This window comes from Streptosporangium sp. CA-115845, from assembly GCF_050943795.1.
Lineage (GTDB): Bacteria > Actinomycetota > Actinomycetes > Streptosporangiales > Streptosporangiaceae > Streptosporangium.
In genome coordinates this window covers 1458970-1689655 of record NZ_CP191988.1, presented here as the reverse complement: position 1 = coordinate 1689655, position 230686 = coordinate 1458970, and the positions used below count along the sequence as shown (strand labels likewise).

Genomic DNA, 230686 nt, shown 5'->3' with positions numbered 1-230686 from the left:
GTGGTGGCGCCGATGACCGTGCCGACGAACACGCCGACCATGAAGAGGACCGCACCGACGAACGCGGCCAGCAGGACGTCGAAGGCCGCGAGGCCGATGCCCACGATCACCGCGCAGACCAGCCCGGCGACACCCCCGAGGAAGAGACCGCTGAAGGCCCCGAGCCAGTTCCGCACCACGACCTGCTCACGGCGCCGGTCCCCGTCCCGCCTGTCCCGGACGAGGACCGGCTGGGGGGGAAACGGCTGCGCGGGCGAAGAGGACGGCGGAGGTGGCACGGCGGGCGCGTCGGACTCGGGAGTGGAGGCTTCGGGGTCCGTGGGGGCGGACATGGGGACGGACACCACCTGGTGCCCGGGCTCCCCGGCGGTGACCTCCCGTCGAGGAGCACCGGTCACGGTCGGCCCCAAGATCCCGGATGCCTGGTCGGCTCCGGCCGGTTCACCGGAACCGGAGTCGAGGTCGGCGGCCTCGCGAGGATCCGGCTGCCGATCACCCTCTGAGATCTCAGGAAGTTCCTGAGCGCTCCCGGTGACCTCGTGACGCTCGCCGACCCCCGTTGCTGTGCCGCTCGCCGGCGAGGCGGAAGGCGTGGAGGCGGCGAGGTCCTCGGAGGCCTCGCTCACCTGGGCCTTTCCAGGGGCGGAAGGCGTCGAGACGACGGGATCCGCGATCTCACGCACAGGGGCCCTGTCCGATCTCGCAGGGGCCTTGTCCGGGGCGCCGTCGTGCACTGCCGCGGAGTTCGCCTCGGAGGAATTCGCTCCGGAGGAGGAATCGTCCCTGGCAGGCGGAGACGGGGGGTTCATCTCAATCCTTTCTGGAAGGTCGGTCACTATCTGGCAGCCGGGAGCGTCTTCGACGTGGATGGAGCCGCCGTGGAGTTCGACGATCTCCTTGGTGATGGCCAGGCCCAGCCCGGCGCCGCCGTCGTCGGCGGCCCGTCCGGCGTCCAGGCGGGAGAAGCGCTCGAACGCCCGCGCCCGGTCCTCGGCCGCGATCCCCGGTCCCTGGTCGCGCACCCGGAGCCGGACGCCCTCTCCCCTGGCCGCCGCCGCCAGCACCACGGTCCCGCCGTCGGGACTGTGCCGCACCGCGTTGTCCAACAGGTTGGCGAGGACCTGCGCGAGCAGGTCGGGGTCGGCGCGCACGCTCAGTCCTTCCGGGACCTCGCAGCGGGCCGCCACGCCCTCCCTGGCCAGCACGGCCTCCCGGAGGGCCTGCTCGCAGAGCGGGCGCAGTTCGACGTCCTCACGTTCGATCAGCCGGGCACCGGACTCCAGCCGGGACAGGTCGAGCAGCTGCGCGACCAGCCGGCCCAACCGCTCGGTCTGGGCGAGCGCGGTGCCGAGGGTGACGGGATCGGGCTCCGAGACCCCGTCGACCACGTTCTCCAGCACCGCCCGGAGCGCGGTGATCGGCGTGCGGAGCTCGTGGCTGACGTTGGCCACCAGATCCCGCCGCTGCCGGTCCACCTCGCCCAGATCGGCGGCCATCGCGTTGAAGGCTCGGGCGAGCTCGCCGACCTCGTCACGGGAGGTCGCGGTGACCCGCAGGCCGTACCGGCCCTTGGCGATGGTCTGCGCCGCGGCGGCCATCTCGCGGAGCGGCTTGGTCATCCCCCGCGCGAGCAGCTGCACCATGATCAGCGCGAACACGGCGGCCACCGCGACGCGCACGTTGCGCGAGTAACCGGCGTTGAGACCGACCTCGTTGACGACGAACGCCGCCACCACGGCCAGCAGGATCACCATGCCGAGCTTCACCTTGATCCGGCCAAGGAAGTCGAGAGGTCTCAAGGGTCGGCGCATCCCGGTGTCGGAGGAAAAGGGCATATGAGGGTTGAGTGCCGGAGAGGGCGATCGGTTCGGACCCGGGTGTGCTCCCCGCCCGGCGCGGATGGAATCCCCGCCGGACGCGAGCTCGTTTCCGGGCCGTATCGGAACCCGCGTTGACGGCGTGATATGTGTTCACCGCTTGTCTGTGCTCCGTTCCTCAGCGGAGGTCGCGAACCTGAGGTCGCCGGGGCGGCCTGAGCCGGCGAGGGGCGCCCCCGGGCGTGCGTTCACTGCCGGACGAGGGCGTAACCGACGCCGTGGACGGTACGGACGACGCCGGGGCCGAGCTTGCGGCGCAGAGCACGGACGTGGCTGTCGACGGTACGGGTCGCCGCGGCCTCGGAGAAGCCCCAGATGTCCGCCAGCAGCCGCTCCCGCTCGAAGACCTGGCCGGGGCGCTCGGCGAGGCGGCAGAGCAGGTCGAACTCGGTCCTGGTCAGCTGGGCCTCGTCGCCCCGCACGTAGACCCGGCGCTCGGCGGTGTCTATCTCGACGTCGGCGACGCGGATGACCGTGTCGGCCACGGCCAGCTGGGAGGCCCGCTCGACCCGGCGGAGCAGGGCGTGCACCCGGGCGACCAGCTCGCGCATGCTGAACGGCTTGGCCATGTAGTCGTCGGCCCCGACCCCGAGCCCCACGAGCAGGTCGGTCTCCTCACCCAGTGCGGTGAGCATGAGCACCGGGACCGGCCTGGCCGCCTGCATCCGCCGGCACACCTCAAGACCGTCGAGGCCGGGCAGCAGCCGGTCGAGCACCACCACGTCGGGCCCCGTCTTCGCATAGGCGGCCAGCGCCGCCTCCCCGTCCCCGACGACCAGCACGTCGAAGCCCTCGGCGGCCAGCCTGTGGCGTACGGCCCGTGCGATCGTCTCGTCGTCCTCGACCACGAGGACACGTCGTTGCTGAGGGGTTGCCATGCCCGGCAGCGTAGACCGGAGCCGTGCAGAAGACCTGCGGTGAATTGTGAAGGTTCTGCGCACTCGCCAGGCGCACCGTCTCCGGACGAACACGGATGAACTTCGAGGCCGTGGCCGAAGCCGCCGTCCGCGTTCCGGTCTGCGAGCACCGGGCGGGGCCTCCGCGAGAGCGGCGGCCCCGCCCGGTCCGGGGTCAGGCGAGGATCAGGCGGTGGCCGGTGATCCGGTAGCCGATCCGGGCGAACGAGGCGGCCATGGGCGTGTTGCCCACATCCGTGTTGTCGTTCACCTGGGGCTCATCCTCGGCGCTGAAGATGTGCAACGCCTCGATGGCCAGGTCGTCGGCGTAACCGTGGCCGCGGTGGGCCGGGTCCACCCCCAGGTAGCCGATCGTGGCGCTCCTGGAGTTGCGGGTGGGCATCACGACGCCGACGAGTTCCCCCGACGCGTCACGGGCGAGCCGCCACCGGCCGCGTCCGCCCGGCATGTCCGCGATCTCGGTCAGGGCCTGCTCGGCCGTCGCCCGCGCGCCCTGCTCCGCGAGGTGGCGCCGGTCCCAGTCGTCGAGGCTGCCCTCTTTGACGCGTGCCAGCAGGTCCAGCATCACCTCGTCGTCGTCGGCCGGGGCGAAGGTGAGCCGGGCGGGCCTGGGCGGCAGGCCGTACTCGGGAAGCCAGCGCAGGTTGAGCCGCTCGACGGACTGCCGCAACCCGGCCCGCTCGGCGGCGGCGATCCGGTCGGAGGCGTCGGCGAACGCCTCGGGCTGCTCGCGCCAGCCGGCGGGCAGGAACAGGTGGTAGTCGGGCCGGGTGCCGGACGGTGTGGCGTACCCGGGCGTGACCAGCGCCGTGTACGCGGCCCGCAGCAGGGCGGCGCCCACCTCGACCCGGTCGGGTCCGAACCCGGGGTCGAACCAGTCGAGACTGAAGGGATGCTCGGAGCCGGGAGGCCCCCAGAATCCGGCCCTGGCGACGACCTCGTCGCCGCGCAGCGCGACCCAGACCCATCCGGACCGGTAGCCGAGCTTGTCGAAGGGCAGGTTGCGGGCGCCCACGCCGGAGGCGGGCAGCGCGCCGTAACGGTGGAACAGGTCGAACTCGTCCGCGTCGAGCGGACGGAAACGCAGATCGGACAAAGAAGACTCCAGAAAACAGGTGCGCTTCCCGGATCTCAGGCGGTCTGTCGCCCGAGGCGGGAGCGCGTGACCAGGGTGGCGAACATGTACTCCTCACCTCCTCACACTCGAAGGGACGGTCAGGCTACCGGCGTGCCCGTCGCGCCCTCAACCGGATAAACGGGCGCCGTCCCGGCGGGACCGGCGCCATCCGGTCCACCGCCCGCGCACCTCGTATCGCGGCGCCGGGCGTCGTCCATCGGTACCCGGGCCGTGCGCCGTGCCCGCCCTCACCGGACGCGCCACGCCCCGGCATCGCTAGGTCCGCGACCGTCCCGGCGTTACCGTGACAGAGTGATCGATGTCACCGGGTACCTCCGCAGGATCGGTGTCAGGGTCGACGGACCCCCGAGCGTGGAGTCGCTGCACCTGCTACACCGGGCACACGTGCGGCGAGTGCCGTACGAATGCCTGGAGATCTGGCTGGGCCGGCCGACGACCGTCGACCCCGTGGAGTCGGCCGTGCGGATCATCGGGGGCCGGGGCGGCTACTGCTACCACCTCAACGGGGCGTTCTCCCTGCTGCTGGAGGCGCTCGGCTACCGGGTGAGGAGGCACGTGGGCGGGGTGCAGGGCAAGGCCGAGGGGCCGCCGAACATAGACGGCGGCCATCTCGTACTCACCGTCTCCGGCCTGCCCTGCCCGGACAACCCCACAGGTGAGTGGCTGGTCGACCAGGGCCTCGGCGACGCGATCCACGACCCGCTCCCGCTCGTCGAGGGCACCTACCGGCAGGGCCCCTTCACCTACGGCCTGCGCCCCTCCGAGGTGGAGCCCGGCGGATGGCGGTTCGACCACGACCCGCGCGGCGGTTTCCTCGGTATGGACTTCCGCGTCGGACCCGCCGAGATGTCGGAGTTCGCCGCGATGCACGAGTTCCTGTCCACCTCCCCCGAGTCGGGCTTCGTCCGGGTGGCCACGGTCCAGCGGCGCGACGCGAGCGGTGTCGACGCGATGCGGGGCCTGGTCCTCACCCGGGTCGGCGACCGCGAGCACACCCTGATCGCGCAGACCGAACGTGACTACTTCGAGATACTGGCCGACGTCTTCGCCCTCCAGCTGTCCGACGTCACCTCTGCCGAACGCGCCAAACTCTGGCAGCGCCTGTGCACCGCCCACGAGAGATGGTCAGATTTCCAATGATTCAAGCGGCGGCTCGGCCGAGCCGGGAGACGTGACCTCCCCCGCCCGTACGAGCGCCTGATCTCGGCTCCAGGCTGTCGGCGGCACGCTCGCTCGATTGAAATGTGCGGGCGCCCGGTCCCGGCTCCATCGCGTTGTGAGGATGCCCAAGACACCACGTAAGCGGAAACCAGGTCTCAATGCGGCAGGCGGAATCCCTTTTCATTGGTTCATGTGCCGCTAAGTGACTATGTTGCTGTCCGCGATGGGATAGCGAACGGGGTGAGCAGGATCGACACTCAAGTGCTGGCGGACCGCTATCGGCTGCTCAACCCTCTCTCCGAGGGCGGGGCGGGCACGGTCTGGCTCGCCGCCGACGAGGTGCTCGGCCGTGACGTGGCGGTGAAGGAGGTGCGGCTCCCACCCGACCTCGATCCCGCCAGGCGGCAGGAGGTCCTCGCCTCGGCGCTTCGCGAGGCCAACCTCGCCGCCCGGCTCAAGCATCCCTCGATCGTGACCGTCCACGACGTGGTCATCGACCAGGAGCGGCCCTGGCTCATCATGGAGCTGCTGTCGGGCGCGTCCCTGGAGCAGACGGTCCGCGGCCGGAGCCCGCTGCCGGTGCACCAGGTGGCCAGGATCGGCGTGGGCATCCTCAGCGCACTCGGCGCCGCCCACGCCGCCGGGGTGGTCCACCGCGACGTGAAACCGGGCAACGTCTTCCTCACCAGGACCGGCAAGGCGGTCCTCACCGACTTCGGCATCGCGGTCGTCGACGGCGAGCTCACCTCGGGCCGGACCGGCCACCTGATCGGCTCGCCCAACTACATCGCGCCGGAACAGTTGCGCGGCGAGCGCGGCGGCCCCGCCTCCGACCTGTGGTCCCTCGGCGCCACGCTCTACTTCGCCGTCGAGGGGACGCCGCCGCACCCGGCGGAGACCCCCATCGCGGCGATCGGCCGGGTGCTCACCGAGCCGCCCAGGCCGCCGGAGCGCGCGGGCGGGCTGGGCCCGCTGCTGATGCTCATGCTCGACCCGGCTCCCGAGGCCCGGCCGTCGTTCGACGCCGTCGCCCGCTCTCTGGCGGAGCTGGCCACCGGCCATCCGCCCGCCGGAGCCGGCGGAGCCGGCGGGGTCGCCGGGGTCAGCGGGGTCGGCGGGGTCAGCGGGGTCGGCGGCACCGCCGGGGTCGCCGGGATTCCAGCCGCCGCACCGCCCCTCTCTCCGCCGCCCGCCGCCCCCGCCATCCCTGCCGTCACCGACCCCGTTCCCGCCCCGGTACGGCCGCCCGAGCCGGGCCGGGGGCGTGCGCTGCGATGGGCCGCCGCCGAGATGGCCGGGATCGTGGCGGTCATCGGGGTCACCTTCGGGGTGACGTTCCTGCTGACCTCGGACCCGACGTCCGCCGAGAGGGCGGTCAGGCTCAGCGAGAGTCCCGGTGCCTTCAGCACCCCCGTGGACGTGTGCGAGCTCATCCCCGGTACCAGGGCCAGGCAACTGCTGCCCGCGCTGGCGGGCGAGGGCAAGCCCACCAACGACGGGGGCTGCCAGTGGGCGGTCAGGGGCATGGGACTGGAAGTGCGTCTCCCCGGTAACAAGCAGTGGGGCAAGAGCCCCCAGCAGGCCCACGAGCTGTTCGTGAACCAGCGCCAGAGCGCCATACCGAGCGGGGGGAGCGCCTGGAGCTGGCCGGAGATCCAGGCCGGTGTCCGCTCCGCCCGCTCCACGGCACCGAGGGCCGTGGCCCCCGTCGGGGAGGAGTCGTTCGGCTACGACGTCTACGAGAACCGCATGACAGGCAGGCTGGAGCAGAGCTACGTGATCATCCGCGTGGACAGCCTCGTGCTGGAGGTCGGTTACACCGTGGTGGACGGCAGCAAGGACGGCCCGGCGATCCAGGCGGGCGCCCACACAGCCGCGACGTGGGTCGCGAACGCGTTGAACAACCAGAAAGCGGGCGAATGAACCATCCAGACGTCCCCCTATCGCAGGGCAGGCACGCGGGCGGGCACACCGCTCCCGCGCCGGGGCCGGGGATCGCCGGAGCCGGGGTCCCGCCCATGCTTGAGCAGAGCTCGCTGGAGCAGGTGATCACCCGGTTCGGGCCGATGTCCCCGCAGCGGGCCGCGGTGGTCGGCCTGGCCGTGCTGGACCAGCTCGTGGTGATGCACCGGCAGGGCATGCTGCACGGGGCTGTGCGGCCGAGCTCGGTGCTGCTCGGCCCGTACGAGCAGATCATCCTCGCCCCGCCTTCCCTGCCGTCCTCGCTCTTCACCTCTCCCGAGGGCGTGACCAGCCCCGCCGCCGACCTGTGGTCGCTCGGCGCGACCCTCTACACCGCCGTCGAGGGCCGCCCGCCGTCGCCGGGCGGCTCCCTGGACAACGCGGGCCCGATCGCGCCCGTGCTGTTCCGGCTGCTCGCGGGCGACCCCACCCAGCGGCCCGACCCCGACACCCTGCGCAAGATCCTGCTCGACGTCTCCCAGTACCGTCCAGAACCTCCCGCCTCACCGCCCTCCGGGGGTGCGCCCTCCCAGGTCTCCGTCCCCGCCGCCCCGGGGGCACCGGCGGCCTTCGGGCAGGCGACCCTCCCGGCCGCCGGGGCACCGGCCCCCCAACCGCCGGGCGGCCTCGAAGCACCCGCGGCCGGACAGGAGGGCGGGACCGTTCCGGTCACCGAGGCGGAGGTGACCACGCCCTTCAGGAAGAACCTGACCGAGCAGATATCCGCCGTCACCGCCGGACTCACCCTCCAGGACATCCCGGCCCCCCAGCAGGCCGCGCCCCCTGCTCCGAACGCGCCGGCCACCTGGCAGGGCCCGCTCCCTCCCCTGGACACACCGGCCGCCTGGCAGGGCCTGCCCCAGGGCCCGCCCCACCAGGACCTGTCCCACCCCGGCGCGCCCTACCAGCACGGTGCCCCGCCATCCCCCTCGAACCCCCTGGACGCCCCCACCTCACGCGAGCCGGCCTCCATTCCCGACGCGGCGAGAGCGACGGCGGACGAGCCCACCGAGCGTTCCACCCGGACGACGGGGATACTCGTGCCCCGGCCGGTCGTGGCACTGACCGGGGTGCTGCTCTTCGGCATGGCGGTCAGCATCGGCATCCTGCTCACCTCGGTGCTCGCCAACGCCGACGACGTCTCCGCCGAACCCTCCGGGGCCAAGGGGCGCTTCGCCGCGGCGCCCCGGGCCTGTGGCCTGCTCGACGACAAGCAGGTGAACCAGCTGGTACCGGGCTTCAACAGTTCGGAGGTCGAACACTCGGCGTGCGACTGGCTCAACCGGTACGACTGGCGCAAGCCCAACGTGGAGAAGTACGACCTGCGGATCCGGCTGATCGCCCAGAAGCAGAACGGGTCGGAGGTCGCGAGAGCGAAGGAGTACCTGGCCGGCAAGAAGAAGGACACCCTCGAAAAGGGCCAGTTCGCCACCCCCAAGCCGCTCCCGCCCAAGGACCTGCGAGGGCTCGGCGAGGAGGCGTTCACCTCCGGCGGCCACAACTCCATCAACCTGTACGGCGGGTCCTACAAGACGACGGTGGTCTTCCGGATCAGCAATCTGATCGCCGAGGTCGACTACGAGCGGGGCGGTGTCAAGGAGGACCCGGACGGCAAGATCGCCGAAGGCGCGTTGCAGGCGGCGCGCTGGCTCGCCGAGTCCCTGAAGACCGATGGCTGACCCGGCGGCCGGCCCGCTGCCCGTGCTGGCGGGCCGCTACCGGGCGCTCGCACGGCTCGGCGCGGGCGGGATGGGCGTGGTGTGGCGGGCCCGTGACGAGCTCCTGCACCGCGAGGTGGCGATCAAGGAGGTCACGCTCGCCCCGCACCTGCCCCAGGAGCACCGCGACGAGATGCGGGAGCGCACCATGCGCGAGGCCCGCGCCGCCGCCAGGCTCGGGCACCCGTCCATCGTGGCCGTCCACGACGTCATCGCCCAGGACGGCCGCCCGTGGATCGTGATGGACCTGGTCAGGGGCCGTTCGCTGGACGACGCGATCCGCGCCGACGGGCCACTGCCGCCGCACCGGGTGGCCGTGATCGGCCTGGCCGTGCTGGACGCGCTGGCACTCGCGCACAGCCGGGGCATCGTGCACCGCGACGTCAAACCGGCCAACATCATGCTCGCCCAGGACGGCGGGGTGCTGCTGACCGACTTCGGCATCGCCGCGGTGGAGGGCGACGCCCAGCTCACCTCACCGGACGCGCTGGTCGGCTCCCCCGGCTACATCGCTCCCGAGCGGCTGCGCGGCATCGGCGACGGCCCGTCCGCCGACCTGTGGTCCCTGGGCGCGACCCTGTACGCGGCGGTCGAGGGCCAGGGGCCCTTCCGGCGCGACACGCCGGTCGCCACCATCGGTGCGGTACTCACCCAGGAGACCCCCTTCCCCTCCCGGGCCGGGCAGCTGGCTCCCGTACTCCTGGCCATGCTGGCCAAGGATCCCCGGCAGCGGCCGGGAGAGTCGGGGCTGCGCGCCGCGCTGCGGCAGATCGCCCAGGGACTGCCGGCGGGACCGCTCTCCCCGGCGACCGCACCGCGGGTTCCGCCGCCCCAGGCCGTGTCATCCCAGGTCACGGCACCCCAGGCCACGGCTCCGGCACCGGCCGGACCGCGTCGTACCGGCCTGATCGTCGGAGCCTCGCTGGCCGTGGTCGCGGCGGTGGTGGCCGGTACGGTGCTGCTGACCATGGGCGGGCCGGAGACCCCCGAGACACCGTCGCGGGCGGCGAACGCCGGGCGGTTCGCCACCGCCCCCGACCCGTGCACGCTGCTGACCGAGCCCCAGGTCGAGGTCGCGGTGCCGAGCGCGTCGCCGCTGTCCATGAAGGCCACCCAGAACAGTGAGCCCTACTGCAGCTGGGACGACTCCCTGAGCGACAGCCGTACCGACCGCAGGTTGCGAGTCGCGGTCGGTCACAAGGCACCCACCCCCGGCAAGAGCGGCCCTGACACCGCTCACGCGTTCTTCGTCTCCGAACGCACCTCGGTCGTCGCCGACCAGGGCAACGGCCTCCTGGGTTCCACCGGCCCGCTCAGGAACATCGGCCGGGTCGGGGCGGAGGCGTTCTCCTACGATGTGGTCGCCCTGGAGCGGATCTACTCCGTGATCCGGTTCCGGGTGAGCAACCTGCTGGTCGAGGTCAACCTGTCGGAGACGGGAAAGCGTGCCGGAACCGCGCTGCGGCAGGATGCCCTGAAGATCGCGCGCCAGGTCTCCGAGGAGCTGAACAGCCGTGACTGAGAAACGCGCCACGACGGGAGGGTTCGCATGACCGATCCCAGCCTCCTGGCCGGGCGCTACCGTCTGCTGGAGCGCAGCGACCGCGCGGGCACGAGCTGGCGCTCGCGCGACGAACTGCTCCGCCGCGACGTCACGATCTCCGAGGTGCCGCTGCCGCCACCCGGACCGTCCCGCGACCGCCTCCTCGGTCAGGTCCGCGCGGCCGCGGGCCTGCGGCACCCCGGTGTCACCGCCCTGCACGACGTGCTCTCGGGTCCCGACCGGCTGTGGCTGATCATGGAGTCGGTCGAGGGGCGCTCGCTGCTCCAGTCCGTCCGGGCGGACGGCCCGCTCCCCGCCGAGCGGGCGGCCGAGATCGGGCTCCGCGTGCTGGACGCGCTGGCCGCCGCCCGCGCGCTGGGCGTCCACCTGGCCGCCGCTCCCGACAGCGTGCTGCTCGTCCCCGACGGGCGGGTGGTGCTGACCGGTGTCGCCGCCCTCGGGTCCGCCGACGAGCTGCGCGACCTGGGCGCCACCCTGTTCACCGCCGTCGAGGGCCGGGCTCCGCACACCGGTTCCCGTCCGGCTCCGCTGACGGCGGACGGTACGCCGCTGGCCGAGCCCGGCAGCGGCTCGACGGCTTCCGGCCCGCTGGCCCCGCTGGTCGAGGAACTGCTCGCCGCCGGGCCCGGCCACCGGCCCGACGCCACCTCGGTACGGCTGACCCTGGAGCGGGTCGCCCCCCTGCCCGCCCGCGGCGGGCACGGGGAGCCCGCAGCCCGCGGCGGCCCCCGCAGGACGCCTGTCCTCGCCGCCGCTGCCGCCGCCCTCGCCGTACTCCTCCTGGGCGCCGCCTACTGGTTCTGGCCCCGCACCACCGAGTCCACGCCGGGGTCCACGGCGGGGTCCACGCCGGTCGCGCTGCCCGCCGCCTTCGCGCGCACGCCCGACCCCTGCACGCTCATCTCCGCCAAGCAGGCGGACGACCTGGCACTGGACACCACTCCCACGAAGGAGAAGAAGGAGTGCAAATGGGTGACCAATGACTCCGGGCAAACTTCGAACCTGCGGTACACCCTGTGGATCTCCGCCTTCGGCTTCACCTCCGACAAGGAGGCCCGGCGTACCTACGCCAGGTTCCTCAAGGAGGCCCGCGAACGGACCAGGACGAATGTGGGAGCTCCCCTCACCCACGTCAAACCGGTGGAGGCACTGGCCGGGATCGGCTCCGAGGCCTACCGCGGCGAGGTCACCAACCAGCTGACCTACAACAGCTCCGTGGGCTTCCGCGCGGCCAACCTCGTGATCATCGTCCAGTACCAGCGCGGCGTCCCCGAAGACGCCAACGGCACTACCCGCGAGGGGGCGCTCAGGATCACCCGGTGGATCCTCGAAAGGCTCAGCCGCGAGGGCTGAGCTCCGATCCGGACCTCAGCCGGGCAGCAGGAAGCGGACCTCGCGGCGTTCGAGTGGCCGGCCGCAGGCTCTGCACAGCAGTACCGGCCGGAAGGCCGCGCCGCAGCGCAGATGGGTGACGGACAGGGCCGAACCCGCGGCGGCGGGGAGCTCACGCTGGGCCCAGTCGACCAGGAGGGCGAAGACCTCGAAGAAGGCCAGCCCCCTGTCGGTGAGACGGTAGGAGCCGTCGGGCCGGGGGTCGAAGACGCCCAGCTCGACGAAGCGGCGCAGCCGATCGGTGAGCACCGAGGGCGCGATGCCGAGGCCGGACTGGAAGTCGACGAAGCGGCGGGTGCCGAGGAACGCCCCGGCCAGCACGCTGGTGCTCCACCGGTCGCCGAGGATCTCCATCGACGCCGGGCAGTAGCCGATCAGGTCGGCCGGGGTGCCGGAGCGGACCGTGCGGCGGTGCCGCCGAGGCGGGCCGATCCGGGAGAAGGCGGCCTGCGGCCCCGGCTCGATCCTGGTGTCGCGGGCACTCATCGGCTCCAGGCAGATCCCGCACCCGAGGCGGGGCTTGGCGTCCTGACCGCACAGCTCGTGCAGCAGCGGGGGAAAGCGCCCCGAGGAGACCCAGTCGCGCTCCCACGCCTGGATGGCCACCAGCAGTGCCCACAGCCGGAGCCCGCGCTCCGTCAGCCGGTACTCGTAGCGGGTGCGGCCGTCGCGGTACGCCGACAGCTCGAAGATGCCGTGGTCGACCAGTTCCCTGAGCCTGGCCGCGAGGACCGACTCGGAGATGCCCAGCGCGTCGCGCCAGCCCGCGAAGGTCCGGATCCGCAGCAGGAACGCCCGCTGCAGGATCAGCAGCACCCACCGGTCTCCCAGGATCGCCAGCGCCTGCCCGATCGCACTGAGTTCGGCTCGCACCGGCTCCCGCTCAGCGCCGTCCACAACGTGTCCTCCAGATGGTCGTGTGATCGTTCCCGATAAACATGATCGTTCCGGCCTCCGGCGAAACCGCCGAACCAACAATCCGCCACTACCCGGACAGGCCGCCGCGATCCCCGGCCGGGCCGCGGTCACGGAACTCGCCGAGGCGTCCGGAGCAGGCGAGGCGGCTCCGGCGTGGCGGCGCTCAGGGCACTGGCGGAGCAGCAGGAATCACGATATATCTCGGTTGGAACCACGCGGCGGGTCCACACGTTGGACTGGCGACGCACAATGAATAGAGACGGGGCATCCGCCCCGTGTTCGGAGGATGTTGAGGATGTCGCCCATCCAGAAGTACGCGATCGGCGCCGGAGCAGTGGTGTTCCTGTCGTGGCTGTTCCTGCCGGGTTTCCTGACGTTGCTGATCCTCCTGGGCGTCGTCGCCGCCCCGGTCGTCGGCTACCTGATGCTCGACCCGTCCCAGCGCGAGCGGCTCAAGCGCGCCCGACGCCGCGGTCTCGGCCGCTGACGCGAAGACCGTCCCACCCGTCAAGGCCCGGCCTCGCGAGCCCACATCCCGGGGTCGCGGCAGCCGGGCCTGCGGGGACCGTCAGGCGGTGGCGGCCACCAGCTCCGATTCCACCCGGCGGGTGACCTTGCGCTCGAACACGAACGAGAGCAGCGGCACGGTGCCGGCGAGCATCACCCCGAGAATGTACGGCCACGTCCAGCGCGCCTTCATGCCCAGGTTCATCGCGGCCACGAGATAGAGCATGTAGAGGAAGCCGTGGATCGGGGAGACGATCTTCGAGGGCTCCTCGATGCCGAAGCCGTACCTGAGCACGATGCAGGTGACCAGGACGAGCAGCATCACGCCGACGATGTACGCCAGGATGCGAAAGGGCTTGAGAGCGGATTCCACGGTCGGTTACCTCGGTCTTGGGGTTCGGTTCACGGGACGGTGCGAGCTGGCAGAGCGGGGGTTTCCGGAGCGGCGTCGGGAGCGGCGTCGGGGGTGTCCTCCCGCGCGCGGCCGCGCAGCGCGTCGCGTACGAAGTGCCACCACATGAAGACCGCGAACAGCCCGAAGATCCACCACTGGGCGGCATAGGCGAGGTTGCGCCAGGTGAGCACCCCGGACTGGGTCGGCGGGGGGACGTTCACCGGTTTGGCCGCGACCGCGGGAGCCGGTGACTGCCGCTCGGCCACCACGAACCCGTTACGCAGCTTCGTGTCCCGCCAGAGGTTGATCAGTTCGGCCGACGACACGGTCAGCACCTGCCCCTGCGGCAGCTGCCGGGTCCGGCGCTGGACGCTGTCGGTGGCCTCCGAGAGCTGCAGCCGCCCGCTGACGGTCACCCTGCCCTCCGGCACGGCCGCCACGGCGGGATCCTGCGCCGTGGCCACCCAGCCACGCACGACGGGAACGAAGGTTCCGTCGCCGAGATCGAGCGCCGTGAGCAGCCACAGGCCCCCGTCGCGTTCGGCCACCAGCAGCTGCTTCGAGGCGTCGTAGCTGCCTTCCGCGGTCACCCTGCGGCTGACCGCGTCGGCCGCCATGTGCTCTCCGGGTGTGGTGAGGGTGGCGACCGCCACGGGGGCGGGGTCGACCGATGCCCGGGGCCCACCGGACTCCTCGAAGACGCCGAGCTGCCACCTGCCCAGCAGCCCGCACACGACAAGAGCTCCGATCGCGAGCAGGTGGAGCACCACCACGCGGGCGGAGAACAGGGTGCGGAGCATGACACCACGCTATCCGCCCCGGTAGGCGGTCCGGTCCTCAGCACCCACCTCGGCCCGGTGCGGGAACGAGCCTTCCGTGAAAATGGACAAATCAGTGTTGGGGAGGCATCCAATATCGCTAAAGTCATCCCCATGTCTGATCCTCAGCAGATTGACCCCGCGGGCAACACCCAGGCGTTCCGCGCGTTCGCCCAGCGCAAGGACCCGGAGGCCGCCCCCGAGAAGCGGTCGCTCGCTCTGCCGATCACGGCGGCCGTGGTGGTCGCGGTGCTGGTCATCGTCGTTGTGGCCGCATACCTGCTGCTCTAACAGCCGAACAGTCCGGAGCGCCGACGGCATCGCCCTCGGCGCTTTTCGCGTTCCCTGACGACGGAAACGTGCCGACCGGCCGGTGTGAGGAGGCTCACCGCGCCACGCGTATGGACGGCGCGACCACCTCTCATTAAATTAGACATGAAATCTAATAGCAACGAGCACGGAACGCTCTCATCGCCGCGGCCGGAACCGGCGGAGAGCCCGTGCCGCCCGAGAGGTCGCCGACGGCAGAGGTCAGCAAGGAGATCGTATGAGCACGCATCCCGGGATCACGATCATTGGCACCGGCTTCGCCGGACTGGGCATGGCGATCAAGCTCAAGGAAGCCGGATACCACGATTTCGTCATCCTGGAGAAGGCCGGCGACCTGGGCGGGACCTGGCGGGACAACACCTACCCCGGCTGCGCCTGCGACGTCCCCTCGCACATGTACTCCTTCTCGTACGAGCTCAACCCCGGCTGGTCGCGGATGTTCGCACCCCAGGCCGAGATCTGGGACTACCTGCGCGCCTGCGTCGACAAGTACGGCCTGGCGGAGCACCTGCGGTTCGGCAAGGAGGTCGTCGGGCTGGAGTACGACGACACGACCCGCGACTGGCGGGTGAGCGTCGCCGGAGAGGCGCCGTTCACCACCAACGCCGTGATCTCGGGCATCGGCGCGCTGCACGTGCCCTCGCTGCCCGCGATCCCCGGCCGCGAGAACTTCGCGGGCGTCTCCTTCCACTCGGCGGAGTGGGACCACTCGGTGGACCTGACCGGCAAGCGGGTCGCGGTCATCGGCACCGGCGCCTCGGCCATCCAGTTCGTCCCGCAGATCGCCGGGAAGGTCTCCCGCCTCCACCTCTTCCAGCGCACGCCTCCCTGGATCCACCCCAGGCCCGACTTCCCCTTCTCCTCCCGGGCGAAGCGGATCCTCGGCCTGCCCGGCGCCGCCAGGGCGCTGCGCAACTCGATCTACTGGGTGCTGGAGACCCGCGCGCTGGGCTTCGCCGTCGACCCGCGGCTGATGAAGGTCCACGAGAGGATGGCCCTGAGCCACCTCGCCAAGCAGGTCCCCGACCCGGCGCTGCGCGCCAGGCTCACCCCCGACTACACGATCGGCTGCAAGCGCATCCTGATCTCCAACGACTACTACCCGGCACTGGGCAGGGAGAACGTCGAGCTGATCACCGAAGGGGTACGGGAGATCAGGGAGAACTCGATCATCGACTCCACCGGCAGGGAGATCGAGGTCGACGTGATCGTCTACGGCACCGGCTTCAAGGTCGTCGAGGCGCTGGACGAGCAGCGGATCATCGGCAGGAACGGCAGGAAGATCCAGGAGGCCTGGCAGGACGGCGTGGAGGCCTACTACGGCATCACCGCCGCCGGGTTCCCGAACCTGTTCTTCCTGCTCGGCCCCAACACCGGCCTGGGTCACAACTCGGTCGTCTTCATGATCGAATCCCAGGTCCGGTACGTTCTCGACTGCCTGCGCCTGCTGTCGAGGACGAAGGCCAGGGCCCTCGACGTACGCCCCGAGGCGCAGCGCGACTACAACGACCGCCTCCAGGGGCGCCTGAACCACCTGGTCTGGAACGAGGGCGGCTGCCGGAGCTGGTATCTCGACGAGCACGGCGTCAACAGGACGATCTGGCCGGGCTTCACCTTCGAGTACTGGGCACGCACCCGGAGGCTGAGGCCGGAGGCCTACGAACTCATTCCCTGACCGATCCGGCGGCGCGGCCGAGGCCGCGCCGCCGGGCGTCCGCGAGTACCGCCGCGAGAGGCTATCCTCGCTCGTTCACCACCAGCGCGCTGCCACCGCCGCGCCGGGTCGGTTCCGCCACCGCCTGGAGCCTCCCGTGCCGCAGGAACTCGACGGCCGTGGCCGCGCCGATCTCGGGGTTCAGCACGAGGCTGTGCCCCTGGCGCGTGAGCTCGGCGCCGTAGCGATCGATGAACGCCTGCTCGGCCTGGGTCTGGGCGGTGTTGCGCTGCGTGGCCCGGGGGGCGGCGAGCGCCTCGGGCAGCGACATGCCGAAGTCCCAGCGGTTGACCAGGATCTGCAGCACCGTGGTGATGATCGTCGAGCCGCCGGGGGACCCCAGCGCGAGCAGCGGCCGGTCATCGTGCAGGACGATCGTCGGCGCCATCGAGGAGCGGGGGCGCTTGCCCGGCGCGGGCAGGTTCGGGTCGCCGGGGGCGGGCCCGAAGGTGAAGTCGGTCAGCTCGTTGTTGAGCAGGAAGCCCCTGCCGGGGACGACGATGCCGTTGCCGCCGGTCGACTCGATGGTGATGTTGTAGGCGACCACGTTGCCCCACCGGTCCACGACCACCAGGTGCGTGGTCTCCGGCCCCTCCGGCGCCGTCTCGACACCCTTGACGGACGGCGCCGCCTGACATGGCCCGTACATCCCGTCGGGGTCGCCGGGCGCGGCCGGATGCGGCATCGCCCGCTCGCCGATCAGGCAGGCGCGCTCCTTGGCGAACCCGTCGGAGAGCAGTTCCTTCAGCGGGACGCCGGGGATGTCCCCGACGTACCTGCCCCGGTCGGCGAAGGCGAGCCTGGACGCCTCCAGGTACTCGTGCTCGCCGACCTCGGGCAGGGCCTCAAGGATGTTGAGCGCCTCGCCGACCGTCGAGCCTCCCGAGGACGGCGGCGCCATGCCGTACACGTCCATGCCCTTGTACGTCATCTTCGTGGGCGGCCGTTCGAGCGCCCGGTACGCCTTCAGGTCGGACAGTTCCATCAGCCCCGGCCGCACGTTACGGGTGGATCCGGGGGTGACCGGCGGTCTCTTGACCGTGGCCACGACCTCGGCGCCGAGAGCGCCGCCGTACAGCCACTCCCCGCCCAGCCTGCCGAGCCTGCGGTAGGTGTCGGCCAGCTCGGGGTTGCGGAAGGTGGAGCCGACCGGCGGCGGGGCGCCGCCCGGCAGGTAGAGCTTGGCCGTGGAGGTGAAGTCCTTGAAGCGGGCGGCGTTGGCGGCGGTCTGGTCGTAGAAGGTCTGGTCGACCTTGAACCCCTTGGTGGCGACGTCGGTCGCGGGTTTCAGCGCCTGGCGCAGCGAGAGCGTGCCGAACCTGCGCAGCGCCAGCTCCCACTGGGCCACGCTGCCGGGCACCCCCGCCGAAAGTCCGCTGGTCACGGCCTCGTCGAACGGGATGCCCGCCAGGGAGTCCGGGCCCATCGCCATCGGCGCGGCCTCCCGGCCGTCGATGGTGTGGACCTTCTTACGGCGCGCGTCGTAGTAGACGATGAACCCTCCGCCGGCCAGACCTGCCGAGTAGGGCTCGGTCACGCCCAGGGTGGCGGCCGCGGCGACCGCGGCGTCCATGGCGTTGCCGCCCTCGCGCAACACGCCCAGCGCGGCCTTGCTGGCGTCGAGGTCGACGGTCGAGACCGCACCACCGGACCCCTCCGCGACGGGTTTCTTCTCCATCTGCGACACCGGTGGAGACACCGCGGACGGGGACAGCACGGATGGGGACAGCACGGATGGGGACAGCACGGATGGGGACAGTGCGGGTGGAGACGCCAGCGCGGGCTGGACAAGCAGTAAGGAACTTCCCACCAGGATCCCCGCCAGGGGGGTGATGCGACGACTGATCATGATGACCTCCCGCAGACAGCTTGACTCAGCCGGTGCGCCTTGTCAGCCCCTTCCCTAACCCAAGGGATGTAGTGCCACATACCTCACTCAATGGACGTAACCGCTGCGGAAGCACACGTACAGTGCTGAGCGTGCGTGCCAAATCCCGCTGGATCGACCTCCTCCTCCCGCTGTTCGTGGGGGCTCTCCAGGTCGTGGGCACCCACAGCGTGCAGTGGTGGCAGGTCCACGACACCGGCATGCTCCGCGTCCCGCTCGATCCGCCGGGCTACGCGCTGCTGCTGGCCGGGCCGCTGGCCCTGGCCGTCCGGCGCCGCCACCCGACGCTCAGCGTGGCCGTCGCGGTGGGCTCGACCCTGCTCTTCATCGCCCTCGGCTACGCCTACGGCCCGGTCTTCCTCAGCCCGATCATCGCGTTCTATCTCGCCGTGGTCGGCGGCCACCGGCGGGCGGCGTGGCCGCTGTGGGGCCTGGCCTACCTGTTCTTCGTGGTCTACACGTCCTGGTTCGCCCCGGCGCTCTCTCCCGGCTGGTTCCACAATCTCGCGATGGCCGCGCTGATGGGCCTGGTACTGGCGGTGGCGGAGTTCTCCCGGGCCAGGAACGAGCGGCAGGCCGAGCACGAACGGGTGGAGCGGGAGGAGGTGCGGCGGCAGGCCAGCGAGGAGCGGCTGACCATGGCGCAGGAGTTGCACGACGTGCTCGCGCACAACATCTCCCTCATCCACGTCCAGGCCTCCACCGCGCTGCACCTCATCGAGGACCACCCCGAGCAGGCACGGACCGCGCTCACCACGATCAAGCAGGCGTCCAAGGACGTGCTGACCGAGATGCGCTCGGTGCTCAACGTGCTCCGCGACGGTGCGCCCCGTTCCCCGACCGCCGGTCTGGACCGGCTCGACGAACTCATCGAGCGCAGTGGGCTGCCGGCCGTCAAGAACGTCACCGGCGAGGTCAGGCCGCTGCCTCCCGGGGTCGACCGGGCCGGTTACCGCATCGTTCAGGAAGCCCTGACCAACGTCACCAGGCACGCCCCGGGCGCCTCGGTCACGGTCGCCCTCGACTACGGCCCCCGCGCGCTGACCCTCCGGGTCACCGACTCGGGCGGCAACGCCCCCGGAGAGAGTCTCGGCAGCGGCAACGGCGTCCCCGGCATGCGGGAACGGGCCTCGGCCCTCGGGGGAACGCTGACCGCCGCACATCATGGAAGGGGCTTCCGCGTCAAGGCCCGGCTGCCGATCCCGGAGGAGTCCGAATGATCAAGATTGTCCTCGCCGACGACCAGGCCCTCGTCAGGGCCGGGTTCCGGGCCCTGCTGGACGCGCAGCCGGGGATGACCGTGGTGGCCGAGGCCGGCGATGGGGCCCAGGCCCTGCGGCTGGCCGCCGAGCACCAGCCGGACGTGGTCCTGATGGACATCCGGATGCCCGGCATGGACGGGCTGACCGCCACCAGGGAGATGCCTCCCGGGCCGAAGATCATCATCTTGACCACCTTCGAACTCGACGAGTACGTCTTCGAGGCCCTCCGCAACGGCGCCAGCGGCTTCCTGGTCAAGGACACCGAACCGGCCGAGCTCATCCAGGCCGTCCGGGTGGTGGCCGGAGGCGACGCGCTGCTCTCCCCCAGCGTGACCCGCCGCCTGATCGCCGAGTACGCCAGCCGCGCCAAGGAGCCGCACCGCGGCCGCGATCTCGACCTGCTCACCGACCGGGAACGCGAGGTCCTCACCCTGGTCGGCACCGGGATGACCAACGACGAGATCGCCGGCAAGCTCTTCATGAGCCCCGCCACCGCCAAGACCCACGTCAGCCGGACCATGATGAAACTCCATGCCCGCGACCGCGCCCAGCTCGTCGTCATCGCCTACGAATCCGGCCTCGTCCGCCCCGGCTGGGTCTGACGGCTCAGATCCCGGTAAAGGCTCCCGCCCGCTCGACCCACTTGCGATACTCAACGTGTTCATCGGAACACGAAGGGACATATCTTCATGGTCATGACATCGCGACGGAGCCACGCCCACCTGCGCCCCTCCCCCGAGACCTCGTCCCAGCCCCTGCCAGGTACGGCGCGCGAGCTCTTCGACGCGCTCCCGCAGCTCCCCGGGCTGCGGACCGAGATCATCGACGGGAGACTGATAGCGAGCCCAGTGGGCACCCCCGAGCACGCCAGGATCGCGATGCGTCTGTATCGACGGCCCCCGTGACCCCGTCGAGCCCGATTTCGTGCCGGCCCAGGTCGACTGCCCGCACTGGGGAGCCCGTGAGCTGCTCTCCTCCGGCCTGCTCATGGTGGCCGAGATCGTGTCGCCGGGAAGCGTCACCGACGATCGCGACCGTAAGCCCGGCATCTACGCCTCCGGCGGCGTCCCGGTGATGCTTCTCATCGACCCCGTGGCCACCCCCGCCACCGTGACGGTCCTCAGCGACCCCAAGGAGGGGGGGTACCGGACCTCCACCCGGGTCGAGATGGGCTCGCGCCTGCACATTCCCGAGCCCGTCGACTTCACCCTCGACACATCGATCTTCGCGGACGCCCAGGGCACCGTGTGACGGACGGCAGGGATCGGCTCGGGGGTCGCGTCCCCGGCGGCAGGAAACGGGACGTCCGGTAAGAGCGATATAAGCGCTGGGTAAGGAATTATCACTGTCGGTTGACCTCCGGCGGGATTAGGTTTACTCCGTGGGGATCTGGAGTGGTACCGGAGACGTCCGCTGAGCGCGGGGGCGGCCACGCTGTTCGCCGGAGGGCTCGCCGCGGGCCTGGTGGCGGGCACCACCTCGTGCGCGGCCGTGCAGGGCGGCCTGCTCACCGGACTCTCCTCCGGTGGCCGATCGGCCTGCTCCGGCGGGCGTGGCGGGCTCGCCTCGGGGCCTTCGAACCCCGCGAAGCCGTCGAACCTGGCGGCCGTCGCGCTCTTCCTGGCCGGCCGCACCGGCTCCCACGTGGCGGCCGGGGCACTGCTCGGACTGGCGGGGTCCGCCGTACAGCTGGGTCCCCAGCTCAGGGCCGCACTGCTCGTCGCCGCCGGGATCGCGGTCATGATCTTCGGAATCCGCACGTTCGGCCGGGAGCGGGACCGCGACCCCGGACCGGGCGGGCACGGCTGCGAACACCCGCCGGAAAGCGGCGAGCCGGACGGGGCACACGAACCCGGCGGGGCCGCGGACGGGCGCGGCGCCGTCTCCCAGATCACCACTCCCGCACCCAAGGCGGTGACGCCGGGCGCGGCGACGATCCTGTCCCGGCGCGGCGCCGTCTCCCGGATCACCGCTCCCGCGCCCAGGGCGGTGGCGCTGGGCGCGGCGACGATCCTGCTGCCGTGCGGGGTGACGCTCAGCATCGAGATGGTGGCGGTGTCCACCGGGTCGGCGTCGGGTGGGGCCGCGGTGATGGCGGGGTTCGTGGCCGGGACGGCACCGGCGTTCGCACTGCTCGGACTCGTCCTACGGCGGGCCGCCGCCACCAGGCTGGCGGCGCTGGCGGGGGTCGTCGCGCTGGCGGCGGGCCTGTGGACCGTCTCCTCGGGACTGCGCCTGGGAGGCTGGCTCCCCGGATCCGGCGGCCCGGCGCTGGCGGCGGGCCATCCCGCGCCGGCGACGGACGACCCGGCGGGAGCGGCCACGCGCGCCGGCGGCGGGCAGCGGATCGAGATCTGGGCCACCCGCGGCGGCTACCGTCCCGGCGTGGTGACCGCCCGCGCTGGAGTGCCCACCGAACTCGTCTTCCACCTCGGGGGCGATCCCGGCTGCACCCGGACGCTCACCATCGACGGCCGCGACGTGGCGCTCCCCGCCACCGTGCGGCTCGGCGCACGGGACGCGGGTTCCCTGCGTTACAGCTGCTCGATGGGAATGTACGTGGGGTTCGTGAAATTCGTCTGAGCCGGACGCGAGACGGAACTCCAGGATTACCCTTCGCGATCGAGCGGTTACATGGCACCCTGTGACCTGTCGGCTGCGTGCCGTCGGCAAGGAGGGGACATGGGGTGGTGGCCTGACGACCCGGAGGCGAGCGCGGGGCTGATACCCACCCCCCGGAGCACTGAGCACGAGAACGACACGGACGGCGAGACGGAGCTGCTGCTCTCCGCGCACGGCGGTGACGTGCAGGCCGCTCACCTGCTCGGCCGCCACTTCGCGCAGCAGGGCGACCGCTCGGCGGCGCGGCACTGGTGGGAGCGCGCGGCGGCCGCGGGCAACCTCGACAGCGCCTACAACCTGGGCGTCTGGCACGAGAGGCACGGCACCCCCGCGGAGGCCGCGAGGTGGTACGAGCTGGCGGCCGACGCCGGCGACGTCGAGGCCGCGGTGAACCTGGCGACGCTCCTGCTCGACCAGCACGGCGACGCCCCGGCTGCCCGGCGGTGGTACGAGACGGCGGCCAGGGCGGGCTCCCGGGCCGCGGCCAGGAGGCTCGCGCTGCTCTGCGAGGACGCCGGCGAGACGAAGTCCGCCGGGGAGTGGCATCGCAGGGCCGCGATGGACGGTGATCTGGCCTCGGCCCACGACCTGGGGTTCCTCGCCTACACCTCCGGCGAGGACGACGAGACGCTGCGCTGGTGGGAGCTGGCCGCCCGGGGCGGTCACGCCGACGCGGCCTACCACCTCGGCCTTTTCCTGCAGGCCAACCGCGATCCGGAGGGGGCGAAGGCGTTCTACCGGCTGGCCGCCAGGAACGAGCACCCCGGAGCCGCGTCCCAGCTCGGCGGGATCGCGCTCTCCCTCGGCGACCTGCGCACCGCTCGCGCCTGGTTCGAACGGGCCGCCTGCACCGGCAGAATCGACGACCAGCGGACCGCGGGGTTCGTGTGCGTGGAGATGAGCGACGCGCGGGGGGCCGGCCACTGGTTCAGCCGGGCCGCGGCGGGTGGCGATCCGGAGGCCGCTTTCAATTTCGGCCTGCTGCTCATCGCCGAGCACAGTGACCTGCGGGGCGGGCAGCACTGGTTCCGTCAGGCGGCACAGGCCGGGCATCACAGGGCCGCGGTCGAGCTGGCCGCGCTGCTGTCGGCCGCGGGTTTCTCCCGTGAGGCGGAGCGATGGCTCGCCGATCCGCCGTCCCCGCTCTGGGATCGGAGCACCGAGCCCGAACTCGTCGCCCGCGCCGAGCTGGCCGCGGCCGCCGTGGCCCGGCGGGGCGGCACCCCGCTGCGGATCGGCGACCTGACCGAGCTCCTCGGCACCTGGGATCTCGTCACCCGGCCACTGCGCGACCACACGGACGTCACGGCCTGGCTGACCGAGCGGAGCGGGCTGCCGCCGGACGCGATCGAGCATCTGGCGTCCATCCGGGCCGCGCTGCTCCGCCCCGGCGGTGCTCCCTGGCCGGCCCCGGCGGAGGTCGAACAGGCCCTGGTCACCGCCCGTGCCCTGCGCTCCGGCTGGTCCCCATGACCGATAAGGCGACCGATGCGGCGCGGCCCGCGTCCCAACCGGGTGGGACACGGGCCGCGCGACACCCGGCTCAGGCGGCGATGACCTCGGAGACCGGTACGTAGGGCAGGTCGAGGGCGATGGCGACCTGCTCGTTGGTGAGCCGCCCCGCGTGGGTGTTGAGGCCCAGCGCGAGGGGGGCGTCCTGCTTGAGCGCGTCCTTCCAGCCGAGGTCGGCCAGCTTGACCGCGTAGGGCAACGTGGCGTTGGTCAGCGCGTAGGTGGAGGTGTTGGCGACCGAGCCCGGCATGTTGGCCACGCAGTAGAAGACCGAGTCGTGGACCCGGTAGGTCGGCTCGGCGTGCGTGGTCGGCCGGGAGTCCTCGAAACAGCCGCCCTGGTCGATGGCGATGTCGACGAGCACGGAACCCGGCCTCATGGAGGAGACCAGCTCGTTGGAGACGAGGGTCGGGGCCTTGGCACCGGGGATCAGCACGGCCCCGATGACCAGGTCGGCCGCCAGGACCTCCTTCTCGATCGCGTACGAGGTCGAGACGAGGGTCTTGAGACGGCCCTGGTAGATGGCGTCGACGAAGCGCAGGCGGTCGATGTTGAGGTCGAGGACCGTGACATCCGCCCCCATGCCGACCGCGATCTGCGCGGCGTTGAGCCCGGCCACCCCGGCGCCGATGACGACGACCTTGGCGGGTGCCACGCCCGGCACGCCACCGGGCAGCACGCCGCGCCCGCCGTTGAACCGCATCAGGTTGTAGGCGCCGACCTGCGGGGCCAGGCGGCCCGCGACCTCGGACATCGGGGCGAGCAGCGGCAGGGTGTTGCCGACCTGGACCGTCTCGTACGCGATGGCGGTGACCTGCCGCTCCAGCAGGGCGTCGGCGCACTCGCGGCCGGCCGCGAGGTGCAGGTAGGTGAAGAGCACCTGGCCGGGGCGCATGCGGTGGTACTCCTCCGCGATGGGCTCCTTCACCTTGAGGATCATCTCCGCCTGGCCCCACACCTCGTCGGCGGCGTCCAGGATCTTGGCTCCGGCGGAGCGATACTCCTCGTCACCGAGGTGCGAGCCGACGCCCGCACCACGCTGCACATAGACATCGTGGCCGTGCCGGACAAGCTCGTACACACCTGCCGGGGTCGCGGCGACCCGGTACTCGTGGTTCTTGACCTCGGCAGGTACGCCGATCCTCATGGGGGGTTCCTTTCGGGGTTTCAACGGGATGTCATGGTGAGCCTCGGTGAACCGTGCGCGGCCGCTCGCGCTCAGAGCCGGCTCCACGCCTCCGTCAGCACCGAGCGGAGGATGGACTCGATCTCGTCGAACTCCCTGGGACCGCAGATGAGCGGCGGGGCGAGCTGGATGACCGGGTCGCCCCGGTCGTCGGCGCGGCAGTAAAGGCCCGCCTCGTACAGGGCGCCGGAGAGGAAGCCCCTGATGAGACGTTCCGACTCCTCGGTGTTGAAGGTCTCCTTGGTGGCCTTGTCCTTGACGAGCTCGACGCCCCAGAAGTAGCCGGAACCACGCACGTCGCCGACGATCGGCAGGTCGCGGAGGCGCTCCAGGGTGGAGCGGAAGACCGGCTCGTTGCGGGTGACATGACCGAGCAGGTCCTCCCGCTCGAACAGGTCGAGGTTGGCCAGCGCGACGGCCGAGGAGACCGGGTGGCCACCGAAGGTGTAACCGTGGGCGAACATCTCGGTACCGTTCTTGAACGGCTCGAAGAGGCGATCGGAGGCGATCATGGCGCCGATCGGCGAGTAGCCGCTGGTCATGCCCTTGGCGCAGGTGATGATGTCCGGGACGTAGTCGAACTTCTGCCCGCCGAACATGGTGCCGAGGCGGCCGAAGGCACAGATGACCTCGTCCGAGACGAGCAGGACGTCGTATTCGTCGCAGATCTCACGGAGGCGCTGGAAGTATCCGGGCGGCGGCGGGAAGCAGCCACCGGCGTTCTGCACCGGCTCGACGAAGACGGCGGCCACGGTGTCGGGGCCCTCCATCTCGATGGCGCGGGCGACGCGCTCGGCGGCCCAGTAGCCGTACTGCTCCGGGGTCATGCCGGGCACGCCGGTGATCTCGTCGGCGCGGTAGTGGTTGGTGTTGGGCACCCGGACCGAGCCGGGGACCAGCGGCTCGAACATCTGCTTGAAGGCGGGGATGCCGGTGATCGACAGGGCGCCCTGCGGGGTGCCGTGGTAGGCGATCTGGCGGCTGATGACCTTGTGCTTGAGCGGCCTGCCGGTCAGCTTGAAGTACTGCTTGGCGAGCTTCCACGCGCTCTCGACGGCCTCGCCGCCGCCGGTGGTGAAGAAGACCCGGTTGAGGTCGCCGGGGGTCTCGGCGGCGAGGCGCTGGGCCAGCTCGACCGCCTTGGGGTGCGCGTACGACCAGAGCGGGAAGAACGCCAGCTCCTGGGCCTGCTTGGCGGCGGCCTCGGCCAGCTCGCTGCGGCCGTGTCCCGCCTGGACCACGAAGAGCCCGGCGAGGCCGTCAAGGTAGCGCTTGCCGTGCACGTCGTAGATGTAGGAGCCCTCACCCCTCACGATCATCGGCACCTCGGCGCCCTCATACGAGCTGTGCCGGGTGAAGTGCATCCACAGGTTGTCCTGTGCCGCCTTCATGAGTGAGGTCACGTCGGTGTTTTCAGGGTGCTTCATCGCGATCTTCCCTCGTTTAGCTGAGCTCTCCACAGTCTGCCTGCCAGAACCGCTCTTGCCAAGTGAAAACGTGGCATTGAAGTGTTTAGAGCGTCGAAATCCGCAAAACATATATGCAACAACGACGAAATCCGTCATCGGGCGACGGTGGCTGACAACGGCGCCCGAATCTTACCCAACCCCCTGTTCCACTTGGCGGAACCCTGGTAAGCCGACGCCACGTGCGAGTGCCTCCGCACCGGCGGCTGTGATCCAATAGGACGGACCAGATATTCAGATGCGAGGGAAAGTCGTGACTCCTGACGAGATCGAGAACGCCGTCACCGCCGGTCTGCCCCAGGCGATCGCGGACCTCAAGAGGCTCGTCGCCATCCCCTCCGTGGCCTTCCCCGGCCACCCGGAGGAGCCTGTGCACGCGGCCGCCGCGCTGACCGAGGAACTACTGCGGAGCACCGGCCTGCCCCGCGTCCGGCAGATCCCCGTCGAGGGGAGCTTCCCCGCCGTCTACGCCGAGGCCCCCGCTCCGCCCGGCGCGCCGACCGTCCTGTTGTACGCGCACTACGACGTGCAGCCCACGGGTGACCTCGCGCTCTGGCGCACCCCGCCCTTCGAGCCGACGGAGATCGACGGCGCGATCCACGGTCGCGGCGCGGCCGATGACAAGTCGGGGGTCATCTCCCATGTCGCGGCGCTCCGCACCTTCCAGGGCCGCTTCCCGGTCGGCGTCAAGGTCATCATCGAGGGCCAGGAGGAGTACGCCGGCGAGCGCCTGGAGTCCTTCGTCGAGCGCAACCCCGAACTGTTCCGCGCCGACGCGATCGTGGTCGCCGACACCGGTAACCCCCGGGTGGGCGATCCGTCGGTGACGACCTCGCTGCGCGGCATGGGCGCCTTCACCATCGAGGTGCGCACCCTCAAGGAGTCGTTGCACAGCGGCTCGTTCGGCGGCGCCGCCCCGGATGCCCTCGCGGCGCTGATCCGGATGCTCGCCACCCTGCACGACGACCACGGCGACATCCGCGTCCCCGGCCTGCCGCGCGGCAGCTTCCTCGGCTCCGGCCCGTCGGAGGAGGACTTCCGGTCCACCGCGGGCGTGCTCGACGGCGTCTCCACCATCGGCTCGGGCTCACTGGCCGACCGCCTGTGGGCCTCGTACGCGATCACGGTCACCGGCCTGGACGTGCCGCCGGTCTCCGGCGCCGTCAACGCGGTCCAGGCTGTCGCCAGGGCCCGGGTGACGGTACGGGTGCCCCCGGCCGGCGACCCGAAGACAACGATCGAGGCGGTCGTCGACTTCCTGCGGCAGGTCGCGCCCTGGGGCGTCCAGGTGGACGTCGGCGACTACACCATGGGCTCCGGCTACCTCGCCGACACCGGTGGCGCGGCCCGCTCCGCACTGAACCGGGCGATGGAACGCGCCTTCGGCCGTCCGCCGCGCGACGTCGGCGCCGGTGGCTCGATCCCGCTCGTCTCCACCTTCGCCAGGCAGTTCCCCGCCGCCGCGATCCTGCTCTTCGGCGCCGAGGACGACGACGCGGCGATCCACGCCCCCAACGAGCGGGTGAACATTGAGGAACTCCGCCGCACCGCCACCGCCGAGGCGCTCTTCCTCCAGGAGTACGGCTCCGCGACGACCTGATCGCCCGAAGACCCCGGCACGACACCAAGAGGTGCGTGCCGGGCCTTTTTCCCGCCGGGGCTTTCCCCGCCGGCGCGACAGCGGCCGGGCGACCACCTCGGGATCCGGGGCGATACCGTCCGGCGAAAAATCGCCATTGGTCGTACGATCAACTCGTGGTCTACTCCCCCGCAAGACCCCGCCGGCGTGTCCTGCCGTACCTGCTCGCCGTGGTGCTCGCCATCGCTCTGATCGCCGGGCTGCGCTGGTACTTCAGCGGTGGCCCGGAGGACGAGCCGAACGGGCCCAGCGCCTGTTCCGGGGAGTCGACGCAGATCAGGGTGGCGTCCTCGCAGGACAAGATCTGGATCCTGCGAGAGGTCGCGAAGGACTACAGCGGCCGTACCGTGGCCGGGCGCTGCGCCGACGTGGTCATCGACGAGGCCAACTCCGGTACCGCGATGCGGGCGCTGGCCAAGGGGTGGGACGAGAAGACCGACGGCAGCCGGCCGGACGTCTGGTCCCCCGCCGCGTCGGCGTGGGTGACGCTGCTGCGCCAGCAGGCCTCCAACACCGACGGCACCGTACCCGTCGCCGACGGCAGACCGAGCCCGATCGTCACCGCGCCCCTGGTCTTCGCGATGCCCAAGCCGATGGCCCAGGCGCTGGGCTGGCCCGGCAGGGCGATCGGCTGGTCAGAGCTGGCCGAGCTGGCGGCCGCCCCGCGGGGGTGGGCGAAGTACGGCCACCCCGAGTGGGGCCGGTTCAAGCTGGGCAAGACCAACCCCAACTTCTCCACCAGCGGCCTGAACGCCACCATCGGCGCCTACTTCGCCGCCACCGGCACCACCTCGGACCTGACGGCCCGTGACGTGGCCGACCCGAAGACCCGGCGCTTCGTCCAGGGGGTGGAGCAGTCGATCGTGCACTACGGCGACATCTCCATGACGTTCCTGGGCAACCTGCTGCGCGCGGACGACCGGGGCGAGTCGATGGCCTACATCTCCGCGATCACCATCGAGGAGAACTCGGTCACCGACTACAACCGGGGCAACCCCTCGGGCAACCCGGCCACCCTGGGCCGGCACGCCCCGCCGCGCACCCCGCTGGTAGCGGTCAACCCCAAGGAGGGCACGCTCTACTCCGACCACCCCTACGTGCCGCTGACCTGGATGGACGCGGCCAAGAAGGCGGTCGCCGACGACTTTTTGAGCTACCTGCACAGCCCCGAGGCACAGGCGAGGTTCCAGGCGTACGGCTACCGCTCCTTCGAGGGAAAGCCTGGCCCGCAGGCCACCGAGCAGAACGGCGTCATCCCCGACGCCAAGATCACCACGCTGAGCCCACCCACCCCTGTCGTCCTGGACAAGGTCCTGCAGAGCTGGTCGGAGCTGCGCAAGAGGGCCAACGTGCTGATCGTGGTGGACAAGTCCGGCTCGATGGAGGAGGAGGCGTCCGGCACCGGCGAGACCCGCCTGGAACTGGCCAAGAAGGCGGCGATCAACGCGCTGCCCCAGTTCCGGGGGGATGACAAGGTCGGCCTGTGGGCCTTCTCCACCGCGCAGGACGGCGAGAAGGACTATCTGGAACTGGTCCCGATCGACAGGGTGTCAAGGATCGGTGGCGCTCTCCGCGACCAGTTGAACAGGCTGAGCGCCGGGGGTGGAACCGGGCTGTACGACACCACGCTGGCGGCCGTCGAACGGATGCGCGGCGCCAAGGACGAGGGGGCGATCAACGCGGTGGTCTTCCTCACCGACGGCAAGAACGAGAAGAACGGCGGCAGTGATCTGGACAACCTGCTCGGCAGGCTCAACCCGGAGGTGCGGCTGTTCACCATCGGATACGGCGAGGGCGCGGACCAGGGGGTGCTCAAGCGGATCGCCGAGGCCACCGACGGGGCCGCCTACGACTCGTCCCGGGCGGACACCATCGACCAGGTCTTCACCAGCGTGATCTCCAACTTCTGACCGCTACGACTTCCGGTCTCGAAGACCTCTGAGCGTGGAGACCTCTGAGGATGGAGACCTCCGGGCGTGGAGACCTCTGAGGGTGGAGAACGAAGACTTTTGACCGTGGAGAACTCCGAAGGCGGTTCATTCGTCGGACAAGTACCGACATCCCCCAGGAGGCAGGGTTGTACCAGCAGCCGCAGCGACGGCGTAGGAACTTCGCCCCGTTCATCGTCGCGATCATTCTCGCCGGAGCTCTGATCGTCGCCCTGAGGATCTTCGTCGGTGCGAACGAACCCGGAGGATCGGGCACGTCGGAGGCCGGCGAGCGGCCCAAGGCGTGCGACGACGGCGTCACCCTGACCGTCGCCGCCTCGTCGGAGAAGGCCGAGCTGCTCAGGAAGATCGCCTCCGGCTACAGCGGCAGGACCGTGGAAGGGCGCTGCGCCGACGTCGTCATCGAGACCAAGGCGAGCGGTGGCGCGTTGCAGGCCCTGGCCAGGGGCTGGGACGAGCGGCAGGACGGCCCCCGCCCCGACGTGTGGTCCCCCGCCAGCAGCGGCTGGGTCACCCTGCTCCAGCAGCGCGTCGCGGGAAAGGACGCCGGCTCCCTGGTCGCCGCCGAGAACCCGTCGATCGCCAAGACGCCCCTGGTCGTGGCGATGCCCATGCCGATGGCCCAGGCGCTGGGCTGGCCGGACAAGAAGCTCGGCTGGTCGGACCTGCTCGCCGTGTCGGCCGGGTCGTGGGCGAAGTACGGTCACCCCGAGTGGGGCCGGTTCAAGCTGGGCAAGACCAACCCCAACTTCTCCACCAGCGGCCTGAACGCCACGGTCGGCGCCTACTTCGCGGCGACCGGCCTGTCCGGCGACCTGTCGGAGAAGAACGTGGCCGACGCCAGGACCAGGGACTTCGTACGGGACGTGGAGCGTTCGATCGTGCACTACGGCGACACGACGCTGACGTTCCTGTCCAACCTCCAGCGGGCCGACGACGCGGGCGCGGGCCTGAGCTACATCTCCGCGGTGGCGGTGGAGGAGAAGTCGGTCTGGGACTACAACCAGGGCAACCCGACCGGTGACCCCGCGACGCTGGGCAAGCACGCCAAGCCCAAGGTGCCGCTGGTGGCGATCTACCCCAAGGAGGGCACGCTCTACTCCGACAACCCGTACGCGGTGCTGACCGCCTCGTGGGTCGACGACGCCAAGCGGGCGGTGGCGGCCGACTTCCTGACGCACCTGCAGGCCCCCGAGCAGCAGGCGCGGTTCGCCGAGTTCGCCTTCCGCTCCTACGACGGCAAGGCGGGCAAACTGATCACCCAGGCGAACGGGCTGCTGCCCGCCGAGCCGAAGACGACCCTCAGCCCGCCCGCGCCGAACGTGCTCGACAAGGTGCTCACCAGCTGGGCCGACCTGCGCAAGCCCGCGAACGTCCTCATGGTCATCGACGTCTCCGGCTCGATGGGCGCCACCGTGCCCGGCACCGGAAAGAGCAAGCTCGACCTGGCCAAGCAGGCTGCGATCAACGCGCTGCCCCAGTTCGCCTCGCACGACAGGGTCGGGCTGTGGATGTTCTCCACCAGGCGTGACGGCGACAAGGACCACCTGGAGCTGGCCTCGCTCTCCGCCGTCGACGACGCCCAGCGCAAGAAGCTGCGCGCCAGGCTTGAGGGCCTGACCCCCGACGGCGGCACCGGCCTGTACGACACCGCCCTCGCCGCCCACCAGCAGGTACGGAAGCTGCGGAACGGTGACGCGATCAACGCGGTGGTCTTCCTGACCGACGGCAAGAACGAGGACCCCGACAGCCTCTCCCTGGAGAACCTGCTGCCTGAACTGCGCACCGAACCCGGCCAGGAGACGGTACGGATGTTCACCATCGCCTACGGCCAGGACGCCGACCTCGACGTGCTGCGCGAGATCTCCGAGGCGACCAGCGCCGCCGCGTATGACTCTCGCAAACCTGGAAGTATCGACCAGGTGTTCACCGCAGTGGTATCCAACTTCTGATGGCACGCTTCGTCGACGAACTCAAGGACCCATGGGGCCTGCTGCTGGCCGCGACCGCCGGCGGCGCCGCGTGGGCCGTCAGCGTGCATCCGGTCGCCGCCGGGTTCGTCGGCGTCGTCGTCTGGCTGGCCAAGGCCGGGATCTCGGCGTTACCGGAGCGCGGGAGCCGCGACCGGCCCGCCGTCACCTCCGGCAGTCAGGAGGAGTACTGGCTGAGACGGGCGGGATCCGCCGCCTACGGCTTCGCCGAGCTGAGCGCCTCGATGGGGCAGGGCCCGCTGGCCGAGCGGATCGCGCTGATGCGCCCCCAGGTGGACGACTCGACGGCCACCCTGGAGCGGCTGGCCGAGCAGGCCTCGCTCACCGGCACCGCGCTGGCCAGGTTCGACCTCGACAAGCTCGGCCACGAGCAGGCCCGGCTGACCCGAGCCCGCGCGGAGGCCAGGAAGGACCTGGTCGCGGACCTCGACCGGGCCCTCGCCTCGCTGGCCTCCCAGCGGGCCGTGGTCGACCGGCTCACCTCGGCCCGCGAGCAGGTGCTCGCCCGGATGGAGTCGAGCGCCATCAGCATCGAGGAGCTCCTCGCCCGCGTGGTGGAGCTGTCGGCGGTGTCGGCGAACGGCCGGCTGGAGCCGACCCGGGTGCTGGACGAGCTCGCCGACGCCCTCGAAGGAGTCCGCCAGGGCCTCCACGAAACCGAGCAGATCACCCGCGACGCGCTGGATCGATAAGGAGCCCCCCATGTTCAAGGTCATCCGTAGGGCTTGGCGCTACCTGGTCTTCGCCCTCTCCGGACGGCTGGACGAGCTGTCCGACCCCCGCGTCCAGATCGAGCAGGCCATCGCCGAGGCCAAGGAGCAGCACCAGCGGCTGAGCCAGCAGGCCGCCGCGGTCATCGGCAACGAGCGCGAGATGGAGATGAAGCTCGCCCGCTCGATGGAGGAGACCGGGAAGCTCCAGGCCAACGCCCGCCAGGCCCTCCTGCTGGCCGAACAGGCCCGGTCCGCGGGCGACGAGCGCAAGGCCCTGTCGTACGAGGACTCGGCCCGTGCCTTCGCCTCCCGCCTGGTGGCGGCCGAGGCCGCGCAGCAGGAGTCGCAGCTGACGTACGAGCGGGCCAGGCAGTTCTCCGCCCAGGCGCGCGCCGCGGTCGAGAGCAACGCGATGGCCCTGCAGAAGAAGATCGCCGAGCGGATGCGGCTGCTCTCCCAGCTTGACCAGGCCAAGGTCCAGGAGGAGCTCAACAAGGCCATGGGCGATCTGTCCGGGCTCACCCCCGCCGGTGAGACGCCCACCCTGGACCAGGTCCGCGACAAGATCGAAAAGCGCTACGCCCGCGCACTCGGCGAGGCCGAGCTGACCTCAGGCTCCGTCGAGGCCCGCATGATCGAGGTCGAGCGCGCCGCCATCGACGTCGAGGGTGCGGCCCGCCTGGAGGCCATCAGGGAAAGCCTGAACACCGACAGGAAGCCCGAGATCGGGAAGTAGGCCTTGCGCTCCGCCCGGCCCTTGAGGGACCGAGTTCCCCGCGCCACCGGCATGCCCCTCGAAGGGGCGCACTCGGTGGGACGGGGTGGGGAACGGACACGCGCGACGAACATACGACCCGCTCGGCAAGGGCACGATCGCGGACCTGCTCCCGGCGTGGTTCAGCGAACGGGCAGGTCGTAGACGCGCCGCACACTGGTGGGGGCGGCGCTGAGGTCGGCCCCGTAGATGTGCAGTGAGATGGCCGTCTCGTCCCCCGTGTTGTGGACGCGGTGGATGTCGCCGGGCGGGGCGAAACCGCTGACCTCTCCGGTCTGGTTGGCGGTCCTGCCGATCTCGGTCAGGTGGTCGCCGTGGTCGCGGTAGAGGGTCTCGTACTCGACACCCCGCAGCACGCCGAACACGCACCAGGCGATGTGGTCGTGGATCGCGGTCCGCTGACCGGGCCGCCAGACCACGGCCACGATCGAGAAACTCTCCTCGGCGTGGAGGGTGTGGCCGATGTAGCCGTCGGGGTCGCCGAGGCGCTCCTCCTCGGTGAGGATCTCGGGGGACGGCAGCCGTTCACGCAGCAGGTCGGCCACCGCGAAGGCGGTCGCCCGGGGGGCGGCGGACGGATCGACGAGTGCCCTGACCCCCTCGACGATCTCGGCCAGGCCCGGACGGGTGCGCGTCAACGTCTTCATGGCCCCAGGATGCGCCGGGGGGATACATAACGTCTAATGCCCATTTTCCTGTTCATTCATCGATAAAGTTAATACATGCTTGATATCGTGCGACTTCGTGTCCTCGCCACGGTGGCCCGGCACGGCTCGGTGACCGCGGCGGCCAGGGAACTGCACTACTCCCAGCCCTCGGTCAGCCACCACCTCGCGAAGCTCGAAGCCGAGACCGGGGCCAAGCTGATCCAGCGGGTCGGCCGGGGCATCCGGCTGACCGAGGCGGGCCGTCTGCTGGCCGAGCGGGCCACCGAGATCATCGGCCGCCTCGACTCCGCGGCCGCCGAGTTGTCGGCGCACGTGGGCCTGCGCGCCGGGCGGGTCAGGCTGGCCGCCTTCCCCTCCGCCCTGGGCACGTTCGTGCCACAGGCCGCCGCCGCCCTCGCCAGGGAGCACCCCGGCCTGGAGCTGCGACTGACCGAGACCGAGCCTCCTGACGCGCTGCGCATGCTCCGGGCGGGCTACGTGGACGTGGCGGTCATCTTCCGCTTCGAAGGCACCGACCCCGAGGATGACGGGATCCGCCTGCTGCACCTGCTGGATGACACCAGCTACCTGGTCACCTCCGGCCAGAGCGACGGCAGTGGCGATCTGGCCTCGCACCGCGACTCCCGGTGGATCGGTGGCTGCGACCGGTGCCGCAGCCACCTGCTGGAACTGTGCGCCAGGGCGGGCTTCGAGCCGGAGATCGCCTTCACCACCGACGACGCCGTCGCGGTCCAGGCCTTGGTCGCCGCCGGGATCGGGGTGACCGCCCTGCCGAGCCTCGCCCTGCAGGCCCACCGGAATCCGGGGGTCACCGTGATCGAACTGCCCGGCTCGACCCGCCGCGTCTACGCCGCCACCTACGGCGAGCCCCCCGACCCGCCGGCCACCGCCGCCCTGCTCGCCGCCCTGACCTCGGTGACCCGCCCGTAGGGACATCGGTCTGGCGGGGCCTGGCTCCGCGGCATCGGCACCCGGCGGAAACCCGTTGGCCACCGGGCATCGGGCGAGCCTAGGATCCCGACATGCCCGATCTGACAATGATCGCCCTCTTTGTGGCGGCTACCCTCGCCCTGCTGCTCGTACCGGGGCCCGCGGTGCTCTATATCGTGACCCGCAGTGTCGCCCAGGGCCGGAGCGCCGGGCTGGTGTCGGTGCTGGGGATCCACCTCGGTTCCCTGGTTCATGTGGCCGCCGCGGCCCTGGGCATCAGCGCCCTGCTGGCCGCCTCGGCGACCGCGTTCGCGGTGGTCAAGTACCTGGGCGCGGCCTACCTGGTCTGGCTGGGCGTCCGCAAGCTGATGACCCGTCCCGACCCGGACGGGGTGGCCGAGCCGCCGGTCGCGACGAGAAGCAGGATCTTCTGGGAGGGCTTCGTGGTCAACGTGCTCAACCCGAAGACCGCGATCTTCTTCCTCGCCTTCCTCCCTCATTTCACCGATCCGGCCGCCGGCCCGATCGCCCCGCAGATCGTGCTCCTCGGCCTGATCTGGATCGCCCTCGGCGTGGCCAGTGACGGTGTCTACGCCCTGCTCTCCTCGGCCATGGCCGGTCGCCTGCGCCGCTCGGCCCGCGCCCGCCGCCGCCTCGACGTCACCAGCGGCCTGGTCTACCTCGGCCTGGGCGCCGTGGCCGCGTTCACCGGTGAGAGCGCCGCGGCGAAGGCCTGAGTGGCGGGAGAGGAGACTCGGCGGAAGCGGTAGGTCGTGGTGGAGGTGAACTCCTCGCCGGGGCGCAGGACCGTGGAGGGGAAGTGGTCCTGGTTGGGCGAGTCGGGGAAGTGCTGGGTCTCCAGGCAGAGGCCGGCGTGCCTGCCGTACGCGGTGGCGATGCCGTCCAGCATGTTGCCGGAGTAGAACTGCACACCGGGCTCGGTGGTGGAGACCTCCATGACCCGCCCGCTGACCGGTTCGCCGACCTCGATGCCGCCGCGCAGCACGTAGCAGTGGTCGTAGCCGCCCCCCAGCAGCGGATCGTCGATCCTGTCGCCGATCTCCCACGGGGTCGTGAAGTCGAACGGGGTGCCCGCCACCGGGGCCGGCTCACCGGTCGGAATCTTGGTGGAGTCGACGGGGAGATAGTGGTCGGCGTCGATCCGGATCACGTGCTTGAGGATGTCGCCGCCCCCGGCGAGGTTGAAGTAGGAGTGGTTGGTCAGGTTCAGCACCGTCGGCGCGTCGGTGAACGCGTGGTAGTCCAGTCTTAGCGCGTCCTCGGTCAGCGTGTAGGTGAGCGAGGCGGTCAGCATGCCCGGATAACCCTCCTCGCCGTCGAGGCTGACATATTCCAGCGTGATGGCCGAGGTGGAGACCTCCCTCACCCGCCACACCCGGTTGGAGAAGCCGCCGGGGCCGCCGTGCAGGCTGTTGGGGGCGTTGTTGACCGGCAGCTCGTGGTCACGGCCGTCGAGGGTGAAACGCCCGTTCGCGATGCGGTTTCCGTACCGGCCGACCACGGCGCCGAAATAGCGGCTGCGCGTCAGGTAGTCGTCGAGACCGGTGTAGCCGAGGACCACGTCGACGCCGTGGACCTCCAGCGACTGCAGGATCGCCCCGTAGCTGAGGATCGAGGCGCGCATCGGCCCGTTCGACAGCACGTGCCGCTCGACATGCTCCCCCGTCGGGGTGATTCCGAAGTTCATCAAAAACCTCCAGCGTGGAGACCTGGGGCCTCAGCCCCGGGGGAAAAGCGCGGCACGGTCTGTGGATTCGCGGACGACCAGGTGGGTGTCGAGAGTCGCCAGGGTGGGGGTGGCGCCCTCGTCGAAGGACTGCAGCAGCAGGTCCACCGCCATCCGCCCGGCGGCGGCCGTGGGCATGGCCACGCTGGTCAGCTTGGGCCGATTCAGCCGCCCGGCCACTATGTCGTCGACGCCGACCACGCTGATGTCATCGGGGACGCGCACGCCCCGTTCGTACAGCCCCTCGATGAGCCCGATGGCCACCAGGTCGTTGTAGGCGAGCACGCCGGTCACGCCCGAGGCGACCACCTCCTCGGCGACGGCGAGGCCGCCCCGCTCGGTGGGCGCGTTCGGGCCGAGGATCACCAGCTCGACGCCGTCCATCGCGGTCGCCGCGGCACGCATCTCACCGCTGGTCCACGAGCCGCTCGGCCCGGACAGCAGGGCGATCCTGCGGTGGCCGAGCCCGGTCAGGTGCTCGATGGCGAGGCGGGCGCCCTGGCCCACGTCCATCAGTATCGTCGGCATGCCCTTCACCCTCCGGTTGACCACCACGAACGGCACCTCGGCGTGGAGGCGCTCTATGACCCGGTTGGAGAGCCGCGGGCTGCAGAGCAGGACCCCGTCCACCTGCTTGGCGAGGGTCTGGATCAGCTCCTCCTCGACCTGCGGGTCCTCATCGGTGTCGGCGACGAACACGTGGTAGTCGCGGGCCCTGGCATGCGCCTGGGCGGCCTTGATCAGCGGCGGGAAGAACGGGTTGGAGATATCTGCGACGATGAGGCCGATGTTGTGGGTCCTGCCGGTGGTGAGTGCCCGCGCGGCGCGGTTGGGCCGGTAGCCGAGGTCCTCGGCGACGGCGAGCACGCGGTTGCGGGTCTCGGCGTTCACCAGGTGCGGCGCCGAGAAAGTGCGGGACACCGTCGAGACGTGCACTCCCGACGCCCGCGCCACGTCTCTGATCGTCGCTGCCACCGTGCTCCTCCGTCATGGCCCTTCATCGACCCCTGAGCACATTAGTGCAAGCGGTTGCGTAACTGTCAACGCCGGAACCGGACCGGAATCGGGCCCCGCAGCAGAGTGTACGGGGCTATGAAAGTTGCAAATAACGAAAAATCCGCAGATAAGCGGTGGTTTACAAAATTGGGCCCTTGACGTTGCCGGGATATGTCCGCCATGTTTCATGCAACCGGTTGCAGCCCCTGACGCCGACTCGGAAGGAGTTGCCGGCGATGGCAATCACCACGGCGAATCCCCGGATACGCCGCCGCCTGGGCCGCGCGGCCAGGACCCCCTACCTGCTGATCGCCCCCGCGGTGATCGCGATGCTCGGCTTCCTCGTCTACCCGATGGCCAGCGTCATCTACTACAGCCTGCAGACCTACAACGTCACCAAACCCTGGGACAACGGCTTCGCCGGCCTCGACAACTTCCGCAGGCTGCTGTTCGAGGACCCGCTGTTCTGGCAGAGCCTCGGCTTCAGCCTCAAGTGGGTCGGCGTCGAGGTGTTCCTGCAACTGGTGTTCGGGCTGGTCCTGGCGCTGATCGTGAACGAGACCTTCGTCGGCCGCGGCCTGGCCCGGGCGACCGTGTTCTCCCCGTGGGCGGTCTCCGGGGTGCTGACCACCGGCATCTGGATCCTGCTCTACAACCCGACGACCGGCGTCTCCCGCTACCTCGCCGACCTCGGCCTCATGCAGTACGGCGCCGCGCCGCTGGCAGGCCCCGACACCGTCTTCTGGGCGGCCGTGCTCGCCGAACTCTGGCGCGGAGTGCCGTTCTTCGCGATCCTGCTCCTGGCCGACCTGCAGAGCATCTCCAAAGAGCTCTACGAGGCGGCCTCGGTGGACGGCGCCTCTCGGGTGCGGCGGTTCGCCCACATCACGCTGCCACACCTCAAGGACGCGATCATCCTGTCCACGCTGCTGCGCTGCGTGTGGGAGTTCAACAACGTCGACCTGCTCTACACGCTCACCGGCGGCGGCCCGGCGCACGCGACCACCACACTGCCGCTGTACGTGGCGGCCAAGGCCGTGCAGTCCCACGACTTCGGGTACGGCTCGGCGCTGACCACCGCCGCCTTCCTGATCCTGACCTTCTTCTCGATCGCCTACCTGCGGCTGAGCAAGTTCGGAGCGAAGTCATGACACTCCAGACGGCCGAACGGCCGCGCCTGGCCCCGTCCGCGCTCGCGCCGCGTACCGGCCGCAAGGAGAAGGGGAAGGTCGGCCGGTGGGAGATCTGGATCCCCCTCGGGCTCTACCTGCTGTTCACGCTGGTCCCCTTCTACTGGATGCTGGTCTTCGCGTTCCGGCCCAGGGGATCGACCTCGCTGCTGCCCTGGCCGATCACGTTCGACAACTTCGCGACGGTCTGGAACGACCTGAGCTTCGCGGTCTTCTTCAAGAACAGCCTGATGGTGGGCGTCGCCTCCCTGGTCATGACGACCGTGGTCGCACTGGCCGGCGGCTACGCCCTGGCCAGGTACGAGTTCCGCGGCCGGAAGCTGTTCATGGTCGGGATGCTCTGCACCCAGTTCATCCCCGGCGCGATGATGCTGATCCCGCTCTTCGAGATCTTCCGGGTCCTCGGCCTGGTCAACTCGCTGTGGAGCCTGGTGATCGCCGAGACGGTCTTCCAGCTGCCGCTCTCCCTCATCCTGATCAGCGGCTTCATCAGGAACGTCCCGGTGGAGCTGGAGCAGGCCGCCTGGGTGGACGGCTGCGGCCGGCTGCGCGGCTTCTTCGCCGTGGTGCTGCCGCTGCTGCGCCCCGCCCTGGTCGCGGTCGGCTCGTTCGCCTTCATCCACAGCTGGAACAACTTCCTGTTCGCGCTGATGTTCGTCAGCGAGCAGGAGAAGTTCACGGTGCCCGTCGGCCTCGCGTACACCCTGGGCGAGTTCAGCGTGGACTTCGGCGCCCTGGCCGCGGGCGGCGTCGTCGCCGCCGTACCGGTGGTGCTGGTCTTCGCGGTGATCCAGCGCTACCTGGTACAGGGCATGTCCGCCGGGGCGGTGAAGGGTTGAGTCCCCTGACGGCGAATCCCCTGTCGACTAAGGAACGGTGAGCGACCAATGACACGAACTCTCGTCACCGGGAGCGCCGGGCGGCTGGGCCGGAGCGTGGTCACCGCGCTGGCCGACGCCGGGCACGAGGTGATCGGCGTGGACACCGCGCCGGGCACCCCCTCGGCGGCCGCCACGGTACTCCCCGCCGACCTGACGGACCTGGGTGAGTCCTTCGAGGTGATGGCCAGGTTCCGGCCGGACGCCGTGGTGCACCTGGCCGCGATCGCCACCCCGTTCAGCAGGACCGACGCCTTCACCTACCGGGTCAACACCCAGCTGGCGTTCAACGTCTGCGAGACGGCCGCCGCGATCGGGGTCGAGCGGATCGTGGTCGCCAGCAGCCCAACGGTCATCGGGTACGGCACGGACCGCTGGGTCCCCTCCTACCTGCCGATCGACGAGGACCATCCGGTCGCGCCGTGGAACGCCTACAGCCTGTCCAAGCTGGTCGCCGAGCAGGTGATGGCCACATTCGCGCGCAGTTCGAAGGCGAGGTTCGCGGCCGTGCGGCCCTGCTTCGTCGTCGCCCCGGAGGAGTGGGCGGGCGCGCCCACCCAGTCGGGGCACACGATCGCCGAGCGGCTGGACCGGCCGGAGATCGCGGGGACGTCGCTGTTCAACTACATCGACGCCCGTGACGCCTCCGACATGGTGCTGACTCTGCTGGACAAACTGCCCGAACTGCCGAGCGGCGAGGTGTTCTTCGCGGGCGCGGCCGACGCGCTGGCCCGCGAACCGCTGGCCGAACTCCTCCCCCGCGTCAACCCCGCGACCGCGGGACCGGCGGAGAAACTGACCGGCTCGACGCCTGCCTTCTCCTCGGCGAAGGCCGGGCGACTGCTCGGCTGGCAGGCGAAGCGGAGCTGGCGCACCGAGATTGGAGCCCTGTGATGAACCTCAGCGGAGTGCTGTTCTTTCCCGTCACCCCGTTCCGCGCCGACGGCTCGATGGCCGGTGACGTGCTGGCCGAGCATGTGCGGCGCGGGCTGGAGCACGGTCCCGGCGGGGTCTTCGTGGCCTGCGGAACCGGCGAGTTCTCCGCACTGTCGGAGGCGGAGCACGCCGAGGCGGTGCGGGTCGCGGCCGAGACCGTGAACGGCCGGGTGCCGGTGCTGGCGGGAGCCGGGGGGCCGATCGGCACCGCGCTCGCCCAGGCCAGGGCGGCCAGGGACGCGGGCGCCGACGGGCTGCTGCTCATGCCGCCCTACCTGGTGAACGGTACCCGCGAGGGCTACTCGGCGTACGTCTCGGCGGTCGCCGGGGTGCTGCCCACGATCATCTACCAGCGCGGCTCGGTGGTACTGGCCCCCGAGCAGGCGGTCGAGCTGTCCCGGATCCCCGGTGTGATCGGGATCAAGGACGGCGTCGGCGACATCGACCGCATGCAGCGGACGGTGCTGGCGGTGCGGGAGGAACGGCCCGGCTTCCTGTTCTTCAACGGCCTGCCGACGGCCGAGCTGACCATGCCGGCCTACCGCGGCATCGGGGTGGAGCTGTACTCCAGCGCGGTCTTCTGCTTCGCCCCCGAGATCGCCACCGCCTATCTGGGCGGCGACGAGCGGCTGATCAGGGAGTTCTACGCCCCCCTGGTCCGGCTCCGCGACCGGGTTCCCGGTTACCCGGTCTCGCTGGTCAAGGCCGGGGTACGGCACCGCGGCCTGGATGTCGGCGGGGTACGGCCGCCGCTGGTCGACCCCTCCACCGAGCACGTGGAGGAGCTCGCCGGGCTGATCAGGTCCGGCCTGGCCCTGATCGGGCGGTGAGCGGCCGATGACCACGCGGCCGGTGATCACCTCCCTGGAGACGACGTCGCGGACCGTGGCGCTGCCGCGGCCGTGGGGTGCCGACGTGCCCGCCAACCACGTGGTCGTCGTACGGCTGACGCTGGCCGACGGACGGAGCGGGACCGGTTTCTCCTGGACCCCGCAGATCGGGGCCCGGGCGGTGCGCGCCCTGCTGGACGGCGAGATCAGCGAGGCCGTCGTCGGTGTGGAGCCGCATCCGGAGGTCGTCTGGGACCGGCTCTGGCGGCACCTGCGCGAGGCGGGCGGCGGCGGGCTCACCACGATCGCGATGGCCGGGGTCGACCTGGCGCTGTGGGACCTGCGCTGCGGCGAGGCGGGGCTGGTCGACACGCTCGGGCGGCGCCGTGACAGCGTGCCGGTGTACGGCAGCGGTGTGAACCTGCACTACTCGATGGAGGAGCTCATCGCGCAGGCCGGACGGTGGCGGGCCGCCGGCTATCCGGCGGTCAAGGTCAAGGTGGGCCGTGACTCGCTGGCCGAGGACGTGGCGCGGGTCGCCGCGGTCCGCGAGGTGATCGGGCCGGACACGCTGCTCATGGTGGACGCCAACCAGCGCTGGGACCTGCCTCGGGCCCGGCGGGCGATCGCCGCCCTGGCGGAGTACGGACTGCACTGGGTGGAGGAGCCGCTGCCCGCCGACGACGTGACCGGGCAGGCCCGGCTCCGCTCCTGCGTCGAGGTCCCGATCGCCGTGGGAGAGAGCGCCTACTCCGTCTACGACTTCCGGGATCTGCTCCTCGCCGGGGCCTGCGACGTCCTGCAGCCGAACGTGGTGCGGGTCGGCGGGATCACCCCGCTGCTCAGGATCGCCGAGCTGGCCAGGACGTTCGGGGTGCCCGTCTACCCGCACCTGCTGCCGGAGATCTCCGGGCAGCTCGCCCTGGTCCTGCCGCTGCCGTGCATGACCGAGGAGGTCGAGGACGCCTCCTTCGCGGCGCTCGGCCTGGTCGAAGAGCCCTACCCGGTCTCCGTGGAGAAGGGCGAGCTGCGCGCCGGAGACCACCGGGGCCTTGGACTGCGATGGAGGTGACCTGATGGAACCGGTTCGCGTGGTGCTGGCCGGGGCGCACGGGCACGGCTGGTGGCACCTGTCGAACGTGCGGCGGCTGACCGAGGCCGGGCTGGTCGAGCTGGTCGGGGTGTGCGACGTGCGGCCGATCGACGACCTGCCCGCCGGGGTGGAGTTCTCCGGCGACCTGGCCGGGCTGATCGGGCGTACCTCCGCCGAGGTGACGATCCTGTGCACGCCCATCCACACCCACGCGGAGCTGGCGGAGCGGGCACTGCGCGCCGGCTCGCACGTGCTGCTGGAGAAGCCGCCCGCCGCGACCCACGCCGACTACGAGCGGATCGCCGCGGTGGTCGCCGAGACCGGGCTCGCCTGCCAGGTGGGGTTCCAGAGCCTGGGCTCGGAGGCGATCCCCGCGATCCGGCGGATGGTCGCCGAGGGAGCGATCGGCCGGGTCACCGGGATCGGTGCCGCGGGCGCGTGGGAGCGCCCCTACACCTACTACAGCCGGGTGCCGTGGGCCGGCAGGCGCGAGGTCGACGGCGTGCCCGTGGTGGACGGCGCCCTCACCAACCCGCTCGCGCACGCGACCGCGACCGCGCTGGCCATCTCCGGGGCGGAGGTGGGACAGGTCGAGGTCGAGCTCTACCGGGCCAACGCGATCGAGGCGGACGACACCTCGTCCGTGCGGATACGACTGGACGACGGGACCGTGGTGACCGTCGCGGTCTCGCTCTGCGCGGATCGGCGGCACGAGCCGTACCTGATCGTGCACGGCGAGGAGGGACGGATCAGGCTGACCTACACCGAGGACCGGGTCGAGTTCGACGGGACCTCGGTCGTACACCCGAGGACCGACCTGCTGGAGAACCTCGTCGCGCACCTTCGCGACGGCGCGGAGTTGCTCGTACCGCTGGAGCGGACCCGGGGTTTCATGCGCGTCCTGGAGGCGGTCCGGCTGGCGCCCGAGCCCACCGCCATACCGGACGTGTTCCAGGAGGTCGGTGCGGAGCGCCGGGTGCTGCCCAGGATCGCCGAGGTGACGGCGTCGAGCGCGGAGCGGCTGGCGCTCTACTCGGAACTGCGGGTGCCCTGGAGCGGGCGCCTCCGTCGTACGGAGGGAGTCACCGCGGGGCGGACGGTTCCCGGCCCGGGTGACGGGGCGCGGCAGCCGCTCCGGGGCGACGCCCTGCGGCCGGTGCTCGTGGCGCACGGGCGGCAGGTCGCCGAGTACGTCATGGCGCCGGAGCTGCCGCCGACGTCGTCGCCCCGGCCGTATCTGCACCCGGTGCGCACCCTCGGCGGTACGACCGTGACCGAGGTCGCGCCAGAAGACCACGTGCACCATCTGGGCGTGAGCATCGCGATCTCCGACCTGGGCGGGGGCAACTTCTGGGGCGGGCGCACCTACGTCCGCGACGCCGGTCCCACCTGGCTCGGCGACCACGGCACGCAGCGGCATCTCGGATTCTCCTGGCACGACTCCTCCGGGTTCGGGGAGTCGCTGGCCTGGGAGGGGCCTGACGGCGTCGAGACGGCCCGCGAGGCGCGGAGTGTGCGGGTGGTGGAGCTGGGCGGTTGCTGGGCGCTCGACATGTCGTTCGCGCTGACGAACCTCACCGGCGAGCCGCTGCCCGTCAGGAGTTCGGCCACCAAGGGCCGCGCGGGAGCCGGGTACGGCGGTTTCTTCTGGCGAGCGCCGGGAGCGGCCACCGGCCGCCAGGTCTTCACGGCGGACGCCGAGGGCGAGGACGCGGTGCACGGGTCGACGGCCCCGTGGCTGGCCATGACCTCGGCGGACTGGACCCTGGTCTTCGTCCAGCGGGACGATCCCTGGTTCGTCCGGGTCGTGGAGTACCCGGGCGCCGGGCCCGCCCTCGCCTGGGACACGCCGCTGCTCATCGAGGGCACCCTGCGGCGAAGGATCGTCACCGTCGTCGCGGACGGGCGGCTGGGCCCCGGCGACGCGGCGGCGCTCGCCGCGGAGGTCGCCTGGTGACGGGCCAGGCGCTCTCACACAGTGCAACCAACCCGGGACAACAGAATGCTCCGGGTGGAGTTCGTCATCCATACCGTCAAGCAATGTCGGGGGACACGACACAGAGAGGTAGAAGAGCAATGACTTCACGCTCAAAGCGCCTGGCGATCCTGGCCACGGCCTTGACGCTCGGCACCGGGCTTGCCGCGTGCGGCGCGGAGGAGCCGGAGTCCTCCGGCGGGAAGACCACGATCACCTTCTGGGACGACAACGGCGGCCCGGCGCGTACCCCGGTGTGGCAGCACATCATCGCCGAGTTCCAGAAGGCGAACCCGTCCATCGAGGTGAAGTACGTCGGCATCCCGATCGCCCAGACGCAGCAGAAGTACGACACCGCGATCGCCGGAGGCGGCCTGCCCGACGTGGGCGGTGTCTCCACCGCGATGCTGTCGAGCCTGGTGGCGCAGAAGGCGCTGGAGCCGGTGGACGTCCGGATCTCCGGTGGCGCGCTGAACGGCAAGCTGAACGAGCAAGTCGTGAGCACGGTCAAGGGCACCGTGCCCGACGGCAAGACCTACCTGGTTCCAATGTCCACAAATATGGGTGTTTTCTGGTACAGGACCGACTGGTTCAAGGAGGCCGGCCTCAAGACGCCCACGACCTGGAACGACTTCTTCACCGCCACTCAGAAGCTGACCGACACCGCCGGGAACCGCTACGGCTTCACCATCCGCGGCGGGGCGGGCTCGATCGCGCAGATGCTGGAGGTGGTGTACGGCCAGTCCGGCATCACCGAGATCTTCGACGCCTCGGGAAGGTCCACGGTCAACGACCCGAGGAACGTGGCGGCCCTCACGAAGCTGGCCGGGCTGTACAAGAAGGTCACCCCCGAGGCCGACATCAGCAACGACTACACGAAGATGGTCGCCCAGTTCGACGGTGGCAACATCGCGATCATGCAGCACAACCTGGGGTCGTACCAGGACCACGTCAAGACGATCGGCGCGGGCAACGTGGCGGCCATGCCCGTGCCCAGGTCCGACGGCGGCGTCCAGGCGATCCTGTCCAACCCGGTCTCGGGCATCGGCGTGTTCGCCTCCGGCGGGAAGAAGGACGCCGCGTACCGGTTCGCGGAGTTCGCCGCCTCCAAGGAGATGAACAGCTACTGGTCGGAGCAGACCGGCGTGCTCCCGGCCAACACCGACGTCAACGACGAGCCGTGGATCGCGGGGCTGCAGCACATCGCCGCGGCGGTCAAGGTGCTCAACGACCCGGCGACGAGGATCGTGCAGATGCCCTACCACCTGCCGGAGTTCAACGCGATCACCAAGACCGACATGGAGCCGGAGTTCCAGAAGGTCCTGCAGGGTGCCCTGTCCCCCAAGGACTTCCTGGACGCGTTCGCGGCCAAGCTGACGGAGGCCCAGGCGTCGTACAAGCAGCGTAACGGCGGCTGAACCTGACCATCGGGGGCGGGCGCGCCCATCCCTGACCTGGGCGCGCCCGCCTTCGCCATTCCGGAAGGCTCTCGGGGTTCTCACCGAGCCTCCCCTCCCACCTGACCTGTGGAGGAATCACCATGAAACGAGCCGTCGCGCTCACCGCCCTGCTCTCCCTGGCGGTTCTCACCGCCCCGCCCGCATCAGCAGCCGCCGCGCCCGCCGGACGGCAGGCGGATCTGGGCCGCCAGACCCTGCCCGCGAACGACGGCTGGGCCGCCGAGGGCACCGGAACCACCGGCGGCGCCGCCGCGCCGGCGTCGAACACGCACACCGTGTCCACCCGGGCCCAGCTGGCCGCCGCACTCGCCGCACCCTCGCCGAAGATCATTTACGTGAAGGGCACCATTGACACCGACCGGACCTGCGCGGACTACGCGACCGGCGGCTACACGCTGGAGGCCTACCTCGCCGCGTACGACCCGGCGGTGTGGGGCAGGGACACCGAACCCTCGGGCCCGCTGGAGGACGCGCGGGCCGCCTCGGCCGCCAGGCAGACCGCCGGCATCAAGCTCAAGGTCGGTTCCAACACCACGATCGTCGGCCTCGGCAAGGACGCGCGCATCCGGGGCGTCAACCTGCACATCGACAAGGCGGACAACGTCATCGTCCGCAACATCGACTTCGAGGACACCGCCGACTGCTTCCCGCAGTGGGACCCGACCGACGGCGACGGGGGCAACTGGAACTCCCTCTACGACAACATCTCGGTGACCGGCTCGACGCACGTGTGGGTGGACCACAACACCTTCACCGACGGCGACAACCCGGACTCGAACCAGCCGCTGTACTTCGGCAGGCCCTACCAGGTGCACGACGGGCAGCTCGACATCACCAGCGGCTCCAACTACGTGACGGCCTCCTGGAACCGGTTCGCCGACCACGACAAGACGATGCTGATCGGCTCGACCAACAACCCGGCGACCGACACGGGCAAGCTGAAGGTCACCGTCCACCACAACCACTTCGACAACACACTCCAGCGGTTGCCCCGGGTGCGCTTCGGCCAGGTGCACGTCTACAACAACTACTACGAGATCCCGGACGCCTCGACCTTCGTCTACGCCCTCGGCGTGGGCGTGCAGTCGCAGATCTTCGCCGAGAACAACTTCTTCCGGCTGAGCCGGGCCGTGGCTCCGGCGAACCTCCTCTACAACTGGGGCGGCACCTCCCTCACCGCCAGGGGGAACGTGCTCCGCGTCGGCGGGCCCGTCACCCCCCTCGACCTCGTCGCCACCTACAACGCCGCCCACGATCCCGACTTCGGCACGGACGCGGGCTGGACCCCCGCCCTGCACACCGCGATCGAACCGGCCCCGGCGGTGCGCGGGTCCGTCTCCCGGCACGCGGGCTCGGGCAAGATCGGCTAGCGCTCCGTACCCGCGTGGAGATCGCGAACACGCGGTCGGAAACCTGAGCGCGGTGAGCGGCTTCTGAGGCGTCCCCTCAGAAGCCGCCCGGCAGACCGAACGGGCTGGCGAGCCACGAGCCCGTCATAGTGCCCCGCAACACATCGAAAGGTGCCGGACACCTACCAAGGTGTCCGGCACCTTCCGACGGGGAGACACCATGACACAGCGAGATCGCTCCGATCGTGAGTTCAGACCGTTTCGGCGCCGTGGCCGGTGGCGATCACGTCAATGTGGCGGGCGAGTTCGAAGTCCTTGGCTGTGAGGCGGTTTCCGGCGTCGTGAGTAGTGATCACGAATCGGATCCGCTGCCAGGTGATGTGAATATCAGGATGGTGGCCGACTTCGCGAGCCTTGGCCGCGACGTACATGGCCAGATGTACGCACTCGTGATAGGCATGCTTGAACGTCCTGGCTATGGCCTGCCCCTCACGCTCCCACCCTGGCAACTCGGCCAGATGGGCGACGATCTGCTCTTCGGACAACGGCTGAGGGGTCATCGGTATCTCCGCGTCATGCAGTCAGTTGAACCGAGAAATGATCTCATTCAGTTCTCTGCCGGACGAGGTGCTTGCCCAAGCAGTCGCGCGGCGAGGGATCTCCCTCAGTTCCTGACGCAGTCGAGCCGATCCCGTGCCCTCGACGATCGCCGCAGTGGCTGACACGATCTGGACAACCCGTTCCGGTTCAGGAACTGCGGCCAGAGCGCTTGCCTGACGCGCCCAGAACACCCCGTTGTCACGCCGCGCCGCGTCCGGGGCGTCACCGAGTACCTCATCCCAGAGTGCGACCGCATCCCGGTAAACGCCCAGCCGGAGATAGGCGGTCGCCCGCTGAACCTCGATGTATCCGCTGGTACGACGGCAGGCGTTGCCCCAGGGATGTTCGTCGTCGACCTGATCCACGAGCTCGGCCGCTCGATCAAGCAGCCGGTCGACCAGTTCTTTGTCCTTGGCCGGCAGCATCGACTGGCCATGCGCTTGGTGGACCAAAGCAAGTATCCGCACCTTCGGACACAACTTGCTCTCATCGATCAAGGCGGCTTCGGCGTAGTCGACAACGGTGTGGCCGTCGCCCCCATCGACCGCGAGCATCGCTTTATTGGTGAGGGCGTAGCTGATGAGCTGAGGGTCCTGAGAGCGATGGGCCATGTCCAAGGCGATGGTTCGCCAGAGCTCCGACCGATTGATGTCGCCGGCATCTTGGTGCAGCCAGCCGAGCAGTGTCGCATACGCGACACCGGCGCCCAGCAAGCCGCGACGTACCGGCGCGTCGGCAGCATGGGTGAGTTCCTTGATGAGCTGCGCTTGAGTCGTGACGGTCGGGATGAGATGGCGAGGGCCGAGCCACATGTCGGCCTTGTAGTGGCCGGGAAGCTGTTCGAGGAAGTACATGACGAGCTCCGGAGCTACAGGACCCTGATGAGGTGGATAAGGGATGGGATCGATCGTGCTGAGACTAATCTCCAATATGTCACGCTGCTTCGGTTCCCCCGTGCCGAAAAGTTCCTCTTCGGGAATATCGAAGGCCATGGAGTAGGCGACGGTCCAGTCACGGGGAAAATGCTTCCCTTTCTCCCAGTCGCGAATCTGCCGAGCCAGCGAGTCGACAGATCCATGGCCATATCCAGCAGCGCGGATGAGCTGGCGTGCCATTTCGCACTTGTTCCAGTGTTGAGCTTCCCGCTGAGTCTGTAGCTGTACGGCCCATGCTGGGCGCTGTTGCTGGGTCATTGCTGCACCACCTGACCGGAGTACCCGGAGACTTCAAGTCTCCGGGCTATTCTCCGCCATTCTCCGCCTCCCGCGACAGAATGCGCACGGCTTTACTAACAAGTGTGACCATCAAATAAGACGGACCCGCCCGGCGCTTGCGACGTCCGGACGGGCCCTTGATCAGGAAGCGAGTCCTGACCCGTGAGCAAGATTAGAGCCATTCGTATCCGCTGGAAAGCAGATGCCCCGCCGCTGCCGCTGGGCTGCCGCTGGTGCGGACACGCCCCTTACGCCCACGACGCGTCCACTCTGCCGCACCGCCGCGACCACCACTGGGAGCAGCCCACTCCCCGGCAGGTACACGCCCGCATGGCCACCCGGCGACGCCTCGGCCTGTGCCGCCCGCTCCCGGTCCCGGCGCGCCCGCTGAAGGTCCACCCGCCCATCGCCCCCACTCCGACGCGCCCTGCCCGGGGCCTCCGGCCGACGACGGCCCCCGCCCACAGCCGGGGCCGCGCGCCGGACTCCTTCCCACCTCGACGGTACGAGCCGCACCGACGGGAGGTCGCGGCATGAACACGACCCCCGGCAGCGACGTCCCCACAAACAGGCGCGGCGACAGTCCCGTCTCCCAGGCGATCGCCGCCGCGCCGCCGGCCACCACCGAGCAGTCGGCCGCTGTGCGCCGTGCCGAGTACCTGGCCGCCGTCCTGGCAGACGTCCACGACATCGTGGCCGACGTGCACGAGCTAACCTCCGGCAACGCCATCGTGTCCCTCCGCCGCGGGCTGCTCGCCTACACCGATGGCGAAAGGTTCTGGTGGACCAGCCCCGAACGCGACGACGCCGGAGCCCCGATCCTCAGCGGCGAACTGGACCTCGACCAGGCCGCCGAGCAGCTCGCCGCCCACCACGCACTCATGGCCAAGCGGGACGCCACCGACCCGCTCCTCAACAGGATGCCCCTGCTCGCCGACGTGATCATGGCCGAACATGTTGACCCGCGATGACATCGACGCGGCGCAGGCCGCCAAGCAGGTACAGCGGTACACGCCCACCTGGCTGATCATGTGGAGCCTGCGACACCGACGCTTCGAAGCCTGGCAGTGCGCCGACCCGCGCGAGTGCCGCATCGTCTGCGCGAAAAGCGCCGGCGAGCTGTGGGACCTCATGCAACAGACCGAAGTCGACCTGTGGCGGACCTCATCGCACGGCGCCACGCCGCCCACCCCCAGTGCGGCCGACCGTCCGGCCCCGCCACTTCCCGTGGTCTCGGGGCTCGTTCCCCGCCCCCACGGTCTGCCACCAGACCGCCCCCGACAAGCCCCGGGACCACGCTCCCCGGAAAGGAGGCGGCCTTGATCCCGTCCCACGGCACCCCGGCAGGCGACCGGCTGGACGCGACCAGATGGCACCCCGGCGCCATCGCCGCCCTCAAGCACCTGCGTACCGAGCTCCACGCCCACCGGATCTACCCGACGATCTCCTACGACCAGGGCCGCCCCCGCCTGGTGATCAGCGCGGAGCTGACCGTGTGGGCCGACCAGGCGGGCACGGTCTTCTGCTGGGGCGCCTGCTTCCTCGAAGAGCCCGCCGACCAGGCGCCGGCAGATGACGTGCCGCAGGTCGCGCGCCGTATCGCCGGACGACTCGGCAAGCACTACGCCGAACCGGTGGCCCCGCCCTGAACCGCGCAGCGGCACGGGAGCATCCCCCTCCCGCGCCGAACTCCCCACGGGCGGTGGTGCACCACCAGGGGCCGCCCGCGGGGCCAGGCGGATCGCGCAGCCCCTTCCCCACCTCCATGAAAGGAACGTCACGAAATGGAAGGACAACTAGGGTTCGATCGGTGGTTCGGTCGGCCGGGGACACTGGTGCTCCAGCCGACCACGCTATGCAACCTCGACTGCGTGTACTGCTATCTGCCGTTCCGGCGCCTCAGCAATGAGATGTCCCCCGAGGTGGCCCAGGCCGTTGCCGACTCGGCTGCGGATCTGCCCGGTTCCAGCGGCCGGTTGGACATCGTGTGGCACGGCGGGGAGCCCCTCACCCTGGGCCGACGCAAGTTCGAGGAGCTGCTCGCGCCGTTCGAGGAGCTGCGTCAGGCGGGCCGGATCCAGCACAGCGTGCAGACCAACGCCACCCTCATCGACGACGAGTGGTGCGACCTGCTCGCCCGTTACCAGTTTCGCGTCGGCGTCAGCATCGACGGCCCGGCGGCTCTGAACGCCCGCCGGGTGGATCTGCGTGGCCAGCCTGCATTCGATCGGATCGTGCGCGGCATCGGCCGACTGCGTGACCACGGCATCCGCTTCAGCTTGATTGCCGTCGTGGGGACCGAGGGCATTGAGCAGCCCGAATCCCTCCTGGACTTCCTCACGGACCTGGGGCCGCACACCATCGGCCTGAACGTGGAAGAGATGGAGGGCGTCAACGATCGGCGGTGCGGGATCACCCAGGACCAGGCTGAGCGGTTCTGGCAGGGGGTCCTGGACTGGCGCGGGGCCCGTGACGGAGGGCCGGCGTTGCGGGAGCTCGAACGGCTCGCCGACTATCTGCACCTCGCCCGCAGCGGGCAGCGCGACGAGTGGTGCAGATACGGCCTCGATCCGATTCCGACAGTGTCGGTGGATGGAGACGTGGTGCTGATGTCGCCCGAACTGGCCGGCATCAGCGACGACGCCTACGGCAACTTCCTTGCCGGGAACGTCTGCTCTCAGAGCATCGCCAGCATGCTGGCCCATGCGCACCGGCTGCGCTATGTCCGCGAGTTCATGGCCGGTTTGCGACGCTGCGAAGCCGAATGCGAATTCTGGGACTTCTGCCGGGGTGCCCAGGCGTGCAACCGCTACTTCGAGAACGGCAGCTTCGCGACCACGGAGACCGACTACTGCCGACTCACCCGTCAAGCCCTCATCACCGCTCTGTACACCTCAACCAAGAAGAAGATCGCGGCATGACCATGCTGGAGTACCTGGCCACCACGGATGCGAAGGTGGTCGACGACCTGATCGGCGCCGGCACCATCGAGAACCCCGATCCGATTCAAGCCGCCAAGTTCGACAACAAACCGAGCTGGGACAACAACAGGGGCGGGTTCGACAACAAGCCGAGCTGGGACAACTGGAGCAAGAAGAAGTAGCAGATGACCGTCGTGGGCGCGGGATCACCGCGCCCACGACGGGACCAATGCGGAAGGCAAGACGATGGACACACGGACAGTACGCGAGACGAGCGTTACGCTGCCCGACCTGGACGACGCGGACCTGGACGAAGTCGGTTCGCTGGAGGGCGAGCACGGCAAGCTGAGAGATTTCCGATATGCCGAAGCCCGCCTGCGCGAGCTGTCTCTGTCGGGAACCCAGCTCATGGACGGGCGCGTCATCGGCCTCACCACCCAGCGTGTCCGTCTGGAGGAGTTGCGTCTGCACTCGGTGGAGTTCTCCGACTGCGATCTGTCCGGTCTCCGCTGGGAGGACAGCAAGCTCTCCAGAGTCACGTTCACCGACTGCAAGTTGCTCGGCGCTGCGTGGGAGAACGTCACGCTCGATGACGTGGTCTTCGAGCGGTGCAAGCTGGACTACACGGCCGTCACCCGCCTCCGTGCCGTAGGCCCGGTGATCTTCACCGGCTGCTCGCTGCGAGAAGCGCGGTTCGTCGGGTCCGACTTGAGCGACGTGGCGTTCGATGAGTGCGATCTGCATCTGACGGAGTTCGACGGCGGCACCTATCGTGGCTGCGACCTACGCGGCAACGACCTGTCCGGCCTTCGCGGAGTGAGCGCACTCAAGAAGATCATCATCGATCGGTCACAACTCCAGGGTCTCGCCCAGGCGTTCGCGGCCGAACAGGAGATCACCTTCGATTAGGACCTCGACCATCAAGAAGGCGGAGCCATGGGCTTATGGCTGCAGTTCGACCAGTTCAGCGACATCCAGGGACGTATCGAGATCGGGCACGTCAGGCAGGCAGGCGACGCGCCGGGCTATGACGACGGCGTGGCCGTCGTCCCTCGGGAGGACTGGAAGCCCCTCAGCGACGACGAGGCCGACCGGCTGCGGCCCGATGACGCCACCCCGACCAGCGTGGTGATCGAGCTGGTCGCCCAGCCTCTGCCGGTGTTCGCCTTCACTGATCTACAAGGCCGTGTGGACGCCGCGACCGCTCTCGACCCACTGGAAGGCCGCTGGCCGCGTAGGCGCCTCGCCTGCGCGGCCAGCCCTCCCGGGCGGCTCACCAGCACCGAGGACTCCACAACTGGCCACCGGATCGGACTGCACGTCGACAACTTCGACCGGCTGCCCTACCCCGCCCGGCAGAACAGCCGCCGACGCCTCTGCCTCAACCTGGGACCCGGCACACGCTATCTCCTGGTCGGCGACCGGGACATCAAGGAGATCTGCCGCACCCTGGGCTGTGACCAGGACGGATACTACCCGCACACCGACGACCTGCGCCGTTACGTCGCGGATGGGCACCCGCTGCGGTGCCTCCGCATCCGGCTTGACCCCGGCGAGGGTTACATCGCCCCCACGGAATTCCTGCCGCACGACGGCTCTACAAGCGGCGAGGAGGCTTGGTCACTCGCCGCCTTCTGGCTGGGTTGAGCTCGCACAACACAAAAGAGCGCCCCTCCACGATGGAAGGAGCAACGAGAATCGTCTCCACCCAGTCGGGCAGGAACGAGGTCGTCGACGGGGTGTCAGCGACCGCCCTAAGCCACGAACCTCGCATGCGGCTCCGCGGCCTGCTCGTCCAGCAGGTCGCGGAGCCGCGTCGGACGAGGCGGTCCTGCGTCTGTCGGCGGCCGGCCCCCCGCGAGGGGGCACAGACCACCGGGCAGGTCGGAGGAACAACGGCCGGTAGGTGACCCGTGTCTAAGAGACGACCCCGTCGACCCGGCGGAGGATGCCGAGGGGGTTGTCGTCGCGCAGTTCGACTGGGAGCAGTTCGGCGGGCCAGTCCTGGTAGGCGGTGGGGACCAGCCACCTGCGGATCGCGGCGGCGCCGACCGAGGTGTGCGCGGCGGCCGTACTCGCGGGCCAGGGGCCGCCGTGGTGCATAGCCCAGCGGACCGCGACACCGGTCGGCCAGCCGTTCCAGATCAGCCGGCCCGCCTTCCTGAGCAGCACCTCGGCGCTCTCCCGCGCCTCTCCGGGGTCGGTGGCGTGGATCGTGGCGGTCAGCGAGCCGTCCAGCCTCTCCAGTACGGCGGGCAGCTCCGCCGCGTCGTCGTAGACCACGACGACGGAGGCCGGGCCGAAGCACTCCTCGGCGATGTCGGGCAGGGCGTCGGCGAACGACGTCAGATCGGTGACGAACACCTGCGGGGTCACCGCGAAGGCCCCCTCGCCCGGCTGTCCCTCGGCCAGTGTGGTGAGCTTGCCGAGCCTGGCCAGCCCGTGCAGGAAGCCGCCCTGGATCCGCTCGGTGAGCATCGGCCCGCCCGTGGTCGCGGAGACCGCCTCGGAGATGGCGGTCAGGAGCTCGGCGTCGTCGGGGACGAAGACCAGCCCGGGGTTGGTGCAGAACTGACCGGTGCCGAGGGTCAGCGAGGCGGCGAACCCCTGGGCGAGTCCTTCGCGGTCGGCCGAGGGCAGCACGACGACGGGGTTGACGCTGCCCAGCTCACCGTAGAACGGGATGGGTTCCGGGCGCTCGGCGATGAGAGCCTGGACGGCCTTGCCACCGGGAATGGAGCCGGTGAATCCGACGGCCGCGACAGACGGGTGCGTGGCCAGCCGCTTTCCCGCGTCGAGCCCGCGGACCAGGCCCAGCAGGGCCGGATCGGGCAGCGCGCTCTGGATGATCTTCTGCGACAGCTCCGAGGTGCGCGGGTGCCCGTCGTGCGCCTTGACCACCACCGGGCATCCGGCGGCCAGCGCCGAGGCGGTGTCACCGCCCGCGACCGAGAAGGCGAACGGGAAGTTGCTCGCCGCGAAGACACCGGCCACGCCGGGCAGTGGGTGGTTCATCCGCCGCAGGTCGGGGGTCGGCGGCTGGGCCGTCGCGTGGTCGATCACCGCCTCCACGTGCCCGCCGTCCCGCAGTACCTGGGCGAAGAGCCGGAACTGGCCCGCGGCCCGCCCCACCTCGCCGCGGAGCCGGGTCTCCCCGAGCGCGGTCTCGGCGTCGGCGGCCCGCCAGAGCTCCTCGACGTTCGCCTCCAGCGCCGCCGCGACCGCCTCAAGCACCGGCGCCCGGTCGGCGGAACGCCAGGCGGGTCCCGCCGCGCGGGCGGCTCCGACGACCGCGTCCACCTCGCCGTCCGAGGTCAGCGGGTAGGGGTCCCCGGTGGGCTCGCCGGTCCTGGGATCAATTGAATGGATCAACACGGAGCCTTTCCTCGGTGAGCCTGTCGTGGCTCGCTGGACCACCCTCCTACGGTAAGCGCTTCCACAACAGCGGCCACCCTGCGGACCGGCACGAGGACTGGTGTTATTCGGGATGCCGGTAAGAACGCTGTCACCAGCCGCAAACGAGGGATGTCACATCCGGCGACGTGCGGCAGGGTCGCGCTCTGCGACGTGTCGGGCCCCGGCGTCGACGCCGGGGCGGGTTCGCCGGCGAGCATCCACCCCCACCTCGTGAGCGAGATCCGGTATTTACTGCGGAGTCTGCGTTGGCCGGATGGGGAGGGAGAACCTGACCTTCGAAGATGCCTGGGCTCCTGCCCGGTTGTAGAAGCGGATGGCATCGCCGTTCCAATCGGGCGTCTGCCACTGTACTTGTGCCGCGCCGAGGGCCACTGCCTCACCCTTCACGGCGTTGAGCAGGGCACGCCCCCACCCCTCTCCCCGGTGCGGCTCTGTGACAAACAGGCAGTCCAGGTGCACATAGTCGGCCGCCTGCCAGGTGGAGAACTCCAACGAGTAGGTGGCGTAACCGATCAGTTCACCTCCGTGATCGACCACGAGACACCATGCCCTCGGATGTGCCGAGAACAGGACTGGCTCCAGGCGGGTGACGAGATCAACGGGCACGGGCTCGGCGCGCTCGAACGCGGCGTGGGCGGCGCACAGGTGAGCCACCGCCGGCAGATCGGCCGCGATGGCCGGGCGGACCACGCCGCCCGGCCGTGCAGTGTCCTTCAGCACGCGCACGTGATGGAGCCGAGAGGAGCGGTCAGCGGGTCCGCCGGGCGCTGCTCGGTACCGGTCGCGCTTTCGACCGGGAAGCCCTCGCGGATCCAGTACTCGATACCGCCGATCATCTCCTTGACCTGGTAGCCGAGTTGGGCGAGCGCGAGTGCCGCGCGCGTCGCGCCGTCACAGCCCGGCCCCCAGCAGTACGTGACGACGGGGAGCACCGGGTCCAGCAAACTCGCGGCCCGGGCCGGGATGTCGGCGGTGGGCAGGTGCACGGCGCCCGGCACACGGGCCTGCTGCCAGCCGGCTTCCCCACGCGAATCAACCAGGGCGAAGCCCGGATTGCCGGAGTCGAGGGAGGCACGAACGTCGGAGACGTCCGTCTGGAAGCTGAGACGCGCTGCGAAGAAGGCGATGGCTTCGGCGGGAGCAGCGGGCGGCGGGAGCAGCGCCGGGCTGATAGCGGTGTTGTTCATGGCTAAAACCCTACGGACCGTAGCCTTACGTCGGAATCGAAAATCACCGGCTATTCATGGATCCCACCGGGGATGCCGTGGTAATAATGCGCCATGGCCATTGATTCCCTTGATGAGACCGACATACGCATCCTGGAAGCCCTGCAGCACGACGGACGGGCCAGCTACGCGGAGTTGGGGCGGGTCGTGTCCATGTCTGCCAGCGCTGTCACCGAACGGGTGCGGCGACTGGAGGAGAGCGGCGTGATCAGCGGCTACGTGGCCGTAGTAGACCCGGAGCGACTCGGGCTGGGCATCCTGGCATTCGTCCGCCTCCGCTACCCGACGGGCAACTACAAGCCGTTCCACGACCTAATCGCGACCACACCCGAGATCATGGAAGCCCACCATGTGACCGGCGAAGACTGCTTCGTACTCAAGGTCCTCGCCCGCTCCATGCGCCACCTGGAAAGCACAACAGGCCGAATCGCCGGCCTCGGATCCGTCACCACCAGCGTCGTCTACTCCAGCCCGCTCTGGAGCCGCGCGATCACCTTGTCGTAGCCGTTGATGTCCGGGAAGTACCAGGCGTGATCATCCCGGATCGGTGACAGCCGCGTCGAGGTGGGCAGGTCGGGCACCAGCAGTCCTCTCTCGTCGTATGGCATACAGGCGACGATCACGCTAGTCAGCGCGGACACCTACGCCTGATGAGACCCGCTTAACACCAGCCACCCAGGTAAGCTCCGCCTCCCAGTGGGCGATCAACGTCCGGCCCCCGACCACCACCGCCACGTGCTCCTCGGCCGCCCCCAGGGCGGTGCGCAGTGCCTTCGCCTCCTCTCCTCGGTACGTCTGTGAGGCGAGGCTCCCGGGAGCCGGGTCCAGCACCGGCGCGAGGACGCCCTCGGGCCAGCTCGCCTGCCGGGCGGGCCGGACACCACGGCCCTCGTACAGCGTCACGGTGATCGGCGCGGTGCGGTCCGGCGTGCCGGTGGCACGGATCCGGCCGGTCAGCGCCGTGAGCCGCTCGCCGGCGGCGACGATCCGCTCGTCCTCCACCAGCGGCGCCCCCTCCAGCCGGTTCTCGTGGACCTTCCCGTCCTGGCCGGTCACGGTGATGACGGCGAAGGGCTGGTCAGTGGCTCCCCCGGTACGGTCGAGGGTGCCCTCCCGTCCCGCCAGGGCCGTGACGAGCCCGGCCCGCAGGTCTCCCAGCTCGGTCGCGGAGAGCCGGACGGCGACCAGCTCCCCGTCCCGCAGCGAGACGGCCCGCCCGTCACCGGTGACGCTCAGGCTGTCACCGCCGACGCAGGTCATCGGGCCGCACCTGAGGAACCGGATCACGACGTCGCCGGTCTGAACTCCGGTCCGCGCGGCGGTCGCGGTGGTTTCGGCGGTCGCGGAACAGCCGGTCAGCAGGAGCACGACGGCCAGCAGAGAACGGATCACACCACTGTGACGGACCGAAAACCGACTTGGTTCACCCGCCCCTCCCCGCGAAAAGCGGATCAGGACCGGGCGGCCTGGGCGGTCTCCCTGGCCCAGCGGTAGTCGGCCTTGCCCGCCGGGGAGCGGACCATCTCGTCGACGAAGGCGAAGGTCCTGGGCACCTTGTAACCGGAGAGCCTCGCCCGGCAGTGCGCGTCGAGGTCCTCCACCGAAGGGGTCGTGCCGGGACGGAGTTCGACCACCGCGGCGACCCGACTGCCCCAGCGCTCGTCGGGGATGCCGGTGACGACCGCGTCGAAGACCGCCGGGTGCCCCTTGAGCACCGCCTCGACCTCCTCGGGGAACACCTTCTCCCCGCCGGTGTTGATGCAGACCGAGCCTCGGCCGAAGATCGCGATGGTACCGTCCTCCTCGACCTGGCCCATGTCGCCGGTGAGCAGCCAGCGCACGCCGCCTGAGTCGGTCACGAAGGTCCTGCCGGTCTTGTCGTCGTCCTTGTAGTAGCCGGAGGCGATCCGGCCGCTCCTGGCGACCATGCCCAGCTCACCCCCGCCGGGCTTGACCGGCTCCAGCCTCTCGTTGAGCACGGCCAGGTTGACCGCGACGTTGGCCTGGAAGCGCTGGCCCGACTCGGGCGAGGAGCCGGGGATCGCCGAGGCGGTGTATCCGGACTCGCTGGACCCGAAGTTGTCCAGGATCATCCTGCCGGGCAGCAGTTCCGCCAGGCGGTCGCGGAGGGAGCCGGTCAGGATGGCGCCGGTGGAGCTGAGCACGAACAGCGACGACAGGTCGTAGCCGCCGCCCGCGAGCTCGTCGATCAACGGACGGGCCATCGCGTCGCCGGTGATGTTGATCGTCAGGACCCCCTCCCGCTCGATCGCGCGCAGTACCTCGGCCGCGTCGAACTTGCGGACGTAGACCATGGTTCCGCCCATCCACCAGGTGATGAAGGTGGCCATCTGGGCCGCGCCGTGCATCAGTGGGGCCGCCGCCAGCATGGTGACAGGTCCGGAGGCCACAGCCGCCTCGATCACCTCCTCCGGCGTGGCCCGCGGCTCCCCACCCGGATTGCCGCCGCCGAAGGCGAAGAACAGGTCCTCGACCCGCCACATCACGCCCTTGGGCATGCCGGTCGTGCCACCGGTGTAGATGATGTAGACATCGTCGCCGGACCGCACGGGGAACCCCCGCTCCGGTGACCCGGCGGCCAGCGCCTCCTGGTACGGCACCGCCGTCTCGACCCCGGACGGCCCGCCCACCGCGATCAGGTGCCGGAGCCGCGGGACCTGCGGGGCGGTGGCCGCCACCCGGCTGTCGAACTCCACGTCGAACAGGAGCGCCACGATGTCGGAGTCCTGGTAGAGGTAGAGCAGCTCGGCCTCGACGTAACGGTAGTTCACGTTGATCGGCACGGCCCGGATCTTGAGCACGGCCAGCATCCCCACCAGGTACTCGATGCCGTTGTAGAGGTGGATGCCCACGTGCTGCCCGGCCGAGACGCCCCGGTCGAGCAGATGGTGCGCGAGCCGGTTGGCCTCCGCGTCCAGTTCCGCGTAGGTCCGGCGATCATCACCGCAGATGGCGGCGGTGCGGTCCCCAACCGCGTCCACGATCCCCTCGAACAGATCTGCGTGGTTGAACTCCATGGGCCCCTCCTGGGGGGATCAGGGTCTGTCGCTGCCGACCATCCACATCGCGAAGAACTGGGCGCCTCCCCCGTACGCGTGCCCGAGGGCCCGCCTGGCGCCGTCCACCTGGTGCTCCCCCGCCATCCCCCTGACCTGGAGCGCCGCCTCGGCGAACCGGATCAGCCCGGAGGCGCCGATCGGGTTGCTCGACAGCACGCCGCCCGAGGCGTTCCACGGAATGTCGCCGTCCAGCGCGGTCGCCCCGGACTCGGTGAGCTTCCAGCCCTCCCCCTCGGTGGCGAAACCGAGGTTCTCCAGCCACATCGGCTCGTACCAGGAGAAGGGCACGTACACCTCCGCCACGTCGATCTCCCTGCGCGGGTCGGTGATCCCGGCCTGCCGGTAGACGTCCGCCGCGCAGTCCTTGCCGCCCTGCGGGTTCACCGTGTCGCGGCCCGCGCGGAAGATCGGCTCGGAGCGCATCGCGGTGCCGAGGACCCAGGCCGGTGTGCTGTCGGTGAGCTTGTCGGCGGCAGACAGCACCATCGCGCAGGCGCCGTCGGAGGACGGGCAGGTGTCGAGGTAGCGGATCGGCTCCCAGAGCATCGGGGTCGACTCGACCATCTTCAGGTTGATCCCGGGAATCCTCAGATGGGCGTACGGGTTCTTCAGGGCGTTCTGCCGGTCCTTGACGGCCACCAGGTGGCCGATGTGCTCGGGGGCGCCGGAGCGGCGGATGTACTCGCGGATGTGCGGGGCGAAGTAGCCGCCCGCACCGACGACCAGCGAGGCGCTGAACGGCAGGTGGGTGGAGAGTGCCCAGGTCGCGTTGGACTCCGACTGCTTCTCGAAGGCCACCACCAGCACCCGGTCGTGCACGCCGCCCTGGATCAGCGAGGCACCGACAAGCGCGGTGGAGCCACCGACCGAGCCCGCGGTGTGGACCCGCATCATCGGCTTGCCCGCGGCGCCCAGCGCGTCGGCCAGGTACGCCTCGGGCATCATCACGCCCTCGAACAGGTCGGGCGCCTTACCGATGACCACCGCGTCGATGTCCTTCCAGGTCAGGCCCGCGTCCGCCAGGGCGCGCAGGGCCGCCTCGCGGACCAGGCCGGCGATGGAGACGTCGCGCCGCTTGGTCGTGTAGCGAGTCTGACCGACCCCGATGACCGCGCAGGGGTTACTCATGGTCGCTCACCGCTCCTCGCTCGCTCCGCGGACCGCTTGCTTCGCCGCGCGGCCCACTCCGCTCGCTGCGTCGGGTTCGCTCCACCACATGGTCACTCACCGCTCCTCGCTCGCTCCGCGGACCGCTTGCTTCGCCGCGCGGCCCACTCCGCTCGCTGCGTCGGGTTCGCTCCATGATCAAGCCTCCATCACGGTGACGAGGTTGTGCTGAAGGCAGGGGCCGCTGGTGGCGTGTCCGAGGGTGCGGCTCGCGGTGCCGTCCAGGATGTGCCGGGCCGCCTCGCCGATCCTGATGAGGCCGGTGGCCATGACCGGGTTGGCCGCGAGGGGGCCGCCGCTCGGGTTGACCCGGGTGCCCTCGGGAAGCTCCAGCGCCCGGCGCAGGATGATCTCCTCGTGGCTGAACTGGGCGTGCAGCTCGGCCACCTCGACGTCCCCCTTGCCGACCCCCGCCGCTCGTGCGGCGTCCGCGGCGGAGGCCGACCGGGCGAGATCCCTCATGCCCAGGTAATGGGGTTCTATCCGGTGCGCGATCCCGGTGATCCACGCGGGGCGCTCGCACAGCTCCCTGGCCAGGTCCCCCGCCGCCAGCACCACCGCGGCGGCGCCGTCGGTGATCGGGGCGATGTCGTACGGCCGCAGCGGCTCGACCTCGGCCCCCTCCCCCGCCGGTTCCGGCAGGTCGAGGGCGTAGGGGTTGGCTCTCCCGGCGGCGCGGCTGCGCCGCACGATCTCGTCCAGCTCGGCCCGCTCCGCCCCGGTGGCCGACGCCTGGAGCGCGGCGAAGGAGACCTGGTCCAGGCCGAGGGGGGCCAGGTAGTACGGGTCCAGCTGGAGCGTCATGATCTCCCGCAGGTCCCCCTGGGAGGACTTGCCGAAGCCGTAGACCAGGGCCGAGTCGACGTCGCCGTGCTGCAGCCTGACCCAGGCCTCGTACAGCGCCCAGGCCGCGTCCATCTCGACGTGGCTCTCCGAGATCGGCGGCCAGGCACCGAGCGCGTCGAGCGCGGAGACGAAGGAGAACGGGGCGCCCGCCAGATAGTCACACGACCCCGAGCAGGTGAAACCGAACTTCCGCAGCCCGGTGGCGGCCCGGACCGTCTCCAGCGGGGGCAGGATGAGCTCGGACTCGCTCTGTCCCTCGTCGACGGCGCTGTGCCTGGTCTGCGCGAACGCGACGATCGCTATCTCACGCATCTACAGCTCCACGTCCGGCTCGCCGGTGGGGGCGAACCACTTGATGTTCGACATGGACATCGTCCGCTCCTCCTCGGGCACCCACACGGCCCGCACCCGCATGCCCTGGCGCACCTCGTGGGCCGCGATCCCACCGACCAGGGCGATCATCGGGATGTCGGCGCCGTCGAGCTGGATGTAGGCCGAGACGAACGGCACCTCGGGGGCGCGCGGGTCGGGCAGGTTGTTGATGGCGAAGGTGGTGACCGTACCGGTGTCGGGGACGACCACCTCCTCGGTGATCGAGACTCCGCACTCGGGGCAGGACAGCCGGTAGGGCACGTAGACCTTGTGGCAGGTGCCGCACCGGCAGCCGATGAGGACGCCCTCGGCGACGCCCTGCAGGAATCGGGCCAGCGCCAGGCCTGGCCGGAGCGAGTACTCGACGCGGACCTCGGAGACGATCCTGGTGACCTCGGGAACGAAGCTCTCGATGTCGGTGATGTGCCCGGTGCGCTCGGCCCGCCAGCGGGGGCGTACCCGCAGCCCGGGGCGCATGGCCTTGACGTCTCCCGCGTCCACCGCGTGCACCAGCGCGGTGTCGGCCCCGTCCAGCCGGATCAGTGCCCAGGCGAACGGCCGGTCCAGCGGATGGCCCTTCCTCGGGGTGTTCACCCACGCCCAGCTCTCGACGGTCCCGGCCGGCCCGACCTCGACGAACTCCTCGGTGACGGCATCGCCGGTGTCGGGGTCGTACTCCAGCGGCGGCACCAGTGTCCGCCCGGCCGCCGTACGGACCCCGACGACGCGTCCGTCCCGCAACTCGGTGAGAAAGCGTCCGATCACCGGTCCCGTCGTGCGCGTGTATCCGCCGGGGAACTCCAGCGCGTGCCGAGCCCGCAGAGTCGTTGGATCGCTAGATGGCACGTTCGTGTCCCTCCCAGTACGGGTCACGTAGCTTGCGTTTGAGGAGCTTGCCGTTGGGCTCGCGGGGCATCTCGCCGATGAAGTCGATGGACTTGGGCCACTTCATCTTCGACAGGCGGCCTCTCAGTGACTCGATGAGTTCGGCGGCCAGCTCGGGCGAGGGCGCCACTCCCGGGGCCGGCTCGACCACCGCCTTGATCTGCTCGCCCCACTCCTCGTCGGGGATGCCGAACACGGCCACGTCGCCGACCTTGGGGTGGATCATCAGCTCGTTCTCGATCTCGGCCGGGTAGATGTTGGCCCCACCGGAGATGATCATGTCGGCCTTGCGGTCGCAGAGGAAGAGGAAGCCCTCCTCGTTCAGGTAACCGATGTCACCGACGGTGAAGTGGTCCTGCAGCCGGCCGGCCTCGGTCTTCTCCTGGTCGCCCTTGTATTCGAATCTGACGCCCATCATCTTCATGTAGATGGTGCCGGGGGTCCCGGTCGGGACGGGCTCCATGTCCTCGTCCACGATGAGCAGCTCGCTGATCGGCCAGGCGGTGCCGACGGTGCCGGGATGTTTCCTCCAGCCCTCCGGGGTGGCGATGGTGCCGCCGCCCTCGGTCGCCGCGTAGTACTCGTAGATGCAGTCGCCCCACCACTCGAACATGGCCCACTTGACCGGGACCGGGCAGGGGGCCGCGGCGTGGATCATCCATTTGAGGGAGGAGAGGTCGTATCGGGACTTCACCTCGTCGGGGAGCGCGAGCAGGCGCTTGAAGTGGGTGGGGACCATGTGCGAGTTGGTGACGCGGTACCTCTCGCAGAGCCGGAGCGTCTGCTCGGCATCCCACCTGTCCATGTAGACGAGCGTGTGCCCCATCTGCAGGGCCGTCCCGCCGAACTGGGTGACGGCCGTGTGGTAGTTCGGCGAGGTGACCAGGTGGACGTTCTCCTTGCCCGGTGTGATGCCGAACAGGGCGAGCAGGAAGGTCATCAGCTCGGCGGCGTCGTCGGGGTCCATGCCGTTGAGCGGGCGGCGCACGCCCTTGGGCCTGCCCGTGGTGCCGGAGGTGTAGTGCATGGTGGCACCCGCCGTACGGTCGGCGGGTGCGGTGTCCGGCTGCCCGTCTGTCAGCTCCGAGGCGGGCCGCACCCCGTCCACCCGGCCGAACGCGAAGACGCGGTCCCCGGCGATGCCCGATGAGGCCACGCCGCGCAGGCCCTCGGTGGCGTGGCGCTCGTCTATGAAGAAGGCCCGCGCCTCGCTGTCCGCCACGATGTAGCCGATCTCGGGACCGGTGAGGTGCCAGTTGATCGGGGTGTAGTACCAGCCGGCCTGCAGGGCTGCCAGGTAGAGGACCAGCCCGTCGGAGCCGTTGGGCACGAGCCCGCAGATACCGTCGCCCGCCTTCAGCCCGAGTTCTCTCAGTCCGTGGACGAGGCGGTTGGCACGGGCGAGGAGGTCACCGGCGCGATGTTCCGTGCCGTCGGGATCGACGGCGGCCACCCACTCGGGGTCCGCCTGCGCCAGTCTCCAGAAACCGAGCGTACCCATCGGAAATCCTCTCTGTCGAAAGGCCCCGGCTCGCCGGAGTGAATCATGATCTCTTTATGGCGACAAGCCCTGGCAGAACGGGGTAAATAGAACAGAAATCTGTTCTTGTGCGCATGGGCAGACTAACCCCAGGAGACACACCTAGCAAGCGCTTGATACGCACTCTGACTCCCGGATGGACCCTGAGCGTTTCACGATGATCCGGCCCCTGGAAGGCGTCCGGGGAAGACCTCTCACCGCCGGGCGGCCTGGCGGTGCGGACCGCGCCGGATCTAGGATTGCCTACCAAGCGCTTGGTAAAGTAACGGAGGTCTTCCCGTGGAACTTCTGCCGATCAGCACGCCACACTGCCGGATCGAGCGCGACGGTCATGTCGTCGTCGTCACCCTGGACCGGCCCGAGGCGAGGAACGCGCTCTCGTCGGACATGCTGGTCGGCCTGGCCGACGCCTGGGCATACGTCTCCGACGAGCCCGAGGTCCGCGTCGCCGTCCTGACCGGCGCGAACGGGACGTTCTGCGCGGGCGCCGACCTCAAGGCCATGGGCACTCCTTCACAGGACCCCCGGGTCAGGGAGCGGGCCGCGGCCATCCCCGACTTCCACTGGAAGGGCCTGCTCCGCGATTCGGACGCGCTGCCGACCAAGCCGATCGTCTGCGCGGTCGAGGGGTACGCCGTGGCCGGCGGCACCGAACTGCTGGTCGGCACCGACCTGCGGGTGATCGCCGAGTCCGCCACCCTCGGCCTCTTCGAGGCCCGCCGCGCGCTGTTCCCGATGGGCGGCTCGGCGATCCGGCTCCCGCGCCAGATCCCGTACGCCTTCGCCATGGACATCCTGCTGACCGGTCGTGCCGTCACCGCGCCGGAGGCGTTGAGCATGGGCCTGGTCAACCGTGTCGTCCCCGACGGGCAGGCGCTGGCCGTCGCGCTGGAGATCGCCGCCCAGGTCGCCGAGTGCGGCCCGCTCGCCGTCCAGGCCATCCTGCGCACCTACCGCGAGACCTTGGGCATGCCCGAGGCCGAGGCACTGAAGGTCTCCGACGGCATCGGCTGGCCGGTCATCGGCTCGGCGGACGCCAAGGAGGGCTCCCGCGCCTTCCGGGAGAAGCGCCCGGCCGTCTACCGGGGAGAATGAGCCACCCGCGGTGCTCACAACACCCATGAGAAAGAGGGGACGCCCGGCGGGCGCCCCCTCTCATCGGTTCATCGCGGATCGCCGCGGCTCGGTTCAGCCGAGCGCGTCGGCCAGGTCGCGAAGAGCCTTGATCAGCGCGGCCTGCGCGCTGTCGGCGGCGTCGAGCTGGTTGGAGACAGCCCGCAGCTGCGCCACGGCGGCTTTCTTCTGCGGACCGTCCTTGAACCTCTCAGCCCGGTCGACGAACTTCTGCACGTTGGCGGCGGTGTCCTCCTCCATCGTGCCGGCACGCAGCGCCTGCGCGTAGTAGGCCCGGACGATCTCGAAGCTCGGCGCCCAGGTGATCTTCGGCTGGCTCTGCGGGTTGAACGTGTCGAAGCGCACCAGGGCCGCGGCGTCGAGCTCGGCCTTGTCCAGGTGCGCGCTCGGCGTCAGCGCGAGCACGTCGAATCCACGGGCGATCTCGCTGCTGTAGACGTGGCCGTTGTAGTAGTAGCTGGACCAGGCACCACCGGTGAGCAGCGAGGTCGCGCTGACCGGGCCGCGGTCGAAGAACGCGATCTCCTTCGGGTTGGCCGAGTCGGTGAAGTCGAAGGCCGAGATGCCGCCCTGGTACCAGGCCTGGACCATGATGTCGCGTCCGGGCACCGGGACGAGCGACCCGTTGTGGGCCACACAGTTCTCCTGGTTGACCTGAGGCACCGGAAGCTTGTATTGGTATCCTCCTCCCTAAAGGACGGAGACTCCCGCCTGCCGCGTGCGCGGCTTCGGGTGGGTTACTGCTTCACCGCGCGGTGCCGGGATCGCTCCCGGTCCTACCCACACTCCACAGTCGTTTAGCCTGTCCGCCTGCCCAGCGGCCAGAATGTTGATCGCCGCGTTGACATCGCGGTCGTGGGTGACGCCACAGCCGCACGTCCACTCCCGCACGTTGAGCGGCATCGACGCGGCGACAATCCCGCACACCGAGCACAGCTTCGATGACGGAAACCACCGGCTGACCTTGCCGAAGTACCTGCCGTGCTTCGCGGCTTTGTACTGGAGCATGGTCACGAACTGGGACCAGCCCGCGTCATGGATGCTCTTGGCCAGCCTGGTGCGCGCTAGAGCGGACACCGCAAGGTCCTCCACGTAGACCGCTTGGTTATCGCGGACTAACCTGGTGGACAGCTTGTGTGACCAGTCACGGCGCGTATCGGCCACCTTGGCGTATGCCCGGGCGACCTTCAGCCTGGCCTTCGTGCGGTTCGCCGACCCCTTCTGCTTGCGAGACAGTACCTTTTGCGCCTTGCGGAGCTTCTTGGCTGCGCGGCGCAGGATGCGTGGGTTATCGATCTTCTTCCCGTTCGACAGGGTCGCGAAATGCGTCAGCCCCAGATCGATGCCGACCTCGTCCAGGGTCTCGGGCAACGGCTTGTCGGTGGTCTCGACGACGAACGACGCGAAGTACCTGCCCGCGCTGTCCTTGATCACCGTCACCGACGACGGCTCCGACGGCAGGGAGCGTGACCAGCGAACCGGCACGTCCCCGATCTTCGGCAGTCGTAGCCTCCCGGCCGCCGTGATCTTGAACTTGGCGTTCTTCGTGAATCGGATCGCCTGCCGGGAATCCTTCCGGGACCGGAACCGTGGCGGGGCGACCTTCTTACCCTTGCGCTTGCCGGACAGGGAGGCGAAGAAGTTACGGTAGGCGGTGTTCAGGTCCGTGAGCGCCTGTTGGAGCAGCACTGCGGAGACCTCACCCAGCCACGCCCGCTCCGGGGTCTGCTTCACCGCGGTGATCACCCGCTTGGACAGGTCTCCGTCCGAGATGTAAGGCAACCCCTGCTTGCGGGCCTCCTGGCGGGCGCGCAGCCCGTCGTTGAACACCGTCCGCGCGCACCCGAACGCCCGAGCCAACGCTCGACGATGCTCCGCCGCGGGGTAGAGGCGGAAGTTGTACCGCAACTGCACGCCGCGATCCTAACCCTGGTCTATGACCGAGTATGGGGATATCAGAACAGGCAGGCACTGCATTTTCGTTCTGCATGATCATTTGGTTTTATGGCGAATACCGGCACCCGATCTTCGCCGGAACCCACCTGACACGCCTGAAAGAGACCATGCGTGCCATGTGCGCCGACTTCGAAACCGAGCTGGCCGAGTTGGGCAGTGAGAGCAGTCACGTCCACCTGCTGGTGAACCCCTTCAAGGGCGGGTCCTCTCGTTACAATCCTCTCCGCCTGCACGTCCGAGGGCTCCGAGCAGGCCGCCGTGGTCGTGCAGCCGGGCGCCCCCGGGAAGTCAGGTCAGGTGCTCACCGGCGACAAGCTGCCCCAACCCGAGGAGCAGCAGTACACCGAGGCCGACGTACGCTTCATGCAGGGGATGATCCCGCACCACGCGCAGGCCCTGGTGATGGCCGAGCTCGTCCCCACCCGCAGCACGCGCAGGGACCTGTCACTGTTCGCCGAACGGATCAAGGCATCACAGCAGGACGAGATCCGGCTGATGCAGGACTGGCTCCGGGCGCGCCTCAAGCAGGTGCCGAACGGATCCTCGGGCCACGCGCACGGCGGGATCATGCCCGGGATGCTCACCGAGGCACAGCTCACCGAGCTGGAGAAGGCGAGCGGCGCCGAGTTCGACAAGCTCTTCGTCCAGTTCATGATCCGCCACCACACGGGCGCGCTGAGCATGGTGGAGAAACTCTTCGCCGACGGCGGCGGCCAGGAACCCGAGACCTACCGCTTCGCCACCGACGTCGACGCGGACCAGCGCATCGAGATCGACCGCATGCAACAACTCCTCGCCCAAATGGGCGGCACCTCTCTCGAGTAACCGTTCACCGACCATCCTGAAGGCCGCAGAATGCGGGCGGCTCACTGCACAGAGGAAATAACGGCTACTCAGCGGTTTCCATATGCACGACATTTCCGGCTTTCACCCCGCGGCCGGTGGGTGAGTGAGCACCGACGCGGGCCTCGCCGCCACATTGGCGGCAGATGACCATCGCGTCGAGGGTCTCGCCGCAGGAGTGCTGCCAGCGGACCGGAGGGTCGTCGGGATGCAGGTGGCGATCGCCCCACCTCATGAGCATGATCAGGACGTCACATAGTTCGACACCCGCGGGCGTGAGATGGTACTCGAAGCGTACGGGGTGGTCGCTGTAGCGCTCCCGCCGGATGATCCCGGCCGCCTCCAGCTTGCGCAGCCGGACGGTGAGAATGTCGCGGGAGGCGCCGGTGTTGCGCACGATGCCGTCGAACCGCCGCACGCCGTGGCTGAGCTCGCGGATCACCAGCAGGCTCCACCGCTCGCCGACCAGGTCCAGGGTGTCGGCGATGGAGCACTCGCGCGGCTGGGCCTGCTTTGGCATGCCGCGCGGTTCAGTCGCCTCGGTCGCCGCTCCCAGCGGCCCCGGCCGGCTCATCTCACCAGGCGGAGTTGCCGGGCGGAACCGAGATGGTCCCGGTCAGGACCCCAGGCGTCGATCCGCTCGTCGATCCAGCCGTCGGCGCCCGCCTGATGCGTACGAGCGTGCAGGAGCACCCACGGCGACTCCGCCCGCGCGAGCCCGGCGCCCGGCCGTACGGTGAACTCGACGGTGGGAATGGGCAGCAGCTCCGGCAGGACCGCGGAGTAGGACGGCGCCAGCCCGTCCATCAGCAGGATCAGGCGATGCGCGTCCGGCGGCTCGGAGTCCTCCACCAGGCGAATCCAGGCGGTCAGCTCGGCGTCGGCCCCGCCCGAATATGGACGGTTCGACCCCACGGCGCGGATCTCCATGGCCGTGGAGATGGCCACGAACTCGGGCGGGATCGTGAAGACCCCGCAGTCCTCCGGTCGCGGCACCACCGGCGCGACGGGCGAGACGACCGGCCAGGAGACGCGCCCCGGAAACCCGAACGTCGCCGAGGCGTCGACGTGCACGCCCCGTTCCGTCGTCGCCCGGCCCGCGAGCGATGCGAGCGTACGGCCGGAGCGCACCGGCGAGACCTCGACACGGAACGCCTCACCAAGGGGCCGGTGGTAGCGCGCCGTAGCGCTCTGCAGCAGCGCACCGGGCACCTGCTCCCCCATCGCCGCCGTCAGCAGCGCGAGGGTCAGGCCACCGTGCACACCACCGAAACCCCACAGGTGCTCTCCCAGTTCGACGAGGGCGCCCACCGGTTCGCGCAGCAGGGCACCCGGCGCGACGGCGCCGTCCGTCCGCGTTGGGATCACGGCTTCTCCTAGAGAGTTGGATTTTCCAACTAACCAACCCCGAAGACCGTAGCACCGGTTAGTTTGAAAAGACAACCCTCTGATCATGGGGCAGCGGCTGCCATGGGCGACTCTGTCCGGTATCGGCTCCCACCATCCCGACACTCGTGAGATGGACACGCGACTGGTCGCAGCCGCGACGATCGTGGTCAGGAAACCCGCGGAACACCACGGCTGGATAGGCTGCGACCGCACGACCGGGCCGTTTTCTGTCGGCCGGACGGAGCACCGGTGTCGGCAGCGATCCTGGAGGTCTCATGGCATACGACGTGGCAGCCGTACGGGCGCGTTTCCCCGCCCTCGACGAGGGCGCGGCGCACTTCGACGGGCCGGGAGGCTCGCAGGTTCCCGAGCAGGTGGCGGACGCCGTGGCCGGCACCCTGCGGGCCGCCGTCGCCAACCGCGGCGCCGGAACCGCCGCCGAGCGCCGGGCCGACCGCATCGTGGTCGAGGCACGCCAGGCGATGGCCGACCTGCTCGGCGGTACGCCGACCGGCATCGTGTTCGGCCGGAGCATGACGCAGCTCACCTACGACATGGCCCGCACGCTCGCCAAGGGGTGGCGTCCCGGTGACGAGGTCGTGGTCACCAGGCTGGACCACGACGCGAACATCCGGCCCTGGGTACAGACCGCCGAGGCACACGGGGTCACCGTCCGCTGGGCCGACTTCGATCCGGAGCGCGGCGAGCTGGACGTCACCGCGGTCGCCGGCCTGCTCACCGAGCGCACCCGGCTGGTGGCCGTCACCGCCGCGTCGAACCTGCTGGGCAGCCGGCCGGACATCCCGGCGATCGCCGAGCGGACGCACGCGGCCGGGGCGCTGCTCTATGTCGACGGCGTACATCTGACGCCACACGGTCTGATCGACCTTCAAGGGCTCGGCGCCGACTTCTACGCCTGCTCGCCGTACAAGTTCCTCGGCCCGCACCTGGGCGTGCTGGCCGCCGCCCCCGCGCTGCTGGAGACCCTCCGCCCGGACAAGCTGCTCCCCTCCAGCGACGCGGTGCCGGAACGCTTCGAGCTGGGCACCCTCCCCTACGAGCTGCTCGCCGGTACGACGGCGGCGGTCGACTTCCTCGCCGGCCTGGTACCGGGTGACGGCACCCGGCGCGAACGCCTGACCGCCTCGATGGCCGCGCTGGAACAGCACGAGGAGGCCATGCTCGGGCGGCTCGACGCGGGTCTGGCCGAGATCGGCGGAGTGACCTCGTACGGAGCGGCCTCACGCAGACGGACCCCCACGACACTGTTCTCCATCGGCCGCATCGCGTCGGCCGACGCCTACCGGTCCCTGGCCGAACGCGGCGTCAACGCGCCCGCCGGCACCTTCTACGCGCTGGAGTGCTCCCGCCACCTGGGCCTCGGCGACACCGGCGCCATCCGCGCCGGAATCGCGCCCTACACCGACGAGTCCGACGTGGACCGGCTACTGAAGGGCGTCCACGAGCTGGCCGGGTAAAGCGAAAGACAGATCACTCCTCGCCTCCCGACCGTTGGAATTCCCATCGCTCCCGGGTGATGAGAGCCCGTCATGAGTCGAGTGCGAGATCACTGTCCTTGGTCATCTCGGCAAGCGCGACGGGACTTCCTGCGGTGCGCAGGTAGATCGCTTGCGCACCGATCACGATCACCGCGTCCCGGTGGGCGTCCAGTGCTCCCAACGCATCGAGAAGAGCGGAGCGAGATCTGACGAGAAGGTCATCTCTACCGCCGCCAGGAGGATTCATTCCGCGTCATCCATTCGAGAAGTTCCTCGGCTTCGGATGGGCTACGTCCGGGACCGGTCATCAGATCGACGGTGACCTGGGCCGGTGCCGCAATCGTCAGGCCGGAAGCAGTGGCAAGAGTACGGGTAAAGGCGATGTCACTGTCAGGTTTTGCCAACATCACATTCGCCCCGGCATCGGCGGCGCGAAGGCCCCATAACCGCGTGGCCTGGTCGACGTCTGCCGCATAGATCATCGCGGAACGCGCCGGCGCATATGCGGCCCACTCGGCAGCGGCCGGAGTCCCCGTCACGGCGTACCTGACAGGGCTACCTGCGGCACGCTTCACAAGATCTGACAGGCCTCTCGGCGCTATCCACCGCGTGACGTGGTTGTTCCGCACGAATCCGTAGTCATCGCTCCAGCGCCGCAACAACGCGACCCAATCCGGTACGGTCACCGCGCCTGAGTCGTCTCGTGCTACCAGATCCTCGCTCTCCAAAAACTTGATCACCCGATAGGCCGACCCCGTGGAGACTCCGGCGACCTCGACCAGCCCGCGAACCGTCCATGACCTGTCGTAGTCCAGCAGAGCACGTACGATCTTCGCAGCCGGAGCACCCTTCAACGTCCCCCTCGGCCTGCCGGGGCCGCGCCACGGGTCGCGATCAGCGCCTCGTTCCGCAACGTACAGTCCGGGCCGGGGCACATTCAGGAGCACGTTTCCCGTCGCGTCGACATAGGACAGGCCCGCGTCGGCGAGGCGCTTGCGTACCGGCGGCGACAGGTATCTGGCGACAACCACACCCCGAACGCCGGAAAACTGTTGGGTAGAACGCTCCAGCCGATCTCGTATCGTGGCGACGTCGCGCCCCTCCACCAGGCGTTTGACCTCCAGCACCAAGGTGACCGAGGTTCCATCCGGTGCCGTCACCGTCAGAAGCGCGTCGAACCGACGGTCGGCGGTCATCCCCTCTTCAGACTGCCGCGCCGTCCATCCAGCCGGAAGTCGGCCGGCCAGAGCGGCTACGCCTGCCCGTAGAACATCCGCCTCACTGTGAGGCGGCAGGGATGCCGTCATGACCTCCCTCCTTCCCGTGTTCAGGAAATAGCCTATCTCCGCCGACAGCGGAAACCGTTAATTTCCCGAACACATGCCTGTGGCAAGCGGCGCATCCGGTGAGAGGCTCCCGCCGCTGCGATGGGGATCTCCGCGAAACCGCCTGATCCGTAGGCCGGATCCGCACCCCGGAAGCAGCGATCCGCGCCGCGAACGCCCCGATCACGGCACCGAAGAACAGGCAGGATCGACCCGGCGGTAATGGACGAGCCATGGCACGACTCTCCGCACCATCTCCTGGGCAAGAGCCTCAGAGGCCGACCGTCTCGTCCGTTTCGGGGAAGGACTCCAGCATGTCAGTTGAGTTGAACCACACCATCGTGGCGGCCCGCGACAAGAAGGCGTCCGCCGAGTTCCTGGCCGCCGTCCTGGGCCTTGAGGTCGGGGCCCCCTACGGCCCCTTCATCCCGGTGGCGACCGGGAACGGCGTCACCCTGGACTTCGCCGACAGCCACGAGGAACAGATCACCACCCAGCACTACGCCTTCCTGGTCTCCGAGAAGGAGTTCGACACCATTTTCGGACGGATCCAGCAGGCCGGCATCACCTACTACGCCGACCCCTTCCACCGGCAGGTCGGGCAGATCAACCACCACGACGGCGGCCGCGGCCTCTACTTCGAGGACCCGAACCACCACAACCTGGAGATCATCACCCGCCCCTACGGCAGCGGCGGATGATGCGGGGGCACAGGCCCTGTTGCGAACGAGCAGAGACCGATCTCCCACCGCGAAACCATACTTCGGCCCTGCGGGCGCCTCGGAGCTCACCCGTTCCGGCAACCCTGCGCTCCTTTCGAGAGCAACGCTTCAGCTACGGCGATTCGCGCCGAGCGATCTCGTACGGATTGCTTCAGCCGTACGGAGAACACTGGGCGGCCCGAAAGAGAGCGACTACGGTCCGCTCCCGTACGGCGAGGCCGAATGGCGCGGAGGTGGGTGGGTGTTCCGGGCGGCGTATAAAATCCCGAAACCACCGCGCCCGAGCAGGACGAAGGCCTGAGAACACCAGACGGAAACTGAGACGGCCGCCCGGAACACCCACCCACCGGAGCGCGTCCCCCGACCAGCCGACTCATCGCCCCCCGCGCACCACGAGATGGCGCGTGCCGTTCCACCGAGACCGGGCACGCGGAACCTCGACAGCAGAGAGCAGGGGCAACGGTGCGCATTTCTGACGGCCCGCCGGAGAACGGCGGGAAACGGAGCGAGACCGCCTCCTCCGCGCTCAGTTCCACCGTTCTGCTGTACTGGCTCCTTGGCCTCACCGTGCTTCTCCTGGTGTCCGGCTACCTGAGCGACAGAGAGAGTCGGCTGGTCCCCTTCCTCATCGTTCTGCCCGCCTTCGTCGCCGGGGTGGGGACGGTGCGGCAGACCTTCCTCACCGCCGGATGGGTCGTCCTCGTCGTTACCGGCTCGGTGCTCTACCACCCGTTGCAGCCGGCCGTCAATCTGTCGTTGATCGCCTTCTCTGTCGTGCTCGGGGGGTTGAGTGTCGCGGGAGGCCGGTGGCGGATCCGCAAGAACGAGGAGATCGCCCGGCTGCGCTCGGCGTCGGCGGCCCTGCAACGGCAGATCCTGCGCCCGCTGCCGTTGCTCACCGACCAACTCCTGGTCGACGGGCTGTACGAGCCTGCGGAGGAGGACAGCATGGTCGGGGGCGACGTCTACGAGGTCGTGGCCTCGCCGTACGGCAGCCGGGTGCTCATCGCCGATGTCCAGGGCAAGGGCCTGCCCGCCATCGGCACCGCCTTCGCGGTGCTGGGCGCCTTCCGGGAGGCGGCCTTCCGGGAACCGGCTCTCCCCACGGTGGTGAACGCACTGGAAAACGCCGTGCTGCGGCACAACGCCTTCGCGAAGCAGGCCGGCGAACCCGAGCGCTTCGTCACCGCCCTCGTGCTGAGCGTCGACAGCGGATACCAGGCCCAGGCCGTCAACTGCGGCCATGTTCCGCTGTACATCCTGTCCGGCGAGCGGACCGGCCCGGTTCTCTTCCGTGATCCGGGCGCCCCCCTGGGGCTGGGCTCCCTCACCTCGCAACCACGTGCCGTCGAATGGTTCGACTTCCCTCCCGGTTCGACCCTGCTGCTCTGCACGGACGGCGTCACCGAGGCCCGTGATCCGTCCGGCGTCTTCTACCCCCTGGAGGACCGCCTGGCCCGCTGGCATGACGCCTCCCCCGATCAGGTGGTCAGCACCCTCCACACCGAACTGCTCCGACACACCCGGGGCAACCTCCGCGACGACGTCGCCGTACTGGCCATCCGCCGGAACTCCCCCGGCACGACCACGACCACCCATTGATCAGGTGTACCTGGAACGGAGAACGCGGCGGGCCATGAACCCGCGTTACTCCCCGGTCAGCCGTCCCAGCCGCTCGGTGGCCTCGATGTACTCCTCCACCAGCCCGAACACCACGTCCTTGGTCGACCGTACCTGGTTCATGGTCCCGATGATCTGACCCGCCGGGAAGGTGGCCAGCTCGGCTGCGTCGGAGCGGGCGATGCGGCGGAGCGCGTCGGAGATCAGCATGAACTGCAGCGGCATCGGCAGGGTGCCGGGCGAGTCGGGCGCCTCCCAGGCGTCGGTCCACTCGTTCCTGAGCAGCCGGGCGGGCTTGCCCGTCCACGAGCGGGAGCGCACGGTGTCACGTGAGGTGGCCTCCAGGATGCGCTGCCTGGCCATCGCGGGGGTGTCGGCCTCCTCGACGGCGAGCCAGATGGAACCGGTCCACACCCCCTCGGCTCCGAGCGCCATGCCCGCCGCCATCTGGCGGCCGTTGCCGATGCCTCCCGCGGCCAGTACGGGCACGTCCACCGCGTCCACCACCTGTGGAATGAGCACCATCGTGGAGATCTCCCCGGTGTGCCCGCCCGCCTCGGTGCCCTGCGCGACGACGATGTCCACGCCGACCTCGACCTGCTTGACCGCGTGCCGGGGGGTGGACGCCAGCGCCGCCACCTTCACGCCCTTGGCGTGCGCCAGCTCGACCACGTCGGCGGGCGGCGGGCCGAGGGCGTTGGCCAGCAGCGCGATCGGGTGCCGCAGCGCCACCTCGACCTGTGGCCGGGCGGTGGCGTCGGTCCAGCCGAGCAGGGCCCGGCCGGCCTCCTCGCCGGACAGCGGACCGACGCCGTGCGAGGTCAGCAGGTTGTCGACGAACGCGCGGTGCCCCTCGGGGATCATCCCCTGGAGCCGTCCCACCAGATCCTCGGGCGAGTCGACGCCCAGGTCGGCTCCCGCGTAGGAGGCGGGCATGACCACGTCGACGCCGTACGGCTTACCGTCGACGTGGTCGTCGATCCACTTGAGCTCCATCTCGAGCTCTTCCGGGGTGAAGTAGAGCGCGCCGAGCACGCCCATCCCTCCGGCGCGACTGACCTCGACGACGACGTCCCGGCAGTGGCTGAAAGCGAATATCGGAAGTTCGATCCCGAGCATGTCCGTGACACGTGTCCGCATGCGCCCACGGTACGACCTGCCCTCAGCAAACTGCAACGTGTTCTAGTCTAGAATATTTCGTCGGTATTATCGGAAATCCACACCATTGCCGGGAAACCGGAACAAGAACCTGTTTCACCGAGGCATTCGGCGCCAGATCGCGCGCGGCAGCACGCGCATCACCGCGAAGAACACCCGCAGCCCGCCGGGAACCCAGACGACCTCGGCGTCCGAGCGCAACCCGGCGATCACCGCGTCGGCGACCTGGCCAGGGGTGGACGACATCGGCGCGGGAGACATCCCCTCGGTCATCCTGCCGATCACGAAACCAGGCCGGACCACCATCACCCGGGCGCCCGATCCGTGCAGGGCGTCACCCAACCCCTGCGCGAACCCGTCCAGGCCCGCCTTGGCCGAGCCGTACACGAAGTTGGCCCGGCGCACCCGCACCCCGGCCACCGAGGAGAGCACCACCAGTGTGCCGTGGCCCTGCTCGCGCAGCCGCCGCGCGGCGAAGAGACCGGCGGACACGTGCCCGCCGTAGTTGACCGCGACCGCCTCGGCGGCGGCCACCGGATCGGCGTCGTAGGTCTGCTGGCTGCCCAGTACGCCGAAGGCGGGGATGACCACGTCCAGGTCACCGACCAGCTTCGCGGCGGCCTCGATCACCTCGCCGTGCGTCTCGGGCCGGGAGGCGTCGAAGTCCAGCAGGTGCACCTCGGCGGCCCCGATCACCGGGGGCGGCCCGGCGGTGGCGTCACGGGCGGCGAGCACGACCCGGCGGGCACCGTCGCGGACCAGCCGCTCGACGATCGCCAGCCCGATCTCGCTGCGCCCACCCAGCAGCAGCACGGTGTCCACCGCGCCCAGGGCGTTCCTCATCGGCAGTCCTCCTCATCGGCGTCCGGGACCGGAACGTGTCCGCTCGCCCGCCACGGGGGCCGAGCCGCACGGCACGTCACGCGACCGCGGCTCACAGGGAGAGTCTTCTCGACAGGTCCGAGCGGAACACCCCGGCCGGATCCACCTCGTCACGGATCCCCCGCCACTCTGCCAGCCGGGGATACATCGCGGCCATCGTCTCGGCCGACATCCGCGAGTCCTTGGCCAGGTAGATCCGCCCGCCCGCCCCGGCCACCCAGCCGTCGAACTCTCGCAGCAGCCCGGCCAGCCCTCGCCGACCGGCGGGGATGTCCAGGGCGAGCGTCCAGCCGGGGGCCGGGAACGACAGCATCCCCGGCGTGCCGGGACCGAACCGCTTGAGCACCGTGAGGAAGGAGACCACCCCGTCGGCCGACAGCCGCGAGACGATCCGCCGCAGCGTCGCCTCCTCGCCGAACGGCACCAGGAACTGGTACTGGACGAAGCCGCGCGAGCCGTAGACCCGGTTCCAGCCGTCCACCGAGTCCAGCGGGTGGAAGAACGGCGCGACTCCCTGGATGAGACCGGTGCCGGGGCGCGACCTCCGGTACCAGGCCTCGTTGAAGGCCCGTACGGTCACCTGGTTGAGCAGCCCGTTCGGCGCCCAGGCGGGGGCCTTCACCGCGAAACCGGGAGCGAACGCCAGCGGGTCGGCGCCGCGCGGCAGTTCGTCGCGGGTCGCGTGGTCTCCCCTGGTGAGCACGCTGCGGCCCATCCGGGCGCCCGCGGCGAGCAGGTCGATCCAGGCGACCGTGTAGCGGTAGCGGTGATCGGTGGCCGCCATCGTCTCCAGCGTGTGGTCCAGGTCCCGGGTGCGCGTCACGTCCACCCGTACCCGGGAGGTCTCGATCGGCAGGCACTGGAACACCGCCTCGGTGATCACACCGGTGAGCCCCATCCCACCGACCGTGGCCCAGAACAGGTCGTCGCCCGGCGTCAGCGTACGGCCGGCGCCGTCGGCCGTGACGAGGGTGAGGGAGCGCAGGTGGGCGCCGAAGGAGGAGTCGGCGTGGTGGTTCTTGCCGTGCACGTCGGCCGCCACGGCCCCGCCGACCGTCACGTACCTGGTGCCCGGGGTGACCGGGACGAACCACCCCAAAGGCACCAGGGCGGTCATCAGATCGTGCAGGCTCAGTCCGCCGGCGGCGGTGACCAGGCCGGTTGTCTCGTCCAGGGACCACGAGGTCAGCGCGGTGCAGTCGAGGACCAGGCCGCCGGAGTTCTGCGCGGCGTCGCCGTAGGAGCGGCCGAGTCCCCGGACCGCGACGCCCCGGCCCGGTGCCCGCCGTACCAGCTCGGCGACCTCCTCGGCGGAGCGGGGCCTGGCCAGACGCGCGGGGGTCGGCGCGGTACGGCCCCAGCCGGTCAGGAAGGTCATCGAACCTCCTTGAGCGTGCGGAACTCGGGCCTCGGCCCCGGAGAGGAGGTCAAGGCAGGTAGATCCCGAAGGCGAGCGAGACGAGCAGGAGCGCGACGAACACCTGCGTGGGCCGGTCGCGCAGGGCGAGCTCCTCGGGCTCCTCCCCCACGCCCCTGTCCACCAGCAGATTGTGCCGCAGCACGATGAGCAGGAAGGGCACGATGCTGATCCCGTAGAACGGGCCGGGGTGGTCGTTGAGCGCCCACAGGCAGTAGGTCACGATCATGGCGCCTGACGACATCATCCGGACGCCGGACAGGTAGCCGGGAGTGTAGGCGGCCAGGATGGCGCGGGTGGAGTTGCCGCCGGCGGCGGCGCGCAGCTCGGCCTCCCGCTTGCCCGCCACGAGCTGGAGCGAGCCGAGCGAGATCACCACAAGGAACCAGCTCGTCACCGGCACGTCCACGGCGACCGCCCCGGCGAAGGCGCGGATCACGTGGCAGCCCGCGACCGCGACCAGGTCCACCACCACCTCGTGCTTGAGCCAGTAGGTGTAGGCGAAGGTCAGCGCCAGGTATCCGACGACGACGGCCGGCAGCCGCCAGTCACCCGACAGCCCGGCGAACACCGGGGCGAGCACGACGAGCAGGGCTCCGACGATCCAGGCGAGCCGTACCGAGACCAGGCCCGCCGCGATGGGGCGGTGGCGCTTGCGCGGGTGGCGGCGGTCGGCCTCGACGTCGGCGGCGTCGTTGAGCAGGTAGGTGCCGCCGGCGGCCAGGCAGAACGCCACGAAGGCGATCAGCGCGCCCAGCAGGCCCTGGGCGGTCCCCAGCACGCCGGCCGCCGCCGGGGCCGCGAACACCAGGGCGTTCTTCAGCCACTGGCGCGGGCGGCAGGCCCGGACAAGGGCGACGAGCGAGAAGCGCCGGGCGCCCGGGAGGGGGAGGTCCGGCGCGGCCGGGGGGGCCGCCGGCGGATTCGCCGACGGCCCCCCGGCCACCGCTTTCTCGTTCACCGGATCCTGGCTCGCCAGGATCCGGTCACCGGAGCTCACCGCATTCCGATCGTCAGCCCCGGCCGGTCCTGCGGACCAGGAGGAATCCGGTGACCAGCAGGGCGAGGCCCACCAGCAGCAGGATCACCGGGATCGTCACCTTGAGCAGGGTGATCTGGCTCTTGCCCTCGGTGGCGTTGCGCACCAGCTCGTCGACGGTCTGCGGGGTCATCTTGGCCGTCGCCGCGAAGGCGATGATGCTGTGGGCGCCGTCCTGGGTCCGCAGCACATCGTTGCGCTGCTGCTCCTGCTTGACCGGCGAGCCGGTCACCGGCTCGATCCAGTAGGTGTTCTTGCCCTCGTAGAACCGGTCCACCTGGACGTCGCCCGTCACGTCCGTCACGCCCATGATCGAGGCGGGGACGGTGCGGGTCTCGGTCTTCGTCTCCGGAGCCACCTGCTCGAACTTGTACGCCGGCAGGCCGTTGACGTTCTCCTCGCCGACGAACGTGGCGTCGAAGGCCATGCCCGCGGTGGAGTTGAAGACCTTGTAGGTCTTCTTCTCGACGTCGAAGGGGAACTTGTAGATCTGGCCCTCAAGCTTGCTGGGCTTCTTGTCGATGTTCACCGCGCAGCAGTTGATGCCCTCGCCGGTGTACTTGTTGAAGGCACTGCGCCGCTCGCCGAGCGAGATACCCGGGTTACCGTTCGTCGAGTCGTTGACCGCGGTGAACTCGTCCCAGACGACCCGGTCGCCCTGGGACTGGGACACGTCCCCACGAGTGGTGACGGTGATGGCGAGGTCGCCGGTCATCACCTTGAGGTCCTTGGCGCTGAAGTACTGCGCCCCGGTGGCCTCCAGCTTGCTGATCCCGTACTGGGCGGCCGGAGCCGCGATCAGGCTGCCACCGATCTGGAAACGCACCAGCGGCGCGAGCACAATGAGGAACGCCCCGACGGCTAACAGGATTACTCCGACGACCCGACGCATCTACCCTCCTGGGGGATTACAGCATGGGGGGTTTGGGGGGAAATAAGTGGATTGACAAGGCTACTGACCAGTATGTTAGGTGCAGCGAGTGATCGACGTCACCGGGGGATGCGGAAAAGTGACCGAAACAAGTTCTAGATCGGAACAGCTCTCTCCGCAGGCTCCCTCCAAAATAGTCGGTCATCTGGACACTCTGGACGGCGTGCGTGCCGTCGCCTCGCTCGCGGTGCTCGTCTTCCACGTCGCGAGCGAGTCCGGAGCCGCGCTCCGCGAAGGCTTCACCGGCGCGCTGCTCTCCCGCGGCGACGTGGCGGTGCCGATCTTCTTCGCACTCTCCGGGCTGCTGCTCTACCGTCCCTACGCGGCCGCGCTACTGTGCCAGACCCCCGCCGTCCACACCCGCGCCTACCTGTGGAAGCGGGCGGTGCGCATCCTGCCCGCCTACTGGCTGGTGGTCGTGGTGGCCATGTTCATCTGGTCACGCGACCACACCTCCGACGCCTGGAGCTGGCTGACGCTGCTGACCCTCAACCAGAACTACGTCACCGAGACCTGGTGGTTCGGCCTGGGGCCCAAGGGCCTGGCCCAGATGTGGAGCCTCTCGGTCGAGGTGGCCTTCTACGTGCTGCTCCCCCTGCTCGCGGCGGGCCTGGCCGCCTTCGCCCGGCGCGGCGGGGCGGACGTGCACCGGCGGGCCCGGCGGCTGCTGACGGGCCTGGGCGTGCTGATCGCGCTCTCCTTCGCCTGGACGCTGTTGACCTACTACCCGGAGTACCGGCCCTTCCTGAACAGCTGGCCGCCCCGGTCGATGATCTTCTTCGCCGTGGGGATGGCGCTGGCCGTGGTGCTGGCCTGGATACGCGCCACCCCGGACACCGACTCCCCCGCCCGGCGTTTCGAACGGGCGGTGTGGGCCTCCCCCGGCTCGTGGTGGCTGGTCGCCGCCCTGGCGTACGCCGTCGCCGCCTCCCCGGTGACCGGCACCCGCTTCCTCGGCATCGACGGCGTCTGGTCGGGCCTGTTCGAACTGGCCCTCTACGCGATCGTGGCCCTGTGCCTGCTCGTCCCGGCCACGCTGCCGCCGCCGGGCGACTCACCGGTGAAGGTCCTGCTCGCCAACCCGGTGATGGGCTTCCTCGGCCGCATCTCCTACGGCGTCTTCCTCTGGCAGTTCGTGGCCATCTACCTGTGGTACGGCTTCACCGAGCAGCAGCAGTTCTCCGGAAACTTCCTGGGCAACCTGGTACCCATCACCGTCATGACGCTCGCGATGGCCACCCTGACCTACCGGTTCGTGGAACAGCCCGCCCAGCGCCTCAACCGCCTCGTGCGCCCGCCCCTGCGCCCTGCGCCGGCGGAGGGCTCGGAGCGGCCACTCCCGCGGCAGGCCCCGGAGATCTCCCAGGGCTAGGAGGGCTGCTCGCCTTCGGCGACCGGCGCCCCGAGAGCGACGCCGGTCATGCAGAGCGGGGCCGTCGGATCGTCCATCACGATCTTCATCCCCTTGCCCACCCCCGCCACCGGGAAGTGGACGAGGCCGCCGGAGGTCTGCTGCAGGCTGAGCACGATCCGTTCCTCGCCGACCTGCACGGTCACCGAGACCGGCCGGTCGGAGATGTAGACCAGCGCGCCCGCCGTGGCCTTCCCGCCGAAGGAGACCGCGTCGGGGAAGAACGCGGTGCCGTCCAGGGTCCGTATGCACCGCTCGCCCTCGCCCCGGGTGGCCAGGAAGCCGAAGATGCTCATCCGCACCAGCCTGCCGTCACGATTGAAGACCTTGGCGTCCTCCGAGGGTTCCGGATGCGCCATCCTGACCCGTACGGCCGGGCGGGCCAGCGGGGTGAGCAGGTGACTGCTGAGCCGCCGCTCGCCGTTGACCGGGAGCACGATGTCGTCGGGGACCGGGGTCGGATAGATCACCACGTTGTCCGGCGCCGCGGCGAGCTGCCCGGCGACCGTTTCAAGATATGTCCGGACACGGTCGCCGGTGAGGGTGTCCCGATAGGCCCCGATCGAGATCATCGACAGCATGAGGTAGGCACCCGAGGTCAGCCCCGCGGCAAGGACGAGCGAGGACGGCGCGGGCAGCGCGCGGCGGTAGGCACCGCTCTCCCCGCTGACCGGCAGCAGGGCGAGCCCCAGGCAGATCATCAGGACGACCACCGCGTCCGCGACGTAACGGCTCTCCAGGCCCACCAGCGACGTGTAGTTGCCCCGGGCGATCACCGTGGGGATCGCGTCGGCGAGCAGCAGGTAGCCGCCCAGGACGAGCCACGCCCGCAGCGCGCGGCGCCGGTAGCGGACGGTGATCACAAGCAGGACCGCCAGGACCGCCCAGGAGACGGCGACGAGGACGTCGGAGGGGGCGGTCAGGCCGCCGGTCGGGGTCGGCGCCCAGTCGACCGGACCCCCGATCGCCCCGCTGGGGAACGTCCGGCCCAGCAGGATCGAGAGCAGGTCGGCGGTCACGCCGGGATCGGGCACCGAGGCGCCCTCCCCCGGCGCCGTGCTCATCCTGGCGAGATAGAGGATCGTGTAGGTGGCGAGCGCCAGCACGTGCGCCGACCAGAGCCGCCAGTGCCGCCGCACCTCGCCGAGCGCCGAGGTGATCCAGCCCTTCTCCCGCTCCCGCAGGAAGGCGGTGGTCAGGGCGAAGAGCAGGAAGGTGACGAAGACCCCCTTGGTGCTGAAGGCCATGCCGACCACGCACCACGCCAGCGCGTGCCGGCCGTACCGGGTGCCCTCGCCGCGGGCGAAGCGGACCTGGTCGGTCAGCGCGAGTACCAGGACGAGCTGGAGCGGCACCGCGTTGATGGCGGCCGCCCACCAGCCGAACGCCGGAATCGTCAGCGGGGAGAACAGGAACAGGGCCAGCAGCGGCAGGATCGCCGGCCGGGTGCCGAACAGCATCCGCAGCAGCCGGAGCGCCAGCACGCTGAGCAGTGCCTGCGCGACGAACGTGACACCGGCCACCAGCAGCCAGTCGTAGGGCGCGACGCGCGAGAGTACCCAGGTCAGCGCGAGGGCGCCGGGCATGAAGTGGCCCTTGTGCACCCGGGTCACGAAGTCGAGGGTGAGGTCGCTCCGGTAGGCGTCGCCGACGAAGAGCAGGTCGTCCTCGACGAAGTAGGAGTCGCGCAGGATCAGCAGCCGCAGCACCAGCGACACCACGATGAGCAGGGCGGCGCCGAGCAGCACCGGACTGCGGAGGGCCGCCAGCCAGCCGGGCAGCACGATCCGCAGCGCCGGTGGCTCCGGCCGCTCCTGCCGTTCTGTCTCCGTGGCCTCCACTGGCCCTCCCCTGCTGATCCCCGTGTTCCGGCGGAACACCCTACGAGTGTGAAAAGTTCACTGGCGATGCGGTGTTATGCTCCGCCCCACCTGGTTTGTTCTACTCCGTAGAGGAGCAGCGTTGGAGACCCACCCGGCATCGTTCCGTGCCACCCTGGGCCGGTCCGTCGCCCTGCTCGGCGGCTTCCGCAAGGAGCAGAGCGACCCGGACTTCTTCTACGGCATGCTGGCCAGGGACACGGTGGCCCAGCTCGCCTCCTACACCGAGCTGGACGGCGCGCTCGTCGCCGACGTCGGTGGCGGCCCCGGCTACTTCACGGACGTGCTGCGGTCCGTGGGCGCCCGGCCGGTCTGCGTGGACTGCGACGCGGGCGAGATGATGGCCCGCCAGGGCGCCACCCCGGAGGGCGCCGTGCTGGGCAGCGCGCTCGACCTGCCGCTGGCGACCGGCTCGGTGGACGTCTGCTTCTCCTCCAACGTGCTGGAGCACGTGCCGCGACCGTGGCGGATGGCCGACGAGATGGTCAGGGTGACCCGTCCCGGCGGTGTGATCTACCTGTCCTTCACCAACTGGCTCTCGCCCTGGGGCGGCCACGAGACCTCGCCCTGGCACTACCTCGGCGGCCACCGCGCCGCCGAACGCTACACCCGCAAGTACGGCAAGCCGCCCAAGAACCTCTACGGTGCCGGCCTCTACCCGGTCTCGATCGGTGCGGCGCTGCGCTGGGCGAAGCGGCAGCCGGACGCCACGGTCCTGGACGCCCTGCCCCGCTACCATCCGCGCTGGGCGACCCCGGTGATCCACGTTCCCGGGCTGCGCGAGATCGTGAGCTGGAACCTGCTGCTCATCCTGCGCCGCCACTGACCACCTCCTCCGGTACCGCCATGCCGAGCGCCACCGCGCGCAGGCAGACCCCGTCGTCCTGGACCGAGATCCGTACCGGCCCCGAGGCCGCCCCGGCCGGCAGGTAGACCCGGTCCTGGCCGGCTCTGAGCGGGACCTCGGTCCGCCGCCCGTCCCTGAGCACCGTGGCGCGGGTGTCCCTCGGCACCCGGTAGTCGATGCGGAAGATGTTCCCCTCGTACCCGGCGGGCAGGTCGGCGACGGCGGTGCGGTCGCTCAGCGGGAGGCAGCCACCGTCCCAGGCCGCCACCTGGGCGCCGAACACGGCGGCGGGCACCAGATGGCCGCGATCGTCGAAGGTCACCGCGCGATGAGCCGCCCCCGGGTACCTGATCCGCTCGCCGAGGGCGCCCTCGGCGAGCGGGCTGAGCGCCCGGGAGGTCAGCCGGTCCTCGACGGCCTGCCAGGGGAAGAGCATCTGGTCGGGTATCAGCGAGGGGTAGACACCCGTCTGGGGGTCGAGCCTGGCCAGGTCCGCGCGGGCCGCGTCGAAGTAGGCGCGATTGCGCTCGCCCGGCAGCCCCTGGGCGAACCCCGCGGCCGACACCAGGGTGAGCGCCACGTAGGCGCACGCGGCGGGGAGGACGAACGGTGAGACCGCGCCGTTCCCGGGTAGGTCCTGCCCCGGGGGCCCGGTCTTCCGCCACGGCATCAGGACCAGGGCCAGGCAGACGGCGAGCACCGGCGTCGCGTCGGCGATGTAGCGGCTCTCGAAGGCGTGCTGTACCGACCCCGACCGGCTGAACATGATCAGCAGTGCGTCCGCGACCAGCAGGTAGCCCACGGCCAGCGCCCAGGCACCGGCCGCCTCGGGGCGCCTGCGGCAGGTGCCCACGACGACGGCCGCCAGGACCAGCCAGGCCACGATGACCTCGACGGCCCGGTGGGCGACCAGCGGGCCCGCCGTGGTCTCCGCCCCCCAGCTCAGCGGGCCGCCCACGAGCAGTGTCGGCACCGTGCCACCGAGGAAGTTCCCGATGTACTCCACGGCCGTGTAGAACTCGGGGAGCGCGAACCCCTGACCGCCGCTCCGTCCCGAGGCCAGCAGGTAACCGGTCAGATAGGCGCCGCCCACCACCAGATAGGCCGACCAGAGTCCCCAGTGCCTGCGCACCGCCCCGACCACGCCGTGCTCGCGGGCCAGCAGCAGCACCGTGAACAGCAGCAGCACCGGCGGGATGAGCACCGCCTTCTCGAAGAAGAGCAGCCCGGCGCACATCCAGGCGATCCCGGCGAGCGCGTGCCCGGCGCGGCCGGTACGGATCAGCAGCAGCTGGGAGCGGATCGCCATGATCATGGCGATCTGCAGCGGCAGGATGTTGAGCGCCGCCGCGAACCAGGTGCCGGCCTGGAAGTTGGCGGGTGCGAACAGAAAGAGGGTGAACGGGACGAGGATGAGCGGCCTGGCACCGCAGATCAGGCGCAGCAACCGGTAGAGCGCCAGGGCCGCGCCCGCGTACAGCGCCATGATCACGATCGAGACCAGGCCCCAGTCGTAGGCGGAGATCGCCGTCAGGGCCCGGACCAGGGCGAGGGCACCCGGCATCAGATGGCCGATGTGCACCCGGAACAGGTGGTCCCAGCCGAGGGGCTCGGCCAGCGCCCTGCCGACGAAGACGATGTCGTCCTCGGCGAAGTGGGAACGGCTGAGCAGCCACCCCTTGACCGCGAGCCCCGCGAGCAGCAGGAGCAGCGCCGCGACCGTGAGCCCGTGCCGCCGCGCGAACGGACTGTGCACCCAACTGGGCAGCCGCAGCTCCACCTCCACCTGGCCGCCGCTCATCCGCGTTCACGCTCCGGTCCGGCACCGGCGGGCTTGGGAGGCCACACCCGCTCCATGAAGACATCGGCGGGCTCAGTGAGCCCAGCCGGCCCCGGACCGGCACCGGCAGGCTCCGGAGCCCGGGAAGGCCTACGGGGACGCAGACCCCAGAGGACCAGCAGGAGTCCGGCGGCGAGGAAGACAGCGGGCAGCAGGTCACGGACGACGAGGACCCAGCGGGTGAAGGCGCGGACGTCGGAGACCCTGGCGTCGACGTCCTCCTCGGACATCACCAGGTCGGCCCGCAGACTCTCCCTGCGCTCGATGCCGTCGGGGGTGCGCAGGCCCTGGCGGTGCCGTTCCGCCACCTTCACGGTCAGGCCACTCTCCGGCTCGACCCAGAGCGTGCGGGTCACCTGGGCGTAGCGGGAGACGCCGATGGCCCGCCAGGCGGGCAGTCCCAGCACCTTGCCGGGGAACTGCTCGGGGAAGTCCTCGATCTTCACCGGGCCGGCCGTGTAGGTGTACCGGTAGGTCCGCAGACCGTTGATCTGTTCCTGGCGCTCGTAGCGGAGCGGGACGGCCAGCCGGAGCGTCGTGTCGTACATCGGGTACGAGCGCGGCTCGGCGCGGAACGGCAGGCGGAAGGCCAGGCCCGACTGCCGGGCGTCGGGGTCCTCGTCGACATAGCTCTCGCAGCAGTCGACGGCCATCCCGGTACGGCGGTCGAAGGCGGTCCGACGCTCGTGGTAGTCGATCCTGTCCCCGGTGGCGGTCGTCAACGAGGTGAACTCCACCCACACCGCCGTGTCGGCGGTCCCGGCTCCCGCGTCCCCGCTCAACGTCGTGGTGGACACCAGCGGGACACCGGTGTGCGAGGTCAGCGTGCCGGTGTCGAAGTAGTCGGCGTCCAGCGCGACCATCCGGTAGGTCCTGCCCTGCTCCAGCGGCAGGACCAGCACGCTCTCGTAGACGTAGAAGCGGAGCAGCGCGGCGAGCGTGAGCAGGAAGGCGCCCGCGCCCGCGAACACCGTCCGGGGGATGCCGACTCGGGTCACCGGCCCACCACCACCGATTCGGACTCGGGTTCGGACCGCCGGGCCGTCCCGCCGCGCGACGGCGCGGGCGCCTCGGCCGCGGCGCGGCCGGGAAGCCAGGCCGTCAGCCAGGCGAGCGCCAGCAGGCAGAGCACCTGCGGCACCACACCGGTCAGCGGCCCGGTGAGCACCTCGGTCGCGTCGACCCCGCCGTACCGGGTGCCGACGGCGAGCGCGAGACCGGCCAGGCCGGTCGGCACGACCAGTGCCCAGGGCGTGGCCACCGCGCCCGCCAGGCCGGGGAGCACGCCGAGACGGGCGTGCCTGGCCTGGGCCACCGCCCCCAGCCAGGCGAACAGGAGCGCCGCCCCGGTGACGATCGCGACGCCCGCGAAGCCTCCGGTCCACAGGCCGAGGAGCGGGACGAACGGCCAGACCCAGAGCGCCCGGATCGCGGCGGGCCCCGTCCCCGGCGACCGGGCAGGCCAGGCGGGACGGACGAGCGCCAGCGCCACCACCAGCAGCACCAGCGTCCAGCCGCCGACCAGCGCCGTGCGGTAGGCGGAGTCAGGCTCGTAGCGCATGGTCACGACGCCCTGCCCCGAAGGCAGTTCCCACGCCTGCCGCCAGCCGTCCAGCCTGACCGGCTTCAGTTGCCTGCCGTCGAGGTACGCCTGCCAGCCGACGTTGTGGTTCTCGTTGACCACCAGGTAGGAGGGGGCCGTGGTGGAGACCTGGACCCGGCGCTCCCCCTGCCCCCATGCCCGCACGGTGGCGGGCGTGGCCGTGACCGCGCCCCGGGCGCCGTCGTCGGACGTCCGCACCACCATCGACTCGACCCGGAAGGCGTCGCTGGGGGACGCGCTGATCCGCGCCTCCCCCGCGCCCAGCTCGACCGGCTCGCAGGTCCGGTAGCCGAGCGGGCGGCCGTTGACCACGTCGTCCAGCGTGCCGCTGACGATCTCGGTGGCCGCCGGGTTGCCGTTCACGGTGAGCGTGGGACCGTAGCCGCAGGGCAGCCTCAGCGGGAAGGGCTCCAGCGAGCCGAGCGGTTTCACCCCCGGGATGGTGATCTCCGACACCTCGATCGACCGGGACGCCGGGGCAATGAAGCCGATCTCCAGGCGGTCGGCGCGGATCGGCGCGAAGGAGACGCGCCCGTCGGAGCCGACCCAGCCCTGCGCGGTGCGACCGCCGCCGCGCACGCTCACCTTGATCGGCGGCTGCCCCAGGAACGAGTCGGGGAAGAGGACCATGATCTGCGAGATCGTGGTCTTCTTGCCGAGCTTGACGGTCAGCGTCGGGTGGCGGTCGGTGGTCTGGGCGTACCAGGCCGTGTCCAGGTCGCCGTCCATGGCCGCGCGGCCGAGCACGGCCGGATGGTCGACCAGCGTGGAGGAGGCGCTCACCTGGGGGTAGACGCCCGGGACGGTGGTGAGCAGATGGGCGGAGGCGGGGTCGGTGAGCACCGTCCTGCCGGTGACGACGCGTTCCCCCGCGTCCTGGACCGTGAAGGTGCGGTCGAAGCCGGAGCCGTCCTCGCCGGTGATCTCCAGGGACGGCGAGCAGGTCCAGGTCGCCGAGCCGTGCATACACGGCGACGCGGACCCCTGGCGGGTCAGCAGCACCGTGCCCGGATCCCGCTCGCCGTCGGCGGGAACGACGATGCTGCGCGTCGCCCGCACGCCGGGAATCGCGACCTCGGTGATGCCGACCCGGGTGCCGGCCCGCGACGCGGGCTCCGAGACCAGCTTGGTGACCCGGATCCGCAACCGGGAGGTCTTGCCGGCCGGCGGGTTCAGCAGCTGCGGTTCCACCGAGTCCGCGACCGGCACCAGGCGCGTTCCCGTGTCGGTCTCCAGGGCGACCTCCGCCACGGCGGGTCCAAGCCTGCCCCTCTCGAACGCGACGGTGATCTTCGGCATGTCGACAGGCTCGACGAGGCGCACCTCCAGCCACTCCCCGACGGCTCCCCGCCAGCCGTCGGAGCGCCATCCGGTGCGCGGGTCGGCGTCGAGCGCCGCGTACGGCTGCCGCCCGGGGTCGCGCCGGTCGGCGGCCCCGACCCGCGACTCGGCGGAGGAGGCCCGCACGTCAAGGATGCCGGAGTAGCGGGCGGTCGCGGTGGCGGCGGTCCAGGCGGGGTCGGTGAGGTCGCTCTCCCTGCCGCGTTCCAGTGGCTGGTCCTCGGTGAGCGTGGCGGTGCCGATCCGGCGCAGGTCGCCGAAGACGATCTCGCGGCGGCGCAGCGTGTCGGTCATCACGGTGTGCTCGGGGGACGTCGTGCCCGCGCCCGGCTCGTTGCCGACCACCATGGGCCGGTCGTCGTCGAGCAGGTCCTCCTCGGCGAGGGCCAGCGCCGCCTCCGGGGCCCCGGTCACCCTGAGGGTCCCCTCGCGGGGCACCGTGGCGACGAGCGGCGCGGGGTCGGGGACCGCGTAGACCTCCAGCGCCTGGTAGGGCTGCTCGAACCAGCCCGCGGCCGTCGTGCTGGCCCTGGTCCCGATCTCCGGACCGAAGACGGCGACCCGTTCCAGGCCGGTGGACTCGGCGATGGTCTCGTGCACCCGCGCGGGCCAGGCGGTGCCCAGGCTCTCCCTGGCCAGGTCGTTGCGGACGAGCAGGTAGCTGACCCCCATCCGGCGCAGCGCCGAGGTGAGCCCCGGCGAGCCCCGGCCGGTGGCGAAGCGCTCGTCCACCGCCTGGACCAGCCTGGCCAGTCCCGGCGACCCCCAGGGGACGTTGGTGTGGGTGGCCCAGCGCACGGTCAGCAGCGACTGCATGGGCTCGTCCATCGGACGGCCCCACAGGTACTCGCCCCGGCGCGACCCGGGGGCGGCCAGGACCATGCCGTCCCCGGTGTTCCGGTTCAGCCAGGTCGCCGCGTCCCGCCAGTAGGAGGGCACGTCCTCGAACGCGCCGGCCGGGGTCGTACCCGCGGTGGCGACGGGCGACGCGCCGAGTGCGACGAGGACCGCGGACGCCGCGAGGACGGGTCTGCGCAGCCGCGCGGGACCGGCCAGTGGCAGGGCGGCCAGGCCGAGGGCGAGTGGGAGCCGCAGTAGCGCGTCGAACTTGTGCAGGTTGCGGAAGGGCGCGAGGGGACCGTCCAGCAGCGCCCTCACCTGCTCGGTCCACGGGTGGGCGAGCACGTCGGCGTGGCCGGCGGAGACGATCACGACCCCGGCCAGCAGGCTGATCGCGAGGAATCCCCGCTCCGGGGTGGCGCGGGCGGCGATCCCGGCCAGGCCGAGCCCGGCGACCAGCGCGGTCAGCGCGATCATCACGGGTCCCGTCGCCTGCTCGAACGCCGCGGGCAGGAACGCCGCCCCGTCGACCGGCAGGAACGCGATCCAGCCCGAGGTGCCGCGCAGGACGTTGATCAGCGAGGTGACGTACGTGGTGGCGTCGGCGGTCTCGATGAAGGGCAGGAAGGAGAAGATGTAGCGGCCCATCACCAGCAGGGGCAGCAGCCACCACATCGACACCGCGCCCACACAGCCCAGCCACCACAGCAGCAGGTGCCTCCTGCGGGGGCCGCGCTCACGGGTCAGCAGGTACAGCAGCGGCACGACGAGCACGGCGAGCACGGCCACGGCGTTGATCCCGCCGGCGAACAGGAGGGCCAGCGCCGACAGGGCCGCCGCCCTGCGCGGGCTCGCCCGCTGTCCGGCACCGTGCACGAGCGGCAGCAGGATCCAGGGCAGCACCGCGCTCGGCTGGAACTCCGAGGAGTTGACCCCGATCAGCGTGACGGCGTGCGGCGCCAGGGCGTAGGCGAGCCCGGCCAGTACGCGGGTGGCGGGGGTGCCGATGCCCATCGCGCGGGCCACCCGCTCGACGCCGACGAAGGCGGCGCACAGCACCAGGGTCATCCACAGGCGCTGGATGTTCCAGGGGGGCATGTCCAGCGCCTCGAAGAGGGCGTAGAACGGACCCATCGGGAACAGGTAGCCGTGCGCCTGGTTCTGCAGGTGACCGAAGAACGCGCCGTCCCACAGGTGCGTCGCCCGGGCGAGGAAGCCGAGGGGGTTGAGCGCCATGTCGAGCTTGGTCTCGGAGATGACCTGGCCGGGTGAGGTGTTGAACGCGATGGCCCCGAGCAGGAGGCAGCCGGCCAGCAGGTGCAGCCGGTGTCGAAGCCGGGCGGGCCCGGTGTCCGTGCTGTCAGGGGTCAATGCGGTGCTCAAATGGGGTCGGTCTCACCCATGGCGAGATGGAGGTCGGGGGTCCTGACCGGCGAGCTCACAGCGCTCACGGGCTGCTGTCGACGGGCGGCTACGGCGAGCTCTGTGGCGATAAGTCTGGTTATAGTAGCGCCAGTTCTTCCCCAGGTGAACTCGCCCGCCCAGGTCCGGCAGGCCTGCTGGATCGCCGCGCGCCGTACGGGGTCGGCCAGTTCCCCGATCGCCCGGTCCACCGCGTCCGCGAGCGTCTCGCCGTCCCGGACCAGCCAGCCGGTCACCCCGTCCTTGATCGAGTCGCGCAGCCCGGCGACGTCGTAGGCGACCGTGGGCACGCCGAAGGCGGCCGCCTCGATCACGGTGAGACCCCAGCCCTCGAACTCCGAGGCGGTCACGTTCAGCAGGGCCGAGCCGAGCACCGCGTTCTTGCCCGGCTCGCTGAGGAATCCGTGCAGGTGCACGCGGTCGGCGACGCCCAGCTCGGCCGCCACCGCCGCGAGGGCGTCGGACTCAGGCCCGCGGCCCACCACGTGTACCCGCAGCCCCGGACTGCTCTCGGCCAGCTCGGCCGCCAGGCCGACGACACGGTCGATCCGCTTGTGGCCGACCAACCGGCCCAGGTAGACCACGGCGGGGTCGCCGGGCAGGGGGTGCCGCGCGACCGAGCGGGCCACCGGGCTGCCGTTGGGGACGACCTGGATCGGGGCCAGCCAGCGCAGCCTGGCCCGAAGGTCCGTCCTGGAGGATTCGGAAACCGTGATCGTGGTGCGGCGGCGGTAGAGCAGCCGGGCCACCGGGCCCTCGATGAAGCAGCCGATCCTGGCCAGCCAGGACGGCAGGAAGGCGTGGAACTGCCGGTCGTGCACGTGGTGCACCAGGCAGATCACCGTGGTGCGGCGCCGTACCACGAGGGGGGAGAAGAACGGGATGCCGTTCATCGAGTCGATGACCACGTCGAAGCGGCGGCGGTGCAGCAGCAGCCAGAGCGGTACGAGCAGGTAGACGAGGTAGCGGTTGCCCATCCTGCGCAGCTCGACGCCGTTGCGCCGCTCGGCTCTGGTCTGGCCGGGCTCACGGCCGGTCACGAAGTGGACCAGGGCCCCCTGGGCGATCAGGTAGCGGCTGACCTGCCAGGCGTACTCCTCGGCGCCGCCTGCCGCCGACTGCTGTGGCTCGCGAAAGTTCAGCACCGCCACCCGGACCCCGTGCAGGGACGTCTCGGGGGTCTCGGTGACCTCCACGCTCAGGTTGGGCCACGACGGGTTGAACAGACGGGATCCGGCGTTCACGTTCCCGCCGGAAAAGGCCACGGTGTCGGCCACACTGTCTCCTCGATCCTCTACGGTGACGCGCGCCCGACTCGGGGCACGGCGGAGCCACGCTCCGTACTGTCCATTGGTGTTCAGCCTGAGCGGCTGGGAGAAAACCGCGTCCGAGGGGCCCTTGTCCGGCCCCTCGGATCACCTGTCGCCGTAGTTGTACAGAGGCCGGTTGGGCGGCTCCGGTGTGGGGGCGGCCACGTTCACCACTGCCACGGAGGCACCCACCGCCAGCACCGTGCCAACGGCCAAGGCTGCGATCACTCGTAACACTGAGCTCTCCCTCCAGAATTCGGACAGTGTGCCGAGAGTAGAACGTGATTCATCTCATAAGCCATAGCTTTGGGGAAAATGTGACAAATAAAGTTACCCTCGGGTAGCGCGGAGGTCCAGGGATACGCCCAGCTCAGGAAGGTGCGTCAAGACGCAGCAACCGGAGTTCGGACCCGTGGAAGACGGTCGCGGAACCACGGAACGGGTCGTCGCCCCCCGGGATTTGGAACGGGTTGTCGCCGCCATAAATAAGAACATAACGGACATTCAGCCCTGCTAGTGCCGTCATCCGCCCATCCGGCTCGACGCCCAGCGCCGCCTCCACCTCGGCGGAGGCCGGATCCTCCGCCGCGACCCGCAGTCTGCCTCCGCCGGGCAGCCCCACCAGCAGCGCGTCGTTCCAGAGCACCCGGCGCCGGAACATCTTGGTCGCGGGGTCGAGGATCACCCGGTCGCCGTTCCAGCCGAACGCCCGGTGCGCCCCCCACGGCAGCGAGAGCAACGCCCCCGGCGCGGGATCGGCGTTCACGATCGCCTGGACCTTTCGCCACTCGTCCGGGTAGTCCACCGCCGACAGCCTGCCGAACGCGCCGAGGGCGAAGGTGGGCAGGACCAGGACCGGGGTGGCCACCGCGACGGCCGCGACGGCACGCGAGTTCCAGCGCGCGACGACCGCGGCCAGGCCCACCGCCTGCAGCAGGACGAACGGGGCGAGGTACAGCTGCCCGTCACGGAGCGGCCCGAACCCGGGCCACCAGCCGATCAGGCCGCCCAGCACGCCGGGGGCGAAGGCCCCCACCAGCGCCACCGCCAGCCCGGCCACCGCCGCCACCGCCAGCCCCGCCCGGTACGGCTCCGCCGCCCCGGCACCGTGGCGCGCCGGCGAGCCCGGCAGGCGAGCGAACCCCCAGACGGCGACCGCGGCGACCAGCAGCCGTACGATCGCCGACCACCAGGTCTCCTGGCCGGGCAGGACGGCGTGGGCGTTCCAGATCCCGCCGAGCGAGAGCAGGCTGCCGACCGTACCCAGTGGGCCGTCGGCCCTGGCCGCGAACGCCCAGGCCCCGGCCGGATCGGTCACCGCCCGGCTGCTCAGGGCGGGCACCAGCCAGGGCAGGCTCAGCACCGCCATGACCAGCGTGACCTCCAGCACCCGCCGGACCCGCACCCTCCTGGCGAGCGTCGCGGACCTTCCATCGGCTGTCACCGGCCCTGTCGCCGGCCCTGTCACCGGCCCTGTCACCGGCGCTGTCACCGGCGCTGTCGCCGCCGTCGCGAGCAGGGCGGGCGCGGCGACCAGCATCGCCTGGAATCCGCCCACCGCCGCCGGGAGCAGCGCGGCGACCAGCCGCGACCGCCCGCCGAGCGCCACCGCGCGCACCGCCCAGGGCAGTCCCGCGACCCCCAGCAGCAGTGCCCACTGGCCAAGCAGGAGCCGCTGGGCGAGGTAGGCGTTCCAGCTGTAGAAGGCCGCCGCCGCCAGGCGGGGCCCCAGCTTCCGGGAGGGCGCCAGCGCGGCCGCGCCGGACGCGGCCAGCACGAAGACACCCAGCAGCACGACCTTCTGGACCACCTGTTCGGGGACGACCCAGGAGAGGAGCGCGACCACCAGGTCACTGGGCACCGCCCGGGGAAACCCCTCCCCGGGCAGCACCGGCGGCGGGTCGGGCACGAACACCATGTCGTACCTGAGCACGAATCCCGGTCCCAGCGCGGGCCCGAGCGCGAGCAGCCCGAACAGCAGGCCGAGCAGGGCAGGCGCGAACCGCTTCGCCGTCTCGCCCCACTCGCCGCCCATGCTGACCGACTTTATGCGCTTGCTCCGGATATACGTGCATATAGCCGGAGCTGTGGACTACTTACCCGGCTCGGGATCGCGGGGCAGGCCGAGCATGCGCTCGCCGATGATGTTGAGCTGCACCTCGGTGGTGCCGCCGTAGATCGTCATGGCACGGGTGGCGAGCACGGCGCGGTTCCAGTAACCGGCGTCGCCGAGCTTCATGTCGGCGGCGACGACGGCCGAGGAGCCGAGCAGCGAGACCGCGCACTCCGAGACGTGCTGGGCGTGCGAGGTGGACAGCAGCTTGCGGACCGAGGCGTCGGCACCGGGCTCGGCGCCGGTCAGCTGCTTCAGGGTCACCCGCAGGCCGAGGGCGGCGATCGAGTGCCCCTCGCAGACGACCCGCGCCACCTCCTGGCGCTCGGCGGCGGTCAGCTCCCGGCCGAGGCGCCCGGCCAGGCCGAGCAGGTCCGGAACGGACGCACCGGTACCGCCCGAGCCCCCCGAGAGCGAGACCCGCTCGTTGGACAGGGTGTTCCTGGCGACCTTCCAGCCCTGGCCCACCTCGCCGACGACCAGCTCGTCCGGGACGAACACGTCGTCGAGGAAGACCTCGTTGAACAGGTTCTCGCCGGTCATCTCGGTGAGCGGCCTGACGGTGACGCCGGCCCCCTTCATGTCGACGAGGAAGTAGGTGATGCCCTCGTGCTTGGAACCCGCCGAGGAGTTGCGGGCGATGCAGATGCCCCACTCGGCGAAGTGCGCCACGGAGGTCCAGATCTTCTGGCCGTTGAGCCGCCAGCCGCCCTCGACCTTCTCGGCCTTCATCTGCAGGGACGCGAGGTCGGAGCCGGCGCCGGGCTCGGAGAAGAGCTGGCACCAGATCATCTCGCCGCTCAGCGTGGGGGGCAGGAAGCGCTCCTGCTGCTCGGGGGTGCCGTACGCGGCGATCGACGGCACCACCCAGGCACCGATGATCATCTGGGGCAGCTTGACCCCGGCGGCCTTGAGCTCCTGGAAGATGAGAACCTGCTCCAGCGGCTTGGCGTCGCGACCCCATGGCCTGGCCAGGTGCGGCATGACGTAGCCGGCCTCGGCCAGCGCCCGCTTCTGCTCCTTGCCCTCCAGCGCGGCGAAGGCGGCGACCTCGGCCCGGATGCTCTCGCGCAGCTCGGCGGCCTCCTCGGGCAGCTCGATCTCCAGCTCCCTGCTCACCCCGTTCAGCGCCAGCTCGGCGACCGACTCCGCCCACTCGCCCGAGGGGCCGAGCAGGGCGCGCAGGGTCAGCGCGCGGCGGTAGTACAGGTGAACGTCGTGCTCGTAGGTGTAGCCGATGCCGCCGAAGATCTGCACGGCGTCCTTGGCGCAGAGCACCGCCGCGTCGGGGGCGACCAGGCCCGCGATCGCGGTGGCGTAGGCCAGCTCGTCCGCCGAGACGTCGCCGCCGTCCGCGGCGCGGGCGGCGTCCCATACCGTCGCACGGGCCTGCTCCAGGGCGACGAGCATCCGGGCGGCCTTGTGCTTGACCCCCTGGAACTGCCCGATCGGGCGGCCGAACTGCACGCGGACCTTGGCGTACTCCGCGGCGGCGGTCACGCACCACGACGCGACGCCCGCGGCCTCGGCCCCGAGCAGGATCGCGGCCAGGTTGAGCACCTCGGGACCCTGCAGCCCGTCGAGGACCCGCCCGGCCGGTACGGTGACCGCGTCCAGGCCGACCTTGGCCACGCCCCGGGTGATGTCGAGCGAGCCGACCGGCGTCACGGTCGCCGCGGAGGCGTCCACCGCCACCCACTCCTCGCCACGGTCCGTGCTCACCGGGAGCACCAGGATGTCGGCCAGTGCGCCGCCCAGCACCAGGTCGGCGGCACCGCCGATCGTCAGGGCGCCGTCCTCGCCACGGGTGCCGGTGATCGAGGCGGCCAGCGCGACCGCGCCGGTCAGCGTGCCGTCGGCGAGGCCCGGCAGAAGCTCGGCGTGCGCCTTGCCGTCGGAGGCGAGGACCACGGCGCTGGCGAGCACCGTGGGCACGTAGGGGCCGGGAGCGACGTGCTCGCCGAGGGCCTCGACGGCGACGGCGGTCTCCAGCAGGCCGTAGCCGCTGCCGCCGTGCTCCTCGGGGATGTGCAGGCCGAGCAGGCCCTGGTCGGCCAGTCCCGGCCAGAAGCCGGGGCGCTCCTCACCCTCGGCCGCGATGACGGCACGCACGACCTCGGACGGGATGTTGCGCTCCGCCCACCCGGTCACCGATTCCCGGAGCGCCTCGTGCTCCTCGCTCAATCCGATCGCCATGACAGCCTCCAGACGCGATTCAATGACAGAATCATATTCTAGAAGGTGCTTCCATCACAACGCGCGACCCCTCTTCCCCAGGTACGCCGCCCCCTTGCCGCCGCAGCCCACCGGTGACCGCGGAAGGGCCCGGCTCGCACCGAACGGGTATGGCCGCAGCAGTACGTCAGAGAGCGCGGACGCTCGCCATCACGGGGGCGATGTCGGCCCAGAGCCGCTTGCGCGTGTCGGGCACGGTCACGAAGAGCACCGAGGGCTTGCGGCGGCCGATGTCGATCACCGCGAGCGCCGCCCGGGAGGAACGCTCCTTGCCCTTGACCTCGTAGGTCACCCGGTAGGCGAGCACCCACCCCTTGCCGGTGGCCAGGCGCTGCGAGGCGGTCCAGGTGACCTTGCCTCCCTCGGGGTGGTGGTTGCGGATCGTCCACTTCACCGCGCTCAACGCCGCCCTGCGGTAGTCGGCGTCGCTCTTGAGCGGCTTGGCCGGGGTGGCACCGGGCAGGGGTCCCGAGGCGATGACCGTGCGCGGCAGCCCGGCCGAGCCGACCTGCTGGCCGGCGGAGAACGACGGCACGGCCTTGGCGGCCCACGGCTTGCCCAGACTGGCATAGGTCACCGCGGACCTGGCGTCGGTCACCGCGCCCAGCACCACGCTCGGCGTGCCCGGCAGCGCCTTCAGCGCCGTGACGTCCGGCAGGGCGGGCAGCGTGATCGGAGACACGGCCGGCGAGGGCTGCGCCGTGGGCGCCACACCCTGGCGGGCCCCCACCGGGTCCGAGGGCTCGTCGCCGGAGAAGAGTATGAAGATCAGAACCACGATGACGCCGGTGATGACGGCGGCACCCAGGCTGTAGGCGACCCGGATCGGGATGTCGCCGATCCGCATCAGCAGGCCACCGGACTTCCGTCCCGCTCCGCTCGGCACGCCGGGCCGGGGCCGCCCGGCCGGTTGACCCTGCGCACCCGGCTCGCCGAACACGCCGGGCCGCTGCGACGCGCCGGGCCACCCCGTCGCGACGCCGCCGTCCGCCCCGCCCCCCGTGCCCGCCCGACCGGATGCGCCCGCCCGACCGGAAGCACCCGTCTGACCGGAAGCACCGGCCCTGTCGGGACGCCAGGGGCCCGCGGAACCGCCTATCTGCCTGACCGGGATCGTCCCGAGCCCACCGGACTCGCGCATCCGGTCGGTCTCCGCCCCCGGATCGTCCGCCCCGTCACCGGAAGTCGCGTCGGAACGGCCGGAATCGGGCGGCGGCGAGTGGGGGAACGATCCAGGCGGCGTTGGTCTGGAGACCAACACGGTCTCCTCACCGTCTCCGATGGGAAATCTTCTGGGCACCCGGGGACTGATGACCGAACCGTCTTCAGCGGGAATGGCGGGAATGGGGGCCGTGGGCGCGTCATATGAGGGGATATATCTCTCGTTAGAGCGCCCGGAGGAGTTACCGCCGACGTCCGCCATACGCGTCAGGGTATGTCACCTGGGAAAGATTCGACGCATCGTCATTTATTACGCTTCGGTCACGGGATGTGCATCAGCCCAGGTAATCGCCTTTCCTCTTCCATGAACAGAATGTCGTTCTGTATGGTCACGCCCATGAAGGGCTTCTACGAGATCGCAACGGCCGATCCCGGACGCGTCGCCGTCGTCGCGGGCGACAGCGTGACCTACGGCGAGCTGCACGATCGGGTCAACCAGGTCTCGTACGGCCTTCTGGCGCGCGGTACCCGGCCCGGCGACGCGGTCGTGACGGTCCTGTCCAACGGGATCGACGCGATCACGATGATGCTCGCGACCTACCAGATCGGCGCCTACCACGTCCCGGTTAACTGGCACTACACCGCCGAGGAGATCGGCTACATCATCACCGACTGCGCCGCGCGGGTGGTGGTCGGCTCCGAGCGGTACGGGCACGCCGTGCCGGGCGGGTTCATGGAGACCGGTGCCCTCGCCGAGGGGCAGCCGGCCACCCCGCCCGAGGGGCGCAGGGCCGGGTCGATGATGCTCTACACCTCGGGCACCACCGGCAGGCCCAAGGGCGTACGGCGGCGGCTGATCGAGTTGACCCCGGAGGGCCTCCACCCGATCCTGATGCGCAAGAGCTGGCGGCACTTCGGGCTCGAATCCGGCGGGGTGCACCTCCTACTGTCGCAGCTCTACCACTCCGCGCCGTACGGGCAGACGATGATGGCCCTGCACTTCGGCCACACGGTGGTGATGACCGAGCGGTTCGACGCCGCGGAGACACTGGCGCTCATCGAGCGGCACCGGGTGACCAACGCCTTCATGGTGCCGACCATGTTCCACCGGCTGCTGGCCCTGCCCGCCTCCGTCAGAACAAAGCATGATTTATCGTCGTTAACACGTCTCTTTCACGGCGCTGCCCCCTGCCCGCCCGCCACCAAGCAGGCGATGATCGACTGGCTCGGCCCCGTGCTGTGGGAGTACTACGGCTCGACCGAGGCCGCCGTGGTCACCATGGTCTCCTCGGCGGAGTGGCTCCAGCGGCCCGGCACGGTCGGCCGGGCCATCGACGGCATGGAGTTCACCGTCGTCGGCGACGACGGCGACGAGCTCCCGCCCGGCGAGCCGGGCCTGGTCTACATCGGCGGCGTCAACCGCTTCGAGTACCACCAGGACCCGTCCAAGACCGCCTCGGCGATGCGTGGCCGCCTCTACACCCCCGGCGACATCGGCTATCTGGACACCGACGGCTACCTGTTCCTCTGCGACCGGCGCACCGACCTGATCATCTCCGGCGGGGTCAACATCTACCCCGCCGAGATCGAGGCGGTGCTCCAGGAACACCCCTCGGTGGCGGACGTCGCCGTGATCGGCGTACCCGACCCCGAATGGGGCCAGCGCGTCGTCGCGCTGGTCCAGCCCTCGGCGGACGCCGTGCCCGGCGCGGACCTCACCGGCGAGTTGCTGGCCCACTGCGTGGCCCGGCTGGCACGCCTCAAGCATCCCCGGGTGATCGAATATCGCGACCGGCTGCCGCGCACCCCCACGGGCAAGCTCAGCCGCAGTGGCCTTCGCGAGACGTATCTTCCTGCCTGAGCTGGGAAGATACCCATGCATGGGACGATCAAAGACAGGCGTCGCGTTGCTTGCGACCGCCGTCATGACGCTCGCGGGCTGCGGCCAGGGCATGAGTCTGCAACCCCCCGGGGCGGCCGGCTCACCCAGCGTCTCAGCGAGCATCTCCCCAGGCACCTCCGCGGGAGGCTCGCCCGGGGCCACACCGGCTCCCGGAAGCGGTCCCGGTTCCCTGGAGGCCGCCTACGAGCAGATCATCACCAAGGTGCTGCCGTCCATCGTGCAGATCACCACGAGGGAGAGCCTCGGCTCCGGGGTCGTGTACGACACCGCCGGGCACATCATCACCAACGCCCACGTGGTCGGGAGCAGCAAGCAATTCGAGGTCACGCTCGCCACCGGGGGCACCCCCCGGACGGCCAGGCTGATCAGCTCCTTCGAGCTGGGTGACCTGGCCGTGATCAAGGTGGACGACCCGACCGGGCTGAAGCCCGCCGTCTTCGGCGACTCCGCGGGGCTGCGGGTCGGCCAGATCGTGCTGGCCATGGGAAACCCGCTGGGCCTGTCCGGCAGTGTCACCAGCGGGATCATCTCGGCGCTTGACCGCACCGTCAACGAGCCCTCCAGCGACAACTCGCCAGGGGCGACGATCAGCGGGGCCATCCAGACCTCCGCGCCGATCAACCCGGGCAACAGCGGCGGCGCCCTGGTCAACCTCGCGGGCGAGGTCATCGGCGTGCCGACGCTGACCGCCGTCAACCCCGAACTCGGCAACGCCCAGGCCGCGGGCATCGGCTTCGCGATCCCCTCCAACACCGTCAAGGACATCGCCACGCAGATCATCAGGGACGGCAAGGTCACCAACACCCACCGGGCCGCGCTCGGCGTCGTGGTACGGACCGTGATCGACATGAGCGGGGAGCCCGCCGGCGTCAGCGTCGTACGGGTGCTGAAGAACAGCGGCGCGCAGCGGGCGGGGCTCAAGGCCGGAGACCTGATCGTCTCGATCGACGGCACGCCCACCCCGTCGACCCAGGACCTGTCGACGGTCCTGTCGTCCCTCAAGCCCGGCGAGGACGCGAAGGTCGAGATCCTGCGCCCCGACGGCTCAAGGACCACCCTCTCCGTTCCCCTTGAGGAGTTGCACGGGAGCTGAGCCGGGGCGGGACCAGGCTCAGTAGGGCAGCACGCGATCGCTGAAGGACTTGGCCACGAAGGGCGCCTTGAACTTGGGGAAGGCGACCGTCTTCGCGTCGCCGTCGGAGGTGTAACGCTCGTCTGGGTTCGCCTTCAGCCAGTCGAGCCAGGCCACGGAGCAGAACTTGGCGCAGTCGCCCGTCTTGTCCATCGACCGGATGCGCGGGATGCCGAGCGGGTCGAACTTCTTGTTGAACGGCGACAGCGCGGGGGTGTAGCCGGCGAGGAACACGCCGCCGTAGTTGTAGGAGACGTCACCCGAGGAGCCCTTGAGACCCCACTCCTTGGTGTCGGGCTGGTTGCCGTACGGCAGCGCCAGCGTGACCGGGGGCGTCTTGATCAGCCCGGTGATGAGCCGATGGCCCGCCGCCACCTCCGCGTTCACCGCCTTCTTCTCCTTGCCCCGCAGGTTGAGGTGGTCGCGGGTGTGGTTGCCGATGTCGAAGCCCTTGTCGGTGAGCCAGAGGAGCATCTGCGCCCCCTCCTCGGGCGTCTCCTTGCCGAACATGTCACGCGTGACGTAGAACGTACCGACCGGGCGGAAGCCGGGGTGGGCCTTGGCGACGCTCTGCAGAATCGCGACCGCGGTGTTCGGCCGGGGGACGCCCACCCCGTCCAGCTCGAACTGCGAGGGTGAGGAGTCGTCGAAGGTGAGGACGACGGGGTGCTTGCCGGCCGGGATGTCGATGCGCCCGGTGACGAACTCGGCCGCGGTGACGGGCACGTAGTCCTCCCTGGCCAGCCGCTCCAGCTCGGTGCGGAACTGTTTGGGAGTGCGGTCGTCCTGGGTCGCGGGCTTGTCGACCACCCGGTGGTACATGAGAACGGGGACCTGACCGAGCTCGTTGGCTCTGACCTTGGCGGCGGCCGCCGCCCTGGTCTTGAGGAGGTTGGCCTGCGAGGCCGCCGCGGCGGCCGACGCCTTGGCCGCGGCGGCCAGCTTCGCCTTCTGCTCGGCGGCCTCGTCCTGTCCCGATCCACATCCGGCCAGCACGACTCCTGCCGCGACGACCACCGCACCGGCCCTGCCTATTCTGAGACGGCCCATCGAATCCTCCAAGCGCGCTGACGATACGCTTCTCATCCCCCTCTGACCTGCGGGTTGACCTCCGCCGCTGGCAAAGGTTCGCGCCGGAGCCGCTTTCGGCGATATCGCGCGGGCCCTGCCCTTTCCGCGTCGTACCGGCCCCGCCCAGAAGGGGCGTCCGCCGCGGGAAATCGATCGGCAGCGGGATTTCCACCCGGTGTGGAAGCCGCGGGCGACAGGCGTCGCCCGGCATATCGACCCCGCCCGCGACTTCGGACCTCGGCTCGCCTCGTTCCTGACCGGGTACGAGACCGCCTGGCAGGACCAGTACGGGCAGCTCTACTTCTGGGTGCCGATCGTGGCGCCCCTCATCGGGGGGCTGATCGGGGCGTTCCTCTACGAGATCCTGGTGGCCGGATTCCTTCCTTCCGAGGAGACCGGCCCCGAGGTGGGGCGCGTAACGCCCGAAGACCCGCGCCACCCCTGAACGGGCACGCGGCGACCGCGGGTAGGAACAGCAGCAGATCCCCCGGAGAGTCTCACCAAGGAGGCACCACGCAATGCCTGACTTCGTCGGAGCGGTCGACCAGGGCACGACGAGCACCCGTTTCATGATCTTCGATCACGGCGGCAACGAGATAGCCCTGCACCAGCTCGAACACGAGCAGATCCTGCCGCGGGCGGGGTGGGTCGAGCACAACCCCACGGAGATCTGGGAGCGCACCAGGGCGGTGATCGAGACGACGCTGAACAGGGCGGGTCTGGTCGCCGCCGACCTCGCCGCGCTCGGCATCACCAACCAGCGCGAGACCACGGTGGTCTGGAACCGGACCACCGGACGCCCGTACCACAACGCGATCGTCTGGCAGGACACCCGCACCGACCGGATCGCCTCGGCCCTGGACCGCGACGGCAGGGGCGACGTCATCCGCCACCGGGCGGGCCTCCCCCCGGCGACGTACTTCTCCGGCGGCAAGATCCAGTGGATCCTGGAGAACGTGGACGGGGTACGCGAGGCGGCCGAGGCCGGAGAGGCGATCTTCGGCACCACCGACACCTGGCTGCTGTGGAATCTCACCGGCGGTACCGACGGCGGCGTGCACGTCACCGACCCCACCAACGCCAGCCGCACGATGCTGATGGACCTGGAGACCCTCGACTGGGACGACGAACTGCTGTCGTTCTTCGGCATCCCCCGCCGGATGCTGCCGGCCATCGCCCCCTCCTCCCACCCCGGTCTGTACGGCACCACCAGGAGGGGCGGCCCGCTGCGTGGCGAGGTCCCGCTCTCCGGTGACCTGGGCGACCAGCAGGCCGCCACCGTCGGACAGGTCTGCTTCGAGGTGGGCGAGGCCAAGAACACCTACGGCACCGGCAACTTCCTGCTGCTCAACACCGGCACCGATCTGGTCCGCTCGAAACACGGCCTGCTCACCACCGTCTGCTACCGCTTCGGGGAGGAGCCGCCGGTGTACGCGCTGGAGGGTTCCATAGCCGTGACCGGCTCCGCCGTGCAGTGGCTCCGCGACCAGCTCGGCATCATCTCGGGGGCGGCGCAGAGCGAGTCGCTCGCCCGGCAGGTCGAGGACAACGGCGGCGTCTACTTCGTGCCCGCCTTCTCCGGCCTCTTCGCGCCGTACTGGCGGTCGGACGCCCGGGGCGCGATCGTCGGCCTGTCGCGCTTCAACAACAACGCCCACCTCGCGCGGGCCACCCTGGAGGCGATCTGCTACCAGAGCCGCGACGTGGTCGAGGCGATGCGGCAGGACTCCGGCGTCACCCTCGACGTCCTGCGGGTCGACGGCGGCGTCACCGCCAACAACCTGTGCATGCAGATCCAGGCCGACCTGCTCGGCGTACCCGTCTCCAGGCCCGTGGTGGCCGAGACGACCGCGCTGGGGGCCGCCTACGCCGCGGGGCTGGCCGTCGGCTTCTGGACGTCGAAGGACGAGCTCAGACAGAACTGGCAGGAGGGCCGCCGCTGGGAGCCGCAGTGGTCCGAGGAGCAGCGGGCCGTCGGCTACGCCGGCTGGAAGAAGGCGGTCGAACGCACCCTCAACTGGGTCGACGTGTCCTGAACGCCCCGCTCCGCGCGCTCCGACGGCCGGGAACGTCTCCCGTCCCTCCCGCCGCCCCTGACCGGTGAACCCCGTCGGGCATCGGGCACACCGGTCACCGCCTGCGTCCCGTCAGAGTCCCGGTCAGGCTCCGGTGAGCACCTTGGCCAGCCGCTCCACCGTGGGCCGGGACTCCACGTGGAGCCGGGAGACGTCCAGCCCCTCGTCGGCGAGCACGACCAGCAGCGCCTCCTGGCGGACGGCGTAGACGACGATGTATCCGCCGCGGCAACGGATCACCACCTCACGAAGCTCCCCCATGCACGGCGAGGAGTTGCAGGCTCGGCCCCTGAGGGCCGAGAAGCTGACTAACAGTAGTAGGTGAGTGTACTTTACGTATCTACCGCCACAGATGACCTCGTCCACACGTCCGACAACTCCGTCCGGCGAGGCGGCGCCCGTACCGGCCCCCTGGGAAAGAAGCTCGTCAACGACCCCTCCTGGAGGAGGGGGTTTGAGGTGCAGCGATGCGCTTCGAAGCCCCGCGTTGACCAGCCCTGGCCATCATGAACTGGAGGTGTGACCCAGATGGCTACGTTTCATGTAAGTGAGCAGACCCACCGGCAGGTGCTTCCTCAGCCTGCCGCTCTGGAATCCGTGGGAGCAGACACGCCCGAGGGTGGGCACGAAACGGCTCACGGACTCCCGGCGACGCCGGGCACTGGCATGGAACCTGGGCGAGGGGAGATCGGTTCGGCCGCACCGCCGGACCGGCGTCACCCCGAGGGCGCTTCGGTGTCTGAGGGAGCGAACCGTGAGGTTCACCCGGCCGTGTTCGTCCTCGACAAGCGCGGCCACCCGCTCGACCTCTGCCATCCCGCCCGTGCCCGTCGTCTGCTGGCGGCCGGGCGGGCGGTGGTTCACCGCCACACCCCGTTCGTCATCCGTCTCAAGGACCGGTCAGCGGCCGATTGTGTTGTGAACGGCGTCGTGATCGGTATCGATCCCGGTTCCAAGCACACCGGCTTGGCCGTGTTCACCGACCACGATGGGAGCCGGGCCGGGCGGTATGCGATCCAGCTTGATCACCGGGGCGCGCTGATCCGCGACAGGCTCGCCTCGCGGGCCGCACTGCGCCGGGGCCGCCGTTCCCGGAACCTGCGCTACCGCACCCCCCGGTTCCTCAACCGCACCAAGCCGAAAGGGTGGCTGGCGCCGTCGCTGCGCCACCGCGTCGACACCACCATGTCGCAGGTGGTGCGGCTCACCCGATGGGCACCGGTGCGAGCCGTGCAGGTGGAACGGGTCTCCTTCGACACCTGCGCCCTATCGGCGGGCAAATCGCTCGAAGGAGCGGAGTATCAGCAGGGCACCCTCGCCGGGTACGAGGTGCGCGAATACCTGCTGGCCACATGGGGGCGCACCTGCGCCTACTGCGGCGCGAGCGGCGTGCCGCTCAACCTCGACCACCTCCACCCTCGCAGCCGGGGCGGCTCCGACCGGATCAGCAACCTGACCCTGGCCTGTATCCGGTGCAACCAGGCCAAGAACGCGACACCGGTAGAGGTGTTCCTCAAGGACAGGCCCGCCCTGCTGGCGAAGATCCTCAAGCAGGCGAAGGCGCCGCTGCGCGACGCGGCGGCGGTCAACGCCACCCGGTGGGCACTGTGGCGGGCCCTGGAGGCGACAGGTCTGTCCGTTCACACCGCCTCCGGTGGCCGCACGAAGTGGAACCGCTCTCGCACCGGTGCCGCCAAGTCGCACACGTTGGACGCGCTGCACGTCGGCCACCTGGAGAACGTCACCGCCTGGCCTTCCAAGGTCCTGGTGGTCAAGGCGACCGGGCGCGGCACCTACGCCCGCACCCGCCCCGACCGCTACGGCTTCCCCCGTCTGCGGCTACCCCGGACCAAGCAGGTCAAGGGGTTCACCACCGGCGACCTGGTCCGCGCGACCGTCCCGACCGGCAAAAAGGCCGGAGTTCACACCGGGCGGGTCGCGGTCCGCTCCACCGGCAGCTTCAACATCACCACCCGGCACGGCACCGTGCAGGGCATCAGCCACCGCCACGTCCACCTACTCCAGCGAGCCGACGGCTACGGCTACACCACCCACCCGGAAACGCGGCACCATGCCACGTTTCCTCCCCCGCCTGAAGGCGGGGGTCTCCACGCTGGAGGTATCCGATGACGATCGACGGCTCGGTCGGTGCGGCACTGGTCGACTACGAAAGCGGCATGTGCCTCGGCACGATCGGAGGAAGCCGCGATCTGGATCTGGAGGTGGCGGCGGCGGGCAACACCGAGGTCGTCCGCGCCAAGGTCCGGACCCTGGCGGCACTGAACATCAACGACTCCGTGGAGGACATCCTCATCACGCTGGCCAGGCAGTATCACATCATCAGGCTGCTGGCCGACAGCGGCGGCCACACCTTCCTCTACCTGGTGCTCGACCGGGACCGTGCCAACCTCGCCCTGGCCAGGCACCACCTCCGGCGCATCGAGAGCTCGCTCACCATCTAGGCCCGGGAGAACCACCGCCGAGTGCGAAGGGAATCCCGGCGGGCGAGTCCGCCACATCCCGCGGCCGTGCCTCCGACAAGGACGAGATCACCGTGCTGACAGCGGACGCCCCGCATGAACGAAGGCCCGCATGAACGAAGGGCGGTCGGGGCGGCGAGGTCGCCGCCCCGACCGCCCTTCGGCGATCTGTTCCGCACGGTTCGAGCGCGGAACGGGGGTGGAGGTGGCGGGAATCGAACCCGCGTCCTTCAACTCCAAGACAGGGCTTCTCCGGGTGCAGCCCGCTGTGCTTTTCTCAGCCCCGGCAATCACGCAGGCAAGTTGCCGACGGGCTCAGCCACTGTAAGATTTCCCGATCTTCCCCGTGGCCGGGTCGATCGGTTGAGCCTCCTAGCGATGCCGGATCCGGGCCGGAGGCGCTCCCGGGCCGGCAGAAGTCACTCGCTGCTTAGGCGGCGAGTGCCAGGTTGCCCTGGCTGACTTCGGAGTGCGTCTTATTGGCACTTGTTGGTCGCGGTCACAGTGTTAACGAGGTTATGTCCGCAGTCCTCGACCCGCTTCACCTGGCTTGCAAAGCCAAAGTCGAAACCAGTCACCCCCTGTTGAATTTTCAACCCGCCCCCGAAGGGGCGAGCTATCCGAAGATACCTGTTACAACAGAGGTAACGCCAATCGAATTCCCGCCCGGTGCGCCGGGCGAGGCGGTGGGGGCTCGGCGCAGTGCGGGCACGGGCCGGGAGCACCGAAACCCCGGGGATGCCCGCGAATCGCGAGCGTCCCCGGGGTCGACCGGCAGGGTCGAGCCGGTTCTGACGGGCAGGGCCTCCCCCGAGATGAGGCCCTGATCTCATCACAGCGACCGAGTCCGCAACCCCCCAAGCGGTGCCCGGTCACTTAGAAGGACGCAAACGAGGCACCCTGCGGTTGCTCAGGGTGAAAAGAATATTCCGGGAGGTCACAGCCCAGCGTGGAGCCCCCGGAAGAACCGTCCCGCGGCGGCCGCACCTGCCGCGGGGTCGGGGCTCTGCATCAGCACGGCGACGGCCACGTCTCCCTGCCATCCCACGAACCAGGCGAACGGCTTGCGGTTCTGCGAGGTGACGGCCGTGATGCCGTGGACGGGGTCGCCGGGAGCCGCGGCGGCACGTGCCGAGCCCGCGGTCACGCCACTGCGCATGAAGGTGCGGAGGGTGTCGACGGTCTTTTCGTCCAGTTTTATCGGATCGGGCGCCTGGTAGGGCTCGGTCTCCGTCGTGGGATCGGTGGTCCGCGGGTCGGTGACCAGAACCGGCGGACGCCAGGTGCCCGAGGCGACCGCCCCGGCGACCAGCGCGATGGAGAGCGGGCTGACCAGCACGTTCTGCCCGGCGAGTGCCTTCGCCGTGGCGGCGTCGTTCTTGAGCGGCCTCATGGAACCGCTGAACCCCTTCAGCGGCAGGGCCCAGGGCGCCCCGATGCCGAACTTCGCGGCGGCGGACGTCAACTCGGAGCCGTCGATCCTGCGGGCCAGCGAGGCGAGCGCGGTCACGCAACCGGTGGCGAAGTTGGCCTGAAGGGTCGGCGTCACCCCGATGGGCGCGCCCTCCTGATGGAACGCGACACCACCGACGGTCCTGTCCGCGGGGCAGGCCAGCCTCTGTTTGGGGCTGATCCGCGCCTTGAGTATGCCCTCGACGGACATGATGGAGAACGCGGTCCCCGCGGGGAACCTCCCGGCGAAGGCGAGGACGTGCTTCTCCTGGTTGTACTCGTTGGTGCTGGACACCGCCAGGATGTCGCCGGTCGAGGCCTGAACCGCGACCATCATGCCGGACCCGCCCAGCAGCGCGCTGTCGGCCGCCTTCTGGTGGGCGCGGTCGAGCGTGGTCTGCACCGGCGAGGTGGACCGGTCGGGCCGCCACTTCTTGAGCTCGGTCACCTTGAGCGTCTTGAGATCGACAGTGATCACACGGGTGTCGGTCGAGCCGGTCAGGTGCTCCTGGTACGCCTTCTGCAGACCGGCCCTGCCGACCGTGTCCCCGGCCCGCTGCGGACCACCGAGCTGCTGCTCGATCTCGGGGGTGACGGCGGTGACGGTGCCGACGACCTGGGTGGGCGAGGCGGGGGCGACCGACTGCTCCTGCTCGGAGAGGATGATGCCGGGGATCGCCTCAAGCTGGGCGCGGAGCTGCCCGAACTTCGTACGGCCGAAGGTGACCAGCGGGACCTGGAGGTTGGGCTGGGCGGAACGGATCCGGCTCAGCAGGCGGTCATGCGGAAAGCCGGTGATCTTGGAGAGCCGCTGGCAGAGCTTGTCCGCCTCGTCGTTCTTCAGATTGGCCGGAATCACGCTCGCCACGTGCAGGACGGCCTTCTCCTGCAGCGGGTCGCGGTTGCGGTCGAGGATCGGCTGGCGCCCCTCGGGGGTGACCTTCACCGCGAACCGCTGCCCCTCGCGCAGCTGGGGGTGGAGAACGCTGGGCGACCAGCGTACCTTCCAGTGGCCGTCGACCAGGTGGAGCGGGAGCTTGCCCTCGTACTCCCACAGGGGGTTGTTCTCCCCCAGGTCGACCTCGGCGTCGAAGTCGGCCTCGACCTCGTCCGCGGCGCGCCGCATGCTCTTGACGTTGAAGCGGAACGAGGCCGCGTCCAGTTGGAGTTTGGCGTCTTCGAGCGCCTTGCTGACAACCTTCTCATCGCCGTCGGTGCGCTTGGCCGCCGCGGCGTAGTCGCCCGTCTGCCAGCCGATCAGGAAGTCGCGCACCGCCTCGTGGGCCGAGGGCTCCTCGAAGCAGGCGGACAGCATGGGAGCCGTCACCGCCAGCGCGAGCGCCGCGGAGGCGGCACGCCTGGCCCTTCCTCGCACCGTCATCTGTTCCTGTGCCTGAGCGCGCGTGCCATCTCCCGCTTGGCCTGGTTCTCGGCCAGCGTCTGCCGCTTGTCCCAGTCCTTCTTTCCCTTGGCGAGGCCGATCTCGATCTTGGCCCTGCCGTCCTTGAAGTAGATGGCGAGCGGCACCAGGGTCAGGCCGCCCTCCTTGGTCTTGGCGACCAGCTTGTCGATCTCCTTGCGGTGCAGCAGGAGCTTGCGAGATCGGCGCGCGGCGTGGTTGGTCCAGGTACCCATGGTGTATTCGGGGATGTGGACGTTGATCAACCATGCCTCGCCGTCCTTGATGACGGCGTACCCGTCGAGGAGCGAGGCACGGCCGAGCCGCAGCGACTTGACCTCCGTGCCCTGGAGCACAAGACCAGCCTCGTAGGTGTCCTCGATGTGGTAGTCGTGCCAGGCACGCTTGTTCTGGGCGATTACCTTCCGCCCGGTCTCACGTGGCATGTGTTGAGCCTACCGGTCAGCGGAGCCGCGAACCGCGCCCGAGAGCGGCGCGCGGGCGCCGGGCGCCCGCGCGACGGTCCTGGAGGGGCACGGGGGCGTCACACCCGCAGGTAGCGGCGGAGCGTGACGAAGGAGGCCAGCACACAGATGAACACACCGATGACCATGGTGAGGCTGATCACCGAGGCGACCGTCTCCCAGGAGAGCTGGCTGTTGGGGGAGAGGTAGAGCTGCACCCCGTCGAAGAGGAAGACCTTACTGACGATCAGCATCACCGCGGACACCACACCGCCGATCAGGCCGGCGATGACGCCCTCCATCACGAACGGGAGCTGGATGTAGAGGTTGGAGGCGCCCACCAGGCGCATGATGCCGGTCTCACGCCTTCGGTTGTACGCCGAGAGCCTGACGGTGTTGCCGATCAGCAGGGTGGCCGCGAAGACCAGGATGATCGCCACGATGAGGGCGGCCCAGCGGAGCTTCTCCAGCAGCCCGAAGAACTTCTCCAGGAGCTCCTTCTGGTTGACCACGTTGGAGACTCCCGGAGCGCCCTTGACCGCCTCGATCACCGGCCCGTAGGCCTCAGGGTCCTTGAGCTTGACCCGCAGCGACTCGGGCATGTCCTCGACCTGGATGGCGGAGAGCAGCACCGTGTTGTTGGCGTTCTGGTCCCGGAAGTTCTTGTAGGCCTCGGCCGCGTTCTCCACGGTGACCTGCTCGACCTGCGGCATGGCCTCGATGGTCGCCTTCAGCTCGGCCTGCTCCTGGGCGTTGACGCCGCCACTGCCCTTGCACTGCGGGAAGGGGTCGTTCTTCTTGCACAGGAAGACCGAGACCTCGACCTTGTCCGCCCAGAAGTCCTTCATGCTGGAGATCTGGGAGTTGATCATCAGACCGACGCCCAGCAACGCCATGCCGATCGCCACGGTCACGATGACCGCGATGGTCATCGTGAGGTTGCGGCGGAGGCCGATCCAGACCTCGGAGAAGATGAAGTTTGCCCGCATGCTCTTCCTGTCGCTCTTTCCGGTCCTGGTGTCAGTACGCGTGTCAGTACGCCTGGCCGTACACGCCCCGCGACTGGTCACGGACGATCTTGCCGTCCTCCAGTTCCACCACCCGCTTGCGCATGGAGTCGACGATGGCCGCGTCGTGCGTGGCCATGACGACCGTGGTGCCGGTCCGGTTGATCCGGTCGAGCACCTTCATGATGCCGATGCTCGTCGCGGGGTCGATGTTTCCGGTCGGCTCGTCGGCCAGCAGGATCATCGGCCGGTTGACGAACGCCCGGGCCATCGCGACCCGCTGCTGCTCGCCACCGGACAGCTCGTCGGGCATTCGGTGTGCCTTGCCTTCAAGGCCGACGAGCTCGACGACCTCGGGGACCACCTTACGGATGAAACGCCGTGGCTTGCCGATCACCTCCAGAGCGAACGCGACATTTTCATACACGTTCTTGTTCGGGAGCAGCCGGAAGTCCTGGAAGACACAACCGATCCGGCGGCGCAGGTGCGGGATCTTGAAGTTGGACAGTCGGGCGAGGTCCTTGCCGGCCACGTGGATCGCGCCCGAGTTGGGGCGCTCCTCCTTCAGGACCAGGCGGAGAAAGGTCGATTTCCCGGACCCCGAGGGGCCAACGAGGAACACGAACTCGCCCTTGTCGACATCGACGCTGACGTGGTCCAGCGCGGGCCGGTTCTGGTTCGCGTAGACCTTGGTGACATTATCAAAATGGATCACGGGCGCATCACGGCATGCCAGTCTAGGGGGTAGGACGGTCGCAGGAGTGGCAGAGGGCCACTTCCACCTCTCGCCGGTCGGGGGGCGCCGGTCATTTACGCTTGATCGACGTTCCGGTTGGCCGGAGCCCAGTCTAGGGGGAAGACTGGCATGGAACGTCCATAACGGAAACAAAACGATTCGGCGCCTGGTAACGACCGGATAAAGTGGTTCTGACCTCGAAGAGGGAGGACGGCATGAGCTGTGAAGACCTGGTCTGCGCGGGGTGTGCCCACCCAGTGGCCGAGGGCCGCTGCCCCCGCTGCCGCGCGTACCGCGCTCAGCACCACCACGGCCTCGGCGGCATGACCCCCGCGTTCGTCGCGCTGGTGCTGATCGCGCTCTTCTTCCTCACCCTGGCCCTGAGACACCTCAGCGGGGCCTGACGGCGTCCCTTCCGGGGACACGGCCTCACGGACGCCCAGGCGCCCGTGAGGCGAGCACGCGGCTTACCCGCCCTCGACGCCCGCCTCCTGGCGGCGGGTCCAGCGGATCTCGGCCTCGATGAAGCCGTCCAGGTCTCCGTCGAGCACCGCGCTCGGGTTGCCCGCCTCGGCGCCCGTCCGCAGGTCCTTGACGATCTGGTAGGGGTGCAGCACGTAGTTGCGGATCTGGGTGCCCCACGACGTGGTCGACTCGCCCCGGATCTCGTTCAGCGCCGCCGCCTCCTCCTGCCGCTTGCGCTCCAGCAGCTTGGACTGCAGGACCGCCATCGCGGTCGCCTTGTTCTGCAGCTGCGAGCGCTCGTTCTGGCAGGAGACCACGATGCCGGTGGGCAGGTGGGTCAGCCGGACCGCGGAGTCGGTCGTGTTGACGCCCTGGCCGCCGGGGCCCGAGGAGCGGTAGACGTCGACGCGCAGGTCGTCCTCGTTGATGTCGATGTGGTCCGTCGTCTCGACGACCGGCACCACGTCGACGCCCGCGAAGGACGTCTGGCGGCGGCCCTGGTTGTCGAACGGGCTGATCCGGACCAGGCGGTGCGTGCCGTGCTCGCCGCGGAGGGTGCCGTACGCGTACGGCGCCTTGACCGTGAAGGTCGTCGACTTGATCCCGGCCTCCTCCGCATAGGAGGTCTCGTAGATGTCCGTCGGGTAGCCCTTGCGCTCGGCCCACCGCAGGTACATCCGCTGGAGCATCTGGGCCCAGTCGGCGGCGTCCACGCCACCGGCCTGGGACTGGATGGTGACGACCGCCTCTCGGGCGTCGTACTCCCCGGACAGCAGGGTGCGGACCTCCAGCGCGCCGATGTCGCTCTTCAGGGACGCCAGCTCGCGGTCGGCCTCCTGCTGGGTGTCCTCGTCGTCCTCGGAGGCGGCCAGCTCGTACAGGACGGAGAGGTCGTCCAGCCGCCGCTCCAGCGACTCGACCCTGTTGACCTCGCCCTGGAGGTAGGAGAGCTTGCTGGTGACCTTCTGTGCGCGCTCCTGGTCGTTCCACAGGTCCGGCGCGGCGACCTGATCCTCCAGCTCCTCGATCTGCTTGCGAATCGCGCCGAGGTCGAGCACGTCCTGGATGCTGTTCAGCGTCCCGGTAAGCTCGTTGATCTGTTCTGCCGGATCGATGAGTGCCACGTCTGTAAAGGGTACGCGACCTTCGCACCCGATCGTGTACGGCACTCTCTCCCACCATGGCTAGCATGGCCCGCATCGGGGAGCATCGGGAGGTGGACGTGCGCGGACGCAGGCGAAGGGGCGTGCTCGCGCTCGCGCTGGCACTGGCCGCCGCGACCGCGGCGTGTTCCGATCCCCGTTCCGTCTCCGGTGACGCGCGGCCGGGGCGGAGCCCGTCGGGATCTCCGGCCGGTGACACGTCGGCGGCCCGCCCCACGACGGCGCCGTCGCTCCCGGCGCCTCCGGTCACGCTCGACGAGGCGAGAGCGGCCCTGGCCGGCTTCCTGGGCGCCGACGGGGTGCTGGGTGCGGCGACGCCGCACCTGGACGCCGACCGCAGGCTCATGCGGGAGCAGACCCGCGACGGGCAGGAGGCCCTCACGACGGCGGCCTTCAACGGCTCCGCCGAGGCACTCCCCTCGTACACCTGGGGCACCCCCGAGCTGCTGGTCCCGCGCGGGCAGAACGGTCCCCTCTGGTTCGCCGCGATCGTGGACCGCGGGGAGCCCTCCGGCGGGGTCCGCACCGCCGTGCTGACCCTCATCCGGTCGCCCGGGGAGGATTGGCGGCTCAGCTCGACCTCGCTGCTCGATGAGGGCACCCGGCCCCCCGAGATCACCAAGGACGCCGACGGGTACGCGACGTCGCTGGGCGAGGATGACGCGACCGTGGCGATCAGCCCGCGGCTCATGGCCCCGCTGCACGCGACCTCGGCCGAGGAGGGCGAGCGGGGGTTCACGGCCGGGCTGATCGAGAAGGGCCCGCACACGACCGGCTTCGCCGACGAGATCGCGAAGCGGCGCAAGGACGGGAAGAACGCGTGCCTGGGCTACGACTCGATCTTCGCCGCGAGCAACTACCCGGTGCACGCGCTGCGCACCACCGACGGCGGCGCGCTGGTCGTCTACTCGCTGATCAGGACGACGACCAGGAGCGTCAAGATCGATCCGTGCGCGTCGGACGCCCGTATCCCGCCGGACGCCAGGAAGCTGACGACCGAGAGCTTCATCCGTGAGGAACTGCGCACCGTGGAGACGCAGCTGTACGTGAGCACGGTCCCGGCCAAGGACAGCGGCCGGCCCGCCAGGGTCGTCGGCTACCTGGGCGGCCTCACGAAGGTCATCGTGAGCTAGCCCCGCCTTCCGCACATACCGCATCGTCGCGGGCCGGCGGCTGCCGCCGATTCGACACCGTGGGTGATCGGGTGACATGCGGAAAACAGGGCCGGGCCCCGGTGTGCGGGGCCCGGCACTCGGGTCAGGCCTCGGCGTGCGGGAGGTTGATGGTGGCCACCAGCGTGCGGATCGCGCGCAGCGCCACCGACAGGGTCGCGAGGTCGAAGTTGTCGCTCTCCCAGATCTCCGACAGGGTCTGCTTCGCCCGCGAGACCGCGGCCGAGTTGGCCTCGGTCCAGCGCGCCAGGCGCTCCTCTGGCGACAGCCCCGGCGCGCTGTGCACCAGGACGTTGTGGGTGAGCGCCGCGTGCGCGGCGTAGAGGTCGTCGCGGAGCGCGGCCCGCGCCATGGAGTTCCAGCGGCTGTCCCTGGGCAGCGCGATGACGCGCTCGCGCAGCCTGGAGAGCTGAAGCCGGTCGGCGAGGTCGAAGTAGACCTCGGCGACGTCGTGCACCGGCCTGTCGGTGCGCGCGGCCACCTCGACCAGATCGAACGTGGAGTAGGCGGGCACCATCGCGGCGACGCGCTCGGCCAGCTCGGCGGGGACGCCCCGGGAGACGAAACCGTCGCGCCGCTCCTCGAACGCGACCAGGTCGGCCCCGGTCAGCAGCTTGGGCAGGTGCGGCAGCAGGCCGTTCATGCCCTTGGCGAAGAAGTCGACCGTGGAGGCCAGGTCCAGCGGCGGGCGCCGGTTGCCCAGCAGCCACCTGGTGCCCCGCTCGACGAGCTTGCGGGCCTCCAACTCCATGGCGATCTGGGCGGAGGTGTCGACCTTGTTGTCCAGCTCCTCGATCTGGTGCCAGAGGCTGGGCAGGTCGAAGACCTCGCGCGTCACCAGGTAGGCGCGGGCGATGTCGGGAGTGGACGCGCCGCTCTCCTCGCCGAGGCGGAACATGAAGGTGGTCCCGCTGGAGTTGACCAGGTCGTTCACCACACCGGTGGTGATGATCTCCCTCCGGAGCGGGTGGGTGTCCATGTAGGCGCGGACCTCCCCGTCGCGCAGTGCCGAAGGGAAGTAGGACACCAGCCAGGACGTCAGGTAGGGATCGTCCGGCAGGTCGGAGGCGAGGATCTCGGCGTCGGTCACCAGCTTGGTGTAGGCCAGCAGCACCGAGAACTCCGGCGCGGTGAGCCCGATCCCGGACTGGCGGCGCTCGGCGAGCGTCTTGTCCGACGGCAGGAACTCCAGCTCCCGGTTGAGCAGGCCGGCCCGCTCCAGCCTGCGCAGCTGGCGCGAGTGGATGTGCAGCATGTCGGCCGCCTGCTCACGGGCGGCGGCCAGCACCACGTTCTGGTCGTAGTTGTCACGCAGGACCAGCTGGGCCACCTCACCGGTCATGTCGAGGAAGAGCTGGTTGCGCCGCTTGTCGGTGATCTCCCCCTCCCGGATCGCCCGGTCCAGGAGGATCTTGATGTTGACCTCGTGGTCGGAGGTGTCCACACCGGCGGAGTTGTCGATGAAGTCGGTGTTGATCAGCCCGCCGTTGAGCGCGAACTCTATCCGGGCGAGCTGGGTGAAGCCCAGGTTGCCGCCCTCACCGATCACCTTGCAGCGCAGCTCGGCGGCGGTGACCCGCAGGCCGTCGTTGGCCTTGTCGCCGACGTCGGCGTTGGACTCGCTCGACGCCCTGACGTAGGTGCCGATGCCGCCGTTCCACAGCAGGTCGACCGGGGCCCGCAGGATGGCGCTGATCAGGTCGGCCGGGGCCAGCGACGTCACGTCGTCGTCGAGGCCGAGCGCGGCGCGCATCTGCGCGGAGACGGGGACCGACTTGGCCGTACGGGGCCAGACACCGCCTCCGGTGGAGATGAGTGAGTCGTCGTAGTCGGCCCACGAGCTGCGGGGCAGCGCGAACAGCCGGGCGCGCTCGGTGTGGCTCCGGGCGACGTCCGGGTGGGGGTCGACGAAGACGTGCCGGTGGTCGAACGCCGCGACCAGCCGGATGTGCTGGGAGAGCAGCATGCCGTTACCGAACACGTCACCGGACATGTCGCCGATTCCGGCCACGGTGAAGTCGGTGTTCTGGATGTCGACACCGGTCGTGCGGAAGTGGTACTTGACCGACTCCCAGGCGCCTCGGGCGGTGATGCCCATGGCCTTGTGGTCGTAGCCGATCGAGCCGCCGGAGGCGAAGGCGTCGCCCAGCCAGAAGCCGTACTCCTTGGACACGGCGTTGGCGATGTCGGAGAACGTCGCGGTGCCCTTGTCCGCGGCGACCACCAGGTAGGTGTCGTCCTCGTCGTGCCTGACCACGTCGGCGGGCGGGACCACCTGGCCGTCGACGAGGTTGTCCGTGAGGTCGAGCAGTCCGGAGATGAACATCCGGTAGCAGGCGATGCCCTCGGCCAGGGTGTCCTCCCGCGACCCCGACTTCGGCGGATTTTTGACGACAAAGCCACCCTTGGAGCCGGTGGGAACGATGACGGTGTTTTTCACCATCTGTGCCTTCACCAGCCCGAGCACTTCGGTGCGGAAGTCCTCCATCCGGTCCGACCAGCGCAGCCCACCCCGCGCGACCTTGCCGAACCGCAGGTGAACACCCTCGACCCGGGGCGAGTAGACGAACACCTCGAACTTCGGCCGGGGCAGCGGCAGCACGCTGATCGACGGCGAGTCCAGCTTCAGGCTGACGTACGGCTTGCGCTCGCCGCCGACCCGCTGGAAGTAGTTGGTCCGGAGCGTGGCCCCGATCATCTCCAGGTAGGCCCGCAGGATCCGGTCCTCGTCCAGGGAGGCCACCTCGTCCAGGGCCGCGAGGATCTCCTCGTGCAGCGCGTCGGCCAGGTCCGCGCGGACCTCCGCCGGGCGCCGGGGATTGAGCCTGGCCTCGAACAGGCGCACCAGCAACCGCGCGAGTCGCACGTTGCCCATCAGCACCCGCTCGATGTACTCCTGGCTGAACGTGGTGCCCGCCTGGCGCAGGTACCTGGCGTAGACGCGCAGGATCTCGGCCTGCTCCCAGGTCAGACCGGCGGTCAGGACCAGCCCGTTGAACCCGTCGCTCTCCACCCGCCCGGCCCACAGGGCGCCGAACGCGTCCTGGAAGAGCCGCTTGAACTCGTCCCTGTCCACCTCGGGCGAGGGCGTGTAGCGCAGGCCGAAGTCGTAGATCCAGGCGTCCTTGGTCGCCGGGTCGTTGTCACGGTCGATCTCGTACGGCCGCTCGTCGACCACCTCCACGCCCATCCGCTGGAGCAGCGGCAGCACCCTCGACAGGGAGACGGGCGCGCCGAGGCGGTAGAGCTTGAAGCGACGCTCTCCCTCCGAGGCGTCATAGGGCTCGTAGAGGTTCATCCCGATCTCGTCGGAGGAGCCGGCCAGCGCCTCCAGGCGACGCAGGTCGGCGACCGCCATCCGGGCGGGGAAGTCGGCCTTGTACCCCTCGGGGAACGCCGAGGCGTAGCGGCGGACGAGTCCGGGGGCCTCGTCCTCGGGGCTCAGCTCGGTGATCGCGGTGACCAGGTCGTCCTCCCAGGACCTGGTGGCGGCGGCCAGCCTGGCCTCCAGCTCCTCGACGTTCACCGCGTCGGCGTGCAGCGGCCTGCCGCGCTCGCCACGCACGACCACGTGCAGCCGGGCGAGGGCCGACTCGCCGATCATCGCGCTGTAGTCGAAGGAGGTGCCGCCGAGCGCCCTGAGCAGGATGTCCTGCATCTTGACGCGGATCTTGGTGGTGTAGCGGTCACGCGGAAGGTAGATCATGCACGAGACGTAACGGCCGTAGTCGTCAGGGCGGAGAAAGACCTTGACCTGCTTGCGCTCGCGGAGCCTGAGCACGCCGAGCGCGATCGGCAGCAGCTGCTCCACCGAGGTCTGGAAGAGCTCGTCCCTGGGGAAGGTCTCCAGGATCTCGATGAGGTCCTTGCCGTCGTGGCTGTCTGCGGTCAGGCCGGCGAGCACGATCACCTCGGCCAGCTTGCGCCGGAGCACCGGGACGCGCGAGATCGACTCACTGTAGGCCACATGGGTGAAGAGGCCGAGGAAGCGCCGCTCACCGACGACCTCGCCCGAGGCGTCGAAGAGCTTGACGCCCACGTAGTCGAGGTAGGCGGACCGGTGGACCGTGGCGCGGGTGTTGGCCTTGGTGATGATCAGCATCTGCTGTTTCTCGCGGGCCTTGGCGCGCAGCTCGGGAGGGAGCGCGGCGAAGCTGCCGGAGTCGGCACGGTCGTTGCGGAGGATGCCCAGCCCGGTACCGGGCATCGGGTGCAGCCTGTCGCCCTCCTCGCTCTCCTCCAGGCGGTACTCGCGGTAGCCCAGGAAGGTGAAGTGCCCGTCGGCCAGCCAGCGCATCAGCTCCAGGCTGTCCTCCACCCCGGCGGGGTCGAGGGGCGGCGGGTTGGCCGAGATGTCCTCGGCGGTCCGCAGGGCGAGCGCGCGCATCTTGACGAAGTCCTCGACGGCGCCGCGCACGTCCTCCAGGACACGCTGCAGCTCGGCCTCTATCGACCTGAGCACGGCGGGGTCGGACTGCCTGTCGATCTCGAAGTGCATCCAGGACTCGGCGAGCATCTGCCCGGTGACGTCCTCCTGGCCGTGTCCGAGCAGCTTGCCGGTCATGTCCCTGCGCACCCGCATCTGCGGGTGGATGACCAGGTGGGTGCCGATGTCGTGACGGTCGAGCTCCATCGTCACCGAGTCGACGAGGAAGGGCATGTCATCGGTGACGATCTCCACAATGGAGACCCCGGGATCCCAGCCGTGCTCCTCCAGGCTCGGCGTGTAGGCCCGGACCAGGGCTCGGCCCTGGGGGCGCTCCCTGGCGAGCTGCCGCTGGGCGATCGCCGGGCCGTACAGATCGACCGGATTCCTGCTCAGCAGGTCCTCCGGGGCGACATGCCGGTAGTAGAGCCGCAGAAAGGCGAGCGCCTCCTCCACGCTCACGTGATCGCTGCCAGGTGTGTGCGCGCACGTCTCGGCGGCACTCCTCAGCAGCTCGTCCTTGGCCTCGTCGAGCGGCATGTCGCTCTCACTCCTTTGTGAGGGATTTTGCACATTTTGATGAGGAATCATGTTGAAACTCATGATTCCCGCCAGGGAGAAAGTGATGTCTCCGCACCCGCGTTCCGGTGTGCGGTGCCCTCTTCGGGCCACCCGTTCCCGGTCACGCTCCTCGTTCGGAGACCCTGGGCGCGGAACGCCCGCCACACGGTGACCGTCTCGTCACGGGTGGGTGGGTTTCCGGCCGGTTGCCTCGGCTCGTCATGTGAGCCGAGATCTCTCACCGTCGCCCGCGGAGAACGGAAGGTCTCCGGGCCGGAGACGACGGGCTCTCCCTGGGAGATGGCGGTAGGACAATCATCCCACAGGGTCGCCTCGGCGAGGCTACGGCGCAGCCGGGCGAGTCGGGTCTCGCTCCCTGCACCTCGCCCGGCGGGCGGGGCCGTCCGGCCCGCACTCCGCCCATCGGGCTTGGCCCGTGGCACGACACCTCCAGTGGCCCTTTACCCCGATCCTCGTTGACCGGGGCACACCACCGTTACTGATATCACCCGAAAACCGGCCAAACGTCAATGTGACATTCGACCGTCGTCCGTGGAGTTGGAGCGGTCCCGCCGGACCACATCGAGGAATCCGGGAACCTCGCTCGGCTCCCGGAGCTCGATCCGGCACTCCTCGCACGTCATGAGGTGGCGTTGGAACGCCTCGTGGTCCTCTTCGTCGAGCACCCCGAGGGCGTACGCCGCCACGTCATGATGCGGGGAGGGGAACATCGGCTCGCGACACCTCTCTCCTTCAGAACCTTTCGGAGAGCCCGGACTTGACCGTACCCGGCGGCATCCCGAGGAGTTCCGCCGCCTCGTTAATCGTACGGTCCCGTAGGTAAGTCCGCTCGTTGACATCCTCCCCCTCGTAAACGAGGGGGATTCCCACGGTCGCCCGTGAGGGTTCCTGCTTCACCGCCAGTCGCCCGCCAGGAGAAATCCCCTTTGAGGTCTTACACCGGCTCCACAGGCGTTTCACCTCTCCGCCAGCCCGGCGGCGAGGATGTTCTTCGCGGCGTTGACGTCCCGGTCATGGGCGGCGCCGCAGGCACACACCCAGTCCCGGACGCCCAACGGCATGGACCGCTGGATCGCCCCGCACGCCGAGCACAGCCTGGAGGAGGGGAACCAGCGGTCCACGACGAGGAGTTCCCGCCCGTACCAGGCGGCCTTGTACTCCAGCATGGACCGCATCCGACGCCAGCTCGCATCCGAGATCGCGCGGGCCAGGCTGTGGTTCCTCACCATGTTGCGCACGGTGAGGTCCTCGATCACGACCGTTTGGTTCTCACGGACGAGACGAGTGGTGACCTTGTGCAGGTGATCACGGCGCCGATCACCGATCCGGGCATGGACACGGGCGACCTTGAGTTTCGCCTTCCGCCGGTTGTTCGACCCCTTCTCCATGCGGGCGAGGCTGCGCTGAGCCTTGGCCAGGCGCTTGCGGTCGGCCCGCTCGTGCCCGGGGTTGACGATCTTCTCCCCGGTGGAGAGGGTGACCAGGGCGGTGAGGCCCGCGTCCACCCCAACCGTACTCGCGGCCGGGGGGAGCGGGGTGATGCGCTCCTCGACCAGCAGGGACACGAACCAGCGCCCGGCCGCGTCCCTCGACACGGTCACCGTGGACGGCTCGGCCCCCTCGGGCAGCGGACGCGACCACACGATGTCCAGTGGCCCGTTCATCTTCGCGAGGGTGATCCGGCCGTCCTTCCATCGGAAGGCACTACGGGTGTACTCGGCGCTCGCCCGGGACTTCTTACGGGACTTGAACGTGGGGTACTTCGCGCGTTTGGCGAAGAAGTTGGAGAACGCGGCCTGCAGGTGGCGAAGCGCCTGCTGGAGCGGGACCGAGGACACCTCGGACAGGAACGCGAGGTCCTCGGTCTTCTTCCACGCGGTGAGCGCGGCCGAGGACTCCACGTAGGAGACGCGGCGGCCTTCCTGGGTGTAGGCGCGGGTGCGGTGTTCGAGGGCTTTGTTGTAGACGAGGCGGGCGCAGCCGAACGTGCGAGACAGCTCCGCTGCCTGCTCGTCCGTCGGGTAGAAGCGGAACTTGAATGCCCGCTTCACGATCTGCGCCATGTTTCACACCCTACTGCAAGATCAGTTAAGTGTTGGGTGGGGTGGGTCGTGCGGGTCCAGGCACGCTCAGGCGCTAGAGCGCCTTCCCGCTCCCGTTTCCTCCCCGACCTGAAGGCCGGGGTATCCACGGGAGTTATTAGATGACTTCACGGTGTTCTGGAGACAGTTCTCGCAACGCCTCGGCCCGCCGCGGGGTGGGGCCGAGGGGGTGGCGGCAGGCCTGATGAACCCGCACCACCCAACCCCACCCTTTACCCGGCGTCGCCGTCCGATGACGGTGAGCTTATCCCCGGGCGGTGATCGACAGCTTCCCAACGGGGAAACCCGACACCGCCTGCCATCCCTTCCGATGCCCCGGCCCACCGGACGGAGGAATCCAGAGGAGAACCGATAAACACCGATGAGACAACCATCGGTATCGAGCGAACGGTGATGTGAATGTGACCAACCAGGTGATGGGTGCGGTCGTCCTATCGGGTAGTCGACACGGAACCTCGGGGAGAACGCATGCGGACCGCTCCTGACAGGCGGGCATTCCTTCGTACCGGCGGCCTTGCCGCCCTGGCACTGGGCGCTCAGGGCACACCCGCCCTGGGCGCCACCGGCGTGACCGGCCGGGATACCACGGGCGCCGCGAGCGGCCCGCGCCCCGCCGACTGGCGGGCCCTGGCCGACGGGCTGGCCGGCAAGGTCATCCGGCCTGGCGACGCCTCGTACGACAGCGCACGCCGGCTGTTCAATCCCACCTTCGACGCGGTGCGGCCCGCGGGCGTGGCCTACTGCGCCAACCCCTCCGACGTCGCCGAGTGCGTCGGCTTCGCGCGCCGGCTGAACGTGCCGCTGGCCGTGCGGTCCGGCGGGCACTCCTACGCGGGCTGGTCCACCGGGACCGGCCTGGTCCTGGACGTGTCCCGGATGAGCACGGTGAGCCACACCGCCGGGCGGGCGAGGGTCGGGGCGGGCGCCAAGCTGATCGACGTCTACGACAGGCTCGCCGCGAGCGGGGTCAGCATCCCCGCCGGGACCTGCGCCACGGTCGGGGTGAGCGGACTGGCGCTGGGCGGCGGCATCGGCGTGGTCTCCAGGAAGTACGGCCTGACCTGCGACGTGATGGAGTCCGTCCAGCTCGTCACGGCCGATGGACAGTTGCTGACCTGCGACGCCAACCGCAACGCCGACCTGTACTGGGCCTCGCGGGGCGGCGGCGGGGGCAACCTCGGCGTGGCGGTCTCCTTCGAGTTCCGGACCCACCCGGCCCGCGAGGTCACGGTGTTCTTCCTGCACTGGCCGTGGTCGAAGGCGGTCAGGGCGCTGCGCGCCTGGCAGGCGTGGGGCCCCTCGGCCCCGGACGCCCTGTGGTCGGGCATGCACCTCAGCCGCGACGGCGGGATGGACGTGCAGGTCGTCGGGCTCTATCTCGGCGGCAGGGCCGGCTGCGAGCGGCTGCTCGACCGGCTGGCCGACGCGGCCGGGTCGCCCTCGTCGAGCTACGTCCGGCAGACCTCCTACCGTCAGGCCATGCTGACCATGGCGGGTTGCGGTTCGCTCTCGGTCACCCAGTGCCACCTGGGCGGGTCCCTGCCGGGGCAGACCAGGGGCGGGCGGCTGTCCAGGGACACCTTCAGCGCCAAGTCGCACATGGCCTACCGCCCGCTCTCCGAGGCCGGAGCCAGGGCTCTGGTCACCCAGGTCGCCCGCCCCGGCAACCACACCGTGCTGCTGGACGCCCTCGGCGGCGCCGTCGCCCGGGTCCGCCCCGACGCCACCGCCTTCCCGCACCGGGCCGCCCTCTACAGCGTGCAGTACTACGCCCACCGCGCCGGAGCGGCCACCTGGGCCAGGACCGCGCACGCGGCGATGCGACCCCACTTCGGCGACCACGCCTACGTCAACTACACAGACCCCGAGCTCGGCAGCTGGCGCGCGGCCTACTACGGGGCGAACGCCACCAGGCTCGCCCAGATCAAGGCCACCCGCGACCCGGGCCGCCTGTTCCGGCTCCCCCAGGGAATCTGACCCCGGGGACCGCCCGGGCCGCAGGCTCCTTTGATCGGCGAGTCCCACCCCGAGACATCGTCCCCCGGGCCGGATACGGTGTGGCGACCGGCTTGGGAGGCACAGTGGCGGCAGCGGCACGCATCGCGTGGTCATGGTGCGCCCTGACCCTGGTGCTGACCGTGCTCGCCGTCGCCCTGGCCGTTCTCAACGGGACGAATCCGCTCGCCCTGTCCCACCTGCTGTTCGTGATGGCCTGCGCGCTGGCGGGCGGCCTCATCGGTTCGCGCCGCCCCGAGCACGGGGTGGGCCGGCTGCTGACGGTGAGCGCGTTCTGCTTCGCGCTCATGGAGTTCTGCGGGCAGTACGCGATCCTCGGCCTCGTCACCCGTCCCGGGCTGCCACTGGCCGAAGCCCTGGCCTGGCCACAGACCTGGCTCTGGGTGCCGGCTAACCTGTCGGCCTGCCTGATCCCGCTGTTCTTCCCCGATGGGCGGCTGTCCTCTGCGGGAGCGCGCCGGCTGGTGATCGGCGCCACCGCCGCGGGAGCGGTGACCATGGTGGTCGGCGCGTTCCGGCCCGGTGAGAACAGCCAGGTCGCCGAGGACAGCGGTGTGGTCAACCCGCTCGGAGTGGCCGGTCTCGCGGACGTGGCACCGGTGGTGGAGACGGCGATAACCGCCCTGTTCGCCGTGGTGTTCTTCGTGGGCGCGCTGGACCTGGGCGTGCGGACTCTTCGGAGCGGCAGCCGGGAGCGCCGCCAGGTCGCCTGGCTGGTCTACGCGGTCGGCATCGAGGTGGTGGTCGTCTCGGCCAGGTTGGCGGCCGGGCTGACCGACGACGTCCCCGGCGCCATCTGGCCCACCACCAACACCTTGTGGGAGCTGGTCGGCGCGACCGGCATGACCCTCCTGCCGGTCGCCATCTGCGTCGCGATCCTGCGCCACCGGCTCTTCGACATCGACCTGGTGATCAACCGAACGCTGGTCTACGCGCTGCTGTCGGGGTGCGTGACCAGCGGGTACGTGGTCGTGGTCGGTTACCTCGGCGCGCTCTTCCCCACCGGGGACCTGCCGATCTCGATCCTGGCCGCCGGGCTCGTGGCCCTCGCCTTCGCGCCGCTGCGGGAACGGCTGCAGGGCTGGGTCAACCTGCTGATGTACGGGGAGCGTGACGATCCGTACGCGGCGCTCACCTGCCTGGGCCGCAGGCTGGAGAGCACCGCCGAACCGGGCACCGTGCTGCCGAGGGTCGCCCGGTCGGTCGCCGAGGCACTGCGCCTGCCGTACGCGGCGGTCGAGACGGCCGGGGGCGCGCGGTACGCGTCCGGCACGCCCGGAGGGGAGCTCGTACGGCTGCCGCTGACGCACAACGGCGAACGGGCCGGCGACCTCATCCTGTCGCCCAGGCCGGGAGAGAGCGAGTTCGGCCCCCGCGACCTGCGCGTCCTCGGCGACCTGGCCAGGCAGATCTCGGTGGCCGTGCACGCCGTACGGCTCTCCGCCGACCTGCGACGCTCGCGGGAGCGGCTGGTGATGGCCCGCGAGGAGGAGAGGCGCAGGCTGAGGCGCGACCTGCACGACGGACTCGGGCCCACGCTGGCCGCACTGACCATGCGTGCCGAGGCCGTGCACGACCTGGTCGAGGACGAGCACGCGCGGCGACTGCTGGCCGAGATCGTCTCCGATGCCGAGGCCGCGGTGGCCGACGTGCGGACCCTGGTGGACGGCCTGCGCCCACCCGCGCTGGACTCCCTGGGGCTGCTCGGCGCGCTCCGCGCCCATACGATCCGGCAACCGGCCGGCCTGCGCGTGGCCCTGCGCGCCCCGGACGACCTGCCGCCGCTGCCGGCCGCCACCGAGGTCGCCGCCTACCGGATCGCGTCCGAGGCGCTGGCCAACGTGCGCAGGCACGCCGGAGCGACCCGCGTGGAGCTACGGATCGAGATGGCGGACGGCACGCTGAGGCTGGAGGTCTCCGACGACGGCCGGGGGATGCGCCGGGAGGCGCCCGCCCCCGACGGCCCCGGAGGGCCGGGCCGCGCGGGGGTCGGACTGGCGTCGATGCGGGAGCGCGCTGTGGAGTTGGGCGGATCGTGCGTGTTCGAGGAACATCCGGGAGGCGGGACCCTTGTCAGGGTCGTGCTGCCGGCGGCCGAGGAAGGAGACAGCGGTGATCCGGATCCTGCTGGTTGACGACCATCCGGGTTTTCGCGCGGGGCTGCGGACCCTGCTGTCGACGACCGAGGGGATCGAGATCGCCGACGAGGCGGCCAGCGGCGAGCAGGCGCTGGCCCTGGTCGGGCGGGCGCAGCCCGACGTGGTCCTGATGGACCTGGCGATGCCGGGGATGGGCGGGGTCGCGGCCACCGAGCGGCTCACCCACGACCACCCGCACATCCGGGTGGTCGTGCTCAGCATGTCGGACGACGACGACTCGGTGTTCGCGGCCATGCGCGCCGGCGCCAGAGGCTACGTTCTCAAGGGCGCCAGGAAGGCGGAGATCGTCCGGTCCGTGCAGGCGGCGGCCGAGGGCGAGGCCATCTTCGGCCAGGCCATCGCCACCCGGCTGGTGAGCTACTTCGGCGAGCAGGGGCGCGAGCACGGGCGGGAGGAGGCGCTGCCCGAGCTGACCAGACGGGAGCGTGAGATCCTCGGCCTGGTCGCCGAGCATCTGACGAACCCGCAGATCGCCGCCAGGCTCGGGCTGAGCCAGAAGACCGTGCGCAATCACGTGTCGGCCGTCTTCACCAAGCTCCAGGTGGCGGACCGGGCACAGGCGATCATGCGCGCGCGGGAAGCGGGGTTGTGACCTGCCCGCTGACCTCCCCACTCCACTCGGCGTCCGGCATCCGCAGCACGCGCAGCGCGATCCAGCCGTACGCGGCCAGGTGGAACAGGGCGCCCGTCGCCTGCACGGCCGGTGCCTGGTCGATGGCCAGGAAGGGGACCAACGTTCCCGCGAACGCGGCGACCGGCACCCACCAGGGGGCGATCCTGACCGCGGCCAGCGCGATGAGCAGGGTGAACAGCCCGACGTGGGCGAGGAAGCCGGGCAGCAGCATGCCGTACAGGAATCCCCACAGCTCGCCGGCCCGGGCCGTGACCGCCTCCGCCTGCGCGTCGGGCAGTATCTGGGCCAGGGCCAGGTCGTAGAAGTCGGTGGTGAAGAGCGTCAGCGCGTGCCCGGAGCCGATCAGGCCGATCGCGGCCCCCAGGTTGCCCGTCATCGGGGCGCGCCTACGCAGCAGGTGGGCCAGGGCGAAGGTCACCGGGATGAGGGCGAGCGCGGCCCACAGGTAGAGAAGCGCGCTGACCTGCACTGTCGTCGCGTTCTCGCGGAAGACCGCGGGGGCGTGGCTTCTTCCCGGCGGCGCGGTGAGGAAGGCGAGGAACTCCAGCAGCGGCCAGGCGAGCAGGGCGATGCCGGCGACGATCCGGCGGAACGAATCAGGATTTTTCATCACCTGAACAGCGAACCCGGCCCCCGTCCCAAGCCGCCTGAGCCGATGCCCCCGATTCCCGGGAGGAATGTCCCCGGAGCCCGGGACCACCCCACCACGTCCCGCGGGGCGCGTCTCGGCGGCCTCCTTGGTTCGGGCGGTGCCCGGGGAAGGCCGGTCCCCGGGCCCGTGCCCGAGGAGACCGTGCCCGAGGAGACCGTGCCCGGTGACGTGGCGGGGCGGGGCGGTCAGCGCCGCACGGTGCCGGCCTCCGGGACGAAGTGGGAGAGGACCTCGGGGTTGGCCATGGCGTCGAGATTGGCGGCCTTCTCCGGGGGAACGCCGAGCAGGATCTTGCGGATCGGGATCTCCAGCTTCTTGCCGCTGAGGGTGCGGGGGATGCCGGGGACCTCGATGATCTCGTTCGGCACATGGCGCGGGGAGAGCCTCTCCCTGAGCTCCCGGCGCAGGCGCATGACCAGGCCGTCCTGCAGCGTCTCCCCCTCGACCATGGTGACGTACAGCAGCAGGCGGCCCTCCTGCCCGAGCTGGCCGGTGTCGATCACCAGGCTGTCGGCGATCTCCTCGAAACCTTCCACCACACGGTAGAACTCGCTGGTGCCCATCCGCACCCCGCCCCGGTTCAGTGTCGAGTCGGAGCGGCCGTAGATCACCGAGCCACCGTCAGGAAGGATCTTGATCCAGTCACCGTGCCGCCAGACCCCGGGGTACTCGGAGAAGTAACTGTCGCGGTAGCGCGACCCGTCCGGGTCGTTCCAGAACATCACCGGCATCGACGGCATCGGCAGGGTCACCACCAGCTCGCCGACCTCGTCGATCACCGGCCTGCCCGACGGATCGAAGGACTCCACCCTCGCCCCCAGGCAGCGGCAGGGGATCACGCCCGCCCGGACCGGGAGCAGCGGGACCGCGCCGACGAAGCCGGTGCACACGTCGGTGCCCCCGGAGAACGAACCGAGCTGCACGCCCGGCAGCGCGTCGTGCACCCAGCCGAACCCCTCGGGCGGCAGCGGCGAGCCGGTGGAACCGAGCCCCCGCAGCCGGTCGAGGCCCGACGGCTTGAGGCCGGCCTTCATGGACGCGATCACGTACGGAGCGCCCGTACCGAAGTAGGTGACCCCCTCCTCGGCGGCCAGCCGCCAGAGCGCGTCGGTCTGGGGGTAGGTCGCCGCCCCGTCGTAGAGCACCACGGTCGAGCCGACCAGCAGTCCGCCGACGAGGTAGTTCCACATCATCCAGCCGGTGGTGGTGTACCAGAAGAAGACGTCGTCCTCGCCCAGGTCCTGGTGGAAGGAGATCGCCTTGAGGTGTTCGAGCACCACACCGCCGTGGCCGTGCACGATCGGCTTGGGCAGCCCGGTGGTGCCCGAGGAGTAGACGATCCAGAGCGGGTGCCCGAACGGCACCGGCTCGAAGTCGAGCGGCCCCGCGACGGAGCGCAGCTCCGCCCAGCTCACCGTACGGGCCCCGGCCCCGGACCCCGGAGCGTCCGCCGCGCCGGGGCCGCCGGGGATGTCCGCGCCCGGCGTGCTCCGCGTGCCCCGCACGTCCTCGGCCGAGATCCGGACCCGCGCCACCAGCGTCGGCAGCCTGACCGCGATGTCGTCGACGACCGCGCTTCGGTCGAAGCTCCTGCCGTTGTAGTCGTAGCCGTCGACCGCGACGAGCACCTTCGGCTCGATCTGGGTGAAACGGTCGATCACGCTGGACGCCCCGAAGTCGGGCGAGCAGGAGGACCAGACGGCTCCCAGGGAGGCGGTCGCCAGGAAGGCGATCAGCGCCTCGGGGACGTTCGGTACGTAGGCCGCGACCCGGTCGCCCCGCCCGACACCCAGCGCCGCCAGACCCGCGCGGACCCGTGCCACCTCCTCGGCCAGCTCGCCCCTGGTGAACGTCCGCCGCCCGCCCACCTCGTCGCGGGCGACCAGCGCGAGCCGCCCGGGGTCGGAGGCGGCCCCGCGCAGCGCGTTGGCCGCGTAGTTCACCGTCGACCCGGCGAACCAATCCGTGCCGGGCATCTCCCCCGACAGGACCGGCCCGTCACCGCGCTCCCCCACGACCTCGAAGTAGTCCCAGATCGACGTCCAGAACTCGGCCGGGGCGTCGACCGACCACTGCCACAGGGACTCGTAGTCACCGGCCCGGCCCAGCCACTCCGCGTAGCGGGTGACCTTCGCGTTCCTCACAACCTCCGGGGAGGGCTCCCAGAGCAGCGCACCTTCCTCAACCATGGCCCTATCCTCTCGGCGCCCCAACCGAATGTCATCCCCGGGGTTCACATATCGCCCCGGCACACCGTGTGGACCGGCCACACACGCCCTCGCCGCCGCCCTCGGAAAACAGGTCACCACCAGCACCGATATCCATCGGGCTATAGGTCTCACCCTGTCCCAAATATTGGACATAAGGGACAACTCTCTGGTCTTCTCTGTCCCCGACGACGAAGGGCGACGACTGCCATGAGGCTGAGACACCTGGCCACCGCGACCGCGCTGGTGCTGGCAGCCGCGAGCGCGGGCACTGTGTGGGCACTGCACACCGAGGGCTCGCCCGAGGAGACCGCGGAGAGGTTCCTGACCGCGTGGAGCCGGCAGGACTACCCGGCGATGCGTGCGCTGACCGTCAGGCCGCCGGACGACTTCGAGCGCTGGTACCGGCGTTTCCGTACCGACCTGAAGCTGACGGGGACCGCCTTCAGCGTCCTGGGAGACGCTCGGGACGGCGAGCCCGCCACCGTCGGGTTCCGCGCGACGCTGGAGGGGCCCGTGAACTGGGCCTACGAGGGGTCACTGAGACTGGTCGAGCACGAGCGCACCTGGCGGGTGAAGTGGAGCCCGGCCGCGGTCCACCCCAGGCTCGGAACGGGCCTGCGGATCAAGACCATGCTGGTCAAGGCCGAGCAGGCGCCGATCCTCGCCGCCGACGGCACCCGGATCGACACCCCCGCCACGCCAGGCTCGGTGCAGCAACTCGTCGAGGGACTCACCCAGACGTACGCCTCCCGCCTCACCGGCACCTCGTCCGCGCGGATCGACCTGGTGAGGGGCACCGAGAAGGTCGCCACGCTCGCCACCGCCGCCGCCAAGGCCGGCCGGGAACTGCGCACCACCATCGACCTGGACGTCCACCGCGCCGCCGCCTCGGCACTGGAAGCGGTGAACAGGCCCGCCTCGCTGGTCGCGCTCCGGCCCTCGACCGGGGAGATCCTCGCCGTGGTCAACAAGCCCGGCGGGTTCAACCGGGCGCTGCTGGGCCACTACCCGCCGGGCTCGACCTTCAAAGTGATCACCACCTCGGCCCTGGTCGCCGACGGCATGACCGCGGACGAGCGGGTGAGCTGCCCGGCCGAGCAGAACATCGGCGGCTTCGCCTTCCACAACGCCGGGTTCAAGGACTACGGCACGCTCCCGTTGCGCACGGCGTTCGCGCACTCGTGCAACACCACGTTCGGCGCGCTCACCGTGGACCGGCTCGGCGGGCGGCGGCTCGCCGCCGTCGCCGGGAGCTTCGGGTTCGGCGCCCCCGTCCGGCCCGGCGTGCCCGCGGTACGGGCCGAGTTCCCCGCGCCCAAGGACGACACCGACCTCGCGTCGGCCTCGATCGGCCAGGGCCGGGTGCTGGCGAGCCCGCTCAACATGGCCACGGTCGCCGCGGCGATCGCCGACGGCTCCTGGCGCCCACCCCGCCTGGTGGCGGCCTCCCTGCTGCCCGAGGCCGGGCCGCGGAAGCTGGAACCCGAGATCCTGCGGGCACTGCGCACGCTGATGCCCGCGGTGGTGGTGGAGGGCACCGCGAGCGCGGTCCCCTTCCCCTCCGGCACGGCGGGCAAGACCGGGACCGCGGAGTTCGGCTCGGGCAAGGAACCGCCGTCGCACGCCTGGTTCATCGGCTACCGGGGAGACCTGGCGTTCTCCATCGTGGTGGAGGGTGGCGGCGCCGGCTCCACGGTGGCCGCCCCCATCGCGAGCCGCTTCCTGACCGGCCTCCCGCAGCGATGACCTGCACCGGCGGACCGCCGGCGGTTGATCACCATTTGGCGTCATCGGTGCCCGGCGGGCAGGTCCTCACCGAGCAGGAACGCGTACTGGGCACCGACCACCCCGACACCCTCACCAGCCGCCACAACCTCGCCTGCACCCACGACTCGGCGGGACGGACGCGAGAGGCCATCGCCCTGTACGAGCGATCCGTGGCCGACCACGAGCGGACGCTGGGCGCCGACCATCCGAACACGCGGGCGGCACGGGAGAGTATTGACAATGTCCGCTCCTTCTTGCCGAGGTGGCGACGCCTGATCGGCCGGTGAGCCCGAGGCGGCTGACCCGAGTACGAGAAGCCGTCGAGTTCACCCGGCCCGCCCGCCGGACAGGAATCAGCGGCCGGCGGGGTAGTGACCGGCGCGGCGGGCCGGGGAGGTGAGGCCGGCGACGGCGGCCACCACCTCGGAGGGGTTGGCGAGGTCGGGCAGGACCGCGTCCGCCCCGGCCTCGTGCAGCTCGGCCGCCAGGGAGCGCCCGGAGGCGACGCCGATCATCGCGGCCCCGGCGATCCTGGCGGCCTGGACGTCCCTGGCCGAGTCGCCGATCAGCACGGTGTTGCTCCCGTCGAAGGTCGCCCCGTACTTCTGCTTGGCCCGGCCCTGCGCGACCTGCAGGAGGGTGGCCTTGGGATAGACCTCCTCGCCATAGCCGCCGATCTCGAAGTCGACGTACTTGTCGAGGCCGAACGCGGTCAGTTTGTGCACGGCGTTGCTCTTGATCGTGCCGGTGAGCACCGACTGGACCACGCCGTCGAGCCTCGCCACCGCCTTCAGCGCGTCGCGGGCCCCGGGCATCATCCGGCCGTCCTTGGCCAGGCGCCTGCGCCTGGCTCCGAAGAATTCGGCCAGCGCGTCGAGGAACCTGGGGAGGTGGTCGTCCCCGGCGACGATCCCGTTGATGGCGAGCATCTCGAAGACGATCTCAGAGTCCGGGCGCCCGTTGGGCTGGGTCAGCTTGACCAGGGGCCTGCCGGTGACAGCGCGGAAGGCCTCCGCGTATGCCTCGCGGGTGACGATGGACACGTCGACCAGGGTGAGGTCGATGTTCCAGAGAACGAGGCGGTTGATCGGAGCCTCCCGGAATGGGTGCGGATGCCCAGGGTACGGCCCGAGGCGCATGGCGACCGCCTCCGATGCCGAAAACTTCGTTTTTGGTGGGATTGCCCTGTGGTGGTGCCCCCTCCACCATGCCGACCGGGAAACCCCTGTCCGGCCCGCGACCGTTTTTCGGACACGGCGGCCTCCGCAGGCCCGAGGGGCAGAGCCTAGGCGTGGTCGAGGGCGTTCGCGAGGGTGTCGACGACCGGGACGCCGCAGGACATCAGGTCGGCGCGACTGGTCATGCCGCCGGTGTAGAGGACCGCGCGCGCGCCGACGTGCTGGGCGGCGTGCGCGTCGTCCAGGCTGTCGCCGATCACGAGGACGTCGGCCGGGTCGATGCCGAGCGCGGCCAGGTGGGCCACCATCGACTCGGCCTTGTGCCCGCCGGAGGCGCTGCGCAGACCGTCGATCCGGGTGAAGTGGTGGTCGATGCCGAACTCCGCGATCTTGGGAACCAGCCGGTCATGCGCCCACATGGACAGCAGCGACTGCCTGCCTCCGGTGTTCCCCCAGTTTTCCAGGGTGGAGAGCGCGTCGTCGGCCAGCCCGCACTCCAGCATCAGCCGGTGGTAGTTGTCGTGGAAGCCAAGATCGAGCATCTCCCACTCGCCCTCGTGGAGGGCACGGCCGAGCATGCGCTCGTAGGCGGCCCAGATCGGGCGCGTGTAGACGGCACGGAAGCGGTCCGCGTCGTAGGAGTCCAGCCCGTACGGCTCGAACACCGCGTTCGTCGCACCCACGACGGCGTCGATGTCGTGGAAGAGCGTGCCGTTCCAATCCCAAACGATGTGTCTCATATCGCCTCCCAGGATAGCGAAAACCCTCGCTGGAGCGGCGCCCCGACAGGGTGGTCGGCCCGCTCTCCGGACTCCGGGCGCGAGAGGGGATCAGCCGGTCAGGTCGGGAATCTCCTGGGTGGCGTACCAGAGGAGTTCGTTGGCCTCGACGCCGTCCACGGTGAACCTGGCGTCGTCGTCGCCCCGGTCGGCCGCGGGCAGCGCCGCGACGGCGGCCTCGACGTCCTTCACCGCCGACAGGTCGTCCACGTGGACGGCGGCGATCCGCGCCAGCGGGACCGCCGCGGCGAGTCGCACCCGGGCGCGCTCGTCCAGGTCGGCGCTCACACTCACGTCGCCCTCCGGTACGTCGACGGCGACGACCACCCGCCGCGCGGCGACCTCCACCCCGTCCGCGCGGTCGGCGGCCAGCATCCGCAGGGAATCCCTGGCCGCCTCGGTCAGTGCGACGTACTCCAGTTCCTCGGTGTCACCCGAGACATACCACTCGATCAACGCGGGTGTCACCGCGTAGCCGGTCAGCGGGGCCGGGCCGAGCTCCCCCACGGTGGCCACGCGGGCCAGCGCCGGGAGCGTACACGGCAGGTAGACGCGCATCCATGCCTCGATCTATCTCTTAAGACATCGGCGCCGGTTCGGCGCCGATTCACGCATCGAGTGTGCCAGTACCGGCGACCCGCGGTGGTACCGCCCGCGCGGAGTGACCCGATCCGCTCCGGACCGGACGGGCGTCAGCGCAGCGAGACCCGCAACAGGGTCTCCAACTCGGCGATGGTCACCTCGGGGTCGCGGTGGTGCACGCCGACGATGCCGAGCCGCCGGGCGGCCTCGATGTTGGCCTCGATGTCGTCGACGAACACGCACTGCTCACCGGCCAGGCCGATCCTGCCGAGCGCGTGCTCGAAGATCCTCTGCTCGGGTTTGCGCATGCCGATCTCTCCCGAGATGACGACCTCGTCGAAGACGTCGTCCCAGCCCTCGCGGGGATACTCGTTCGCCCAGGAGTTGGAGAGCAGGCAGGTGCGCAGCCCGGCGGCACGGGCCACCCGGAGCATCTCGTACATCGGCTCGACCCGGTGGAAGCGGGAGAACATCCTGTCCAGCAGCCCCTCGGCGACCGGCGGCACGCCGTCCGTGGTGACCAGCCGGGCGGCCAGGTGGCGTTCGAAGTCCAACCCGGAGATCTCCCCCCGCTCCAGAGCGTGGATCGCGTTCTCGCTGTTCTCCAGGCCCTCGTACGCGTGGACGACGAGCTCGCGCATCACCTGCCGGTAGTGGTCCGCGTCGAGTCTCTCGGCGACGATCCACTCCGCGACCGCCTCGGAAAGGCCGACGGTGAGCACGCCACCCCAGTCGATCAGCACGCCCTTGAGCATCTGTCCTCCTTAGTGGAACGGGTTCCAGGTTAAGTGTGGCCGGTGAACGATCGGGGAAAGGGTGGTGCCAAACTTGCCGCCATGGACTTCGCGCTCAGCGACAAGGCTCAGGAATACCTCGCCAATCTGACCGATTTCATGGCAACTCACGTATACCCGGCGGAGCCGGTCTACCATGCGTGGCGCCAGGCCAGGGGCTACGACAACCACGAACTACCGCCGGTGGTGGAGGAGCTCAAGTCCGAGGCGCGCTCACGCGGCCTCTGGAACCTGTTTCTGCCCGATGAGTCGAACATGTCGGTGCTCGACTACGCCACCCTGGCCGAGGTCACCGGCCGTTCCATCGACCTCGCGCCCGAGGCACTGAACTGCGCGGCCCCCGACACCGGGAACATGGAGGTCCTGCACATGTTCGGCTCGCCCGAGCAGCGGGACCGGTGGCTCAAGCCCCTGCTCTCCGGGGAGATCCGCTCGGCGTTCGCGATGACCGAGCCCGCCGTGGCCTCAAGCGACGCGACCAACATCGCCACCTCCATCCGGCTCGACGGCTCCGAGTACGTGATCAACGGCCGCAAGTGGTTCATCACCGGGGTCGCCGACCCGCGCTGCGAGATCCTGATCGTGATGGGCAAGACCGATCCGGACGGCCCTCCGCACCGCCAGCAGTCGATGATCCTGGTCCCGATGGACACGCCGGGTGTGGAGGTCGTCCGCCACCTACCGCTCTTCGGCTACCAGGAGCAGCACGGCCACTCCGAGATCGTCTTCACGGACGTCCGGGTGCCCGCCTCGAACCTGATCGCGGAGGAGGGTGACGGCTTCCGCATCGCCCAGGCCCGTCTCGGCCCCGGTCGCATCCACCACTGCATGCGTGCCATCGGCATGGCCGAGCGCGCCCTGGAGCTGATGTGCACCCGCGCCGCCAACCGGGTGGCCTTCGGCCAGACGCTGGCCCAGCAGGGCGTGGTGCAGCAGCAGATCGCCGAATCACGGCTGGCCATCGAGCAGGCCAGGCTGCTCACCCTGAAGGCCGCCTGGATGATCGACACGGTCGGCGTGAAGGCGGCCGCCTCGGAGATCTCCGCGATCAAGGTCGTCGCTCCGAGGATGGCCTGTGAGGTCATCGACCGCGCCATCCAGGTCCACGGCGGTATGGGTCTCGCCGACGACGTCCCGCTCGCCACGATGTACGCCCAGGCCCGCGCGATGCGCATATTCGACGGCCCGGACGAGGTTCACATTCGCACCGTGGCCCGTCGCGAGCTCAAGCCGTACCTCTCCTAGGACGTTCCGGAACGGGGTGCACAAGGTCCGATGGATTGGAGATTCCTCCCCCAATATCCGATTCAACGGCCGGTACGAGTTTCACGGCTCCAATTCGAGGAAGATTACGAACATGGCACTCAGGCCATATAACCGCACGTAGAAGGCGTGATCGGCCTCCTGCGGGCTCCATTTGCACCTTCCCTCGGTTCCCATGAGGAGGGATCATGGCAGTAGCTCAGGCGAGCCGGTCACGCGCCCATACGGCGCGGAAGCCGACCACACCCGCCGCGTCCACCACGCACACACCGTCAGGCCGGAAGCAGGACAACCCCTCACTGAAGTTGAACCTTCCAATGATGACGGTGCAGTTCCGGCCGCCGCATGTTCACCTGCCACACGTCAGCCGGCAGGAAGCGGGCCAAGCCGTCGACGCCGCCAGGTCCTTCCTTCCGCCGCCTGAGCGCATCATCTACTACGGAGGGCTCGGCGCCCTGGCTGTGGTGGGGTTGATCGAGTGGCCGGTGGCGGCCGCCATCGGGGTCGGGACGATGATCGCTCAGCGTGCCCGCGGAAAAGGCCGGGCCATGGTCTCCGCGCCCCGGACTCCGGCGCCCACCGCACGAGCCGCGGGCACCGCCAAACCCGCGGCGCGCGCCACCAGACCCGCGACGCGAGCCGCAGGCACCACCGCACGCGCCACCAAACCCGCCGCGCGCGCCACCAGACCCGCGACGCGAGCCGCAGGCACCACCGCGCGCGCCGCAGGCACCACCACACGCGCCACCAAACCCGCCGCACGAACCACCAGACCCGCGACGCGAGCCGCAGGCACCACCGCGCGCGCCGCAGGCACCACCACACGCGCCACCAAACCCACCGCACGCGCCACCAAACCCGCCGCGCGCGCCACCAGACCCGCGACGCGAGCCGCAGGCACCACCACACGCGCCACCAAACCCACCACACGCGCCACCAAACCCGCCGCACGAACCACCAGACCCGCGGCACGCGCCGCAGGCACCACCACACGAACCACCAAGACCACATCGCGCACCACCAAGCCCGCATCACGGGCCGCAGGCACCACCACACGCGCCACCAAACCCACCGCGCGAACCACCAGACCCGCATCACGGGCCGCAGGCACCACATCGCGGACGAGGACCGGCTCCCGGACCACGAAACCCACCGCACGCGCCGCAGGCACCACCACACGAACCACCAAGACCACATCGCGCACCACCAAGCCCGCATCACGGGCCGCAGGCACCACATCGCGGACGAGGACCGGCTCCCGGACCACGAAACCCACCGCACGCGCCGCAGGCACCACCTCACGGACCGCCAAGACCACCGCACGCGCCACCAGGTCCGCGTCACGGGCCACCAGATCCGCGTCGCGAACCTCGGCGTCCGTTTCCCGTGCCGCGAGCTCCGCCTCCAGGGCCACCCGGTCCGCCGCCCGCCCGAAGACCTCGACTCGCAGGAGCACCTCCAAGTGATCACAGTGATGGGGCCGATCGGGCCACGTGTAACCACGGCCTGATCGGCCTCGTCATCTCGTCTACTGGAGATCCGGATGTTCGTACCCCGTCTGCTCTCGCTTCCCGCGGAAACTCTCTGGGGTGCCATGCCCGAGGTGGTCCGCAACGCCCTGAGGCATTCCCGAGGGAGGCGAATCTGTCCCGGTGGGCTCCGTATCGACCTGTACGTGATCGGCGGTCCTGGCAGCGGGCGGACGGCGCGACGACTGGAGAACTCGCTGCTGAAGGTGGCGGGGGTCGAGCGGGCGGAGGTCAACGGCGCTCTCGGGATCGTGTTCGTGGGGTGCGACCCCGGCTCGGTCGACCTGGAGAAGCTGGTGGCGATCGTCGATTCGTTCGACAACGCTGACGACGGCGACGACAACGAGCCGGACGTGGACGAGGACGCCGAGTTTGACGACGAGTCGCTGCCGGGCCCGGTGTCCCTCGCCTCCGAATACGCGGAGCACCGCATCTCCAACCCGGTGCGGAGCCACACGCGCATGGGCATCCGGCTCGGCGGGAGCCTGGTCGGAACGAGCCTGGCGCTCGCCGGGCGTGTGATGCACGTGCTGCCGCTCACTCCGATCATTCCCGCCCTGCTGAGCCTGGCCGAGTCCACCCCGAAGGTCCGCACCGAGCTGGACCGCCACCTCGGCGTTCCGACCGCCTCCGCCCTGCTCGAGACGGCGGACATCGTCACCTACACGCTGGCGCTGCGTCCGCTGGGGATGCTCGTCCAGTCGGCCAGCGCCGTCGGCCGCTACCTTGAGACGCGCGACACGCGACGGGCCTGGGAGAGGCACGAGCACGAACTGGGTTCGTGGGGGGGCTCCTACCGCCACATCCGCGCGGCCAGGAAACCGCGCCCGTCCCCCATGTCCACCAGCCCCGTGCGACGGTTCGAGCACGTCGCGAGCCAGGTGGCGGTGGGCGCCACCGGGCTGACGTACCTCCTCGGCAAAAACCGGGAACGGACCATCGCCATGCTCACCGCGGCGACCCCCAACGCCGGGAAGCTGGGCCGCGAATCCTTCGCCTCCGCGATCGGGCGCGCCCTGGCGCGGCGCGGGGCGGTCGTTCTCAACAGCCGCGCCCTGCGCCACATGGACGGCATCGACACGGTCATCCTCGACGCCGACGTGCTCGACACGGGTTCCTGGGAGATCGACCGCATCGTACCCCTCGGCGACGCCGGCGCCGACGGACTGCACGCGCGGCTCTACGCCCTGCTCGACCTCGCCGACCCCGGCGCGCGGCGGGAACACGAGGAGTGGACGGCCGAGCCGGTGCCGGGCCCGGCCGGGCTCATCGCGGCGGACGCCGAGGAATGGGAGGCTCGGGGGCTCCGGGCCGTCCGCGTGGCGAGGCAGGGCGTTCCCGTGGCCCTGGTCGGCATGGCGCCGCAGGTGGACCCGCTGGCCGACGCGATCGTCACCGCGGCCAAGGCCGCGGGCACCGTGCTGCTGGCGGGAGGTGATCTGGGGCTCGGTCTGCGGCTCGGCGTCGACGAGTTCGAGCTGGACGCCTCCCGGCTGACCCGGTCGGTCCGCGCGCTCCAGGCGGACGGTCACGGGGTCGCCGTGGTGTCGGGACGCCACATGACCGCGCTGGCCCACGCCGACCTGGGCATCGGCGTGCTGTCCCGCTCGGGCCGGGTGCCCTGGGACGCGGACGTGATCGGCGGACTCGAGGAGATCCACCTGCTGCTGAGCTGCCTGGCACCGGCGAGGAAGACGAGCGAGCGGTGCACATGGCTCGACGCCACGGGAGCGACCGCCGGAGGCGCGCTGACCGCCCTCGGGCCGCCGTCGCGGTCACTGGGCAGGGCTCAGCTCTCAAGTGACTGCACCGCGATGGCCGCCATCATCGCGGGTGTGTGGGCGGGCTGGCACGCCGGGCAGGAGACGCCGCCGGTCCGGGTGGACCAGACCCCCTGGCACGCGATGTCGACCAAGGACGTCCTGTCCCTGCTGGGCTCCTCGCCCAGCGGGATCACCGAGGCCGAGGCCATCCGGCGCAGGACCTCGGCGGGATCCGCGGAGTCCGAGCGTCCCGCCTCGCTGCTCCGCGCGTCCGCCGAGGAGCTGGCCAACCCGCTGACCCCGGTCCTGGCTGCCGGAGCGGGCCTGTCGGCCCTGGTCGGCTCGGTCTCCGACTCGGTGATGATAGCCACGGTGGTGTTCGCCAACGCGTTCATCGGAGGGGGCCAGCGGTTCACCGCCGAACGGGCGTTGCATCGCCTGACCGAGTCGGTCGCGATCCGGGTTCGGCTGCGCCGCCCCAACGAGGGCGTGAGCGTGACGGCCGAAGACCTCGTACCGGGCGATGTGCTCGAATTGCGCGCGGGCGACACCGTGCCGGCCGACTGCCGGGTGCTCAGGGCGACGGGCCTGGAGATCGACGAGGCCGCGCTGACCGGCGAGTCCCAGCTCGTCACCAAGTCACCGGCGCCCGTCAACGCGCCCGCCGTCGCCGACCGGAGCTCAATGGTCTACGAGGGTACGACCGTGGCGGCCGGTAGCGGGCTGGCCGTGGTGGTCGCGGCGGGCGAGGCGACCGAGGCTGCCAGGACCGCCAGGCTCGCCAAGGAGCGGCCACCCGTCTCGGGCGTGCAGTTGCGACTGCGGAAGCTGAGCCGCCGGATCCTTCCGGTCGCGGTCGGCTCCGGCTTCGTCCTGCTCGCCGCCGACCTGCTGCGCGGCAGGTCGATGATCGAGGCGCTCGCGCCCGCGGTGAGCCTCGCCGTCGCCGCCGTGCCCGAGGGGCTGCCTTTCGTCGCCTCGGTCGCGGAACTCGCCGCCGCCCGGCGGCTGTCGACCCGCAACACCCTGGTGCCCAACCCCTCCACGATCGAGGCCCTCGGCCGGGTGAACGTGCTCTGCTTCGACAAGACCGGGACGCTCACCGAGGGGCGCATCAGCCTGCGGTGCGTCTCGGACGGGCAGGACGAACGTCTCGTCGAGGCGTTGACGCCCGAGATGAGGCACATCGTGGCCGCGGGGCTGCGCGCGTGCCCGCGGCACGATGAGGGGCGTCCCATCGCGCACCCCACCGATCGCGCCGTGGTGAACGGGGCCGAGCGGCTGGGCGTGGTGCCCAGGGAGGGCAGGGGGAGCTGGGAGAGGGTCGACGAGCTTCCCTTCGAGCCCGGGCGCGGCTATCACGCGGTACTCGGCGCGAGCGACTCGGGGCCGCTGCTGAGCGTCAAGGGCGCTCCGGAGGTCGTGGTCACCCGCTGCACGTCCGTACTCCGCGACGGCCAGGTGGTCCCCCTCACGGATTCCCTTGAGGCGGAGCTGGAGAAGGAGCTCGACCAGCTCGCCCGGCAGGGCTACCGGGTGCTCGCGGTCGCGGAGCGCGCCGCCTCCGACCGTCGCGACCTCGACGAGTCCCGCGTCCAGGGCCTGTGCTTCCTGGGCTTCCTCGGCCTGGCCGACCCGGTGAGGCCCACGGCGGCCGAAAGCGTCGACCGGCTGACACGGGCGGGCGTACGCATCATCATGATCACGGGTGACCATCCGAGCACGGCGGAGGCGATCGGCGTCGAGCTGAACGTGCTGAACGGCGGGCAGATCATGACGGGGCCCGAGCTGGACGGGATGGACGACGAGACCCTGCTGGAGGCTCTGCCGGACGTGACGGTCTTCGCCAGGACCACCCCGGCCCACAAGGCCAGGATCGTCGGCTGCCTGCGCCGGGCCGGCAAGGTCGTGGCGGTCACCGGGGACGGCGCCAACGACGCCCCCGCGATCCGGCTCGCGGACGTGGGGATCGCCCTCGGCTCCCGCGCGACCCCGGCGGCCAGGGCCGCGGCCGACATCGTGGTGACCGACGACCGCATCGAGACGATCGTCGATGCGATCATCGAGGGCAGGGCCATGTGGGGGTCGGTCCGCGACGCCCTGAGCATCCTGCTGGGCGGCAACATCGGCGAGATCGTCTTCGCGGTCGGATCCAGCCTGATCAGCGGCCGGAACGTGCTGAACGCCCGGCAGCTGCTGCTGGTCAACCTGCTCACCGACATGCTGCCCGCGATGGCGGTGGCCTCCCGGCCACCGACCGCGACCAGTCCGGAGAAGCTGCTGGAGGAGGGCCCGGAGGCCTCGCTGGGAGCCTCCCTGACCCGGGACATCTACCTGCGGGCCGCCACCACGGCGAGTGCGGCGGGCGCGGCCTGGGCGATCGGCCGGATGACCGGCACGCGTGGGCGGGCGGACACGATGGGACTGGTCGCGTTGGTGTCGACGCAGTTGCTGCAGACCCTGGCCCTGGGCACCCGGGATCGCACCGTGGTGCTGGCCTCGCTCCTGTCCCTCGGCGTTCTGGGCATGACCGTCTCGGTTCCCGGGCTCTGCCACTTCTTCGGCTGCCGCCCCCTCGGGCCGGTGGGGTGGTTCATCGCCCTGGGCAGTGCCGCCGCCACCACGGCCGCCGGGGTCGCCTTCCAGGCATCCACTCGACAGGTGTCACCGAACGTTCACCGAACGGTAATCTTCTAGCTGGTGACTTAGTCCTGTTTGGTATGGATTATCGCATTAAGCGATCCTTCTCCCTGTGAGGTTGTTATGTCTGGATTCCTCTCCACGCTGCTCGCCAAGGCCGCGGTCATGCTGATCGAGGCCCTTCTCATGCGCGTCATCCAGTCGCTCGTCGTCTCACTGGCCAGGACCGGCAGCCTCCAGGCCGCCTGACCCGGTCCCTCGGCACGGACCCCCGGCCGTGACCACGAGAGAACCGTGACCATGAGAGAACCATGACCGGGAACACGACCATGACCACGGCGACCGGGGCCCAGACCGCGGTCGCGATCTTAAAGCTCGCTCAGCGGGCCCGCGAGTTGATGAGCCGGGCGACCTTGAGGTGCCCGGCCGAGCGCAGTACCCGCTCGGCCCTGGCCGGGTCGGCGACCGGCGCCCTCTCCAGCAGGCCACGGGCGGCCTTCAGCTTCAGCAGGCGCCGGACGGACTGGTCGAGCCGCGCCTCGGAGATCTTCCCGGACTTCACGGCGGCCAGCAGCGCCCCACGGGCCTCGCGGTAGTCCGGCGGCATGAGCAGCAGGTCGACCCCGGCCTGGATCGCCCGTACCGCCACCTCCCCGTCGTCATACCTCTTGCGCACCCCCGCCATGTCCAGCGCGTCCGTCGAGACGACCCCGTCGAAGCCGAGCTTCTCCCTGAGCAGCCCGGTCAGGATCGGCCTGGAGAGGGTGGCCGGGTCGCCGGAGGGGTCCAGCTTCGGCATGACGACGTGCGCACTCATGATCGCGTCGACGTCCTTGCCGATGGCGGCGGCGAAAGGCGGGGCGTCCAGCCTTCTCCACTGGGACAGCGAGTGCTTGATCACCGGCAGACCGGTGTGGCTGTCGACGCTGGTGTCACCATGGCCGGGGAAGTGCTTGGCCGTGGCCGCGACCCCCGCGTCGTGGAAGCCGCGGACCGCGGCGGCGACCATCGGTGCGACCTTCTTCGGATCGGAGCCGTAGGCGCGCGGGCCGATCACCGGGTTGCGCGGGTTGATGTTGACGTCGGCGACAGGGGCGAAGTCGAGGTTGATGCCCAGAACGCGCAGCTCGCGGCCGGTCACCTCCGCGGCCCGGCGGGCCAGCGAGGGGTCGCCGGTCGAGCCGATGACCGAGGCTCCCGGCAGGTTGGTGACCAGCGGGGCGAGCCGGGAGACCTGGCCGTTCTCCTGATCCGCGCCGATCAGCAGCGGGATCTCCGGCGACGCCTTCTGCAGCCCGTTGGTCAGCGCCACGACCTGCCTGACGTTCTTGACGTTGCCCGCCCAGGGGAACAGGATCACCCCGCCGGGGCGGTAGCGGGCGACCATCTTCGCCGCGGTGTCCACGCCGAACCGCGCCTGGTTCTCCCCCGACACCGTGTCGGCCGCCTGACCGTAAAGCACCGGCATGAAGAGCTGGCCGACCTTCTCCTCCAGGCTCATCGAGGCGAGCACGGCCTCCACACCGGACGGCTTCGCCGTCTCGGCGGGCGCGGCCGCCGGGCTCGCGGACTCCGCCGGGCTCACGCTCGCGGAGGACTCACCGCCCCCGACCGCACCGGACGCCGGTGGAGCGGCCCTTCCGGTGCCGACACACCCCGCCGCCATCGTCGCGATCACTGCGATCCCCGTCACACGCATCCACCGAGCCATGCCTCGTACGCTATCCGGGCGGACGTCCCGGTGCCCGCGCACCGAATCGACCGGCGAACCAGAGGCACCTCGGCTCACGGCGCCGACGCGATGCCCGCCAACTGGTCGAGAAGCTCCTCGGCGCCCTCACCCTCGGCCCTGATCACCACTACGTCCCCCCTCCTGACGTCGAGTGCGAGGACCGACAGGATGCTCTTGGCGTTCACCGGCGAGCCGGCCCCCTTCGCGATGGTGACGTCCAGGGACGCCTTGGTCGCCGCCTGCACGAGCGTCGCGGCGGGCCGGGCGTGCAGGCCGACCTTCGATGTGACGGTGACATGGCGCTCGGCCACGTGTTTCCTCCTCAGAGTCGACAGTCCGGTCTAGACCGCACGGTGTGTTTGCCGTCCTTTGGCCATCCGATGACTTCAACACCATTTCACATTCTTCGCCATCTCCCGGTCCCGCGGGCCGTCAGGCCGGATCACTCCACTCGAAAAGCCGGTCACCGGCGTCCACGACCCCCTCGGCGAGGCCGGTGACGGCGCCCGCGGCGGCGTCCAGCGCCACGACCGGGCAGATCGGGCGGCGCCCACCCGCTTCGATCCCGGCCGGGTCCCACGCCACCACCGGCTGCCCGGCGCTCACCCGATCGCCCTCCGCGACCAGCAGCTCGAACCCCTCGCCCCTGAGCTGAACCGTGTCGATGCCCAGGTGGACGAGGACTCCCCTGCCGTCGTCGCCGACGACCACGAACGCGTGCGGGTGCAGCTTGACGATGGTGCCCGCGATGGGGGAGAACACCCGGCCGGGCGCCCTGTCCGGCTCGATCGCCATGCCGGGCCCGACCAGGCCCTCGGAGAAGACCGGGTCGGGTACCGAGTCGAGTCTCACGGCCACCCCCGCGACCGGTGCCAGAACCGTGGTCACCGCACTCCCCTCGGCATGCCCCCGTCCGCGAGAACACCTCCCTCAGCCGATGATGTCCTCGATGTCGCAGGCGATCGTGTCGGCCTCGGGGCCCACCACCACCTGTACGACGCCGCCGGCCACCATCACGCCGTGCGCGCCGGCCGCCCGCAGGGCCACCTGGTCGACCTTGGAGGCATCACGCACCTCGGTGCGGAGCCGGGTGATGCACGGTTCGATCTCGATGATGTTGTCCGCACCACCGAGTCCAGCGATGATCGCGTCGGCGTCGGCCGCCATGTCGCCCTCCAGTTGTGATCACCCTGTCCCCAGGGCTATGGGCAGGCTAGGCCCTGTCCTGCGGATCTTTTGCCCCCTACGGCCAGGCGGCGCCTCGCCGCGTTGTCGTCGGTCACCGCGGCACGCCGCGGCTCCCTCCTCCGCCTTGCGAGACACCACCTGACCGATCCTCGCCACGGCAAGATCCGCAGGACAGGACCTAGAGGAGGTATCGCGATCAGTCGGTCTGGGTCACCTTGTTGAGACCACGCGGGGCGTCCGGGTCGATCCCCAGCCTGCGCGCGAGCGCCTCGGTGAGCAGCTGACCGGGGACGATCAGGCCCAGTGGCGCGACCCACTCGGGCAGGTCGGGACCGTTCAGCGCGGCGGTGGAGACCGAGGAGAGCGCGGTACCGCCGCCGACCGTGTAGGCCGAGGCTCCCGCGCCGGTCACCCGCTCGGCGAGCGCCACGGTGCCGGCCAGGGTCGGGCCCTCGCCCGCCGCGACCAGGATCGCCGGGGTGTCGGAGTCGACCACGGCGATCGGGCCGTGCAGCAGGTCCGCGTACGACAGGCCCATGGCGTGCAGGTAGCACGCCTCCTTGAGTTTGAGCGCCAGCTCCAGCGCGGTGGAGAAGGCCAGCCCCCGGCCGGAGACCACGACGCCGGGCTTGTCCGCCAGCCCCTCGACGATCGCCTCCAGGTCGCCCGGGTCGCCGACCAGCTTCTCGACCGCGTCCGGGACCCGCCGCAGGTCACCGGGATCGACGTCCGCGCCGAGACCGAGGGCGAGTACGGCGAGGGCGGCGAGCTGGGTGGTGTAGGTCTTGGTGGCGGGGACGGCCTTCTCCTCGCCCGCCACCGTGCACAGGGCGAGGTCCGCGGCCTGGGCCAGGGGGCTCTGCTCTCCGCCGTTGGTGATGGCCACGGTCCGGGCGCCACAGTCCTTCGCCCAGGCGAGGGTCTCGACGATCTCCTCGGTCCTGCCCGACTGGGAGAGGGCGACGGCCAGCACGCCGTCGAGGTCCAGCCTGCGCCGGTAGGTGGTGGCGATCGAGGGGGCGGCGAGCGTGGAGAGCCTGCCCGTGTGCGCCTCGGCCAGATAACGGCCGTAGACTGCGGCGTTGTCGGAGGTGCCACGGGCGATGAACAGCAGCTGGCGGGTCTGCCCCGCGAGCCGCTCCACCTCCCCGACCCTGGGGAGGAGGGCATCGAGCGTGGCTCGCAACGCGGCGGGCTGCTCGGCTATCTCGCTGCGCATCTTGGTCGTCATCTCGCGCTCATCCTTCGGCTCGGACGGACGAGATCGGGCCGTTATCGATCCGTCTCCGGTCCGTACGTTGACACCCTTTTCCGGCCTGTGGTCTAGTCCGGACTAGACCAGTACGAACCATAACTCATCAGCCACCTCAGATCGAGGGGGGAGGATCCTGTGGCCCAGATCGATCCGGACAGCCCGGTGCCCAAGTACTTCCAGCTGCGGGAGATCCTGCTCGATCTCATCGAGAACAACGAGCTGGCGATCGGCACCGCGATCCCGTCCGAGCGCGAGCTCTGCCAGCGCTTCGGCCTGTCCCGGATGACCGTCCGACAGGCCGTCGACCACCTGGTCTCCGAGGGCAGGCTCCAGCGGGTCGCCGGCAAGGGCACCTTCGTGGCCCGTCCCAAGATCGAGATGGCCCTGCGGCTGACCTCCTTCAGCGAGGAGATGCGCGCCAGGGGCATGGAACCCGGCTCCCGCGACCTGGACCGCCGGGTGGTCAGGGCCAGCGCGCACCTGGCCAGGGAGCTCGGCATCCAGCCGGGCGACGAGGTCCACTTCATCGAACGGCTGCGGACCGCGGCGGGCGAGCCCATGTGCATCGAGCGGGCGCACATTCCCGTCTCCATCGCCCCCGACCTCGACACCCACGACCTGACAGGCCGCTCCCTCTACGCCCTGCTGGAGACCCGCTACGGCCTGGTGCTCGACGCCGGCGAGCTCACCATCGACGGTGGCATCGCCGACCCCGGCGACGCCGACCTGCTGAAGCTGCCACGCGGCGGGGCCGTGCTGCTGCTGCAGCGGCGCTCCTACGCGGGAGGCGTCTGCGCCGAACTCGGGGTCTCCACCTATCGCGCCGACCGCTACCAGCTCCGTACGATCCTGGAGCTACCGACCCGCCGCGCCTGACCCCACCCTTCGCCGCACTCCTCCCTCCCACCCCCTGGAGGAAAGCCCGATGAGTCCCCCCTCGGCGGACGCGGGCCTGCCCGCCGCCCACCGGCCCGGGTCCGCCGCGATGAGCGTGCTCCAGCGCCTGGGACGCTCTCTGATGCTGCCGATCGCGGTCCTGCCCGCCGCGGGCCTGCTGTTCAGGCTCGGACGGGACGACCTCCTCGGCCGGACCGACAGCGTCCTGCTCGACGATGTGGCCCGCGTCGTCGGCACGGCGGGTGGCGCGCTCTTCGACAACCTGCCCATCCTGTTCGCGATCGGTGTCGCCATCGGGTTCGCCCGCAAGGCCGACGGCTCCACCGCCCTGGCGGCGCTTGTCGGCTATCTGATCTTCCATGCCGTCAGCATGAACATGTTCTTCATCCTGTTCGACGCCGACCTGAGGGAGTCCATCACCACCGAGGTGTTCGAGCGGGCCACCCCTGGCGTTCCCAGCGTGGTGCTCGACCTCGGCGCGCAGAACCCGACCAGGGTGCTCGGCGGCATCATCATGGGCCTGGTCTCCGCACTGCTCTGGCAGCGCTACCACCGCACCAAGCTGCCGACCTGGCTGGCCTTCTTCGGCGGGCGCCGCCTGGTGCCGATCCTCACCGCCTTCGCCGGGCTCGTGATCGGGGTGTTCCTTGGCTTCGTCTGGCCGGTGCTCGGCGGCTGGGTCCGCGCCTCCGGGACCTGGCTCGCCTCCAACAGCGAACTCGGCGCCGGGATCTACGGCATGATCAACCGTGCCCTGCTCCCCCTCGGCATGCACCACATCGTCAACAACGTGATCTGGACCCAGGTCCCCGAATGCGTGGTCGACGGCAAGAAACTCGCCGGGGACCTGATCTGCTTCAACAGCGGCGCCGTCGGCTACGGCGGCTTCGAGGCCGGCTTCTACCCGGTCCTCATGTTCGGCCTGCCGGCCGCCGCGATCGCCATCTGGCGGGCCGCACCGCCGCACCGGCGCACCACGGTCGGCTCGATCATGATCTCCGCGGCGCTCACCGCCTTCCTCACCGGGATCACCGAGCCGATCGAGTTCGCCTTCATCTTCGTGGCTCCGGTGCTGTTCGTGATCCACATCGTGCTGACCGGCATCTCCATGGCCCTCGCCTCCGCCCTGGGCGCCAAGCTCGCCTTCAGCTTCTCCTCAGGGCTGATCGACCTGGGCCTGTACGGGACCGCGCCCAACGCCCGGGGGATACCGATCATCATCGTGATGGGGCTGGTCTACGCGGTGATCTACTACTCCGTGTTCAGCTTCCTGATCAGGAAGCTGAACATCATGACCCCCGGCCGCGAGCTCGAACCCGACATCGACTCCGGCGAGCCGGCCGCGCCCTCCGGTGCGGCGCCTGGCGGCCCTGACACCGGGCCGCCCGGCTCCTGAAGCGGTTTCGGCCGTCCAGCGAAGATCACGGCTCGGGCCGGAACCCGCCCCCCTCAGGGATAGACCACTCCAGCTCAAGGTCACCTTCTCCGCCCGAAGGGACGAACCGACCGGGATTTTCAGAAAGCTGGCGGACCGCGTATCTGGGCAGTGGGCCGGAAACTCCTTCAAGTGTCAGTTTCTCCCCCCGCAAGCCGAGCCCAATCGGAGTCACCCATGTCGCCCCCACGACGTCCGGCACCGCTCCCCCGGATCGCGCCGTCCCCCGCCGCCGAGCCGCCCTACGACGAGGACCGCCCCGCGACGGACATCCCGGCCATGCCTCCGTACGTGCAGGGAACCCTCGCCCTCGCCCTCGAACCCGAGGCTCCGGCACCTCCGACCGGGAGGCCGCTGATCTGGGGCCCGCCGGGGGCGATCCCCGACGAGCGGCGGCTGCGCGCCCTCGCGCAGGCCGTCGCCGAGATCCTGGCCGGCAGGCGGCCGCCGGCGAGCGTCTCCTGTCACCTGACCGGCAGGGCCCAGGCCGAACTGACCAGGAGCGGGAAGATCATCAATAGCGCGCGCCCGCCCCGGGCGGGCAGGGCCCACATCTCCCAGCCCGAGGACGGGGTGGTGGAGATGTGCGCCGTGGTCGACTGCGGTGACCGCTCACGCGTCCTGGCGCTCAGGCTGGAGCGCAGGGGCGTGCGGTGGCTCTGCACCGAGTTCGAGACGACTCCCTGACACGCCGGAGGGCCCGCACCAGGTGCGGGCCCTCCGGTCAGCGATCAGACCTCGACGTTCCTGGGGTCGCCGTGGCAGCGCTTGTACTTCTTGCCGGAACCGCAGGGGCACGGCGCGTTGCGCTCGACGTTGCCGTACGCGTCACGCTCGGCCTTGGTGCTGATCCGGGTGTGCTCCACCTCACCGCTCTCACCCGGAGCCGTGTACTCCAGCTCGGCGGGGCGCTGCGGGCCACGCAGGCCACGGGCGATGATCGAGCGGGTCTCCGCGATCGCCGCGTCCTCGGAGGGCTCGGCCTCCTCGACGATCGGGTTGCTCTGCACCTCGACCTCAAGGTTGAACAGGTAGCCGACCGACTCCTCCTTGATGCCCTCAAGCATCTGGGAGAACATCTCGAAGCCCTCGCGCTGGTATTCGATCAGCGGGTCGCGCTGAGCCATCGCGCGCAGGCCGATGCCCTCCTGGAGGTAGTCCATCTCATACAGGTGCTCGCGCCACTTGCGGTCGAGAACCGACAGGATGACGCGGCGCTCCAGCACCCGCATGCCCTCCGGGTCCATGGCCTGCGCGTTGATCTCCTCCTCGCGACGGTCGTAGGCGGCCATCGCGTCGGCCTTCACCCGCTCGTTGAGGACCTGGGCGGTGAGCTCCTCGCGGCCCCCGGCCTCCTCGATGAGCCCGTCGGCGGTGATGCTGATCGGGTAGAGCTGGCCGAGCGCCTTCCACAGCTTGTCGAGGTCCCACTCCTCGGCGAAGCCCTCGGCGGTGGCACCCGCGATGTACTCGTCGATCACGTCGTTGACGAAGCCGCGGATCTGCTCGTGCAGGTCCGCGCCCTCCAGCACCCGGTGGCGCTCGGCGTAGATCACCTTGCGCTGCCGGTTCATGACCTCGTCGTACTTCAGAACGTTCTTGCGGATCTCGAAGTTCTGCTGCTCGACCTGGTGCTGCGCGGAGGCGATGGCCTTCGAGACGATGCCCGACTCGATCGGTACGTCGTCCGGGATGTTGAGGCGCGTCATGATCATCTCGACCCTGGCCGAGTTGAACAGGCGCATGAGGTCGTCCTCAAGCGAGAGGTAGAAGCGCGACTCGCCCGGGTCTCCCTGACGGCCGGAACGGCCGCGGAGCTGGTTGTCGATGCGCCGCGACTCGTGCCGCTCGGTGCCCAGGACGTAGAGGCCGCCGAGTTCGGTGACCTCGTCGTGCTCGGCCTTCACGGCCTCCCTGGCCTTCTCCAGCGCCTCGCCCCAGGCCTTCTCGTACTCCTCCGGGGTCTCGACCAGGTCAAGGCCGCGGCTACGCAGCTCCAGGTCGGCACGGAAGTCAGGGTTGCCGCCGAGCATGATGTCGGTGCCTCGACCGGCCATGTTGGTGGCCACGGTGACGGCGTGCTTGCGGCCCGCCTCGGCGATGATCGCGGCCTCACGGGCGTGGTTCTTCGCGTTGAGGACCTCGTGCTTGACGCCCTTGCGCTTGAGCTCCTTGGCCAGGCGCTCGGACTTGGCGACGCTCGTGGTGCCGACCAGGACCGGCTGGCCCCTCTCGTAGCGCTCCTTGATGTCCTCGACGCTGGCCAGGAACTTGGCGTCCTCGGTCTTGTAGACCACGTCGGCCTGGTCCTTGCGGATCATCGGCCGGTTCGTCGGGATCGGGACGACGCCGAGCTTGTAGGTCTGGTGGAACTCGTTGGCCTCGGTCGCCGCGGTGCCGGTCATGCCGGAGAGCGTCTCGTAGAGGCGGAAGTAGTTCTGCAGCGTGATCGTGGCGAGAGTCTGGTTCTCGTCCTTGATCTTGACGCCTTCCTTCGCCTCGATGGCCTGGTGCATGCCCTCGTTGTAGCGGCGGCCGTGCAGGACGCGACCGGTGAACTCGTCGACGATCAGGACCTCACCGTCGACGACGATGTAGTCCTTGTCCTTCCGGTAGAGCTCCTTGGCCTTCAGCGCGTTGTTGAGGAAGCCGACCAGGTGGGTGTGCTCGGGCTTGTAGAGGTTCTCGATGCCGAGCCAGTCCTCGACCTTCTCCACACCGGACTCGAAGATGCCGACCGTGCGCTTCTTCTCGTCGACGGCGTAGTCGCCGGTGTTCTCCTCGCCGTCCTTGCCCTCGGTGCCCCTGCGGAGCCGGGGAACGATCTTGGCGAACTCGGAGTACCACTTGCCGGACTGCTCACCGGGCCCTGAGATGATCAGCGGCGTCCTGGCCTCGTCGATGAGGATCGAGTCGACCTCGTCGACGACGGCGAAGTGGTGACCGCGCTGGACGCACTCCTCCAGCGACCACGCCATGTTGTCGCGCAGGTAGTCGAAGCCGAACTCGTTGTTCGTGCCGTACGTGATGTCGGCGTTGTACTGCTTGCGGCGCTCGTCGGAGGGCATGTTGGCCAGGATCACGCCGACCTCGAGACCGAGGAAGCGGTGGATGCGGCCCATCTCGTCGCCGTCACGCTTGGCCAGGTAGTCGTTGACCGTGATGACGTGGACGCCCTTGCCCGAGATGGCGTTGAGGTAGGTGGGCAGCGTACAGGTGAGGGTCTTGCCCTCACCGGTGCGCATCTCCGAGATGTTGCCCATGTGCAGGTTGGCCCCGCCCATGATCTGCACGTCGAAGTGGCGCTTGCCCAGCACCCGCCGGGACGCCTCGCGAACGGTGGCGAAGGCCTCGGGAAGCAGGTCGTCGAGAGACTCACCATCGATGTAGCGCTGCTTGTAGTCGGCGGTCAGCGCGCGAAGCTCGGCATCGGTCAGGCTCGTGAAGTCGTCTTCAATGGAGTTGACCTGGTCGGCGATCCGCTTGAGCTTACGCAGAAGCTTGCCTTCGCCGGCGCGAAGAATCTTATCGAGAAAGGCTGGCACTTTAGGTAAAGCTCCTCGCAGGTCTTCCGCGGCCGGACCGGCCCGGCTGAGGACGAGACATGGTTCTCCGCTGCCATCGTAGGCGGTTCCGCCACCAGACACAGCCACCCTGAAAGACGCTCTTGTGGCCTGTGGAGTTCCTTGCCCGCTTCTTTGAGAGAGTACGGCCAACTTCAAAGGGTATGTCGTCTTTTGTCATGTCCGCATTAGGTGATCGTGTGGACACGACACCGCCCCCAGAGGGGAGAGCCCGTGACGGCGAGGGAGAACCACTGGGGCAGGGCGTCATCCTGGCTGACGGTGACCGTGATCATGTTGGGGTTCGCCGCCGCCGGAACCGGCCTCTGCATGGGTCCCGACTGGTTTCTCCTGTGGGCGGGCACGACGGTCTGCGCCATCGGGGTCATCCTGATGCCGGTCTTCCGGGTCTTCCAGGACGTCGTCGTGGACGGGCCCCGCACGACGCGCGACCAGAGCGCCCGGGGCGTCCTCGGCTGACGCCGGGTGGGGTTCGCCCGCACCCGACCAGGATCCACCCCGTCCGGCGATGTTCTGACACCTGCATAGCATTTTCGTCGGTGTCAGACGCTAGCCTCAGCCGCACACCGTGTTGTCTCCTCCCGGGGCGGTCAATGAAGCTCTCCCTCTCTTCAGACGAGGCCCGTCGTATCATCCTCCGCGCTCAGGGGTTCCTCGGCGCGGAGTCCCGACGCGGCGGCGCCCCCGCGGCCCTGCGCCGCCTGGGTGCCGTCCAGCTCGACACGATCTCCGTGCTGGCCCGCTCCCACGAACTGGTCGCGTACGCCCGCCTCGGCGCCGTCGGCAGGCGGGAGGTCGAGCGGGCCTACTGGGACGAGCCCGCCAGGGCCTTCGAGTACTGGTGTCATGCCGCCTGCGTCCTGCCGATCGGCGACTGGCCGCTGTACGCCTTCAGGCGGAGGCATTTCCGGGCCAGGAAGTTCCGCTGGCACGAGGTGCCGGACAGTGTCGACAAGGTGCTGCAACGGGTCCGCGAGAGCGGCCCGATCACCACCGCCGACATCGGCGGAGCCAAGAAGGGCGGCCCGTGGTGGGACTGGTCCGACTCCAAGATCGCCATTGAGTGGCTGCTCGACACCGGCGAGGTCGTCTGCACGCGCCGGGTGGGCTGGCGCCGCGTCTACGACCTGGCCGAGCGCACGGTCCCCGGGCACCTGCTGGCCGAGGAGCCGTCCGACGCCGAGTGCGTCACCCGGCTCGCCGGCATCGCCGGGCGCGCGCTCGGGGTGGCCACCCGCGCCGACCTCGTCGACTTCCTGCGTCTGAAGGCGCCCGAGGCGCTGCTGCTCGACAGGTGCCTGCGCGACGGGTCCGCCGGGCTGGTCCCCGTCCGCGTCCCCGAATGGCCCGAGCGCGCCGCCGACGCCTGGGCCGATCCCACCGCGCTGGAGACCGAGCCCAGGGGCCGGCACCGTACGACCCCGCTCTCCCCGTTCGACTCCCTCGTCTGGGATCGCGCGCGCACCGCCCGCGTGTTCGGTTTCACCCACCGCCTTGAGGCGTACGTTCCCAAGGAGAAGCGCGTCCACGGCTACTTCACGATGCCGGTCCTGGCCGGAGGTCGGCTGATCGGGCGTGTCGACCCCGCCCGCGAGGGTTCCACCCTGGTGGCCCGCCAGGTGAGCCTTGAACCCGGCGTCACGCCCGGCAGGGGCGCGACCTCGCTGGCCGAGGCGCTCCGCGAGGCGGCGAGCTGGGTCGGCTGCGACGCCGTCCGGGTCGAGCGGGTGGATCCCCTGCTGGCCGGCCCCCTTCAGGACGCCCTGAGCCGGGTGCGCTGAGCACGGGCGCACCGGGCCGGCCTCGCTGAGCCGTGACGCTGAGCCGTCGGGCCGCTGAGCCGCCCGGGCGCCGCAAGGCCCCGGCCGTCGCACTCGTACGGCGGCACGGGTGCGGTGACCGTCCCGCGGTCACCGCACCGGGGGTGGGTCAGGTGATCTCAAGCATCCGCTCGCGGACCGCGTAGACCACCGCCTCCATCCGGGAGTGGAGCTGGAGCTTGTCCAGGATGTTCCTGACGTGGTTCTTCACGGTGTTCTCGGAGATGAACAGCTGCTTGGCGATCTCGCGGTTGTTCATCCCCTTCGCGACCAGGCGGAGCACCTCCATCTCCCGATCGGTCAGGCGCGGGACGGGGAGCTGTGGGGGCCGCTCGGCCTCCTTGCGGCTCATGCTGGCGAACTCGCTGATGAGCTTGGCGGCCATCGCCGGATTGATCAGCGACTGTCCCTCGTGGACACCGCGTACGGCCTCCGGCACCTCGTCGAGCTGGACGTTCTTCAGCAGGTAGCCGGTGGCCCCCGCCTTGATCGCCTCGAAGAGATCTTCTTCCTCGTCACTCACGGTCAACATGATGATCCGCGTGCTCGGCACCGAGGCCTTGATCTCACGAGTGGCCTCGATACCGCTTCTCCGTGGCATCCGGACGTCCATGAGCATGACATCCGGAGTGAGGCGGTCGGCGAGCTCGACCGCCTCCTGCCCGTCGCTCGCCTCGCCGACAACCTCGATGTCCGTCTCCGCGGCCAGCGCCATCTCCAGACTGCGGCGGATCAGCGCGTGATCGTCAACGATCAGCACGCGGATCGGTTCGCCGCGTCCGGTCGAGCTGGTTGCGTCGTCGGGTTCCGTCACGCCTCCTCCTCGGGGGGCCAGAGCCGGTGGACCGCCATGATTACACGGGTTTCATGGTCCTCGGTTGGTCGGAGAGGATCTTTGAGCGCGTCCGTCAGGGCTCGACGAGCCGCAGCACGCCGTAGTTGTACCCCTGACGCAGGTATACGACGCTCGGCTGCCCACTCTCCTTGTCACGGAACAGGTAGAAGTCGTGCCCCACCAATTCCATCTCGAGAAGTGCCTGGTCGATCGTGATGGGATCGGCCTTGTGGAACTTCTCCCTGACCATCAACGGCCCGTCTCCGTCCATCTGGATCGGGATGATGGTCTTGTCCTCGGAAAGGTCGGCCTCTGCCTGCTCGGTGAGCGACCGGTCCGGGACGCTCTCGAACGTCTCCGCGAGCGCGGTGGCCGTCAGTTCGGCGACCGAGGGGGGGCAGTGGTTGCCGTGATGGATCTTCCTCCGGTCGGCGAGGCGCCGCAGCCGTCCTTCGAGCTTGCCGAGTGCGATGTCAAGGGCGGCGAAACGGTCGTCGGCCGAGGCCTCCGCCCGGACCGCTGGACCACGTGAATGAATGGTGAGCTCGACGCGCTCTCGCTGATCGACGATACGGGGATTACGTTCCTTGGACACCTCCACGTCAACGCGAATGAGCTTGTGGTCCAAACGCTCGATCCTGGCCAGCTTGGTGTTCACGTGGTCACGGAATCGGTCACTCACTCCGGTGTGCCGACCCTTGACGATGATCTCCATGCACGGCCCCCCTTCGAATCTCGACGGTGGTACTGCGGCACCCGCTCGGCCGACCTGGTCTTCGTCCCCACATCCGCCTGCTGAGGGTTTCGCAGCTCTTTGCCACTACATGCCCTTCTCTTCTGGCGAGGAACATCTGGCTCCCCGGGAAGGCAGGACTTACCTCTAAGCCGCACCGTGATCGATCGACGAAAAGTCGTCTTACGTGGACCGTTTGGCCTGCGGCTGGCATCGGCTAGCCGTGCCGGCCTCCTGTCGGAGGTCGGTCCGGCGCAACCACGGACCCGAGCGGGTGCCATGGCTCAGACGCTATCCGCATCCCGGCCGAATGTCAGCTTGGGGATCGGGTCAAGGATCACTTTGTGTGGTTCACAGCCTGGCGGCCGATCATCAGAGACCCTGTCCCCATGGGTGGGCGGTGCCGGAGGCGAGGGCTGCTCGCCACCGTTGAGCAGCCCAGAAGGCGCGATCGAGACAGTGAGGTGTGGCGCTGGAGTGAGATGGGACGTCGAACCGCTCTTTACCCTCTGTCACGTTCGCCGGTTCGGGCTCTCCGGCGTGTCGCGGCGACCGTGGCGGCGAAGGACGGCGTCACACCGACCTCGCGCATCGCCCTCGCCGCCTCCGCGAGCGTCGCTCCGGTGGTGACGATGTCGTCGACCAGCACAATCACCTCTGTGCCACCCCAGGAGCGCGGCACAGGCGCGTTGCGGCCGACCGTGACCGAGAAGGCCGCGGACAGATTCGCGGCCCGCTGGAGCGAACTCAGCCCCGCCTGGTCGGCGACACGCCGCCGCTGGGCGAGAACCCTCGCCACGGTCGCGGGCCAGCCGGCCTGGCGGAGGCAACCGGCCGCCAGCTCCGCGAGCCTGGCCACCGGATCGTGCCCGCGGCGCCGGTGGGCCGCTCGGGCGCTGGGCACCGGCACGAGCAGCACCGGCCGCTCGCCGGCCGCCGTGGCGACGGCCAGGGCGAGGGCCCCGGCCAGGGGAGGGGCGAGGGCCGTGCGGCCGCGCTCCTTGTAGGCGATGACCGCCCGCCGTACGGCGGGGGTGTATTCGGCCGCCGACCAGCACTCCGGCAGGCCCGGCGGGGCGGGGTCGGGCATCCGGCGCGCGGGCGTTCCGTGCAGCTCCGCCGCGCAGCGGGGACAGACGAGGGAGCCCGGCGCGTCGCATCCGGCGCAGCGGGGCGGCAGGATCAGGTCGAGCATGGCGGTCGTCACCAGCCCAAGGTGTCATATCGCACCGACAAAAAGCCCAGCCCAGGGCACCGGCCGGGATCTCGCCCCCGCCTCAGGAGGCCTGAGGCGGCCCGTGGTCAAGGCGGCTCAGCCCAGGGGGAAGGCCGGCGAGGACGGGCCGTTCTCGGTGAAGTCCGTCGAACCGGTCTCGTTCTTGACCAGCGGCTCCCACTTGGTGGAGGTCCAGTAGAGGACCTGCCGGTTGCCCTGGTCGTCCTTGGCCCCGGCCAGCAGGATGCTGTCCAGCGCGGTGATGCTCTCTATCCCTATCCGCGAGTCGAAGGCCAGGGGCTTCGGCTCGGCGGTGACCGACGCCTCCAGCAGTTCCGACTTGCCGGTGAGCGCGTAGAGGGTCTTGCCGTCCTTCCAGGCTATGTCCTCGATCGTCCGCTTGCCCTCGCTGTCCACCACGATCTGGAGGTTGGCGATGCGCGTGTTCTCCCGCTCACCGATGACGGTGCCGACGTGGACCTGCTCGCCCAGCCCGTCCTTGACCACCACCGCGACGTGCACGCCGTCCCGTGCGACCTTCAGCGACTTGACGTAGACCGTCTCCAGGTCGGGGGCCGACACCCGGTAACGGTGCTTGTTGTCACCGTCGTGCCTGGTCACGATCGAGGTGTGGTCGTTGGGCCGGTCGACGGTCCAGAGCGTGTTGTAGCGGTCCCACGACGGCTGGATGAGGGATTCGCCCGTGGCCCACACCCGCCACTCGCCGCCCGCGGCGAGCGGCGCGACGGAGACGCTCCTGCCGTCCTGGGCGAGCGCCGCCACCTGCTGCACCGGCTGGCCGCTGATCGCCGGGCGGGTGAGCCCGTTCCTCTGCTGGCCGGCCCTGCCCGGCACCGGCCGCCCGACGTTCTCCTTGTCCAGCAGCCACAGGGCGCCGTCGGCGAGATAGAACGAGGTGACGGCGTCGGGGATCGTCCACGGGTCGAAGTTCGACTGCTCCTGGGCGTCGATCTGCAGCGGCGTGTCGGCGTAGTACGACTCGCCGTTGACCTTGACCTCGAACCCCCAGCCGCCCTTGGTGAGCGCGGTGAGCGTCGCGGCGAGCTGGGCCGACATCGGGTCGATCAGGTCGGGGTCCACCCGCCTGGTGAGGTCGACGACGACCCGGTTGTTCTCGGTGGTGACGTCGATGAGCTCGGTGTCGGCGAGGGCGGAGCGCACCGAGCCCTTGAGGGAGCTGCTCGGTCCCCGGAGCAGCCGCTCCACGGTCGTCTTGGCGAAGTTGGCGGCCGGGTCGATCGGTACCCGCACCTGATCGACCACCAACCCCTTCCAGTGGGAGTCGAGGAAATAGAGATCCACGGGGAGGTAGCCGCGGGCGACGTCGGCCTCGGAGAGCAGGAGCCCGTCGGGGGCCGCGCTGATGCGCCACTCACCGCCCGCCTCCTTGGCGAGCGTGAAGGGCTGGTTCAGGGGGCCGCCGCTCGGACGGTAACGGCCATCCTGATCGATGATGGCGGTTTTAGTGCCCTTGAGCGTGACCTGGGCATGCTTGTCCTCCTCCCGGAGCGGCGCGAACTTCTCGTAGTCGCCCTGCCGGTAGACCGTGACGCCGCTGTGCGGGTTCCACTTGTCCGCGAAGTCACCGGTGAGGTATCGGCGGGCGACCTGGAAGTCGGGGTCGTCGGGGCTCGCCATCGCGGCGCGGAAGCCGGTGACGACCTCCTCCGGCGACCACGCGGCCTTCGGCGGCATGGCGATGACCCGCGCGTACGGGTTGTCCAGCGGGTTGCCCTTGCGCTCGTTGTCGACGGCGACGACGGACTTGCCCCCGGTGGGGATGACCGAGCAGGCCGACGCCCCGCAGACCAGGGTGACGGCCAGGATCGCCGTCCCCGCCTTCCGCACGTTCTCAGTCCGCATCGCGTCCCCCGTCGGCCACCGCCGGCGACAGCACCGGCGTCATGTGCCCCCGCCACGTGCGGCGCATCTCCACCTCCGGCGGTACCAGCGGCAGCGGCGAGCCCCGCAGGACCGCCCCCGCCACCCTGGGCAGCGAGAGCCGGAACTGCGACCCCTCCCCGTGCGAGCCCCAGGCCTGCAGCCAGCCGCCGTGCAGGATGGCGTCCTCCCTGGAGATCGCCAGGCCCAGTCCCGTACCGCCGATCGTGCGCGCCCTGGACGGGTCGGCCCGCCAGAACCGGTCGAAGACCAGGTTCTCCTCGCCGGGTTTCAACCCCACCCCGTGGTCGCGTACCGCCACCGCCACCGCGTCCCTGTCGGCGGCGACCGAGACGACGATGTCCCGGCCCTCGCCGTGCTCTATCGCGTTGAACAGCAGGTTGCGCAGGATGCGCTCGACCCTGCGGCTGTCCATCTCCGCCATGCAGGGCTCGCCGGGCAGGCGCAGGTCGAAGCGGGTGGAGTGGCGCTCGGCCAGCGCCTCGGAGTCGGCGACGGCGCGGAGCACCACATCCCTGACGTCCACCGAGTCGACGTCGAGGTCGGCCGCGCCCGCGTCGTAGCGGCTGATCTCCAGGAGGTCGGCGAGCATCGCCTCGAACCGGTTGAGCTGGTTCTGCATCAGCTCGGCCGATCTGGCCGCCATCGGGTCGAAGTCCTCGCGGGCGTCGTAGAGCAGGTCCGCGGCCATCCGCACGGTGGTCAGCGGGGTGCGCAGTTCGTGCGAGACGTCCGAGACGAACTGCCGCTGGACCTGGGAGAGTTCCTCCAGCTGGTGGATCTTCAGTGCCAGGTTGGCGGCCATCTCGTTGAAGGAGGTGGCCAGGCGGGCCAGGTCGTCCTCGCCGCGGACCTTCAGACGCTCGTCCAGGCGCCCCGCGGCCAGCCGCTCGGCGGCCTGCCTGGCCAGCCGCACCGGCGTGACGACCTGGCGGGTGACCAGGGAGGAGATCGCGGCCAGCAGCAGCACGAGGCCGGCGCCGACAAGGATGATCATCTGCTGGACGGAGGCGAGTGTCTTCTCCTCCTTGTCCAGCGGGACGAGGTGGTAGATCTCGTACGACGAGTCGAGCCTGGTCCCCCAGGTGTCGAGGCGGGTGCCGATGATCATCCCGGGCACCGGCTGGTCGGGCTGCCCCTTGTAGTACAGCGGGGTGTACCAGGTGCTGTCCTCGCCCGCCTCCTTCTTGAACAGCTCGTCGCGCTGCCTGGCCGGGATGCTGACCGGATCGATGTTCGTGGTGCCGTAGAACTCCCCCGGCAGCCCCTCGTTACGGATGATCACCGAGTAACGGCTGGCGGACCCGGCCCGCCGCGCGAGCGCCTCGGTGGCCTGGCTGAGCGGGCCGCTTCCCCCGGGCTGGAGTGCCTGGCCCGACTCGACGGGCTGCTTGGCGGCCTCGACCGGCTGGTTGAGATAGCCGAGCACCGCGTTCCTGTCGGCCTGGGCCTCGCTCTTCGCCGCGCTCTCCCTGGTCTCCAGGGTGGTCCTGACGATCTGCTGCATGAGGAAGACGCCGAGCACGGCGACGACCACGATGGAGATGACCATCGTGCTGGTGACCACGCGCAGCTGGAGCGAGCGCCAGAAGACACGGCGCGCCCTCCCGGCCGCCCGCCGGGTACGACGCCGGACACCCCGCAGCAGCTGGCGCGGGGTGCGACGGCGTTTCTTCGGCGCGGGAGGCATCTCGGGCTCCGGGGGGAGTCTCGGCTAGGCCGGGCCGGCCTTGTAACCGACCCCCCGGACCGTCACGACGATCTCGGGATGCTCCGGGTCCTTCTCGATCTTCGCTCGCAGTCGCTGGACGTGCACGTTGACCAGGCGGGTGTCGGCCGCGTGGCGGTAGCCCCAGACCTGTTCGAGCAGGACCTCGCGGGTGAAGACCTGGCGCGGCTTGCGGGCGAGGGCGACCAGCAGGTCGAACTCCAGCGGGGTGAGGTTTATGGTCTCCTCCTCCCGCTTGACCGAGTGCCCGGCAACGTCGATGGTGATGTCGCCGATCTGCAGGATCTCCGGCGTCGGCTCGTCGGTGCGGCGCAGCCTGGCCCGCACCCTGGCGACGAGCTCCTTGGGCTTGAAGGGCTTGACGATGTAGTCGTCGGCCCCGGACTCCAGGCCGAGCACCACGTCGATGGTGTCGCTCTTGGCCGTCAGCATGACGATCGGCACCCCGGACTCGGCCCGGATCCGGCGGCAGACGTCGATCCCGTCGGCGCCGGGCAGCATCAGGTCGAGCAGTACAAGATCCGGCCGAGTGTCGCGGAACGCGTCGAGCGCCTTGTCACCATCGGAGACGAAGGAAGGTTCGAAACCCTCCCCGCGCAGCACGATACCGAGCATCTCGGCGAGAGCGGCGTCGTCGTCGACGACCAGCACGCGTCCTTTCATGGCCCCTCATTCGGTTTACGCAGTTCGGGAGTTATTGGGATAAACCGCTCGGTCGTCGAAGATTACCCTTGCCCGTCAAGTAGATGACACCGGTCGACGACCAGCCTTCCAAATGACGAACTTTAGGCGCACACAACGTGAAGCGCGCAATGGTGCCCCCGCACGGTCACCGTCGGTCCCGGCGACTGCGAACGCCGGGCGGCGATGACCACGGTCCCAGTCTGCGGTAAACGACGGCGTCTCGGCCATCCCTCTGGCATCTCCGCCGCTCTCCGGGGAGATGAAACGTCCGCGTGATCGCCCGATCACCACGAACGGTGTGACCACATGCCAGGATTGGGATATGTCAGACGGTCACGGCTCCGCTCCCGGTACGCCCCCGGGCTGGGCGTCCAACCAACCTCCGCCGTACGGCGATGCCCCGGGATCGCCGTGGACCGCACCCGGCTCGGCCCCCGGCTCCCCCGCGGGCCCGCCGCCTTCCGGGCCGCCCCACGGCCAGGCACCGCACCGGCAGGGGCCCTACGGCCCGCCGCCCCCTGGCTCACCGCCCTACGGCCCGCCGCCCTACGGCGTGCGCCAGGAGCCCCCCGCGATGCGCCCAGGGATCATCCCGCTGCGCCCGCTCGGCCTGGGCGACATCCTGGACGGCGCGATCAAGCTGATCCGCTCCAACCCCAAGAGCGTCCTGGGCCTGTCCGCGATCGCCGCGGCGCTGAGCGCGATCCCCTTGGCGATCGGGGAGGCGCTCCTACTGGGCTCCGGCGCGACGCCTCTGGAGAACCTCCCGGAGGCGAGCTTCCTCGCCCAGTACGGCGGCGCCCTGCTCTCCTACGCGGTACAGCTCGTGGCGGTGACGCTGCTGACCGGCGTGCTGACGCGCATCCTGGGCCGCGCCGTCTTCGGCGGCAGGATGACGGCGGGCGAGGCCTGGACGCTGACCCGGAGCCGGGTGCCCACGCTGTTCGGGCTGGTAATCGTCAGCACGGTGGCCCTGCTCGCCCCGCTGCTCCTGATCGTCGGACTGTTCGCCGCGCTCGACGCGGCCGGTGCCGAACTCTCCGTGGTGGTCATCGTGGGCCTGCTGGCACTGCTGGCCTTCGTGGCGTACGCCTTGTTCATCACCACCCGGCTGGCGCTCGCCCCCGCGGCCGCGGTGCTGGAGCGGCTCGGCGTCGTCGACTCCCTGCGCAGGTCCTGGAACCTGGTCTCCGGCGGCTTCTGGCGGACACTCGGCATCCTGCTGCTCACCCAGATCATCGCCGGTCTGGTCGGCACGGTGCTCTCCTTCCCGTTCACCCTGGGCGGGAGCCTCCTGGGCCTCCTGGGCGGAGGTTCCCTCGGGGCGCAGATCGCCACGGCGGTCCTCATCGCCGTGGGCGCCACCGTCGGCGCGATGATCACTTATCCCTTCCAGGCCGCGGTCAACGGCCTGCTCTACGCCGACCGGCGGATGCGCACCGAGGCGTTCGACCTGGTGCTTCAGACCGCGGCGATCGAGCAGCGGCGGCAGGGCTGGGTGCACGCCTCGGCCGACGACCTGTGGGACCCCTCCGTCACGCCCACCGGCCCCGCGCGGCATGGGTTCCCCGATCAGGGAGCTCCGTGGTCCCACTCCTGACGTTCCCGTTCCTGACGTCCCCGATCGACATCGAGCGCGAGGAGGCTCGACGCCGGGCGATCCAGGAGCTGCTCGGAGCCGAGTACGCCAAGGAGCCCCTGGTCGACCGCCTCTGGCGGGGGGTGAACCAGTTCCTCGGCGACCTGCTCGACCAGGAGTCCGCGGGCGTCGTCGGCAGCCTGGCGGCGCGGGCCGTCCTCATCGTGATCGTGATCGGGATCATCGTCGCGGTGTTCCTGGTCGCCCGCAGGACCGCCAGGGGCACCTTCGCGCGCACGGAGGGTCTCTTCGGTGACCGCCGCCTCACCGCCGCCGAACACCGCGAGGCCGCCGAGCGGCTGGCCGTGGCGGCGCGGTGGGCCGAGGCGGTCCGCGAGCGGCTCCGGGCCGTCGCCCGCGACCTGGAGGACCGCGTGATCGTCGACTCCACGCCCGGCCGCACCGCCGGGGAGCTGGCCACCGAGGCCGGGCGCGCGCTACCCGCGCTCGCCGCCGAACTGACCGCGGCGGCCCGGGTGTTCGACGACGTGACCTACGGCGAGGTGCCCGGCACGCCCGAGGCGTACCAGGTCATGTGCGCTCTCGACGAGCACCTGCGCGCCGCCCGCCCGGCGCCGCCCGTACGGATGGAGACGCCATGAGCCTGGCCGCGCCCGAGCGAGCCGGGTCGACCTCCACCTCACCGACCGCCCGCGGCCTCTGGCGCGGTGGCAGGGGCGCTCTCCTGGTGGCGATCCTGGTGGTCGCCGTCGCCGTCACCGGCGTGCTGCTCGGCGGCTCCGGCCAGGAGGGCAGGCCTCTCGACCCCGCCGACACCTCACTGTCCGGCGGCAAGGGCCTGGCCCGGCTGCTGCAGGCACGGGGGGTGCGGGTCGCGCGGGTCACCTCGGTCGCCGAGGCCGAGTCCCAGGCCAGGCAGGCCGGTTCCATCGGTAGCACCCTGCTGGTGAGCGACATCTCCCCGCTCGACGAGGCGGAGGCGGATCGGCTCGCCGCGACACCGTCGGACCTGCTGCTGGTGGGCGTACGGTCACATCTGGAGCGGCTCGCGCCGGGGGTGAGCCCGGCGCGGGAGGTGCGGGCGCGCTCCCGCGAGCCCCGGTGCGCGCTGCCGGCCGCGACAAGGGCGGGCAGCGCCTACCTCGGCGGCACGGCGTTCACCCTGCCCGCCGGGGCGACCGGCTGCTACCCCGCCGACGGGCGGCCCACCCTGGTCGTCCACCCCACCGGGGACCGGAAGGTCACCGTCACGGGCGACGGGCAGTTCATGACCAACCTGCGGCTCGCCGAGGACGGCAACGCCGCGCTGGCGATGAACCTCGCCGGCGGCCGGCCCACCCTGATCTGGCTGACGGCCCCCGAGACCGCCCCGCCGGCGGAGGGCCGGGCCGGTTTCTACGACCTGGTTCCCGAAGGGATCAGGTGGGCCGTGGTGCAGGTGTTCGTCGCGGTGCTGCTGCTGGCGCTCTGGCGGGGCCGCAGGCTCGGTCCCGTGGTGGCCGAGCGGCTGCCCGTCGTCGTCAGGGCGGCCGAGACCGTCGAGGGACGTGCCAGGCTCTATCGTGCGAGGCGGGCCCGCGACCGGGCCGCCGCGGCCCTGCGCGCCGGCTTCACCGACCGGGTGACCCCCCGTCTCGGGCTGCCCTCGGGGGCGGGAGCCGACGCGCTGGTGAACGCGATCGCCGAGCGGACCGGCCAGCCGGCGCCACATGTGGGCGCCGCCCTGTACGGACCTCCGCCACTCGACGAGGCGGGGCTGGTAGCCCTGGCCGAATACATGGACATCGTGGAAAGGCAGGTCGGAAAGTCGTGACCACACCACCGGGGAACGGCGATCTCGCCGAGGCGACCTCCGTCGTCAGGACCGCGCCCGGCGCACCCGCCGCGCAGAGCGCGGACGGCGCCAGGGAGGCGCTGGGAGCCCTGCGCGCCGAGGTCGCCAAGGCGGTCGTCGGCCAGGACGCCGTGGTCACCGGGCTGGTGATCGCACTGCTCTGCCGGGGCCACGTGCTGCTCGAAGGCGTGCCGGGCGTCGCCAAGACCCTGCTGGTACGGACCCTGGCGGCGGCGCTCTCGCTCGATTTCAAGCGCGTGCAGTTCACCCCCGACCTCATGCCGGGCGACATCACCGGTTCGCTGATCTACGACGCGAAGACCTCGGAGTTCGAGTTCCGCGAGGGTCCGGTCTTCACCAACCTGCTGCTCGCCGACGAGATCAACAGAACCCCTCCGAAGACGCAGGCCGCGCTGCTGGAGGCGATGGAGGAGCGCCAGATCAGCGTGGAGGGGGCGGCGCGCGGGCTGCCGGACCCGTTCATCGTGGCCGCCACCCAGAACCCCGTCGAGTACGAGGGCACCTACCAGCTGCCCGAGGCGCAGCTCGACCGGTTCCTGCTCAAGCTGACCGTCCCGCTGCCGCCCCGCGACCAGGAGATCGCGGTGCTGGAGCGGCACGCGCTCGGCTTCGACCCGCGCGACCTGTCGCACATCAGGGCCGTGGCCACCGTCGCCGACCTCGCCGCGGGACGCGCGGCGGTCAGCCAGGTGCACGTGGGCCCCGAGGTGCTCGGCTACATCGTGGACATCGCCAGGGCCACCCGCCAGTCGCCCTCGCTCCAGCTCGGCGTCTCGCCGCGTGGCGCGACCGCGCTGCTGGCCGGGGCACGGGCCTGGGCATGGCTGTCGGGCCGCGGCTACGTGACGCCCGACGACGTCAAGGCACTGGCCAGGCCCGCGCTGCGGCACCGGATCCAGCTACGCCCCGAGGCCGAGCTGGAGGGCGCAACCGCCGACGGCCTCATCGACGCCGTCCTCGCCTCCGTCCCCGTACCCCGCTGACCCATGGCGCTGACAGGACGGGCCGCGCTGCTGGCCCTGCTGGGCACCCTGGTCGTACTGTTCGCCCCCCGCCCCGGGCCCGCCCTGGCCGGGGTGGCGCTGTTGATCGCGGTGCTGGTCGTGATCGACCTGCTGCTGGCCGGAAGCGTGCGCCCGCTGCGCTTCACCCGCTCGGGCGAGCGGCTGGTACGGCTCGGTGAGTCGGTCACGGTCGAGCTGATCGTGGCGAACCCCGGCCCCCGCAGGGTGCGCGGCGTGCTCAGGGACGCCTGGCCCCCGTCCGCCGGGGCCACGCCCCGGCACCTGCCGTTGGACGTGCCGGCCGGCGAGCGCCGCCGCCTGGTCACGACGCTCACCCCCACCCGCAGGGGTGACCGCGAGGCGGTCACGGTGACGGTCCGGGCGCTGGGGCCGCTGGGCATCGCGGGCCGCCAGGGCTCGCACCGGGTGCCCTGGTCGGTCCGGGTGCTACCGCCCTTCCTCAGCCGCAAGCACCTGCCCGCCAAGCTGTCCAGGCTCAGGGAGCTGGAGGGCCGGCATCCGTCGATGGTCAGGGGGCAGGGCACCGAGTTCGACTCGCTGCGGGAGTACGTGGTCGGCGACGACGTCCGCTCGATCGACTGGCGGGCCACCGCGCGCCGCAACGACGTCGTGGTCCGCACCTGGCGGCCGGAGCGCGACCGGCGGGTGCTGATCGTGCTCGACACCGGCCGTACCTCGGCCGGGCGGGTGGGCACCGCCCCGATCCCGCTGGCCGGCGAGGTACCGAGGATCGGCCGGCAGGGCGGGTCGCGGGTGGTGCCCGGCTGGCCCCGCCTCGACTGGTCGATGGACGCGGCGCTGCTGCTGGCCGCGCTGGCCTCCCGCGCGGGCGACCGGGTCGACTTCCTGGCCCACGACCGCGCGGTGCGCGCCTGGGTGTCCGGCACCGGCCGTACGGAGCTGCTGTCCTCGCTGGTCAACACCATGGCTCCGATCGAGGCCGAGCTGGTCGAGGCCGACTCGGCCGGGATGGTCGCGGCGGTCATGTCACGGGCCAGGCGGCGCTGCCTGGTCGTCGTGCTGACTGACCTCAACCCGGCGGCGCTGGAGGAGGGCCTGCTGCCGGTGCTCCCCCAGCTCTCCGCCCGGCATCTGGTGCTCCTGGCCGCCGTCTCCGATCCGCAGGTGGCCGAGATGGCCGCCGGGCGCGGCACCTCCGAGCTGGTCTACGGCGCGGCGGCGGCCGAGCACCTGAGTGCGGGACGGCGGCGGATCACCGCCCTGCTGCGCCGCCAGGGCGTGGAGGTGGTGGACGCCGCCCCCGAGCAGCTCGCCCCCGCCCTGGCCGACGCCTATCTGGCGCTGAAGGCGGCCGGACGGCTCTGAGGAACCGTTCCGGGTGCCCGACGGCACGTCCGGGTGGCCGACCGCGTCCGGCGGGATCTGACGCCCTCCGGCCGGGCGCGCCGGGCCGGGCCGGGCGGTTCCGGTACGGCGCTCAGCCGGCGCTCGGGGCGAGGTCGGGAGCACGCTCCAGGTCGCCGGTCTCCCCCTCGGCCACGGCCCGGCGGCCGAAGAAGATCACGTAGGCCAGGAAGGCCGCCTCCGCGACCACCCCGATACCGATCCGTGCCCAGGTGGGCAACCCCGAGGGGGTGACCAGCCCCTCGATCAGCCCGGAGATCAGCAGCACCACGACCAGGCCGAGTGCCACGCTCATCACGGCCCTGCCCTGCTCGGCCAGGGCCTCCACGCGCCTGCGCGGACCGGGGTCCACGACCGTCCAGCCGAGGCGCATGCCGACGGCGGCGGCGAGGAACACCGCGGTCAGCTCCAGCAGGCCGTGCGGGGTGATCAGGCCGAAGAAGATGTCGAGCTTGCCGCGCGAGGCCATCAATCCCGCGGAGACGGCCACGTTGACCGCGTTCTCCCACAGCACGTACGGGATCGGCAGGCCGAGCAGGATGGACATGATGATGACCTGCATCGAGACCCAGGCGTTGTTCACCCAGACCTGGCCGGCGAAGGAGGTCGCCGGGTTCTCCGAGTAGTAGTCGGCGAAGTCGTGCTCGACGAGCTGGGTGATCTGTTCCGGGGTGGCGATCGCCGCCTGGACGCCGGGGTTTTTCGCCACCCAGACGGCGACGACCGTGGAGACCAGCAGGAACGCGGCGGTGGTGGCCATCCACCACCAGCGGGCCCGGTAGGCGACCACCGGGAAGGAGACGGTGAAGAAGCGGATGAACTCCCGCCAGGCCGGGGTGTGCGCCCCGGTCACCGCCGAGCGGGCCCGGGCGACGAGCGCCGACAGGCGGCCCACCAGGATCGGGTCCGCCGAGGCCGAGCGGACCAGGGACAGGTGCGTGGCCACCCGCTGGTAGAGGTCGACGAGTTCGTCGACCTCGGTGCCGTCCAGCGAGCCGCGCCGCCGGACCAGGTCCTCAAGGCGGTCCCAGGCGGGCCGGTGCGCGGTGACGAAGGCGTCGATGTCCACGCGGGCAGCCTATCCAGTCACGGGTAGGGTGCTGATTGTGTCCGATGTCGTAACCGGCGAGGCCGTGGTCGTCGAGGTCCGCGTCGCCCAGCTCCCGAGCAGGGCCGCGGCGCTGCTGATCGACATGGCGGTCCAGGTCCTGATGCTGCTGGGGATCTCCCTGCTGGTCGGCAACCTGGGCCTGCTGAGCGATCCGGCTCTGACCACGATGGTCTACCTCGTGCTCACCGTGCTCGTGATCGTGGGATACCCGGTGGCATTCGAGACGCTCACCCGCGGGCGCAGCCTGGGAAAGCTCGCCCTCGGACTCCGGGTCGTCAGCGACGACGGCGGTCCCGAGCGGTTCCGGCAGGCCCTGTTCCGCGGGCTGGCCGGGGTCCTGGAGTTCTGGATGCTCAGCGGCGCCCCCGCGCTGATCAGCTCGCTGATCTCGGAGAAGGGCAAGCGGCTCGGCGACATCTTCTCCGGCACCATCGTGATCTCCGAGCGCGCTCCGCGGCAGTACGGGCCTCCGCTGGACATGCCGCCGCAGCTCGCCTCCTGGGCGGCGACGCTGGAGCTGTCGCGGCTGCCCGAGCAGGTCGCGGCCACCGCGAGGCAGTACCTCATGCGCCGGCACGATCTGGCCCCCGCCGTACAGCACGGGATGGGGGTGCGCATCGCCACCGAGATGTCGGCCTTCGTGTCCCCGCCCGCCCCGCCCGGCGTGCCGCCGTTCGCCTACCTGACCGCTGTCCTGGCCGAACGCCGGCGCCGCGAGCAGGCGCGCCTGGCGCAGCGGACCGGCACGTACCGGCCCGCCCAGCAGTGGCCCGGCCACGCCTCGCCCCAGCCCTACCTGACCGCGCCGTCGCCCCGGCCTTATCCGCCTCCCGGAAGCGGAGGCCGGCCGTACGCCCCTCCCGGGGCCGCCCCCGAGCCCTACGACCGGCCCGCCTACCGGCCGCCACAGCCGCGGATCCCGCTCCCTCCCCCGGCCGGGCCGCCGTATCCGGCACCCCCGCCGCCCGCGGCCCGGCCCGTCGAGCAGGCGCCCGGCCCCACGCCGGGCGGTTTCGTCCCTCCGGCCTGACCGCCCCGGACAGGCAGGCCGTACGGGCGGCGAGACGTCGCCTTCCCCAACGACGACCGCTCGTCCGCCGTCCACGGGCGAATCGCGAGACCACGGCGCCACGGGTGCCCGGCAGGCGAAGAGGGATGGCGGGAGACCCGCCACCCCTCTTCTCACCGGACCTGCGAACCCGGCACCGCTGTCATCTCAGGGCGCTCAGTGACCGCCCTGGTAGGAGGCCTGGGTCTGCACGTTCAGCCGGTCCAGGCGCACGTTCCCGGCCGGGTCGGTACGACGGTCGTTGATCTTGATGACCTCCAGGCCCCGGTAGAAGTCACTGGCGTAGACATAGCCGTTGTAGTAGTACGCCGACCAGATTCCGCCGCCTCCGCCGTTCGGCTCGGGGCCGCGCTCGAAGAAGCCGAACTCCTGCGGGTGGGCCGAGTCGGTGAAGTCCACGAAGGAGACGCCGCCCTGGTACCAGGCCTGGACCAGGATGTCCTTGCCCTTGACCGGGATCAGCGAGCCGTTGTGCGCGACACAGTTCTCGGTGTCGGCCTGGTGGCGGGCGATCTTGAAGTAGCTCTTGAAGACCAGCTTGCCGCGGACGATGTCGTAGATGGCGTCGGCGCCGCGGTTCGGGCCGACCACCTCGTTGCAGGTGGCCGCGCCACCACCGCCGAGCTCGTCGGTGAAGATGACCTTGGTGCCCCTGTTGTTGAACGTCGCCGAGTGCCAGAACGCGAAGTTCGGGTCGGTGGTCCGTGCGGTGACCACCGGGTTCTCCCGGTCGGAGATGTCGAACAGGACGCCGTCCCCCATGCAGGCTCCGGCCGCGATGTCCTTCTCCGCGTAGACGGTGATGTCGTGGCAGCCGCTGGTCGGGCGCAGCAGACCGGGCTGCGTCTCGTTGCCGCCGTCGGGGAAGACGACCGGCGTGCTGACCACGGCCGCGTCGGTCGGCTTGCGCAGCGGCACCTTGATGATGGAGATCTTGTCGTGCGGCGGCTGGCAGTCGGGGAACGACTCGCTCGGGGCGTAGGAGGAGATGTAGAGATAGACGTTCTTCTTGTCCCGGCCCTTACCGGGAACCAGCGTCAGGGTGTGCGAGCCACAGGCGGTTTCCACCGCCTTGATGTACTTGGGGTTCTGCTTGTCGCTGATGTCGAAGATCCGGACGCCCTCCCACGACTCCTTGACGTCGGCGCCCTGACCGACGCTGTTGCAGGAGTCGTCGCTGCGGGAGTTGTCGACCGCGCTGAACAACAGGTCGCCGTAGACGGAGACGTCCATCTGGGAACCGGGGCACAGCACGCCGCTGACCAGCTTGGCCCGCTTCGGGTTCCTGATGTCGTAGATCGCGAAACCGCCGTAGTTGCCGACGTAGGCGTAGCCATCCTGGAAGGCGATGTCGCTGTTGACGGTGGTCTCAAGGCCGGGAAGTTTGGGCAGGGTGGCCACGTGCGTCACGTTGGGACTGGTGACGACCTCACCGGGCGGGGGGATGTCGGCGGCCTGGGCGGAGACCGTGGTCATCAGCATCGCGGCGGCCGTCGCCGCCACGAGCAAAGCCCTGACGGTCCTTCGTGGAGCGAACACTCGAGTGCCTCCTTGGAACGGACATAAGGCATGCATAAATTAACAAATTGTCCGCACTGACACCCGGGCCAACAAGGCGTGACTTTGTCACAATAAAATATGATTTAACCTCTTTACTGAGGCCCTGAACAAGTTTACTGTCTACCCCCCCTTTTCTCGATTCACCCGGCGCCCCCCCATCACGGATGATGGCCACCGGGCACCCGACGGGTGCCCGGTGGCCATCACATCAGAGGTCAGTGACCCTTGTTGTCGGGGTGGTAGGAACCCTGGGTCTGCGGGTTCAGGTCCTTGAACTTGACCTTGTCGGCCTTGTCGGTGAGCTTGTCATCGATCTTCAGAACGTCAAGACCAAGGTTGAAGTCGCTGCCGTAGATGTGGCCGTTGTAGTAGTACGCGGACCAGAAGCCACCGCTGAGCCTGTGGGCGCTGTCGGGGCCGCGCTCGAAGAAGGCGATCTCCTTGGCGTCGGCCGAGTCGGTGAAGTCCACGACCGAGATGCCACCCTGGTACCAGGCCTGGACCATGATGTCCTTGCCCTTGACCGGGATCAGCGAGCCGTTGTGCGCGACACAGTTCTCGGTGTCGTCCTGGTGGCGGGCAATCTTGAAGTAACCCTTGAAGGCGAACTGGCCGTCCTCGATGTCGTAGTAGGCGTTGGCGCCGCGGTTCGGGCCGATCGCCTCGTTGCAGGTGGCCGCGCTGCCACCGCCGAGCTCGTCGGTGAAGATGACCTTGGTGCCCTCGTTGTTGAAGGTCGCCGAGTGCCAGAACGCGAAGTTCTCGTCGTCCCGGACCGTGGCGGTGACCTTCGGGTCGACCGGGTTGGAGATGTCCATCAGGACGCCCTCGCCCATGCAGGCGCCGGCCGCGACGCCCTTCTCCGGGTAGGCGGTGATGTCGTGGCAGCCGCTCGTCGCCGAGGTGCGGTAGGGGTACGGCAGGCTCTCGCCGGGGTTACCACCGTCCGGGAACAGAACCGGCGTGGCGACGACCTCGGCGGCCGTCGGGTTCTTCACCGGCACCTTGATGATCGAGATCTTGTCGTGCGGCGGCTGGCAGTCCGGGAACGACGCACTCGGGCTGTAGGAGGAGACGTAGACGTAGACGTTCTTCTTGTCCCTGCCCTTGCCGGGGACGAGAGTCAGGGTGTGCGAGCCACAGTTGGTCTCGACCGCCTTGACGTACTTGGGGTTCTGCTTGTCGCTGACGTCGAAGATCCGGACGCCCTCCCACGAGTCCTTGATCGCGGCGCTCTGGCCGACGCTGCTGCAGGAGTCGTTGTTGCGCGAGGAGTCGACCGCGGCGAAGAGCAGGTCGCCGTGGATGGCCAGGTCCATCTGGCCGCCGGGGCAGACCACCGAGCTGACCACCGAGGTCTTCTTCGGGTTCTTGATGTCGTAGATCGAGAAGCCGCTGTAGTTACCGACGAAGGCGTAGTCGCCCTGGAACGCCATGTCGGTGTTGATGTCCGTCAGGTTGGCGGGCTTGGGCACGTTGAGGACGTGCTCGATGTTCGCGCTCTTGGCGATCTCGCCGGGCGCCGGGATGTCGGCGGCCTGCGCGGGTACCGCGGCCAGCACCGTGGCGACGGCTACTCCGGCCACGAACAGGAAACGGCCGGTCAGGCCCTTCCCAGAGGGGGTGAACACTCGTGAACCTCCTAGCTACATGCACTGATAAAGCGTGCATAAATGTCTAAATCGTTCATCCTGCACGGCCGGTCAGGCAACCCGTCACAGTGTCAGCAACTGTTTTCGATATGTGGTCTTTACGGACAGCCCCGAGAGGGGTTACGGTCTTGCGGCATTGGACATACAGCCCGAAATACCCCGTATCTTCGGTGCGGGCCCCTCTCGTCATATCGGCCCGACCCGTTAGGGTTGGGGTGTTCCGCAGCAGCCACGTTGGACATGGCGTTCCAGACGGGACAGGGCGTGCCGTGTTCACGTGGGGGCTTCGGGCGTTCCCGGCCTGCGGACCGACAGATCCGACCGGCAGGTCAGAAGCTGATATCCCCGGCTTTCCGGCCGTGGAAGGACGTCAATGGACATTCACCAAGGAGGCCGGGTGCGCGTCGCGCTCATCGCCGTGATCGCCGCACTGTCTCTCAGCGCGTGCACCTCGGAGCCGGAACCGTCCGCGGCCCCCCAGTCCCAGGCCTCGGCGCCGGTGATCGCCCCGGGCAGGCCGGGTGAGGTCGCCAGGACCGTCGACCCGAGCGAGGCCGCCACGCTCGTACCCCTGCCCACCGCCAACGCGGCCGACGTGAAGTACGTCCAGGACATGATCGTTCACCACCGTCAGGCCCTCGACATGTCCACCCTGGCCCCGACCCGGTCCGAGCACACCAAGCTGAAGAGCCTGGCCTCCCGGATCAAGGACGCGCAGGGGCCGGAGATCCAGTTCATGACCACCTGGCTCCAGCAGCAGGGTCAGCGGGTTCCCGAACACCATGCCGGGCACGGCGACATGCCCGGCATGGCCACGCCGGAGCAGATGGAGGCACTCAAGGCCGCCTCGGGCAAGGATTTCGACCGGCTCTTCCTCCAGCTCATGACCGCGCACCACCAGGGCGCCATCACGATGTCCGAGCAGGTCCTGACCTCCGGCTCACACGTGCGGATCGAGGAGCTGGCCAACGACGTCTCGGTCACCCAGAGTGCCGAGATCCGCAGGATGCGGGAGATGCAGGCCGAGCTCTGAGCCGCTCCCCTTCGTGAGCGACTCCGTCGGCCGATGCGGGGCGTCCAGGTCGCGTGGATCGAAAACGAATCGGCCGACAGAGCCATCGACGAGGGGGACTTCTCCCCGGCGCGGCCTTCTCGCCCGTTCAGGCCGGGGCGCGGGCGTGACTACGAGCCGAGCCGCCACGAGTGGAGATACTCCTCCTGCTCGGGGGTGAGCTCGTCCGTCTCGATCCCGGCCGCGGCCAGCTTGAGCCGCGCCACCGCCACGTCGACCTCCCCCGGCACGTCGTAGACCCCCGGCTCCAGCCGCACCCGCTCACGGGCCAGCCAGGCCACCGAGAGCGCCTGCGCGGAGAAGGACATGTCCATGACCGCGGCGGGATGCCCCTCGGCGGCCGCCAGGTTCACCAGGCGGCCCTCGGCGAGCAGCAGGATCCTGCGACCGTCCGCGAGAACGTACTCGTCGGTGTTGGGGCGTACCCCCCGGTGGATCTCCTGTGCCAGGCCGTCCAGGGCGCGGACGTCGATCTCCACGTCGAAGTGTCCGGCATTGGCGAGGATCGCACCGTCCTTCATCTCCGCCAGGTGCTCGCCCCTGATCACGTCGCGGTTGCCGGTGACCGTGACGAACACGTCTCCGGCGCGGGCGGCCGCCGCCATCGACCGTACGTCGTAGCCCTGCAGCAGGGCGTCCAGCGCCTTGACGGGGTCGATCTCGGTCACCACCACCCGTGCGCCCAGGCCCCTGGCCCGCTCGGCGACGCCCCGGCCGCAGTAGCCGAAACCGGCGACCACCACGGTCTTGCCCGCGAGCAGCGTGTTCGTGGCGCGCATGATGCCGTCCACGGTCGACTGGCCGGTGCCGTACCGGTTGTCGAACATCCGCTTCGTCCGCGTGTCGTTGACCGCCACCACGGGGAACCTCAGGGCCCCCTCCGCGGCCATCTGGCGGAGCCGGATGATGCCGGTGGTGGTCTCCTCGCACCCCCCGGACACCGTCCGCAGCAACTCGGTCCGCTCGGTGTGCAGGATGTTGACCAGGTCGCAGCCGTCGTCCAGGACGATGTCGGGGACGATGTCGAGCGCCTGGTGGATGTGCTGGTAGTAGACGTCCCTGGTGACCCCCGCCCGCGCGTGCACGACGACGCCGTAGTCACGGAGCGCCTCGGCGACGTCGTCCTGGGTGGACAGGGGGTTCGACGCGGCCAGGGCGATCTCAGCCCCGCCCGCCCTGAGCGTGCCCATCAGCACGGCGGTCTCGGCGGTGACGTGCAGGCACGCGGCGATCCGCAGCCCTTCCAGCGGCCGCTCGGCGGCGAACCGCTCACCGAGGGCGGTGAGCACCGGCATCGCCCGCGCCGCCCACCCGATCCTCCGCTCACCCGCGGCCACCAGAGCGCTGTCCACGTCTCTCCCCAGATCGCCCGCCAGATTGCCCGAAGGCCCCCGCGAAACCGCGGGGGCCCGATGAGACTCAACCGCAGGTATCAGTAACGGTAGTGCTCGGGCTTGTAGGGACCCTCGACGTCCACGCCGATGTACTCGGCCTGGGCCTTGGTGAGCTTGGTGAGCTTCACCCCCAGGGCGTCGAGGTGGAGGCGGGCGACCTTCTCGTCCAGGTGCTTGGGCAGCACGTAGACGCCGATCGGGTAGTCGTCGGTCTTGGTGAACAGCTCGATCTGCGCGATCACCTGGTTGGTGAAGGAGTTGGACATGACGAACGAGGGGTGACCGGTGGCGCAGCCCAGGTTCATCAGGCGGCCCTCGGCGAGCACGATGATCTGCTTGCCGTCGGGGAAGCGCCAGGTGTGGACCTGCGGCTTGACCTCGGTCTTCTCGATACCGGGAATCCTGGCCAGACCGGCCATGTCGATCTCGTTGTCGAAGTGACCGATGTTGGACACGATCGCGTTGTGCTTCATCTGGGCCATGTGGTCGGCCGTGATGATGTTGAAGTTGCCGGTCGTGGTGACGAAGATGTCGGCGATGCCGACGACCTCGTCCAGCGTGGTGACCTGGAAGCCATCCATGGCGGCCTGAAGCGCGCAGATCGGGTCGATCTCAGTGATGATGACCCGGCCCCCCTGACCCTTGAGCGCCTCGGCGCACCCCTTGCCGACGTCGCCGTAGCCGGCGACGACCGCCACCTTGCCGCCGATCAGCACGTCGGTGGCGCGGTTGAGGCCGTCGAGCACCGAGTGACGGCAGCCGTACTTGTTGTCGAACTTGGACTTGGTCACCGAGTCGTTGACGTTGATCGCCGGGAAGAGCAGCGTGCCGGCCTTGAACATCTCGTACAGGCGGTGCACACCGGTGGTGGTCTCCTCGGTGACGCCCTTGATGCGCGAGGCGACCTGGGTCCAGCGCCCCTCGTCGGTGACCGTGCGGCGGAGCAGGTCGAGGATGATGCCCCACTCCTCCGGGTCGTCCTCGCCCGCGCTGGGCACGGCGCCGGCCTTCTCGTACTCGGCACCCTTGTGGACGAGCAGGGTGGCGTCGCCGCCGTCGTCGAGGATCATGTTGGGGCCGTCACCGCCGGGCCACGCCAGGGCCTGCTCGGTGCACCACCAGTACTCCTCCAGCGTCTCGCCCTTCCAGGCGAAGACCGGGACGCCCTTGGGGTCCTCGGGGGTGCCCTCGGGGCCGACGACCACGGCGGCGGCGGCGTGGTCCTGGGTGGAGAAGATGTTGCAGCTCACCCAGCGAACCTCCGCGCCGAGCGCGACCAGGGTCTCGATGAGCACGGCGGTCTGGATGGTCATGTGCAGCGAGCCCATGATCTTCGCCCCGGCCAGCGGCTGGGTCCTGGCGTACTCCTCGCGGACGGCCATCAGACCCGGCATCTCGTGCTCGGCGAGCTGGATCTCCCTGCGCCCGAAGGCCGCAAGGGAAAGGTCGGCGACCTTGAAGTCCATGTGTGGTTACCCCTCTGGTTGATGGGCGGCGTCTGCCTCACACCCTCGCCGATCGCGCTCGTCTCGCGATCACGCTTCGCTCTCGGGCCGGGCTCACCACTCCACCGGAAAAGTCGACGGTTGCGAGTTTAGGCGGCCGGGGAACCTCCGCGCACCTTCTGAGCGGGTAACCTGACACAAGAATGTAAGCTTTCCCGAAAATCTGCGGAGAGGGGGCGGCGATGCGGATCACCGAGGCCGCCAGGAGGCTCGGTATGTCCCCCCGGATGCTCCGCTACCGCGAGGCACTCGGTCTGCTCCCGGAGATCAGGAACCAGGGCGCGCACCGGCGGTTCGGCCCCGAGGAGCTCTCCGCCGTCGCCCAGGGCGTCGAGCTGGAGAAACGGTTCGACATCTCCCCCGCCGAGCTGGCCTTCGCGCTGCGAACGCTGAGCGAGCCCGCGGTCGCCCAGGCCGTACGGGACCTGGGCCTGCGGATCGGCCGTCTCCAGGCGCCCCGCAGGGCCCTGGACTTCGAGAAGGAGAAGGCGCTGCGGCTGCTGCAGCGCCCCCAGCCGTCTCGTCCGGATTCAGACTGAGCCGTTGACCCTGGATCTGTCCAGGTCGGGCTCCAGGTAGATGACGCGGGCCTCGGGGACGGCGGTGCGGACGCGCTGCTCGGCCTCGTCGATGCCCCGGGCCACATCTGCGGCCGTGTCGTCGTGCTCCACCGCGATCTTGGCGGCGACCAGGATCTCCTCCGGGCCCAGGTGGAGCGTGCGCATGTGGATGACCCGGGTCACCTCGGGCGCGCTCTCCAGGGCCTGCGCGATGCGCGTCTCGACCTCGGGACCGGCACCCTCGCCGATCAGCAGCGACTTGGTCTCGACCGCCAGGATGACCGCGATGACCGCGAGCAGGACACCGATCATAATGGTGCCGATGCCGTCCCAGACGGGGTTGCCGGTCACCACGGCCATCGTCACGCCGAAGAGCGCGAAGAGCAGTCCGAGCAGCGCGCCCAGATCCTCAAGCACGATGACCGGCAGCTCGGGCGACTTGGAGCGGCGGATGAACTGCACCCACGACTGGTCTCCCCGGACCGCGTTGGACTCGATGATCGCCGTCCTGAACGAGAACGTCTCGGCGATGATCGCGAAGATCAGCACGCCGAAGGCCCATATCGGGGAGGTGAGCTCCTCCGGAGCGGAGATCTTGTGCCAGCCCTCGTAGAGCGAGAACACCGCGCCGATGGTGAACAGCACGACCGCCACCACGAAGGCGTAGAAGTAGCGCTCCCTGCCGTATCCGAAGGGATGCTGGGGCGTGCGTGCGCGCTGCGCGCGCTTGCCACCGAGGAGCAGCAGCGCCTGGTTGCCCGAGTCGGCCACCGAGTGCACCGACTCGGCGAGCATCGATGACGAACCCGTGAAGAGGAACGCCACGAATTTGCCCACCGCGATCGACAGGTTGGCGGCCAACGCCGCGATGATTGCCTTGGTACCGCCGCCCGCGCTCACGGCAGCCTCCGCTCAGCTCATTGTTCTGGTAAAGATGAGACAGGATCCTATTGTGAAATCCTCGCCTTGACTTCCGTGATCGCCGACATAGTGGTCGGGTCGATCCCGTATCCGAGGGCGAGGTAGGTACTCGCGAAGTCTCCGAGTGCGGTCAGCGCGGCGAGCCGCTCCAGCGGATGCTCTCCCTCGGCGGCGATCTGCGTGACCGGAACGCCGCGATCCTCCGCCAGACGCACCGACGCCTCCCTGTGCCGTACGACCCGGGACTGCTCCTCCACGTCGCGCAGCACGAACAACCGGAGCGACCTGCCGCTCTCGTCGGCGAAGATGTCGCGGTGGGCGAGCGGGCCGTCGAAGGCGGCCACCTGGTTGTGGTCGACCTCGGGGAGCTCTCCCCATATCGCCGGATATTTACCGTTCATATTGAGCTGGTAGGCCCACCAGTGAGCCGCGACGGCCGCCACCGGGGAGGATCCCCAGATCATCGGCACGGTCTCGGCAAGCTCCATGGCGAGCGACTTGCCGGGATTGATGAACGATTCGCTCGTCGGACGGCAGCGGTGCGCGAGGTCCTCAAGGCGCTTGGCCACCTGCTCGACCACCTGCTCGCCCGCCTCGACCAGGCCGAGCCGGGCGGCGGCGGCGACCAGCGGGACCGACAGCGCCCACAGCGAGGCACGCGGCCGGCCGCCGTTGACGGGCACGAACGGCGCTCCCGCCTGCCTGGCGACCGCGTGGAGCGGCGACTCGGGGGCGCCGACGGCGAGCAGCCGGCAACCGCGGCGGACCGCCTCGGCGGCCACCGTGAGCGTCTCCTCGGCTCTGCCGGAGCTCGACACCGCGATCACCAGATCGGTCGCGCCGATCCAGCCGGGCAGCCGGTAGGACCTGACCGTCACGATCGGCAGCGGGGCACCGTGGCCGCACACCACGTTGAGGACGTCACCGGCGATGCCGGAACCGCCCACACCGGCGACCACGATCGCCCGGGGCCGGCCGTCCTCGGCGAGTGCGGACAGGCCCGACTCCATGGCGACCCGGTGGGAGGTGCGGACCTGCGCGGCTGAGTCGGCCACCGCCCGCAGCATGCCCGATGGGTCACCGTCGGCCGGCTGTTTCCCGTCGTCGAGCCGATCGGGCTCCCAGTTCACGACTTCCGGGCCTCGTCGACCAGCAGGACCGGGATGTCGTCCCGGACCGGGTAGACCAGGCCACAGGAGGCGGAGGTGCAGGACAGCTCGTCCACCTCGGGCTCGGCTCGCAGCGGGGACTTGCAGTTGGGGCAGGCCAGGATCTCCAGCAACCAGTCGTCGATCTTCACTCGTTCAGCTCCTCACGACAGCAAGGACCTCGTCCCTGATCGCTGCCATCTGAATCTCGTCTGCCGCCTCGGCGTTCAGCCTGAGCAGCGGCTCTGTGTTGGACGGACGGAGGTTGAACCACCATCCTGGGCCGGAGACGGTCAGGCCGTCCAGCTCGTCGAAGGTGACGCCGTCGCGGGCGGCGAACGTCTCGCGAACCCGCTCCGTCGCCGCGACCTGGTCGGCGACCGTACTGTTGATCTCTTCTGAGGCCGCGTAGCGGGTGTATTCGGTCAGGATCTCCGAGAGCGGCTTCGCCTGCTCGCCCAGCGCGGCCAGCACGTGCAGCGCGGCCAGCATGCCGGAGTCGGCGAACCAGAAGTCCCTGAAGTAGTAGTGGGCGGAGTGCTCGCCGCCGAAGACCGCGCCGGTCTCGGCCATCTCGGCCTTGATGAACGAATGACCCACGCGGGTGCGGACCGGCCGGCCGCCGAGTTCGGTGACGATCTCCGGAACGCCCCTGGAGGTGATCAGGTTGTGGATGATCACGGCGCCGGGGTGCTTGACCAGCTCGCGGGCGGCGACCAGCGCGGTGATCGTGGACGGCGAGACCGATTCGCCACGCTCGTCGACCACCCAGCAACGGTCGGCGTCACCGTCGAAGGCCAGTCCGATGTCGGCGCCCACATCGAGCACCGCCTTCTGCAGGTCACGCAGGTTGTCCGGCTCGATGGGGTTGGCCTCGTGGTTGGGGAAGGTGCCGTCGAGCTCGAAGTAGAGGGCGGTCAGCTCGATGGGCAGCCCCTCGAAGACCGGCGGGACCGTGTGCCCACCCATCCCGTTCCCCGCGTCGACCACGACCCGCAGCGGCCGGATGCCGGAAAGGTCGACCAGGCCGCGCAGGTGGTCGGCGTAGCCACGCAGCAGATCGCGCTCGGAGACCGCCCCGCCCCCCCGGCTGCCGAGGTCGCCCGACGCCAGGATCGCGGCGGCCCGGTCGCGGATCTCGATGAGCCCGGTCTCTCCGCCGATCGGCACGGCACCGGCCCTGCACATCTTCATACCGTTGTAGCGGGCCGGGTTGTGGCTGGCCGTGAACATCACCCCGGGCAGGCCGAGGCTGCCACTCGCGTAGTAGAGCAGGTCCGTGGAGCCCAGCCCGGCGTGGATCACGTCGGCCCCCCGCGAGGTGGCCCCCCTGGTGAAGGCCGCCGCCAGAGGCACCGACGACTCGCGCATGTCGTGTGCGACCACGGCGGTCGCGGCCCCGGTCACGTCCACGAAGGCCGCGCCGACCGCCTCGGCGGTCTCCTCGTCGAGTTCGTCCGGCACGACGCCACGAACGTCGTACGCTTTGAAGATCTTGACAAGGTCGCCCACTCCAGCTCCGCCCTTTGCGTCGTGTCCGCTGCCGTTGCCTTCCAGTTAGCGCCGGTCAGCGCATTGTCGGGCAGTCCGCGCCTTACGACGCGAACGTTCTCCCTCGCGGGAGTTCTCGCTTCACCGCCGACCGCCTGACCTTGCGGCCCGGTCTTACCCCGGCTCCACGAGCGTTTAGAGTCTCCCCGCAACCCTGGGCGACCTGACCGTGAGCACGATCAACGCTTCAGGAGACCAAAACCCTCACCGGCCACGGCCAACCGGCCGTACCGCTCTCCCAAGCATGCCAGAGCATAACGGCGCACACTCATATCCGAGCAGCTCTTGCTCCCCAGCCTAGTAGGGTCAGCGGTCGCGCTGGGGCTGAGCGGAGCGGAGCACCCGCAGATGACCCCGGCGCCCGACCTCGACGCCCTGGCCGACCGGCTCGGTGCCGCCGCTGGGGGCGGGTCTCGCGGCCTCACGGACCGCGTTGGCGAGGGCCTCCAGGTCGTCCGTACTCGGTGTGGCGCCGTCGGTCGGCAGGCGGACCACCTCCCAGCCGCGGGGGGCGGTGAGCCGCTCGGCGTGCTCGGCACACAGGTCGTAACAGTGCGGCTCGGCGTACGTCGCCAAGGGTCCGAGAACAGCGGTCGAATCGGCGTAGACGTACGTGAGCGTGAAAACGGCAGGCTGACTGCACGCGGTGCGGGAACAGCGGCGGACGGGGCTCACGGTGGGACCGTATCCGGTAAGCGTCCGGGGCGCCACTATCTGAGCGCTCTTAACGAGCGTGTCGCCACAATTCGGACACGTGTCCCGGCTTCCACCCGCCTGTATGGCTTACGCCCCTCCTCCGCGCTCCCGCCACACGGCCTGCCAGGCCCCACCCTCGGCACACCGCCCTCCGTCACCGGCACTCCCACCGGCACTCCCACCGGCACTCCCGCCCCACGCATTCGATACACCACCTTCCGTCACCGGCACTCCCACCCCCGCTCGGGTCACGTCTAAGCTGGGGCCGTGAGCCCGGCACCCGGCAGACCTCGTTCTCCCCGCAGGCGCGACAGGCACGGTCGCGGCCTGCGCGGTCCGCTCGCGCCCTCGCACGTGCCGATCGCCAAGTCCCGCAGCGAGCGGTTCGACGATCTCGTCCTGGACGCCGTCGACCGGCTCAAGCCCCGGTGGGCCAAGCAGCTGGCGGCCGTGGAGTTCGCGGTCGAGGAGGTCCCGCCGATCAGCGAGCTGGGCGACGGTCCCGGGCTGCTGACCGGCGACCCGATCCCGTTCGGACGGGCCAAGCCCGCCGACGGGAACCGCCCGGCCGTTGTGATCATTTACCGTCGCCCCCTGGAGAGCCGGTCCCGCGATCGTGACCACCTCGGCGCGATGGTGCACGAGGCGGTGGTCGAGCAGGTCGCGGGCCTGCTCGGGCTCTCTCCGGAATCGATCGACCCCGGCTTCGACGACCACGACTGACCCGTCCAGACCGCCGCTCAGGGCAGGACTGTCGCGGCGGACTCCGCGATCGGCGGGATCAGCGCCCACATCCGGGCCGCGGCCAGTGGCTGCACGGTCAGCGCCGGCCCGCCCTTGAGCCGCTCGTCCATGACGCGCCCGCCGTAGACCGGCCCCGAGCCGGGCATCGGCTGCACGACCACCGCGAAGGCCCCGTCCACCTTGGGCAGTTTGACCTGCTTGGTACGCGAGGCGGAGATGTCCACCTGGAACGGCTCACCCGGCTCGCCCTTGCGCGGAACCACCTGCACGCTCACCTTGCCCGCGGTGTCCGGCGCGGTCAGCAGCAGCCGGGAGGTCACCTTGCCTCCCGTACGGTTGTCGGCGACGACGCTTCCCAGGTCGACGGGGTCCGCCCCGGCGGTGAAGGCCACGTCGACCTTCGCCCCGGTGCCGGTGGCGACGAGTCCCGCGACGATCGGGGTCTCCGAGGTGAGCACCAGCGCGGACGGCTGGCCGCCGACCCCGGTGGACAGGTCGAGGGTGGCGACGGAACCGGCGGGCACCTCGACGAGCTCGCGGCCTTTGAGCGCGTACGTCCCGTCGGGGGTGAGCGCCCTGACCTCGACCAGCGTGTCGACCTCGGCGTCGGAGGCGACGAGCAGCTCGCGTTTCCCGCCGCCACCGGGGATGCCCGGCACGACGACGCGGGTGGCGGGGGCCGCGGAGGCGGGCAACCAGTCGACGCCGCGCCCGCCGTTCATGATCGCTCTGGCCGCGGCGGTGACCCGCCCGGAGCTGGTGCGCACCTGGATCGCCAGGCTGAGCGCCGTGGGCGCGAGATCCCCGACCTTGATCGAACGGTTCTCACCGGGTTTCAGGGTGAACACACCACCGCTGTCGGCGACCACGGGACCCTCGCCCGAATAGACCATGATCTCCGCGATGGCCGGGGCGAGATCGGCGTTGGTCAGGTAGAGCGTGACCTCGGCCGCGGCCGGTCCCGGGCCGACCAGCCAGGTGCTCGCCACCGGCTCGGTGCAGCGCACCCCGGCCAGCCCTCGCTGCCTGCCCGACTTCTCCCTGCGGGTCTGCGCCACCTCCAGGCCCGCCGCCATGCTCCCGGTGGCCGTGATGACAAGGGGCGGCGACGAGGTGGGGACCTTCTCATGCCAGAGACGGCCGGGGGTGTCGAGAGTGGCGAGGGTCTTGTCGCCGGTGACCAGTGCCGCGGCCCCCTGCGCCCGGCTGCCCGGCGGCGCCACCACGGCGACGGAGGTGTCGCCGGGCGATGGGCAGACCGTCGTCACCGAGGCGACGGGAACCTTCTGAACCTGTGGCGCGGGGGTGGCGACCGCCTGCGGCTGGGTGGCGGAGGCCACCCCGTACAGGGCGAGCAGGGCCACCAAGACCAGCACCAGCAGGCTGAACCGGTTCTCGATCAGGGATTTCACCGGGGGGCCAGCTCTCTACGGGACTCGGGCAGGTCCGGTGGGGCGGCGGGCTGGTCGGACTCGGTACGCGAGCCGGGCGCGGCCAGCACCAGGACGACCAGCACCAGCGCGGCCTGAACCCACAGCCAGCGGCCGCGCCAGGGGTCGCCGGGCGGGGTGACGGGAACGGCGATCGGCTGGGTCAGCCGCCACACGCCGACCGAGCGGGACAGGCTCATCCTCGCCAGCGAGGGCTGCGAGTCGAGGGCGGCGCTGATCGCCGCGTCGACGGGCGCGGTCACCACGACGAACCGGACACCGTGCGCCGCCAGCACCCGGGCGTCGTCGCCGCCCCTGCCGGACACCAGCCCGGCCGTGGCGACGCGGACCCGCTCCCTGGGACCCTCGGGCACGGGGATGTCGGCCTCGCCGATCACCGGGGTACGCCCGCGCAGCACCGTGAAGAGCAGACCGTTCGGCGAGGTGCGCAGCAGCAGGGTCCGCTCGCCGCCGGCGGAGTTGACCGCCGCGAGGGCGGGCATGACGTCGCGTACGGTTCCGCGGATCGGGCCGTTCACGCCCTCGACGATCCACATGCCCGCGGCGAGCAGCGGCGTGGAGAACGCGACCAGCACCACCCCGAGCGCGGCGAGCCTGCGCAGCCCGCCGGCCGCCCGGAACTCCACGACCCGGTCGGCGGTGAGCGCGGCCACCACGAGCATGCCGGTGGCCGCGAAGGCCAGTGGCACACCAGGCCACGCGGGAGCCTCGACATCGCCGTTGATCGAGGTGACGGGGGTCCTGCTGACCAGGATGGCCACCAGCACACCGAAGAGGGCGACGCCCCAGCCGACCGCGATGACCATCCGGTTGCGGCGCATCAGCAGCGCGAGCAGGCAGGCGGCGATGAGACCACCGGTCACCCAGAGTGGCGGCATGCCGGGCCCGCCTGGGCTGAGCAGCAGCAACGACTGCGCGGGCAGTCCGGGGTCGACCAGCGCGGGCTGGTGCAGCCCGGCCTCCAGTAGCAGCCGCTTGGGGTCCGCGACCAGCTGGGCCAGCCAGGGGAACAGCAGGACCACGGGCACGGCGAACGCCACGAGCATCGAGACGGCGACGCCCCGGCGCGGGAAGGCCAGCGCCGCCAGCGCACCGAGGATCGCGGTCAGCGGGTAGACCAGCGGGGCGAAGGCGGTGCCGACGGCCAGCAGGAGCCCCAGGCCCCAGGCGGCGCGGCGGGCACGGCGTCGCTCCCCGGCGAGCACCGTGGTGGCGAGCGCCGCGTAGACGGGAAGCAGCACGAAGACCACCGCGGTGCCGAGCCGGCCCGCGGCGACCGCGCCGGTGGCCACCGGCAGGAGGGCGTAGGAGGAGGCCAGCCAGACCCGGGTCCAGCGGCCCGGGATCATCGACCGGGTGGCCGCGTACGCGGAGATCCCCGCCAGCGGCACGCAGCCGAGCAGCAGCAGCGAGACCGCGAGCCACGTCTTGCCGAACAGCACCGTGGAGAGCACGGCCAGCACCGCCACGTACGGCGGAGCCCATGCGTCGGTGCCCAGGCCCGTCTGGTGGTGGCTCTCACGGTAGAGATCCCACAGGTCGGCGGCCCCGCCGATCACCGGGACGAGCGCGCCGCCGCCCAGCCTGGCGCCGCCGGTCAGGGCACGCTCGGCGATCAGCGTGACCAGGGCGAGCGCCAGGAAGAGCAGGACACCCGGGTTGCCGAAGACACGCTGCATCACACCGGCGTCGGTGAGCAGTTCCTCGCCGTCCTCCTGCTGCGGGTGCGACGAGGCGGCCACCGCGTGGTGGCGCCCCTCGGACTCCACGAACCCGCCCCCGGCCAGGTAGTTCTGGGCCCGGTCGACGAGCCGCCGGTAGCCGGCACCGGGCGGGGTGAGCAACCGGCCGATCGCCGCGTACCCCTGCCTACGCCCCCTGGCCCGCACCCGCCGAGCCTTGATCATCCGAATGGGATGGCCGAACACCGAGCCGAACGCGAGGAACTCGTCCAGCGCGTTGGCGGGCTGCTTGGCCACCAGGAACAGCACCGTGCGGAGGACGGAGCCGAACGCGTTGCGTACCAGCGCCCACAGCAGCGGCCTCAGCGGCAGATTCGCCATGACGACGAAGAGGGCGTTACGCCGGTCCAGGCGGCGGGGGTGGTCACCGCTGGCGGTGATCCGGCGACGCCGCCTGGCGGCGGCCTCGGCGTGCCAGGCGACCGCCCGGGTGACGTTCTGCACGCGGTATCCGACGGCCCTGACCCGCCAGCACAGGTCGAGGTCGTCACGGAAGAGCGGCAGAGCCGGATCGAGACCGCCGACCTCGTCCCAGACATCCCTGCGGATCAGCATGCCCGCGGTCGAGACCGAGAGCACGTCCCTGATCCCGTCGTACTGCCCCTGGTCGAACTCACGGGCCTCCAGCCCGGTGTTCCTGCGGCCGGTGCGGTCGACGGTGACGCCGACCTCCAGCAGGATCCGCCGGTCCAGCCAGTCCCGGAGCTTGGGGCCGAGCACCGCCGCCTTGGGATCCGCCTCGGCGGCCTCCAGCAGGATCCGCAGGGCATCGGCGTCCGGCGCGCAGTCGTCGTGCAGCAGCCAGATCCACTCCTGCCCCCCGCCGGGACCGAGCCTGCCGAGCACCTCGGCGACGGCCTCGCCGAAACCGGTCGAGCGCGGCAGGGTGAGCACGGCCCTGGAGCCGAGGGCTCCGGTCAGCAGCGCGGCGCTGCCGTCCCTGCTGCCGTTGTCGACCCCGACGACCCGGTCCACCGGACGGGTCTGCCGGAGCAGGGCTTCCAGGGTCTCCCCCAGCCAGCGGGAGCCGTCGTGGGAGACGACGATCGCGGTGACCGTGTGATGGGGGCGATGGGGGCGCGGGGGGTCGGTGATGGACATACGTCCCGTGTTCAGGAGGTGTTGATGATCGGCGCGACAACGATACGACACCCTATGTCTGACTATGTCGTACACCTGGTCGCGCGCATGAAAAAGGGTCACGTGACCGACGGTCACGTGACCCCATGGACATATTCATCAAGCGCCCCGAGGGGCGTCACATACTTCCTGTCAGACCACTCGAACTTCTTAGGCGTTTCTTCAGTGGTTGGATTTCCAGACCGTCCGGACCTCGGCGTGCCCAAGCCTTCCAGCCGTCCGCTTCCCGGACGGCTCAGACCGCCTCACGCTTGATCCGCCGTCGCTCCCGCTCCGACAGTCCACCCCAGATTCCAAACCGCTCGTCGTGTTCCAGCGCGTACTCAAGACACTCGGCACGCACCTCGCAGGAGCGGCAAACCTTCTTGGCCTCGCGGGTGGAGCCTCCCTTCTCCGGGAAGAACGCCTCCGGGTCGGTCTGCGCGCACAAGGCGCGCTCCTGCCAGCCAAGCTGCTCTTCAGCGATGCTCTCCTGTGCGATGACCAGGTCGGCCACTGCACACCTCCCTGCCGCACGCCCGCAAATGGAGCCCCCCTATGAACGCCTCCCCCTTACCCACCCAGAGAAAGGCGTAACAACACGTGTGTAATTACACGCGCGTGCCCGGTGTGGCGTCAAGCGGCATGCTGGTATCCGGGGAAAGACCTGCTCTCCCCGGTTGTGGGTCGTGTGCCTGCCACGACGGCAATTGCACCAGGTGATCGCCGCGATCGCCAGGGGCTCAGTGCTCTCGGCGGTCGGAACCGTACCAGGACATGTTCTGATCCTGACCGGGGCCCACCCTCTCTCTAGCCGGGCTTTCCTAATCCATGCCCTGACCTGGGCGTTGTTCGGGCTTGTAGATCGCGGTGGGGTCTATCGGCTGCGAGTCCCACGTCCTGACGTCGAGCGCGGGATCGCTCAGCGGGTCTCCGGAGTAGGTGCTCGGATCGAACCTGAGCGTCGCCTCCGAGCGCGGGTCCCACTGGTGACCGCCGCCCTGCGGCTGGTACGGGGCCTGCGGGGCCGGGGGGTTCTGCGGAACCTGAGGGGCCTGGGACGCCTGCTGCGGATGCCCGAACGGGCCGTCGTAGCCGGCGGAGCCGTACTCGGGGACGCGAAGCTGCGGCTCGGTACCCTGGGCCTGCTGCTGGTAGCTCTCCGCCTGCTGGTACGCCTGGGCCATCTGCTGTGACCTGAGGTCCACCGGGTCGGGCGCGGGGTACTGCGGGCCCGGCTCGGCCGGCCGGGCGAACTCCGCGTCCGAGTAACCGCTGAACGACTGGCCGTAGTTCTCCGGAGGCTGCGGGAAGGACTGCGCCTGGCCGTCGAACGCCTGGCCCTGGCGGCCGTCGACCGGCGGGTAGGGCGCGGGGCCCTGCTGCTCGGGCTGGTGACCGTAACCGGACGGCTGCGACTCCTGCTGCCTGAAGCCCTGCGGCTCGGACTGCGGGTAGCCCGGTGCCTGCGGCTCCGAGCGCCGGCCGGAGCCCGCGGGCTGCGACTCCTGACCGTACGCCGCAGAGTCCGGCTGCTGGCCGAAGCCCTGCGGCTCGGGCTGCCCGTATCCGGGAAGACCGGCCTGCCCGTAGTCCGGCTGCCGCTGCTCCGAGCGGAGGCCGTACGCCGAGGAGTCGGCCTGCTGGCCGAAGCCCTGCGGTTCCGGCTGCCCGTACGCCGGGGAGTCGGGGAACTGCGGATAGCCCGGCAGCCTCGGGCTGGAGTGCCGCCCGGAACTCACCGGCTGCGACTCCTGACCGTACGCCGCAGAGTCCGGCTGCTGGCCGAAGCCCTGCGGCTCGGGCTGCCCGTACGCCGGGGAGTCGGGGAACTGCGGATAGCCCGGCAGCCGGGGCTCCGTCTGGGGCTGCTGATCCACCGGGGCGGCGTAGACCGGCGGGTCATAGGCGGCGGCCGGCGGGTCATAGGCCGCGGCCGGCGGCTCGTACGGCTTGGCCGGGGCCGGGGGCTGGACATCGGCCGCGACGTACGGGTTCGGGGTGTAGCCCCCGGTCTGCGCGATGGGCTGGGAGACGGGCTGCGGCGACTGCGGCACGGACTGCGTGTACCCCTGCCCCTGCGGCTCCGGCTGCTGGGGGGACTGCGCGTAGGCGCCGGGCTGGGGAGCGTACGGCTGGCTCTCGGCGGGCGGCGGGTAGGAAGGCTGGGGGTGCCCGTCGCCCGCCTGCGGCGCGGACGGCGCGTAGGAGGCCGCCTGCTGCCCGTACCCCTCGGAGACGTGCGCGGGCGCGGGCGGAAGCGCGGGGAGGTTCTGCGGGGCCTGGGCGGGCGGCGCCTCCTGCGGGTAACCGTGGCCGCCCGGCGGAGCCTGATCCTGCGGGTGGTGGACACCCTGCTGTGCCATCTGGCCCTGGGGGTACCCGCCCTGTCCCTGCGGATGGTCCTGGAAGGGAACCGGCCCCTGCGCGGGAACGGGCTGCTGGGGGTAGGCGTACCCCTGCTCCCAGGGGCGCTCGGCGGGGCGGCCGAAGCCGTCCTCGGCGCGGAGGGCCCCGGCGCGCGAACCGGCGGGGACCGCCCTCGGCAGCACGTAGAGCAGTGCGACCGCGGTCAGCGCGAGGGCAGGCAGGTGGAGGAGGAGGATTTCGATCTTCTCCCGGAGGTCCGTCGCACCGCCGAACAGCGCGGTGAGCAGGCTGACCGCGCCGAAGAGCACGGAGAGCCCGAGCACACCGGCCGCCACGAGGGCCATCGGCTTCAACCGCTCGATCACCGGGCCGAGGTGGGTGGCCAGCAGCACGGCGCCGACGAGCAGCGCGGCGGTCATCGGCGAGGTGAGCTGACCTAGGTAGCCCGTCGCGCGCACGGCGAAGGACGATCCACCGAACAGCAGGCGTTCGATGCCGACGAGAACGCTCGCGGACGCGACGGCTACCATGAGCCACGCCGCCGGTTCCCGGAGCCGGCCCGCCTCGATATTGATCACAACTTCCCCCATAGGGTCTTTAGGTAAACCCGGGCCAGTTTTGCACATGGCTGACTTTGCTGTTGGTAGTCCCAGGAAGCCCACCAACCTCATAAGTGCTCCATTGCACCTTATATGTCCACAATTCGGGCATCAGGTCAGGCGATTCTGCCAGCACGGACAGCCCTCATAACGATCATGAAAAGACTGCGCCACTCCTCTCCCTGCACCCCGCCGACATCCGTAACGACCTAGTGGAACACTGGACGGCATGCGCATCGTGTCCCTCGCCGGCGGAATCGGTGGTGCCCGCTTCCTACGGGGTCTGCTCACCGCCGCCCCCGACTCCGAGATCACCGTCATCGGCAACACCGGTGACGACATAAGTCTCTACGGCCTGCGGGTCTGCCCCGACCTCGATACCGTGATGTACACCCTGGGCGGCGGCATCGACGAGGAACAGGGCTGGGGACGACGGCAGGAGTCGCACGTCGTCAAGGAGGAACTGGCCGCCTACGGCGTCGAGCCGCAGTGGTTCGGCCTCGGCGACCGCGACTTCGCCACCCACATCGTGCGCACCCAGATGCTCGACGCCGGATACCCGCTGTCGGCGGTCACCGAGGCACTGTGCCAGCGCTGGCAGCCGGGCGTGCGCCTGATCCCGATGAGCGACGACCGGACCGAGACCCACGTGGTCATCACCGACGAGCAGGGCCGCCGCGCCATCCACTTCCAGGAGTGGTGGGTGCGGCTGCGCGCCTCGGTTCCCGCCGAGCAGATCATCCTGGTCGGCGCCGACCAGGCCTCCCCCGCCCCCGGCGTGCTGGAGGCCGTCGCCGCCGCCGACGTCGTCATCCTCCCGCCGTCCAACCCGGTCGTCAGCATCGGCACGATCCTGCAGATCAAGGGCATCCGAGAGGCCCTGGAGAGCAAGACGGTCATCGGCGTCTCCCCCATCGTCGGCGGCGCCCCGGTTCGCGGCATGGCCGACGCCTGCCTGACCGCGATCGGCGTGCAGACCACCGCGCAGGCGGTCCTGGAGCTCTACGGGTCGCCACTGGTGAACGGCTGGCTGGTCGCGGAGGAGGACGCCGGAGTGGCCCTCGCCGGCGTCGACGTCGAGGCCCGCCCGTTGATCATGCACGACGTCGAGACCGCCGCCGCCATCGCCCGCGCGGCCCTGGACATGGCCACCCGGCTCGCGTCCTCCGCCACTCGCGAGGAGGGCTCGCGATGAGCCGGATCAGGCGCGGGCAGTGGAATCCCGCCGACGTCAGGATGGAGATCTTCGCCGTTTCCGGCATGCCCGAGGTCCATGAGGGTGACGACGTCGGGGAGCTGATCGCCACGGCTCAGCCCGACCTGCGTGACGGCGACATCCTCGTGGTCACCTCCAAGATCTCAAGCAAGGCCGAGGGGCGGGTCCTGCACGGTGTGCCCCGTGCCGAGGCCGTCGGCGCGGAGACGAGGCGGGTGGTCGCCCGCAGGGGCGAGACCGTGATCGCCGAGACGAGGCACGGGTTCGTCATGGCCGCCGCCGGGGTCGACGCCTCCAACACCCGGCCGGACACGGTGGTCCTGCTGCCCGTCGACCCGGACGCCTCCGCCTCGGCCATCAGGGCGCGCATCGCGGAGCTGCTCGGCGTGTCGGTCGGTGTGGTCATCTCCGACACCTTCGGCCGCCCGTGGCGCAACGGCCAGACCGACATGGCCGTCGGCATCGCCGGGGTGATTTCCTCTCTCGACTACCGGGGCATGTCCGACGACTACGGCAACGCGCTGGAGGTCACCCTGACCGCCGTCGCCGACGAGTTCGCCGCGGCCGGAGACCTGGTCAAGGGGAAGGTCGCGCAGACCCCGGTGGCGGTGATCAGGGGCATGGCCGAGTACACCACCGAGGACGACGGGCCGGGCATCCGCGAGCTGGTCCGCTCGTCCGCCGACGACATGTTCCGGTACGGCTCGCGCGACGTGGTCTTCGCCCGCAGAACCATCCGGGAGTTCTCCGCGGAACCCGTGGACGGCGCCAAGGTACGCAGGGCCGTCGACGCCGCGATCGCCGCGCCCGCCCCGCACCACACGACCCCGTGGCGGTTCGTCCTGCTGGAGTCGGCGGTGGCCCGGGAGAAGCTGCTCGACGCCATGCGCGAGGCCTGGATCGCCGACCTGCGCGGCGACGGCTTTTCTGAGGAGTCGATCGCCAGGCGGGTCAGGCGGGGCGACGTGCTGCGCGCGGCCCCGTACCTGGCGGTACCCTGCCTGGTCATGGACGGCTCGCACACCTACCGCGACGACCGGCGCAACGCCGCCGAGCGGGAGATGTTCGTGGTCGCGGCCGGCGCGGGGGTGCAGAACCTCCTCGTCCAGCTCGCGGTGGAGGGGCTGGGCTCCGCATGGGTCTCCTCCACCATGTTCTGCCGCGACGTCGTCCGCGAGGTCCTCGACCTGCCCGCCGGCTGGGATCCGATGGGGGCCGTCGCCATCGGCCACCCCGCGGCCCCACCCCGCGACCGCGCCCCCCGGCAGGCATCGGACTTCATCGTCGTCCGCTAGGGTCCGCGGCGGATCCTCCGCTCACCCGGCCGAGGTCGCGTGATCCGTGGTACCACGACAACTCCGTCCAGGCCCCGACGCCCCGCCCCGGCGCGCCCGCGTTGTCGGCCTCGGCCTCACTTCCCCTTCGGGGGAGCCTCGATCGTCACCGGCGGCTCCCAGAACAGGCCTTCCTCCTCGGGAAGGTCCTCGGCGTCGACGACCAGGTCCTCGGGCGGCGGCTCGATCGTCACCTTGGTGCCCCAGCCGGTGAAGCGCAGGTCGGAACGGATACCCAGCTCGTAGTTGTCGTTCGTCTGCTGAGAGGTCGTGGTGGTCAGGCGGGTGACCCTGCCCTTGGCGTCGAACCAGAGCCCCCAGGCGACCTTCTCACCGCGTCCCAACCCCCCGCCGAGGGGCTGACCGGGGATCTTGGAGGCATAGATGGTGCCCTTGGCCGTGCGCGGGCCGACGGAGGAGGCGGTGGCGAGCAGCGCCCGCAGCGTACCGGGTTCGAGGAGATCGACCGTGACATCCATCGGACTGGACACGAACCATCGGCTGCGCACCCAATGCTTGCCCGGCGGCAACGTGCCGATCAGCTCACCACCCGAGGTGTAGTACGCGCCGTCGACTTTGATGAGCAGCTCAGGGAAGAGGAAGAAAGAGTCCAGTTCCGGGATCTCAGAGCGGATCGGCGAGGAGAGTGTGCTGATGTCGTCCGTTTCCACCACCCCTCCCTTACGGAATCCGGCGACCCGCGTGGTCCGGCTGGTGAACAGGTGCTTGCCGTCGGCCAACATGCGGGTGACCGCGGAGACAGTGACGCCCCTGCCCGGTACGACCTGGGCGCGGAGTGCCTTGATCGGATCGGGCGCGTCGGCACGGGCGGGCAGCGGCGTGAGCAGGAGGAGGCTCACGACAAGACCGGTGGTGATCCGTCTCATTCGATTTCCTTCGGCGCCTGGAGGGAAAGAGGATCCTTCCAGGCAAAGATCACGCCGCCGTCTCGAAACTTCCCGATACGTTCGAGCGATACGGAAATGCGGAACCTTCTCAACCGGCCGCTACGCGGGCAGGTCCCAGCTCGGGCCGTCCGGGTCGCCCAGCCAGACATACTGGCGATCATGGGCGACGGTGAGCCCGAACCCGGACTGATGCGGACATCCGGCGCCCTGCCACGTCAATACTGCTTCCTCCACTTCGTCCCACAGCTTGATCGGCCCATGCTGATGCACCGTCCACCCGCCTGCGGGATCTGGCGTGGTGTCAGCCCGCGAACCGGTGCCGACATCCAGCAGGATCGTTTTGTCCTCACCCCAGGAGCACTGGACCTGCGGGGCTGCGAGTTGGGCGACCCACAGGGCCGTATCGTCGTCCTTCAGCCAGGGGCGGAACCACTCCCTGTGTTTTGAGAGATCGGCCCACACCTCCCGCAACCCCGGCCCGAAGACCGTCTCGCACCCCGCGATGAACGGCTCCGTGGGAGCGCGCTTCCCGACTTCGACGGAACCGACCTGGCTCGTCGAATATCCGATCCGGTTCCCCAGTTCTTCCTGGGTCAGGCCCGCCCCTAAACGCAAGCGCCGCAGTTCAACACCGAATGCCGCATTTCTCCCCGCCTTTGGGTCCAGCTCGCGTGGTGCAGACATAGTTACCTCCCGGTGGGGTATCCGGCGACATCCAACACATCCGTCAGACATCTAAAGCACAGCTTGCCGGGAGATTGCCCTTTCGAGTTTTCCCACAAAGTACTCCCCAAGCAGCAAGCTATGAAAGGGAAGCGAGAAATCAGCGGACGCCATAAGTCTCGTCCCACACCGAAATCTACTACTGATGCGGCATCCGTAAGCCGTTTATCGGTCATAGAGGACGGGTGCGGTGATGTGCTTATTTCAGGATCAAAGCCGACTGAGGTCGGCGTTCTGAAACCCCGCGACGACATCGCAACTCACCGGCTCTTTGCCGTCGCCACGGTGGCCCGCAGCGAGCCCGCCGCGATCCTGGCCGACGTCTTCCGCCCGGGCCCCGGCAGAACGGCGATCCACACCGAGCGGCACAACGTCTTCGTCGGCCTGGACGAGACCGCCCTGCTGCGCAGGGTGCTCGCCACCCAGTTGATCGTCCGCCTCCACGACCTCCAGCCCGCGCCACGCCTGGTGAGCAGGACCGGTTGAGACCCCCTCGGCAGAGCTCCTTCCCACAGGACGGTCACACCCGACCGACAACGCCCTGCCGAGGGCCCCCGCGCACAGGCGCATTCCCGCGACACCGATCCCCCATGCCGCGCAGAGCGAGGAGAGGGAGCGACCGGGCGCCCGGCCCTCATGGGAGCCGGCACCGTTTCCGGTTCCGGTCACCGCAAGGCTCCGGGGCCCGATCTGGGATTCACAGGCTCAGCCGTAGCGGATCACGTTCGCGACCACCGCGAACAGGATGAGCGCGCCCAGGCCGACCACGATCATGTGGCGGACCGCCTTCCAGGCCGCCGACTTGGCGCCAGGGATCTTCGACGCGGCCTCGGCGGCCGCTTCGATCGCCTTGCCCCATCCCGCCCAGGTGTCCACCGTCCGCTGGAAACGCCGTCCGACGAAGAACACGATGGTGACCACCACGATGAGGGTCAGGGTCCGGGCGTTCGGGCTGTCCACGTCGCTCTCCTACCGGGGGGAAGCAGGATCCTCGTCACTGCCGGGATGTCGGGAACCGTCAGAGCCGTGAGACGGCGAACACGATCATTGCGATCACGATGAGCGCCATGATCCGGCCGTCGGCGCTTTCCATCAGATACCTCCAGCGTGGATACCCCCGCCTTCAGGCGGGGGAGGAAACGCGGCACGGTGTCGCGCTTCCGGATGGGTGGAGCCGTAGCCGTCTGCTCGTTGGAGCAGGCGGACGTGGCGGTGGCCGATGCCCTGCACGGTGCCGTTCCGGGTGGTGATTACCCCTACCTGGAGAGAAGCAGGATTTCGTCACCAAGAGTAAGTCAATGACTACAGAAACTCCAGACGCCTTCCCCGATCTCCTCGCTGGAACGATCCAGAGCTCCGGCCGGAGCGACCGCTCGCCCCCGCGACAGCTGGTTACGGGGCCTTGGCGCAGGTGGGGTGACAGAGGCGGCGGGCCAGGGCGGACAGGAAGACATCGATGATCTCTTCTGGGCGCTGGGCAACGTGCAGGGAGCCGTTGGTGACCGAGGTGATCTGGGTGAGGGCGGCACGGTCGAGGTCGGTGCCGAAGGCGAGGACGACGATCTGGACGGGTCGCGCGGGGTTCCACTCACCGCGGAGCCTCTCCACCAGCTTGGCGCCGGAGACGCCCTTGCCGTCGTCCTTGCCCGCCGTGATGACGAGCAGGGTGTTGTTCATGGTCTCGTCGTAGGACTCGGTCAGCGCGCGGAACCCGGCGATGATCGAGTCGTACAGGGCGCTGGGCTCCTTCGGGTCGGCGCGCAGGGTCCGGGTCAGCTCCTCCAGGCGGCTGCGCCGGATGACCTGGCCGCCGTCGGGCTCGGTGATCGGGCCGAGGCGCACCCGCTCGCGCTGGTCCTCCCCCTTGGCTGAGGAGAACTCCCACATGCCCATGTGCGTGGAGCCGGGAAAGAGCTGCAGGCCGAGCCTGGCGGCGTCAAGGGCGACGGTCAGCCGGGTCTTCCCCTGCTGCCCGTTGATCGGCCCGGCCATGTGCTTGCCGCTGTCCGCCAGGACCAGGATGTTGGTCGGCGGGGCGAGCCTGCTCCACGCCGCCAGCGCCTCGTCGATCATGCCGGGCAGGATGGTCGGGCGGGTGCGGGGCGCCTCGGTGGGAATCTCGGGACCGGGTGAGTACGGCCCCAGGGAGCCGTCGGGCGAGCGGAAGCCCGCCCTGCGGGCCGCCTCCTGGGTCTCGGGGGAGCGCAGCCAGGCGGCGAAGGCTCTCGACCCGCTCGCCTTCGCCTCGTCGGAGGAGGTGACCACGTACGGGTAGTCGAGGTTGATGGTCCCCTCACGGGGGTGCAGGGCGGTCACCGGGTCGTCCGACGGCCGGCGGTTGTGCTCCCAGACCGACTGCTCGGGAACGATCACCACGGGGCGCTGCCAGAAGGAGCGGTCGTCGACGGCGGCGAGCATGGTCCGGTAGTCGGGCGCCGCCCCCGCCTGCGCCCAGCGGACGAACGCGGTGAGCGCGCGGTCGGCCTCGGCGCCGCTGCCGACCACGTCCCTGGCCGCGGCCACGGTGGCGATTCCGGCACCCGCCAGCGACGGGTCGGGGACGCGGACCACGTCGGGCTCGTTCTCGGTCGGCTGGATCCGGCCACGGGTGGTCGCGGGGAAGACCATCCGCCAGTTCATGTCGGTCTTACCGACCGCGAAACGCCGGGCCAGGGACTTACGGGTGGCGAAGACCAGGGGCGAGGTCGCCATGACGGTCTCGGTGCCGGCCAGGTTCGCGGCCCCCTGCTTGCGGGCGAGCCGGATCCAGGCCGAGGAGTCGGAGATCCAGCCGTCCGGGCGCTCGCTGAGCACCCCCGCGGTGCCGCCGAGCAGGGTGCGCAGCACCGTGGCGGGCGGCTGCTCGGTCACCTGCACCAGCACGCACCGGCCGTCGACGCCCGCCCCGCTCCGGTTGAACCGCCCCGCCGCCTCCATCACGGTCGGGGCGATGTCGACGGCGGCGGCGACCCCGACCAGCACCGGGTCGCGGGCCGAGCACGAACCCCCCGCCTGGTCGAGCACCAGGACGGCGCTCCCCGCCAGGGCGACCGCTATCGCGACCGCCGCCAGCGACAGGCGCAGCAGGACCTGACGCCGACGCCGCTCAGCGCCGACGGCCACACGGTGTCGACCGGAGGAGGGCACACGGAGACCTCTCGCTAGAGGAGAAAGACGATTGTGTCAATGAACCCCTCACGGAGGGCAAGCAAATATAGAACTTGTTATAACTTTGTCGACGCCTCCAGCGGGAGCAGTGGAAGGGCGTTGGGGCGGACGCTCCGGCAGACCCCGTCGCTCGCCCTGGCCGCGGCCAGCCGCTCGGCGTCGGGCACGCCGTAGGAGGTGGTCCGCTGCCGGATCGGCCGCCCGGTCGGGGCGACCATGGCCTCGATCTCGCTGATCGTCTTGAAGGAGCCGTTCTCCGACCCGGCCATCCTGCTGATCGTCTCCTCCATCAGCGTGCCGCCGAGGTCGTTGACCCCGCCCATGAGCACCTCGCGGCAGAGCCCATCCTGGAGCTTCACCCAGGAGCACTGGATGTTGGCGATCGCGCCGTGCAGCAGGACGCGGGCCAGCGCGTGCACCGCCCGGTTCTCCCGCGCCGTCGGCCCCGGGCGGGCGATCCCCGCCAGGTAGATGGGCGCGCTGTGGTGGACGAACGGCAGCAGCACGAACTCGGAGAACCCGCCGGTCTCCTCCTGCATGCGGCGGATCAGCCGGATGTGCTGCACCCAGTGCGCGTGGTTGTCGACGTGGCCGTACATCATCGTGGAGGTCGTCGGAATGCCGACCCGGTGCGCGGTGGAGATGACCTCGACCCACTCGGCGGTGGGCAGCTTGCCCTTGGTCAGCACCCAGCGGACGTCGTCGTCGAGGATCTCCGCCGCGGTGCCCGGCAGCGAGTCGACGCCCGCCTCCCTGGCGGCGACCAGCCAGTCCTCGATGGACAGGTTGGTGCGGCTGGCCCCGTTGATGACCTCCATCGGTGAGAACGCGTGGACGTGCATCTGGGGCACCCTGGCCTTGACCGCCTTGGCGATGTCGAAGTACGCGGTGCCGGGCAGGTCGGGGTGGATGCCCCCCTGCATGCACACCTCGGTCGCCCCTGCCTGCCATCCTTCCCAGGCGCGGTCGGCGACCTGCTCCAGCGAGAGGGTGTAGGCGTCGGCATCGGTGCGGCGCTGCGCGAAGGCGCAGAAGCGGCAGCCCGTGTAGCAGACGTTCGTGAAGTTGATGTTCCTGTTCACCACGTAGGTGACGTCGTCACCGACCGCCTCCCTGCGCAGGCCGTCGGCGATCCGGCAGAGCTCGTCCAGCGCGGCGTCGTCGGCACCGGCGCCCGACGGGTCTCCGGCGAGGTCGAGGAGGACGAGTGCCTGGGCGTCGCTCAGCCCCGCCGGGTCGCGTTCGGCCTGCCGCAGCGCCTCCCGCACATCGCCGCTGACGGCGCCGCCGCGCCCGGTGGTGCCCTCCGCGGCGGGCAGGCGCTCCCGCAGCGCCTCCCAGTCTCCGTAGACGTGGTCGAAGTCGTCACGACGGTCGGCGGTACGGCCCTCGGTGTCGACCGCCGTGTGCAGGTCGACGCGGCCCAGGGAGGCGAAGCCCCCGTCGGGCTCCTGCCAGGGGCGGCCGGTCACGACCGCGTCCTCGCGGGCGAGGCCGGTGCCGGGGTCCGCCAGGGCGGCCACGTGCGCGTTGAGCCTCGGGTCCAGCCAGGGCTCCCCCGCCAGCACGAACTCGGGATAGATGGTCAACCGCTCGCGCAGCGTGAACCCGGCGGCGGCGGTGCGGGCGGCGAGGTCGTCGATCTGCGGCCAGGGGCGCTCGGGGTTGACATGGTCGGGCGTCAACGGCGAGACACCGCCCCAGTCGTCGATGCCCGCCCTGATCATCAGCTCGTACTCGGAGTCGACCAGGTTCGGCGGAGCCTGCACCCTCGTCTTCGGCCCCAGCACCAGCCGGGTCACCGCGATGGTGGCGGCCAGTTCCTGCAGGTCCGCGTCGGGCATGCCGCGCATCGCGGTGTCCGGCTTGGCGCGGAAGTTCTGGACGATGATCTCCTGGATGCCGCCGTACTCGCGCGCCACCTTGCGCAGCGCGAACAGCGACTCGGCGCGCTCGGCGACCGTCTCCCCGATGCCGATGAGGATGCCGCTGGTGAACGGCACGTTCGTCCGCCCGGCGTCCTCCAGCACGCGCAGCCGCACGGCGGGGTCCTTGTCGGGTGAGCCGTAGTGCGGCTGCCCCTTCTCCTCGAAGAGCCGCCGCGAGGTCGTCTCCAGCATCATGCCCATGGAGGGCGCGACCGGCTTGAGGCGCTGCAGGTCCCGCCAGGTCATGACGCCCGGGTTCAGGTGCGGCAGCAGCCCGGTCTCCTCAAGCACCCGCACGGCCATCGCGCGGACGTAGGAGAGCGTGTCGTCGTAGCCGTGCGCGTCCAGCCACTCGCGGGCCTGGTGCCAGCGGTCCTCCGGCCGGTCCCCCAGGGTGAACAACGCTTCCTTGCATCCCATGGCCGCCCCCTGCGCGGCGATCTCCAGCACCTCGTCGGGGCTCAGGAACAGGCTCTCCAGCTTGTGCGGGGCGGTGGCGAACGTGCAGTATCCGCAGCGGTCCCGGCAGAGCCTCGTCAGGGGGATGAAGACCTTGCGGCTGTAGGTGATGATCCCCTGTCGTCCGACCGCCTCCAGACCCGCGTCCCTGACCCTCCCCGCGTGGTCAAGGAGGGTCTCCAGATGTGTGTCCCGGGCGTGCAACAGGACTGTGGCCTCGGCAAGATCAAGAGTTCTGCCATCGCGCGCCCTGGCCAGAGCCCGGCGCATCGCGTTGTCGGTGGGGTTGGGACTCATGACGTCACAGTACGGCGCGACGCCCACCTGCCCGGTGGCGGGTACCGGACCCCGATCCGACACTTCAGATTCACTAAAGACTCACCACAAGCAGATCTCGATAGACATAAATGCTTGCAGATACATAAATTAGACATGTCAGCCGGAGCCTTCGCAGTCACGAAGATCCCCGGCCCTCCTCCGAGGCCCCACCTCGGACCCCACCCCCAGGAGCCGAAGATGTTCTGGTTCTTCCTCGCCCTTGTCGCCGTCGCCGTTCTCGCCCCGCTGGTGGGCGCCGACACCCGTGACAGCCTCGACTGGCATCACCGAGAACCCTCCCCCGACGAGGGTGCGCTCAGCACGACCTCCGGTCACGCGCGGGCGGCCGCGGCCCGCGAGCGGATGGCCGCGCACCGCCCGACCCCGGCGGCCGGCTGACCCTGCGCCTGGAAAGCCCCACCGGACGCGGCCCGTGCCGACCGCGACCGATCCGCCGTACGGCGGGGCCGGTCAGATGTCGCTGGAGAAGCGGATCGCGGACTCGGGGAGCACCACACCGGGCCAGACCCGGCTGCCCGCGAGCAGTTCGTTCCCGGGACCGACCACGGCGCCGTCGCCGACGACCACATCCCTCAGGACCGCTCCACAGTCGACCCGCGCGCCGATGCCGATCACCGAGTCGACCACGACCGCGCCCGAGTGCACGATGCAGTCGTCTCCGAGCACGCTGCCACCGACCTGCGCCCCCGACTCCACGATCGCGCGGGCGCCGATCACGGAACCGCCGGACACCTTGGCCTCGGGCGAGATCATGGCACCGGGCAGCGCGAGGAAGTCACCGGTGGGCCCTGGCAGCGCGGGCGAGGCGAGCCGGCCGAGGACCAGGTCGCGGGAGCCCTGCACGAAGGCGGCGGGCGTACCCACGTCGAGCCAGTAGGACGCGTCGGCGTAGCCGAGCACCAGGGCGCCGTCCTCGATCAGGCCGGGGAAGGTCTCGCGCTCGACCGAGACGACCTGCCCCTCCGGGATCGCGTCGATCACCGAGCGGGTGAAGACGTAACATCCGGCGTTGATCCGGTTGGTGACCGGGTTCGGGGTCTTCTCCAGGAAGGCGGTCACCCTCCCGTCGTCGTCGGTCGGCACGCAGCCGAAGCGCGAGGGGTCGTCCACCTCGGTCAGGTGCAGGGTGAGGGCCGCCCCCCGCGCGACATGCGTCGCGATCTGGTCGCCGATGTCGTGACCGGACAGGATGTCGCCGTTCAGCACCAGCACCGGATCGCCGGGGCCGCAGGTCAGCGCCTTGGCGGCATTGCGGATGGCCCCGCCGGTGCCGAGCGGCTCCTCCTCCGTCATGTACTCGAGTTCGAGGCCGAACGCCTCGCCGTTCCCGAACGCCTCGGAGAACATCTCCGCCCGGTAGGAGGTGGCGAACACGATGCGTCGCACGCCGAAGGCCCTGGCACGGGCGAGCTGGTGGGAGAGGAAGGGAACTCCCGCCGTGGGCAACAGGGGTTTCGGGGTGTCCAGCGTCAACGGACGCAGGCGCGTCCCTCGTCCACCGACAAGGAGAATCGCCTCTAGGTCCGACAAAGGGGTCTCCATCATGCCGCGAGGTTAACTCACTATTCGGCCGCGCGCTGGTAAGAGAGCAGGTGTGCCTCGGCCGAGGCGTCCCAGGTGAACTCCTTGGCACGGGCGATACCCGCCGCGGACAGCACGTCCCTGCGCTCGGGTGAGGAGAGCAGCGTGCGCAGCGCCGCGGCGATGCTCTCGGCGTCCGGCTCGGTGTAGGCGACCGCGTCGCCCCCCACCTCCGGCAGCGAGGTACGGTGCGTGGTGAGCACCGGCGCGCCGCAGGCCATGGCCTCCAGCACCGGCAGCCCGAAGCCCTCACCCCGCGAGGGAAAGGCCGCGACCACCGCCCCACCGAGGAAACCGCACAGGTCGGCAAAGGACAGGAAGCCGGGACGGAGCACCCGCACCGTCGAGGGGACCTGCTCCACCGCGGCGTCCACCTCGACGTCGCGGACGCCCCCGGCGAGCACCAGGGCGGGCGGGTGGGAGATGTCCTCGACCGCGCGCACGAAGCCGCGGATCAGGTTCGGCACGTTCTTGCGGGGCTCCAGCGGGCCGAGGAAGGCCACGTAGGGGGTGCCGTGCAGGCCGAGCCGGTCGGAGGCGTGCTTGACCTCGCGCTCGGACGGCGGATGGAACAGCGCCGGATCGACACCGTGGTAGGCGACGTCGATGCGGGTCGGGTCGGCCGAGAGCAACCTGATCAGCTCGTCCCTGGTCGCCTTGGAGGGCACGATCACCCGGGTGGCGTGCCGGACCGCCGTGCGGGTCGCCGCGCGGAAGAACGCCGCCTTGACCGCGTCGTGCTGCAGGGGCTCGGTGAAGCAGGTGAGATCGTGCACCGTCGCCACGGTCGGCAGGCCCGAGCTCAGCGGAATCGAGTAGTAGGGGGCGTGGATGACCTGGGCGGCGACCTGCCGGGCGAGGAAGGGCAGCCCCGTCTGCTCCCAGGTCAGGCGGGCGGCCCTGTTGGTGATTCCGTGAGGCCCCGGCACGATCAGTGCGGAGGGCGCCAGTCCGGCATATCGGGCAGCGTCGGCGCGCTGGCAGACGACCACGAGATCAGCGCCCGCCCTGTCCAGCGCGGCGACGAGTCCATCGACGTACCTGATCAGCGCACCGCGATCGGCCGGAACCGCGGCCGCGTCGACGAGCACTCTAGGCGTCAAGAAGGATCGCTCCCCTCATGATTCACATGGGACGGCCGTCCCCCTCCTCCGTTCACTCTATTGCCAGAGTCTCCGAAATCATGGGGGAAATCACACGGCTTTTCCCGAAGCGTGGTCCTTATTGGAAGCCGTGGCGCGGCGCGCGGCCAGACCCGCGAGACCCGCGCAGACGAGATCGCCAAGAATGATCACAATCCGGGAGCAGAGCGCCGCCGCTATGGCCGACCCCCGGTCCAGGACGGGCGCCAGGACGGCCACCATGGCCACCTCCCGCACGCCCGCCCCCGCCGGGACGACGAACGTCATGATCCCCAGGCACCACGACAGGGCGAACGCGCCGATGGAGAACAGGACCGCGGAGAACCCGGAGGGGCCGAGGTCGTGCACGATCGCCGCCAGGTGCAGCCCGTACGCGATCCAGCCGCCCAGTGCCCAGCCCAGCGCGGTGAGCATGCCCCTGCGGGTGAGGGGACGCTCCAGCGGCTCGCGCCTCAGCTTGCGCAGCCCGAACCCGAGGACCGCGTTGACCACCCTCGGCTCGAAGGCCACCGCGAGCACGGGGATCAGCAGGAACGCCCAGGCGTACGGCGCGGCCGCCCCCGGCTGGGCCGCCAGCAGCGTCACCCCCGAGACCACCAGACCGCTGCCGAGCTGCACCGGCAGCGTCAGGAAGAACGCCGCCGCACTGCGCGACCGGGGAACGCCCAGCTCGCGCCCCATCTCCATCTGAGCGATCACCGGCCAGAGCGAACCGGGGATGTACTTACCGAGCTGGCCCACGAAGAAGACCCTCGCCCCCGCGCGCAGCGGCAGCGGCGAGCCCAGGTCGGCCAGCAGCGCCCGCCAGGTCATCATCCCGCCGCACAGCGCGGCGAGCACCGCCACCAGCGACAACACGAGCGACAGCACGGACAGCCGGGCGAACCCCGCGCGGATGTCGTCCCACTGGCTCAGCACCACCCAGGTGCCGAACCCGAGCGCGAGGAGCAGGAAGGCGACACGGGCCAGCCGTCTCAGGGTGGACGCCTCGCTCACCGCAGGCTCACAGGGGACGTACCGGCTCGGGCGGCTGCGGCAGCGACCGCCCGGCCGGGCGGCGCTCCCCCCTGGTCGCCACCCACAGGTAGGTGGGCACCACGGGCAGCAGGGCACGCAGCACCGGGCGGGGCAGCCGCGACAGCACGCCACCAGCCACCCGCCCCGCCACACCGCCGAAGAGCTCGTCGCCCGCGAACGCCGCCGGAGTGGCGAGCACAGGGAAGGTGTAGTCCCACACCCGCAGGCCGCGCACCATCTTGCGCAGGCCGCGCCGGGTGCGATAGCGCTCGTAGTAGCTGTCGGCCCGGCCGAAGAGCCGCACGTAGCGGTCGGCCGCCGCGGGCGGCAGGTAGGACAGGAACGGCAGCTTGTAGTGCGGCTCCATCACGCCGAGCCGGTTGCCCAGCCCGAGATAGAGGACACCGTCCGCGGAGAGCACCCGGCGCATCTCGGCCATGATCGCGTCCGGGTCGACCACGTGCTCGTAGATGTGGTTGAAGACCAGTACGTCGATCGAACCGTCGGGGAAGGGCAGCGCGGTGCCGTCGGCGCAGACGAACTCGACCCGCTCGCCGAACCGCTGGGCCGCCTTGCGCAGGCCCGGCACGTCGATGTCGACGCCGAACGTCCGGCTCGCGCCCGCCGCGGCCAGCTCGTCGGCGATGAACCCCGCCGAGCAGCCGATGTCGGCGACGGTCAGACCGGCGAGAACGTCCTGTTCCCTGCCGAGAAAGTGCCCGAGCACCGCGACGATCTTCGCGGCCTTCCTGCGGCGCTTCTCCTCGTCCAGCATCGCCGCCTGGAACTCGGAGTACTCAAGCTGCGCGACCCGCTCGGCGCTCATCACTCGCTCACCGCTCCTCTTCCCTGTCGCGTGCTGCCGGGGCTGGTGCCGGACCGCGCACGACGCCCCCGGACGCTCCAGCACGCCGCCCAAGAGTACCGGTGACCGGCGACCCTACCGCCGAGTAAGAAGAGCGTCGTACCCTTGGCGGATGCTCAGCCGACTGCGGTCAAGCCGCCTGCTCCGGGTGCTACTCGCGCTGGTCGCGGTGGGTTTCCTCGGCTACGGACTGGCCAGGAACCGCGACGAGACCGTGGCCGCGATCTCGCAGCTCTCCTGGTGGTCGCTCGCCGGGTCCTATCTGTCGGTGATGGCCGGGATCGGTCTCATGGTGCTGGCCTGGCGGGCGCTGCTGGCCGGAATGGGCTCCCCGCTGCCCCTCGGGATCACCGCGAGGATCTTCTTCATCGGCCAGCTCGGCAAGTACGTGCCGGGCAGCGTCTGGGCGTACGCCGCGATGATCGAGCTCGGCCGCGACCACCGCGTCCCGCCCCGGCGCATGTTCGGCTCCATCACCCTGTCGGTGCTGATCTCCCTCGGCTGCGCCCTCGCCGTGGCGGCGGTGACCCTGCGCGAGACCATGACCCAGGCGTGGTACCTGCTGGCGCTGATCCCCGTCATCGCCGTCTGCCTGCACCCCGGGGTGCTCACCTTCGGCCTCAACCTGGCCATGCGGATCGCCCGCCAGGAACCGCTCGGGCAGGGCCGGCTGCTCAGCGGCCGTGCCGTGCTCACCGCGGTGGCCCTCACCGTGGCCGGCTGGCTGACCTACGGCCCGCACCTGCTGCTCCCCATGGCGGACCTGGGCGCCTCCGGCGACTCCCTGTACCTGGTGGCGACCGGCGCGTACGCGCTGGCCTGGGCGACGGGCATCCTCACCGTGGTCGTCCCCGCCGGGATCGGCGTCCGCGAGGGGGCGATGGTGCTCGCCCTGGCTCCGGTGCTCGACTCGCCCAGGGCGCTGGTGGCCGCGGTGGTGTCCAGGGTGATGTTCACCCTCGCCGACGTGAGCTGGGCCGGAATCGGCTTCCTGTGGGGCAGGGCCTTTGGCACCGCCGGGGAGCCCGTGGCGGCACGAGAGGGTACCGCCTGAGCCCCGGCCCGGCTCAGCGAGAGACCAGCGCCTCGACGTAGGCGGTCCAGTACGGCTCGGGGTCGACCGCCTTGACCCCGGCGCGGAGCCGCTCGGGCTCGCCGGGGCGGTAGAACGCGGCCAGCGCGGCGCGCAGTTCCTCCACCGAACCCGGCTCGACCAGCAGCCCGTCCACCCCGTCGGTGACGTGGTCGCCGAGCGTGCCCGCCCGGCTGGCGATCACCGGCACCCCGTGCTCGTGGCCGAACCACACCTGCTGGCTGGCCGTCCCGCTCCGGTAGGGCAGCACCAGCGCGTCCACGTCCGCGAACAGCTCCGGCACGTCCGCCGCGGGCACGTAGCCGGGCCGCAGCTCCACCCGTCCGGTCAGCCCGAGCTCGGCGACCAGCGCCCTCGTCGCCTCCTCCTGACCGCCCCAGAACTCCCCGGCCACCCGCAGCGACACGCCCTCGGGCAGCGCGCGGACGAGCAGGTCAAGCCCCTTGTAGGGCCGGACGAGGCCGAAGAACAGCAGCCGGTCGTGCACGCCTGCCACGGGACCGCGCCCCGCGTTTCCCGACGGCAGATGCGGGGCCATCTCGGCCACCCGCACGGGCGCGGCGGTCAGCTCGCGGGCCTGCGCGGCCTGCCGCTCGGAGTGCACGAGCACCGCGTCCACCCTGCGCAGCAGCGCCTTCATCAGCGGCGTGTCGTACGGCTTGCGCTCGTGCGGCAGGACGTTGTGGCAGAGCGCCACGACCCGGGTCCGGCGCCCCAGGCCGGAGAGGATGCCCAGGTAGGGCGGGACCTGCACCGGGCTGAGGACGGCGAGGACGACCAGGTCGGCGCTCCGCAGCCGTCGTCCGGCGCGGACCCAGCTGTCCGGCCGGCGCCAGTCGAGGTCGCGCCGGACGTGCGGGAACGGCTCGCCGTCGGGGATGTCGACGGTCTGCTGGCCCGGATACAGGAAGGAGGGGTACTGCGCCCGCCACGACTCGATCACCACGTCGTGCCCGGCCGCTCCCAGCCGATGGGCCAGCTCCGTGGTGTGCGCGGCGCCGCCGCCCTTGTAGGGGTACGTCGGCCCGACGACGACGATCCGCATCTACTCGCTCCTGGAGCGCACGATGAGGTCGGCCAGCAGCGCCAGCGAGCCGATGAGCAGGCCGGAGATGAAGATCACAATGGTGTTGCTGGTCAGGTAGAACCCGTAGCGGACGATGTCGACGACGCCCTTGACCAGGCCGATGCCGACCAGCCAGAGCGCGGGCGGCATGAGGACCTTGAGCGGGTTGAAGTACATGACCATCCGCAGCACCTGCAGGATGTAGCGGTAGGCGTCGGAGACGAAGCTGAACTTCGACGTGCCGGCCCGCTTGCTGTAGCCGATCGGCAGGTAGTAGACGTCGTGCTGGTTCGACAGGAACGACAGCGTGATCGTGGTGACGCAGGAGAAGCCGGGCGGCAGCAGTCGCAGGTAGGGCTTGGCGACCGACTTGCGGAACGCCCGCAGCCCGCTGTTGAGGTCGGGGATCTTCTGCCCGGCCAGCCGCTCGGCCACCTTGCGGATGAACCACTTGGCCGGCACCCGGAGGAACTTGTGCGAGCCCTCCTCACTGGTCCGCGCGCCCACGACCTGGTCGATCGCCGGGTCCTTCTCCAGGATCTGGATGAGCTCGGGGATGCGCTCGTTCGGGTAGGTCATGTCGGCGTCGGTCCACACGACGATCTCGCCGCGCGCCTCCTGGGTGCCGATCCTGCGCACCGTGCCGGAGCCGCCGTTGCGGTGGAAGGCCCTGATCCGCATGTGCGGAAACCTCGGCGCGGCCTCCTCCAGCCTGGCCAGGGTCTCGTCCGTGGAGAAGTCGTCGACCGCCACGAGCTCGTAGGTGTATCCACTGTGGTCCATCGCCTCGCAGATGCGCTCGACCTCGGCGATGACGTGGTCCTGCTCGTTGTAACAGGGCAGGACGATGGTCACGTACGGTGTTGCGTCCACAGCTGATCCACTCTCAGGCTCTCGGGCATGCTCTCCGACGGGCGAGGATACTCTGCCCGGCTGGCAACCGAGCGCACTTCACCTTCTCAGGACAGCTCCCCGGAGCGTTCCTGGGCGAATCCCATCCAGGAACCTTCGTCAAAGCGCCTGGCCGATCCGACGCCCGCCATACCCTCCACCGCGTCGATGACCACCGGCGCATCCCCCGGATTCGCGAGCTTGACGTAGTAGCTCTCGGGAAGAGGAGCGTCGCTGGACTTCTGCCCCCACACGTATGCGAACACCCGGCGGGCGTGGGCGACGTCCTCGAAGTAGACGCTCTCGCTCTCCCGCAGGGCGACGAGCCTGGCCCCGACGGCCTTCCGCTCCCGCGCCGTGGCCGGTCCCCGCCCCTTACAGGCGAAGATCGTCCCCTTGCGCCCGCACAGCGAGACGACAACCTCCGCTCTACCCCCCCAGAAGAACCCTCCGAAGGTCATGACGTTGGCGACGCCCGGCGCCTTGTCCATGGCGGAGCCGAACGGCGCCAGGTCGCGCCATCGGTGCAGCCTGCCCCTGAACGACTCCGGCATGTCCTCCAGCTGGATGGCGGAGAGCAGCACCTTGTTGTTGGCGTTCTGCTCCCTGAAGTTCGCGTACGCCTCCTCCTGGGACTCGAACTCCACCTCCGCCACCTCGGGCATCGCCCGCAGCCTCGTCTCAAGCGCGCGTCTCTGTTTCGCCGTGATCGCCCGCTTGCGGCACTGCTCGAAAAGGTCCTGATCCTTACACAGGAAGACGTCGAACGTACCGCCCTGGGGCCAGTCGTCCGGCGGTGGGGACACCTTCTTGTTCCCGGGCCACGGTCCGTCAGGAGACGCGGCTCCCCTGGCGGTGCCCTCCAGGATGGGCGAGCCGACGCCCCCCACCGCCCCGAGCACCACGGCGGCGACCATCGCACCGGTCAGCAGGGCACGACGTCCCCCGGCCCACCTCCGGGCACGAGACCCCCACCCCGGACTCCCGAGAGACGACTCCTCGGTCTCGAAGGCGGCCCTGCCAGAAGGCACACGGCCAAGGCCCCACGCACCGCGGATCCCGGCGCCTCCGTCGCCCGAGCCGACCGCCGGATCCGTCACGTTCAATGTGCCACCCAGCCTTAAGCGGATATTTCCACCAACATCACAACACGAATCCCCGCACTCTGATCATCAATGATCAGGCCACCCGTCAGCAAACCAATACACATACCGACTGAACCGAACATCCGATCAGGAGAGGCGGGGGTCCATCGGACAGGACCCAGCTCCGTCAGTTGACAGGCACCTATTCGACGCGGCCAACGCCCGACATGCCCTTGACCGCGTCGACAACCGTCTGCGCGGCAGCCGGATCCGCAAGCTTGACGTGGTAATTCTCCGAGATGATGACAATACGGAGAGTGCTAGAGGTGAGCTTGCCCATCAGGAGATACTCGAAGGCCCGGCGAGCATGGGCGGCGTCCTCGAAGTAGACACGCTCGACCCCTTCAAGCTCGGTGAGCCTGGTCTCGATGGCCTTCTTCTCTTCCTCCGTGGCCGCACCTCGGCCCGCACAGGGGTCGGAAGCCTCTTCCGTCTTCTCGGTTTCCGAGTTCTCGGCTTCACACAACCCGATGGAGAGATCCGCCTTATCCTCCCAGAAGTTATGGCCGAGGACGTATCCGTAGGAGACACCCGGCGCGTTCTCCACGATGGTTGCGAACAGCTGGAAGTCGGCCCGGCGGTGGAGTCTGCCGTTGAACGATGTCGGCAGGTCCTCAGGCTGAATGGCAGAGGTCAGAACCCAGTTGTCGGCATTCTCGTCCACGAAGTTCGCCCACGCCGTCTCCTGAGATCTGAATGTCACCTCTGCGACCTCAGGCGTCGCACGCAACCTCTCCTCAAGTGCCCGCTTCTGCTCTGGAGTGATCGCCCGCTTGTGGCACCTCCCGGAGGGGTCGTCGTCCCTGCAGAGAGAGATGGTGAACGTCGCCCCCTCGGGCCAGGGGCCGTCCGGTGGTGGGAGCACCCGGACGGAGTTCTCGTACCCATCCGTGCTTCCGGCCATCCCGAGCATGAGGGCGACGGCCGCCACACCGGCCAGCAGGGCACGACCGGCTCCGGCCCGTTTCCAGGCGCGAGTCCTCCGCTCCGGATCCCCGAAGGACAGCTCTTCGACGTCGGACACATCGTTCCGGTCATCCGAGCCGATCACCGGATCCGTCGCATCCAACGCGTCACCCGCCGCAATAATCCAGCATTTAGCCCAATATCCTGGCACAGGAACCTGGGCTTTGATCACTAGCAATAAAGCGGGTTCTCTCGGGCTATCTGGGCACCTACGTCGGCGGATGCTCCAGCGGACGGGAAACGACGGCTGCCCGGATGTCACCCGGGTCCGAGATGAGGATGCTCGCTGTGCCTCGGATCGTCATGACCCCGGGTGGGCACCGGGACGGGCACGAGTTCTCAGGTTCTCGGATCCTCACGAGGAACCGTCATCCAGACGTCGGCGGCCAGCGACCAGGTGCCGTCGGGGGGATCGACGAGGGAGCGCTCGTCCTGGCGGGTGCGGAGGTTCATGATGTGGACGGGGGTGCCGTACCCGGAGACCTGACGGGCCTCGGCGGCCAGCAGGACCGGGACGCGACCGGCCGCGCGGATCCGGGTGACCAGCCGTCTGACGTCGCTCGTCCGAGGAACGTTGGTGCGGTAGAGGGTGAGTCTGGCCGCGGGCAGGCCGCAGCTGCTCCGGACGAGCTGGGTGAAGCGGGCGGCGGTGACGCGCTCGACGACGAGCACCGAGGCTCGCGCGGGCAGGGCCGCGCACAGCGCCTCGACCGCGGCGCGCTCGCCGCGCTCGATCGGAGTGAAGGCGGTTCCCCCCGAGACGAACGCCACGGGGACGAGGAGGAGAACCGCGCCGGCGGTGGCGAGACCCCTGCGGGCACGTGGGCCGTACCCGGCCCCGCGCGCCCGGTCCCGCACCCAGCCGAGGCCCCAGACGGCCAGCAGGATCAGGCCCGGGATGACGACGGGGACCAGCCGCCGGGCGGCCCACGGCTGGTCGGGCGTGATTCCGGGGCGGTAGAGCGTGGTGGCCGTGGTCCAGGCGATGACGGCCAGTGGCAGCAGCCACTCCGGAGCCGTCCCCCGCACCAGCCTGCGGGCGAGCAGCGCCGCGGCGAAGGTGGCCAGCAGTGCCGCGGGAAGCCCGACGTACCAGATCACCCAGTACGCCGAGTTCTCGTAGTAGAGCCGGGAGCCGTCGATCGGCAGGCCGTTGACCCGCTGCACCCCCATGATGAAGTCGGCGGTCAGCCGGTCCTCGACGGTGGCGGGTGGCCGGATCACGGTCTGCAGCCAGGGCCGGGCCGCGAAGGCCGCCCCGGCCAGCACGACCAGGCCTCCGGTGATCTCGGGCAGCCGCGGAATCCGGGCGGCACGCCGCAGCGGCGCCGCGAGCCGGGGAGCGAGCGCCGCCACCGCGACGGTGAGCACCACGACCGCGCCGCAGATGGCCAGCAGCGGGACGAGCGAGCCCGACAGGTATTTCAGGTAGGGGCGCGACAGCAGGTAGGCGGCGGCGAAGCCCAGCCCGGTCCCCACCGCCAGCCCGCCGAGCAGCGGCACGCCCAGTCGTCCTCCGTCGCGGTTCCCAGCCCGGCGGACGGCGATGAGCAGCCCGGCGTAGACAAGCACGGGAAGGACGTCGCGCAGCCCGTCGATCCTGACCATGACGGCCAGCCCGAACACCAGCCCCGCCAGGGCCGCACCGGTCCGCGCGGAACGGATCGCCGCCGGATCGGTGCCCGAGGACACGGGCGGCGGATGATCGACACCGGCGACACCGGAACGGATCGCCGCCGGATCGAGGCCCGAGGACACGAGTGGCGGATCGCCGACGCCGGCCGTGCTGGAACGGATCGCCGCCGGATCGGTGCCGGAGGGCACGGGCGGCGGGGGCCCGATGACACCGGAGCGGAGCCTGGCCTCGGCGTCGTACAGCAGGGCGAGGCCGCCGAAGAGCAGGATCAGGGACGGGATCTCGCTGAAGGTGGTCCGCGAGGTGTAGAGGATCGGCAGGCTGACGGCGAAGACCAGGGCGGCGAGAGGCGCCCAGCGGGCCCCGACGAGCCGGGCGACGACCCCGGCGAGCACCAGCACCGCCGCCGCCCCCAGCACCGGCGGCACCAGCAGCAGCCCGGCGACGTCACCGAGCCAGGCGCCCACCGCGTGCAGCATCGGCGCCCCCGGCATGAACTGCGGCACGACCGCGCCGTCGAAGCCGTAGAAGCCCACGCTGTCGAAGTGCAGCGCCGGGTCGAGGCCGCCGAAGGCCTGCTCCTGGAAGGGCACCGGCAGCGAGCCGTGCCTGGCCAGCCAGATGCCGTACTGCGCGTAGGTGGCGGGGTCGCGTCGGACGATCAGCTGCTCGCTGCGGAACAGGCCGTTGAAGACTCCCGAGGCCAGTGCGACCGCGATCACCCCGGTGACCTGCCACGCCGTCGCCGGGATGGTCTCCGGCAGGCGCCGCAGACCGTACCGGCAGAGCAGCGCGGCGGCCGGCAGGCCCAGCAGGACCGCGGCGAGCGGCCGGAACCAGCCGAGCAGCAGCAGCGGCAGCCCGGCCAGCAGCCAGCCCGCCAGGACGAGCGCGGGCACGACCGAGACCACGGCGAGCACCTTGCCCGCCGAGGGGCCCGTCGAGGGCCTGCGCGTACGATCCAGCCAGCCGGTGGTCATGACTCGACCCGAGCGTACTGGCAACCGAGACCCGCGCCGGGCACGGGCGCGCGGGACGGCGGTGCCGTGCCGCCCGGCGTCCCACCTGGCGCGGAAGCCGGTAGCGTACCCGCAGCGCGTCAGAAGGGGGAAGAGTGATCGGGTGGGCGGGGCTGTGGCGGCACCGGTCCCTGGGGACGGTGACCACGCGTGTCGGCCGGGTCCGGCGACCCGCGATCTCGCGCGGCGGCCCCGGCGGGGCGGCGGCCGGAACCCGGCCGGGATTCGTGACCACCGCATGAGCGACGGCGGCTCCTCCCCCGCCCCTCGCGGGCTCCCGAAACGTCGCCGGCTCCCCGGCCGGCGGTGGTTCCCAGACCGCCGCCGGTTCTCCGAGCACCGCTGGTTCCTGCTCGTGTTGGGCGTGGGGGCCGCGCTGCGGGTGATCGCCATGCTCGGCTACCGGCCCGCGCTCTGGTTCCCCGACTCCTACACCTACGTCGTCACCGCGTTGAAGCCCCGGCCCGACCTGGTCCGCCCGGCCGGATACCCGATGTTCCTGCGACTGCTCGAACCGTTCCACGACTTCGCCTTCGTCGCGCTGGCCCAGCACCTGCTGGGGCTGGGTGCCGGCGTGCTGGTCTATCTCACCGCGCGGCGGCTGGGGGCGCCCACCTGGGCCGCGACGCTCGCGTCCGTCCCCTCCCTGCTGGACGCCTACCAGATCGAGCTGGAACATCTGCTGGTCTCCGACACCCTGTTCACGGTCCTGGTCCTCTCGGCGGTCTGCCTGGCCGTGCGCCGATCCGTCGGATGGCGTACCGCGTGCGGGATCGGGCTGCTGCTCGCGGCGGCCACGCTGACCAGGACCGTCGGGCTGCCGCTGGTCGCGCTCTTCGCGGGCTGGCTGATCTTCAAGCAGCGGGGCCGGGTGGCCGCGGCGGGGGTGATGATCGCCGCCGCCACGGTGCCGATCCTCGGGTACGGGGCCTGGTTCCACGCGACGTACCAGCGGATCGGCATCGTGGGCGCGAACGGGGTCTTCCTCTACGCCAAGACGATGACCTTCGCCGACTGCGACGTGATGCGCCCGCCACCGGACCTGGCGGTGCTCTGCGACCCCCGCCCGCCCGCCCTGCGCCCGCCCGCGCAGGAGTACGTCTGGGCGCAGGACTCACCGCTGGTCAAGCTGCCCGGCATCACCTTCAGCCGCGGGAACGACGCGCTGGCCGGGCGGTTCGCGTCGCTGGCGATCCGGAGCCAGCCGCTGGACTACCTGGGCTCGGTCGCCTCGGAGCTGGCCCGCTCGTTCACGGTGGACCGCCCGGTCTACCCGGATCAGGAGATCTACGACTACTACCTGTTCCCCGCGACGCCGCCCGCGCCGCCCGGACGCTACCCGGCGACCGCGGGCGCCCAGGCCGCGGAGCGCTACCAGCGGGGTCCGATCACCACCCGGATCGTCGAACCGTACGCGGGCTGGATCCGCGCCTACCAAGGTGTCGCCGGACTGCCCGGCGCGGCGGTGCTGGTGATCCTGCTGCTGCCGCCCGCGGCGGCGTGCGTCCGGCGGTTCCGCCCGGACACCACGGCGTGGGTGCTGCCCTGGTCGGTGGCGGTGGTGTTGCTCGCGATGCCGCCCGCGGTGGCGGAGTTCGACTACCGGTACGTCCTGCCGGCCGTACCCGCCGCCTGCCTTGCGGCGGCCCTGGCCGTACGTAAACCTAATTTCAGTAACATTCCACTAAATGTCAGCATTTGAGTATGCTGGCCGCCGGATCATCACGGCGCTGGCAGGGGGCGGTCTTGGCCAAGTTCGCATCATCACGGCTCCTGGCGCGCCCCTCGTGATCTACTCTCTGGGCGCGATGAGCGAGCTGCGCGAGAACCGGACGATGCCGCCAAGCAGGGGAATCGGATGAGCGACCACCGGCAGGCCTCCGTGAAAGACCAGCGGACGGCACCCGCCTCCCACGGCCGCAGAGGGGCCCGGCGTGCGGGCGGGGAGGGCCCTCCCTCTGAGCAGCTTCCGGCAGCACCTCCGCCGCAGCCGAAGGGCAGGGGCCGCAAGCAGAAGCGGCTCGGCATCGGCGCCTGGGCGAGCATCGCGGCGACCAGCCTGCTGGTGCTCAGCACCCTGGGCGGCTACAAGGTCTACCGGGACACGCTCGGCGAGGTCAAGACGATCAGCCTCACCGGCAAACTGGGCAACAACCGGCCGGTGAACGCCACGGGCGCGCTCAACGTGCTGATCGTGGGCTCCGACACCCGTGAGGGCGACAACCTGAAATACGGCCAGAAGATGGCCCACGACGGCAAGCGCACCGACACGATCATCCTCATGCACATCGCACCCGACCGTGACAAGGCGACGTTCGTCAGCTTCCCCCGCGACTCGGTGGTCGCCATGCCCGCCTGCACGTCGGAAACCGGCACGCCGGTGGCGGCCCGCACCGAGATGATCAATGCCGCCTACAACGAGGGCGGCATCACCTGCACGATCTCCACCATCGAGTCGCTCACCGACATCCGGATCGACCACTTCGTCGAGGTCGACTTCACCGGTTTCAAGAACATCGTGAACGCCCTCGGCGGTGTCCGGATCTGCCTGACCAAGCCGGTCGACGACAAGAAGTCCAAACTCACCCTCGCGGCCGGCTGGCACCTGCTGGCGGGCGAGAAGGCACTGGGCTACGTCCGGCTGCGCAACTACGGCGACGGCAGCGACATCGGCCGGATCAAGCGCCAGCAGGTCTTCCTCAGCCAGGTGGTGAAGAAGGCCACCAGCAGCGAGCTGCTGACCGACCCCTTCAAACTGCAGAACTTCATCAAAGTCGCCGCCCAGTCCGTCCGGATGGACGAGGACCTGGCGAAGGACACCGGCACCCTGCTGGAGATCGGGCAGAGTGCCCAGAAGCTGACCGCGAGCGGCGTCAAGCTGATCACCGTCCCGTGGGGCCCGCACCCGGACGACAAGAACCGGGTCGCCTGGGTGCAGCCGTACGCGGACCAGCTCTTCGCCGCGATCAAGAACGACACCGAGGTCACCCCACCCCCCGACACCAAGGTCAAGACCGTCAACCGCGAGCAGGTCAGGCTCCAGGTGTTCAACGGCACGGACGCCCCGGGCCGGGCCAAGCAGGTGGCCGACGAGCTGGCGGAGCAGGGTTTCGTGGTCACCCACGTCGGCAACGCCCGCCCGGCGACCGGCAACGTGCCCACCACCACGGTGCGCTACGCCAAGAAGGACACCGAGGACGGCCCCGCCTACGGCGACGCGGTGGCCGCCAGGCTCTCCGGCGACAAGCGCACCCCGGTCGCGGGCAAGGTCAAGCCGGTCACCACCGAAAAGTACACGCCGCCCACCGCCCCCAAACCCACCTCCGGCGCCAAGACCCCGACCGGACCGGTCATCCAGCTGATCATCGGTGCCGACTGGCCGGGGGTCCGGGTCCTTCCCAAGATCCCGGACGCCCTCACGGACAAGGTCGTCGACAGCAAGACCGACCCCTGCACCTGACCTCCTCGCCCGGCACGCGGGCGGGGGCGTCCGGGCGGAGCACCGTGCCCGGACGCCACGACCGGATCTCGTGACCGGGCCTCGTGACCGGATCTCGTGACCGGGCCGAGCGGCGAGGCCACGGCGTCCGGGCGGCCGGGTGTCACGGCGAAGCCGGGCGAACCGGACAGCCAACGCTGGGCAACGGAGCGCCGCCGCCCGGGAGAACGGCGAGCACCCGCCGTTCCCGGGTTTTGGACAGTCACGATTACCCGAGAACCTCCCTAATCAGAGTGCGTGTGTGCGACAGCGGGCTCACACTCGGTTTAGGGTGGTCGGGGCGGCGAGGCGAACGATCACCCGGCCCGCCCCGGGCGCCCCCGCCAGTCTGCCCGACTACTCCCCGGTCTCCGACAGATAGCTGAGCCTTCCCCTCGTGAGCGACATCCGATCCTTCCAGGTGCCGGCCCCCCAGGACGACGGCGGTTCCGACGGCGGGCAGGGCCGGAAGCCCGCCCCGTGGCCGACGCCCGGCCAGGCGCAGCCGCCCGGCGGGCACCAGCCCACGTGGCCGGAGCCGCCGGGCGGTGGCCCGGCCGCCGGCCGTCCGTCCCGGTACGCCCGGGAGGAGGAGAGCCCCGGCGAGGTCACCGAGTGGGGTGGTTACCCGGCATACCGGGAGCCCTACCCCGGCGACCCGCTCGACCTGTCCAAGCCCCTGGAGCCCGAACCGGTGCCCCAGGAGTCCACCTGGGGCCGCGAGACGCCCCAGCCGTGGAGTCAGGACGGCCCGTCCTGGACGCAGGAGAGCACCACATGGGCCCAGGAGAGCGCGGTGTGGGCCCAGGAGTCGTCCTGGGCGGGGGAAGCCCCCTCCCCGCAGGGCGCCCCCCAGGTGCCCCTCCCCCGGCCTGACTGGGCCCCGCCGCCCGTGTCGCAGCCGCAGGCGGGCACGCACCCCTACGTCGCCCCCCAGCCCCAGGCACCCGGCCAGGCGCCCGGCCAGGGATCGCCCCAGGCTCCCGGGCAGCCCGCGAGTCCCGGGATGTTCCCGGGCACCGGGCACCCGCAGACCCCCATGCCCCCCCGGCAGCCGCCGCCCGCGGGCGGCGAGCGCCCCTTCTCCTACTGGGAGAACAACCGCCGGGAGAGCGAACCCTCGTTCTGGAACCAGGGCCCGCAGGCCGAGCAGGAGCTGCGGGCGGAGCGGGAGCGCGAGCCGCAGGTCGAGGAGGAGCCCGCGACTCCCCCTGCCAAGAAGAAGCGCGAACCGTATCTCGACAATGTGAAGTTCGTCCTGATCGCCCTGGTGGTGATGGGCCACTCGCTGGTTCCCACCCTGAAGGCGGACTCGGCGAGCGCGGCGTACCTGTTCACCTACATGTTCCACATGCCGGCGTTCGTGCTGATCAGCGGCTACCTGGGGCGCAACTTCTGGCACTCCAACGCGAAGATCAACAAGCTGGTCGACACGCTGCTGATCCCGTACGTGGTCGTGGAGATCGGCTACGCGCTGCTCCGCTACGGGCTTGGCCAGAAGTGGACGCTGACGATAATTGATCCGGCCTGGCTGAACTGGTACCTGGTGGCCCTGGTCCTCTGGCGGATCTCCACCCCCATCTGGACCCGGATGCGGCAACCGCTGCTGGTCGCGGTGGTCATCTACATGGCGGCGGGCTTCTCCGAGATCTCCGGCGACTTCAGCATCGACCGCTTCTTCGGCCTGCTGCCGTTCTACGTGCTCGGCCTGCTGCTCAAGCCCGAGCACTTCGACCTGCTCAAGCCCACCTGGGTCAAGCTCACCTCAGCGGTCGTCCTGGTCGGAGCCGCCGGGGTGGCGATCCTCATCGCGCCGCACGTCCCGCGCGACCCGATCTACTTCCGCTACAGCTTCAAGGCCATGGACATGTCCTGGTGGATGGGCTTCGGCGTGCGCGCCGCCGTGCTGGTCGCGGCGCTGATCATGACGGCCGCGGTGCTCGCGCTGGTGCCCCGCCGCGAGACCTGGTTCTCCGACCTCGGCACCCGCACCCTGTACGCCTACCTGCTGCACGGCGTCGTGGTGGTCATCGCCAAGGACCAGGGCTGGCTGAGTTTCCCCTGGCTGTACGGCCCGCTGGGCGTGGCGGCGATCGCGTCGAGTTCGCTGGCCCTGGCCATCGTGCTCTGCCTGCCGGAGACCCGCAAACTCTTCAAGTGGCTGCTCGAACCCAGGCTGGTATGGCTCTACCGGCGACCGTCCTCGGCCCCCGCCGCCAAGGCCGCACCCGCCACCGAGGCCGCGCCCGCCGCCAAGGAGAGTTCAGCGGCAGTTCCCCGGTAATTAACTCAACCCATCCGGTGCTGACGGAACAGCCACCCAGCATCGGCATATGCGGGTATGCGTCGCGACAATCGTTCATCATCCAGAAGACGCCCGGATCGCGCATCGGCAGATCCGGGCGCTTCTCGACGCCGGGCACGAGATCACCTACGTCGCCCCCTTCACCGACTGCAACGTCACTCCGGATCCGCGGATCCGGGCGATCGACGTGCCCCGGGCGACCGGCGACCACCGCAGGCGCGCGCTGAAGGCCGCCAGGGGAGCTCTCAGCCGCGGGGTCGAGGGCGCCGACCTGCTGATCGTGTACGACCCGGAGCTGCTCTCCCGCCTGCCCAGGCGCCGCCCCGCCACCGTCTGGGACGTACGCGGTGAGGCCGGCGCCACACCGCACCGGGCCCTGCCCTCGCCGGCACGCCGGATCGAGGCCCGAGCGGAACACCGGCTGCACCTGATCCTGGCCGACGACTCCTACCGGGACCGCTTCTCCCTGCCCCACCCGGTCGTCCCCAACACCGCCTGGGTACCGGAGAACCCGCCCGCGCGGCCCGGCCGCGACCGGGTGGTCCACATCGGTCACCTCTCCGAGGCGGGAGGTGCGGCCGAGCTGATCGAGACGGCCAGGCGGCTGCTCCCCCACGGGATCAGGCTCGACCTGATCGGCGCCGCCGCCGCCGGGGTCAGGCCGCTGCTCCGGGACGCGCAGCGGGAGGGCCTGCTCGACTGGTACGGCTACGTGCCCAACCGGCACGCGCTGCGGATGGCCGAGGGGGCGATCGCCGGGCTGTCGCTCCCGCACGACGCGCCCGGTCACCGGCCCGTACCGGCCAAGATCATCGACTACATGTCCCGGGGCGTCCCCGTGGTCACCACGCCGCTGCCCGCCGTCACCGCCCTGGTCGAGCGGGCCGGCTGCGGGATCGTCGTACCCTTCGGCGACGTCGGGGCTGTGGTGCGCGCGGTGCTGACGCTGCGGGACGATCCCACCGGGGCCGCGGAGATGGGCGGGCGCGGCCACGCCGAGGCCCTGGCCCACCACAACTGGCCGGACCACGCGGGCGCGTTCGTCGGGCGGTTGGAGGAATGGGCGGGCAGACCGGTGACGTCCGGCCTGGAGATTGGTCTACTGGAGGCATGGCACGCCATCTGATTCAAGGGCGCGAGATCGCCATGCCGGTCCGCGTCCGAGACGCCATGGTCTGCAGCGCCTCCTACCTGGTCCGGGCGGACGCCGCACGGGCCGTGATCGCCTATTCCCACCTCGACGTCGCCGAGGTGCTGCCCCGCAAGGCCCTGTGCACGCTGCTGTTCGCCGACTACCGCGACGGCGACCTGGGCCCCTACCACGAGTTCGGCATCGCCTTCCTGGCCAGGCCGCCCGGCGCGGACCACGCCCCCGGCGGCGGGCTGCGCGCGAACCTGTCCGAGCTACGCAGGACCGGCGCCGGGGCGTTCGTCCACTGGCTCCCGGTCGACCAGGGTCTCACCCTGGAGGCGGGCCGCACGATCTGGGGTTTTCCCAAGGAACTGGCCGACATCGACCTGCGCACGTCCTCCCCCTACAAGCGGTGCATCCTGCGTAAGGACGGCCGCCTGGTGCTGGACCTGCTGATCAAACCCGGCGTCCCGGTGCCGGGCACCGGCATGATGACCGCCCTCGACGCCTACAGCCACTCAGACGGTGTCACCCGCCGCATCCCGTGGTCGATGTCCCCCCGCGGCATCCGCACCCGCCCCGGCGGCGCCCTGATCCGCCTGGGCAACCACCCGATCGCCAGGGAACTGAGCGAACTCGGCCTGCCCAAACGAGCCCTGGCCACGACCACGGTCTCCCACATGGCCATGACCTTCAACGAGGCCAAGGAACCGTAGCGGGGTCCGGCCGGCCGCCGCGACCACCAGAGCCCGTGGTTCGACCACCGCGCCCATGACATAGGCCAGAGCGGGCGCCTGGCGGAGCCGTACCGCCTTCACCGAATGTGTCCCAGGCCGCTGTCGCCGGCCTGGGACAGAGCCTCCCCGGCCGGCATCAACGCCCGGCGAACGGGCAGGCGGCGTTCACACCCGTCTGCGGGGCGGAACCGGGACGCGGTCGAGGTCGTGGGCGACGACGACGTCGCCACGGAACGCGGCGGCCGCCTGTTCGGCGAAGCGGTGCTCGTCCTCGGCGCGGTACCGCTCGGAGAAATGGGTGAGGACCAGCCGCCGGACGCCGGCCTCGGAGGCGACCTTGGCGGCCTGGCCGGCGGTGAGATGGCCGTAGTCACGGGCCAGCGCGGCGTCCTCGTCCAGGAAGGTCGACTCGATGACCAGCAGATCCGCCCCGTCGGCCAACTCGAAGACCGGGTCACAGAGGCGGGTGTCCATGATGAAGGCGAACCGCTGCCCGGGACGATGCACGCTGCACTCGCCCAGGGTCACCACCGTGCCGTCCGGAGCGGTGACCTGGCCGTCTTCCCGCAGCCGACGTACGGCGAGGCCGTGCACGCCTCGGGCGGCGAGTTCGTCCGGCAGCATGGTGATGCCGTCGGGCTCGACCAGGCGATAGCCGTACGCCTCCACCGGATGGTCGAGCCGGCGGGCCGTCAGGGTGAACGGCGCGTCGGCGGTGTCGAGTTCCACCACGGAGCCGCCGAGCGGCTGCTCACGGATCCGGATGGTGTCGTGGAAGATCGTCGCGTGCCGCAGCCGCTCCCAGTAGAGCGCACCGCTGGCGGGGAAGGCCGCGTTCGCCTCGGCCACCCCGTCACGTGACATCCGCTGGACGATCCCCGGCACTCCGAGGCAGTGGTCGCCGTGGAAGTGGGTCAGGCAGATCCAGTTGACGTCGTGCACGCTGAACCCGGCGTGAATCATCTGCCGCTGCGTCCCCTCTCCCGGGTCGAACAGCAGGCCGTGTCCGTCCCAGTGCAGCAGGTAGCCGTTGTGATTACGGGTACGGGTGGGAACCGCACTGGCGGAACCGAGCACAACAATCTCACGTGCGGACATACGTCAATGATCACTTAACCGGGGGTGGCGAGCGACCGGATAACGACCCGTTCGGCGGCCGTTCGGGGAGTCCCGCGCCCCGGCGGCGGGTCGCGTGGCACGGTGGCCCCGGTACGGAGTCAGCCGTCGAGTTCCAGCAGGGGCAGCTCGGCTCTGGTCGGGAGGCCCTGCCAGTCGCTGGGGCCGGACGAGGCGAAGGCGGCGAGCAGGAACCCGCGGCGCAGCCGGTCGGTCGGGTGCAGTCCCTCCAGCGCCGCGCTGAGATAGCCCGAGACGAAGGCGTCCCCCGAGCCGTTGGGATCGACCATCGGCGCGGAGACGCCGGCGGCGTCATGGCGGACGCCGTCGACCCGGACGCTCGCCCCCCGGGCACCGCGCATCACGATGACCTCGCGGTCTCCGGTGAGCGCGGGCTTGACCAGGTCGAGCTCGCTCTGCCGGACGAACAGCACGTCCGCCGAGCAGGCCAGCACGCTGAGGATCTCCTCGGCCTCCCGCAGGTCGGGCCAGAGCTGGTCGTGGTAGTCGATCGCCACCGAGACGGGGACCCTCGCGGTCCGCGCGGCCCGTACCGCGGCGTGCATGGCGTCGCGCGCGCTCAGCGCGGCGGTGATCCCGCTGACGTGCAGGACGCGCGAGGCCGCGACCCGGTCGACGGGAACGTTCCCCTGGGCGAGCCTGGCGCCGGTGCGGTAGTAGGTGACCCTGGCGGCCTGACCGAGCCTCGACTCCTTCAGGAGCATCCCGGTCGGCGATCCCTCGTCCACCCGGACGTCGGAGACGTCCACCCCCTCGCCGCGCAGCACGGTGAGGATCCTGGACCCCAGTTCGTCACCGCCGACCTTGCCCAGCCAGCTCACCCGGTGGCCGAGCCTGGACAGCCCGATCGCGACGTTGAACTCGGCGCCGGCGACGTCCAGCCTGGCCTCGTGCTCATGGCGGATCCGGCCGCTGGTGACCACGCCGAAGGCCTCGCCGAGAGTGTAGACGTCCATACCGGAGCGGGACTCAGACGATCGGTGGGCGGCCGAGGCGCAGCATGCGCCAGGCGGTCTTCCAGCCCATCGGGCGACGCTCCCCCGCGGGCTCTCTGAGCCCCTCGCCGAAGCCCTTGAACCAGGCGCGCAGGGCGGGCCCCGAGCGCTCGCGGATCAGGGTCAGCACGCTCCAGTTGAGCAGGTAGAGCGTCGCGAGCACCCAGGGAAGGTTACGGCGGGCCAGCCAGACCCGGTTGCGGGCGTTGAGCCGGTAGAAGTCCGTGTGCCTGGTCGGGGGGACCTGCGGGTGGTACATGACCGTCTTGGCGTCGTACTCGATGCGGTAGCCCTCACCGAGGAGCCGCCAGGCCAGGTCGGTCTCCTCATGGGCGTAGAAGAAGCGCTCGGGAAGCCCGCCGACCTGGAGGAACGCCGACCGGCGGATGGCACACGCGCCGCCCAGGAAGGTGGTGACCGGGGAGGACCGCTCGGGGTCGCCCGCCCGCAGGCGGGGAACGTGGCGGCGCTGGCCGATGCCGCCGTCGGGATCCTTCACCCGGAAGGAGACGACCGCGAGGTCGTGCTCGGTGGAGAAGCGCTCCCGCAGGTGGGAGACGAGCCCCTGGTCGGCGTACCAGCCGTCGTCGTCGAGGAAGAGGACGACGTCGCCCGTGCACTCCTCGACGCCACGGTTGCGGCCCGCGGGAATGCCCGCGTTGTGGCTCAGCCGCACGCTTCTGATCGAGGCCGAGGACCCCTCGGGCACGGTGGCCGACAGCTCGGGAACATCGGTGCCGTTGCCGACGATGACCACCTCGACGTCGCCGTCGACCTGGTTCAGCGCGGACTCGACCGCCCGGTCCAGCTCTGGGATCCGGTTACCCATGGTGAGGATGACGCACGAGATCTTCAACGGGTCATCGCCTTGACGCGTCGAAAGCACGTACGGAGCATACGTTCATGATCACCGAGTCTGCTGGATCGGGCAATTCTGGCAGGGTCAATGCTTCCTTGTTTACCGGGAAACAAGCGTATCGGAACCGTCGGCGAACACCCGCCAAACAGTAAGGTGTTCGCACCTACGACGCGCCCGGACGCCATCCGGTTCCTCATGAAAGCCGCCTGGACGCCAGAATGCTGATCAGATGCAGGATCATCTGCAGCACCGCGACGACCACGCAGGCCACCACGAGTACCCTCGTCGCGGCCAGCCCTCCGTTGATCGCGTCCCAGATCGCCGCGACCACGACGAGAAGGGACAGCTCGACCGCCTGCACGATCCGGTGGAACCTCAGCGCCGCGGCGGCCTTACGCGCCAGGCCCAGCCCGCGCGACTGGAAGTGCTCGGCCGAGGCCTCACTCGCCGCGACCAGCCCGGAGCGGGCGCGGGCCACGTCGACCAGGTCGGTCTCCGCCTTGATCAGGATGGCGCCGAGCGCCGCGGCGAAGCCCGTCACGGTGTACCAGTCGGGCAGGATCTCCGACGCCCGGAACCCCAGCCCGATGAGCAGGGCGGCCTCGGCGAAGTAGTGGCCGACCCGGTCGAGGTAGACGCCGGTGATGGAGGTGCGCCGGGTCCAGCGGGCCAACTCGCCGTCGGAGCAGTCGAGCAGCAGGTAGAGCTGGACCAGCAGTGCCGCCAGCACGGCCGACCAGAGGCCGGGCAGTGCGAGCACCGCCCCGGCCAGCAATCCGGTGAGGATCATCAGCCAGGTGGTCTGGTTGGGCGTGATCGGCGTCTTGGCGAGGAACCAGGTGACGTAGATCGACAGCTTGCGCATGTAGAGCACGCCGGCCCAGTGCTCGCCGCTGTTGCGTTCCATGGTCGAGTGCGGCTGGGCCACCGCACGGAGCTCAGCGACCGACGGCCCGGACATAATCCTCCACCCGATCGCGAATCTCCGGCTCCGACAGACGCAGGTGCTCAAGGATCGTGTAGCGGCCGGGGCGGGTGGCCGGCGCCAGCATGACCGCCTCGGTGAACTGGGCCGTGGACAGCCCCACGTCGGTGGGGGTGACCGGCAGCTCGTGTCCGCGCAGGCAGTCGACGACCTGGTTGAGCCTCCGCGAGTCCTCACGAAGGAAGAAACAGAACGCGGTACCTATCCCGGCGAGCTCGCCGTGATTGGAGGTACCGGGAAAAAGCTGATCCACGGCATGCAGGATCTCATGGTCTCCGCCACTCGAAGGACGGGAAGACCCGGCGACCACCATCGCCATGCCCGACAGGATGAGCGCCTCGGCCAGCACGGTCAGGAACCCGTCGGACTCGATCGAGTCGGACCTGCCGATCACCGCCTCCGCCGCGGTCCGGGCCATCGCGCAGGCCAGGCCGTCGATCGGTTCCCCGCGCTCGCCCGCGCCGAGCTGCCAGTCCTCGATCGCCGACAGGTTACTGACCACGTCGCCGACCCCGGAACGGACCAGCGACGGGGGCGCGTCATGAACGAAATCGAGATCGACCATGATGGCCAGCGGCATCGGCACGCCGAAGGAGCCCTTGCCGCCGTCGTGCGTCAGCGAGGCCACCGGCGAGCAGATCCCGTCGTGCGACAGGTTGGTGGCCACCGCCACCATCGGGATTCCGGCCAGCGACGCGGCGTACTTGGTCACGTCGATGGTCTTGCCACCGCCGATGCCCACGACCGCCTCGTACGCGCCCTTGCGCAGGTCGGCGCCGAGCGAGACCGCCTCGTCCACCGAACCGTCGGGCACCCGGAAGATCTGGGCCTCGCCGAGCGAGGGAGCGATCACCGAGGTGATCCTGTCTCCCTGGCCCGGACCCACCGCCACCGCCACCCGTCCGGAGGTCGCCACTCTGCTGTCGGCCAGCAACGAACCGAGCTGGGCGATCGCGCCCCGCCGAACCTCCATGGAAAGGGGCGCCGGGAGCATCCTGGCTAGTATCGGCACGCGATCTCCCGCGCCTTGGCGAGGTCGTCGTGGTTGTCTACCTCGACCCACGGGACGTCGCCGATCGGGGCGACCGCGATCTTCTCGCCGCGGGCCACGAGCTCCTGGTAACCGTCCTCGTAGTAGAGCTGCGGGTCGCGCTCGAAGGTGGCCTGGAGGGCGTCGGCGAGGCGCTCGCCGATGCCGGGACGGATAAGCGTGGCGCCGATGTACTCACCGGCGGCCTCGGCCGGATCCATCAGCTTGGTGATCAGCCGCAGGTGACGGCCGCCGTCGAGGGTGACCTTCATCTCCTCGTCGGCGAGCTTCTTGACGTCGTCGACCGCGAGCAGGATGTCGGTGGTCGCGGGCGCGGAGAGCAGCGTCTCCTCCACCGAGACGGGGTGCACCGTGTCACCGTTGACCAGGAGCACACCCTGGTCGAAGTAGTCGCGCGCGCACCACAGGGAGTAGGCGTTGTTCCACTCCTCGGCCTTGTCGTTGTGCACGAGGGTGAGCTTCACGCCGTGCCGCCGCTCCAGCTCGGCCTTGCGCTCGTGTACGGCCTGCGCCTGGTAACCGACGATGACCACGACATCGCGGAGATCGGCCGCCGCGAGGTTACGCAGCGAGATGTCCATGATCGTGGTGTCGCCGTCGACCGGCACGAGCGCCTTGGGCAGCGTGTCCGTGTACGGCCGCAGACGCCGTCCGGCCCCGGCTGCCAGCACCATTCCCAGCAACGCGCACTCCTCATTCGGGTGAGAGCCTCCCGGCGGGCACTCCTAGGCCCCAAAGGTTAGTTGCCTTCAGGCCCTGATCGTGTAATCGAGGGTTTGCCGGGTGTTCTCAATCGTGTGCGCCGAGGTCGGCCGCGTCCGTCCCGAACCTCGGGGCGGCCAGCCAGCAGGTGATGCTCTCCCAGCTGAAAAGGCACCACAGGTACAGCGAGAGCAGCACGAACATCAGCGTGACCTGCCCGGCGAGGCCGCCGAGGGCGACCAGCAGCATCCTGCCGTCCCAGCCGAAGCCGGATGTGGCCAGCCAGGCCGGCGGGTAGACCCGCTGCCGGAGGCGGTAGACGACGTCGTAGTGGTGGAAGGCCATCGCGCCGAGCAGCATGAGGATCAGCCACGGCGGCACGTCGTGCGCGAAGCCCACCGAGGCCACGAAACCGTACTCGGTGAGACGCAGGATCGGCGGTACCAGCCAGTCGAGCCGGCCGTCGTGCGGGTGGGAGCTGCCCGGACCGGCGAGCAGCAGCGCCACCGCGGGGGCGAAGACCGCCAGCCCGTCGGTGCCGGCCACGCCGACCAGCAGCAGCACCCCGGTCACGAACATCCCGACGATGGCGGGCGGCAGCGGCGGTAGCTGCCCGGCGACCAGTGCGCCCATGGCCCTCGACGGCACCCCGTCGTCCCGGTAGGCGACCACGACACTACGCGGCACCGGCGCCATATGCACAGAAACCATGATCACATCCGTTTTCCCAGTCGCCCCGCGGAAAGCCCGACCACTCCTGCCCGCCCCACGACGGACACCGCCCGCCTCGTGGCAGGACCGGCCGATCCCGTGACCGGCCAACTCGACGGCGGGAACCGCCACCCCGGCGGAGCCCCCGTCCACACCGGGGTCTCCCGTCTCGTGGCGGGCCTACCCCGCCCTGCCGCGCGCCCGCCGTCTCCGGTCACCGGCTCAACGACCTGCCCATCCGGCCCGCGAGAATGTAGGTCGCGGCGATCCCACCCCAGACCAGCAGCGCGACGAAGGTCACCCGGGCGTTGAAGAGGGCGGCGGTCACCGCGATCAGGGCCATCCGCTCCCCGATCGGCAGCACGATGATCTTCTTGAACCAGCGGGTGGGGGACGCCTTCTCCATGGTCCGCGAGAGCCGCACGATCGCGTTGCCCGTACCCAGCCCGTCGCCGTCCCCGGCCGCTCTCCCGGTGTCCTGCCCGGCCCCGCCATCCGCGGCCCGCACGGCACCGGTACCCACCGGTGCGGCTTGCCGCTCCGGCTCGCGGCGCGGCACCGGCCCTCTGGCGTCATCGGCCGGGTCACCCGGCGAGCCCGGCGTCCTGGCCCAGGCCGCGCCCACCCGGGCGGCGTCGGCACGCGCCCCCGCGTAGGAGAAATCGATCATGTGCCGGAGCAGCTGCAGGATCATCGCGGCCACCGCGAGCCCCCAGATGCCGTCGGGTCCGCCGCCGGTGGCGTCCAGCCCGGCCGCGTACCCGAAGGCGAGGCCCACATAGACGACGTACTCCTTGACCCGGTCGAAGGTGGCGTCCAGCCAGGCCCCGAACGGCGAGAAGGCCCGGGTGTAGCGGGCGAGCTGGCCGTCGACGCAGTCGAGCACGAACGACAGGTAGAGCAGGACCGCCCCGGCGATCAGGGCCTGCCGGGTGCCTGTGGAGAACCAGACCGCGGCGAGCGCGGCCAGGCCGACGGACATGCCGGTGATCGCGTTCGGCGTCAGACCGAGCCTGGCGGCGAGCTTCACCAGGTGCCTGGACCAGGAGCTCACCCCGTACGTGGCGAAGAAGCCGTCGTTGGTCTTGACCGCGCCGTCCAGCCGGGCCTCGGCCTCGTCGACCTCCGCCAGCCTCGGCACCACCGAGTCCACGTCCGCCTGCTCGACCATCCGGTCGCCGTGCAGCCGGCCGAGCCCGGCCGCGCGCACCGGGACACCGGCGCGGACCAGACCGACCAGGAGCAGCTGTGGGGCCTCGCCGGCGTCCATCGGGCCGAAGCCACCCGCCTCGGCGAGCTCGGCGAGCGTCTCTGCGGCCTCGGCGAGGCGCGTCAGGTCGGACACTCCTACCTGGAGCGCGCCCCTGAAGGTGCCGCCCGCCTCGCCCACCTCGTGGAAGGAGGTGCCCGCGACCACCACGTTCCCGCCGTCGATCCTGACCGGCGGACGTGACGGCCCCGGCGCGCCCCTCTCGCCCTCGCTCACCAGCGCGCGGGTGTCACGGGCCGGATGCTCGGTGAGCATGGCCAGCGCCTCGGTGTGCGCCACCAGGTCACCGGCGACCAGCAGCACGGGGCCGATGGACGAGCGAGCCACCTTCGCGACCCTGCGCAGGTCGTCGGCGAGCCCCCGCGACCCCTCGGCGCCGATCATGTGGGTGCCGCCGGGCGCGTGGATGATGTCGCTGGAGCGGGCCACCACGTGCACCTCCCGCACCGAGAGTGTGGCAAGCTGTCCGGTCAGCCGGTCGAGCAGCGTTCCGGCGGGACAGCGCAGGGCGGACGCCTCGGTGGTGGCGAGCACGACCGCGGCCGTCTGGGAGGCGGCGTGAGAGTCAGGCAATCCGGGCTCCTTCGTATCCGACGGGATCACCGTACGAATCGGGGAGTGCGCACTCAGGGTAGCTAGATCTTGACGGGATAGCACGGGAGCACGCCGGACGATCGGGTACGCACCCATTACGCTCGCCATATCCGAACTGTCAAAGGAATCTGATCTTGGCCGAACGTGAACCGCGTCCTCGAACCGTCGGAGTGGTCCTGGCGGGCGGCGTCGGCCGGCGCGTCGGCCTCGGCACCCCCAAGCAGCTGCTGGAGATAGCGGGCCGGACGATCCTGGAACACACCCTCGCCCTGTTCGAGGAGGCACCGGAGATCGACGAGGTCATCGTACTGATGGCGCCCGGCTTCACCGGGGAGGTGGAGCGGATCGTCGAGCGGAACGGCTTCGCGAAGGTCACCCAGGTCCTGGAGGGCGGCCAGAGCCGCCCGGAGACCACCTGGCGGGCGCTGCGGGCCCTGGGGCCACGGGAGTGCGACGTGCTGCTGCACGACGCCGTACGCCCGCTGGCGGACAGGAGGATCATCACCGACTGCGTCGAGGCGCTGAGGACCTGCTCGGCCGTCGAGGTGGCGATCCCGAGCTCCGACACGATCGTGGTGACCTCGCAGGGGCCGGACGGGGAGATCGTCCGTGACGTCCCCGACCGTGCCACCCTGCGCCGCGTCCAGACCCCGCAGTGCTTCCGGCTCTCGGTGATCCGCGAGGCGTACCAGCGGGCCTTCGCCGACCCCGGCTTCGGCGACCGGCCGCCCACCGACGACTGCGGCGTGGTGCTGCGCTACCTGCCCGAGGTGCCGATCCACGTGGTGACCGGCAGCGAGCGGAACATGAAGGTCACCCACCCGGTGGACCTCCTCATCGCCGACACGCTCCTGCGGCTCGCCGCGAGCGACGTTCCCTCCGCCTCGGCCTCCGCCCTGCGCGAGGCGATGGAGGGCAGGACCGTGGTGCTCTTCGGCGCGGGCGCCGAGGTGGCGGAGCTGGCCGGAGAGCACGGCGCCCGCGTGTTCCGCTTCCCCGGGCCGTCCGACCTCTCCGGGTCGCTCGAAGGGGTGCGCGTCGAGGACCCCGGTGCCGTGGCCGACGCGCTCGCCCACGCCGCCAAGGAGACGGGCGGGATCGACTACGTGGTCAACGCCACGGGGGCCGCGCCCGCGGGCCGGCTCGACGCGGTGGACGACAGCGCGATCGCCGAGAGCATGAACGTGCACCACCTGGGCCCGGTCAACATCGCCAGGGCCGCCCTCCCCCATCTCCGCGAGACCCGGGGCCACCTGCTGTTCCACTCCCCCGCCCGGGTCGAGGGGGCCGATGACAGCCTGCGCTCCGCCGCGGGTGCCGCGGTGGCCGGTCTGACCCGGGCGCTGGCGGAGGAATGGGCCTGCTACGGGGTGCGGGTCAACTGCGTCGTTCCCGGGCGGAGCGACGCCCCGCGCACCGTCGCCCGCACCTCGCTGGACGTGCTCGCCTCCGGCGTCACCGGTCAGGTGGTCGATGTCCGCCCCTGACCGGTTCCCGCCTCGGTGAAGTGGGTCAGCCCGGCTTGCCGAGCCTCCTCGGACTGGTCAGAAAACCCCAACCCCATGACATGTGCATGGTGACGTAGACCAGCGGCAGCCGGGTGAGTGCCTGGGCCGGCAGGCCGCTGCCGGTGACCGCGGAGCCGACCAGGATCGCCGCCAGGTAGCCGCCGGGGATCAGCAGACCCGGCCAGAGGAAGGGGGAGACCACCAGGCCGGCGAGGATGGCCAGCACGGCCAGCGGCGGCGCCAGGTAGCGCAGGTTGATCGTGCCCTCGTGGGTGCGGGCGACCACCCTGCGCCAGCGGCCGTAGTGGAAGTACTGCTTGGCGAGGGCCTTGAGGTTGGGCCTCGGCCGGTAGGAGACGCGCATCCGGGGCTGGAACCAGACCAGGCCGCCCGTCTCCCGGATGCGGTGGTTCATCTCCCAGTCCTGGGCCCGCTGGAAGTGCTCGTCGTAGCCGCCGACCCGTTCCAGGGCCTCCCGGCGAAACACGCCGAGGTAGACCGTGTCGGCCGGGCCCGCGGTGCCGCCGGTGTGGAATCTGGCGCCGCCGACACCGATCTTGGAGGTCATCGCGCGGGCCACGGCCTGCTCGAACGGCGTGACGCCCTCGGCGGCCATGATGCCGCCCACGTTGTCCGCGCCGGTCTCCTCAAGGGTCTCGACCGCGACCCGGAGGTAGTCGTCGGGGAGCATCGCGTGGCCGTCCACCCTGGCGATGATCTTGTTGCTTGACGCGGCGATGGCGGCGTTGAGCGCGTTGGGAGTGCGGCCCGTGGGGTTGGGGACCACGATCACACGGGGGTCGTCGGCGGCGATCTCGTCGGCGACTTCCTGGGTGCGGTCGCGGGAGGGGCCGATCGCGAGGACGACCTCGATCGGTCCTTCGTACCGCTGCGACAGCACCTGACGCACCGCCTCCCGCAGATGGCGCTCCTCGTTCAGCACCGGGATGACGATGGAGATCGGAGGCCAGACACGTGTCTCGGAAGACGACGCCGGCGCGGGCGAGTCGGGGAACTGCTTCATGGCGTCGCTCACGCTACTGTACGAACGGGTACCTCATCGACCCAGCAGGAGCCTAGGGGGCCATGCATGCGTGACCCGCATGAGGATTCGGGTGTGCACGTGGGCGGCGACGCCTACGGCAGCGTCCGATTGAACCCGAGACGTGACCGCAGGTCAGCCAGGGGTGCCCGCACCAGGCGACGCGGTCTCGTCATCGCGGGCACCCTCTCGTGCCTGGTCCTGGGCAGCTCCGGAGTGACGTGGGCGCTGACGAACTACGCGACGACAAAGATCAAGTCGGTCGACGCGGGGCTACAGGAGTCGCGGCCGAGCAGCG

General features: G+C 70.3%; 196 protein-coding genes, 1 other RNA gene and 2 pseudogenes (2 of these 199 running past the window's edge). 88 read left to right on the top strand and 111 right to left on the bottom strand.

All coding sequences use genetic code 11. From position 1 onward, the window contains the following. From ACQP0P_RS10045 to ACQP0P_RS10035, 3 genes are all read right to left on the bottom strand, one after another. Positions 1-1799: the 5' portion of a DUF4153 domain-containing protein gene (locus ACQP0P_RS10045; RefSeq protein ID WP_433373941.1), read on the bottom strand. 1717 nt of this gene lie to the left of the window's left edge; the window shows 1799 of its 3516 coding nt (coding positions 1-1799); it begins with the start codon at positions 1797-1799; the stop codon falls past the left edge of the window. 266 nt (positions 1800-2065) lie between these two features. Then, entirely contained in the window at positions 2066-2755 is a 690-nt protein-coding gene (locus tag ACQP0P_RS10040) for a response regulator transcription factor (protein ID WP_433373939.1), read from the bottom strand. Positions 2756-2948: 193 nt separating this feature from the next. Further along, positions 2949-3890, bottom strand: coding sequence for a GNAT family N-acetyltransferase (locus ACQP0P_RS10035; RefSeq protein ID WP_433373936.1), 942 nt, complete (start codon positions 3888-3890; stop codon positions 2949-2951). Between the two features lie 333 nt (positions 3891-4223). On the opposite strand from ACQP0P_RS10035, the gene ACQP0P_RS10030 reads away from it, so the two are divergent. From ACQP0P_RS10030 to ACQP0P_RS10010, 5 genes are all read left to right on the top strand, one after another. Further along, a complete protein-coding gene (locus ACQP0P_RS10030; RefSeq protein ID WP_433373933.1) occupies positions 4224-5072 on the top strand; it encodes an arylamine N-acetyltransferase family protein in 849 nt (282 codons plus the stop codon). 261 nt (positions 5073-5333) lie between these two features. Further along, positions 5334-7016, top strand: coding sequence for a protein kinase domain-containing protein (locus ACQP0P_RS10025; RefSeq protein WP_433373930.1), 1683 nt, complete (start codon positions 5334-5336; stop codon positions 7014-7016). After that, positions 7013-8734, top strand: coding sequence for a hypothetical protein (locus ACQP0P_RS10020; RefSeq protein ID WP_433373927.1), 1722 nt, complete (start codon positions 7013-7015; stop codon positions 8732-8734). Before ACQP0P_RS10025 ends, ACQP0P_RS10020 begins: the two co-directional genes overlap by 4 nt. Continuing rightward, positions 8727-10295 carry a serine/threonine-protein kinase gene (locus ACQP0P_RS10015; RefSeq protein ID WP_433373925.1) on the top strand — a complete coding sequence of 523 codons (1569 nt, stop codon included), beginning with the start codon at positions 8727-8729 and terminating at the stop codon, positions 10293-10295. Before ACQP0P_RS10020 ends, ACQP0P_RS10015 begins: the two co-directional genes overlap by 8 nt. A 27-nt stretch (positions 10296-10322) precedes the next feature. Beyond that, positions 10323-11690 (top strand): hypothetical protein, encoded by a 1368-nt coding sequence (locus tag ACQP0P_RS10010; RefSeq protein ID WP_433373922.1) that lies wholly within the window; start codon positions 10323-10325, stop codon positions 11688-11690. A 15-nt stretch (positions 11691-11705) separates the two neighbouring features. Here ACQP0P_RS10010 and ACQP0P_RS10005 read toward each other — a convergent pair whose 3' ends face one another. Next, a complete protein-coding gene (locus ACQP0P_RS10005) occupies positions 11706-12626 on the bottom strand; it encodes a winged helix-turn-helix transcriptional regulator (protein WP_433373920.1) in 921 nt (306 codons plus the stop codon). A 316-nt stretch (positions 12627-12942) separates the two neighbouring features. Here ACQP0P_RS10005 and ACQP0P_RS10000 point away from each other — a divergent pair, with 316 nt between their 5' ends. After that, positions 12943-13134, top strand: a complete 192-nt coding sequence (locus tag ACQP0P_RS10000) for a hypothetical protein (protein WP_326636344.1) — start codon at positions 12943-12945, stop codon at positions 13132-13134. 81 nt (positions 13135-13215) lie between these two features. Here ACQP0P_RS10000 and ACQP0P_RS09995 read toward each other — a convergent pair whose 3' ends face one another. Together ACQP0P_RS09995 and ACQP0P_RS09990 are read right to left on the bottom strand one after the other, a co-directional pair. Then, positions 13216-13527, bottom strand: a complete 312-nt coding sequence (locus tag ACQP0P_RS09995; protein ID WP_433373917.1) for a DUF3817 domain-containing protein — start codon at positions 13525-13527, stop codon at positions 13216-13218. A 29-nt stretch (positions 13528-13556) separates the two neighbouring features. Further along, positions 13557-14348, bottom strand: coding sequence for an SURF1 family protein (locus ACQP0P_RS09990; RefSeq protein ID WP_433373914.1), 792 nt, complete (start codon positions 14346-14348; stop codon positions 13557-13559). 132 nt (positions 14349-14480) lie between these two features. On the opposite strand from ACQP0P_RS09990, the gene ACQP0P_RS09985 reads away from it, so the two are divergent. After that, positions 14481-14657: a hypothetical protein gene (locus tag ACQP0P_RS09985; protein ID WP_169750083.1), complete on the top strand. Its 177-nt coding sequence runs from the start codon at positions 14481-14483 to the stop codon at positions 14655-14657. Between the two features lie 256 nt (positions 14658-14913). Continuing rightward, positions 14914-16371 carry a flavin-containing monooxygenase gene (locus ACQP0P_RS09980; RefSeq protein ID WP_433373912.1) on the top strand — a complete coding sequence of 486 codons (1458 nt, stop codon included), beginning with the start codon at positions 14914-14916 and terminating at the stop codon, positions 16369-16371. 61 nt (positions 16372-16432) lie between these two features. Here the strand turns inward: ACQP0P_RS09980 and ACQP0P_RS09975 are convergent, their stop codons facing one another. After that, positions 16433-18088 (bottom strand): gamma-glutamyltransferase family protein, encoded by a 1656-nt coding sequence (locus ACQP0P_RS09975; protein WP_433373909.1) that lies wholly within the window; start codon positions 18086-18088, stop codon positions 16433-16435. Between the two features lie 302 nt (positions 18089-18390). On the opposite strand from ACQP0P_RS09975, the gene ACQP0P_RS09970 reads away from it, so the two are divergent. From ACQP0P_RS09970 to ACQP0P_RS09945, 6 genes are all read left to right on the top strand, one after another. After that, the gene (locus ACQP0P_RS09970) at positions 18391-19518 is read left to right on the top strand and encodes a sensor histidine kinase (RefSeq protein WP_433373906.1); all 1128 of its coding nucleotides are present in this window, start codon (positions 18391-18393) and stop codon (positions 19516-19518) included. Next, positions 19515-20162, top strand: a complete 648-nt coding sequence (locus tag ACQP0P_RS09965) for a response regulator transcription factor (RefSeq protein WP_433373903.1) — start codon at positions 19515-19517, stop codon at positions 20160-20162. The genes ACQP0P_RS09970 and ACQP0P_RS09965 overlap by 4 nt, the downstream gene beginning before the upstream one ends. Positions 20163-20255: 93 nt before the next feature. Continuing rightward, a complete protein-coding gene (locus ACQP0P_RS09960; protein WP_433373900.1) occupies positions 20256-20465 on the top strand; it encodes a hypothetical protein in 210 nt (69 codons plus the stop codon). A gap of 19 nt (positions 20466-20484) precedes the next feature. Further along, a complete protein-coding gene (locus tag ACQP0P_RS09955) occupies positions 20485-20811 on the top strand; it encodes a Uma2 family endonuclease (RefSeq protein ID WP_433373897.1) in 327 nt (108 codons plus the stop codon). Positions 20812-21024: 213 nt separating this feature from the next. Then, entirely contained in the window at positions 21025-22143 is a 1119-nt protein-coding gene (locus tag ACQP0P_RS09950; protein WP_433373895.1) for an urease accessory protein UreH domain-containing protein, read from the top strand. Positions 22144-22242: 99 nt separating this feature from the next. Next, positions 22243-23655, top strand: coding sequence for a tetratricopeptide repeat protein (locus ACQP0P_RS09945; RefSeq protein WP_433373892.1), 1413 nt, complete (start codon positions 22243-22245; stop codon positions 23653-23655). A gap of 70 nt (positions 23656-23725) precedes the next feature. Here the strand turns inward: ACQP0P_RS09945 and ald are convergent, their stop codons facing one another. Both ald and ACQP0P_RS09935 read right to left on the bottom strand, forming a co-directional pair. Continuing rightward, positions 23726-24841: an alanine dehydrogenase gene (ald, locus tag ACQP0P_RS09940; protein WP_433373889.1), complete on the bottom strand. Its 1116-nt coding sequence runs from the start codon at positions 24839-24841 to the stop codon at positions 23726-23728. Between the two features lie 71 nt (positions 24842-24912). Next, on the bottom strand, positions 24913-26307 hold the full coding sequence (locus ACQP0P_RS09935) for an aspartate aminotransferase family protein (RefSeq protein WP_433373886.1): 1395 nt from the start codon (positions 26305-26307) through the stop codon (positions 24913-24915). A gap of 292 nt (positions 26308-26599) precedes the next feature. On the opposite strand from ACQP0P_RS09935, the gene ACQP0P_RS09930 reads away from it, so the two are divergent. From ACQP0P_RS09930 to ACQP0P_RS09910, 5 genes are all read left to right on the top strand, one after another. Further along, complete coding sequence (locus ACQP0P_RS09930) at positions 26600-27946, top strand: M20/M25/M40 family metallo-hydrolase (protein ID WP_433373883.1); 1347 nt, start codon at positions 26600-26602, stop codon at positions 27944-27946. Between the two features lie 155 nt (positions 27947-28101). After that, on the top strand, positions 28102-29895 hold the full coding sequence (locus tag ACQP0P_RS09925; RefSeq protein WP_433373880.1) for a substrate-binding domain-containing protein: 1794 nt from the start codon (positions 28102-28104) through the stop codon (positions 29893-29895). Positions 29896-30062: 167 nt separating this feature from the next. Continuing rightward, entirely contained in the window at positions 30063-31886 is a 1824-nt protein-coding gene (locus ACQP0P_RS09920; RefSeq protein ID WP_433373877.1) for a substrate-binding and VWA domain-containing protein, read from the top strand. Then, positions 31886-32617: a hypothetical protein gene (locus tag ACQP0P_RS09915; protein WP_433373874.1), complete on the top strand. Its 732-nt coding sequence runs from the start codon at positions 31886-31888 to the stop codon at positions 32615-32617. Before ACQP0P_RS09920 ends, ACQP0P_RS09915 begins: the two co-directional genes overlap by 1 nt. Positions 32618-32627: 10 nt before the next feature. Next, positions 32628-33374 carry a PspA/IM30 family protein gene (locus ACQP0P_RS09910; RefSeq protein ID WP_433373872.1) on the top strand — a complete coding sequence of 249 codons (747 nt, stop codon included), beginning with the start codon at positions 32628-32630 and terminating at the stop codon, positions 33372-33374. Positions 33375-33535: 161 nt separating this feature from the next. Here the strand turns inward: ACQP0P_RS09910 and ACQP0P_RS09905 are convergent, their stop codons facing one another. Then, positions 33536-34060, bottom strand: coding sequence for a cysteine dioxygenase (locus tag ACQP0P_RS09905; protein ID WP_433373869.1), 525 nt, complete (start codon positions 34058-34060; stop codon positions 33536-33538). A gap of 75 nt (positions 34061-34135) precedes the next feature. Between ACQP0P_RS09905 and ACQP0P_RS09900 the strand changes: the two genes are divergently transcribed. Together ACQP0P_RS09900 and ACQP0P_RS09895 are read left to right on the top strand one after the other, a co-directional pair. Then, the gene (locus tag ACQP0P_RS09900; protein WP_433373867.1) at positions 34136-35011 is read left to right on the top strand and encodes a LysR family transcriptional regulator; all 876 of its coding nucleotides are present in this window, start codon (positions 34136-34138) and stop codon (positions 35009-35011) included. A gap of 92 nt (positions 35012-35103) precedes the next feature. Beyond that, complete coding sequence (locus tag ACQP0P_RS09895; RefSeq protein ID WP_433373865.1) at positions 35104-35748, top strand: LysE family translocator; 645 nt, start codon at positions 35104-35106, stop codon at positions 35746-35748. Here the strand turns inward: ACQP0P_RS09895 and ACQP0P_RS09890 are convergent. Further along, positions 35688-36719 carry an aldose epimerase family protein gene (locus ACQP0P_RS09890; protein ID WP_433373862.1) on the bottom strand — a complete coding sequence of 344 codons (1032 nt, stop codon included), beginning with the start codon at positions 36717-36719 and terminating at the stop codon, positions 35688-35690. The two genes, ACQP0P_RS09895 and ACQP0P_RS09890, sit on opposite strands and share 61 nt — an antisense overlap. A 30-nt stretch (positions 36720-36749) precedes the next feature. Further along, positions 36750-37733 carry a LacI family DNA-binding transcriptional regulator gene (locus tag ACQP0P_RS09885; RefSeq protein WP_433373859.1) on the bottom strand — a complete coding sequence of 328 codons (984 nt, stop codon included), beginning with the start codon at positions 37731-37733 and terminating at the stop codon, positions 36750-36752. Positions 37734-37990: 257 nt separating this feature from the next. On the opposite strand from ACQP0P_RS09885, the gene ACQP0P_RS09880 reads away from it, so the two are divergent. The 8 genes from ACQP0P_RS09880 to ACQP0P_RS09845 all read left to right on the top strand — a co-directional run bounded on the left by ACQP0P_RS09880 (position 37991) and on the right by ACQP0P_RS09845 (position 47486). Next, positions 37991-38905: a carbohydrate ABC transporter permease gene (locus ACQP0P_RS09880; protein WP_433373857.1), complete on the top strand. Its 915-nt coding sequence runs from the start codon at positions 37991-37993 to the stop codon at positions 38903-38905. Next, positions 38902-39783, top strand: a complete 882-nt coding sequence (locus tag ACQP0P_RS09875) for a carbohydrate ABC transporter permease (RefSeq protein ID WP_433373854.1) — start codon at positions 38902-38904, stop codon at positions 39781-39783. Before ACQP0P_RS09880 ends, ACQP0P_RS09875 begins: the two co-directional genes overlap by 4 nt. 48 nt (positions 39784-39831) lie before the next feature. Next, on the top strand, positions 39832-40716 hold the full coding sequence (locus ACQP0P_RS09870) for an NAD-dependent epimerase/dehydratase family protein (RefSeq protein ID WP_433373851.1): 885 nt from the start codon (positions 39832-39834) through the stop codon (positions 40714-40716). Further along, positions 40716-41588, top strand: coding sequence for a 5-dehydro-4-deoxyglucarate dehydratase (locus ACQP0P_RS09865; RefSeq protein ID WP_433373849.1), 873 nt, complete (start codon positions 40716-40718; stop codon positions 41586-41588). Before ACQP0P_RS09870 ends, ACQP0P_RS09865 begins: the two co-directional genes overlap by 1 nt. Before the next feature lie 7 nt (positions 41589-41595). Beyond that, the gene (locus tag ACQP0P_RS09860; RefSeq protein ID WP_433373846.1) at positions 41596-42660 is read left to right on the top strand and encodes a mandelate racemase/muconate lactonizing enzyme family protein; all 1065 of its coding nucleotides are present in this window, start codon (positions 41596-41598) and stop codon (positions 42658-42660) included. 4 nt (positions 42661-42664) lie between these two features. Continuing rightward, positions 42665-44638, top strand: a complete 1974-nt coding sequence (locus ACQP0P_RS09855; protein ID WP_433373843.1) for a DUF6807 family protein — start codon at positions 42665-42667, stop codon at positions 44636-44638. Positions 44639-44757: 119 nt separating this feature from the next. Continuing rightward, positions 44758-46074, top strand: a complete 1317-nt coding sequence (locus tag ACQP0P_RS09850; protein ID WP_433373840.1) for an ABC transporter substrate-binding protein — start codon at positions 44758-44760, stop codon at positions 46072-46074. 122 nt (positions 46075-46196) lie between these two features. Next, the gene (locus ACQP0P_RS09845; RefSeq protein WP_433373837.1) at positions 46197-47486 is read left to right on the top strand and encodes a pectate lyase family protein; all 1290 of its coding nucleotides are present in this window, start codon (positions 46197-46199) and stop codon (positions 47484-47486) included. Positions 47487-47716: 230 nt separating this feature from the next. Here the strand turns inward: ACQP0P_RS09845 and ACQP0P_RS09840 are convergent, their stop codons facing one another. After that, on the bottom strand, positions 47717-48025 hold the full coding sequence (locus tag ACQP0P_RS09840) for a 4a-hydroxytetrahydrobiopterin dehydratase (protein WP_433373834.1): 309 nt from the start codon (positions 48023-48025) through the stop codon (positions 47717-47719). Between the two features lie 21 nt (positions 48026-48046). Further along, positions 48047-49180, bottom strand: coding sequence for a hypothetical protein (locus ACQP0P_RS09835; RefSeq protein ID WP_433373831.1), 1134 nt, complete (start codon positions 49178-49180; stop codon positions 48047-48049). 261 nt (positions 49181-49441) lie between these two features. Here ACQP0P_RS09835 and ACQP0P_RS09830 point away from each other — a divergent pair, with 261 nt between their 5' ends. The 8 genes from ACQP0P_RS09830 to ACQP0P_RS09795 all read left to right on the top strand — a co-directional run bounded on the left by ACQP0P_RS09830 (position 49442) and on the right by ACQP0P_RS09795 (position 53847). After that, on the top strand, positions 49442-49816 hold the full coding sequence (locus ACQP0P_RS09830; RefSeq protein ID WP_433373828.1) for a hypothetical protein: 375 nt from the start codon (positions 49442-49444) through the stop codon (positions 49814-49816). Further along, positions 49813-50250 carry a hypothetical protein gene (locus ACQP0P_RS09825; RefSeq protein WP_433373825.1) on the top strand — a complete coding sequence of 146 codons (438 nt, stop codon included), beginning with the start codon at positions 49813-49815 and terminating at the stop codon, positions 50248-50250. The genes ACQP0P_RS09830 and ACQP0P_RS09825 overlap by 4 nt, the downstream gene beginning before the upstream one ends. Beyond that, positions 50234-50602, top strand: coding sequence for a hypothetical protein (locus ACQP0P_RS09820; protein WP_433373822.1), 369 nt, complete (start codon positions 50234-50236; stop codon positions 50600-50602). Before ACQP0P_RS09825 ends, ACQP0P_RS09820 begins: the two co-directional genes overlap by 17 nt. Further along, positions 50599-50928 (top strand): hypothetical protein, encoded by a 330-nt coding sequence (locus ACQP0P_RS09815; protein ID WP_433373819.1) that lies wholly within the window; start codon positions 50599-50601, stop codon positions 50926-50928. Before ACQP0P_RS09820 ends, ACQP0P_RS09815 begins: the two co-directional genes overlap by 4 nt. A 186-nt stretch (positions 50929-51114) precedes the next feature. Then, positions 51115-52200, top strand: coding sequence for a cyclophane-forming radical SAM peptide maturase AmcB (gene amcB / locus ACQP0P_RS09810; protein WP_433373816.1), 1086 nt, complete (start codon positions 51115-51117; stop codon positions 52198-52200). Further along, positions 52197-52382, top strand: a complete 186-nt coding sequence (gene amcA / locus ACQP0P_RS09805; RefSeq protein ID WP_433373814.1) for a multiple cyclophane-containing RiPP AmcA — start codon at positions 52197-52199, stop codon at positions 52380-52382. Before amcB ends, amcA begins: the two co-directional genes overlap by 4 nt. Positions 52383-52446: 64 nt before the next feature. Further along, positions 52447-53109: a pentapeptide repeat-containing protein gene (locus ACQP0P_RS09800; protein ID WP_433373811.1), complete on the top strand. Its 663-nt coding sequence runs from the start codon at positions 52447-52449 to the stop codon at positions 53107-53109. Positions 53110-53136: 27 nt separating this feature from the next. Continuing rightward, positions 53137-53847 carry a hypothetical protein gene (locus ACQP0P_RS09795; RefSeq protein WP_433373808.1) on the top strand — a complete coding sequence of 237 codons (711 nt, stop codon included), beginning with the start codon at positions 53137-53139 and terminating at the stop codon, positions 53845-53847. 270 nt (positions 53848-54117) lie between these two features. On the opposite strand, the gene ACQP0P_RS09790 is transcribed toward ACQP0P_RS09795, so the two are convergent. The 3 genes from ACQP0P_RS09790 to ACQP0P_RS09780 form a co-directional block, all read right to left on the bottom strand. Continuing rightward, positions 54118-55575 (bottom strand): aldehyde dehydrogenase (NADP(+)), encoded by a 1458-nt coding sequence (locus ACQP0P_RS09790; RefSeq protein ID WP_433373805.1) that lies wholly within the window; start codon positions 55573-55575, stop codon positions 54118-54120. 270 nt (positions 55576-55845) lie between these two features. After that, a complete protein-coding gene (locus tag ACQP0P_RS09785; RefSeq protein ID WP_433373803.1) occupies positions 55846-56343 on the bottom strand; it encodes an N-acetyltransferase family protein in 498 nt (165 codons plus the stop codon). Next, complete coding sequence (locus ACQP0P_RS09780; RefSeq protein WP_433373800.1) at positions 56331-56804, bottom strand: rhodanese-like domain-containing protein; 474 nt, start codon at positions 56802-56804, stop codon at positions 56331-56333. The genes ACQP0P_RS09785 and ACQP0P_RS09780 overlap by 13 nt, the downstream gene beginning before the upstream one ends. Positions 56805-56897: 93 nt before the next feature. Here ACQP0P_RS09780 and ACQP0P_RS09775 point away from each other — a divergent pair, with 93 nt between their 5' ends. Continuing rightward, a complete protein-coding gene (locus tag ACQP0P_RS09775; protein WP_433373797.1) occupies positions 56898-57347 on the top strand; it encodes an Lrp/AsnC family transcriptional regulator in 450 nt (149 codons plus the stop codon). On the opposite strand, the gene ACQP0P_RS09770 is transcribed toward ACQP0P_RS09775, so the two are convergent. From ACQP0P_RS09770 to ACQP0P_RS09740, 7 genes are all read right to left on the bottom strand, one after another. After that, positions 57305-57451 carry a hypothetical protein gene (locus ACQP0P_RS09770; protein WP_433373794.1) on the bottom strand — a complete coding sequence of 49 codons (147 nt, stop codon included), beginning with the start codon at positions 57449-57451 and terminating at the stop codon, positions 57305-57307. The genes ACQP0P_RS09775 and ACQP0P_RS09770 overlap by 43 nt on opposite strands. A 16-nt stretch (positions 57452-57467) precedes the next feature. Next, positions 57468-58235: a hypothetical protein gene (locus ACQP0P_RS09765; RefSeq protein WP_433373791.1), complete on the bottom strand. Its 768-nt coding sequence runs from the start codon at positions 58233-58235 to the stop codon at positions 57468-57470. Positions 58236-58294: 59 nt separating this feature from the next. Further along, positions 58295-59881 carry an acyl-CoA synthetase gene (locus ACQP0P_RS09760; protein ID WP_433373789.1) on the bottom strand — a complete coding sequence of 529 codons (1587 nt, stop codon included), beginning with the start codon at positions 59879-59881 and terminating at the stop codon, positions 58295-58297. A gap of 18 nt (positions 59882-59899) precedes the next feature. Next, positions 59900-61051, bottom strand: coding sequence for a thiolase domain-containing protein (locus tag ACQP0P_RS09755; RefSeq protein ID WP_433373786.1), 1152 nt, complete (start codon positions 61049-61051; stop codon positions 59900-59902). Positions 61052-61228: 177 nt separating this feature from the next. Beyond that, positions 61229-62248: a thiolase domain-containing protein gene (locus ACQP0P_RS09750; protein ID WP_433373783.1), complete on the bottom strand. Its 1020-nt coding sequence runs from the start codon at positions 62246-62248 to the stop codon at positions 61229-61231. Next, positions 62249-63154: a Zn-ribbon domain-containing OB-fold protein gene (locus ACQP0P_RS09745; protein WP_433373781.1), complete on the bottom strand. Its 906-nt coding sequence runs from the start codon at positions 63152-63154 to the stop codon at positions 62249-62251. Continuing rightward, positions 63144-64694: an acyl-CoA synthetase gene (locus ACQP0P_RS09740; protein WP_433373778.1), complete on the bottom strand. Its 1551-nt coding sequence runs from the start codon at positions 64692-64694 to the stop codon at positions 63144-63146. Before ACQP0P_RS09740 ends, ACQP0P_RS09745 begins: the two co-directional genes overlap by 11 nt. Positions 64695-65012: 318 nt before the next feature. Here ACQP0P_RS09740 and ACQP0P_RS09735 point away from each other — a divergent pair, with 318 nt between their 5' ends. Next, on the top strand, positions 65013-65828 hold the full coding sequence (locus tag ACQP0P_RS09735; RefSeq protein WP_433373775.1) for a crotonase/enoyl-CoA hydratase family protein: 816 nt from the start codon (positions 65013-65015) through the stop codon (positions 65826-65828). Positions 65829-65921: 93 nt separating this feature from the next. Here the strand turns inward: ACQP0P_RS09735 and ACQP0P_RS09730 are convergent, their stop codons facing one another. Further along, positions 65922-66530 carry a hypothetical protein gene (locus ACQP0P_RS09730; protein ID WP_433373772.1) on the bottom strand — a complete coding sequence of 203 codons (609 nt, stop codon included), beginning with the start codon at positions 66528-66530 and terminating at the stop codon, positions 65922-65924. A gap of 27 nt (positions 66531-66557) precedes the next feature. Next, on the bottom strand, positions 66558-67781 hold the full coding sequence (locus ACQP0P_RS09725) for an RNA-guided endonuclease InsQ/TnpB family protein (protein WP_433373769.1): 1224 nt from the start codon (positions 67779-67781) through the stop codon (positions 66558-66560). 32 nt (positions 67782-67813) lie between these two features. Between ACQP0P_RS09725 and ACQP0P_RS09720 the strand changes: the two are divergent. Together ACQP0P_RS09720 and ACQP0P_RS09715 are read left to right on the top strand one after the other, a co-directional pair. Next, positions 67814-67951, top strand: a pseudogene (locus ACQP0P_RS09720) (hypothetical protein); the annotation flags it as partial. Between the two features lie 130 nt (positions 67952-68081). Then, positions 68082-68648, top strand: a complete 567-nt coding sequence (locus ACQP0P_RS09715; protein ID WP_433373766.1) for a DUF305 domain-containing protein — start codon at positions 68082-68084, stop codon at positions 68646-68648. A gap of 64 nt (positions 68649-68712) precedes the next feature. Here ACQP0P_RS09715 and ACQP0P_RS09710 read toward each other — a convergent pair whose 3' ends face one another. Both ACQP0P_RS09710 and ACQP0P_RS09705 read right to left on the bottom strand, forming a co-directional pair. Further along, positions 68713-69186: a winged helix-turn-helix transcriptional regulator gene (locus ACQP0P_RS09710; RefSeq protein ID WP_433373764.1), complete on the bottom strand. Its 474-nt coding sequence runs from the start codon at positions 69184-69186 to the stop codon at positions 68713-68715. 50 nt (positions 69187-69236) lie between these two features. Continuing rightward, positions 69237-70034 (bottom strand): thioesterase family protein, encoded by a 798-nt coding sequence (locus ACQP0P_RS09705; protein ID WP_433373761.1) that lies wholly within the window; start codon positions 70032-70034, stop codon positions 69237-69239. Positions 70035-70330: 296 nt separating this feature from the next. On the opposite strand from ACQP0P_RS09705, the gene ACQP0P_RS09700 reads away from it, so the two are divergent. Beyond that, complete coding sequence (locus ACQP0P_RS09700) at positions 70331-71533, top strand: cysteine desulfurase-like protein (RefSeq protein WP_433373759.1); 1203 nt, start codon at positions 70331-70333, stop codon at positions 71531-71533. 70 nt (positions 71534-71603) lie between these two features. Here the strand turns inward: ACQP0P_RS09700 and ACQP0P_RS09695 are convergent, their stop codons facing one another. Both ACQP0P_RS09695 and ACQP0P_RS09690 read right to left on the bottom strand, forming a co-directional pair. Continuing rightward, positions 71604-71735: a hypothetical protein gene (locus ACQP0P_RS09695; protein ID WP_433373756.1), complete on the bottom strand. Its 132-nt coding sequence runs from the start codon at positions 71733-71735 to the stop codon at positions 71604-71606. A gap of 43 nt (positions 71736-71778) precedes the next feature. Then, positions 71779-72861 (bottom strand): hypothetical protein, encoded by a 1083-nt coding sequence (locus tag ACQP0P_RS09690; protein WP_433373754.1) that lies wholly within the window; start codon positions 72859-72861, stop codon positions 71779-71781. A 332-nt stretch (positions 72862-73193) separates the two neighbouring features. Between ACQP0P_RS09690 and ACQP0P_RS09685 the strand changes: the two genes are divergently transcribed. Both ACQP0P_RS09685 and ACQP0P_RS09680 read left to right on the top strand, forming a co-directional pair. Then, a complete protein-coding gene (locus ACQP0P_RS09685; protein WP_433373751.1) occupies positions 73194-73580 on the top strand; it encodes a VOC family protein in 387 nt (128 codons plus the stop codon). A 483-nt stretch (positions 73581-74063) separates the two neighbouring features. Continuing rightward, complete coding sequence (locus ACQP0P_RS09680) at positions 74064-75203, top strand: PP2C family protein-serine/threonine phosphatase (protein ID WP_433373748.1); 1140 nt, start codon at positions 74064-74066, stop codon at positions 75201-75203. Between the two features lie 45 nt (positions 75204-75248). On the opposite strand, the gene ACQP0P_RS09675 is transcribed toward ACQP0P_RS09680, so the two are convergent. The 5 genes from ACQP0P_RS09675 to ACQP0P_RS09655 form a co-directional block, all read right to left on the bottom strand. Further along, entirely contained in the window at positions 75249-76361 is a 1113-nt protein-coding gene (locus ACQP0P_RS09675) for an NAD(P)H-dependent flavin oxidoreductase (RefSeq protein ID WP_433373745.1), read from the bottom strand. A gap of 114 nt (positions 76362-76475) precedes the next feature. Continuing rightward, positions 76476-77222, bottom strand: coding sequence for an SDR family NAD(P)-dependent oxidoreductase (locus ACQP0P_RS09670; RefSeq protein WP_350920991.1), 747 nt, complete (start codon positions 77220-77222; stop codon positions 76476-76478). 91 nt (positions 77223-77313) lie between these two features. Continuing rightward, complete coding sequence (locus ACQP0P_RS09665; RefSeq protein ID WP_433373742.1) at positions 77314-78639, bottom strand: FAD-binding protein; 1326 nt, start codon at positions 78637-78639, stop codon at positions 77314-77316. Between the two features lie 49 nt (positions 78640-78688). Further along, positions 78689-79639 (bottom strand): decaprenyl-phosphate phosphoribosyltransferase, encoded by a 951-nt coding sequence (locus ACQP0P_RS09660; RefSeq protein ID WP_433373739.1) that lies wholly within the window; start codon positions 79637-79639, stop codon positions 78689-78691. A 52-nt stretch (positions 79640-79691) separates the two neighbouring features. After that, entirely contained in the window at positions 79692-80609 is a 918-nt protein-coding gene (locus ACQP0P_RS09655; RefSeq protein ID WP_433373736.1) for a DUF3068 domain-containing protein, read from the bottom strand. Between the two features lie 202 nt (positions 80610-80811). Between ACQP0P_RS09655 and ACQP0P_RS09650 the strand changes: the two genes are divergently transcribed. Continuing rightward, complete coding sequence (locus ACQP0P_RS09650) at positions 80812-82020, top strand: acyltransferase family protein (protein ID WP_433373733.1); 1209 nt, start codon at positions 80812-80814, stop codon at positions 82018-82020. Here the strand turns inward: ACQP0P_RS09650 and ACQP0P_RS09645 are convergent. Further along, positions 82017-83900, bottom strand: a complete 1884-nt coding sequence (locus ACQP0P_RS09645; protein ID WP_433373730.1) for a hypothetical protein — start codon at positions 83898-83900, stop codon at positions 82017-82019. The genes ACQP0P_RS09650 and ACQP0P_RS09645 overlap by 4 nt on opposite strands. 76 nt (positions 83901-83976) lie before the next feature. On the opposite strand from ACQP0P_RS09645, the gene ACQP0P_RS09640 reads away from it, so the two are divergent. Next, a complete protein-coding gene (locus tag ACQP0P_RS09640; protein WP_433373727.1) occupies positions 83977-84765 on the top strand; it encodes a class I SAM-dependent methyltransferase in 789 nt (262 codons plus the stop codon). Here the strand turns inward: ACQP0P_RS09640 and ACQP0P_RS09635 are convergent. The 8 genes from ACQP0P_RS09635 to ACQP0P_RS09600 all read right to left on the bottom strand — a co-directional run bounded on the left by ACQP0P_RS09635 (position 84746) and on the right by ACQP0P_RS09600 (position 98748). Beyond that, positions 84746-86587, bottom strand: coding sequence for a hypothetical protein (locus ACQP0P_RS09635; protein WP_433373724.1), 1842 nt, complete (start codon positions 86585-86587; stop codon positions 84746-84748). The two genes, ACQP0P_RS09640 and ACQP0P_RS09635, sit on opposite strands and share 20 nt — an antisense overlap. After that, positions 86584-87624, bottom strand: a complete 1041-nt coding sequence (locus tag ACQP0P_RS09630) for a DUF3068 domain-containing protein (RefSeq protein WP_433373722.1) — start codon at positions 87622-87624, stop codon at positions 86584-86586. The genes ACQP0P_RS09635 and ACQP0P_RS09630 overlap by 4 nt, the downstream gene beginning before the upstream one ends. Continuing rightward, the gene (locus ACQP0P_RS09625) at positions 87621-91793 is read right to left on the bottom strand and encodes an alpha-(1->3)-arabinofuranosyltransferase domain-containing protein (protein WP_433373720.1); all 4173 of its coding nucleotides are present in this window, start codon (positions 91791-91793) and stop codon (positions 87621-87623) included. The genes ACQP0P_RS09630 and ACQP0P_RS09625 overlap by 4 nt, the downstream gene beginning before the upstream one ends. Then, positions 91790-93109: a glycosyltransferase family 4 protein gene (locus tag ACQP0P_RS09620; protein WP_433373717.1), complete on the bottom strand. Its 1320-nt coding sequence runs from the start codon at positions 93107-93109 to the stop codon at positions 91790-91792. Before ACQP0P_RS09620 ends, ACQP0P_RS09625 begins: the two co-directional genes overlap by 4 nt. A gap of 138 nt (positions 93110-93247) precedes the next feature. Beyond that, entirely contained in the window at positions 93248-93370 is a 123-nt protein-coding gene (locus ACQP0P_RS09615; protein WP_350920967.1) for a hypothetical protein, read from the bottom strand. Between the two features lie 142 nt (positions 93371-93512). Continuing rightward, on the bottom strand, positions 93513-95177 hold the full coding sequence (locus tag ACQP0P_RS09610) for a hypothetical protein (protein ID WP_433373714.1): 1665 nt from the start codon (positions 95175-95177) through the stop codon (positions 93513-93515). Positions 95178-95234: 57 nt separating this feature from the next. Continuing rightward, complete coding sequence (locus tag ACQP0P_RS09605) at positions 95235-97451, bottom strand: acyl-CoA dehydrogenase (RefSeq protein WP_433373712.1); 2217 nt, start codon at positions 97449-97451, stop codon at positions 95235-95237. A gap of 166 nt (positions 97452-97617) precedes the next feature. After that, a complete protein-coding gene (locus ACQP0P_RS09600) occupies positions 97618-98748 on the bottom strand; it encodes a hypothetical protein (RefSeq protein WP_433373709.1) in 1131 nt (376 codons plus the stop codon). A gap of 300 nt (positions 98749-99048) precedes the next feature. On the opposite strand from ACQP0P_RS09600, the gene ACQP0P_RS09595 reads away from it, so the two are divergent. Both ACQP0P_RS09595 and ACQP0P_RS09590 read left to right on the top strand, forming a co-directional pair. Then, positions 99049-100512 (top strand): AMP-binding protein, encoded by a 1464-nt coding sequence (locus ACQP0P_RS09595; RefSeq protein WP_433373707.1) that lies wholly within the window; start codon positions 99049-99051, stop codon positions 100510-100512. A gap of 19 nt (positions 100513-100531) precedes the next feature. After that, positions 100532-101647 carry a S1C family serine protease gene (locus tag ACQP0P_RS09590; RefSeq protein ID WP_433373704.1) on the top strand — a complete coding sequence of 372 codons (1116 nt, stop codon included), beginning with the start codon at positions 100532-100534 and terminating at the stop codon, positions 101645-101647. 18 nt (positions 101648-101665) lie between these two features. Here the strand turns inward: ACQP0P_RS09590 and ACQP0P_RS09585 are convergent, their stop codons facing one another. Then, complete coding sequence (locus ACQP0P_RS09585; protein WP_433373701.1) at positions 101666-102736, bottom strand: polysaccharide deacetylase family protein; 1071 nt, start codon at positions 102734-102736, stop codon at positions 101666-101668. A gap of 196 nt (positions 102737-102932) precedes the next feature. On the opposite strand from ACQP0P_RS09585, the gene ACQP0P_RS09580 reads away from it, so the two are divergent. Beyond that, positions 102933-103202, top strand: coding sequence for an aquaporin (locus tag ACQP0P_RS09580; RefSeq protein WP_433373698.1), 270 nt, complete (start codon positions 102933-102935; stop codon positions 103200-103202). A gap of 73 nt (positions 103203-103275) precedes the next feature. After that, positions 103276-104793, top strand: coding sequence for a glycerol kinase GlpK (glpK, locus tag ACQP0P_RS09575; protein ID WP_433373696.1), 1518 nt, complete (start codon positions 103276-103278; stop codon positions 104791-104793). A gap of 123 nt (positions 104794-104916) precedes the next feature. Here glpK and ACQP0P_RS09570 read toward each other — a convergent pair whose 3' ends face one another. Beyond that, a complete protein-coding gene (locus ACQP0P_RS09570; protein WP_433373693.1) occupies positions 104917-105093 on the bottom strand; it encodes a roadblock/LC7 domain-containing protein in 177 nt (58 codons plus the stop codon). A 474-nt stretch (positions 105094-105567) separates the two neighbouring features. Between ACQP0P_RS09570 and iscB the strand changes: the two genes are divergently transcribed. Then, positions 105568-106962 carry an RNA-guided endonuclease IscB gene (gene iscB, locus ACQP0P_RS09565; RefSeq protein ID WP_433373691.1) on the top strand — a complete coding sequence of 465 codons (1395 nt, stop codon included), beginning with the start codon at positions 105568-105570 and terminating at the stop codon, positions 106960-106962. After that, on the top strand, positions 106959-107294 hold the full coding sequence (locus ACQP0P_RS09560; protein WP_433373688.1) for a hypothetical protein: 336 nt from the start codon (positions 106959-106961) through the stop codon (positions 107292-107294). Before iscB ends, ACQP0P_RS09560 begins: the two co-directional genes overlap by 4 nt. 215 nt (positions 107295-107509) lie before the next feature. Here the strand turns inward: ACQP0P_RS09560 and ssrA are convergent. The 5 genes from ssrA to ftsE form a co-directional block, all read right to left on the bottom strand. Continuing rightward, positions 107510-107894, bottom strand: a transfer-messenger RNA (tmRNA) gene (ssrA, locus tag ACQP0P_RS09555). A gap of 355 nt (positions 107895-108249) precedes the next feature. Then, on the bottom strand, positions 108250-110145 hold the full coding sequence (locus ACQP0P_RS09550; protein ID WP_433373685.1) for a penicillin-binding transpeptidase domain-containing protein: 1896 nt from the start codon (positions 110143-110145) through the stop codon (positions 108250-108252). Continuing rightward, positions 110142-110609: an SsrA-binding protein SmpB gene (gene smpB / locus ACQP0P_RS09545; RefSeq protein WP_350920945.1), complete on the bottom strand. Its 468-nt coding sequence runs from the start codon at positions 110607-110609 to the stop codon at positions 110142-110144. Before smpB ends, ACQP0P_RS09550 begins: the two co-directional genes overlap by 4 nt. Before the next feature lie 98 nt (positions 110610-110707). Continuing rightward, entirely contained in the window at positions 110708-111616 is a 909-nt protein-coding gene (gene ftsX / locus ACQP0P_RS09540) for a permease-like cell division protein FtsX (protein WP_350920942.1), read from the bottom strand. 43 nt (positions 111617-111659) lie between these two features. Beyond that, positions 111660-112349: a cell division ATP-binding protein FtsE gene (gene ftsE / locus ACQP0P_RS09535; protein ID WP_012888192.1), complete on the bottom strand. Its 690-nt coding sequence runs from the start codon at positions 112347-112349 to the stop codon at positions 111660-111662. Positions 112350-112585: 236 nt separating this feature from the next. On the opposite strand from ftsE, the gene ACQP0P_RS09530 reads away from it, so the two are divergent. Continuing rightward, complete coding sequence (locus ACQP0P_RS09530; protein ID WP_326636222.1) at positions 112586-112774, top strand: hypothetical protein; 189 nt, start codon at positions 112586-112588, stop codon at positions 112772-112774. Positions 112775-112837: 63 nt separating this feature from the next. Here the strand turns inward: ACQP0P_RS09530 and prfB are convergent, their stop codons facing one another. Beyond that, entirely contained in the window at positions 112838-113959 is a 1122-nt protein-coding gene (gene prfB, locus ACQP0P_RS09525) for a peptide chain release factor 2 (RefSeq protein WP_433373681.1), read from the bottom strand. 65 nt (positions 113960-114024) lie between these two features. Here prfB and ACQP0P_RS09520 point away from each other — a divergent pair, with 65 nt between their 5' ends. Continuing rightward, positions 114025-115131: a hypothetical protein gene (locus ACQP0P_RS09520; RefSeq protein WP_433373678.1), complete on the top strand. Its 1107-nt coding sequence runs from the start codon at positions 114025-114027 to the stop codon at positions 115129-115131. Positions 115132-115255: 124 nt separating this feature from the next. Here ACQP0P_RS09520 and ACQP0P_RS09515 read toward each other — a convergent pair whose 3' ends face one another. The 3 genes and pseudogenes from ACQP0P_RS09515 to ACQP0P_RS09505 all read right to left on the bottom strand — a co-directional run. Further along, positions 115256-120136, bottom strand: coding sequence for an NAD-glutamate dehydrogenase (locus tag ACQP0P_RS09515; protein ID WP_433373675.1), 4881 nt, complete (start codon positions 120134-120136; stop codon positions 115256-115258). A gap of 548 nt (positions 120137-120684) precedes the next feature. Further along, positions 120685-120888, bottom strand: coding sequence for a zf-HC2 domain-containing protein (locus ACQP0P_RS09510; protein ID WP_433373672.1), 204 nt, complete (start codon positions 120886-120888; stop codon positions 120685-120687). Between the two features lie 160 nt (positions 120889-121048). After that, positions 121049-122241: pseudogene (locus tag ACQP0P_RS09505) on the bottom strand (RNA-guided endonuclease InsQ/TnpB family protein); the annotation flags it as partial. A 507-nt stretch (positions 122242-122748) separates the two neighbouring features. On the opposite strand from ACQP0P_RS09505, the gene ACQP0P_RS09500 reads away from it, so the two are divergent. The 3 genes from ACQP0P_RS09500 (at position 122749) to ACQP0P_RS09490 (ending at position 127047) form a co-directional block, all read left to right on the top strand. After that, positions 122749-124257 carry an FAD-binding oxidoreductase gene (locus tag ACQP0P_RS09500; protein ID WP_433373669.1) on the top strand — a complete coding sequence of 503 codons (1509 nt, stop codon included), beginning with the start codon at positions 122749-122751 and terminating at the stop codon, positions 124255-124257. Positions 124258-124361: 104 nt separating this feature from the next. Continuing rightward, positions 124362-126431, top strand: a complete 2070-nt coding sequence (locus tag ACQP0P_RS09495) for a sensor histidine kinase (protein WP_433373666.1) — start codon at positions 124362-124364, stop codon at positions 126429-126431. Then, entirely contained in the window at positions 126409-127047 is a 639-nt protein-coding gene (locus tag ACQP0P_RS09490; RefSeq protein ID WP_433373663.1) for a response regulator, read from the top strand. Before ACQP0P_RS09495 ends, ACQP0P_RS09490 begins: the two co-directional genes overlap by 23 nt. On the opposite strand, the gene ACQP0P_RS09485 is transcribed toward ACQP0P_RS09490, so the two are convergent. Together ACQP0P_RS09485 and ACQP0P_RS09480 are read right to left on the bottom strand one after the other, a co-directional pair. After that, the gene (locus ACQP0P_RS09485; protein ID WP_433373661.1) at positions 127019-127699 is read right to left on the bottom strand and encodes a hypothetical protein; all 681 of its coding nucleotides are present in this window, start codon (positions 127697-127699) and stop codon (positions 127019-127021) included. The genes ACQP0P_RS09490 and ACQP0P_RS09485 overlap by 29 nt on opposite strands. A gap of 227 nt (positions 127700-127926) precedes the next feature. Then, complete coding sequence (locus ACQP0P_RS09480) at positions 127927-129930, bottom strand: acetoacetate--CoA ligase (protein ID WP_433373659.1); 2004 nt, start codon at positions 129928-129930, stop codon at positions 127927-127929. 228 nt (positions 129931-130158) lie between these two features. Here ACQP0P_RS09480 and ACQP0P_RS09475 point away from each other — a divergent pair, with 228 nt between their 5' ends. Beyond that, positions 130159-131697 carry a penicillin-binding transpeptidase domain-containing protein gene (locus ACQP0P_RS09475; protein ID WP_433373656.1) on the top strand — a complete coding sequence of 513 codons (1539 nt, stop codon included), beginning with the start codon at positions 130159-130161 and terminating at the stop codon, positions 131695-131697. 35 nt (positions 131698-131732) lie between these two features. After that, positions 131733-132005: a tetratricopeptide repeat protein gene (locus tag ACQP0P_RS09470; protein WP_433373653.1), complete on the top strand. Its 273-nt coding sequence runs from the start codon at positions 131733-131735 to the stop codon at positions 132003-132005. 66 nt (positions 132006-132071) lie between these two features. On the opposite strand, the gene ACQP0P_RS09465 is transcribed toward ACQP0P_RS09470, so the two are convergent. The 4 genes from ACQP0P_RS09465 to ACQP0P_RS09450 form a co-directional block, all read right to left on the bottom strand. Next, entirely contained in the window at positions 132072-132857 is a 786-nt protein-coding gene (locus tag ACQP0P_RS09465; RefSeq protein ID WP_433373650.1) for an HAD family hydrolase, read from the bottom strand. Positions 132858-133003: 146 nt separating this feature from the next. Then, a complete protein-coding gene (locus ACQP0P_RS09460; RefSeq protein WP_433373647.1) occupies positions 133004-133636 on the bottom strand; it encodes an HAD family hydrolase in 633 nt (210 codons plus the stop codon). A gap of 90 nt (positions 133637-133726) precedes the next feature. Then, a complete protein-coding gene (locus tag ACQP0P_RS09455) occupies positions 133727-134233 on the bottom strand; it encodes a DUF6912 family protein (protein ID WP_433373644.1) in 507 nt (168 codons plus the stop codon). 134 nt (positions 134234-134367) lie between these two features. Next, positions 134368-135012 carry an HAD family hydrolase gene (locus ACQP0P_RS09450; RefSeq protein WP_433373641.1) on the bottom strand — a complete coding sequence of 215 codons (645 nt, stop codon included), beginning with the start codon at positions 135010-135012 and terminating at the stop codon, positions 134368-134370. An 81-nt stretch (positions 135013-135093) separates the two neighbouring features. Between ACQP0P_RS09450 and ACQP0P_RS09445 the strand changes: the two genes are divergently transcribed. Then, positions 135094-136296: an acyl-CoA dehydrogenase family protein gene (locus tag ACQP0P_RS09445; RefSeq protein WP_350920890.1), complete on the top strand. Its 1203-nt coding sequence runs from the start codon at positions 135094-135096 to the stop codon at positions 136294-136296. A gap of 538 nt (positions 136297-136834) precedes the next feature. Here the strand turns inward: ACQP0P_RS09445 and ACQP0P_RS09440 are convergent. Beyond that, the gene (locus ACQP0P_RS09440; RefSeq protein WP_433373639.1) at positions 136835-137776 is read right to left on the bottom strand and encodes a hypothetical protein; all 942 of its coding nucleotides are present in this window, start codon (positions 137774-137776) and stop codon (positions 136835-136837) included. An 81-nt stretch (positions 137777-137857) separates the two neighbouring features. On the opposite strand from ACQP0P_RS09440, the gene ACQP0P_RS09435 reads away from it, so the two are divergent. Then, a complete protein-coding gene (locus tag ACQP0P_RS09435) occupies positions 137858-142303 on the top strand; it encodes an HAD-IC family P-type ATPase (protein WP_433373636.1) in 4446 nt (1481 codons plus the stop codon). Positions 142304-142369: 66 nt separating this feature from the next. Further along, entirely contained in the window at positions 142370-142495 is a 126-nt protein-coding gene (locus tag ACQP0P_RS09430; RefSeq protein ID WP_433373633.1) for a hypothetical protein, read from the top strand. Between the two features lie 130 nt (positions 142496-142625). Here ACQP0P_RS09430 and ACQP0P_RS09425 read toward each other — a convergent pair whose 3' ends face one another. The 5 genes from ACQP0P_RS09425 to ACQP0P_RS09405 form a co-directional block, all read right to left on the bottom strand. Beyond that, positions 142626-143945: a glycoside hydrolase family 3 protein gene (locus ACQP0P_RS09425; RefSeq protein WP_433381784.1), complete on the bottom strand. Its 1320-nt coding sequence runs from the start codon at positions 143943-143945 to the stop codon at positions 142626-142628. Between the two features lie 86 nt (positions 143946-144031). Beyond that, the gene (locus tag ACQP0P_RS09420; protein WP_433373631.1) at positions 144032-144289 is read right to left on the bottom strand and encodes an HPr family phosphocarrier protein; all 258 of its coding nucleotides are present in this window, start codon (positions 144287-144289) and stop codon (positions 144032-144034) included. A gap of 121 nt (positions 144290-144410) precedes the next feature. Further along, positions 144411-144866, bottom strand: coding sequence for a PTS sugar transporter subunit IIA (locus ACQP0P_RS09415; protein ID WP_433373628.1), 456 nt, complete (start codon positions 144864-144866; stop codon positions 144411-144413). A gap of 42 nt (positions 144867-144908) precedes the next feature. Further along, the gene (locus tag ACQP0P_RS09410; protein ID WP_433373625.1) at positions 144909-145145 is read right to left on the bottom strand and encodes a glucose PTS transporter subunit EIIB; all 237 of its coding nucleotides are present in this window, start codon (positions 145143-145145) and stop codon (positions 144909-144911) included. A 217-nt stretch (positions 145146-145362) separates the two neighbouring features. Beyond that, complete coding sequence (locus tag ACQP0P_RS09405; protein WP_433373623.1) at positions 145363-146397, bottom strand: SIS domain-containing protein; 1035 nt, start codon at positions 146395-146397, stop codon at positions 145363-145365. 159 nt (positions 146398-146556) lie between these two features. On the opposite strand from ACQP0P_RS09405, the gene ACQP0P_RS09400 reads away from it, so the two are divergent. The 3 genes from ACQP0P_RS09400 (at position 146557) to ACQP0P_RS09390 (ending at position 149440) form a co-directional block, all read left to right on the top strand. Beyond that, positions 146557-147297, top strand: coding sequence for a GntR family transcriptional regulator (locus ACQP0P_RS09400; protein ID WP_030907291.1), 741 nt, complete (start codon positions 146557-146559; stop codon positions 147295-147297). A 49-nt stretch (positions 147298-147346) separates the two neighbouring features. Beyond that, positions 147347-148714, top strand: a complete 1368-nt coding sequence (locus tag ACQP0P_RS09395; RefSeq protein WP_433373620.1) for a PTS transporter subunit EIIC — start codon at positions 147347-147349, stop codon at positions 148712-148714. 216 nt (positions 148715-148930) lie between these two features. Then, on the top strand, positions 148931-149440 hold the full coding sequence (locus ACQP0P_RS09390) for an Rv3235 family protein (RefSeq protein ID WP_433373618.1): 510 nt from the start codon (positions 148931-148933) through the stop codon (positions 149438-149440). Positions 149441-149484: 44 nt separating this feature from the next. Here the strand turns inward: ACQP0P_RS09390 and secA are convergent, their stop codons facing one another. Continuing rightward, on the bottom strand, positions 149485-152298 hold the full coding sequence (gene secA, locus ACQP0P_RS09385; protein WP_433373615.1) for a preprotein translocase subunit SecA: 2814 nt from the start codon (positions 152296-152298) through the stop codon (positions 149485-149487). Positions 152299-152550: 252 nt separating this feature from the next. Here secA and ACQP0P_RS09380 point away from each other — a divergent pair, with 252 nt between their 5' ends. Both ACQP0P_RS09380 and ACQP0P_RS09375 read left to right on the top strand, forming a co-directional pair. Beyond that, positions 152551-152796 (top strand): HGxxPAAW family protein, encoded by a 246-nt coding sequence (locus tag ACQP0P_RS09380; RefSeq protein WP_433373612.1) that lies wholly within the window; start codon positions 152551-152553, stop codon positions 152794-152796. 134 nt (positions 152797-152930) lie between these two features. Continuing rightward, positions 152931-154118: a winged helix-turn-helix domain-containing protein gene (locus ACQP0P_RS09375; protein ID WP_433373609.1), complete on the top strand. Its 1188-nt coding sequence runs from the start codon at positions 152931-152933 to the stop codon at positions 154116-154118. Between the two features lie 148 nt (positions 154119-154266). On the opposite strand, the gene ACQP0P_RS09370 is transcribed toward ACQP0P_RS09375, so the two are convergent. The 6 genes from ACQP0P_RS09370 to mtrA form a co-directional block, all read right to left on the bottom strand. Continuing rightward, on the bottom strand, positions 154267-154971 hold the full coding sequence (locus tag ACQP0P_RS09370; RefSeq protein ID WP_030907303.1) for a response regulator: 705 nt from the start codon (positions 154969-154971) through the stop codon (positions 154267-154269). 94 nt (positions 154972-155065) lie between these two features. Further along, a complete protein-coding gene (gene hpf / locus ACQP0P_RS09365) occupies positions 155066-155707 on the bottom strand; it encodes a ribosome hibernation-promoting factor, HPF/YfiA family (protein WP_433373606.1) in 642 nt (213 codons plus the stop codon). A gap of 520 nt (positions 155708-156227) precedes the next feature. Next, the gene (locus tag ACQP0P_RS09360; protein ID WP_433373603.1) at positions 156228-156932 is read right to left on the bottom strand and encodes a ComF family protein; all 705 of its coding nucleotides are present in this window, start codon (positions 156930-156932) and stop codon (positions 156228-156230) included. A 105-nt stretch (positions 156933-157037) separates the two neighbouring features. After that, entirely contained in the window at positions 157038-158825 is a 1788-nt protein-coding gene (locus ACQP0P_RS09355) for an LpqB family beta-propeller domain-containing protein (RefSeq protein WP_433373600.1), read from the bottom strand. Continuing rightward, complete coding sequence (gene mtrB, locus ACQP0P_RS09350; RefSeq protein WP_433373599.1) at positions 158815-160554, bottom strand: MtrAB system histidine kinase MtrB; 1740 nt, start codon at positions 160552-160554, stop codon at positions 158815-158817. Before mtrB ends, ACQP0P_RS09355 begins: the two co-directional genes overlap by 11 nt. 24 nt (positions 160555-160578) lie before the next feature. Further along, complete coding sequence (mtrA, locus tag ACQP0P_RS09345) at positions 160579-161256, bottom strand: MtrAB system response regulator MtrA (RefSeq protein WP_030907316.1); 678 nt, start codon at positions 161254-161256, stop codon at positions 160579-160581. 595 nt (positions 161257-161851) lie between these two features. Between mtrA and ACQP0P_RS09340 the strand changes: the two genes are divergently transcribed. From ACQP0P_RS09340 to ACQP0P_RS09320, 5 genes are all read left to right on the top strand, one after another. Next, complete coding sequence (locus ACQP0P_RS09340) at positions 161852-162877, top strand: hypothetical protein (RefSeq protein ID WP_433373596.1); 1026 nt, start codon at positions 161852-161854, stop codon at positions 162875-162877. Next, a complete protein-coding gene (locus tag ACQP0P_RS09335) occupies positions 162862-163518 on the top strand; it encodes a DUF4129 domain-containing protein (RefSeq protein WP_433373593.1) in 657 nt (218 codons plus the stop codon). Before ACQP0P_RS09340 ends, ACQP0P_RS09335 begins: the two co-directional genes overlap by 16 nt. Continuing rightward, complete coding sequence (locus ACQP0P_RS09330) at positions 163515-164690, top strand: DUF4350 domain-containing protein (protein ID WP_433373590.1); 1176 nt, start codon at positions 163515-163517, stop codon at positions 164688-164690. The genes ACQP0P_RS09335 and ACQP0P_RS09330 overlap by 4 nt, the downstream gene beginning before the upstream one ends. Before the next feature lie 101 nt (positions 164691-164791). Further along, positions 164792-165715 carry an AAA family ATPase gene (locus ACQP0P_RS09325; RefSeq protein WP_433381781.1) on the top strand — a complete coding sequence of 308 codons (924 nt, stop codon included), beginning with the start codon at positions 164792-164794 and terminating at the stop codon, positions 165713-165715. 3 nt (positions 165716-165718) lie between these two features. Continuing rightward, the gene (locus ACQP0P_RS09320) at positions 165719-167083 is read left to right on the top strand and encodes a DUF58 domain-containing protein (RefSeq protein WP_433373587.1); all 1365 of its coding nucleotides are present in this window, start codon (positions 165719-165721) and stop codon (positions 167081-167083) included. A gap of 112 nt (positions 167084-167195) precedes the next feature. Here ACQP0P_RS09320 and ACQP0P_RS09315 read toward each other — a convergent pair whose 3' ends face one another. Further along, positions 167196-168191 carry a stage II sporulation protein M gene (locus ACQP0P_RS09315; protein ID WP_433373584.1) on the bottom strand — a complete coding sequence of 332 codons (996 nt, stop codon included), beginning with the start codon at positions 168189-168191 and terminating at the stop codon, positions 167196-167198. Between the two features lie 37 nt (positions 168192-168228). Between ACQP0P_RS09315 and ACQP0P_RS09310 the strand changes: the two genes are divergently transcribed. After that, positions 168229-169263: an RDD family protein gene (locus ACQP0P_RS09310; protein ID WP_433373581.1), complete on the top strand. Its 1035-nt coding sequence runs from the start codon at positions 168229-168231 to the stop codon at positions 169261-169263. Positions 169264-169458: 195 nt separating this feature from the next. Here the strand turns inward: ACQP0P_RS09310 and ACQP0P_RS09305 are convergent, their stop codons facing one another. Both ACQP0P_RS09305 and ACQP0P_RS09300 read right to left on the bottom strand, forming a co-directional pair. Beyond that, positions 169459-170841: an LVIVD repeat-containing protein gene (locus ACQP0P_RS09305; RefSeq protein WP_433373578.1), complete on the bottom strand. Its 1383-nt coding sequence runs from the start codon at positions 170839-170841 to the stop codon at positions 169459-169461. Between the two features lie 236 nt (positions 170842-171077). Beyond that, on the bottom strand, positions 171078-172493 hold the full coding sequence (locus ACQP0P_RS09300; protein WP_433373575.1) for an LVIVD repeat-containing protein: 1416 nt from the start codon (positions 172491-172493) through the stop codon (positions 171078-171080). 418 nt (positions 172494-172911) lie between these two features. Here ACQP0P_RS09300 and ACQP0P_RS09295 point away from each other — a divergent pair, with 418 nt between their 5' ends. Then, positions 172912-173547 carry a DUF305 domain-containing protein gene (locus tag ACQP0P_RS09295; protein WP_433373570.1) on the top strand — a complete coding sequence of 212 codons (636 nt, stop codon included), beginning with the start codon at positions 172912-172914 and terminating at the stop codon, positions 173545-173547. 149 nt (positions 173548-173696) lie between these two features. On the opposite strand, the gene ACQP0P_RS09290 is transcribed toward ACQP0P_RS09295, so the two are convergent. Together ACQP0P_RS09290 and ahcY are read right to left on the bottom strand one after the other, a co-directional pair. Beyond that, positions 173697-174881, bottom strand: coding sequence for an adenosylhomocysteinase (locus ACQP0P_RS09290; RefSeq protein WP_433381778.1), 1185 nt, complete (start codon positions 174879-174881; stop codon positions 173697-173699). 137 nt (positions 174882-175018) lie between these two features. Next, positions 175019-176446: an adenosylhomocysteinase gene (ahcY, locus tag ACQP0P_RS09285; protein ID WP_433373567.1), complete on the bottom strand. Its 1428-nt coding sequence runs from the start codon at positions 176444-176446 to the stop codon at positions 175019-175021. A gap of 221 nt (positions 176447-176667) precedes the next feature. Here ahcY and ACQP0P_RS09280 point away from each other — a divergent pair, with 221 nt between their 5' ends. Beyond that, a complete protein-coding gene (locus ACQP0P_RS09280; RefSeq protein WP_433373565.1) occupies positions 176668-177024 on the top strand; it encodes a MerR family DNA-binding transcriptional regulator in 357 nt (118 codons plus the stop codon). On the opposite strand, the gene ACQP0P_RS09275 is transcribed toward ACQP0P_RS09280, so the two are convergent. The 5 genes from ACQP0P_RS09275 to ACQP0P_RS09255 form a co-directional block, all read right to left on the bottom strand. Continuing rightward, positions 177016-177945, bottom strand: coding sequence for a cation diffusion facilitator family transporter (locus tag ACQP0P_RS09275; RefSeq protein ID WP_433373562.1), 930 nt, complete (start codon positions 177943-177945; stop codon positions 177016-177018). The two genes, ACQP0P_RS09280 and ACQP0P_RS09275, sit on opposite strands and share 9 nt — an antisense overlap. A gap of 47 nt (positions 177946-177992) precedes the next feature. After that, positions 177993-179096, bottom strand: coding sequence for an SIS domain-containing protein (locus ACQP0P_RS09270; RefSeq protein ID WP_433373559.1), 1104 nt, complete (start codon positions 179094-179096; stop codon positions 177993-177995). Further along, the gene (locus ACQP0P_RS09265; RefSeq protein WP_012888128.1) at positions 179093-179266 is read right to left on the bottom strand and encodes a Trm112 family protein; all 174 of its coding nucleotides are present in this window, start codon (positions 179264-179266) and stop codon (positions 179093-179095) included. Before ACQP0P_RS09265 ends, ACQP0P_RS09270 begins: the two co-directional genes overlap by 4 nt. Before the next feature lie 4 nt (positions 179267-179270). Next, positions 179271-180626: a phosphomannomutase/phosphoglucomutase gene (locus tag ACQP0P_RS09260; protein ID WP_433373557.1), complete on the bottom strand. Its 1356-nt coding sequence runs from the start codon at positions 180624-180626 to the stop codon at positions 179271-179273. A gap of 345 nt (positions 180627-180971) precedes the next feature. Further along, the gene (locus tag ACQP0P_RS09255) at positions 180972-181340 is read right to left on the bottom strand and encodes a DUF3499 domain-containing protein (RefSeq protein ID WP_030907363.1); all 369 of its coding nucleotides are present in this window, start codon (positions 181338-181340) and stop codon (positions 180972-180974) included. Between the two features lie 288 nt (positions 181341-181628). Here ACQP0P_RS09255 and ACQP0P_RS09250 point away from each other — a divergent pair, with 288 nt between their 5' ends. Next, complete coding sequence (locus tag ACQP0P_RS09250) at positions 181629-182084, top strand: metallopeptidase family protein (RefSeq protein WP_355558675.1); 456 nt, start codon at positions 181629-181631, stop codon at positions 182082-182084. A 17-nt stretch (positions 182085-182101) separates the two neighbouring features. Here ACQP0P_RS09250 and ACQP0P_RS09245 read toward each other — a convergent pair whose 3' ends face one another. The 4 genes from ACQP0P_RS09245 to ACQP0P_RS09230 all read right to left on the bottom strand — a co-directional run bounded on the left by ACQP0P_RS09245 (position 182102) and on the right by ACQP0P_RS09230 (position 189365). Next, positions 182102-183517, bottom strand: coding sequence for a DUF5719 family protein (locus ACQP0P_RS09245; protein WP_433373553.1), 1416 nt, complete (start codon positions 183515-183517; stop codon positions 182102-182104). Beyond that, on the bottom strand, positions 183514-186399 hold the full coding sequence (locus ACQP0P_RS09240) for a glycosyltransferase (protein WP_433373550.1): 2886 nt from the start codon (positions 186397-186399) through the stop codon (positions 183514-183516). Before ACQP0P_RS09240 ends, ACQP0P_RS09245 begins: the two co-directional genes overlap by 4 nt. 274 nt (positions 186400-186673) lie before the next feature. Beyond that, the gene (locus ACQP0P_RS09235; RefSeq protein ID WP_037969494.1) at positions 186674-186934 is read right to left on the bottom strand and encodes a WhiB family transcriptional regulator; all 261 of its coding nucleotides are present in this window, start codon (positions 186932-186934) and stop codon (positions 186674-186676) included. Positions 186935-187241: 307 nt separating this feature from the next. Continuing rightward, positions 187242-189365 carry a hypothetical protein gene (locus ACQP0P_RS09230; RefSeq protein ID WP_433373547.1) on the bottom strand — a complete coding sequence of 708 codons (2124 nt, stop codon included), beginning with the start codon at positions 189363-189365 and terminating at the stop codon, positions 187242-187244. Positions 189366-189615: 250 nt separating this feature from the next. On the opposite strand from ACQP0P_RS09230, the gene cofD reads away from it, so the two are divergent. Beyond that, positions 189616-190581, top strand: a complete 966-nt coding sequence (gene cofD, locus ACQP0P_RS09225; RefSeq protein WP_433373544.1) for a 2-phospho-L-lactate transferase — start codon at positions 189616-189618, stop codon at positions 190579-190581. Further along, complete coding sequence (locus ACQP0P_RS09220) at positions 190578-191897, top strand: coenzyme F420-0:L-glutamate ligase (protein ID WP_433373542.1); 1320 nt, start codon at positions 190578-190580, stop codon at positions 191895-191897. The genes cofD and ACQP0P_RS09220 overlap by 4 nt, the downstream gene beginning before the upstream one ends. Before the next feature lie 116 nt (positions 191898-192013). On the opposite strand, the gene ACQP0P_RS09215 is transcribed toward ACQP0P_RS09220, so the two are convergent. Further along, positions 192014-192823: a hypothetical protein gene (locus ACQP0P_RS09215; protein WP_433373540.1), complete on the bottom strand. Its 810-nt coding sequence runs from the start codon at positions 192821-192823 to the stop codon at positions 192014-192016. Between the two features lie 120 nt (positions 192824-192943). Next, the gene (locus ACQP0P_RS09210; protein ID WP_433373537.1) at positions 192944-193528 is read right to left on the bottom strand and encodes a helix-turn-helix domain-containing protein; all 585 of its coding nucleotides are present in this window, start codon (positions 193526-193528) and stop codon (positions 192944-192946) included. Positions 193529-193852: 324 nt separating this feature from the next. On the opposite strand from ACQP0P_RS09210, the gene ACQP0P_RS09205 reads away from it, so the two are divergent. Then, positions 193853-194053, top strand: a complete 201-nt coding sequence (locus tag ACQP0P_RS09205; RefSeq protein ID WP_433373534.1) for a hypothetical protein — start codon at positions 193853-193855, stop codon at positions 194051-194053. A gap of 219 nt (positions 194054-194272) precedes the next feature. Here ACQP0P_RS09205 and ACQP0P_RS09200 read toward each other — a convergent pair whose 3' ends face one another. The 3 genes from ACQP0P_RS09200 to ACQP0P_RS09190 form a co-directional block, all read right to left on the bottom strand. Next, a complete protein-coding gene (locus ACQP0P_RS09200) occupies positions 194273-194527 on the bottom strand; it encodes a hypothetical protein (RefSeq protein ID WP_433373531.1) in 255 nt (84 codons plus the stop codon). 432 nt (positions 194528-194959) lie between these two features. Continuing rightward, positions 194960-196690 (bottom strand): substrate-binding and VWA domain-containing protein, encoded by a 1731-nt coding sequence (locus tag ACQP0P_RS09195; RefSeq protein WP_433373528.1) that lies wholly within the window; start codon positions 196688-196690, stop codon positions 194960-194962. 101 nt (positions 196691-196791) lie between these two features. Next, a complete protein-coding gene (locus ACQP0P_RS09190) occupies positions 196792-199392 on the bottom strand; it encodes a bifunctional FO biosynthesis protein CofGH (protein ID WP_433381775.1) in 2601 nt (866 codons plus the stop codon). A 246-nt stretch (positions 199393-199638) separates the two neighbouring features. Between ACQP0P_RS09190 and ACQP0P_RS09185 the strand changes: the two genes are divergently transcribed. Then, positions 199639-199839, top strand: a complete 201-nt coding sequence (locus ACQP0P_RS09185; RefSeq protein ID WP_433373526.1) for a hypothetical protein — start codon at positions 199639-199641, stop codon at positions 199837-199839. A 72-nt stretch (positions 199840-199911) separates the two neighbouring features. Here ACQP0P_RS09185 and ACQP0P_RS09180 read toward each other — a convergent pair whose 3' ends face one another. The 4 genes from ACQP0P_RS09180 to ACQP0P_RS09165 all read right to left on the bottom strand — a co-directional run bounded on the left by ACQP0P_RS09180 (position 199912) and on the right by ACQP0P_RS09165 (position 204027). Further along, positions 199912-201006: a sugar phosphate nucleotidyltransferase gene (locus tag ACQP0P_RS09180; RefSeq protein ID WP_433373524.1), complete on the bottom strand. Its 1095-nt coding sequence runs from the start codon at positions 201004-201006 to the stop codon at positions 199912-199914. Positions 201007-201023: 17 nt separating this feature from the next. Beyond that, positions 201024-202145 carry a glycosyltransferase family 4 protein gene (locus ACQP0P_RS09175; protein ID WP_433373521.1) on the bottom strand — a complete coding sequence of 374 codons (1122 nt, stop codon included), beginning with the start codon at positions 202143-202145 and terminating at the stop codon, positions 201024-201026. Positions 202146-202235: 90 nt separating this feature from the next. Next, on the bottom strand, positions 202236-203180 hold the full coding sequence (locus ACQP0P_RS09170) for a lysylphosphatidylglycerol synthase domain-containing protein (RefSeq protein ID WP_433373519.1): 945 nt from the start codon (positions 203178-203180) through the stop codon (positions 202236-202238). A 7-nt stretch (positions 203181-203187) separates the two neighbouring features. After that, positions 203188-204027, bottom strand: a complete 840-nt coding sequence (locus tag ACQP0P_RS09165; protein ID WP_433373516.1) for a methyltransferase domain-containing protein — start codon at positions 204025-204027, stop codon at positions 203188-203190. Positions 204028-204178: 151 nt separating this feature from the next. On the opposite strand from ACQP0P_RS09165, the gene ACQP0P_RS09160 reads away from it, so the two are divergent. Then, positions 204179-205120, top strand: a complete 942-nt coding sequence (locus tag ACQP0P_RS09160; RefSeq protein WP_433373514.1) for a lysylphosphatidylglycerol synthase domain-containing protein — start codon at positions 204179-204181, stop codon at positions 205118-205120. 13 nt (positions 205121-205133) lie between these two features. On the opposite strand, the gene ACQP0P_RS09155 is transcribed toward ACQP0P_RS09160, so the two are convergent. The 5 genes from ACQP0P_RS09155 to ACQP0P_RS09135 all read right to left on the bottom strand — a co-directional run bounded on the left by ACQP0P_RS09155 (position 205134) and on the right by ACQP0P_RS09135 (position 211843). Next, complete coding sequence (locus tag ACQP0P_RS09155) at positions 205134-206204, bottom strand: glycosyltransferase family 4 protein (RefSeq protein WP_433373511.1); 1071 nt, start codon at positions 206202-206204, stop codon at positions 205134-205136. Next, positions 206205-207098 carry a glycosyltransferase family 2 protein gene (locus ACQP0P_RS09150; protein WP_433373508.1) on the bottom strand — a complete coding sequence of 298 codons (894 nt, stop codon included), beginning with the start codon at positions 207096-207098 and terminating at the stop codon, positions 206205-206207. It abuts the gene before it with no gap. 86 nt (positions 207099-207184) lie between these two features. After that, a complete protein-coding gene (locus tag ACQP0P_RS09145) occupies positions 207185-208147 on the bottom strand; it encodes a permease-like cell division protein FtsX (protein WP_433373505.1) in 963 nt (320 codons plus the stop codon). Positions 208148-208403: 256 nt separating this feature from the next. Then, a complete protein-coding gene (locus ACQP0P_RS09140) occupies positions 208404-209330 on the bottom strand; it encodes a permease-like cell division protein FtsX (RefSeq protein ID WP_433373502.1) in 927 nt (308 codons plus the stop codon). A 236-nt stretch (positions 209331-209566) separates the two neighbouring features. Next, positions 209567-211843 (bottom strand): hypothetical protein, encoded by a 2277-nt coding sequence (locus ACQP0P_RS09135; protein WP_433373499.1) that lies wholly within the window; start codon positions 211841-211843, stop codon positions 209567-209569. Between the two features lie 277 nt (positions 211844-212120). Here ACQP0P_RS09135 and ACQP0P_RS09130 point away from each other — a divergent pair, with 277 nt between their 5' ends. The 5 genes from ACQP0P_RS09130 to ACQP0P_RS09110 all read left to right on the top strand — a co-directional run bounded on the left by ACQP0P_RS09130 (position 212121) and on the right by ACQP0P_RS09110 (position 219513). Then, positions 212121-213584: a hypothetical protein gene (locus ACQP0P_RS09130; protein WP_433373496.1), complete on the top strand. Its 1464-nt coding sequence runs from the start codon at positions 212121-212123 to the stop codon at positions 213582-213584. 156 nt (positions 213585-213740) lie between these two features. Then, entirely contained in the window at positions 213741-215342 is a 1602-nt protein-coding gene (locus ACQP0P_RS09125) for an LCP family protein (protein WP_433373493.1), read from the top strand. A gap of 415 nt (positions 215343-215757) precedes the next feature. After that, positions 215758-217644: an acyltransferase family protein gene (locus ACQP0P_RS09120; protein WP_433373490.1), complete on the top strand. Its 1887-nt coding sequence runs from the start codon at positions 215758-215760 to the stop codon at positions 217642-217644. A gap of 49 nt (positions 217645-217693) precedes the next feature. After that, positions 217694-218791 carry a glycosyltransferase gene (locus ACQP0P_RS09115; RefSeq protein WP_433373487.1) on the top strand — a complete coding sequence of 366 codons (1098 nt, stop codon included), beginning with the start codon at positions 217694-217696 and terminating at the stop codon, positions 218789-218791. Next, a complete protein-coding gene (locus ACQP0P_RS09110) occupies positions 218776-219513 on the top strand; it encodes an acetoacetate decarboxylase family protein (RefSeq protein ID WP_433373485.1) in 738 nt (245 codons plus the stop codon). The genes ACQP0P_RS09115 and ACQP0P_RS09110 overlap by 16 nt, the downstream gene beginning before the upstream one ends. Positions 219514-219699: 186 nt before the next feature. Here the strand turns inward: ACQP0P_RS09110 and ACQP0P_RS09105 are convergent, their stop codons facing one another. The 8 genes from ACQP0P_RS09105 to ACQP0P_RS09070 all read right to left on the bottom strand — a co-directional run bounded on the left by ACQP0P_RS09105 (position 219700) and on the right by ACQP0P_RS09070 (position 227817). Next, positions 219700-220632 (bottom strand): ribonuclease Z, encoded by a 933-nt coding sequence (locus ACQP0P_RS09105; RefSeq protein ID WP_433373482.1) that lies wholly within the window; start codon positions 220630-220632, stop codon positions 219700-219702. A gap of 119 nt (positions 220633-220751) precedes the next feature. Then, positions 220752-221627 (bottom strand): sugar kinase, encoded by an 876-nt coding sequence (locus tag ACQP0P_RS09100; RefSeq protein WP_433373480.1) that lies wholly within the window; start codon positions 221625-221627, stop codon positions 220752-220754. Between the two features lie 13 nt (positions 221628-221640). Continuing rightward, positions 221641-222522 (bottom strand): glycosyltransferase family 2 protein, encoded by an 882-nt coding sequence (locus ACQP0P_RS09095; RefSeq protein ID WP_433381772.1) that lies wholly within the window; start codon positions 222520-222522, stop codon positions 221641-221643. 196 nt (positions 222523-222718) lie between these two features. Then, positions 222719-223486: a CDP-alcohol phosphatidyltransferase family protein gene (locus ACQP0P_RS09090; RefSeq protein ID WP_433373477.1), complete on the bottom strand. Its 768-nt coding sequence runs from the start codon at positions 223484-223486 to the stop codon at positions 222719-222721. Continuing rightward, complete coding sequence (locus tag ACQP0P_RS09085; protein WP_433381769.1) at positions 223464-224504, bottom strand: iron-containing alcohol dehydrogenase family protein; 1041 nt, start codon at positions 224502-224504, stop codon at positions 223464-223466. The genes ACQP0P_RS09090 and ACQP0P_RS09085 overlap by 23 nt, the downstream gene beginning before the upstream one ends. 5 nt (positions 224505-224509) lie before the next feature. Next, on the bottom strand, positions 224510-225244 hold the full coding sequence (locus tag ACQP0P_RS09080) for a sugar phosphate nucleotidyltransferase (RefSeq protein ID WP_030907488.1): 735 nt from the start codon (positions 225242-225244) through the stop codon (positions 224510-224512). Between the two features lie 106 nt (positions 225245-225350). Beyond that, complete coding sequence (locus ACQP0P_RS09075) at positions 225351-225974, bottom strand: DUF5941 domain-containing protein (RefSeq protein ID WP_433373473.1); 624 nt, start codon at positions 225972-225974, stop codon at positions 225351-225353. A 214-nt stretch (positions 225975-226188) separates the two neighbouring features. Then, positions 226189-227817, bottom strand: coding sequence for a CDP-alcohol phosphatidyltransferase family protein (locus ACQP0P_RS09070; RefSeq protein ID WP_433373470.1), 1629 nt, complete (start codon positions 227815-227817; stop codon positions 226189-226191). A 155-nt stretch (positions 227818-227972) separates the two neighbouring features. Here ACQP0P_RS09070 and ACQP0P_RS09065 point away from each other — a divergent pair, with 155 nt between their 5' ends. Continuing rightward, positions 227973-229325: an SDR family oxidoreductase gene (locus ACQP0P_RS09065; RefSeq protein WP_433373467.1), complete on the top strand. Its 1353-nt coding sequence runs from the start codon at positions 227973-227975 to the stop codon at positions 229323-229325. A 25-nt stretch (positions 229326-229350) separates the two neighbouring features. Here the strand turns inward: ACQP0P_RS09065 and ACQP0P_RS09060 are convergent, their stop codons facing one another. Beyond that, the gene (locus tag ACQP0P_RS09060) at positions 229351-230370 is read right to left on the bottom strand and encodes a glycosyltransferase family 2 protein (protein ID WP_433381766.1); all 1020 of its coding nucleotides are present in this window, start codon (positions 230368-230370) and stop codon (positions 229351-229353) included. A gap of 66 nt (positions 230371-230436) precedes the next feature. On the opposite strand from ACQP0P_RS09060, the gene ACQP0P_RS09055 reads away from it, so the two are divergent. Continuing rightward, positions 230437-230686 carry the start of an LCP family protein gene (locus ACQP0P_RS09055; RefSeq protein ID WP_433373464.1) on the top strand. Its footprint extends 1253 nt past the window's final position, so 250 of the gene's 1503 nt are visible here — the first part of the coding sequence; its start codon is at positions 230437-230439; its stop codon lies off the right edge, out of view.

What these genes read in the sequence shown, in the direction of transcription:
- ACQP0P_RS10040 (WP_433373939.1), bottom strand. Translation starts at nt 2,755, where the DNA reads ATGGCAACCCCTCAGCAACGACGTGTCCTCGTGGTCGAGGACGACGAG.
- ACQP0P_RS10020 (WP_433373927.1), top strand. Translation starts at nt 7,013, where the DNA reads ATGAACCATCCAGACGTCCCCCTATCGCAGGGCAGGCACGCGGGCGGG.
- ACQP0P_RS10015 (WP_433373925.1), top strand. Translation starts at nt 8,727, where the DNA reads ATGGCTGACCCGGCGGCCGGCCCGCTGCCCGTGCTGGCGGGCCGCTAC.
- ACQP0P_RS10010 (WP_433373922.1), top strand. Translation starts at nt 10,323, where the DNA reads ATGACCGATCCCAGCCTCCTGGCCGGGCGCTACCGTCTGCTGGAGCGC.
- ACQP0P_RS10000 (WP_326636344.1), top strand. Translation starts at nt 12,943, where the DNA reads ATGTCGCCCATCCAGAAGTACGCGATCGGCGCCGGAGCAGTGGTGTTC.
- ACQP0P_RS09990 (WP_433373914.1), bottom strand. Translation starts at nt 14,348, where the DNA reads ATGCTCCGCACCCTGTTCTCCGCCCGCGTGGTGGTGCTCCACCTGCTC.
- ACQP0P_RS09985 (WP_169750083.1), top strand. Translation starts at nt 14,481, where the DNA reads ATGTCTGATCCTCAGCAGATTGACCCCGCGGGCAACACCCAGGCGTTC.
- ACQP0P_RS09980 (WP_433373912.1), top strand. Translation starts at nt 14,914, where the DNA reads ATGAGCACGCATCCCGGGATCACGATCATTGGCACCGGCTTCGCCGGA.
- ACQP0P_RS09975 (WP_433373909.1), bottom strand. Translation starts at nt 18,088, where the DNA reads ATGGAGAAGAAACCCGTCGCGGAGGGGTCCGGTGGTGCGGTCTCGACC.
- ACQP0P_RS09965 (WP_433373903.1), top strand. Translation starts at nt 19,515, where the DNA reads ATGATCAAGATTGTCCTCGCCGACGACCAGGCCCTCGTCAGGGCCGGG.
- ACQP0P_RS09960 (WP_433373900.1), top strand. Translation starts at nt 20,256, where the DNA reads ATGACATCGCGACGGAGCCACGCCCACCTGCGCCCCTCCCCCGAGACC.
- ACQP0P_RS09945 (WP_433373892.1), top strand. Translation starts at nt 22,243, where the DNA reads ATGGGGTGGTGGCCTGACGACCCGGAGGCGAGCGCGGGGCTGATACCC.
- ald (WP_433373889.1), bottom strand. Translation starts at nt 24,841, where the DNA reads ATGAGGATCGGCGTACCTGCCGAGGTCAAGAACCACGAGTACCGGGTC.
- ACQP0P_RS09935 (WP_433373886.1), bottom strand. Translation starts at nt 26,307, where the DNA reads ATGAAGCACCCTGAAAACACCGACGTGACCTCACTCATGAAGGCGGCA.
- ACQP0P_RS09915 (WP_433373874.1), top strand. Translation starts at nt 31,886, where the DNA reads ATGGCACGCTTCGTCGACGAACTCAAGGACCCATGGGGCCTGCTGCTG.
- ACQP0P_RS09910 (WP_433373872.1), top strand. Translation starts at nt 32,628, where the DNA reads ATGTTCAAGGTCATCCGTAGGGCTTGGCGCTACCTGGTCTTCGCCCTC.
- ACQP0P_RS09905 (WP_433373869.1), bottom strand. Translation starts at nt 34,060, where the DNA reads ATGAAGACGTTGACGCGCACCCGTCCGGGCCTGGCCGAGATCGTCGAG.
- ACQP0P_RS09900 (WP_433373867.1), top strand. Translation starts at nt 34,136, where the DNA reads ATGCTTGATATCGTGCGACTTCGTGTCCTCGCCACGGTGGCCCGGCAC.
- ACQP0P_RS09895 (WP_433373865.1), top strand. Translation starts at nt 35,104, where the DNA reads ATGCCCGATCTGACAATGATCGCCCTCTTTGTGGCGGCTACCCTCGCC.
- ACQP0P_RS09890 (WP_433373862.1), bottom strand. Translation starts at nt 36,719, where the DNA reads ATGAACTTCGGAATCACCCCGACGGGGGAGCATGTCGAGCGGCACGTG.
- ACQP0P_RS09880 (WP_433373857.1), top strand. Translation starts at nt 37,991, where the DNA reads ATGGCAATCACCACGGCGAATCCCCGGATACGCCGCCGCCTGGGCCGC.
- ACQP0P_RS09875 (WP_433373854.1), top strand. Translation starts at nt 38,902, where the DNA reads ATGACACTCCAGACGGCCGAACGGCCGCGCCTGGCCCCGTCCGCGCTC.
- ACQP0P_RS09870 (WP_433373851.1), top strand. Translation starts at nt 39,832, where the DNA reads ATGACACGAACTCTCGTCACCGGGAGCGCCGGGCGGCTGGGCCGGAGC.
- ACQP0P_RS09865 (WP_433373849.1), top strand. Translation starts at nt 40,716, where the DNA reads ATGAACCTCAGCGGAGTGCTGTTCTTTCCCGTCACCCCGTTCCGCGCC.
- ACQP0P_RS09860 (WP_433373846.1), top strand. Translation starts at nt 41,596, where the DNA reads ATGACCACGCGGCCGGTGATCACCTCCCTGGAGACGACGTCGCGGACC.
- ACQP0P_RS09855 (WP_433373843.1), top strand. Translation starts at nt 42,665, where the DNA reads ATGGAACCGGTTCGCGTGGTGCTGGCCGGGGCGCACGGGCACGGCTGG.
- ACQP0P_RS09850 (WP_433373840.1), top strand. Translation starts at nt 44,758, where the DNA reads ATGACTTCACGCTCAAAGCGCCTGGCGATCCTGGCCACGGCCTTGACG.
- ACQP0P_RS09845 (WP_433373837.1), top strand. Translation starts at nt 46,197, where the DNA reads ATGAAACGAGCCGTCGCGCTCACCGCCCTGCTCTCCCTGGCGGTTCTC.
- ACQP0P_RS09840 (WP_433373834.1), bottom strand. Translation starts at nt 48,025, where the DNA reads ATGACCCCTCAGCCGTTGTCCGAAGAGCAGATCGTCGCCCATCTGGCC.
- ACQP0P_RS09835 (WP_433373831.1), bottom strand. Translation starts at nt 49,180, where the DNA reads ATGGCACGCCAGCTCATCCGCGCTGCTGGATATGGCCATGGATCTGTC.
- ACQP0P_RS09825 (WP_433373825.1), top strand. Translation starts at nt 49,813, where the DNA reads ATGAACACGACCCCCGGCAGCGACGTCCCCACAAACAGGCGCGGCGAC.
- ACQP0P_RS09820 (WP_433373822.1), top strand. Translation starts at nt 50,234, where the DNA reads ATGTTGACCCGCGATGACATCGACGCGGCGCAGGCCGCCAAGCAGGTA.
- amcA (WP_433373814.1), top strand. Translation starts at nt 52,197, where the DNA reads ATGACCATGCTGGAGTACCTGGCCACCACGGATGCGAAGGTGGTCGAC.
- ACQP0P_RS09800 (WP_433373811.1), top strand. Translation starts at nt 52,447, where the DNA reads ATGGACACACGGACAGTACGCGAGACGAGCGTTACGCTGCCCGACCTG.
- ACQP0P_RS09795 (WP_433373808.1), top strand. Translation starts at nt 53,137, where the DNA reads ATGGGCTTATGGCTGCAGTTCGACCAGTTCAGCGACATCCAGGGACGT.
- ACQP0P_RS09780 (WP_433373800.1), bottom strand. Translation starts at nt 56,804, where the DNA reads ATGAACAACACCGCTATCAGCCCGGCGCTGCTCCCGCCGCCCGCTGCT.
- ACQP0P_RS09775 (WP_433373797.1), top strand. Translation starts at nt 56,898, where the DNA reads ATGGCCATTGATTCCCTTGATGAGACCGACATACGCATCCTGGAAGCC.
- ACQP0P_RS09770 (WP_433373794.1), bottom strand. Translation starts at nt 57,451, where the DNA reads ATGCCATACGACGAGAGAGGACTGCTGGTGCCCGACCTGCCCACCTCG.
- ACQP0P_RS09760 (WP_433373789.1), bottom strand. Translation starts at nt 59,881, where the DNA reads ATGGAGTTCAACCACGCAGATCTGTTCGAGGGGATCGTGGACGCGGTT.
- ACQP0P_RS09755 (WP_433373786.1), bottom strand. Translation starts at nt 61,051, where the DNA reads ATGAGTAACCCCTGCGCGGTCATCGGGGTCGGTCAGACTCGCTACACG.
- ACQP0P_RS09750 (WP_433373783.1), bottom strand. Translation starts at nt 62,248, where the DNA reads ATGCGTGAGATAGCGATCGTCGCGTTCGCGCAGACCAGGCACAGCGCC.
- ACQP0P_RS09740 (WP_433373778.1), bottom strand. Translation starts at nt 64,694, where the DNA reads ATGGGTACGCTCGGTTTCTGGAGACTGGCGCAGGCGGACCCCGAGTGG.
- ACQP0P_RS09710 (WP_433373764.1), bottom strand. Translation starts at nt 69,186, where the DNA reads ATGCCAAAGCAGGCCCAGCCGCGCGAGTGCTCCATCGCCGACACCCTG.
- ACQP0P_RS09700 (WP_433373759.1), top strand. Translation starts at nt 70,331, where the DNA reads ATGGCATACGACGTGGCAGCCGTACGGGCGCGTTTCCCCGCCCTCGAC.
- ACQP0P_RS09690 (WP_433373754.1), bottom strand. Translation starts at nt 72,861, where the DNA reads ATGACGGCATCCCTGCCGCCTCACAGTGAGGCGGATGTTCTACGGGCA.
- ACQP0P_RS09685 (WP_433373751.1), top strand. Translation starts at nt 73,194, where the DNA reads ATGTCAGTTGAGTTGAACCACACCATCGTGGCGGCCCGCGACAAGAAG.
- ACQP0P_RS09675 (WP_433373745.1), bottom strand. Translation starts at nt 76,361, where the DNA reads ATGCGGACACGTGTCACGGACATGCTCGGGATCGAACTTCCGATATTC.
- ACQP0P_RS09670 (WP_350920991.1), bottom strand. Translation starts at nt 77,222, where the DNA reads ATGAGGAACGCCCTGGGCGCGGTGGACACCGTGCTGCTGCTGGGTGGG.
- ACQP0P_RS09665 (WP_433373742.1), bottom strand. Translation starts at nt 78,639, where the DNA reads ATGACCTTCCTGACCGGCTGGGGCCGTACCGCGCCGACCCCCGCGCGT.
- ACQP0P_RS09655 (WP_433373736.1), bottom strand. Translation starts at nt 80,609, where the DNA reads ATGCGTCGGGTCGTCGGAGTAATCCTGTTAGCCGTCGGGGCGTTCCTC.
- ACQP0P_RS09640 (WP_433373727.1), top strand. Translation starts at nt 83,977, where the DNA reads ATGCTCCGCCCCACCTGGTTTGTTCTACTCCGTAGAGGAGCAGCGTTG.
- ACQP0P_RS09635 (WP_433373724.1), bottom strand. Translation starts at nt 86,587, where the DNA reads ATGAGCGGCGGCCAGGTGGAGGTGGAGCTGCGGCTGCCCAGTTGGGTG.
- ACQP0P_RS09610 (WP_433373714.1), bottom strand. Translation starts at nt 95,177, where the DNA reads ATGGGCGGCGAGTGGGGCGAGACGGCGAAGCGGTTCGCGCCTGCCCTG.
- ACQP0P_RS09605 (WP_433373712.1), bottom strand. Translation starts at nt 97,451, where the DNA reads ATGGCGATCGGATTGAGCGAGGAGCACGAGGCGCTCCGGGAATCGGTG.
- ACQP0P_RS09595 (WP_433373707.1), top strand. Translation starts at nt 99,049, where the DNA reads ATGAAGGGCTTCTACGAGATCGCAACGGCCGATCCCGGACGCGTCGCC.
- ACQP0P_RS09590 (WP_433373704.1), top strand. Translation starts at nt 100,532, where the DNA reads ATGGGACGATCAAAGACAGGCGTCGCGTTGCTTGCGACCGCCGTCATG.
- ACQP0P_RS09585 (WP_433373701.1), bottom strand. Translation starts at nt 102,736, where the DNA reads ATGGGCCGTCTCAGAATAGGCAGGGCCGGTGCGGTGGTCGTCGCGGCA.
- glpK (WP_433373696.1), top strand. Translation starts at nt 103,276, where the DNA reads ATGCCTGACTTCGTCGGAGCGGTCGACCAGGGCACGACGAGCACCCGT.
- ACQP0P_RS09570 (WP_433373693.1), bottom strand. Translation starts at nt 105,093, where the DNA reads ATGGGGGAGCTTCGTGAGGTGGTGATCCGTTGCCGCGGCGGATACATC.
- ACQP0P_RS09560 (WP_433373688.1), top strand. Translation starts at nt 106,959, where the DNA reads ATGACGATCGACGGCTCGGTCGGTGCGGCACTGGTCGACTACGAAAGC.
- ACQP0P_RS09550 (WP_433373685.1), bottom strand. Translation starts at nt 110,145, where the DNA reads ATGACGGTGCGAGGAAGGGCCAGGCGTGCCGCCTCCGCGGCGCTCGCG.
- smpB (WP_350920945.1), bottom strand. Translation starts at nt 110,609, where the DNA reads ATGCCACGTGAGACCGGGCGGAAGGTAATCGCCCAGAACAAGCGTGCC.
- ftsX (WP_350920942.1), bottom strand. Translation starts at nt 111,616, where the DNA reads ATGCGGGCAAACTTCATCTTCTCCGAGGTCTGGATCGGCCTCCGCCGC.
- ACQP0P_RS09530 (WP_326636222.1), top strand. Translation starts at nt 112,586, where the DNA reads ATGAGCTGTGAAGACCTGGTCTGCGCGGGGTGTGCCCACCCAGTGGCC.
- ACQP0P_RS09520 (WP_433373678.1), top strand. Translation starts at nt 114,025, where the DNA reads ATGGCCCGCATCGGGGAGCATCGGGAGGTGGACGTGCGCGGACGCAGG.
- ACQP0P_RS09515 (WP_433373675.1), bottom strand. Translation starts at nt 120,136, where the DNA reads ATGCCGCTCGACGAGGCCAAGGACGAGCTGCTGAGGAGTGCCGCCGAG.
- ACQP0P_RS09510 (WP_433373672.1), bottom strand. Translation starts at nt 120,888, where the DNA reads ATGTTCCCCTCCCCGCATCATGACGTGGCGGCGTACGCCCTCGGGGTG.
- ACQP0P_RS09500 (WP_433373669.1), top strand. Translation starts at nt 122,749, where the DNA reads ATGCGGACCGCTCCTGACAGGCGGGCATTCCTTCGTACCGGCGGCCTT.
- ACQP0P_RS09485 (WP_433373661.1), bottom strand. Translation starts at nt 127,699, where the DNA reads ATGAAAAATCCTGATTCGTTCCGCCGGATCGTCGCCGGCATCGCCCTG.
- ACQP0P_RS09480 (WP_433373659.1), bottom strand. Translation starts at nt 129,930, where the DNA reads ATGGTTGAGGAAGGTGCGCTGCTCTGGGAGCCCTCCCCGGAGGTTGTG.
- ACQP0P_RS09475 (WP_433373656.1), top strand. Translation starts at nt 130,159, where the DNA reads ATGAGGCTGAGACACCTGGCCACCGCGACCGCGCTGGTGCTGGCAGCC.
- ACQP0P_RS09465 (WP_433373650.1), bottom strand. Translation starts at nt 132,857, where the DNA reads ATGCGCCTCGGGCCGTACCCTGGGCATCCGCACCCATTCCGGGAGGCT.
- ACQP0P_RS09460 (WP_433373647.1), bottom strand. Translation starts at nt 133,636, where the DNA reads ATGAGACACATCGTTTGGGATTGGAACGGCACGCTCTTCCACGACATC.
- ACQP0P_RS09455 (WP_433373644.1), bottom strand. Translation starts at nt 134,233, where the DNA reads ATGCGCGTCTACCTGCCGTGTACGCTCCCGGCGCTGGCCCGCGTGGCC.
- ACQP0P_RS09450 (WP_433373641.1), bottom strand. Translation starts at nt 135,012, where the DNA reads ATGCTCAAGGGCGTGCTGATCGACTGGGGTGGCGTGCTCACCGTCGGC.
- ACQP0P_RS09445 (WP_350920890.1), top strand. Translation starts at nt 135,094, where the DNA reads ATGGACTTCGCGCTCAGCGACAAGGCTCAGGAATACCTCGCCAATCTG.
- ACQP0P_RS09435 (WP_433373636.1), top strand. Translation starts at nt 137,858, where the DNA reads ATGTTCGTACCCCGTCTGCTCTCGCTTCCCGCGGAAACTCTCTGGGGT.
- ACQP0P_RS09430 (WP_433373633.1), top strand. Translation starts at nt 142,370, where the DNA reads ATGTCTGGATTCCTCTCCACGCTGCTCGCCAAGGCCGCGGTCATGCTG.
- ACQP0P_RS09425 (WP_433381784.1), bottom strand. Translation starts at nt 143,945, where the DNA reads ATGCGTGTGACGGGGATCGCAGTGATCGCGACGATGGCGGCGGGGTGT.
- ACQP0P_RS09410 (WP_433373625.1), bottom strand. Translation starts at nt 145,145, where the DNA reads ATGGCGGCCGACGCCGACGCGATCATCGCTGGACTCGGTGGTGCGGAC.
- ACQP0P_RS09405 (WP_433373623.1), bottom strand. Translation starts at nt 146,397, where the DNA reads ATGACGACCAAGATGCGCAGCGAGATAGCCGAGCAGCCCGCCGCGTTG.
- ACQP0P_RS09395 (WP_433373620.1), top strand. Translation starts at nt 147,347, where the DNA reads ATGAGTCCCCCCTCGGCGGACGCGGGCCTGCCCGCCGCCCACCGGCCC.
- ACQP0P_RS09390 (WP_433373618.1), top strand. Translation starts at nt 148,931, where the DNA reads ATGTCGCCCCCACGACGTCCGGCACCGCTCCCCCGGATCGCGCCGTCC.
- ACQP0P_RS09375 (WP_433373609.1), top strand. Translation starts at nt 152,931, where the DNA reads ATGAAGCTCTCCCTCTCTTCAGACGAGGCCCGTCGTATCATCCTCCGC.
- hpf (WP_433373606.1), bottom strand. Translation starts at nt 155,707, where the DNA reads ATGGAGATCATCGTCAAGGGTCGGCACACCGGAGTGAGTGACCGATTC.
- ACQP0P_RS09355 (WP_433373600.1), bottom strand. Translation starts at nt 158,825, where the DNA reads ATGCGGACTGAGAACGTGCGGAAGGCGGGGACGGCGATCCTGGCCGTC.
- mtrB (WP_433373599.1), bottom strand. Translation starts at nt 160,554, where the DNA reads ATGCCTCCCGCGCCGAAGAAACGCCGTCGCACCCCGCGCCAGCTGCTG.
- mtrA (WP_030907316.1), bottom strand. Translation starts at nt 161,256, where the DNA reads ATGAAAGGACGCGTGCTGGTCGTCGACGACGACGCCGCTCTCGCCGAG.
- ACQP0P_RS09340 (WP_433373596.1), top strand. Translation starts at nt 161,852, where the DNA reads ATGCGCCCAGGGATCATCCCGCTGCGCCCGCTCGGCCTGGGCGACATC.
- ACQP0P_RS09330 (WP_433373590.1), top strand. Translation starts at nt 163,515, where the DNA reads ATGAGCCTGGCCGCGCCCGAGCGAGCCGGGTCGACCTCCACCTCACCG.
- ACQP0P_RS09320 (WP_433373587.1), top strand. Translation starts at nt 165,719, where the DNA reads ATGGCGCTGACAGGACGGGCCGCGCTGCTGGCCCTGCTGGGCACCCTG.
- ACQP0P_RS09290 (WP_433381778.1), bottom strand. Translation starts at nt 174,881, where the DNA reads ATGCCGGTGCTCACCGCCCTCGGTGAGCGGTTCGCCGCCGAGCGGCCG.
- ahcY (WP_433373567.1), bottom strand. Translation starts at nt 176,446, where the DNA reads ATGGACTTCAAGGTCGCCGACCTTTCCCTTGCGGCCTTCGGGCGCAGG.
- ACQP0P_RS09280 (WP_433373565.1), top strand. Translation starts at nt 176,668, where the DNA reads ATGCGGATCACCGAGGCCGCCAGGAGGCTCGGTATGTCCCCCCGGATG.
- ACQP0P_RS09240 (WP_433373550.1), bottom strand. Translation starts at nt 186,399, where the DNA reads ATGTCCATCACCGACCCCCCGCGCCCCCATCGCCCCCATCACACGGTC.
- cofD (WP_433373544.1), top strand. Translation starts at nt 189,616, where the DNA reads ATGCGCATCGTGTCCCTCGCCGGCGGAATCGGTGGTGCCCGCTTCCTA.
- ACQP0P_RS09220 (WP_433373542.1), top strand. Translation starts at nt 190,578, where the DNA reads ATGAGCCGGATCAGGCGCGGGCAGTGGAATCCCGCCGACGTCAGGATG.
- ACQP0P_RS09215 (WP_433373540.1), bottom strand. Translation starts at nt 192,823, where the DNA reads ATGAGACGGATCACCACCGGTCTTGTCGTGAGCCTCCTCCTGCTCACG.
- ACQP0P_RS09210 (WP_433373537.1), bottom strand. Translation starts at nt 193,528, where the DNA reads ATGTCTGCACCACGCGAGCTGGACCCAAAGGCGGGGAGAAATGCGGCA.
- ACQP0P_RS09190 (WP_433381775.1), bottom strand. Translation starts at nt 199,392, where the DNA reads ATGCGCCGGGCTCTGGCCAGGGCGCGCGATGGCAGAACTCTTGATCTT.
- ACQP0P_RS09185 (WP_433373526.1), top strand. Translation starts at nt 199,639, where the DNA reads ATGTTCTGGTTCTTCCTCGCCCTTGTCGCCGTCGCCGTTCTCGCCCCG.
- ACQP0P_RS09180 (WP_433373524.1), bottom strand. Translation starts at nt 201,006, where the DNA reads ATGATGGAGACCCCTTTGTCGGACCTAGAGGCGATTCTCCTTGTCGGT.
- ACQP0P_RS09165 (WP_433373516.1), bottom strand. Translation starts at nt 204,027, where the DNA reads ATGAGCGCCGAGCGGGTCGCGCAGCTTGAGTACTCCGAGTTCCAGGCG.
- ACQP0P_RS09160 (WP_433373514.1), top strand. Translation starts at nt 204,179, where the DNA reads ATGCTCAGCCGACTGCGGTCAAGCCGCCTGCTCCGGGTGCTACTCGCG.
- ACQP0P_RS09155 (WP_433373511.1), bottom strand. Translation starts at nt 206,204, where the DNA reads ATGCGGATCGTCGTCGTCGGGCCGACGTACCCCTACAAGGGCGGCGGC.
- ACQP0P_RS09135 (WP_433373499.1), bottom strand. Translation starts at nt 211,843, where the DNA reads ATGACCACCGGCTGGCTGGATCGTACGCGCAGGCCCTCGACGGGCCCC.
- ACQP0P_RS09130 (WP_433373496.1), top strand. Translation starts at nt 212,121, where the DNA reads ATGAGCGACGGCGGCTCCTCCCCCGCCCCTCGCGGGCTCCCGAAACGT.
- ACQP0P_RS09125 (WP_433373493.1), top strand. Translation starts at nt 213,741, where the DNA reads ATGAGCGACCACCGGCAGGCCTCCGTGAAAGACCAGCGGACGGCACCC.
- ACQP0P_RS09115 (WP_433373487.1), top strand. Translation starts at nt 217,694, where the DNA reads ATGCGGGTATGCGTCGCGACAATCGTTCATCATCCAGAAGACGCCCGG.
- ACQP0P_RS09110 (WP_433373485.1), top strand. Translation starts at nt 218,776, where the DNA reads ATGGCACGCCATCTGATTCAAGGGCGCGAGATCGCCATGCCGGTCCGC.
- ACQP0P_RS09105 (WP_433373482.1), bottom strand. Translation starts at nt 220,632, where the DNA reads ATGTCCGCACGTGAGATTGTTGTGCTCGGTTCCGCCAGTGCGGTTCCC.
- ACQP0P_RS09100 (WP_433373480.1), bottom strand. Translation starts at nt 221,627, where the DNA reads ATGGACGTCTACACTCTCGGCGAGGCCTTCGGCGTGGTCACCAGCGGC.
- ACQP0P_RS09090 (WP_433373477.1), bottom strand. Translation starts at nt 223,486, where the DNA reads ATGTCCGGGCCGTCGGTCGCTGAGCTCCGTGCGGTGGCCCAGCCGCAC.
- ACQP0P_RS09085 (WP_433381769.1), bottom strand. Translation starts at nt 224,504, where the DNA reads ATGCTCCCGGCGCCCCTTTCCATGGAGGTTCGGCGGGGCGCGATCGCC.
- ACQP0P_RS09075 (WP_433373473.1), bottom strand. Translation starts at nt 225,974, where the DNA reads ATGGTTTCTGTGCATATGGCGCCGGTGCCGCGTAGTGTCGTGGTCGCC.
- ACQP0P_RS09060 (WP_433381766.1), bottom strand. Translation starts at nt 230,370, where the DNA reads ATGAAGCAGTTCCCCGACTCGCCCGCGCCGGCGTCGTCTTCCGAGACA.